Here is a 230,686-nt window from a genome sequence, read left to right as displayed (position 1 = left end):
AATAAGCTATTTAACGGAAATACTTCTTTCACTTACTAAGCTTTGCTAAGACTCTTTTAAAAATCACAACTTACAGCCACCTATCCCCTATCTACTAGGCTAATACTAGGGCTAGTGGTGAGTAAGGTTATTAGTAAAGTATCATTAAACAGATAATACTAAAGAGCAATGGCAGATGAGAAGTATTTGGAGCAAGTTATTTTAAGGATGAAAGTAAAGAATAAAAAGCTAGTATTAGCTACAAGCCTAGTAAATGTGATAGCTTTAATCTTTAACGGAAAGCAGGAGGTAAGGTGTTCTAGGTGTTACGACAAGTGAACCATGGACGGTGAACGCCTTTCATTTAATCAGGACGATTAAGAGAAAGGAAAAGTAACACCTAGAACATCTTACCAAAGCCACTACCCATAGAGAAAGATTAAAGCTATCACATTTACGGAAAAATGCCCTATGCACTCCTAATACCCTATGCCTCTAAAAACAAAGACGCCTAATTGCGTTATAGTAGATTTTCATGACGTACCCATCCATAGTTTTTAAAAAGTACTTGACAAAAGTCTAATAAACGCATAAACTGTAAGAAAACATTCTAGAAAAAAGATTAATGCGAAGAAGAGGAAAAGTACATGGTGACTACCTGATACAGAGAGAGAAATGTGGGTTACTTGATGAATCAAGTAACTGTTAGCTGGAAAGTTTCTCATTAGGACAGTATGGAAAGACACCTCTGAGTGGTTCGTTGAAAGGCACAACAAGTAAATGAATCCGGTTCATCACCGTTACATGATTAGAGCGGAAACTTATGTTTCTATTAGGGTGGTACCGCGGTATGTACGTCTATACATCTCGTCCCTGACTTATTAGTCAGGGACGAGATTTTTTGATTTCTGGATAAAAAATAAGGAGTGAATGCAATGTTAACGAAGGCGCCAAGAGGTACAAAAGATATCTATGGTAATTATCTAAGTACTTGGAAATATCTTGAACAAACCGTGAATGATATATGTAGAAATTTTGGATTTCATGAAATTAGGACACCTGTTTTTGAGCATACGGAGTTATTTCAACGAGGTGTAGGTGAAACAACGGATATTGTTCAAAAGGAAATGTACAGTTTTACAGATAAAGGTGATCGCAACATTACCCTCAAACCAGAAGGGACAGCAGGTGTTGTGCGGGCATATTTGGAAAACAAAATGTACGGTGATGCTCAACCTACTAAATTATTTTATATTACGCCAGCTTTTCGTTATGAAAGACCACAAGCAGGGCGTTATCGCCAGTTCCACCAATTTGGGGTAGAATTATTTGGGTCAGAGCATCCTTCGGCAGATGCAGAGGTTATTGCCTTAGGTGCTAATATGCTTAAGCGACTTGGCATCAATAATGTTCAACTTCATATCAATAGTCTAGGTGGGCCAGAGTGTAGAAAAAAATACAACGTTACATTAAAAACTTTTTTAGACAAGCACATGAACACACTATGTCCAACATGTCTTGAGCGTTATGAAAAAAATCCATTACGTATTCTAGATTGTAAGAATCCAGATTGTAAAAAAGTGTTACAAGATGCACCATTAGCAAAAGATCAATTAGATGATGCATGTAAAGAACACTTTGAAAGTTTATTACAGCTTCTGGATGCCATGGGTATTGACTATGTGGTAGACCCTTGGATTGTAAGAGGACTTGATTATTATACCCGGACCGTATTTGAGTTTATTTCTACGGATATTGGTGCTCAAGGTACGGTATGTGGTGGTGGAAGATATGATAAACTCATTGAAGAATGCGGTGGTAAGCCAACACCAGCCGTTGGATTTGGAGCAGGTATTGAACGGCTAATCATGACCATGGAAGCTGTTAATGGTCCTATGGCATTTGAACCTAGCCGGGATATTTACTTAGGTGCTATGGGTGATGATGCTATGAAAACAACCTTTGCACTTGTGAATGATTTAAGAGAGCATGGCATATCTGCTGAAACCGACTTGATGAGCCGAAGTGTAAAGGCACAAATGAAATATGCAAACAAAATAGGTTCCAAGTATTCTGTCATTATTGGTGATAATGAAATTGCTGAGAATAACGTGCGAGTGAAAAACATGGAAGATGGTGATGTGACAGAGGTACAGATTGATCAACTGGTTGTATTTATGAAAGAACAAGTTTGTGAGCAATAGAAGGTCTATACTGGCATGACTTATAGGAATGAAATGGTGTAACTAATCTATATCATAGATTAAATTAAAATAAAAATAGAAAAGACAAAAGGAGGTCATATCATGAGCGAATCAATGCAAGGTTTAATACGTTCTCATAAATGTACGGAGGTAAGCGCTAAGAATATCGGTGAAAAAGTAACGGTTATGGGATGGGTACAAAAAAGAAGAGATTTAGGAAAATTAATCTTTGTTGATCTAAGAGATATATCAGGCATTATGCAAATAGTATTTGATGCCAGCAATATTGGAGAAGAAGGTTTTAAGAAAGCGGAAACCATTCGTAATGAATATGTGATAGCTGTGGAAGGTACCGTTCAAAAACGTGAAGGTGCAGTTAATGAAAGCATAAAGTCTGGTGACATTGAAATCAGTGCAGTTTCATTAAGAATCTTATCCGAGGCTGAGACACCACCATTCCATATTGAGGAAGACAGTAATGTTAAAGAGGATCTAAGGCTTAAGTATCGTTACTTAGACCTTAGAAGACCAGATTTACAGCGTAAAATGGTCATGAGACACCACGTAGCAAAAGCAACAAGGGACTTCTTAAGTGACGAGGGATTTCTTGAGATTGAAACCCCTATGCTGACGAAGAGTACACCGGAAGGTGCAAGAGATTATCTCGTACCTAGTCGTATACATCAAGGTAACTTCTATGCATTACCTCAATCACCACAGATATTCAAGCAATTGTTAATGTTATCAGGCTACGATCGGTATTTCCAAATTGTAAAATGTTTCCGTGATGAAGATTTACGTGCCGACAGACAGCCAGAGTTTACTCAAATTGACTTGGAGTTATCCTTTGTGGATGAAGAGAAAGTAATCGATGTTAACGAGCGGTTGCTTCACAAGTTATTCAAGGATACGTTGGATGTGGACATTGAATTACCTATTCAACGCTTAACATACAAAGAAGCAATGAATCGGTTTGGTTCCGATAAACCTGATTTGCGTTTTGGTATTGAATTAGTGGATATTTCAGAGCTTGTAAAAGATTGTGGCTTTAAAGTATTCTCAGGAGCTATTGAAAGTGGTGGAAGTGTTCGAGGAATTAATGCTGAAGGTCTAGGTAACTTGCCTAGAAGACAGATTGATGCATTAACGGACTTATCCAAGACGTTTGGTGCTAAAGGATTGGCTTACATTGTGATTAATGAAGATGGTACCTACAAGTCATCTATAGCTAAATTCTTTACGGAAGAAGAGTTAGCAGGTATTGTGAAAGCGTTGAATGGAAAGCCAGGTGATTTATTATTATTCTGTGCGGATAAGAACAGTGTGGTTTATAGTACACTTGGTAACTTGAGACTTGAAATAGCTAATCGTCTTAATCTTTTAGATAATAAAGTATATAAGTTCGTATGGGTAACAGAGTTCCCCTTACTTGAGTGGAATGAAGATCAACACCGTTTTACAGCTATGCACCATCCCTTTACCATGCCTATGGAGGAAGATTTACAATATCTTGAGTCAGATCCAGGTCGTGTAAGAGCTATTGCTTATGATATCGTGCTTAATGGCTGTGAGCTTGGTGGAGGCAGTATTAGGATTCATCAACGGGATATTCAAGAAAAGATGTTTGCTGCTCTTGGGTTTAGTAAGGAAGATGCTTATGAGCGTTTTGGATTCATGTTAAATGCATTCAAGTATGGTGTACCGCCTCATGGTGGTTTGGCTTATGGTCTTGATCGGATTGTGATGTTGATGACAGGTTCAGAGAGCATTAGAGACGTGATTGCATTCCCTAAAGTGAAAGATGCGTCATGTCCGATGACAGATGCACCAGGTGAGGTTGAGGAGAAGCAGTTGGATGAATTAGGGCTTCGAATTGATAGGATAGAACTATAGGTTGTAGATGTAGAATACCCATATGCTAGGTTAGTGTATGGGTATTTTTTTTAGTAGTGTGGTTATAGTCCGTAGCTAACAATGTAGGATGCATTAATCCGTTCAAGCTAAATCGTTGAAGATGTTCTAAGTTCACGAAACACCCTATTTCTAAACCTTAAAACTCCTGTTAGTCACACACTTAAGGTTTTTAACGAAATAGGGTGTTTCGTTCACTAAGAACATCTAACAACCATTTAGAAATCACATGATTAATGCATCCTACATTGTTAGCTACTGGGCTAGAAAGTTGACGTTTAAAGATGTTTAATGTATAGCTAGTAAAAGAAAAAATATGTAAATGAACTGAAAAAATGGAGGGATATGATGTGTAAAGCAGAGACGTGTATTTTTTGTCAAGTGGTTCGAGGTGAGATTGATGTTGTTAAGGTGTATGAGGATGATTTATTAATCTGCTTTATGGATATTGAGCCTATTAATGAGGGGCATATATTAATTGTACCTAAGAGACATGTGTTAGATGGGGATGCGTTAACTGATGATGAGGCTTGGGGGATTATGGATATGTCGAGAAGACTAGTTAGGGTGTTGCGGGAGAGGTATAAACCACATGGTTATAGCATGATGCAAAATGGTGGTGTGTTTAATGATATAGGGCATTATCATATGCATGTATTTCCACGTTACAAAGGAGATGGATTTGGGTGGACTTATGGGGAGATAGAGAAGCCTAGGGCAGTAGAGGTTGTAGGGAAAGAGATAAGATTGTTATTGGGGTAAGTAAGTTTAGGTGAATGGTTTGAAGCTATTTAATGAGTTAGGGGATGGGTATATATATGATTCGTAGCAAAATAAAATGATGTGAAAAAAAGTTAGTCAACAAGAAAATAATTAAAAGGGTTAATTAAATATTGATTTTATGTTGTAAGTAGTGTATGATAAACATAGAATTGTTAATACGATAGAAAAAGGTGAATGAAATGAAAAGATCTTCTGGTGCTAATATGAGTGATGTCAAAATAAATAATCGGACTTTAATCCTGAATCAATTGAAAGAAGGTAAAAAGTCTAGAAAAGATATAGCTGAGAAAATCAAGTTGACACCTGCTTCAGTAACGATTTTAGTCAATGAAATGATACAAGATGGATGTATTAGGGAAACAGGTCAGATGGAAGAAACCCTGCGAGTGGGTAGAAAGAAAGTTTTTATAGAAATTAATAAGCATTATAAATATGCAATTGGTGTTAATATTGAGCCTGGGACTCTTAGTATTGGTATATCGAATTTAAAATTAGAATTGGTGGAGTATAAGGACATTGATATTAATGGTATGTCCGTTAATCAGGTGATGAAAACGATCATTGAAATAACCATGGAAATGCTATGGAACATGAATATCTCAAAAAATGATGTATTGGGTGTAGGTGTAGGAATCGTCGGTATTGTAGATAGTAAAAAAGGCATAAGTAAAAGGGCATATGGCTTATGGAAAACACCTGTGGATATTGAAGGTATCTTATCAGATGGATTGAAGCTACCTGTCGTTGTAGAGAATAATGTAAGAGCATTAGCACTGGCAGAAATGGAGTTAACAAAAAATAAAGACATTGAGAACATGGTTTTTATCAAATATGGGCCGGGGATTGGTTCCGCTACCATTACCAATAAAGAAATCTATAAAGGTACGTACAATAACGCTGGTGAGCTGGGTCATATGATTATGGATATCTCTGGTAAGGAATGTAAATGTGGACAAAGAGGGTGTCTGGAAACAGTGGCTTCTACGCGAGCCATCATACAAGATATGAAAAATGCATTTTCCAAAGAGGTATTGCCAATATTGTATAAGCTTGTAGAGGGTAATAAAGAAAACATTGATGAAGCAGCAATCATGGAAGCCTATAAATTAGGAGAGACAGAGATTGTAAAAGAAATCAATAAAGTATGGGAATACCTTGGAATTGGTATGGTCAATATGATAAAGTTGTTTGATCCTTATAAGATTGTGATCTATGGTGAGCTCTTTAAGGATGAAGAATTCCTCGATAAAATCGTTCATGAAATAGAAAAATACGGGAACTTTGATAATATTACCAATCGCATACAAGCCAGTATACTGGATAATAAAAGGTGTATTGGTGGTGTGGTTTTAGTGGTGACAGAACTTTTCTACAAGAAGGGTGGGGCATAACGTTTACATTGTAGACAATGAGACAGCAAATGTATGCTCTTAATATTATCTTATTGATTAAAAAGTTTAACTAATGTATACATATAATCAAAGTTCAAGCAGTAAAAATTTTTATCTAATTGATTAATAAAGTTAATTAATCAAATTTTTAGTAAGAAAGTTCTCTAATATAACATATGAAATAGAAGCGTTTTCATATGCATCAAGGATACTTTCTTAACGCAACTTGTTTAGCAAGACGCGACGTAGTCGCTTGTTTTTCATATAGGAAAGTACTCTGAATTTAGTATATGAAATAGAAGTGTTTTCATATGCGTCAAGGAAACTTTCTTTGTTCTGTATCAAAATAAATTTGGAGGTGCGATTTATGGATAGTAGTCAAGACGTTGTAAAGGTATTAATGAAAAAAGCAAGAGAAGCACAGAAGAGCATTGAAAGGTATACACAGGAAGAAATTGATGATGTTTGCCTTGCAGTTGGGTGGGAAGTTTACAAAGATGACAATATTAGGCTATTAGCAGAAGAGGCAGTAAGGGAAACAGGTATGGGCATGGTCAGTGACAAAATCAAAAAGCATAAAGTGAAAGTCATGGGTGTATTAAAGGATATCAAAGGTGCTCAATCTGTTGGGCTCATTGAAAAACAAGAAAAAAAAGGTATCTATAAGTATGCCAAACCAATGGGCGTTATAGGTGCATTAACACCTGTGACCAATCCCACAGCTACCCCTGCCAGTAATGTTTTATCTATTCTCAAAGGCAGAAATGCGGTGATATTTGCACCTCATCCAAAAGCTAAAAAATGTTCTAAGATGGCCATTGATTTTATGCGCCAAGGTTTAAAAAAAGTAGGTGCACCAGAAGACTTGATTCAAATCATTGAAGAACCAACCATTGCATTAACCACACAACTGATGCAAGACGTTGATTTGGTTGTAGCCACAGGTGGTGGTGCTATGGTTAAGGCAGCTTATTCAAGTGGTACACCTGCCTATGGTGTTGGACCAGGTAATTCGGTACAAATCATTGCTGAGGATGCTGATATAGAAGATGCGGTACATAAAATTACCATCAGTAAAATATTTGATCATGCCACATCCTGTTCCTCAGAGAATGCCATTATTGTTCATGAAAGTATTTATAATCAGGTCATGGACGCATTGAAGAAAAATAATGGTTATTTATGTGAAGAAGATGATAAAAAAAGGCTTCAAGACTGGATGTGGGTGCCTAATAAAAAAGGACATATATCCCTTAATGCTAAAATTGTTGCTCAATCAGCTAAGAAAATAGCGGGAGACGCAGGTATTTCTGTCCCTCAAACCACTAGAATGCTATTAGTTGAAGGAGAATTACCCATTGAAAAAGAACGTTTTTCTGAAGAAAAATTGTCTCCTGTTCTCACCATATGGAAATACACTGCCTTTGACGAGGGGTTAGATATGCTTATTAGACTGACCCATGTAGCAGGTATGGGACATTCTTGTGGGATTCATACCTTTAATGAAGACTACATTCAAAAGCTGGCCATTGAGATGAAATCAAGCCGTATTATGATTAGGCAACCCCAAGCACCAGCAAATGGAGGGAATTTCTTTAATGGAATGCCTTCTACCACGACTCTAGGCTGTGGCACATGGGGCGGCAATATTACAACAGAAAACATTAACTACAAACATTTTATTAATGTAACATGGGTTTCTTACCCTATTAAGCCAATGAAACCCACTGATGAGGAAATATGGGGAGAATTCTGGTTGAAGTACCAAAGTTAAGCGGAGTAGGATTCGTTTGGGAGGAAAATAAAATGAAATTATTTGAGTATCAGGCAAAAGCGTTATTTCAAGAAGTGGGTATTGGTATTCCTAAAAGTTATTTATTAGATGATGCTTCCCATATTGAGGCAGCCATTGAAAAAACAGGTACACCTTGTGTGCTCAAATCTCAAGTGTTAAAAGGTGGGAGAGGAAAAGCGGGGTTAATACAATTTGCAGATGGACTAGATGCCGCCAATGAAAAGGCTAACCTTCTATTTAAGTCACCTCATCATGTCAATCGTATTTTAGTAGAAGAAGCCATAGACATTCATAAGGAGTTATATGTATCCATTACAGTTGACCCAGTAGAGTCAAAAGTGTTAATCATGGCATGTCGTGAAGGTGGTGTTGATATAGAATCCATTGCCATCCATACACCGGATAAAATAATCATGGAAAAGGTAGATATCACATCAGGTATCCAGCCGTATCATTGCAGAAACATGGCCTATAGCCTAGGATTAGATGGCCAAACAGCTAAGCAAGTCATGGGTATGATAGAAAAACTGTACCATATTTTCAAAACGTATGATGCAGAATTAGTTGAGGTTAATCCTTTGTTTGTGACAAAGGATGGCCATTGTATAGCAGGTGATGGGAAAATAAGTCTCGATGATAACGCCATGTATCGTCAGAAAACATTTACGAAGACAAGAGATTATTTTGAGAGTGATATTGAATATGAAGCGGCACGGGAAGGTATACCCTATATTCAATTTGATGGCGATATAAGTCTTATGTGTGCAGGTGCAGGATTAACAACGACGGTATACGACTTGATTCATGACGAAGGTGGAACGGTTGCCAACTATTTAGAATTTGGTGGACCTAATTATAGAAAAGCAAAAGAAGCCATGGAACTGTGTTTAAGCAATCAGTCAAAAGTTATTTTGATAGTGACTTTTGGGACCATTGCACGAGCAGATGTTATGGCAAAAGGTGTGGTGGAAGCCATAAAAAAACTACAACCGGATAGACCTATCATAACCTGTATACGAGGTACCAATGAACAAGAGGCTGTCAAAATTTTATCCGACGCAGGGCTTGAATGTATATTTGATACAGAGGAAGCGGTTAGAAAGGCTGTTGCTATTGCAGAGGGGAGGGCATTATCATGAGTATTTTTATTGACAAAGGTACAAAAATATTGGTACAGGGTATTACGGGAAAAGAAGGCAGCTATTGGACGAAGCATATGAAGGCCATGGGTACATGTATTGTAGCAGGTGTTACCCCTTCCAAAGAGGGCCAGTTGGTGGAGGATATTCCTGTTTATCATACGGTTCGAAAAGCTGTCGCACGACATGATATTGAAGCTTCCATGTTATTTGTTCCTCCAAGATTTACAAAGGATGCGGTTCTAGAAGCCTTAGATGCAGGTATTAAAAAAATCGTCACTGTGGCTGATGGCATTCCATTGCATGATACCCTTGAAATAAGGCAAAGGGCCAAGGAAGCATCAGCTTATGTGATAGGAGGAAATACTTCAGGGGTCATATCACCTGGAAAAGCCATGATGGGATTCTTTCCATATTGGATTGAACGAGTATATAAACCTGGCCGTATAGGGATCATGACACGTAGTGGTTCACTAACCAATGAAGTCACATCCATGGTTGTATCAGCTGGGTTTGGCGTATCAACACTTATGGGAATAGGAGGTGACCCGGTACCAGGAACAAGGTTTGTTGAAATGCTCCCTTTCTATGAGGCAGACCACGAAACGGATGCTGTGGTGATCATTGGTGAACTAGGGGGAACCATGGAAGAAGAGGTTGCAACGGCAATTAAACTAGGGGTATTAACGAAGCCGCTAGTGGCTTTCCTTGGTGGTAGAACAGCTCCAAAAGGTAAAAAAATGGGTCATGCAGGTGCTATTATTACAGGAGGTAAGGGTTCTGTTGAAAGTAAAACCAAAGCCCTTGAAGATGCTGGTGCATTTGTTGCAAAAAGACCTCGACAAGTAGGAAGCATATTACAAAACATATTGATGCAGTAGTTTAGAAAGTGTCAATGAAGATAGATTCTAACAGGGGGATTGCAATAACATGAAAGAAAGTTTAGTTGTGAAAAAAAACATCTTGTACATAGTACTGGCACTTCTAATAGCATTGATTTTTATGAACATAACCATACCTGAATCCATGGCACATGTAGGTGATGCAACCTTAACTAAAGCTGGCCAAACGGCTATGGCTGTGCTGTTATTTGCTCTTGTTTTATGGATGACGGAAGCCCTTCCATTTCATATTACAGGACTGTTGGGTATAGCCATGATGGCGTTATTTAAGGTTGATACATTTAAGGTTATTGTAAAATCGGGATTTGGCAACGATATCATAATCTTTTTTATAGGGGTATTGATTCTATCAGCGTACATTACAAGGTCGGGATTAGGAAAAAGAATTTCAATGTTTATCCTATCTAAGACAGGTAATCATACATACTTTATTATCCTTGGTTTTCTGATGGTTGGTGTCATATTATCCATGTGGATTACGAACATGGCTGTTGCGGCCATGTTAATGCCACTTGGTAGAAGTATCTTAGAAGAAGAAAAAGTAACGCCCTTAAAAAGCAATTTTGGTAAGGCATTAATGATTGCTTGTGCTTGGGGCTCTATTGTAGGGGGTATTGGTACACCGGCAGGAGCTGGTCCTAATCCTCTTGCTGTAGGATTCTTAAGGGAGATGGCAGGTATTCATGTGAGTTTTATGGATTGGATGATTTTTGGAATACCTTCTGCATTTTTACTTTTATTACCCACTTGGGGTATAATACTACTTTTTTTTAAGCCGGAAATGAAAAGATTATCCAAGAGTAAAGAACAATTAAAAGATGAGTATCAGGCACTTCCCAAAATGGATAGGGAGGAAAAGATTACCGTTACTATTTTTGTATTAACGGCTGTGCTATGGGTTACCTCATCATTGTTTGAAAAATGGTTAGGTATGAGTATTCCTATCTCCATGCCTGTCTTGATAACGTCCGCTTTATTTTTCTTTCCTGGTGTATCAAAAATCAAGTGGAAAGATATTGAACCGGATATATCATGGAGTGGTATTATTCTTGTTGTGTCTGGCATATCCCTTGGCATGATGCTCTATAATTCTGGAGCTGCACAGTGGCTCTCTGTGGTACTTCTTGGAAATATAGGCAGTGTGCATCCTTTTATTCAGATTCTGGCAATTGTGTTTATCATTTCCATGCTGAAAATCGTTTTTTCAAGTAACACTGTTACAGCAACAATCATTATACCCATTATGATTGCCCTGGCAGAAAGCTTGGGTATAAACCCATTAGCCATGGCACTACCAGCAGCGTTAACATCGTCCTTGGCCTTTATTTTGGTGACATCCACACCAACCAATGTCATACCTTATTCAGCAGGCTATTTTTCCATCAAAGACATGGCAAAGGCAGGTGTTGTGTTAACCATTATTTCCACCATTATTATTGCAACATCAATTTATGTCATTGGTAGATTTGTTCAAATTTATTAAGAGCTTATGGAAATGAGGATAATTGTTTTTTAGTTATTATTTGATAGGAAGGTGATTTACATGAATCAAGAAAAAATTAAAGCACTCGAAGAACATGCAAAAACGTTAAGAAAATTAACCATTGAAATGATTGGTGAATTGGGAGTAGGCCATATTGGTGGATGTCTTTCCATATGCGACGTCCTTTCGGTACTATATTTTGATGTAATGGCCATTGATCCAAAGCATCCTAGGTGGCAAGAAAGAGATCGTTTTATACTATCTAAAGGTCATGGTGGACCAGCGCTATATGCTGCTTTAGCACATAAGGGATATTTCGACAAAGACTTGCTTCATACCCTTAATCGCTCCAATACCAACCTGCCAAGTCATTGTGATATGATTCGAACCACAGGTATCGATATGACGGCAGGCTCTCTAGGACAGGGGTTTTCTGCGGCTATTGGCATGGCACTAGGTGCTAGGATGGACCATCATTCATGCTATATCTATACGCTTATTGGCGATGGCGAAAGCCAAGAAGGTCAAATCTGGGAGGCAGCCATGCTTGCTGGTAGTAAAAAGTTAGATCATGTCATCGCTTTTACGGATTATAACCAAATGCAGATTGATGGCTATACCCATGATATTAATTCATTGGAACCCATGGATAAAAAATGGGAGGCTTTTGGATGGCATGTTCAGGTGATTGATGGTCACAACATTCCAGAAATAATAAACGCTATAGAAAAGGCAAAAGATCAACAAGAGAAGCCTTCCATGATTATACTAAAAACCATCAAAGGTAAAGGAGCTTATTTTGCAGAAGGCAAAGTGGGTTCTCATAATATGCCCGTATCTGAGGAAGAGTGGAAAAAAGCTATAGCGATGTTGGATGAAAAGGAGGTTGTTTAATATGTCTTTAGAATCAAGGGAAATGAGAGAAGTATATACAGAGCAGTTAATGGATTTGGCAGAAAAAGATGAACGCATTGTTTTGGTTGAAGCAGATTTGATGCGAGCTGCTAAGTCCTTGACTTTTCAAGAGAGGTTTCCTGAAAGAACCGTTGATGTAGGGGTGGCAGAAGCCAATATGGTTGGTGTTGCAGCTGGCTTGTCCGCTTTTGGTAAAATCCCATTTACCCATTCCTTTACATCTTTTGCTACAAGACGATGCTTTGACCAGATTACAATTTCTGTTGCTTATGCAGGGTTGAATGTGAAAATCATGGGTAGTGATCCTGGTGTTGCAGCAGAGCTTAATGGTGGCACACATATGAGTTTTGAAGATGTAGGTATTATGCGTAACATACCAGACATGGTTATATTTGAACCTGTGGATAATGAGCAACTAACACAGGCAATGCCTTATATAGTGAAACATATTGGTCCTGTATATATACGATTATTTAGGAAGAAAACAGAAAAAATATTTGATGAGGGTTATACATTTAATTGGTGTAAAGCAGATACCCTCCAAGAAGGAAGTGATGCAACCATCATTGCTACGGGGTTAATGGTTAAAAATGCCTTGTTAGCGGCTAAAAACCTTGAAGCAGAAGGAATAAGGGTCCGAGTTCTCAATATCCATACCGTTAAGCCTATTGATCAGCATGCAATCATAAAAGCTGCTGAAGAAACGGGTGCTATTGTAACGGCTGAAAATCATAATATCATTAATGGTCTAGGTAGTGCCGTAGCAGAAGTATTGATTGAAAACCATCCAGTACCCATGAAACGAATTGGTGTAAGGGATCACTTTGGAGAAGTGGGGAAAATGGATTTTCTCATGGAAAAATATCAGATGACGCCAGAAGCTATTGCAGAAGCAGTGAAAGACGTTTTACAAATGAAACATAAATATCAACAAACAAGGAGGCACATATCATGAAAAAAATTGTTATAGGGGCAGATAAGTCTGGATTTCCATTAAAAGAAGAAGTGAAAACCTATTTGGTGTCTTTAGGCTATGATGTGGAAGATGTGGGTATGCAAACCAGTGAAGATTTTCGAGCTTATTATGAAGTTGCTCCAGAAGTGGCAAAAAGAATACAATCGGGCTCTTATGAAAAAGGCATTCTTTTTTGCGGAACAGGTATGGGCATGAATATCATTGCCAATAAGTTTAAAGGGGTCTATGCAGCAGTTGTTGAAGGCAGTTATTCAGCAAAAATGTGTTCAGTGATTAATCAAGCCAATGTGCTTACCATGGGTGGATGGCTCATAGCACCTCAACAAGCAATGGATATGGTAGATAGGTGGTTACATACAGGTTTTACGGAAGGATTAGAACATAAACACGACTTTTTAAGTAACGCCTTCAAAACCGTTCAAAAAATAGAAGATGAAAATTTCAAGTCCCTATAATGGTGGTATTTCGACTAATTTATCAATAGGTTTAATTAATAAGAATGGGAGCCGTTATCTTATGTAAGGAAAATCGAATAAGTCAAAGAAAGCTGTATTAGTATCTTTACATGTTATCCTTTTTTTATAAATCATAAATGATAAAGAGCCACATCCGTTAGGAAGGGGAATGATATATTTAAGTGACATAGGTGAAGTTGTAAAATATGTCAAGAAAATGGCAAATAAAACAAGTTATCTGTGTAAATCCACCATGAAAACAAATAACTAAAAATAATTATTAGGTAAAATATAAAATATTGGTTGACATGAAAGGACATACATTATAGAATATAACTAGACAAATAATTAAAAGATTTAACTAATTGGTTATAAAATAGAATTTATGCCTGTACCGAGTAAAAATACAAGAGGTGATGACTTGAAACAATTCATTAAACTAGGTGTTCTTTGTTTGGCTCGTAAGACCTTTGATCATCGAGCAGCTTTGGACATTTATCAGAAACGAAAAGAAGAATTAAAAGCAATTGCGGATGTGGAATGGGTGATTTGTGAACCGTTGGTTATTGAGGTTGAAGATGCAGAGGTAGCTGCGAATCAACTGGATTCATCACAAGTGGATGGTGTTATCATCATTAGTGGCACGTTTCATTTAGGACATTTAGCTCTTACTATCGATAAGATCGTTGCAAAGCCCATACTCCTATGGGCGTTTAATGAACTGCCTTATGATGGTGGAAAGATTCGATTGAATGCAGTATGTGGTCTGAATCTGAATGCTTCTAACTTATACAAATCAGGAAACGATACCTATCATACCATCATTGGTGATTCTGTTGACCATGATTGGATTGATGCAATTCGAATAAAAGCGGCAGTAGAACATGCACGGTTAGGTTTGCTGGGACACCATGCCCATGGCTTTTTTAACTTAGGTATTGATGAGTTAAGGCTATTCAAGGATTTAGGTATTTTAATAGACCAATATCCCTTAGCCGCCATTTGGGATAGGAAGGTATCGGATACAACCATCAACCAATGTTTAGAGGATATAAAGGAACAATTTGATGTGTCAACCTTATCAAAAGATACATTAGAAAAAGTAGCTAGGTTAACTGGGTCGATGAAAGATTTTGTTGATGAACATAAACTAACAGGACTGGCGATACGATGTTGGCCAGAGTTTGCTGAAAGATATGGCATATCACCTTGTGCAGCCATGTCGGTTCTACAATCACAGGGATACATATTGGGGTGTGAAGGTGATGTAGAAGGGACTTTAACCATGATTGCAGCAAAAGCAATTGGTGCACAAACGCCTTTTTTAGCAGATTTATCACAAGTGAACGTTGAAGAAAACTATGCCCTTATGTGGCATTGCGGTGTAGCACCTTGTAACCTTTGGGATGGTTCATGCAACTGTAGTCTTGATACGTATTTTGCTGGTGGGAAAGGGGTTACAGCTGATTTTGTACTGAAAGCAGGTCCTATTAATTGTTTCCGTATGGATTCCGCAAGAGGTAAAACACGTGTTTATATGGCTGCTGGAGAAGCATTACATATGGAAAAATTATTAAGAGGTACTTATGCTAAAGTAAGATTTGAGAAGCACATTGAACAGGCATTGAATCAAGTCATTGATACGGGTGTTGCACACCATGTGGTCATGGTTTATGGTGAATTTCGCAAACCCTTTGACATTTATTCTAAGATCATGGGATTTGAAACAATAAAATAATGGGTGGTGTATCATGTACCAGACGATCAAGAATAAGAACCAGCATATCCGTATGATGCATGTTACCCAGTCAAGTGTAAGGCCGTATGGTCGGATGATAACAGGTTATGATTTTTCAGAACTCATTGATTACATGCATCTGAAAACGGCTATACCACAAGAAGGTAACAGGTATTTACCTGCCATACAAGAAATGGAACATACTGCTCTTTTTGAACATTTAATGCATGGATATTATGGGGGGATGCCTATTCAAATAGGGTATTGTAATGGCCAAAATACACAGCTTAATGGTTTAGAATACCATAAAGGACGAGAAATTGTTCTAGCCATTACGGATTTGGTGTTATTACTGGGCCATGTTCAAGACATAAAAGAGAAGCAATATCATTCTGAAAATGTCGTAGGCGTATTTGTGCCAAAAGAAACGGCTATAGAGCTCTACGCAACGACATTACATTTTGCACCTTGTAAAGTACATAAAAAAGGGTTCAAAAGCAGTATTATTTTACCAGAAGGAACCAACAGTCCAATCAATTATAATGGAGGTGTGCATACTTATGAAGAAGGGTTGCTTTTTAAAAAAAATAAGTGGCTGCTGGTTCATTCAGAGAACACGAAGTTGATGAGACAAGACGCATATGTAGGCATAATAGGTGAGAACACAAGAGTCAACTATGTCAGTTAAATAAATGACAGTATATAAATTTAAGGAGGAGATTTTTAAATGAAAAAGATTACGGGTTTATTACTTATTTGTTTGCTTGTTTTAACCATGCTGTCAGCATGTGGAACAAAAGAAAAGGACACATCAAAGACTGGGGCTGAAAGCTCAGAAAAACCAGTAACCATCAGTTTTGTCCATTGGCGTGGAGAAGATAAGGAAGCTTTTGATGACATCATTGCAAAGTTCAATGAAAAATACCCACATATCACCGTGGAACAAACCATATATCCTTCTGAGCAATATCAATCAACAGCCCATACAATTCTGCAAGATGGTGAAGCGGGGGACGTGTTTACATCCTTCCCTGGCGCTCAATTCAATACCATTAGAAAAGCAGACTTATTTGAAGATTTATCTTCGTATGGTTTTGTGAAAAAGTTTAATGAAGCTCTCATTACGTCAGGTATTGATAATGGTGTCCAATATGCTGTAGCCTTCCAATTGGTTTACAACCAACCTGTATACAATAAAAAAGCCTTTGAAAAAGCAGGGGTGGATTTTGAAGAAACCATGAAAGATTGGGACAGTTGGATAGGAGCTTGTGAGAAATTAAAGGCTGCAGGTTACGTTCCTATTGCATTTCCTGGAGGCGATATCGGTCCTGGACAATTCATGAACAGTTTGATGATGAATCTAGAACCTGATGAGGCAATATGGGGACGTGTATTAACTGGAGAAGCTAAGATAACCGATGATTGGTGGGTACAGACATTAGAACGGTTTAATGAATTAAATGAAAAAGGCTATTTTAATGCAAGTGCTAATTCATTAAAACACCAAGATGGTATTAACATGGTAGCAAGTGAAGAAGCAGCCATGCTGGCAACAGGTTCTTATGCTATATCGGGTATTCTATCCAAGAATCCAGATTTAGAATTAGGTATTATCTCACCAAATCCAGCTTCTGAAAGTGAAAAAGTCTGGGATGGTATACATAACGCAACATTCTTAATAGGTATTAATCAACGATCGTCCAAAAAGGATGCAGCAGAGAAGTTTATTGATTTCTTAACCGATAAAGAAAATGCAAGCGAATATGCTAAAGCGTCAGGTCAACAGTTAACACTAAAAGATGTGGATTATTCTTCAAAAGAGTTAAAAGAAATAGGTGAGGTGTGGGGGCCTCGAACAACACGTACACAACCTCGTTTCTTTATAACGGACCAAGACGTTCAAAATGCTGTCATTGCATCCATTCAAGATGTTATAGGGGGAACGGAACCTCAAAAAGCGGCTCAAAAGGCGCAAAAATTAATTGATGAAATTCTAAGCAGATAGTTTAAAAATTAAGGGCTGTCTTATGCAAATGTACAAACAGTCATTAGCGTGATATTGACGTGTATGAGACAGCCCCTTCTAAACAGAATCAGTTACGTTACAATTTCGTTCTATTGAGCTAGACATTAATGTGAATTTTGAGGAGGGATTTTTATGAGGGTAAACAGAAAAATATGGCTTTTCTTAATTCCTGCCTTAGCTATATATGGTTTCTTCTACTTATACCCTACGGTATTATCATTGTTTTACTCGCTGACAGATTGGGACGGTATTTCACCTACGTACGAATTTGTTGGTATAAAAAACTTTATTAATCTATGGACAAAAGATACTATTTTTGTTAAGTCACTCACGAATAATATTAAATTTAGTTTGTCAGCTACCATTCTACAATTCGTTGTGTCCTTGTTTTTAGCCATACTTTTAGTCAAAAATACGAAAACCAATGTTTTTTTAAGAGCACTTTACTTTTTTCCAGCCATATTAGCCTCTGTGTCTGTTGGTTTTATATGGAGTTTTCTATATGCGCCTCAAAGTGGACCCATTGACCAAGTGTTAAAAAGTGTCGGGTTAGGGTGGCTCATAAGAGATTGGCTGGGCGATCAAAGCTTCGCTATATATTCTATTGCTATTGTTAAAGCTTGGTTCCATGTCGGTCAAATGATTGTCATTTTTGTAGCAGGTTTACAAGCGATTCCTTCTCAGTTTTTTGAGGTTGCTAAAATAGAAGGAGCCTCACGTCTGCAAACATTTAAACAAGTCACTTGGCCTTTAATTGCACCGGCGTCAACCATTGTTGTTGCTTATACGACGATTCAGACGTTTAAAGCCTTTGACCTTATTTATACCATGACACGAGGGGGTCCAAATTATGCGACGGAGATTATAGCCACCAATATCTATAATGTGGCTTTTAGAAGTTATAAATTTGGTTATGCCGCTGCTCAATCCATCATGTTCTTGGTCATCATCGGCGCTATCACTTTTATGCAGTTTAGAATTGTGAATCGCTATGACGTACAATAGGGGGGAGAAGAAATGAAGCAAAAGATACTTAAAAATATGATATTAATCATGTATGGTTTAGGCATTATTTTACCGATCTCCATTGTTGTGCTAGCAACCTTTAAAGACGCAGCTGAATTGTATCAAAATATTGGAGGGTTACCTAAAAGTTTTAATTTGGATAATTATATCACCATCTTTATAGAAGATAATTTCTTAATCTATTTTCTTAATAGTATTCAGACAACACTTTCTTCTGTTTTTTTTACATTACTTTTTGGAAGTTTTGCTGCTTATTTTGTTATCAGGTCCAATAAAATTATAGGGGGAATTATTTTTGCATTATTTACTGCTGGTTTAATGATGCCTCCTCAAGTAAACATGATTCCTCTCTATAATCTGATCACGGACTTAGGCCTAAAAAATAAATTAACAGGCTTGGTCATAGTGAATATAGCAGCAACATTACCAGTGGTGGTGCTTATACTAACAGGATTTATGCGCTCTATCCATCGGGATTTATTTGCAGCTGCCAAAGTAGATGGTGCAAGTGAATGGAAAATCTATTCTAGGATTGTCATGCCGCTATCGCTACCATCTTTATCAGCAGCAGGTATATTTTTATTTGTAATTCACTGGAACGACTTATTATATCCACTATTATTTATCACGAAGAAAAGTAAAAAGACTATCACGTTGGCATTACTAGATTTCCAAGGACAATACATTATCGATTATCAAATGTTATTTACAGGGGTTGTGATAGCGTCTCTTCCAATGGTACTGATGTATGTGTTCTTCCAAAGGTACTTTGTTGCTGGTATGTCTGCTGGCGCTGTAAAGGGCTAGTCAATTGAAAAGTTTATGTGGGGGTGTCATATGAAAATTGTAGAAAAGAATAAAGGTTTTGAGCTATACTTACAAAAGAAATGTTTAATGAAACATACGATTGACAAGTGTGCCATCTATGTAGGTTATGGTGAAGAACGTATGGCCATGTATCGAGGTAACTTTAAGGTTGAGGATTATGTTATTGAGCGTACACCCTTAAAGTATTACCACATCCATAACAATCACATTACATTTAGGCGATATGAAGGTGATTCTTGTGGTGCTTTAACGTTATCGTTAATAGAGAAAGACAATCGTTTATCTATCTATTTTATTGAGTGTGAAGCACCGATTAATCGTATTTGGATTCGGTTACATGCTGACAAAGAGGAGAAAGTATATGGTTGTGGTGAACAGATGTCCTACTTTAATTTACGAGGCAGGCATTTTCCACTATGGACATCAGAACCAGGTGTGGGGCGTGATAAATCAACTTATGTGACCTGGTTGGCAGATACACGAGACAAGGCAGGTGGCGATTATTATACGACTAATTATCCAGAGCCCACTTTTATATCAACTAAGAAATATTGGTGTCATGTTGAGACAACAGCCTATGCAGATTTTAATTTTCAATATGATGATTTTCATGAATTACAGGTTTGGGATATACCCAAATCCATTATTTTTGAAACGGGAAAGACGTATTTAGAGCTTACGGAGAAGTTTACGGATTATGCAGGGCGGTTACCCAAGTTACCTAACTGGACAAGGGATGGCGTCATATTAGGTGTCCAAGGGGGAACGGATCAAGTTTCCACATATCTCGATCAAGCCTTAGAAAGCGGTATCAAGGTCAGCGGTTTATGGTGTCAAGATTGGGAAGGGATTAATATAACCTCTTTTGGAAAACGGTTGAGATGGAATTGGGAATGGGACCCAAAACGTTATCCTGGATTGGATAAATTCATTATTACATTAAAAGAAAAGGGTATTCGAGTGATGGGTTACATCAATCCATATGTGGTTAATGATGGTGGGTTGTATGCCTATGCTAAGGAAAAAGGCTATTTGGCTACCAGACCTAATGGGGATATATATGATGTGGACTTTGGCGAATTTTATTGTGGTATTGTTGATTTCACGTATCCAGATGCTTTTGAATGGTACAAAGATGTGATTAAGAAAAATTTGATTGACCTTGGTTTAGGCGGTTGGATGGCAGATTTTGGCGAATATCTGCCCATTGATTGCTGCTTAAAGAACGGTGTTCCCGCTATGCTTATGCATAACGCTTGGCCTGCGTTATGGGCAAAGTGTAATTATGAAGCCATTGAGGAATCGGGTAAAATAGGTGAAGTGTTCTACTTTATGCGTGCAGGAGGGCATGGTTTACAGAGGTATTGTACCGCATTGTGGGCAGGGGATCAGTCTGTTGATTGGTCGTTACATGATGGTTTAGCATCGGTTCTGCCAGCTGCTTTGTCCTCAGGTATTTTAGGGAACCCATATCATCATAGTGACATTGGAGGCTATACCAGTTTACATGGAAATATCAGAACGAAAGAGTTGTTTCAGCGCTGGACAGAGATGGCGGTGTTCACATCCTTGATGCGTACCCATGAAGGCAATCGGCCAGAACAAAACTTTCAATATTATGATGATGATGAAACCATCAAACATTTAGCTAAGATGACAGCTATCCATGTGGCATTAAAGCCCTATATTGACGATTTAATGGATGAAGCGGTGACGAAAGGGTTACCTCTCCAGAGACCACTTTTTATGCACTATGAAAGGGATAAGAAAGTGTATGATATCCAATATGCTTATTTATTTGGCAAGGATATACTGGTTGCTCCTGTCTATGAACCGAATATAACAGAGTGGTCTGTTTATCTGCCAGAGGATGATTGGATACATTTTTGGACGGGATCCGATTACAAAGGCGGTGACCATGTTATAGACGCCCCCATTGGTTTTCCTCCTGTTTTTTATCGAAAAAAATCCCAGTATGCTCAGTTGTTTAAGATGGTGGCTAATCATAATCGTTTTTAAGAGCACTTGGCCAAATAGGAAGCGGTCCATATGCTTTTGTACGGGTTAAAATTATACAGTTTGTACCAATTATGCTATTAGCTGAGTTGTAACTTACGATATAGAGATGGAGAATAGCTGGTATGGGTTTTAAATATCTCAGAAAAATAGTTTTGTGATGAAAAGCCAAGTTGTGTACTGACCTCTTTAATGGTTAAATCCGTACATGTTAATAAGGTTTTTGCCATGGACATCTTCTGGTTAATGATATATTGATGTGGCGTAATATGGAAGTACCGTTTAAATAATTCAATAAAATAGTTCGTACTAAAACCTGCAATATCAGCTAATTCCTTAATAGAAAGGGGATTGCTGATATTTTTTTCGATATAGGCGATGATATGATGCATATCATTGGTTAATTGGTTGTTTTTTAAACTGATTGTGTCCACATGATGATGGGTATAGCAGTGTATAAGTTCTAATAATTTACTTTGGTACAATAAACGGTTACCAATTGCCTTATCACGAAAAGCCGTTAACATGGTTTGAAAAAGATTAACCGATAGGTCCATATTGGAACAGGCTACATGGTTGGGCATATGAATAAAATCGTATAAACGGCTGCCACTTAAAAGGGCAGAAAAATGACACCAGTATTTCGTTGCAGTGGAACATTGGTGGGTATGGAAAGACTGTATGTGCCCACCTGGAATATAGTACAGTTCGCCAGCTTGTGCAACAAATTCTGTGGTGTCGTATTGAATCCAAATCTGACCATCCAATACAAGGCCGATACTGTCATATTCAAAATATGATTGATGACTGTACCAAGAATGGTCACATAATGTATGACCTACATTTTTTAATTCAATTTCCAAATGGTCAAATATTTGATTATAAATGCTGATTTGATTATCCATAAGCTAATCCCCAATTTCCGTTTACATATAGGTACAGTATAAGTCGTTTTCTATGCTTCGTCAATGTTTCGTTGGTATTACTGGATTTTGTTTAAGTATCCCATGATTTTTCCTATAGGATTAGAAGTCATTGGGTTGTATACTAAGTATAAACATACATTTATTGGAGGAGATACCATGACAGGTAAAGAGCGTATTAGGGCAACCTTTAATCGAGAAAAGGTCGATAGAAATCCTTTTTGGAAGGGCAACCCTACACATGAGGTTGAAGTGACGCTTTGTGAGCATTTTGGCATACCCACAGGGGATAGTGTGGCATTAAGTGAACAGTTAGGCGATGATTTTGTTTGGCTGCCAGCAGGGGGATTTTGGAAGCATCCAGAGGGGAAAGGCATGTTTAGTGATATCTTTGGTAAGCGGGAAACCTTGAGTGAAGGGGGAACCTATGCAGATATTACCTTAGAAAATGTGGATGCATTACCTTGGCCAGACCCAGCGTATATTGATGTAGACGGGTACATACGTTTTATACAGAAAGCCAATGATAAAGGTTTTGCTGTTTTTGGCGGTATGTGGTCACCTTTTTTTCATCTTGTAGCAGACTTTTTTGGTATGGAAGATTATTTCATTAAGATGTATACGGAACCTGAATTGGTTGAAGCAGTGACCCATAAGTTTGTTGATTTTTACTTAGAAACCAATAGGCGAATCTTTGAAGGATGTCAAGGTAAGGATGTTTTATATGGCTTCTTCTTTGGTAATGATTTTGGAAGTCAGTTAGATACCCTGATTAGTCCTCAGTTATTTAGAAAGTTTGTTCTACCTAGTTTTAAAAACCTGGTGCAGCTTGCAAAAAGTTATGATTTAAAAGTGATGCTTCATTCCTGTGGTGCTATTTCAAAGGTTATCCCTGATTTAATAGAAACAGGTATGGATGCCTTACATCCTCTTCAAGCTAAGGCACAAGGGATGTCTGCAGAAGAATTGGTACAGTATAAAGATGACATTATCTTTGTTGGAGGCGTAGATACGCAGGTGTTACTACCCAATGGTTCACCTGAGGACATTATAGAAGAAGTAGAACGTTTAAAAGGTATATTTGGTGATGGTTTTGTCATCTCACCCAGCCATGAGGCGTTGCAGAGTGATGTACCCCTTGAGAATATATTTGCTTTACAAAAAGCGGCAACAGAATAGAATAGGTTTCAAAAAAAATCCATGGACTTATAGTACACATTTTGATACTATAAAGAAGTGGATTTTATTTTGTTACAAAAAGTGACATAACAGATCTGCCACCATCATTTTGTGGCATGATACCATGATGAGAGAAGCTTATTATAGGAACGAAATATATAGATAAGAAGGTGAGCCATATGCCAGAGATAGGTATTGTAACCAAACAATCCGGTGAATATGTAACCGTGAAACTGGAGAGACAAGAAGCCTGTGCCAAATGTCGAGCTTGTACGGCAGGACTTACGTCGAAAGATATGATAGTGGAAGCAGAGAATCGGTGTCAAGCCAAAGTAGGGGATGCTGTTGCCATATCACTGGAACAGAGTAATTTTTTGCAAGCAGTATTTATCATGTATACCATTCCTCTTATTTTTTTATTTGTTGGGCTGGGAATAGGATATGGTATAGGACATGCGCTACAACTGGGTAATACCGAACTCCTTGCTATTGTCTGTGGCTTTGTTTTATTAACCGCAGCTTATTTTCTAATACGAGCAAATGAAGAAAAATGGAGAAGTAAGAAGTTTCGTCCTGTAGCGGAAACAGTTGTTCATGAGAAAGAGCTATAAGACCATAAAGGGGAGAGATCCATGGAAGTAGATCGAGGAAAAGCATCTCATAAATTATCCCAATTGGACCTAAAATTCAGTAGTGGCTCCTACGATATCGAAATGTACTGGTTTCGTGTCATGACTGTGGAACAAGATTGGTACATTGGACGTCATACCCATTCGGCATATGAATTTCACTTTGTTGCAGAAGGTATGTCAGCTGTTAAAACAGATATGGATACATTCATGGTAGAACAAGGTCAATTCTACGTGACGAAGCCAGGAGAATATCATGAACAGGTCAATATCCAAGGAAAGCAGTATGTGGAATACTGCATGCATTGTCAGATTACGCTGAATCAAACGGCAAGTACAGAGGATGCGTTACTCTTTAAGATTTTAAATGACAGCTTATGCAAAGCATACAATGATCGTAATGGCATTATAAAACTATTTGAAGAAGTCTTAGCAAGTGCTTATTATGAAAACATTGGTTATTATGGTCAGATTCAACGTTACATTTTATTAATCATTACAAAAGCAATCCAAGTTATGAGTGAAGGCAAACAATTTGATTATGCCGTGCCCCTAAAACATAAAAAAGGTGACTATCGTTTTGAACTCATGAGTCAATACATTAAGGATAATATTAGCAGCCCAATGATGATTAAGCACGTAGCTGACTACATGTATCTCAGTGAAAAACAGATAAGCCGTATTATTAAGAAGAAAACAGGTTTATCAGCTAAGCAATACATTAACCAGATTAAGCTGAAAAAAGCAAAGGAATTGTTAAAAGACACGGACATGCTAATGAAAGAAATAGCTGAACAATTAGGTTTTTCAAGTGAGTATTATTTTAACCAGTTCTTTAAAAGGGAAGAGGGGTTTCCTCCAGGTTTTTTTAGAATGAACACATCCTTTTAAGAATGTCCTAAAATCATAAAATTAAGTCTAGTAAACACATTTTAATAGCAGCATTTTGCTTCTATAATGAACGTATTCAAGCCATGATAATACGTCATCTAGTTGTCAAATGCTGTTTTTTGTTGGGTAATTATTAAGCAGGTTGTTAAGGGGAGTGTAAACATGAATGAAATAAGTAAGGAGCTTCTGGAGGAAGCTAAGTATTATTGTCATGAATTATCAAAACATGATGTTTTGAAAAGGTATTGGCATGCACTCAGTCTAATTTTAAAAGGCAGTACTGCTAGAGGTACAGCTGATGCCTATTCGGATATTGACCTTGTATTTTTCTGTTCCAAAGATGTAAAAGAGAAGATTATTAAAGCTTATTATGAAGCAGAGCTCATTGACCGGCAAGATGGTGTCTTCTTGCCATTGCCGGATTGGATCGGGCATTATCATATGGAGAGTTATGGGAAGCTTAGGTCTTATTTTGAAGAAAAAAACTATGAGGAAGTATGGGAGTATACCCATGTTAAGGTATTGCATGATGCACATGGTCAGTTTGCGTCCATTGTAAATGAGCATACACGTGAGCCAATAGTGACTCTTGAGGATATTAAAAGACAGTATATAAATCTACAGCTTGATCTGGATTGGATGCGGCATCCTCTAAAACGTGGTGATGAAATGAGTGTTTATGTTTTTGGTGGCAGACTTCTTAAAAAAATATGCCAAGCATACTATCTCTTGGATGAAGAAGCTTATCCTAATGATAAGTGGTTATTTTATCATTTGCAGGACACATCGTTAGGAAAAAAACAGAAGGATAGCGTATTATCTTTTAGTAAAACCATATTGGATAAAGATAAAACCATTCCATGTGGGCTGGAATTAACAGAATATCATCAGTACACCTCAGCAGAAGCCCTCATTCAAGATATAGCCCAGTGTATTAAGGAGAAGTACGGTAACCATCCTTGGTTGGACGAATGGTATCTCTACGTCTAGCGGGATAGGTGGATGTCTGAAAATCTTAAAAAAAGGTCTGTTCTAGCTATTTTAATGATGGACTTGACGTTCTATAATAGAAGTGATTTGGGAGTATGAATTAAAAGTATACAGGAAGCAAATAATTAAAAAGACGTATAACTAAAAATAGAGTTGCAGAGGGAGGTCAATTATGTTTTTTGAGATCGAAAGAATAACCAAATTAACATCCGAATTAAAGAAGTTAAAATATGTAAAGAAACACCCATTAGCGACCATTCAAATGAAAGAGGGTTTCTACACAGAGCCTACAGAAGCGGAACAAGGAGATGCGCCTTGGATGGCATATCATCAAGATGACCGCTGGGGTGGAACAGATAAGTATGCTTGGTTTAGAGGTGAATTCACCGTTACAGAAGAATTTGCTAATAAAAAACTAGTCTATCGGGTAACAACAGGTAAAGAAGGTGAATGGGATGCGAAAAACGTTCAGTTCCTTGCGTTTGTTAATGGAAAGATTAGACAAGGACTTGACGTCAATCACCTTGAGATTGAATTAACACGGGACGCTAAGCTAGGTGAGACATTCGTTGTGGATATACAGGGTTATAGTGGTACGGAAGGTGGCTTATCAGAATGTCGCAATACCGTATGTATTCTCGATGATGCCATAGAAAAGCTGTTTTATGATATCTATGTACCACTAGAAGTCATTAAAATGCTGCCTAAAGAAGATAAGAACCGTATTGATACGATTAAGTTTTTAACGCAAGCCATTAATCTGATTGACTTGAGACAGCCTTATAGTTCAGATTTTTATAAAAGCATCTTAGCGTCCATTCAATACTTAGAAGAAAAATTCTATGATGAATTCTGTGATAAAAATAGTGTGGTGACTAAGTGTGTGGGTCATACACATATTGATGTAGCTTGGTTATGGGACCTTGATCAAACGCGCTTGAAGGTTCAAAGAAGTTTTTCCACTGTTCTTGAATTGATGCATCAATATGATGATTACATCTTCATGTCAAGTCAGCCCCAATTGTATAAATTCTTAAAAGAAGACCGCCCAGAACTTTATGAACAAATTAAAGAGCGTATAAAAGAAGGCCGTTGGGAGCCTGAAGGTGCTATGTGGGTAGAAGCTGATTGTAATCTAAGTTCTGGTGAATCCCTTGTACGTCAAGTGCTCTATGGCAAACAGTTTTTTAGAAATGAATTCGGTGTGGAAAATAGAATTCTCTGGTTACCGGATGTATTTGGTTATAGTGCAGCATTACCTCAGATTCTGAAGAAGTCTTCCGTAGATTATTTTATGACGACGAAGATCAGTTGGAATGAGTATAATAAATTACCATATGATACCTTTGAATGGGAAGGTCTGGATGGTACCAAGATTTTAACACATTTTATTACAACAGCTAATTTTGATGATCTGCCAGAACGATTCTTTACAACATATAACGGTTACATCGATGCGAAGTCTGTAAAAGGTGCTTGGGAAAGATACCAACAAAAAGATTTGAGTGATGAAGTCTTGATCAGTTATGGTCATGGTGATGGCGGTGGTGGTCCTACTAAGGAAATGTTAGAGATTTCTAAGCGTCTAGAAAAAGGTATTAAAGGGTGTCCAGTTGTTAAATTAACGACAGCTACGGATTTCTTCGAAACATTGGATAAGAATGTGTCGGATAATCCGAAGTTACCTAGCTGGGTAGGGGAGCTTTATTTTGAATACCATCGTGGGACACTAACCAGTATGGCAAGAAATAAGCGATATAATAGAAAATCAGAGTTTTTATACGAAAATGTTGAATGGTTATCTTCCGTGGCTAAAGCCGTTGATGGATTAGACTATCCAAAAGAAGCCATTGACTATGGTTGGGAAATCATTTGTCTCAATCAATTCCATGATATTATTCCAGGGTCATCCATTAAGAAAGTATACGATGATTCCAAGGAGCAATATGAAGACATTATAGAAAAAGGAAACGCCATAAAAGACCAGGCCATTGAAGCCATTGTAAAACATATTCAAGTTGAGGAAGAATCCGTCATTATCTTCAATCCTCTTTCCTTTGAAAGACAAGATTATATAACATTTGCTTATGAGGAAGCTGTTACCGTTTATGATGGTAATATGCCACTACCTACGGTTTATGCAGATGGTCAGGTTACTTTCTATGGTACAGTCCCAGCAAAAGGCTATAAAACCTTTGCACTTAAGGCTGAGGAAAAAGCGATGGATAGCGATATAATTGCTACAGCCGATCATCTGGAGAACGCATTTTTTGATATCCGTTTGGATGAAAAAGGTCATATTGTATCCTTAATGGACAAACGCGTTAATCGTCAAGTGTTAAAAGAAGGTGAAAGAGCTAATGTGCTTCAGGCATTTGAAGATAAACCTCATAACTGGGACGCATGGGATATTAACATCTATTATCAAGAGAAAATGTGGGAAATAGATGATGTTCAAAAAATAGAAGTTGTGGCACATGATGCATTAAAAGCCACATTGGTTATGGAAAGAAAATTCTTAGAGTCAACCATAACACAATACATGACCATCTATAAGGACTCAGCACGTATTGATTTTGATACAACCATTGATTGGAAAGAAAAGCATATCCTTGTGAAAGCTGCTTTCCCAGTAGATATTCATACAAACAAAGCAACTTATGATATTCAATTTGGTAATGTGGAACGTCCAACCCATTGGAATACAAGCTGGGATACGGCTAAATTTGAGGTATGTGGACATAAGTGGGCAGACCTATCAGAAGATGGTTATGGTGTCAGCTTGATGAACGATTGTAAGTACGGTTATGATATCAAAGATTCTCAGATGCGTTTAACCTTATTAAAATCACCTACTGAGCCTAATGAAGATGCAGACCGTGAAGTACATCAGTTCACCTATGCATTATACCCACATCTTGGGGATTTCAAGGTTGGGCAAACCGTATCCGAGGCTTACAAGTTAAATGTACCTGTTTATCCTGTAATGGCTAAGAAAAATACTGGAAAACTTCCAAAAGACTTATCTTTTATACATGTTAATCAAGAAAATGTTATGGCAGAAGTGGTGAAGCAAAATGAAACATCAGAGGATATAATTATACGTGTACACGAGTGTTACAATCGCCGTTCAGATGTGACCATGTCTTTATTTGGTAAGATTGCTGAGGTTGTTGAATGTGACCTTGAAGAACGAAAAGTATTGGATGACCAAGTTGTCTTTAATGAAGGCAATATACAATTCCAAATCAAACCTTTTGAAATTAAGACATTTAAAATCAAATTAAAATCATAATAGCATCAATGACAAAACATATATCTTACTCTCTCTGAGGGTATAGATATATGTTTTTTTATGGGAATAATTAGAAGAGATACCGTACTTCATTCCTAGTTTGGGTATTAGAATAAAACAGATTATATCGCATAGCTCATCCTAATAAAAGAATATATATAATTTTCACATCATTTCTAAAGAAAATCAAGTAGATATTATAGATAAAATGTATTACCATTAATTTATAGATAAGGGTAAGTATAACAACAGAAGGAATCTATTTAACATTGTAATCTCGACCTAAACGATTGTAAGCTGTACCATTAACCCCTTCCCAACAATAACTCGCATGCATGTTATATGCTTAACCCTTATGCATCAATTAAGGGTTGTTATGCAAGAAGCTTCTACATAACAACCCCATCCGTTAAACTTTTATGGTTTTATAATCAGTTGGTGACATGCCTGCGTATTTTTTAAAGATTCTGTAGAAATAATTAGGATCCACATAGCCTACTTTCTTAGCTATTTGAGCAGTTTTTAAGTTTGTCTCCAATAAAAATTCTTTAGCCTTTTCAACACGGTAATTGTTGAGATAATTGGGGAAGGACACACCCGTTTCTTTTTTAAACAATTGTCCCAAGTAAGTGGTATTGATATTGAATTGATAGCTTAAGGTTTTTAAGGACAGTTCTTCATTATAATTGTTATGGGTATACTTCAGTATTTGATAGACAACAGGGCTCGTGTGTGTTTCTTTTTCATTTAATTTATCAATAATATACATAAATAGATCTTTTAAAGTTTCATTCAACGTGTTGAGATCATTAATCTTGTGTATTTCTGCTAGTGATTTTGAATGGCGATTAATGATATCGCTTTGAAAGAGTATGGATTGGCTGCTCATGGATTTATACAAGTTTAGCAGTATTTCTACCACAACCATTTTTAAGTGATCCGGCGTGATACCACTTATGGTAACTACTTCTTCAAAGAGTTCATCGATGTAGTTAAATAAGCGTTCTTTATTTCTAGATGCAAGAGAAGAAGCAATCAAATTATGGTCAATGGTAATCAAATTATCCACATTAAGGTTTTGTTCGTCAATCATGGCTGTATGCAAAACTTTTTCATTGGGGTAGATTAAAAAATACTCAAATAGTTTCTTTGCTTTTTGGTAACTCATGGATAATTCTTTATAAGATAATACATCAGGACCCAGAGTAATATGAGCTTTTACATTAAGGGATTGAATATTATTATAAATCTCTGTCAGTAAGTTCATAATATAGGGATTTCGTTCAGGGGATGCTTCTTGGGTAAAAATTAACACAAAATTTCCATCCATGTCTTCAAAGGACATGATGTCTGTATCTGATTTTATGTAATTATAACAGATATTGTAGATTTGAGAAACTTGCGTATGGATGGTATCATCCAACTTAATATTAATAATGGCAACACTATAACAAGAGCTGTCCGTGATAATATCCAGTAATTCAGAACGATTGAGTAGTTCTTCTGATGTGATGGCGTCATTGACCCATCTGGATAAAATATTACCTCTTAATATGTGCCATTCACTGTTATCCGGTGAAAAAATGACCTTAGATGTGGAAGAGTCAAGTTTGCTGACCGTGTCTTTTAATGTAGCTGTTAATTCTTCCGTGTTCACAGGTTTGGTTAAATAATTCTCGATACCAAGTTTAATGCCTTGCTTAACATATTCAAAATCATTATAGCCACTTAGTATCAAACATTTACATGTTGGATTAAGCTCTTTTGCTTGGGATATCAGCTCTAATCCTTGCATTTTTGGCATTTTAATATCACTGATAAGAATATCCACATGGGTATGCTTCATGAAAGCTAGTGCATCTTCACCATTATAAGCTTTACCGACAACGACTAGATTAAGTTTTGCCCAATCAATTAATATTTCAAGCCCATCAACAATAAAAGGTTCGTCATCAACTAATAACACATTATACATTTTATAAATCTCCTTTCTTTCGAGCAGGTATGCGGATGGTTACTTTTGTCCCAATATTTTCTTTGGATGTTATGTTGAGACCATAAGCATCACCGTATACAATGCGTAACCGTTCGTGAACATTAAAAATACCGATGCTATAGGGTTCAATCTTATTGTTAAGTGCAGAGTTAATATCCATCAGTCTATGAGCTTCAATCCCACAACCGTTATCTTCAATCTCTATAAAAATATCGTCATGATCAAAGCGACCACTTATAGTAATGGTGTTGTTCGTAGCATTTAAATCAATCCCATGTACAATATAATTTTCAATAATGGGTTGAAGGGATAGACTGACAATACTATAGGACAACATGGCTTCTTCAATATTAAAGGTAACAGAAAGTTTGTCGTTATACCTTATTTGAAACAGTTTTAAGTAAAGTTTACAATGGTCAATTTCTTTCTCAATGGTGGTGATGGTTTCTGTTTTAAGAGAATTTCTAAAAAAAGTTGCAAGAATATAGATCATTTCACTTACATCTAAGGCACCTCTTACAGCGGCTCTCATCCGAATAGACTCCAGTGTATTGTATAAAAAATGAGGATTTATTTGCGCTTGAAGTGATTTTAATTCAGCGCTTTTTTGCTTGACCTGATACACATATACTTTTTCAATGTAGTCATCTAGATCATCACACATACGGTTGAAGTTATTGGCTATTTCTGTTAATTCATCCTTTTTATTTTTGGTCTGGATTCTTACAGATAAATCGCCTTTTCTTACTTTTTTTATAGCTGAAGTGATGTTATGAAGTCGGCTGGAGTAAGATGCCGTAAATAAAATGGATAAACCAATGATAGCCAGTATGCAAATACACGTAACAAAGACGATTAATAAAATGGTTTGCCTCACATCATTGCCAATAATGGATTTAGGGATGAGTCCAAGAATAATCATATTGGACTCATTATGTTTAAGGGATTTAACATAAGTAGTTTTATCTAATTCTGTGTAATCATACGTGGTATTTGCTAAAGTAGGATCTATGTCATGTTGATAATGGGTGGTAGACTGGAAAACAACATGATTGTCAGTGGTCATGATCACAACATGACCTGGGTCTACAGTTGAAGACTTTTGCAAAAAAAAGTTGTAAGCATTACGTATACTACTGTTACTATAGTTAATGATGAGCTTTCCTATAGGTTTTAAAGAAATATCGTTTTTAATGGTGACAATAATACTAAATGAATTCGAAAGATCATCATCAAGAGCTAAATCTGTTGTAAAGATAGGTTTATTTGTCCCCGAGTAGTCATTGAGTTTTGATTCATAATTTTGGAAGGCAGATGTGTAGCTGCTATGATATTTCATTTTAGCATTTTTGTCGAAAGAATAAATAAAACCTTCAGTAGGGCTATAAAAGACGAGACTGTTTATATCTCGGTCTTGCAAAAAGGTTGTCGTCATATAATCTTTAAGCCTTGTGAAGAGAGATACGTTTCTATCAAGATAACTATCAAGAGAATAGGTATAGAAGTCTGGGAAACCCATGTTTAAAAAAGCAAAAATGGAATCTTTATATGATCGATTACCCAGTAAATTTGGTAAAATATTTTGTGCGTTACTGTACTTGGTATTTAATGTATAATTCATTTCGTCCATTAACCGTGTATTGGAATTAATCACTTGTTTTGTTCGGTTATCATGTATGATATAAGTAGCTAAACTGGATAAGGCAGTTAGAAAAATGATGGTTGTTAAAGAGTAAAAAATGATTATTTTTTTAAACAATTGATTTTTTATATTTTTAAACCAGGTTATCATCATAATCCTTCCCATCTTGGTAAACTCAAAACATAAAATGATAATTATATTATAGTCGTTAATGACATAGAAGTCTATATCTAATAGATAGGATAACCAATTCGTACAAAAAAATATAAAAATATTTTAGTAAATATAAATAATTTATAGTAGTTTTATTCAAAACGCTTAAGAAAAAAGAGTAAAAAATGTATATCGTTGTTAAATACCTACAAGTCTCTTAAAAGCTCATAGGGCAGGCATTTACTTGTAAAGGTTGAGTTTATAAGGATTAAGACACTATTTTTTTACTTAAAAAAGCAAAGAATATAAGGAAGACTTAACCAAAATATATAATAAAACCATAGAATATCATTTTTTTGTAGTAAAACTAAACAATTTAAACTAGTGATTATTGGATAAAGCTAATATAATATACACAAGACATAAAGAAAGACAGGTGGGTGATGATGGTAGTGAACGAGTTAAGTTACAAAAAGACTACCTTAAAAAAAAGAAGAAGTAATTTAAAGAAAAATTTAGCGCTTCTATTAATGATTCTTCCAGGAGCTGCATGGTTAATTATATTTAAGTATTTACCCATGTTTGGTATTGGTATTGCGTTTAAGGATTTTAGATTTTTCCCTGGTGGTTTTTTGAGTAGTTTTTTCAAAAGCGCTTGGGTTGGATTGGATAACTTCAAATTCCTTTTTGCATCAAGTGATGCCTATATTATTGTAAGAAATACAATTGGCTATAATACACTTTTTATTATTACTGGAACAGTACTTGCAGTGGCATTTGCTATTATGCTTAATGAAATGACATATAAAAAACTCAGTAAAATATACCAAACAAGTATGTTTTTCCCTTATTTCTTATCCTGGGTTATTGTGTCATACTTTGTTTTTACTTTTCTAAGTTTGGATAAAGGTATGATTAACAATTTATTAGTGTTTTTGGGCATGGATAAGGTATCGTGGTACTCAGAACCTGATAAATGGCCATTTTTCCTTGTGTTTATTAATAACTGGAAGAACTTAGGTTATAGCATTGTCTTTTACTTAGCTGCAATCTGCAGTATTGATAAAGCTTATTACGAATCAGCCATGTTAGATGGCGCCACCAAATGGCAGCGTATTAAACACATTACAATACCTCATTTAAAGCCACTCATTATCACATTGACGATTTTGTCTGTTGGTAGAATATTCAGTGCTGATTTTGGTTTATTCTATAATGTACCAAAAGAATCAGGTCCTTTATTTCCTGTAACCAACGTTATTGATACGTATGTCTATCGAAGCTTAATGAAATCAGGTGATATAGGTATGAGTACAGCAGCAGGGCTTTTCCAAGCTTCCGTTGGGTTTATTCTGATTCTATTAACCAATTACATCGTTAAAAAAGTCGATAAAGAGAATGGAATCTTTTAATGGAGGTGAAAAAAATGACAAAAAAGAGAAAAAGAAGTTTTCATGATATATCACGTAAATCCAACATAGCCATATCCATATTTTTTGGCATATTTTCACTGATGTGTGTTGTACCTTTTATCACCGTTATCATGTCTTCTATCACAGATGAAGCTGTACTACGCATTAATGGCTACTCATTATTTCCAGAGAAGTTTAATTTTGCAGCGTATAGATACATCATTGAAGCTGGTTCACAGATTATAAGATCCTTTGGTGTGTCGGTGTTTGTTACAATTGTTGGTACAATTTTTAGTGTAACCATTACAGCTTTTTATGCTTATGCTTTATCACGAAAGAGTTTTAGATATAAAAAGTTCTTCAATTACATGGCCGTTTTTACCATGTTATTTGGAGGAGGGCTTGTGCCAACTTATTTGATTGTGGCTCGAGTATTAGGTCTTAGTGATAGTATTTTAGCCCTTATTTTACCCATTGGGTTAAATGCATTTTATATTATTGTTATGCGTACTTTCTTTAAAACTGGTGTACCTGAATCCATAGTGGAAGCAGCGCAAATTGATGGTGCTGGCGAATTAAAAACTTTCTTTCGGATTGTATTGCCCATATCCCTACCATCCATTGCATCCATTGCTTTGTTTACTACATTAGGGTATTGGAATGATTGGTTTAGTGCGTTATTATATATTGATGCAGCAGATTTAACACCCATTCAGTATCTACTCATGAAAATTGAGCGACAAATGCAGTTCTTAATTCAGAATGCTCGCGATATGGGAATCAGTTCTGAAGAAGTGAGTAAATTACCTTCAGAAACATTACGGATGGCCATTGTTGTTATATCAACACTGCCTATCGCTTGTGCCTATCCATTTTTCCAAAAGTATTTTGTTACGGGACTTACAGTGGGTTCTGTGAAAGGTTAAATTCGGTATTAGTTGCTAATTAATAGCAATTTAATATAAATGTTAATTACAATCTAAGGGAGGAATTACAATGTTTAAAAAGAGATTAGCATTAATATTAGCATTAGTTTTTGTTGTGTCAACAATGTTAATGGGTTGTGGAGCAAAAAAAGACGATGATAAAGACCCATCAGACTCAACACCAAGTAGTAACACGGATCAGGATGATAAGAAAGAAAAGCCTGTTCAATTAACATGGTATACAATAGGAACCCCTCAAAACGATGCTGAGGTTGTTGAAGAAGAATTAAATAAATATTTACTTGAAAAAATCAATGCAACAATTGATATCAAAATGCTTGACTGGGGCGAGTATGACCCTAAAATGCAAGTAAAGATTGGTTCAGGAGAAAAATTTGATATTATGTTTAGTTCTTCTTGGGCAAATAACTTTGCAGCAAATGTATCAAAAGGTGCATTGCTTCCACTTGATGATTTACTAGATGAATACGGACAAGGTATTAAAGATAACCTACATCCTTTATTCTTAGAAGGTGCATCCATTGGTGGTGAAGTTTATGGATTGCCAACCAATAAAGAATTAGGATGGCAAGCAATGTGGATCATTAATAAAGATCTTGCAGATAAATACGATATGGATATTAGTAAAATTAATACGTTAGAGAGTCTAGAGCCTTATTTAGAAATCATTAAGGAAAATGAACCAGATGTTATTCCTTTAACATTAGATAAATTAGCAGCGCCATATATTCCTAACATTGATGATTTCTTAGGTGCATCACTACCATTTGGTATAAAATTTGATGATGCAGCTAAAATTGTTAATACTTATGAAACAGAAGAAGCAATGGGTATTTTTGAAACCATGCACAGATATTATGAAAAAGGTTATGTGCATCCAGACGCAGCTATCAACACAGTAGGTGACTATAATAAAGCTGGAAATTACTTTGTGACAAAAGCACATTATCAGCCATACGCTGAAATCATCTGGCATGATGGTGACTTTAGTAGTACAGAAATTGCAGTAATGCCTGTTCATGAGCCTTATGCAAACAATAGTTCTACACGTGGTGCAATGCAAGGGATATCCATAACATCTGAACATCCAGAAAAAGCGATGGAATTCTTAAACTTACTTTATACAGACGAATATGTGATTAACTTAATTATCTATGGAATTGAAGGCGTTCACTATAACAAAGTAAGTGAAACAAATCTTGCAAAAACAGAGCAAGCTAAAACAGCTTACCAATTCCCAGGTTTCTCAGTTGGTAACTCTTTCAACACTTATTCACTAGAAGGAACACCAGATGATAAGTGGGAGAAATTCGAAGAATTTAACAATTCATCCATTAATGCTCCATCCTTAGGCTTTACACCAGATTTATCATCAATCAAAACAACTATGTCAGCCATTACCAATGTGGCAGAAGAAGTTAACGCTTCTATCTACTTAGGAGCTGTTGATCCAGCAGAGTATGTACCAAAAGCGATTGAAAAATTTAAAGCAGCAGGTATTGATGATGCCATTGCAGAATTACAAAAGCAATATGACGAGTGGCTTAAATCTCAAGAATAGAGCTATTGTGATTAAAGAATAATAAGAGTAGAAAAAAACAACTTAAAGCTGCTATGATCATAGTAGCTTTAAGTTCATGTTTGATACTTTGAAAAAGAGGTGTGTAGGCTATGGGGAAATTGTTTTCAATCGATGGTTTATTATATCGAATAGGTACCATCATTATTGATTTGTTTTACATGAACTTATTATGGACCCTGTTTACCATAATGGGATTAGGCATAACAGGTGGGGCATCCACATCGGCACTGTTTCATGTGATGCTTAGACGAGCCGAGAATAAGGGCAATTGTAATTTTAGAGAATTCTGGTATGGATTCAAGAAAGATTTCAAAAGGGCAACCATTGTGTGGCTCATTCTTCTATCCGTTTTTGCTATTACCTATGTCAATATTAACTATATACCTTTTTTTCAAAGTATAATAGGGAATGCCTATATAACAATGCTTCTTTTTATTGTTCAACTCCTTATTATGGTTGAATTGCTGGTTCTGTTCATTTATATATTTGGTATAATTAATCGTCAGACTATACCAGTGGCTCAAGTATTCAAGAAAGCATTTATCATTAGCCATAAACATTTACTCACCACTTTAACATGTATTGCGCTTTTAATCGTTGTTATGATTGGCATATTTCACGTACCTATTTTATTAGCTGCGGGTATAAGCGGTTATGCCATGTTAACATCATTAATTATAAAAGATAAAATTAGATTAAGCTAAAGGAGAACAAGATGACATGGGAAAATACAAAATAATTGGCGAACCACTAAAAAATATACCATGGGAAGAGAAACCATCAGGGAATCATGACGTTATTTGGCGTTCAGATATGAATCCTATCATTAAAAGAGATTTATTACCCACATCCAATAGTATCTTTAACAGTGCCGTTGTGCCTTACAAAGATGGTTTTGCAGGCGTATTCCGATGTGATGATAAGAGAAGAGAAATGAGAATCCATGCCGGATTTAGTGATGATGGCGTTCATTGGAACATTAATCCAGAACCCATTTCATTTGACTGTGATATAGAGCAAGTGAAAACATTTGAATATGCCTATGACCCAAGAGTTGTATGGATTGAAGACCGTTATTACGTCACATGGTGTAATGGATTCCATGGACCAACCATCGGCATTGCATATACTTATGATTTCAAAACTTTTCATCAGTTAGAAAATGCTTTTTTACCCTTTAATCGAAACGGTGTCCTTTTTCCTAAGAAAATTGATGGTCATTTTGCCATGCTCAGTCGACCTAGTGATACAGGGCATACACCATTTGGAGATATTTTCTATAGCGAAAGTCCTGATTTAGAATTCTGGGGAAGACATCGTCATGTGATGGCACCAAGAGGCTGGTGGCAGAGTACAAAGATTGGTGCAGGGCCTGTACCTATTGAAACCTCCGAAGGATGGCTGTTAATTTATCATGGTGTACTCACTTCATGTAACGGTTATGTGTACCATTTTGGAGCTGCTTTACTCGATTTGGAGAAACCATGGAAGGTGATTGCAAGAACAGAGCCATACTTATTAGCACCAAGAGAACTGTATGAGTGTGTAGGTGATGTGCCTAATGTGGTGTTCCCATGTGCAGCCTTAACGGATAGTGAGACAGGAAGAATTGCTATTTATTATGGTGGGGCTGATACAGTAACATGTTTAGCGTACGCACAGGTTGATGAATTAATTGATTTTATAAAGAATAATTCAAAATTATAGGAAAAAATATATCAAGGATTTCGTTTAGCTAACATTAAACGAAATCCTTTTTTAATCGACTATATTTTTCTATACCATTATAGGCAAGAATATTTCTTTATAAAGTGAATTCTCTATTGTTCAAGTAAAAAGTTCTACCTATAAGTCAGTTTTATAACATTGAATGAGAAATGACATAACTGAGAGATGGAACCTTTTGAAAGATTTTTATACAGAATATAGATGGATTACAAAAGGGCGCAATAATCTTCCAAATTTAGCAAAATTGTGATAGATAAAGCGTTACAGATGTTCTATAATAATATAAATTAGTAATAGTGCATGGACAAGAATGATTTTTGGAGGAAAGTTCTATGGGTGTAATAGTAGGTATTGATACAGGTGGAACATTCACAGATGGTGTACTGTTTGATAACGCCGCCAACACAATTATAAAGGCAGCAAAGACCCCCACAACACATGAAAATCTGATGCAATGCATCATCAACATCATGAATAAGCTTGAATTAGGCAAGGAAGATGATATTGAAATCGTTTCACTGTCCACAACGCTAGTGACTAATGCGTGTGTTGAGGGGAAAGGTATACGCAGCAAACTGGTCTTGATAGGTGCCAATAGGGATACAGTGAAGAAATATGGCTGTGAATACGGTATGCCTAATGATGATGAGATTCTGTTCGTTGATGGCGAGATAGGTATGGGCGGGGAGTTGATCAAGGAACCAGATTGGAATCGTTTTAAAGAACAGCTTATGGAGGATCATGGTGATGTACAGGCATATGCTGTTGTTCAGATGTGGGGGATGGTGAACCCGTCACTGGAGTTAAAAGCTAAAGAGATTATTAGAACAGTGACAGCTAAGCCCGTCATATGTGGTCATGAGCTTTCGTCTAAGCTGAATTTCATGAGAAGGGCAGCCAGTTGTCTTATAAACAGCCAGATAACACCATTGTTTCAAGCTTTTCTTAATTCTGTTGAAGAAGCGCTTGCCACATTTGGAATTCATGCACCACTGGTCATCGTCCGTAGTGATGCAGGTGTTATGTCTTCGGATTATGCTAAACATAAACCGGTTGAAACAATGCTTTCAGGTCCTGCTGCAAGTATATGGGGTGCTCTGTCACTGACAGATGCAAATGAAGGCATTGTTGTTGATATTGGTGGAACAACCAGTGACATCGCAATCCTTCAGAACCGTTCTGTAAAGATTTCAGACCAAGGTGCCACAGTAGGCGATTATAAAACTGCTACACCATCTGTCAACCTAAAGGCTGTCGGTATCGGTGGTGATAGTGAAATTCAAGTGAACGCCCATGGTGAATTGGAAATTGGACCAAGGAGAGTCACACCCCTTTGTGCCCTTGCTGAAGCGTATCCATATGTAACAGAACGGTTGAAGGAAATTATGCAGTCCGAAGGGAAGGGAAGCCAATGCCTTGGTACCTTCTACCGTATTAAAAATCATGTAGATATTAAGGCATATACAGGTCAACTCAGCAACAATGATCGAAAGATTCTTGCTGTGCTGGATGAATCCCCAAAAGATTTGGGGATGATTTGTGAAGAAACGGGCTTGTCCAGATATGCGTTTACCATGTATGATTTAATGAGCAGTGGACTAGTGGAAAAAAGTGGTCTGACACCAACAGATATCATGCATATTAACGGTGATTTCACCAGGTGGAATCGTGAAGCATCAAGGTACGCAGTTGCTCAGTTTGCAGCACAATATAATTTTGATTCGGATACATTGGGAGAAAAGATATTGGATGAAACGGGTTATCAGATATATAAAAACATTATCTCTTTTCTTGTTGAGCATCAGAAGCTTCAGTTCGAGTTAAACGATACACTTTTGCGATATGCTTATCAGGAGCCAACTGGCATATTTTCCTTAAACATGGATTCACATTTGCCGGTCATTGGTATAGGAGCACCAGCCAGTGTACTGCTTCCAAGGGTGGCTAAAAGTCTGAACACCAGGTTCATTTGCCCTGAGTATGCACAGACAGCCAATGCAGTAGGTGCTGCCATGGGTGAGATTTCTGTACATGTACATGTCAAGATAGTCCCATACAAAGATATGCATGGCTCAAAGTGTTTCAAAGTAATAGGGATGAATGACAATAAGGATTTTGATGGCTTTGATGAAGCGGAAAGTTACGCCCTTTCACTTGCCATCCAATCAGCAGAAGAAGAGGCACGAAAAAGGGGGGCTCATAAGTTCGATATCACCTACAACAAGGATGATTTACTTATTGCTGGGTCAAAGGATAACAACGAAAAGGATGATGACATAGATGAATCGCCTGGGTTATTAGTAGAATCCGTCATCAATGTCTATGCCAAGTCAAGCCTTCATCACTATGGCATAGCGTAAAAGAAAGGACATCCAATTATGATAGAATATGTGAAAGGAAAAGAACAGAAAGAGAAGCATATGTTCATTAGAGAAATAGAGCAAGAAGCTATTGTAACCGAACCATCGTTGAGAAATCTGTGCAAAAGTAATCAATGTGGTAATTATAATACGAACTGGATGTGCCCGCCTGGTATAGGGACCTACGAGGAAGTGATTAACAGGTTACGCTCTTGTAAAGATGGTATCATATTGCTGATGGTCTACCAACTTGAAGATTCTTTTGATCTTGAGGGCATGAACAAAGCTTTTAGTCTGTTTAGAGGGAAGCTGGATGAATTGATTGAAGACATTACCCTCCATATACCAAGGGAGGAGCTTTTGTGTCTTGGGGGTGGCAGGTGTAAAATCTGTGATACCTGTACCTTTGCAAGTGGTGAACCTTGTAGATATCCCCATGAGGCAATTGCATCCGTTTCCGGGTATTGCATTGATGTCAATTCCACAGTGACGAATGCTGGGTTGAACTATAACAACGGACCTAATACGGTAACCAATATTGGGTTAATTCTTAAAAGGCCTGTGTGACAGTAATGTCATGAGGCCTGTTGTTTTTTAGTAGGAAAGATTTTATTATGTATGAAACATTCTTTTATTCTTTTCTCTAAACTCTTTTGGCGCACACGCATTTTTCTTTTTAAATAAAGCATAACAGTAGGAAACATTATGAAAACCCACTTCATAAATGATATCCAATATATCCATATTTGTGGAAAGTAATAAGGTTTCCATCCTTTCTAATTTTAGCTGATTAATCCATTGTACGGGTGTTAAACCATAGTGCTTTTTCATTTGTCTGGTTAGATGTTCTTGGGATTTTTTGGACAGTTCTATAAAACGAGGCAGTCCTTCTAAAAGATTTTCTTGCTTTTCCATCTCTTTTTTAGCACCATATAGCCACCTAGGGATAATCGTATGATGTTGACTGTTTACATAAGAGGTGGTGTATAAATAAATATAATCGTAAATAATGCTGTGAAAAGCGTAATGCTGCATAGCTTGAGGCAATTGTTTTATTTTAGATAATTTAGTGTACAGGCTTGTCCATTGGTAATCATATGACTGAAAATATGGCAGGGCTTTATGTTGATTGTCTATGCGTTTTTTTAAGAAGAATTGTTTGCAGGTATCATCAAGTCTTGAAAAATAGAAGGCAAGGTTGGTGATGATTGCATCTTTATTTTTTTTGGCCGAAAACCCATGAACATCCTCAGGATAGATAAATTGAATGGAACCACTTGGTATTTCATATTTTTCACCGTTTATTTCATGTACAAAAATGCCTTTTTCTACAAACACAATTTCAGCAAAATCGTGTGTATGGAGGGGGCTCATAATATCAGAATAAAATAAAGACCTAGCAATATAAAATACTTCATTTTGTTTTAGGAAATCTTTTAAATTCAATAAAGATGTCATAAATCACTCACCTCTTAAAATACTATGTGAAATCAATATAACATAATAATTATCAATATGCAATGAGAAAAATATCATGCAAACTGATATGATAGTCATAACACATTAAATATGTTTAGGAGGCTATTATGGCAGGAAGAATAACAGATCATAACAACAGAAATTTAGCTCAACTACATGAAGACGTTGTATTTGGCAGAGCTAACGGGCAAGTTATCTGGCAGCCACGTATTCAATGCTGGTTAACAGATAAACAATTTGCAGGTGAGAAATTACCAGAGCCATACGAAGGTAAAACAAAACCAGAAATATTTAAAGAATTAGGGTGTTCAGCAAGGATATATGAGTATAATGGATGTTTTTATCCCATTGATGGACCCAACATAAAACGCTATGTGAACCAATTAAGTGATTTATTAACAGAGCATGTGATTGAAACACCTGTAGGTAAAGTAACATGTGTGACAGAAAAAACAATATCCAGTCCTCATGAACTTAGAAAAAAGTGGTGGGCAGAGACAAAAGAAGATATAAAAGTTTTTACCTATATTGCGGAAAATAGCGAGTGGGGATGGAATGAGGAGCACTTTCAAAAGACAATGAAAGAGTGGGGAAACCTTGGCGCACCAACTGTCTTTATACCAAGGGTAAATGTTCAACACCTATACATCGATATAATGGGCGTTGAAAAAGCCGTATATGGTCTGATGGATTATCAAGAAGAGATTGAGACATATTTTAAAGCTTTAGGGGATAATCATAAGCGTATGATTGACGTGATTAATCAATCACCCATTAATATCATTAACTTTGGCGATAACTTACATTGTGGTACCTTGCCACCTTATTATTTTGAAAAATATGTACAACCAGCTTATATTGAACGATGTGAGCAGCTCCATGCAGGTGGAAACTTTGTATACGCTCATTGGGATGGAGATACGAAAGCCTTATTACCTTATGCAAAAACATGTGGCTTAGATGGTATTGAAGCCATAACCCCTAAACCACAAGGGGATGTGACAATAGAAGAGGTAAAAGAAGCCTTAGGTGATGATATCTACTTAGTTGATGGAATAGCAGCGGTTTTATTTGATGATATTTTTCCAGAGGAACAGTTGATTCAACAAACAGAAGAAATTATCAAATTGTTTAAGGATAAACTGGTTCTTGGTATTTCTGATGAAATTTCATCTACAGGTGATATTGAACGCATCAAAACAGTTGGTAAAATCGTTGATGATTACAATGCTTCTCTTGCTGTAAAATAGACACGCTATGCGTAAAAAAATATACTAACCAATTGACAAATACGTTTCTTTCTTCTATAATTAATACGTATTAATTATAGTAAAATGGATAAGAGTAGAGGTGGGTCTGTGAGAGGCAAAAAAGTCACTAGTCGAGATGTGGCACTTAAAGCAGGGGTGTCTCAAACGGCTGTTTCTATGATTTTGAATGAAAGAAAAGATGTATCCTTTAAGAAAGAAACGGTCGATTTGGTTTTGAAAACTGCACGAGAACTTAACTATCAGCCTAATTTGCAAGCTAGGAACATGAAACTCAATCGAGCGAATTCCATTGGCTTTCTATCTTCGTGGCGGCCAACAACATTTGTGTATGCGCCAGTTATGGAAAGTTTACAAGCTATTTGCTCCCATAAAAATTACAGTATCACCCTGTGTGCTGGTAAAAAGAATAATCAAGGGTTACCCGATTTCATTGAATATTATCTTCAAAATAGGATCGATGCTTTGGTTTATATAGCCTATATACACGAAGACATATCCGAGACTATTGATTTATTAAAAAAACATGGTGTACCTTTTGTGTGTATCATAGGTGGTATGGATATACAAGAAGTGGATGCTGTGACGGTTAACTTATTCCAAGGTGCCTATATCTCTACAGAGCATTTAATAAAAAAGGGTTACAAAAATATCTTGTACATTGAACCTTATGGGGAGCTAAATCGTGGCGAGAAGCAAAGAGTTGAAGGCTATAAACAGGCATTAAAGGATTACCATATGTCCAATCAAAAAATAATCAAAATAAGCCATCCAGATGATGCTTTGGAAGATATCATGCAGGCATTAAAAGGCAATACGTGTGATGGTATAGTCGCTAGCCACATATACTTTGGTTATTTAGCCATTAAAGGGGCAGGTATGTTGCATATGCATGTTCCCAAAGACCTAGGCATCATAAGTTGTGACCATGATACCTACGCGCCTTATATAGCAGTTCCTATAACCACAGCAGATGTGCCTTTATATGAAATGGGTGAGCAAGCAGGAAAAATTTTATTTGATAAGTTAGAAAATAAAGAGAAGCAATGTATAAAGATAGAAATACCATCCACATTATCCATTAGACAATCCACATCAAGGTAGTTATTTTTTACCCATTTATTAATACGTATTAATAGCTATATTGCATTGAATTAATAAAAAAAGAGAAGGAGAGCGTAAACATGCAAGGTCTAAATAAGAAGTGGGAAATATGTGTTGTTCAACATACACACACCGATATTGGTTATACGGAGAGGCAGGAAGTTATTGAAGCGTTTCAAGTTGATTTTATTAAGCAGGCCATTGAGATAAGCGAAGCGATACATGATGGCAGTAAAAAAGAATGGGAAGGTTTTAGATGGACATGCGAAACTTTCTGGGCAGTTGAAAAGTTTTTAGAAGAAGCTAGTGAATCCTTAAAAGAGCGATTTGTTCAAGCTGTAAAGCGAGGTCATATAGAAATTACTGGTAATTACTTGAACCTTAACGAAATCATTGATGGTGATGTGTTAAAAAATGTGTCAAAACGTGCAATAGACTATGCCAGGTCCATTGGTGTGCAAGTGGACTGTGCCATAACAGCTGATATTAATGGGTACAGCTGGGGTTACGGACAGTGTTTACATGATATAGGTGTCCACAACTTATTTTCATGTTTACATACCCATCATGGTTTATTTGTCGGTGGCTTAAAACAACGACCTTTTTACTGGGAAACACCAAACAAAGATAAAGTGCTTGTATGGATGGGTGACCATTATATGCTTGGCAATGAGTTAGGTATTGTGCCTGGTGCTCTAACAAAATACATGATACAAGACGAATTTGATTGTGCCAATCAAGAGGATAGATTTGATGTTGGAAAAGTAAGAGTCGAACGCTATCTGAAGAATTTAGAAAAAGAAAATTATCCTTATGATTTTGTGCCTGTTATGGTTTCTGGCTTGCCAACGGATAATGCACCACCCACACCACACATCATGGATCATATTTATAAGTGGAATGACATGTTTGGTGACAAAGTGACGATTACAATGGTGTCGTTGGATGAGTTTTTTAAGAAGTTAAGAAGTTGCAAGGAAGATATTCCTGTTTACAAAGGCGATTGGCCAGATTGGTGGGCGGATGGTATGGCTTCAACACCATTGCCTTTGAAAATGTTTAGAGAAGCTCAGCGGACACTAAAAGTGACCAAAATGATAGACAGTGATGGTACATTAGGGGATAAAGAGCTTGTGAAAAAAGCAGAAGATATGATGATGGTTTATGCAGAACATACTTGGGGATATTCCGCATCCCTTAGTGAACCATGGACAAAAATGGTCCATACAACAGACTATCGAAACATAGGGTATGCCAACAATGCCCATGAAGCTGCGTTTAGAAACTACGATAAAGTGTTAAGAAATAAAGGTGCAGCGTTACTCTATCAAGGAAGACCTCTAAAATATAAAGTCATTAATCCTTTTGAACACACGGTTAGTGAGTTTGTTAGGTTATATGTGGACTTTTGGGAAGTTGGACTTTTAGCCAATGGCTTAGAAGTCTTTGATGAAAATACAGGTGAGGTTTTTGCTCATCAGATGGACCACGTTGCTCGTGGGACAGAGATTGTGGTGGCTTTAACACTGGATAAAAAGGAAGAAAAGACAATACGTATAAGGCCATGTCAACAGAAGTCAGCCGTCACAGCCGAAAGCTTCCAAGATAAGGGTTCCGATTTGGTAAGTGATGTTTACTACAAAGATAGAAGCGATGATAAAATCATTGTTTCGGAACATGGTATTGAAACACCCTTGTACAACATTTCCTTAGAAGAAAAAGAAGGTATTGTATCTTGGTTCGATAAAAAGAATAATGTACAGTTATTAAGAAACGATAGAACGTACAATGCTTTTACACCTATTTATGAAATTACCGAAGCAGAGAATAATTCAGGAGCGCAATACGGTGTTAGAAGAAATATGGGAAGGAATCGAAAAGGCATCACAGTGGACCGCTATGTTGGACAGTTTGATGGTATTAAATCATCGGTTGTTGGGGAGCTGTTTGCAAAAGTAGAGTTAGGTTATACCATAAAAGGTACCAGCTACTTCTCCTTGTTTTTAATCCTTTATAAAAATCAAGCAAGGGTAGATGTTGCCGTTCGGTTTAATAAAGATAATGTTTGGTCTCCAGAAAATATGTATGTAGCCTTACCTTTTGGTATTAACAACAATGAAAACAGCACATTGTGGGTTGAGAAAACAAGCGCTATATTTAGACCGCGCATGGATCAATTACCAGGTACCAATACGGATTTCTATTGTATTCAAGAAGGTTTGGGACTAACCCACAACACGTTAGGTATAGCCATTGGTACACCGGATACACCGTTAATTCAATTAGGATCATTAAAACATAAACCTGTAAGACTTCATGATGAACATGATCCAATAGAGGATGGTCAACATATATACTCATGGATGATGAATAATTATTGGGAAACGAACTTTAAAGCTACATTAGGTGAATTCTATGAATTTGATTATAAAATCGCTTGGGGAGAAGAGTACAATACAAGTGATAAATTGATTGACAAATGCCATGCAATGAATGCAGGTTTTGTAACTTTTAGAGTGGACTGACAAATAGAGAAAGTTTTTGTTTTAATATACACTTTTATGGTATAATTGATAATTGAAACAGAAGAATTGTAATAGGAGGTGTTTCAATTTTGGTTAATGAAACAACGATAAAAGTAAGGTATGTTGAAACAGATCAGATGGGAATTGTTCATCATTCTAATTATTATACGTGGTTTGAGATTGGAAGATGCGATTTTTTGCGTGAATCTGGGATAACGTATCGTGCCATTGAACAAGAAGGTATTATGCTTCCTTTAGTGGACAGTTATTGCAAATACATAGAAGGTGCTAAATATGATGACCTCTTAACCGTAATAACGCGCATTGAAGAGATGAATGGTGCTAAAATAGTGTTTAACTATGAATTGGTACGGCATGAGGATAATAAGATCATTGCAAAAGGTAAAACCACTCATGCTTTTGTTAATGAGGATTTTAATATCATCAATGTAAAAAAGGCTAATCCTAAAGTATGGGAAACCTTGCAATCACACATATAATCATCTATAAGGGGGGACTGGCTCATGAAAGGAGTCAGTCCCTTTCTTTGCTATTCAAAAAGATCTTCAAATTCTACAATAGGCTTCTCAGATGATTTTGGGAGCTTGAATGATTTATGTATATCAGATGATTTACGTGGCTCTTTTGATGTTAATGGTTCTTGTGATGCTGAAGATGTTGGTAGGTGTGATTTTATTGATTCTTGTGATGCTAATGGTGCTGATAGTGATGATTTTAATGGTTGTTGAGGTGTTGATGATGTTGGTAGTGTAGCATTTAGTGAATCTTGAGATACGGATGATGTTGGTGACACGGTTGGTTTTAATTCTTGTGGTTCGGATAGCTTAGATGACACTGGTGATTTGAGAGATTCTTTCAATGATGTTCCTGGTAACTCAGGTGCAACGATGGCTACATCCTCTTGAGGAGAATGTATAAAATCTTGGGAAGCGGACAAGGGTTGGGATAGCGTTTTCTCTTTGACAACAGGTGTTTCATGTCGCGTTACTCTTGTGATACGTTCTTGGTGTTCGATACTTTTTCGACGTAATTTCTTCTTTAATTTTTTTATTTCTTTTTCTGATACAGCATACTTGTTTTTCCACATTTTAGCTTGTGTCTGCAATTCTTTTGCCATTTTTGCTAAATTATCATATTGATTGCTAATGTTCTGCTGAACTTCCTTATGGGTTTCAATTTCTTGTTCTAATATTTTTAACTTACCGTTATCTTTAGAAGAAAAATTATTTATGAGAGATTTCATCTCTAAATTATGATAATTGTTGAGTAGGATATTATCCGTATCCACTTGACTCAGTACAGCGAGGATAGGGTGACCGTTAATATAACCATAGAATTTATGGCCCATTAGGTTCTGATTGGTATAACCATAAAAGTAATAATAAGTAGCTTCTGGACTCTGAGCGGAACACGGACGGGATTGATTAAACGTTTCCCCATTATTGGATGAGAGTGAATGCATCAACTGGTTATTTTCTTTCCAGTTTACCCATATAATATGGTTATAGATAAAGATAATGGGTGATAAAATGCTATTACTATCCGTAATGGCAATGGGTTTTCTAACGTCACTGGACTTTTGTGTATAGTAAATGATATTCTTGCCTTTATCCCGTTCCACATACGTGATATGGACTATATGATCTTGGATGCACATGGCATAGTCCATAAAAGGATTGATGGATTTTGCGATGGTTTCATAATCATCCCAAGTGGATGTATTCACGTTATATGGATAAAGATTAATCTCATATTCTCCTTCTTGACTTAAGGTTTGGCATAGGAGATACAGGGTATTATCCACAATAAGGCATTCATAGTGGGTTGATAAACTTGGTATGGAAAAGAGGGATTGAGGTTCTGTTTGTTCATGATCTAAAAAGGTGTGCAAAATTAAGTCACTTGTTTTTTCAAAAGGATTATAGGCACAATAGAATAAATAATTTTTCTGATGATATAGATATTTTAAATTGGTTATTTGATAGGTATTATTGTGGTCTTCAAGTAAGGTCATGCTTTCAAACTTATTATTTTTTTCAAAGAGATGCACTAAGCTGTTGGTAGAACTTTTGTAGATTAAATGAAGATGACTTGTATCATCAAGAATGGCAGCGTAATCATGGTTAAGGCTTTTTGCAATAACCACAGCTCTTTGATTATATTTGACAGGGTACATACGATAGTAGATACTTTCGCCTGTCTTATCGATAAGTAAGTTTGTTGTACTGTTTTTCGATAGTAGATATGGCATACACATTTCCCCTTTACTGATAGTTTTATGTCTTATTTTAATAAATGGTATAGGATTAAAGTGGCATCCTTGTCAGAACTTGAACTTATTATAATATTATTCGCATCGGCTAGGATTCATGCTATAAAATACGGATTAAGCTGATACGGTAAGATTATTTAATGAATGATGGTTATAATACCTAGAAGGTAAGTCTATTTAGAGCTATAAATAGCTAACAAGTTAGTCAAATATGAAGAATAACCCTACTTCCTGTAACACTACATATACATGATACATAAAATATATTGAAATAAATTTTTAAGGAGGAAATGAAGTGTCTGATTGCAAAATATGTTTCCACAAAGGTGATGGCAAAATGATGCGTAGAGCAGGTACTTGTGCCGTGTGTGATCCATTAAAACATGTAGACCCTGCCGACGATGCGTGTGTATGCCCACCATTAGGCGATCCTAATGGATGAATGGACACAATTATCTGAACACTGAAATGGGTATTGAAAATACCTGCATTATCCTGTAAAATTGTCATGAGCGTTTCAATTTACATTGCTACCATGATAAAGGAGAATATGAAAGCCATACCGTTGCCATGATGCCGCCCTTAGAGGTAAGAAAATGGATTAAAAATGTTAAGTTATTTTTATTAATAATGGAGAAAATCTTATGAAATATATTATTTTCTTTATTATATGAATTATAACGGATAATTGGTTGTAGTCTGGTATAGATATGATATCCTTAAATTGAAGAAACCCTAAAAAAGTGTTTTTTCTTTTTTTCACTTGGTCCATAATGAATGACTTTGGACAAGTACTTGTATAATCCATGTTATTTCATGTTACATATGAAAGAATTAGACGACATTCTAAACATAAAGGATGCTCCTAGAAATAAATGGGTTATCATAGGATTATAAGGATGGATGATCATTAGTCAGACATGAAAAAACACTTACCAAAATGATATACTTTAGTTTTTAAGTAATTTTATGAATTAGGAGCCCACGTAAGTGTACATCCTAATAGCATGAAATTTCTTTATTAAATATATTTTATGGGAGGTCACATTATGGCAAAAATCTTAGTAGCTGATGGTATGGATAAGAAGGCAGCTGAAGCACTTCGAGACATGGGGCATGAACTGGTTGAAGAGCATCTCGACGTACCTGAATTAAAGGAAAAGCTTGGTACATTCGATGCGATCATTGTGCGTTCAGCAACCAAAATAAGAGAAGAAGTGATTGATGCAGTTGAAGGTAGTCAATTAAAACTTATGATTCGTGCAGGCGTAGGATTAGATAATATTGATGTAGCTTACGCCAGAGAAAGAGGTATCGCTGTTGAGAACACACCCAATGCCAGTAGTGCCTCTGTAGCAGAATTAGCTATTGGTCATATGTTTTCACTCGCTAGATTCCTTTATATATCCAATGTAACCATGCGAGAAGGTAAATGGAATAAAAAGGCCTATAAGGGCAGTGAACTAGCTGGAAAGACTTTGGGACTTATTGGTTTTGGCCGTATTGCTAAAGAGACAGCGAAGAGAGCCCATGCTCTAGGTATGAAAGTCATGTATACCAATCGATCAGGAGCAAAAGAAGGTTATGCAGACTATGCTTATGTGGATATGGATACGCTGTTAGCCCATTCGGACTTTATATCCTTGCACATACCTTTTGCAAAAGAAGTTGGTGCAGTTATTGATACAGAAGCATTTAAGAAGATGAAAGACGGTGTCTTTATTGTAAACTGTGCTCGTGGTGGGGTTGTTGATGAAGACGCATTGGTAGAGGCTCTTGATACTTCAAAAGTCGCTGGTGCTGCCATTGATGTATTTGCAGAAGAACCAACGAAAAATGAACGCTTATACACCCATGAAAAAGTATCTGTGACACCTCACATCGGCGGATCAACAAAAGAAGCTCAAGCAAGAATTGGATTAGAAATCATAGAAATTATTAAACGTTATTATTAAGAAGGAGGTTTATGCATGGCAGTTGTTAGACCTTTTAGGGGGATTAGGCCTCATACAGAGTTGGTTGATCGTGTAGCATCTCTTCCATATGATGTGATGAACCGTGAAGAAGCGAAAGATATGGCAAAAGGTAACCCATACTCCTTTCTTCATGTTGTTCGTTCTGAAATTGATATGGAGGATGAACAGAACCCTTATGACCAAGCTGTATATGAAATGGCAAGAAGAAATTTGGATAAGATGATTGAAGAAAATATTCTGGTGCAAGATGAACAACCAAAATATTATATTTATCGACAAATGATGTTTGGCCGTGTTCAAACAGGTATTGTAGGTTGTACATCCATTGATGATTATATCCATGATGTTATCAAAAAACATGAATTTACCCGACCAGCAAAAGAAGTGGACCGTATTCATAATTTTGATTATTGTGATGCCAATACAGCACCTATTTTTTTAACGTACCGACGTAATGAAACCTTGAACACCATTATACGTGATCATATTAAATTCAATAAGCCTCTATACCAGTTCACCAGTGAAGATGATATTATGCATGTTGTATGGGATATCTGTGATGAGGCTGTCATTAATAGGATTCACCAGATATTTGAAGGTATTGATTATCTTTATATTGCAGACGGACACCATCGCTCTGCATCAGCTGTTAAAGTTGGCTTAAAGCGCCGTGAAAACACTGATTATACAGGTGAAGAAGAATTTAATTATTTCTTATCGGTTATTTTCCCTGATGAAGATCTGTTTATTATGGACTACAACAGGGTTGTTAAAGACCTGAATGGCAACAGTACAGAAGAATTCTTAGATAAAATTAAAGAGAATTTTACCATTGAGCTCTATGAAGAAGGTTCTTACCGGCCAAGTAAAAAGCAAACCTATGGCATGTATTTAGAGGGACATTGGTATAAGTTAACAGCTAAAGAGCACATTACCCACAAAGACAATATAGTAGAGCGATTAGATGTTGCCTTACTGCAAGATAATCTATTAGGTCCCATTCTAGGGATAGAAGACCCAAGAACGGATAAACGTATTGATTTTGTCGGTGGTATTCGGGGCTTAGAAGAACTGGAAAGACGTGTGCAGCATGACATGAAGGTAGCTTTTGCCATGTACCCAACAACCATTGACGATTTAATGGACGTTGCTGATACAGGAGAAGTCATGCCCCCAAAATCAACATGGTTTGAACCCAAACTGCGAAGCGGGCTTTTTGTACATCGACTAAGTGATTAAAGGGTAAGGTAAGCTGTCTTATCAATAAATGGTTTCGATGATTTATTGGTAAGACAGCTGACACCCTATACATTCTAAACATATTTATTTCAACATCCTATCAGGATAGAACACCAAAAATGGATTAAGCATCACCATATATGTGGTGATTAAGAAGGTATACCACCTTGAGCAGAGCGTGATACCTTTTTTGTATTTAACAAACGTTGAGCCTTTTAAGCAGTTGATGTATCTTTTTTTCTATTTCTATTCCAAGGAATCAAAGGAAAACCCTTCAACCGTGCATCTTTAATAAAGATGTTACCGGAGATGGTTACCGGGGATAGATAGAAAATCATAATGATGTTACATGACAAAAATAATGAGAGAAAGAGGTATCATGATGAAGGTAGGATTAATTAGATGCATGCAAACAGAAGATATGTGTCCAGCAACAACGTGTTTCAAAGTTATGTTCGCGAAAAAGTTAGCATTTGAAGGTATTACGGAAGATATTGAAATCATTGGTGTGAATACCTGTGGTGGATGTCCTGGTAAAAAAGCTGTCACAAGAGCGGCTGAGATGGTAAAACGTGGTGCAGATACCATTGTTATGGCATCTTGTATCACAAAAGGCAACCCAATCGGTTTTCCATGTCCTCACGCAGAACAAATGAAGCATGCGATCAGGAAGAAAGTTGGAGAATCTGTTACAATAATCGATTATACGCACTAGCTATTTGATTAACTGAGTAACTTGTGTACCAGTTAAGTCAAATAAGCATCATAGGTATCATTCAGAATGACCCAAATGCCTCTCTAAGTATAAAATTAGTCCATGATATGTATGCAATTTAGACTGAATTATTTTAAGCCATGTGTGTTGACAGATATCATCCTATCATGTAAAATGATGTTGAATTATTATATATGTATGAAAAAACGAATATAATGCCTATTTTTTTATATATATTGAACAATACTCTTCATGATGACGGATAATCAATGATAGGAAAACATCAAACAGACACACAGAGGAGGTTGATTGTATGCACATGGGTTATGAACTACAGCAAAACCAGAAACTGACTCAGAAATTATCCCATAAAATGGTACAGGCAATTAACGTCCTTCAGATGACTACCGAGGCATTGGATCATTACATGATGGAAGCTTATGTAAATAATCCTGTATTAGACATACAGCATAAAGATCATTTACCGGATTGGGACAGATATAGTCTACATAATAAAACAAAAGCTTATATAAAAGATGACAACAACTGGGATGACAAAAAAGATGATAGAAAAATAGCCAGTGTAAAGGCTCATACAGCTGTTGAGGATTTATTGATTCAATGGCATGCTAAAGAGCTCCATAAAGATATGGAGTATATTGGTGAAAGGCTAATCGCTCATATTAACAACAAAGGCTATTTGGATATTGAGCCTGATGAATTCAGCGAGCAGTATCAGGTATCCGTGAATAAACTTAAGGAAACTATAGAAAAAGTTCAGGAATTAGAACCTGCTGGTATAGGAAGTTTCAATCTATCTCAACGTTTACTGATTCAATTGCGCCGTCATCATTGGAGTACGCCTATCCTTGAAAAGCTTGTTGTGGATTATCTGGATGAACTTGGTCATAAGAAATGGCACCTGGTATGTAAAAAACTTGGCATAACCATGGAACAACTAAAAGCATGTATGACCATCATTCAAAAGCTAAATCCAATCATCCATGTTGAAGATAACCCCGTAGAGACTTTATACATTAAACCCCAAGTAAAAATTGTTACAATCCATGGACAGCTAAAGGTAGAATATATTGAAGATCATACTTTAACGCTTTTTATACCCTCGTATTATCAAGGACTTTTAACAGATTCTCAGATTGATGATGCCACAAAAACTTACCTCAAACACCATATGGATAATGCAGCATGGTTGTTTCGAAATATTGAAGAACGCAAACAAAACATTATAAAAATTGCTTCATGTATTCTAGAGAAGCAAATGGATTTCATCAAATATGGTGAAGTGTATATGCGGCGTATGACTCAAAAAGAGGTGGCAGATGCTCTTGACTTATCCATATCCACAGTTAGCCGCATTGTCAATGGCAAGTATATGGAGACACCAAGAGGTATGTATGAAATGAAGTATTTTTTTTCCAGTGGTATTGAAGGCAACCAAGACGAGCTCTCTGCAATCGCTGTTAAGAGCAAAATAAGTGAACTGATTGAAGAAGAAGATAAAAGACGTCCTTTGAGTGATGAGAAGATAAAATCATGTTTAAAGAAATGGGATATTCATATCTCTAGACGTACAGTTGCCAAGTACCGTATGAGTCTTGGTTTATTAAATGCTTCAAATAGGAAAGAATTATAGAACGACCATGAGACATACGATAAAGTAAAACGTCCTATCATAAGCTAGTGTACAGAAAATGGACAGTGAAAATCAAGTGACTGAAATATGGACATCATTTTTGCTGTTTTTTAATGCAAAAAAATGGTCACATATCCCAGAACATAAGCATGACATCATGTTTTATATGAACATATACAGGTAAGTTAAGCATAATCCTATATATGGCACAGTAATTGCACTATAGTATGTATGAATAAAGAAGCCTTTTTTATGAGGTTATCATTTTTTATGATAAAGGAGGAAGATGTTGTGAGGTTGAAAGACAAAGTAGCTATTATTACAGGTGCAGGAAGAGGTATTGGAGCAGAGACAGCTAAGCGATTTTCAGAAGAAGGAGCTAAGGTGATTGTTGCGTCATTATTTGACCATGAAGTTGAAGAAACCGTTAATGCCATTAAAGCTATGGGCCATGATGCATTAGGTATTGCTGTTGATGTGACCAATGCTGATGATGTGGAAGGGATGATAGCCAAGACTATTGAGGCTTATGGTAAGGTGGATATCCTTGTTAATAATGCTGGTATTACTGCAGATAATACCCTTGTACGTATGACAGAAGATGAATTTGATCGGGTCATCAATGTGAATCTTAAAGGGGTTTATAACTGTGGGCAAGCAGCAGCTAAGGTCATGGTAGAACAAGGAAATGGTGTGATCCTGAATGCTACTTCTGTTGTTGGTCTCTATGGCAACTATGGACAGACCAATTATGCTGCAACCAAGTGGGGCGTTATTGGCATGACAAAAACATGGGCAAAAGAGTTAGGTAAAAAGGGTATTCGTGTCAACGCTGTTGCACCAGGGTTTATTTTAACGCCTATGACAGAGAAGATGCCTGAAAAGGTGTTGAATATGATGAAAGATAAAGCGCCAGTCAAACGTTTGGGATTACCTGAAGACATTGCTAATGCCTATTTATACTTAGCTTCTGATGAAGCCAGCTTTGTAACGGGTTCTGTGCTTGAAATTACTGGTGGGTTGGTCATGTAGATAGAATTTATACAATAAATGTGTAGGTTTTCTTTGGGATAATGAAGATTCTAAATAATAGATATAAGAAAAGAAAGGATGAGAGCGTATGCGTGACGTGGTCATTGTTGGTGCAGTACGAACACCAATCGGTAGTTTTAATGGCAGCTTGGCGAAGTTATCAGCTATTGATTTAGGTGTTGTAGCAGCCAAAGCAGCTATAGAAAGAGCAGGCATTAAGCCGGATGTGATTGATGAAGTACTTATCGGTAATATATTATCTGCTGGACTAGGACAAAATCCAGCAAGACAAGTTGCAATTGGAGCAGGGATACCAACAACAACGCCTGCTATCACCATTAATAAATTATGTGGCTCAGGTCTTCGTACAGTTAGTATGGCAGCTCAGTTTATCATGTTAGGGGATGCTGATGTGGTTTTAGCTGGTGGTGTAGAAAGTATGAGCAACGCACCCTACCTTCTGCCAAAAGCAAGATGGGGCTATCGCATGGGGAATGGTCAGTTAGTGGATTCTATGATATGCGATGGGTTAACGGATGTTTTCAATGATTACCATATGGGTATAACAGCGGAAAACATTGCAAAACAGTGGCACATCACAAGGGAAGAGCAGGATACTTTTGCTGTCAATAGTCAACAGAAAGCAGAAAATGCTCAGAATACAAAAAGATTTCAAGATGAAATCGTACCTGTAGCAGTACCCCAGCGAAAAGGCGATCCCATCATTGTCACCCAAGATGAGTACCCTAAACATGGTATGACTGTGGAAAAACTTCAAAAACTTCGACCAGCATTTAAAAAAGAGGGATCAGTCACTGCTGGTAATGCATCAGGTATTAATGATGGAGCGGCTATGCTCATTGTCATGGCCAAAGAGAAAGCAGAAGAGTTGGGACTTACACCCCTTGTAACCATTAAAGGCTATGCTTCAGCTGCCTTAGACCCAAGTATCATGGGATATGGCCCCGTACCTGCCACGAAGAAAGCCCTTGAAAAAGCAGGTATGACCGTTGAGGACTTAGATCTCATTGAAGCAAATGAAGCTTTTGCAGCCCAATCCATTGCCGTGGTAAGAGATCTCGCTTTAGATCCAGAAAAAGTAAATGTTAATGGTGGCGCTATTGCATTAGGGCATCCCATAGGTGCATCAGGAGCTAGAATTCTTGTGACACTAATATATGAGATGATAAAGAGGGAAAGTAAGACGGGTTTAGCAACCCTTTGTATTGGTGGTGGACAGGGTACTTCAATTATCGTACAACGCTAAGAATATCTATTTATAATCATAATACCCTTTTATGGAAGGGGCTGACTCATATAAGCTAGTAACGTTCATATTGTAGGAAAGATAGGCGTATTTTAGTGATAACCCATCTACCTGTAAAGTGACGAATATGCGTCAGCCCCTGTGCCATATGCACATGCATGTTAAAGGATATCCCATATTTTGAATCATAGAATGTAGGTGTTTTCTAAGTATTTTTATGACTTTTATAGTATAATAAACATAAGGTTAGCATGATGCTGTATGCAATAACTAACCGATGACTTCAAAATAGGGTGTAGAGGAGAAAGATATGAAAGCATCAGAGCATCATTTACATAAAACAGATTCTTTTATCACGGATTATTTAGTAGCCACATTGGAGAAGCTATTTGATCCAATCCCAGTACCTATTATATTGGTGGATGATCAAGCACGTATTAAAATGATTAATAGTGTGTTTGCTTCCTATCTTGGGTATGAAAAGGAACAACTCATTGGCAAACATGTAGCTGATGTGGACAAGAATACCAGGTTTCCCTATGTGCTTAAGTCCAAAAAGTCTGAAATTGCTTGGAAGCACCGTTTTGAAAATGGGCACACAGCCATTGTGCATCGTATACCTGTGGTTGAAGACGGTGACGTTAAATTTGGTTTTGGCATGGTGCTTTTTCAAGATTTAGAAGAATTTAAGGATATTATCAAAGAAAATAAATTGTTAGAAACAGAACTCATTCATATTAAGAAGCAATTGAAAAAGCTATATGGAGCAACTTATTCTTGGGAAACCATTATAGGGGACAGTGAAAAAATGATTCAAGTCAAATACATGGGTAGAAAAGTAGCCCAGACCCATTCCAACGTATTGCTTCTAGGAGAAAGCGGTACAGGAAAAGAATTATTTGCCCATGCTATTCACAATGATAGTCGAAGAACCCACCATCCTTTTGTTAAAGTTAACTGTGCGGCCATTCCATCCAATCTATTAGAATCGGAGCTATTTGGTTATGCTGAAGGGGCTTTTACAGGTGCTAGAAAAGGTGGGAAAATAGGTAAGTTTGAATTAGCCAATGGGGGCAGTATCTTCCTTGATGAAATTGGTGATATGCATATGGATATGCAGGTAAAGCTACTTCGTGTACTCCAAGAAAGGGAGTTTGAAAAAGTAGGCGATAACAAGCCTATTACGATTGATATTCGGGTGATTGCTGCAACCAACAAAAATCTAAGAGAACTGGTCAATGAAGGAACGTTCCGTGAAGATCTTTATTACCGTTTGAATGTAATGACCATTGAACTTCCACCCCTTCGTGAACGCCGTGGAGATATCAAAGACTTGGCAAGATTACTTGTCAATAAGCTATCCAATCAATTAGGTAAATATGTCACCACCATATCCCAAGAAACCATGCAATACCTAAAAAATTATGATTGGCCAGGTAATGTTCGAGAATTAGAAAACATCCTTGAACGGGCCATTAACTTGACAGAAGGCGATACCATATTACCCATGCATCTGCCTTCTTATATAACCAGTCAAAAAGTGAGACATGTAAGTGATGGGCCCATTCAAGCCCTTAATGAAATCATTGAAGAAGCTGAGCGGGTGGCTATATCCAGATGTCTAACATACACCAATGGCAACAAGCTAAAAACAGCTAAATTACTTCATATAAGCCGTTCAAGTCTCTATGATAAAATAGAAAAATATGATTTATAGGAATAGTTTTAGTTAGGTTGCTGTATTTTTTAGTGTAATGGCATGATTATTGTATGAAAATAAGACAGGTGTTCGAAAGCCATACATGTATCTGTCGGTATTGCATACAAAAATGGAATAGAGTTGATGTCTGAAGTGTGCATTGTGCATACTTCTTTTTTATTCTTAAAAACAATAGGATTGAGAGAATGACCATTAAAAGGACCCTTAAAATGTAAGGCTATCTTCACATGATGCGTTTCATTCAATGATTGCATTAACTGGCACGATAATTGCACATTTAATGAAGTGCATGATAAAAACAACATAAGATTACATAAAGGCGTTAGGGGGATTGCAGAGTTAAGAAGAAACATCAATAGAACGTACCAAGAAATTTAACAATAGAGAAGTTGAACCATAACAGCTCTAAGAAGGAGGATTAAACGATGCATGTGTTTTTTCAGAATGTCATTGCGGGTCTCGAAACCGGTAGTTTATATGCATTAGCTGCCTTAGGTCTTGTTCTTATTTTCCGCACGACTGATGTGATTAATTTCGCTCAAGGTGAGATGGCCATGTTTAGTAGTTTTATAGGGCTTAAGCTCTTTACTGCTCTTGGGATACCTTATCCATTAGCATTTATGGGGACGATTATATTTGCTATCTGTTTTGGCTATTTGGTGGAAAGGGTATTTATACGACCTGCCCATAAAGCTAATGTTGTCAGTAAAATGATTGTAACATTAGGTCTTGTTATGATTATAAGCGGTCTTGCTACAGCATTGTTCGGCATTGACTCTCACTACTTAAGAAAAGCCATTACCCTTGATAATTTTAATGTGGGTGGTGTAATTATTCAACCTAATGCGTTATTCATTATATTAATTACCATAGCTGTTATGTCATTCCTATTTTATCTCATTCGAAAAACGTTGTTTGGTATTGCTATACGTGCCACAGCACAGAATGAAACAACGGCTAAATTAATGGGCATACCTGTGGGTAAAATTACGGCATCTTCTTGGATCATTGCCACAGTATTAGGTGCCATAGCTGGACTATTAATTGCACCAACAACCAACGTATCCACTACCATGATGGGTGAAGTGCATCTTAAGTCATTTATTGCAGCTGTTATCGGTGGCTTTGGAACTTTTTATGGGCCTGTTATTGGTGGGGTTCTGATTGGCATTCTGGATAATCTTGTTGGGTTTTATATATCTTTAAAGTGGAAAACAGTGATTGTATATGCTTTGCTTATTATCGCATTAATCTTCAAACCAACAGGTCTATTTGGCAAGAATCATAGGAAGAAGGTGTAATGTCATGGGACTTCTAAAAAAGAAACAGGTTCAATACATACTTATTGGGTTAGTGTTAGCACTACTGCCCTTTATCTTCGGTTTTAAACGAGCTACGGTGACCATGTTGGATACAGTGGTTATCTACGCTATTGCGGCGTTAGGCTTTAATATATTGTTAGGTTACAGTGGACAGATTTCCTTAGGTCATGCTGCTTTCATGGGTATAGGCGCTTATTTATCGGCTTTCATTACCATGGAACTTCAGCTGCCATTTTTGCTTGCAATTCTCTTATCGGGCGTTGTACCCATGTTGATTGGCTTGCTTTTAGGTCTTGTAGCTTTACGACTAGAGGGGCATTACCTTGCCATTGCTACCTTGGGCTTAGGTGTTACCATCCAACATATTTTTAAGGAGTGGACGGGGTTTACAGGTGGTTTCTCAGGTGCAAAAGCACCATACGCCAGTATCTTTGGTTATGCATTCAAGAGTCGAGAGTCTTTCTTTGTGCTGGCTATTGCTGTTTTGGTGCTTCTGTCAATTTTTGCCTATCATTTCTTAACATCCAAAGCAGGTAGAGCCTTAGTTGCAATGCGTAACAGTGAACATGCTGCTAAAGCTATGGGGGTAAGCTTGTTCAAATACAAGCTCATTGCTTTCGCTGTGAGTGCTTTCTATGCAGGGGTTGCAGGCTCACTGTATATGCATCTGATTCGTTATTCAGACCCTAATACTTGGGGAATTGAATTATCCCTTAACTTATTAGGTATGGTGGTAATCGGTGGGTTAGCGACCATAGGAGGAAGCATTCTTGGAGCAGCCTTTATTGTGATTATTCCAGAATTATTAAAAGAAATACCTGTCTTAGGTGAGATTAGGAGTTTATCGACGATCTTAACGGGCGTTGCCCTTATTTTAGTGATTCGTTTTATGCCCTATGGCTTAGTTCGGGTAGGTAAACAAATCCAGTCAAAACGACAAGATAGAAAAAACAAATCATCCTTAAAACAGCAGATCAGTAAGCCATGAGGCAGACGCCTCGGTAATGGAGAAAGGAATCGATGGAAAGATGAAAAGTATTTTACAAGTTGATAATTTATCCATGAGTTTTGGTGGCTTAAAAGCTGTGGATCGTTTAAGTTTCTCTGTGGAAACAGGCAGTATCTATGGACTTATTGGACCTAATGGAGCTGGTAAAACAACAGTTTTTAACTGCATCAGCCGTTTTTATAAGCCAGATAATGGTGTCATGACGTTTTGCCCAGATCAGCAGACTTACAATCTTATGGACTATAAAGTCCATGAAGTTATTACCATTGGTCTAGCCAGAACATTTCAAAACGTTGAACTCATCAAAACCATGACGGTTCTTGAGAATTTAATGATGGGTATGCATAGTCAATTAAAATGTGGCATCCTGATGCAAGGTTTTCACTTACCCAGCGTATGGCGAGAAGAGAAGATGGCCAAGAAAAAAGCCATGGACATTCTCGATTTTCTAGGACTAAAAGGTATTGAACATCAATTGGCGGCTTCTCAGCCTTATGGCATACAGAAGCTTATTGAGTTAGGTAGAACCCTTATAGCCAATCCGAAGCTCATCATTTTGGATGAACCTGCTGCTGGCATGAATGGAGCAGAAACAGAAGCTTTAGCAAAACTTATTAAAAAAATAAGAGACCAATATGGTGTCACTATCTTGTTAGTTGAGCATGATATGGGGCTTGTCATGGAGGTCTGTGAAAAAATATGTGTCATCAGTTTTGGTAAGAAAATAGCTGAGGGAACCCCAGAAGCCATACAGGATGATCCTGCTGTACAAGAAGCGTATCTTGGAAAGGAGGATGAAGTCCATGCTTAAACTGACAGATGTAAATGCGTATTATGGTTATGTTCATGCACTAAAAGGTATCACACTATCCGTACCAAGAGGTAAAATTGTTACATTATTAGGAGCAAATGGAGCTGGTAAGACCTCCATATTAAAAGCCATTTCAGGTATCTTGGAAGTAAGGGATGGTCATATAACCTTTGAAGAAGCCCATTTAACAAGTGTTCGACCAGAGCATATCGTAGCAAGGGGTATTGTTCAATCCCCAGAGGGTAGACAGATTTTTCCTGAATTATCGGTGAATGAAAACCTGATGATAGGGGCTTATACACGAACAGATAAAAAAGACATTAAGACGACATTAGAAAAAGTATATGGTTATTTTCCCAGGTTGAAGGAAAGGGAGAAACAAACAGCAGGTACATTGTCTGGTGGTGAACAGCAAATGCTGGCTATTGGAAGAGCACTGATGGCGAAGCCTAAGTTGTTGTTATTGGATGAACCTTCCTTGGGCTTAGCCCCATTAATCGTGAAAGATATCTTTCATATTATACAAGAAATCAATAAATCAGGAACAACTATACTGCTTGTGGAGCAAAATGCTTATCAAGCACTAGCCATTGCTGATTATGGCTATATCTTAGAAACGGGTAAAATCGTACACAGAGGACCAGCCAATGAGCTTCGTAACGATGAAAAAGTGAAGCAAGCTTATCTAGGCAGTTTATAGTGCCATTGGTAACAATAGGCTTTACCAGGATGTTAAGTCTTGGTGTATCCATTATAAATATACATGATTAAAGGGAGGAAATTTTATGTTCAAGTTAAAGGGTAACACATTACTTATCTTAGTACTGAGTTTAGTACTGATACTATCCATAACGGGGTGTAAGAAAGAAGCGGATTCTACCAACGGTGATAAAGCAAAAGACAACCCAGCAACAGAAGATAGTCATAGTAATCAGGATGACAATAAAGACGAAGAAAAACCTGTTAAGGTTGAATACGCTAATGGAGCTTCCGATTCAGCTATTAAAATTGGAACGGTAGGTGTACAATCTGGTCCTCTTGCGTTCATTGGGACACCTTACTTTGCAGGTATGGAAGCATACTTCAATAAGGTAAACGAAGAAGGAGGGGTTAATGGGCGAAAAATCGAGCTAATTAAGAAAGATGATGAATTTAAACCGGATAAATCCGTGCAGGCTATTGAATCCTTAGTCTTTGATGAAGAAGTATTCGCTATAGTTGGGCACTTAGGCACACCAGGTGTTATGGCATCTGTGGATATCGTAAAAGAAGAGGGCATTCCATCGGTGTACTTTGGCTCAGGTGCAGCTACACTGACAGAGGCTGGAGAAAATTTTTTCCCTGTTCAGCCAAATTATGTTTATGAAGGTAAATTAATGGCAAAATATGCAATGGATGAATTTAACGCTTCAAAGATTGCAGTGATTTATCGAAATGATGATGTAGGTAAAGACGGGCTAGATGGCATCGTTGACGGCTTAAAAGCATTAGGAAAATCTGATGTATTAGCTGCAAGTGATCAATTAGCTTACAACGCTGGAGACACAGATTTTACAGTTCAGGTACAAAAAGCCAAGAGTGCTAATCCAGACTTATTGATTATTTATGGACTTGGTGGTGGCACAGCAGGTATCTTAAAAGAAATTGAAAAGGTTGGTTTTAATATACCCATGCTTACAACCTATTCCAATGCAGATGCTTCATTCTTAGCCATGGCATCACCAGGTGCTCCAAATGTGATCACAAACTTACATGTTATGGGCTGGTTGGATGTATCAGAAGCTAAATTAAAACCTTTGAATGATGCAATGGCTAAGTATTTTGCTGATGTACCTGTTAATGCGTACACCATGGCTGGTTGGGTTGCAGCTGAAACATTTGTAGCTGGTGTCAAACAAGCAGGGGATAACTTATCTTGGGCAGGATATATTGATGCTATGAATCACTTAAAATTCACTGAAGGTCTAGCACCTGAGATTTCGTATACAACAGGCGTTCGAGAAGGTGTTACCCAGATGGCTATTAGCCGAGTTGTTCAGCAGGATGATGCATTTATCTTTGAATTATTAACGGATTTTAATGCATTCTAAAAGGCTGTTGTCAAGAGATATAAAAGGATAATCAATGGATAAAAACAAAGATAGGTTGAAGGAGGACAATAGGATGTTTAAAAAAGTAAGTGCGTTATTACTAACAGTCGTTTTGACAGCAATGGTAATTGTGACTGAAACACCTATAAAGGCTAGCTCCAACATGACTATTGAAGCAACATTTACAGAGAGTGCTACAACGAAATATTGGGATAAAGTAGAACGTATTCGTTTACACAACAGCAGTATCCGTCAAGAGATTTTTATTGGGGATAATGAACACAAAGCCTCCAATATTGTCACCCAATTTGGTACAGCCCAACCCCATTCCCAATTATTTTTGCTGCATTATGCAGCTCATTGGGATACAGGCTCAAAACCATACCCCGTATTGCTTGTACATGGTGCAGGGTCCAATGGGGACTACTATGCAGACCCAAGATTAGACGGGTCAAGGGATGGGCTGATGCAATATCTAAGTCATGATGGTTACCAAGTGTTTTCTATTACATTTGCCCATCCTCACGGAGATAATTATGTTCAAAGAGAAATTCTTGATGCAGCTATAGACCGTATTAAGGAAGTAACAGGTGCTTCAAAAGTAGACCTGATTGCCCATAGCAAAGGCAATATGAGCGCACGTATGTATGTATCCAACGTTAAAAAGAGCTACGGTACAGCTTATGACCAAGATGTCCGTCGCTATATCCAACTAGCAGCACCTAATGGCGGTATTGATTATGCTTTTAGAAATACATGGGCAGCATGGGGGATTATGGCCAATGATGCTTTTGGTCCAGTACCTTTCACAAGTATGCTCATCTATGGTCTATGGCATAATACAGCCTATCATAGTATCTATGGTGAGGGTGATGGTGGGGGAGCTTATACAGGTCAAGCTCAGATGTTAGCGAGGTGGGACTCAGAGTATCCGTTGTCCGTTACAGAACAAGATTGGTACACGGCTTATCACGGTGGATGGGGGTTCTTTAGTTACTCAAAGGGTATTGATTATGCCATCAGCCAAGGTGATTATGTAATAAGTTTACTCAAGCAATCTCCAGTAGATGCAGGTGTTGAACTGGCTACCCTTAGTGGTAACAAAAATACCATTGAAGGTATTGTCCTTGAGAATGATGGACCAAGCGATGGTATCTTATTTGTGGATAGTGCTATGTTAACCCATGATATGACTGTTGGTGGTGCAACACTGTTAGATAAACAGACCATGGATTACAACCATATTGAATTAACCTATGAAATACCTGCTATGCATTGGGTAAGAACACAGCTTGAAAGATAGATAAAGTCACTAGTACGATTGGCACAGTATTTGCAATTTATATAAGTAAAAATAGCATATAATGAAACGTTGAGGTGTTAAGATGGGACGAATAAAAGCAAATGGCATTCATATGTATTATGAAATACATGGTTCAGGCGAACCGTTGGTGCTCATTGAAGGATTAGGCTATGCAACATGGATGTGGTATAAACAGATAGAAAGGTTATCTCAACATTATAAGGTCATTGTCTTTGATAACCGAGGTGTTGGTAAAACAGATATGCCCGATGAAGAATATACCATTGAGCTGTTTGCAGCGGATATGGCAGAGTTATTAGATGCTTTAGGTATTAAAAAAGCCCATATTTTAGGGGTATCTATGGGGGGCTATGTAGCTCAAGAATTTGCACTATCCTACCCTGAATATGTGGATAAACTTATATTATGTTCAACAACTTTTGGTGGACCTAATTGTATTCCAATACCAGAAGCAACCTTATCCATGATGTTTAAAGGTGGCGGTGACTATAAATCAGAAGATGATATCAAGAAGGTCATAAGTATCGCACTTGATGAAAAAAATCTTTCAAAGCATGAAGATGTACTGGTTAAAATTATGGAAGAAAAAATGGCACACCCCCAACCAAAATTTGCATATAATCGTCAATTAATGGCGTCAGCAGGTTTTAATACAGAAGAACGATTATGTAAAGTAAAAGCAGAAACATTGATTCTTGCTGGTAGAGGTGATCGTGTCGTACCATGGGAAAACAGCCAACTGATTCAAAATAAAATTCCTCACTCCAGATGTGAAGTTTTAGAAGGAGCAGGGCATGTATTTTTTATGGAGCAACCAGCATTAACCAACAAACTTATCGTGGATTTTTTATACCAATAGACAAGTCAGTGGGAAAGGAAATAATGGAATGGGTAGGTAATTTATTTACTTACTCATTCCATATGAAAGAGATTGCGTGATTAGAAAAAAACAGATGCCCATGTGAATAAATAGATAGTATGTTGTCCTACATGAAACATTAAAGGATTGTATAGCAAGATATATCTCCGATGGTCAAGCAGACAGGGTATCCATATTGGAAGATATGGAAGAATACATGAATAAATAAAATGATTAAGTAGTACTTGGGATGTGAAATAATTAAAGAAAAAAACATCGTTGTCATTTTGTTAAGGATATGAATAAGAAGCTTCGACATTGTAAAGTCAAGCTAATTTTTACATAGATCATGGATAAATAGAGTGAAGGAGGAGAATGTTTTGGAACACGATAACATAGGTATTGTTGGAACCGGAATTTATATACCAGATGGACGAATGACAGCAGCTGAAATAGCTGAAAAAACAGGTGGCATATGGGCTGAAGAAGCTATTATCAATAAGTTAGGCATTATCGAAAAAACAATACCAAATAAAGAGGATGGTCCACAGGACATGGGTATGAAAGCTGCACGACATGCACTTGAACGAACAGGTGTTAATCCTTTAGAGATAGATCTTATTCTATGTATGGGAGAAGAATGGAAAGAATACCCACTGACCACATCGGGTATCTACATACAAGAAAAAATAGGTGCAAAGAATGCATGGTCTATTGATGTGCAACAAAGATGTTGTACAACGGTAGCTGCCATGAAAATGGCTAAGGACATGATGATTGCTGATGATACGATCAACATGGTGTTGGTAGTTGGTGGTTATCGTAATAGCGATCTGGTGGATTATGGTGACCGGTCCATGTCCATGATGTATAACTTATCAGCTGGAGGTGGAGCCATCATCATGAAAAAAGGACACAACGCCAATGTCTTATTAGGAACACATATAATGACAGATGGTTCATTGGCCAGAGATGTAGGTGTTGAGATTGGTGGAACAACCCACCCCATTACCCTAGAGAATATTGATGATGCTTTTAAGCTGAGAATTTTCGATGAAAAGCATATGAAAAATCGTTTGAATGAAGTGTCTATGAAGAATTGGATTACCTGTATGGATAAAGCTTTTGAAAAATCAGGTATGGTAAAGGAAGAATTAGGCTATCTAGCAGTACTCCATTTTAAATATTCCATGCATAAGTATTTATTGGATTTATTAGGACTAACCGATGAACAATCCATTTATCTTAACCACTATGGGCATATGGGTCAGGTGGATCAGATTTTATCCTTACACCTGGCATTAGAAGAAGGCAAGGTAAAAGAAGGTACAGTTGTAGCCATGATTGCCGCAGGAATAGGCTATGCATGGGCCGCCAATGTGATTAGATGGGGAAAAGCTAAAAAACATTAATCATAGAAAGAATGGAGGACTAGGTCATGGATGTAAGAAAAATATATAGAAGTAAAAAAATAACAGTGGACCAAGCACTAGACAAAATTCAATCAGGTGATAATCTGGTATCCGCATTATCAGCAGCTGAACCAAAGGAGATATTATCCAAGTTACATACCATTAGCCAACGGGTTAAAGGTGTAAATATTGCCACCTGCCTGCCCCAGAATGATTATCCTTACTTTGTGAATCCTGACTATGAGGAAAGTTTTCGTATGGATGGCTGGTTCTATAGTCCGGCTATTCGAAAGGCTCATAGACAAGGAAATGTATCCTACATCCCCAATAACCTACACTTTTGTGCAACGAAACGTTTGGATCATCGTCCAACCAATGTATTCCTAGGAACAGCTTCACCTATGGATGAACATGGTTTTATATCCCTATCGTTAAGCGTCACCTATGAACGGGATATGGTTGAAAAAGCAGATATGGTTATACTGGAAGTTAATCCAAATATGCCACGAACCTTTGGGGATACCATTGTCCATATTAACGATATTGATTATGTGGTGGAAGTGGATTATCCAATACCTGAATTGCCAACATTAGAGCCTTCTGATAAGGATAAAGTCATTGGAAAATACATAGCGGACCTAGTAGAAGATGGTTCTACCATTCAATTAGGTATAGGGGGAATACCCAATGCTGTAGCGGCTGAGCTCATGCATAAAAAAGACCTTGGTATACACACAGAGATGTTTACAGATGGCATGGTTGATCTCTACGAAGCAGGGGTTATTACAGGTAAGCATAAGACGTTAATGCCTGGTAAAATGGTAGCAACCTTTGCTTTGGGTACGAAGAAGTTATATGATTTTATACATGACAATCCAGGTGTAAATATCATGCGTGGCAGTTGGGTCAATGATCCATATGTCATTGGACAAAATTACAAGATGGTTTCTATCAACACCACGTTGCAGATTGATTTAACAGGACAATGTTGTTCTGAGTCCATTGGGCATCGTCAGTTTAGTGGCACTGGGGGGCAATCGGATACAGCCATTGGTGCTCAGAATGCAGAAGGTGGAAAATCCATTATTGCTCTTTATGCTACAGCAAGAGTGAGAGTGCAAGGTCAGGATGAACGAAAAGAAATTTCTAAGATAGTGTCCAGACTTGATGTTGGAGCAGCAGTATCTCTATCACGCAATGATGTGGATTATGTTGTGACAGAGTATGGTGTCGCAGCATTACGTGGAACGTCTATCCGTGAACGCGTAGAGCGACTCATCAGCATCGCTTATCCAAAGTTTAGGGAACAATTAAGAGAAGAAGCCAAAGAACTGATGATTTGGTAGAATAGGGGTGTGTGACATGTTAAGAGCTAAAATCGTAGGTACTGGAAGATATGTACCCGACCAATTAATAACCAATGCAGACATGGAAAAAATGTTAGGGGAACCGTTAAAACCTAGCATTGAAGAAAAACTGGGCATAAAACAGCGTTACGTAACTGATGAGCATGAAAGTTCAGTTGATCTAGGCGAACATGCGGCCTTAAAGGCTATTGACGAAGCAGGCATCAAGCCAGAAGACATCGATTTAATCATTGTTGCAACGGATACACCTGAATACATCAGCCCAGCTACTTCATCGGTTTTACAAGGAAGAATTCATGCATACAATGCAGGTACTTTTGACTTGAATGCGTCTTGTTCAGGCTTTGTAGCAGGTATGGATGTGGCTTCGCGTATGATCATGACTGGTGGCTATACCTATATTCTTGTAGTTGGTGTTTACAACATGACCAAATTCGTTGACAAAAGTAACCCAAATGTATTTCCTATCTTTGCTGATGGAGGTGGAGCTATTGTTCTTCAGGCAGTTGAAGGTGAAAAAGAAGAGGGCTTCTTAGCTTCTAAGTTGATTGCCGATGGTACACAGTATGACCTATTAGGTATCTATGCTGGTGGAACGAAGAACCCTATAACCATAGAGCGTTTAGAAAATAAAGAACATCTCTTAACTTTTTTAAAGAAACTACCACCTGATCGTAACATTAAACTATGGCCACCCCTTATTAAAGATGTCCTTAATAAAGTTAAGATGGCGTATAAAGATATTGATCATATCTTCTTAACTCAGATTAATAAATGGGTCATTGAAGAAGTCATGAAAGCCATTAATTTACCCATGGAAAAAACCACATGCATTATGGATCGCTATGGCTATACAGGTTCGGCATGTATTCCTATGGCTCTTGATGTGGCTCTTGAAGAAGGCCGTGTAAAACAGGGTGATCTTGTGGTCTTTATCGCTTCTGGGGTTGGATTTAATGTTTCAGCTGCAGTATTTCGTCTGTGAATCAGTACGAATATTCAAGTAATGAACAATAAAATCTATCATAGACTATAATAAGACCCTTATATGCAGGTGATTGACTTGCGAGGTGCTGTATACATTCGTGTTAGCACATCCGATCAGTTGGAATTTAGCCCAGATGCACAAAAGAAAGCTATATTAAAGTATGCGAAAATGCATGATATATTGGTGGAGGAAAAATACATCTATATGGATGAAGGGATATCAGGTAGAAAAGCTGAAAAAAGACCAGCTTTTATGAAGATGATTAAAAAAGCTAAAGAAAAACCCAAGCCATTTGATGTGATATTAGTTCACAAGTTTGATCGCTTTGCAAGAAATAGAGAAGATAGTGTGGTGTATAAATCACTCCTTAAGAAAAAGTGCGGCATACGTGTAATCAGTGTATCCGAACAGTTGGAAGATGATAAATTCTCTATCATACTGGAGTCCATGTTAGAGGCTATGGCAGAGTATTATAGCCTTAATTTATCGGATGAAGTTAAAAAAGGTATGTCAGAAAAAGCAAGACGCGGCGGCATACAAACTAGACCTCCCATTGGCTATCATTTTGTTGACGGGCATATTACAGTCAATCATAAAGAGAAGGCTATTGTTCATTATATCTATAAAGCTTTTGTGGATCAAGAAACTTCCTATGTGGACATAGCCAAACACCTAAACGCCATGGGACATCGAACAAAGAATAATGGCATGTTTCAAAGTAAATCCATTAAATACATACTAGAAAATCCTTTTTACATCGGTATTGTTCGATGGAATCGTCATAATAGAAAAGGGGAGCTGCGTCAAGAAGAATATTGGATTATTGCTACTGGCGAACATGAGCACATCATTAGTGATGAGCTCTATTATCAAGCCATGGAACGTATCAAGACCTTAAAGCAGACTAAAAGATCCAATCGACATGGGCAGTTTCGCCACTATTTATCCGGTTTGATACGATGTGCTTATTGTCATGGAACCATGGTTTACAAGAGTAATGGAAAGAAACATATTTATTTTCGATGCAGAAAAAGTGCAAATGGAGCCTGTGAGCAACGAAAAATGATTCGATTAGACACCCTTGAATATCTAATGACTAAACGGTTAACGAAAGATTTTAAAGACAGGGTTTTAGGAATAAAACCTAGAGATTATTGTAATCGAGAGACAATGGAACAGCTCCATAAAAGTCTCAACCGCATTCCTTTAAAATTCAAAAATATCAAGCAAGCCTATATGGAAGGCATTGATAGCATTGAGGAATATAAAGAAAATAAGCAAACATTATTAGACGAGAAAGAAAAAATAAAAAAACAGATACGAGCATATCCTAAGGTACATGACAAGCAACAACATGTTACACTCCATCAACTATTAACTCAATCTGTTAAGAATAGCAGCAAACACAACCAATTATATTCTTCATTTATTAAGAAAATCCTTGTGGATGTACCTAAAAAATCCATTAAGGTTTATTATTATTACCATTAGAAAGGTAGATGAATCATATCAGGTGTCCTTGTTACCATTCGGTGAACCTAAGTTATTAACATGTGTTGCTCCTGTTGTGTTTGATGAATGTGGTATTAATCTTTGTAGAGAAATAAAAATACCTGAATATCTATTAGAGCAGCACCCTGATACTGCAGCTATTGATGTAAAAGTTATTAACATTGATTTTAGTATTGGCGAAATCGATGGATCACGTGTTGATACTTTACAAAAAAGGCCTAACTGTGTTAGGGTTAAATTATCAAGATTAAAAGTTCGTTTTGCAGCGAAATTATTAGATCGCCATTGTAAAGTTCTAGCTGAGGAATGCTTCCAAGCACTTTATCTTCCAGATAAAGACTCTCCATATTGTGACGATGATACGAATCCACCATCTGTTACAATTGATTTATATGCTCCTTATGGCGTATCCTACTATGGTGAGTGTAAAGAGTGTATACCAACGATCAACTACTTAGGATTTGTAGAGGGACCAGATAGAAATAATGAATTACGTCAAGGTATCGGTTGCCAAGGCTTAGCTAAAGTTATCGAATTAGATCTTGATGATGGATGTATGGCAGTTGGCTTAACATTATATCTCAAGACTATCTATTTCATTCAATATAGACTTAAGCATGCAGGACTCTGTGTACCACCTAAGTGTGTACCTATTAATCCTTGCGAAGACAATGCTTGCTTAGAGTTTGTTGAAGGTGACTTGTTAGAACAAAGTATTCAACCACTTGAATTATGTACAAAACCTAAGACAATTACTCCTTGCTACGAAGAAGTAGAAGATCCAACACCTGCAGATGATGCAGCAACAAAAGAAGAATGTGATGATGAAGAATGCATATAAAAATTACTTAGAGCCTAACGTGTGTTAGGCTTTTTTTTTGCGGTTGTTTTGGAGAAGTGATATGAGGTTAGAGTAAGTGATTTGTTTTATTTACTAAAGAAGTGTTTAATCGAGATACAAAGATTCAGGAACTTAATAACCGCATTGCCAAAATAATGGCTGGAATAAGAGAAATTGGAGAGATGTAAAAATGAAAGAAAAATTACATGCATTGCTAGAAGTTAGAAAGATTGGTGCTTTACTCGTTGTAATGTTATTCTTGGTACTAAGTGCATTAGGAAAGATTGATGCAGATAAGTCATATTCCATTATTATTATGGTTGTAACTTTTTATTTTGGCAAATCTACAGCATTAGATAGACCAGAATAACACATGTATTGGATTATTAAAGGAGTGTGAGCCTTTTAAACCTTTTCTCTATTTTGTCGGATAATTACGGACCATTAGACCATGGGTGTAGCTTTTAGCTATGCCCTTTTTAATATCAATTAATAAAAGTATAATTATGCAATAGTAATTTAAGTAGTATAAATATTATATAAATATATTAAAATAAAATTAAATAAATTAAATTCAAATTATAGTTATTGACATATGAATTACATTTCTATAAAATAATGGTACTAATTTATAGAACTTAATTTATAAACTTAACTAGCAAATATTATATGTTCTGAGGAGGTGAAAACGCGCATAAGCTATTACTCCTATAGTTGATAATAATAAAACTTACTCGTTGTTCTAATTATTATTTTAAATAAAAAGGAGAAATTACATTATGAAAATTAATTTTAAGAGAGTTATTTGCCTTATTCTTACTCTTACTATTGCATTATCCCTACCAATAAACGCATCAACCACACAAAAGGATATTGACGTTAATGCTCTCTGCCAAGAACTATTTAACAATTTAACGCCAGAGGCTAAAGAGGAATTTGTAATAATTATGCAAGATGAGTATAATAAAGGTAATTCTTCTTTGCTAGATTATCACATACAATACGTAGATCAGTCATATACCATTACAAGCAATAAAAGTCTAACTAGTCAATTGCATTATAGTCGTGGAGATAGCCTAGCATATGATCTTAAGCAATTAAACTTACCCCAAGCTGTTGAGTACGCTTTAGTTGCATTTGGAGCTGCGCTTAAAGTACCTGTGGGTAATATTGTTGATGTTGCAATAGGTTTAGGTTTAATTATGCCCATAACTTTCCTATGCGTAGAAGTGCTGATAAGCATATGGACAAAGCTACAATTAGAGATATCATGCGCAGAGGTAGGGGTAAATATAAAGCATATTATAGTAAAACAACACAAAGAGTTTTATTAGTCTATAAAATTGATAATGGGGTAAGAGGTAATGTATCTCGTCTATGGAGAGATGAATGGGACTATACCGCTGAAAATTATGATTTGACAGGTTTCTATTTGTTTGTTTTATACAATGCAGGTGGAAATGATATTTTCCATGCGGAACTGAGATATGGAAATTATGCTGGGATAAACCTAGAATACATGCGTTATAAAAACCATCTTGCACATCGACTGTTCCCTATTCCCATAATAGAGCAATACAAGTATTATGGACCTAATCCCATTAATAAAATTAATGATGGTGGAGTGCATTTATTTAAAGGTTAATAAAACTATTTTAGTGATTGCAAAAGAAATATTAGTTCTTCAGGCTTTAATGATGATAAATAGGAGGTTATTATGTTTGATATTGACTGGAATGTTTACACTCTTTTTGATAAAGTCGATTCTTATATCTTTAAAATTAAAAAGATGACAAGAGGTTCTATACATGGTTTTACGCAAGAGCAATTGTCTGATTTAGCCAGAGTATGCGAAGTAATCCCTTATATTGGAGCGATAACAACTTTTGATTATGAAAGCCTTTGTAAATTTAAAGGTGGCATAGGAGATTACTTAAAGATGCTATTTTCATATGGTATTGGTAGCTGTATCTTTTATACATTTGTTGAGGGAGTTCCCGATGAACAGATTCAACTAATGGCAAAAAACTATACCTATAAGCTATTGTCATATGAGGAGAAAGTATTGACCATTAAATTTATGTACGAAGAACTCAATAATCGGGAATTCGATATAGCCTCTTATTATGAATGTTTAGGAGATCTATGTATATTTCATGACCCTCATAAGGCTAATTATCACTACAATAAAGCACTGGATTATTATAATCGTGTAAGCCTTGATAGTAATGGCATGCTTGTTGCTGGAAATAAGCAGGATGACCACTATTCCTGTATACTTCAACATGCTTGGAGTCTCTACTACGATGAAGAAGTTCCATTTTATACAACGTACCATTTTGAAGGAGCTAATAGAATGAAGGATAAAATTTCACGTCTATCTACTCATCATTAAAGAACAGATTAATATATATAAGGAAGAGTCTATCAGTTGATTATCAATTAATAGACTCTTGTGATTGTTTGAAATAAGCATAAAAAGAAACTTTAGCATAGAGGACAGGTGTGATATAATGATTATTAAAAGCAGAATTGCAAATTAGAGACTAAATGTCATTTTAATAATCATAATTTTGGAGGTGATGATATAGATACTATAATCGGATTCTTTTCAATGGTCAACATAATCACATATCTATTACAATATACATACTGATGCTAGTCGTCAAACTTGCTACGAGAGGGATAAAGGCTTTAGATATATACATATCTAAAAATCAAAATAATAAATACTAAAGTACCAATTAGTGCATATTGGACATCAACATAATTTTTAGGGGGTACGTAATGAAATCTATAAAATATTGTATGATCATAATAATGATTATGACTATAATAACAAGTTGTTCAAAGAAAGAGGTTGTTAGCCATAAATATACATTTGAAGGGGAAAGTACAAATTGGATTGGAGAGTTGGAAGTAAAAATAATTGAAAATATTACAGAAAAAGATGAAATAGTAGAATATGACCCAGAGCAAAAAAAAGAATTTATTTTAACTTATAAAGGCGAAATTGATGATTTAAAACCCTTAAAGGAATTAAAATATAAATTTGAATATAGATGTGGCAGTGGCAGTGGAAAAATTGAAAAACATAATACAAAAGTAGTAAGTCATAATTCAAGTAGTAGAGGTGGTACGTTAATAAATCAAGAGGAGGTGATAACTGTAACAGTAGAACATGGTGAAGATATAGAAATTTTTGAGCTCAAAAGCACTGATTAATATATAATGGGTTAACGTCATATAGGGTGTTTTATATCCTTAATATATACTAAATGTAAACTTTCTTAATACGACATATATAAGTAAATATGTATAATTTTGTTAGTAGGCTACTTTCTTAATTGATGTAGATTCTTTTATATTGCTTATTTTTTAAGTATCTGTTAAGATAAACAAAATATATGTCGGGAATTTATTAGTCATATTGAAATTCGTACTAGTCAAGTATCATAATTACTAATTTATAATTTAAAGGAGAATACTTAATGATGAATCCACAAGAGATAGTTAACAAGCAGTTAGAATTTTATAATAACCATAATTTGGATGGGTTTATATCTACTTATCATGATGATGTTAAAATCTTTAATCTTGAAGATAATTCAGTCATACTTGAAGGTAAAAAAGCATTAAAAGAAAGGTATAGAGAAAGGTTTGATATTTTTAAAGTGCATTCAGATATTCAAAATCGCATTGTTGTTGGGAATAAAGTAATAGACCATGAGTATGTAACAGGATTAAAAAAAGATACAATTGTAAAAGCAGTTGCAATCTATGAGATAGAAGATAGTTTAATAAAAAGAGTTTGGTTTACTTTTGAATAATAAGGTAATATGTTTTTATATAGTGAATTGTTACTATAAGTAATTGCAAATTTCCGTACGCAACATCATATAACAAAATATTTCCATTCACTACGCATGTCCCTTCACCGGGTGCAAGCACCGCCTACGTAGGAAGGCTTTGAGGGGCCGGTTCAGAGACATTGGAAATTAGGAGCGTTAATCTATATTCTTATGTAATAATAGAAAACAGAATTAAAGCACTGTTTAGTACATAAATGATCTTCTTAATGGAAGGTCTTTTTATATGACCTAAATTAGGTTTTGTGTATTTTTGAGAAAAATTAGATTTCTAAGCTGGTAGAATAAGAACTTAGCAACGAATATTAAAATTCAACGACTATCACTGCTATATCTTAATACAACCATTAGACCGTTATCTTTTAGACATTGCACATCACCACAATCTACATTATATGGTTAAAGATAAGAATTAAGAATATAAAGAAATGATTATATTAGTTAGAACATAATAATATGTCGAAAAAACAATAACACTTAATTATACTATCTAAAAATAGGAATTATAAGGCTATATATTGATTATAATAAATGGTATAATTTGGTAAAATAAAGTAAAGGACGATGATCATGAAAAATATTAAAAAATTAATTCTATTGATTACAATTCTAGTTGTATTTAGTGTTATTAATGTAAACGCATCAACAGAAATTGTCACATGGGATACTAGTAAGAACGGAACTAACTATACACTATCAAATGATAATCTAACGTCAGAGATATTCGGTAATGGGTCACGAAATGTAATTGCAAATGTGGGAAAACAAACCGGGAAATGGTATTGGGAGATTAAAATTGATGACATTTCAAATACCAACGTCAGGTTAGGGATTGGAATAAATGACACTACTACATATGATGATAGTATCTTATATGCCCATAACGGATATATATTTATAAACAATAATGCTGAAGTATATGGTTCATCTTTTATAGATAATGTTATTGGAATTGCATTAGATTTAGATACAGGTAAAATTGAATTTTATAAAGATGGTATTTCCCAAGGGATTATTGAAACAGGGATTGACACATCAAATACCTATTATCCAAAAGTATATAATGGCGATACTACAAAGTCAGCAACTATCACAGCAAATTTTGGAGCAACAGCTTTTGTACATCAGATTCCAAGTGGATATCATCCTTATAATGCAACGGTTGTTCAACCAAATATACCTACTAACTTAATTGCTGCGCCCTCAAATAATAATATAACCCTCGATTGGGATGCCGTAACTGATGCAGACAACTATACTATACTAAGATCAACTGATTCTGGTACTATTGATACTGTTATAGCAAGTAACATGACAACTACAACATATACAGACATAAACGTAACCCCTGGCACAACATATTACTATGTTGTTCGAGCAGTAAAGAACAGTGTAGAAAGTGCTGATTCTAATGTTGCATCAGCGATGGTTGAAAACAATATAGCTACATTACAAATTAAACTTAGCACAACAGATATTTATGAATATACGGTGACAATGAGTGACGTTTCAAATTTTATTAAATGGTATACTGATAGAGCAAATAATATAGGGTTGCCATTTTATATATTCCCAGATAGTTCGAGCATTGAGCCTTATACTAAAATTAATGAGTACATAATCCATGATAAAATAGTATGGTTTAAGGTAAAAGAATATTTAAAGTAATACCATAAATAAAAATATACTGAGGAGGATTTTAAATGAGAAAAAGAAGATTATTTAGTTTGATAATGCTTGTAATGCTAATAATGATTAATTCATTTTCGGTATTAGGTGCTGAAGGTGAGGATTTAGGTAGTTGGGAAACAAAAGCTAGTATGCTGATTACAAGATATGGTGTAGGAGTTGCAGAAACTAATGGTAAAATATATGCTGTGGGCGGATATAGTGATACATATCTATCTACGGTCGAAGAGTATGATTCACTAACAGATACATGGACCGCAAAAAAAAGTATGCTAACACCAAGAAGAGATTTAAGAGTTGTAGAAGCCAATGGTAATATATATGCAATAGGTGGAAATGATGGTGGCGTTAATCATTTAAATACAGTGGAAGAATATGACCCAGCAACAGATACTTGGACAACAAAAGCTAGTATGCCAACTGCAAGAAAAGATTTAGGAGTTGCAGAAGCAAATGGCAAGATATATGTTATAGGTGGATATGGTGATGGTGGAAGTATTCTAAATACAGTAGAAGAATATGACCCATTAACTGATTTATGGACAACAAAAGCTACTATGCCAACAAGTAGAGCTGGACTGGCAGTTACAGAAGCTAATGGTAAGATATATGCTATAGGCGGCTATGGAGGTAGTAATTTAAATACAGTACAAGAATATGATCCATTAACAGATACTTGGACAACAAAAGCTAACATGCCAACAGCTAGAAAAGAGTTAGGTGTTGCAGAAGTCAATGGTAAGATATATGCTATAGGTGGAAATGGCGATAGTATTCATCCGCTAACTACTGTGGAAGAATATAATCCGACAACAGATACATGGAGAACATTAGTTAGTATGCCAACAGCAAGAAGAGGATTGGGAGTTGCAGAAGCTAATGGTAAGGTATATGCAATCGGTGGATTTGACGCGGGTTATTTAACTACAGTAGAAGCATTTACACCACCTAATGATGAAGTTACAGTGCCTTTAAACTTAACGGCAATTCCTAATAGTAAATCTATAGTTCTTAACTGGAATGCTGTAGCTGATGCAGATAGTTACACTATACTAAGGTCAACAACATCTGGTACTATTGAAACGATCATAGCAACTAATATCACAGGTACAACGTATACAGACACAAACGTAACTCCTGGTGTAACTTATTACTATGTAGTAAGAGCAGTAAAGAATGGTGTTGAAAGTGCTAACTCTAATGTTGCATCAACTATGATTGAAATAAGTAATAATAGAGCACTGTTATTAATCAAGCTATTAGATGAAAACGACAAAGAGTATGATCTAGCTATGAGTGAGGTAGACACATTTATGAGTTGGTATTTTGACAGAGGTGTAGGACAAGGACCAGCATATTATACCTTTACTAAAGATTATAATGCAGGACCTTACATAAACAGAAAAGGTTATATTTCATATGATAAAATAATTTGCATAGAAGTTAATGAGTACATAGAATAGTACTTACAAGAGGGGGATATCGCTAATGGTATCCTCTTTTTCTTTTTAAGTCATTTTCCATTGTTATTATGGTTGTGGCTTTTTATTTTGGTAAATCTCACTTGGTATGACTTATATTATGTTTACGTAATGGTGGAGTGATGACGTGAAGCTGGCAAAAGTTAAAAAAACCTATGGTTATAACTTTAAACTGTTCCAGGACAAGAAGATAGTATATGCAACGGCTTGGGGGGATTTTACACCAGAGGGAGCATGAAACAATGTTAACGAATTTATTGAAGTCGTGTAAGGTAATCTACTTGATACCATAGAACATAAAAGACTGTCATATAATTACAAAAAACACTGAAAGATTGTTTTCGTTCACTAAACCACCACCAAAAGAAAAACTTCTTAGATTGCGAATCTAGTGGTACTGATATTTCATTATTTTTTAAGAAAAAATTATGTCAAATACTAATAGACCATAATTATAATAAAAAAACATCATGTTAAAGTATGGGTTAAGGTTACAACATGGAGGACTCTGTGTACCACCTAAGTGTGTACCTATTAATCCTTGCGAAGACAATGCTTGCTTAGAGTTTGTTGAAGGTGACTTGTTAGAACAAAGTATTCAACTACTCGAATTATGTACCAAACCTAAGATAATATTATGTTTAATAACAATAAATTTTAATTATACCATATATAGTAGTGAATTATAAGACTATAAATATATATCGTAATAATGTTAAAATTAAAAATAATTAATACGAAAGGAGATTTAAAATGAAAAATATGAAAAAACTAATTTTATTTTTTGCAATTATTATTACTTTTAGTGGAATTAATGTTTTAGGGACAATAAGAAATTATGAGGTTTTTGCAGAAGAATTAACATCGGGCGTACAGTCTGTAGGTGCTGGCTCTTCTCATAGTATAGTCTTAAAAAACAATGGAACAGTATGGACTTGGGGTGGGAATGCTGATGGACAGTTAGGAGACGGAACAACCACTCAAAGTATTGAACCAGTCCAAGTGACAGATTTGGCAGATGTGAAAGCTGTAAGTGCAGGATATTCTTATAGTATGGCCTTAAAAAACGATGGAACAGTATGGACTTGGGGTGCGAATGATTATGGACAGTTAGGAGACGGAACAACTATTAATAGAAGTGAACCAGTCCAAGTGACAGGTTTGTCAAATGTAAAAGCTATAGGGCTACACATTTTTCATAGTATAGCTTTAAAAAACGATGGGACAGTATGGACTTGGGGTCGTAATCATTATGGACAGTTAGGAGATGGAACAAACACTCCAAGAAGAGAACCAGTCCAAGTGACAGGATTGGTAGATGTAAAAGCTGTAAGTGCAGGACATTATCATTGTATGGCCTTAAAAAACGATGGAACAGTATGGACTTGGGGTGCGAATGATTATGGACAGTTAGGAGACGGAACAAACACTCCAAGAAGTGAACCAGTCCAAGTGACAGGATTGGTAGATGTAAAAGCTGTAAGTGCAGGACAGTATCATTGTATGGTCTTAAAAAACGATGGAACGGTATGGACTTGGGGGGAAAATTATTATGGTCAGTTAGGAGACGGAACAAACATTTATAGAAGTAAACCAGTCCAAGTGACAGTGTTGACAGATGCAAAAGCTATAAGTGCAGGTTATTATCATAGTATGGTCTTAAAAAATGATGGAACAGTATGGAATTGGGGTTTAAATAATTGTGCGCAGTTAGGAGATGGAACATTCACTCATAGAAGAGAACCAGTCCAAGTGACAGGATTGGTAGATGTAAAAGCTATAAATGCAGGTGGGTATCATAGTATAGTCTTAAAAAACGATGGAACAGTATGGAATTGGGGAGATAATAAATATGGAGAGTTAGGAAATGGAACAATCAGATTTAGTTCTATACCCATTCAGGTTTTTTCCCACCATTGACAATACATACAACCACAAAATTTATCAGCTCAACGGGCCAGTAACCAAATAACTTCTATATTGGGATACTATTTCAGATCCAGACAATTGCATTGATGTATTTAAGAAAGAGTCTATCTTATGGTAGGCTCTTTAACTTACGCTAAATGTAGGCTTAGTAAATTTTTGAGACAATAATAACAAATCTACTAAACACTGATATACCAATTAATAGAATTATTAGACGGCTTCGAGATTTCACATCCTGACAATCTATATAGTAGGCTTAAGATAAGAATAAAGATTATTTTAGTTATGACATAATATTATGTCGAAAAAAACAATAACACTTAATTATACTATCTAAAAATAGGAATTATAAGGCTATAATTTAGTAATGTAAGATGGTATAATTTGGTAAAAATATAAAATTGAATTTTTTAACGATGGTATTTCGCAGGGAGTAATTGAAACAGGAATTAACACATCGTTAACTTATTATCCAAAAGTATATAATGGCGATACTACAAAATCAACAACTATCACAGCAAATTTTGGAGTAGCAGCTTTTACACATCAGATCTCAAATGGATATCTTCCATATAACAATGCAACGGTTGTTCAACCAAATATACCTACTAACTTAACCGCTACAAATCTTCTAACTCTATAGTTCTTAATTGGGATGCTGTAACTGATGCAGACAGCTATACTATATTAAGATCAACGGATTCTGGTACTATTAATGCGGTTATAGCAAGTAATATAACAACTACAACATACACAGACACAAATGTAATCCCAGGTGTGACGTACTATTACGCTGTAAGAGCCGTAAAGAACAGTGTAGAAAGCGCCGATTCTAATATAGCATCAGCTATGGTTGAAAACAATGTAGCTACATTACAGATTAAACTTTGTACAACAGACATTTACGAGTATAAGATGACAATGAATGAGGTTTCTAATTTTATTACATGGTATACGGATAGAGCAAATGGTACAGGATTACCGTTTTATATCTTCCCAGATAGTACAAACATTGAGCCATATACTAAAATCGATGAGTACATAATCCATGATAAAATAGTATGGTTTAAGGTGAATGAATATTTAAAGTAATACAGGTTACTGTAACTAGACGTTTAAAATGCCAAGGAGGAACTTAAATGAAGAAATACAGAAGAATATTAAGTTTAATATTACTTGTAGCCCTAATGATAGTTAATTCACTTACGGTATTAGGTACTGAAGGTGAGTTAGACAAATGGACAGTAAAAGCAAGCATGCCAACACCAAGAGATTCATTCGGGGTAGCAGAAGTTAATGGTAAAATATATGCTATTGGCGGATATTCAGGTACTGAATTTACAACTATAGTAGAAGAATATGACCCAGCAACAGATTTATGGACAACAAAAGCTAATATGCCAACACCAAGAATCGAATTAGGGGAAGTAGAAGTCAATGGTAAAATATATGCTATTGGTGGATATTCAGGTACTGAATTTATAGCTAAAGTAGAGGAATATGACCCAACAACAGATACATGGACAACAAAAGCAAATATGCCAACACCAAGAAACAGATTAGAGGTAGTAGGAGCTAATGGTAAAATATATGCTATTGGTGGACGTACTTTAACAAATGGTACTATGGCTACAGTAGAGGAATATGATCCAGCAACAGATACATGGACAACAAAAGCTAATATGCCAACAAAAAGAAGTGCATTTGGCATAGCAGAAGTTGGTGGGAAAATATATGCTATTGGTGGATATAATCCAACAAATGCTATTATAGCTACAGTAGAGGAATATGACTCAGTAACAGATAAATGGACAACAAAAGCTAGTATGCCAACAAAAAGACAAGATCTAGGGGTAGAAGAAGTCAACGGTAAGATATATGCATTTGGTGGATTTTCGGGTATTGATGGTATAACCACAGTAGAAGAATATGACCCAGTAACAGATACATGGACAGCAAAAGTAAATATGACGGCACCAAGATTTAAATTAAAGGCAGCAGAAGTTGGTGGGGGAATATATGTTATCGGTGGAGAAACTTTAGCAAATCGTATGCAAACTATAGTAGAGGTATTTATGTCATCTAGCACAGAGGTTGTTTCTCCCACTAATTTAACTGCAACATCTAATAGTAATTCTATTGTACTGAACTGGGATACTGTTACCGACGCATACAGCTATACTATATTAAGGTCAACAGATTCTGGTACTATTGATACAGTCATAGCAAGTGATATCACAGGTACAACGTATACAGACACAAACGTAACCCCTGGTGTGACTTGCTATTACGTCGTTAGAGCAGTAAAGAATGGTGTTGAAAGCGCTAACTCTAATGTTGCATCAACTATGATTGAAATAAGTAATAATAGAGCACTGTTATTAATCAAGCTATTAGGTGAAAACGACAAAGAGTATGATCTACCCATGAGTGATGTAGACACATTTATGAGTTGGTATTTTGACAGAGGTGTAGGACAAGGACCAGCATATTATACCTTTACTAAAGATTATAATGCAGGACCTTACATAAGTAGAGAAGATTATATTTCATATGATAAAATAATTTGTATTGAAGTTAATGAGTACATAAAATAGTACTTACAAGAGGAGGATATCGCTAATGGTATCCTCTTTTTCTTTTTAAGTTATTTTCCATTTTTATTATGGTTGTGGCTTTTTATATTGGTAAATCTACAGATTTAGAAAAGCCAGATATGAACCAGTAGTACATTAGACATAATAAAAGTAGGTATATACTGTATATTGACGTACCGAGCAAGTTTCTACATCAGATACATTATCTACACGATGTACATACTTGTCGTTAAGAGTTCTTTTAGTATAAACATGGGGATTTGCTACGTGACTATTGGAACAATCATTACTAGCATATGAAATATTGCCAATTAATAAGGAAACAATATTAGCAAATACTAAAACGGCACAAAAAAATAAAATGTTTAATTATATTTACACATTTTATTTTTTTACTATAGCGATCATTCCGCAGCATCGAGTTCTTCCCAAGGCCCATAACTATGTATTATATCATGGGCATTAAAAAAAGGATGTCAAAATTTAATATAAGAGTTCGATGCTATTCGACTGCATCAGTAGACTATATTAAAAGAAACTTTAGTCTAGTCATAAGAGAAGCCAACTTCCTGTTTATTGGGGGTAGTCTTTTTTATTGCTTATTATTAAATTATCTGCTAATATAAAATAATAATCATCGGGAATTTGTCTACTCAGATATGAATATATAAATAAAATGGTAATTTGTGATGATATTGTACTAAATAGGAGGAAGAAAGATAGGGAAAAAAATGAAGAAATAATTAAAGAATACTGTCACTTTATTTCTGTACCAACAAAATTATTTGTGGACCCTCGTTATAATGGAGCAGGAGGTAGAAATAGACTGAGACATAGTTCGGCATTATTATATGGATATTTATTACTTGCCTTAAAAAAACAAAATGAAGGTAATGATATACCTACAGATGTAATAACGCTTACAGGTCTTGAAATTTCTTCGATTATTGGTGTGTCAAGAACTGGAGGACCTAAATCACTTATTGATCAATTAGAAGAGTATGGTCTAGTAACTAGAGAGCCTCATGAGCCTGGTAGGGCATATACGCTACATATTAATACGCAAATATAATTAATCCTAAAAAATAGTAATTAAAGAGTAGACAAACTTCCTATGACGATCTAGTTTACCAAAAAAGTTTGTTCGTAGTAAATACTAAATGTCAATTTAATTTTTATAAAGGGGGAATTTTAATGCCGAAAATTTTTAATGAAAATAATTTATGTTTTGAACCCAAACAATCACCTATACCTGAATTTTCATGGCATACAAGTCAAAGATTATCGGAGGTAGTTCAATCAGATAATTTATATTTTGATGTAAGGTCACTTGATCCTGACAAATACTCTTATCCATATCATTTTCACAGAAATGCAGAAGAACTTTTTGTTATCATATCAGGAAAGGCGATGTTAAGAACGCCAAATGGTTTTGACGAACTAAAAAAAGGAGACATTGTTTTTTTTGAAAAAGGACCTCAAGGTGCTCATCAACTTTATAACCATACGGAAGAACCATGTAAATTTCTTGATATACGTACTAATAATGGAATGGATATATGTGAATATCCTGATTCAAACAAAATAAATATTTTGCCAGATGTAGAAGTATATCCAAATAGTCAAAGAGTGGATTATTATAAAGGTGAAGAAAATGTTAAAGACAAATGGAATATTGATTAAAGTATTATTTAGAACATAATCACATGGCAAATAGAAGAAGGTGAAAAGACTGAAATTTAATAGAAAAATATTAAATTATGCTACTTGGATAACTTTAGTAATAATGTATGTACTCCCCTATCGATCTACAGATGGATTTGCTACTAATTTTGGTTATCCGATAGCATTTTTAACTGTGTATGATGCACCAATAAGTACCTCATTGTTGAAATCACTATATGTGGATGCAGGAGCTTTTCTTATAGATACATTGATAATCTATATAGTAATTTATATTGCTTATAAAGTGTGCACTAAAATAAAATCTAATAAAGATACGAGTTAACCTATGGATTGCAAAATTAAAATTCCAGACTAAAGCACTGTTTAGTACATAAAAGATCTTCTTAATGGAAGATCTTTTTATATGACCTAAATGTAGGTTTTGAGCAACAATACAGCATAATATTATGTCGAAAACAATAACACTTAATTATACTATCTAAAAATAGTAATTATAAGTCTATATATTATTACCATATAATGGTAACATTTTAGTTAATTCACATACTAAGGAGGAACATAAATGAAACATAAAAGGAATAAGATCATTATAATGATAGCTTTATCTATACTAACAATTAGCACTATTAACATAAGTGCATCAACAGACATTGTCACATTTGATACTATTAATAATGGAACAAACTATACACTATCAAATGGTGATCTAACTGCAGACATATTCGGTAATGGGTCACGAAATGTAATTGCAAATGTGGGAAAGCAGACTGGTAAATGGTATTGGGAGATAAAGGCTGATAGTGGGTCTCCTTTTATTGGAATTGGAACAGGGGACAACGATATATATACAAATAGTTTTTTGTATGGACATTATGCATATTTTCATGCAAAGAATAATATGGGAGAACGTTATGGTTCGACATTTGGTGACGGTAACGTCATAGGGGTAGCTTTAGATTTAGACTTAGGAAAAATAGAGTTTTTTATTGATGGAGTATCACAGGGAGTGCTTGAACCGGAAATTGACACATCATTAACTTATTATCCAAAAGTATATAATGGCAGTACTACAAGCTCAACAATAATTACAGCAAATTTTGGGGCAACTGCTTTTGAACATCAGATCCCAAATGGATATATTCCATATAACAATGCAACGGTTGTTCAACCAAATATACCTACTAACTTAACCGCTACACAGTCTTCTAACTCTATAGTTCTTAATTGGGATACTATAACCGACGCAGATAGCTATACTATATTAAGATCAACAACATCAGGTGTAATAGATACAGTAATTGCAAGTAGTATTACTGGTACAACTTATACAGACACAAATGTCACTCCTGGCGTAACTTATTATTATGTAGTACGAGCAGTAAAGAGCGGAGTAGAAAGTGCAGACTCTAATATCGCATCAGCAATGGTTGAAGAAAATACTAATTTTGCGAATCTACAAATTAAACTGTCTACAACAGATATTTATGAATATCGAATGACTATGACTGATGTTGATGCTTTTAAAAATTGGTATGTTGATAGGTCAAATGGTACTGGACTACCATTCTATAGTTTTCCAGATGACGCTAACATTGAGCCCTATACAGATGTTAATGAGTACTTAATTTTTGATAAAATAGTTTGGTTTAAAGTAAAAGAATACTAAAAATAATTAAAGAGGGTACGATTAGTAGTTTGAAATACTAAGGAGGAACACTAATGAAAAAATATGGAAGAATATTAGGTTTGATAATGCTTGTACCTTTAATGATGATTAACTCACTTTCGGTGTTAGGTGCTGAAGGTGAACCTTTAGGAACTTGGGAAACAAAAGTAAGTATGCCAACTTCAAGAAGAAGGTTAGGGGTAATAAAATCTAATAATAAGGTATATGCTATAGGTGGATCTAATGGGACTTTTTTAGACCTAGTGGAGGAGTATGACCCGGTAACAGGTTTATGGACAACAAAAGCAAGTATGCCAACAGCAAGGGAGGATTTTGGTGTTGGAGAAGTTAATGGCAAGATATATGCTATAGGTGGATATGTTGGTCCATCTAGTTATCTAGCTACAGTGGAAGAATATGATCCAGAAACAGATACGTGGACGTCAAAGACTAGCATGCCAACAGCAAGACAAAGTGTAAGAGTAGCAGTAGTTAATAATAGAATATATACAATAGGAGGAACTAATGGTAGCTATCTAGCCACAGTAGAAGAATATGACCCAGAAACAGATACGTGGACATCAAAGACTAGTATGCCATTAGCAAGTGTAGGTTTAGGAGTAGCAGTAGTCAATAATAAAATATACGCAATAGGTGGAGGAGCTACAGGAGGTGCTTATCTAGCTACAGTAGAAGAGTATAATCCCATAACAGATACATGGACGTCAAAGTCAAGTATGTCCAAAAAAAGAAGTTACTTTGGAGTTACAGAAATGAACGGTAAAGTATTTGCAATGGGTGGATTTGATGGTAGTAGTAACCTAGATTTAGTAGAGGAATATGACCCAGTAACAGACATATGGACAACAAAAGCTAATATACCGACGGCTAGACGTTTCTTTGATGCAGTGACATTAAACGATAAGATATATGCTATAGGTGGATATGATACGGGTTATTTAGCTACAGTAGAAGTTTTTACACCACCTAATGATGGAGTTACCGTACCTTTAAATTTAACAGCAACAGCTTCATCTAACTCCATAACTCTTAATTGGGATGCTGTTACAGATGCAGATAGTTACACTATATTAAGATCAACAACTTCCGGTTCTATCGATACAGTCATAGCAACGGATGTAACAGATACAACATACACTGACACAAATGTAGCTACTGGTGTGACGTATTATTATGTTGTACGAGCAGTAAAAAACGGAGCAGAAAGTGCTGACTCCAATATTGCATCAGCCATGATTGAAGTAAGTAATAATAGAGCACTATTATTAATAAAGCTATTAGATGAAAACGACAAAGAGTATGATCTAGCTATGAGTGACGTAGATACTTTCATGAATTGGTATTTTAATAGAGGTATAGGACAAGGACCAGTTTATTATGCTTTTACAAAAGATTATAATACAGGACCTTATATAAGTAGAAAAGAATATATTTTATATGATAAAATAATATGTATAGAAGTTAATGAGTACACAAAATAAGACGTATAAAAGGGGATATCGCTAATGATATCCTCTTTTATACCAAAAAACTGGTTTTTGATCGTCCATATTTTATAATATCTTAGGTAGATTCTCTCATTAATATCCTGTAATCAGAGTACATTTTTTTGTTTATTGGATAATTATCATCTAAAATATCAATAAATATTTTGGCGGCTTTTTCTCCTAATACGTGCATTTTTTGGTCTACTGTAGATAAAGATGGCGTTGTCAAGGACGAATTCTCAGTATTACTATAACCCATAATTGCCACTTCCTCAGGGATTTTTATTCCATGAGATAATAATTCCTTCATAGCGCCAATGGCAATCATATCAGAGGAACAAAAAATGGTATAAGGAAAAGGGATATTCCTGCTTAATAATTCTTTCACTCCTGCCATACCGCTAGAATAGCTGTACTTGCAGTTGATAATTTGCTCTTTATCAAAGCTTAACCCATTGTCCTTTAAAACGTCTTTGAGGGCATTAATTTTTGCAACAGTGGTTTTCCATTGAGTATCTCCCAATAAGAAGATTTTTTTATGACCCTTTGAGATGATTAATGAGAGGGCATCATAGGTTGATTTTTTTTCATCGACCATGACAGAATACATTTTATGTCCACCTCTTATAAAACTATTTATAAGAACAATAGGATATTTTTTACTTACTTCTGTTAGGAAACTAGCATTTTCATCTTTTACAGGTCTACTTCCTGCTATAATAAATCCTTCTACTTGTTTTTGCATCAACATTTCAATTTCTCGTCTTTCAGTTTTGCTATTATTCTCAGTAGAACATAGAATAATACTATATTGATTTTTTTGGCAAATAGAATCAATGCTTTTAACGATTTGAGCAAAAAAAGGATTTCCTATATCAGATATAATGATACCGATTGTTTTCATACTTATATTATTTAAACCTCTAGCGAAGGCGTTAGGTGAGTAATTTTTTTCTTTAATGAGTTTTAATATTTTTTGTCTTGTTTTTTCCTTTACAGGACCGCTATTGTTAATAACTCTAGAGACTGTAGCCACAGAGACTTGGCATTCTTTAGCTAAGTCGTATATTGTATAGCACATAATTCCATTCCTTTCTTAATATGTAATAGGTTACATAAAAGTGTAATCATTTATTCTATTAAAATATACGTATATATCTAATATATTCAGATTAAGAACAATCATTATTATACATCATTTATACTTTGATTTCTAGAGGATTATAAGAAAAAATGTATAATCATGTATATAAATCATTATTTATTCTTTACATTGCATAATTCTAAAATATTTTTCATGTTTAAACATAGTAATCCAGCACAAAGAAGCGAAGAAAAAAGTAACTGGTTACATAAATATGTAGTAAACACTTTACATGTTAAAATAAATAGTGTATAATGTGCAACATAAACGCTATATCTAAAGACAGTGTTTATAAGTTTTTTTGATTAAAAGTGTAACCAGTTACACTTTTGAAAGAAATTAAAAATAACATCTTAATAATCAAGTTAATATATGGGAACAATGAACGACAGTGATTTTCATATGTTAATCAATAAAATTGGGAGGTAACAAAATGAAAAAAGTATTAGCATTATTAGTAATCGTATCAGTATTGTTTACGGGGTTGGTTGCATGTAGTAACGAAGGGACAAAAGAGAAGACAGTAACACTGAAGTTGGCCCATAATTTAAATGAGCAACACTCTGTTCATCTTGCTCTTAGTGAATTTGCAAAATCAGTTGAAGACAAGACAAATGGTGAAGTTAAAGTTCAAATATTCCCAAATGGTCAACTAGGGGGAGAATCAGAAGTATTAGAACAATTAAAAGTTGGGGCTGTTGCGATGACAAAAGTATCGGCGGCTGCATTAACGACCTATGATGAAGGTTATAACGCATTCACACTTCCGTATGTATTCGTTGATGAAGATCATTATTTCAAGTCTATGGATTCAGATGCTGTTAAAACACTTTATAATGACACGAAAGAAAAAGGGTTTATAGGATTAACTTTTTATAACTCTGGCGCACGTTCTTTCTATACAGTGGATAAACCGATTTTAAAGCCAGAAGATTTAAAAGGCGTTAAGATAAGAGTGATGGGATTCCAATCTCAAACAGATATGGTTAAAGCGTTAGGTGGAACGCCTGTTGGATTGCCATACGGAGAGGTTTATACATCTCTACAATCGGGTGTTATAAATGGAGCAGAAAGTAATGAAACCGCTTTAACAAATGGTAAGCATGGAGAAGTAGCAAAACACTTTAGTTATGATGAGCATACAAGAATACCAGATATTTTAGTGCTTAGTACAAAAGTTTGGGATGATTTAACTAAGGAGCAACAAACTGCTGTTAAAGAAGCTGCTAGTGAATCAACAACCTCTCATAGAACGTTATGGAGCGAAGCTATAGAGGAAGCAAAAAAAGATGCAGAAGAGAATTTAGGTGTTACATTCCACGAAGTTGATAAGGCACCATTTAGAGAAGCTGTAGCACCGATGTTAGAAAAATATAGTAATGACATGCCAAAAGTGAAAAATTTATTAGATGCTTTTAAAGGTTTAGAATAATCATTATAATTATAGGAGGATATCATGGCAGCTATAAAATCGGGTTTGAATAAGATATTGTCTTATGTTATATCATTGCTTTTAATCGTGATGACATCTTTGGTATTAGTGCAAGTTTTCACGAGATATATATTAAATAACCCTAGCGATTTTACAGAAGAATTAGTGATAATTATTTTAGTTTGGACGTCTTTTTTGGGAGCAGCTTATGCTTTTGGTTCAAGAGAGCATATGTCCTTGATCTTTCTGAGACAAAAATTAACAGGTACAAAAAAAGTCGTTTTATCTGTATTCATTGATGGGTTAGTTTTATTATTTGCGTTATATATTCTCATATTGGGAGGAAAAGATATTACTCAAGAAGTCATTGACACAAGGACTCCCTTATTACAGATATCAAAGTCATATATATATGTATGTACCTTGGTATCAGGGATCATCATTTCATTTTTTCAGGTTATCAATATAATAGAAGATCTTAAAATGACTTCAGAGAAAGGAGAGAAGTAAAATGGCGTTGCAAGCTGCAATATTATTATTTAGTATATTTTTGATTTTATTAGTCATAGGCGTACCTATTTCAATTAGTATCGGAATTTCAGCAATCGTTACATCTTTTTTGGTAGTTCCGCCAGAAGTAGCTCTCTTCACAATAACTCAAAAAATGGTCAATGGTATAAGTAGTTTTTCATTGTTAGCAGTCCCTTTGTTCGTACTGTCAGGTAACATTATGAATAATGGTGGTATTGCGAAGAAGTTGGTTAATTTTGCCCAAGTAATAGGGGGAAGAATCCCAGGTTCTTTAGCCCATACCAATGTTCTTGGAAATATGTTATTTGGGTCTTTGTCAGGCTCGGCAGTTGCTGCATGTGCTGCCATTGGAGGAACTATGGCTCCCCTTGAAAAAGAAGAAGGGTATGACCCATCATTTTCAGCAGCCGTAAATATTGCATCTTCCGCAACAGGTATGCTTATTCCACCAAGTGGTGTTTTAATTCTTTACTCATTAGTAGCTGGCGGTGTTTCCATATCAGCTCTATTTATTGCAGGATATATTCCAGGTATATTAATGGGACTTGCAGTCATGATTGTGGCATATGTGAAAGCTAAGAAAAATAAATACCCCGTTTTACCAAAGGTATCTTTTAAAGAAGCAATGAAAGTATTTTTAGATGCCATACCTAGTTTGTTATTAATTGTTATTGTTATAGGTGGTATTGTTTTTGGTGCATTTACAGCCACAGAAGGGGCAGCAGTTGCTGTTGCATATACGTTTATTCTATCTTTAATATATAGAAATCTAACTCTTGCAAGTATGAAGCAGATCGTTTTAAAAACGGCTGTAACCACTGGCGTCATTATGTTTTTAGTAGCGTCTTCGTCTGCTATGTCTTGGGTTATGGCATACACAGGTATACCTCAAGCTATAAGTGAACTAATATTGTCAGTATCATCAAATAAGGTCGTTATTTTGTTGATTATGAACATGACTTTATTAGTCGTTGGAACATTTATGGATTTAACACCAGCGGTATTAATTTTTACACCTATTTTTCTACCAATAGCCACACAATTAGGTTTACATCCTGTTCATTTTGGAATAGTTTTAGTGTTTAATTTGTGTATAGGCATCATGACGCCTCCTGTTGGAAGCGTACTATTTGTGGGTTGTAGTGTAGCAGGTGTACCAATAGAAAAAGTAATAAAACCCCTATTAGCGTTCTTTGCAGCTCTAATATTGGTATTAATGTTACTGACTTATATACCTGAGATAAGTTTAGTATTACCACGATTATTTGATTTGATTTAGGGATTGTTTAAATATAACCTCACATACTCTGTGTAAATTAAGCGGATCCTTAGTATAGAGGAGAAATTGTAATGATTAAAAAGAATTATAATTTTATTTTTGAAAAATATGAAGATAATGTTTTAGAGTTTAGGTTAAAGGAAGGGCTAGCAGTAGCTAAAGTATTTGTATTAGAAGAGGATATGATAAGAGTTTTATTATATGAACAAAAGCTAAAGCTAGACAAAACTTGGCTTGTTGCTCCAGGAATGGAAGACATAGAAAAAGAAGGACGAGACAGACTAGATATTTCGCCTTTTACTTTGCCTAAATTTAACTATGAAGTAGACGACAATTCATGTACCATAGAAACCACGAAGATGAAAGTCCTTTTTAATCTAGACGGTATGAAAGCGACTTGGTATTATAAAGATGGTGAAGATGAAATCAAGTTTGCTAATGACAGAAAAACGCAAGCTTATAATTTAGAAAACTCATTAGGTGAAGGTGTATACCATTATTTGGAACGAAACCTAAATGAGCAGTATTATGGGCTAGGTGAAAAATCAGGAAATTCTGATAGGCATGGAAAAAGATATAGAATGATGAGTGTTGATCCGATGGGTTATGATGCTGAAACCACAGACCCATTATACAAACATATTCCATTCTACATAACAAGAAATAAAGACACAGGAATATCCTTTGGTATTTTTTATGACAACTTATCCACATCAATATTTGATATGGGTAATGAAATGGATAACTATCATGGAAAATACAGAATGTATAATGCTGAGGATGGAGACTTAGACTACTACATTATTTTAGGACCTAAGATGAAGCATATAACACAAAGATTTTCTTGGTTGACAGGGAAAACAATACTTACACCAAAGTGGAGTATTGGTTATTCAGGATCAACGATGAGCTATACAGATGCCCCAAATGCTCAAGAACAACTGCAGAATTTTGTTAAAGATTGTAAAGAAAATGATATGCCTTGCGATTCATTCCAACTATCTTCAGGGTATACTTCTATAGGCAATAAGCGATATGTATTCAATTGGAATAGAGATAAGGTACCCACACCAAAAGAAATGGCAAAAGATTTCCATGATAATGGCATAAGACTATGTGCCAATATTAAGCCAGCATTATTAATCGACCACCCCATGTATGGCGAACTTGAACAAAAGAAAATGTTTGTACAAGATAGATCAGGAGAAAATACAGAAGTGGCTCAATTTTGGGATGAACTTGGTGCTTACATAGACTTCACTAATCCAATGGCATTTAATTGGTGGAAGCAGCAAGTCACCGAAAAACTACTAGAGTATGGTATTGATAGTACTTGGAATGATAATAACGAATATGAGATTTGGGATGCAGAGGCTAAGGCAAATGGATTCGGTAAAGAAATAAATATAGGTCAAATTAGGCCTCTTCAATCATTGTTAATGATGAAAGCTTCATATGAAGCACAAAAAGAATTCGCCCCTGATTTAAGACCTTATCTCATATCTAGGTCTGGATGCCCCGGTATGCACAGGTATGTGCAAACATGGTCAGGTGATAATAGAACGGGTTACAATAATTTGAAGTTCAATATTAAAATGGGAATTGGCTTGAGCTTGAGCGGTGTTTATAATATTGGACACGATGTAGGTGGATTCTCAGGAATGGCACCAGAACCGGAATTGTTTGTTAGATGGGTACAAAACGGCATATTCCATCCTAGATTTACGATTCATTCTTGGAATGATGACGCAACTGTAAATGAGCCTTGGATGTATCCAGAAATGACTCAATTTATTAGAAGTGCCATCAAATTTAGAACGAAAATCACACCATATCTTTATAACTTAGTTTATAGAGCCCATAGTTACTATGAACCTATGATTCGACCTACATTCTACGATTTTGAAAGTGACAAAAAGACCTTTGAAGAATGTGATGATTTTATGTTAGGTGAAGATATGCTTGTTGCTTCAGTTGTTGAAAAAGGACAATTTGAAAGAAATGTATATTTACCAGCCTATGATGATGGATGGTACGATTTTAATACAGGTATATGGTATGAGGGTGGTCAGGAAGTGACAATACCTGCACCGCTACACTATACACCATTATTAATAAAAGCTGGCGGTATTATACCTATTAATGATGCAGAAGTAACTTTTGAAACCAAAGGGAATGATGAAAGAGGATTTATGTTATTCCCATCTAGAGGTTGTGATGAAAGTGAATATAGTTTGTATGAAGATGATGGATTAACCAATGATTATAGAAAAGGCATCTATTCATTTGTCAATGTTAAGATGACCACAGATAAGAATAAAGTTGAAATCAATATTGAAACCCATGGCAAATATGAGCTACCCTATAAGACGGTAAAAATCTATCTTCCTATGTTAGAAACAAGAGAAGTCATCATAAATGGCGTGAAAAAGAAACGTGAAAATATTTATAAAGTACAACTGTAAATAAAACAAAAATAATTTTTTTCCAGCATAATAAGGCTAAACGTGGAGATATGTATATTACATCCGTAGGGTGGAAAAAAGTAGATTTTGGAAACTTCATCATCAACCACCCAATATCATTATAACTCGAAGGATTGAAAAGGGCTGTTAATGTCAATTTCACAAGTGTAAAATCCTTATAAGTAAAGGTGCTGTTGAAAAATAAAAGCCCCACTAACGAAAAAAGAGCAGATATAATTAAATTTTGCTCTTTTTTCGTATATATTTTTGTAGAAAGGAGGCAAACGAATTGTTGATTGGGTTCATTAAAGAGGGGTTTTATGAATTTGTAGAGAGTAGGAGAATAAATACTAAAACTAATTAGTAAATAAGAAAGAGTCTATATATATTTTTTAGATAGGCTCTTTTTATTTGAACAAAAAAATTACTTAGTAAATAAAAGCATAGTAATACGACTAAAAAAGAGATGAACAATTAATTATATTATTACAATTATTAAAATATTATTAGAATTAATAAATAAAACAAAATATGACAATAAATTAACTGGAAATATTGTATAATATAAGTATAAGGAGGTGATAAATATGAAAAAAATACTAACTTTATCAATTTGCTTAATACTGTTAGTTTCAGCAACTTCTATACCAGTATCAGCAGCTCAGTTTGCTACTGTAACTGCTGATGTGTTAAATGTAAGAAGTGGTCCTGGGCTAAGCCACAGTGTTATAGGCAAACTTTATGAAGGAGATAGAGTTCAAGTGCTCTCTGGTTCAACTCCATCTGACGGTTATAATTGGGTTGAAATCTGGGATGATAACCTTCATGGTTGGGTAGCTGTGGAATATTTAGGACCCATAGGATAATGTAATACAATAGCGTTTTTAAATACTAAAAAAATGATAGTACATAAAAAGGGTCTACCTATGGGTAGGCTCTTTAAATTATGTAGGGTTTGTGTATATTAATATGCACACTATTTAGAGCATGCTTGAATAGTTTTCGTTAACCATTACCCATTTGTTCAATAACGAATTATCTGTTATTATTAAAATATAATTATGTATTGTAGTGGTTCAATCCATATAATTATTATTCATAATGGAGGCGTATTATGACAGATGTAGCGATTAATGTAAGTGTACATAATGATGGTAAATCATACTTTGATGGTGGATTATTACAGCTAATTGGTTGGAGAATATTAGGGGCATTAGTAACAACATTTACTCTTGGTATTTGTTACCCGTGGGCGTTATGCATGGTCTATGGGTGGAGAATAAACCATACAGTCATTGAAGGGAGAAGGCTTAAATTTACAGGTTCAGCAGTAGGGCTTTTTGGAAATTGGATAAAGTGGTTATTATTAAGCATTATCACACTTGGGATATATGGTTTATGGGTAGGTATTTCGTTAGAAAAATGGAAAGTTAAGCATACAATATTTGCAAATTAACTGATACATTGTATATGGATTGAGCGACTATTTATATAATAAAGGAATAAGCTTATGGATGATAAAATGAAATTATTTCATGTTTATAGATATGGCAAGTAACATTGGATTTATCCTAATGGCATTAAAGTATTTATTATTAACACTGTGTATATTTCTAATAATTTTCATTGAGCGTTAACGATTCAACTAATTAGAAAGGGGTATAGCTTTGAAAAGAATTATAGCAATTGGCGGAGGAGAAATAAGATATGATGAAACACTTGCTATTGATAAGGAAATTGTATTGGCAGCTAACAAGGAAGTACCTGAAATACTTTTTATACCAACTGCAAGTGGTGAACCACAGGGATATGTTGAAAGTATTCAAAAGTTATACGGTCAAAAACTCGGTTGCAAAGTAAAGACGTTATATCTTTTAAACAATCAAACATCTAGTGATGAAGCAAGGGAAATGATATTAAATACAGATATAATTTATGTAGGTGGTGGTAACACGAAACGTATGCTACAAGTATGGAAACAATATTCAGTAGATAAATCTTTAAAAGAAGCATATGAGAAAGGCGTAGTATTAAGCGGATTAAGCGCAGGTTCAATTTGTTGGTTTGAGAGTGGTCAAAGTGATTCAAATACATATGAGCAAGGTGTGAAATCACCTTATATTAGACTAAAAGCCTTAGGTTTAATACCAGGATTACATTGTCCACATTATAATGAGGATAATCGTTTAGAAGAATTTGATAAGATGGTTCAAGAGTCATCTGAAGTTGGTATAGCTATAGAAAATAATTGTGCAATTGATTTTAAGAGTGATGAATTTAGGATTATTAAGTCAGATAAATCATCAAAGGCTTATAGGATATATAAAGTTGAAGATAACCTTATACATGATGAACTAACTAATATTAATGAATATAAAAGTATTGATAGACTTTTCAATATAAATTAATCAACATCTATGATAAGCAGTACTCTAAAATATTTCTCATATGTTCAAAATTTGAAAGTAATATCATTATTTTTTGTATGTGACCTATTTGATTAATCTCTATATGCATATAACTATTATTTGGAATTGATAATTTCTACAAACATATCCAATACTAAATAACATAGAAAAAGTTTAAGAGGTGAGAAATATGAGAATAGGATTAGTCTTATCAGGTGGTGGTGGAAAGGGAGCTTATCAAATAGGTGCGTGGAAAGCTTTTGAGGAGTTTAATCTAAAATTTGATGTTGTAGCAGGAACATCCATTGGTGCTATAAATACATTACTAATGGCATCCGTTGACGTTAACAAAGCAGCAGATATTTGGCTCAACATGGAACAAAAGATAGGCATTCAATCCTCAGAACTTATGTCAAAATTAACGTTACAGGATTATAATTCTGTATATACTGCCTTTATGGATCCAAGCTATTGTGAGCAGCTTGTTAGTAGTGCCAGTAAATTTGACGAAACATGCATACAGGATGGGATTTATAAGCTTTTAAATACAGCTAATAAATATGAAAACTTTTATGTTTGTTCCACACAAGTATCCAAAACGCCAACTGCAGAATTCTTTAATATCATGAAAATGGATAAGGAAAAAGCTAAAAATGCTATACTGTCCTCAACGTCCATACCTGGAATATTTAGTGCTGTATACATTGGTAATCATTATTATGTTGATGGTGGGGTTACGAATAATGTACCTCTAGAACCAGTTATACAAAGTGATTGTGACCTGATAATTGCCATTGTATTGGATTTGAAGGATATGAATTTATTAAAAATTAATTCAGCAGTACCAATCGTTCCAATTATACCATCCCAGTCTTTAGGTGATTTTAAAACAGGTGTTTTAAACCTTAAAAAAGCAGATGTTGAAATGAAAATGTCATTAGGGTATACAGACACAACGAAGCTTTTGAGTAGCTTAAAAACTTTTATCTAGTGAGTTGAGTTAATGCGTAAAGTAGGATCAGCTATTTATTGTAATAGAGGGGAAAGACCAGTTAGTGTAAATACAATGCCACTACTTGGTCTTTTTTTGGAACAAGTTATTGGAATGCAATCATTTTTCACTAGTCCCAGTTATATACATTATTATTATGACGAAAATAGGTGAAAAAGAATAGACGATTGCATTGAAAAATAGGGTTGTTTTTCTGGAAACGTATAGCATTAACTTTAACCTAACGTATGACTTTGATGATGATGGATGATTCTGAAAAAATTTAACATAATAGGGTAAACAAGAGACTTAATGACAACTAACAGTTTTGAACTTTGGCTACAAGTTGTCCCATGGAAACAGTTGCACTTGCATTATTAGTTAACGTACTGTCTTGGCTTACTGTTACAGCAGTGACTCTTACGGAATAATCTGTACATCCTGTACAAGGTGATGCACACATACATGTATTAAAGCTAAAGGTGTCCGTAGTTTCTAATGCTTGTGGCACTTCACCAGTTGTACTAATTAAAGCTGCGGAAAAAAATCTTCTAAAAGTCCAACTACCGATTGTTATTTCACTTCCTCCATTACGTTTACATACCAATTCATATAGCAAAACAACTTCTGCATCAACAATTTGATTGACATCAGCAATAGGGGTTAATACTGCACTAACCTGACTGGTAAACATAAGGTCTATATGAGGTTTGCAAAAACATGATGTATCGACAGCAACATGAGCCGCTGTAAATGTTTGACCAGTAGCTGTAAACATCATTGTACTACCTGTTGTACCGCATTCTAATAATATTTTCTTAGGACATGGACTTAATGGTTTGCATACAGCACAATCTTTTTCTTTACTGCAACAACAATCATTTTTATAGTCCTTATTACACTTTATATACCCTGACACGACATATTTCACCTCCTTATAAAAAATAATTTTCACTCTAACAAGAATATAACCTTTTACAAGAAATTAGCTGACACAATGAATGTTATACAGCTTCTTGCTTATAGTACATGTTATGTTATTCATAAAACTATGTGCCAAGCATTTTATAGAATACATGACGACTTCATGAAAATTTAGTACAAGTTAGTCACTTGTTATCTGAAGATGTATATTATGTATTATAGGTATAAGAGCAAGCTTTGTAATAAAAAGTTAGATGGATGGAGGGATATACATGATAAATGATTACTGTAGTAAAAATGGACATAAAAAAGTGTGTCTAACATGTGGTCAAGGAACTGGAAGCAGAACCTTTACATCTGTTGATGATATGCCACATCAATTAGCTTATGTAACAATTGATAAAGCTTTTTTACATAAATCAGAGATTTTAATAAAATTTTCTAGTCTTGTAAAAATGGAGGCATTAGCGAGCGGGGCTACAATTCGCTTACGCTATGAATTATTTAGAGTAGGTTGTAACAAACAACCACAAGCCTTGGGTACTTGGATGTATGAAGAGGTTGGAAGCGCTCCTGTGGTTTTTGAGGAACAAGAAGAATCCTTTAGTTTTATCTATTGTGAAGATATAGACCTTGCTGCATGTTGTGACTATTTTGTACAAGTTACACTTGTTGAAGTCAATGAAGCATTGGTAACAGTAAGCAATGGAAGAATCGCTGCATTTATACAAACTGACGTTTCCTATAGTTGTTGTGATATGGATTTAATATGCGGTCAAGGAAATGGCAGTGTGGTTTTTAGACAGGCAACCATAGCACAAGCACCTGTGACAATAGCCCACGTTGCAACAGATACATCCTGTTTATTTAAACCAGATGTGTTCATTGAGTTTTCTAGTGTTATTAGTAGTGCGTTTAGGGTACAAAATGTTCTTTTAGAATTTGAATTGTTCCGAGTATGTGATGATGGTATTCCCTTAAGTCTCGGTGTTTGGAGATTTGAGAGAACCAACACAAATGTACCATCCGCTATTGATAATGCGTTTAGTTTTATCTTTTGCGATAAAATGGTCTCTTCAGGATGTTATGAATATTTTGTGACTGTTAGAGGCATTCAGTTAGATGTGGGAGCCCCAGGCATTTATTTAGGTGTAACCGTTGATAATGCCAGAATAACAGCAATCACTCAGTTATCAACATCAGATTTACATGAGAATAATCATATGAAAGATACGTTTAACAAGAATAAGCCAAATATTGATAAGGCTAAAAATTTAGCACTAGAATGTGGTAGGGGTGTAGGAAGTACAACATTTACTTCATCGAGTGATCCAGCTTTTCAGTTAGCCCATATAGCAATCGATACAAGCTGTTTGTGCAAGCCCACTGTCAATATTGAGTTTTCAAGTATTGTAAGTTTTGAAAATCTTGTGGATGAAGGAAATGCCCAATTGCGATATGAATTATTTAGAGTATGCAATAATAGTGAACCTATATCATTAGGTATCTGGTTTATATCTCGAATAGACTTTAGAATTATTGATCAATCAACTAATTCGTTTGATTTCATTTATTGCGATCGTATAAATTGTCCTTCTTGCTGTGATTACTTCGTGACTGTTAAGCCTGTAGACATAACAGAAGGCGATATTTCTGTAAGCGTTAGCAATGGAAGAATGGCTGCCTTGCTTCAAGAAGGATAGTGGCTGTTTTAGTTTAGCCTTCTTCTTAGCTCTAAAGGATTTATTAAGATGAACCACATGATGCCGTGTTCCTGGCATTAATAGAATGCCGGCTACATTTTTCCTGCCCCAAAAGTCAATAAGCCAACGGGCTCCCTCTACATTTAAGACAGCACCTTCGTTTTGACTATACGTTGTATGCTGTCTTTATCAAACCTTCTTTTCATATCATCAGATGTAAAACCTCTTAGGGTTTCTCTCGTTTTTCTACCTACAACTATGCGATCGTTTATTAATGCCTGCATATCCAATATTGACTAAACGCACATTCATGGTCTATAGAGTCGTATTTGTGTTACAATATATCCATACGGACTTGACACATATATAACAATAAGGATTAATAGTATGACATGAGCATTTCATCCGAATCATCCGACTCTTATAACCTCATGATTATAAGAAATAGTCACAATAAGGAGTAGAAAAATGTATAAATTATACCATATGAGCGGCTTCACCATTAATCAAACAGGAGGAAATCCAGCAGGTGTAGTGATAGACGGTGAGCAACTGAGTGAAATAGACATGCAAAAGATAGCAAAGGAAGTGGGTTATTCAGAAACGGCATTTGTGTTGCCATCGGATGTAGCGGATTATAAATGCAGATTTTTTACACCCACTGAAGAAGTGGATTTGTGTGGACACGCTACCATTGCAACTTACAATTTGCTTCGAGACCTTAAGCGTGTGGGTGAGGGAGAATTTACCCAAGAAACGAAAGCAGGGGTATTGAAAGTAATCATCCTACAAAACCAAGTCTATATGGAACAAAATAAGCCTCAATTTTGTGAAAGGGTAATGGTCCAAGAAATAGAAAAATGCTTTCAAGGTACATACCACGATTATATAAATACGAAGCTGCCTATTCAGGTTGTCACAACAGGAATGAGAGATATCATGTTGCCTATTAAAAGCTTACAGCATTTGAAACAGTTACAACCTAAATATGAAGCCATCGTACAGCTTAGTAAGAAGTATCAAGTAACAGGAATCCATAGCTTTACAACGGAAACAAGCCATCAGGCATCAGCTCAATGTAGAAATTTTGCTCCTGTTTGTGGTATTGAAGAAGAGTCGGCTACAGGTACATCTAATGGAGCATTGGCTTGCTACCTTAGTAAGTATCAAGATATAGCTACTAAGCATAACTATGTGTTTGAGCAGGGTTATTGCATGGATATGCCTTCTGAAATAAAAGTAATGTTACAATTTCAATATAATAGGGTTTCAGAAGTATGGGTTGGTGGCTGTGCTGAGCGATTAAAGAAAGATGAATAATAATCATGAGTTAAGGTTCTTTGACGGATATGTAAATAGTATTAACTTTTAATAGTGCACTTTGAATAAAAAATAACCCATATACCATTATTGTAAGATCATAAGGTATACGGGTTATGACTATAAGTATTAGTACTGTTTAATAATCGTTCATATAATAGCCATATAGATTTTGGTAATAAGACTTAGGGTGAAACACGCAATTTTTTTGCCTTTATCCAATAACTCACAAACTGCTCCAAGAAACTGTATAACCCAGATATAATCCAATAGATGCCAATGATAACAGGTGCTTGGGATATGAAGATAACATTCATTAGCAATGTGATGATAATCATGGTTTTATTAGGCTTCTGAATATCCAGTTCTTTAAATATACTTAAGTAATGCAGCATGTTTGGCATGAGATGGATAACGAGTGAAATGATGGGTATCAAAAAATAACCATCAGGCGCTTTAATATTTGAAATCCAAGGTAAAAGGACAGTCGTTGGTATTTCAATAGGTATATGACTAATGGCACGATAAAGTGAAATCATAATCGGGAGTTGGACAAAGGTTAATAAACAACCCATCATATTGCCAGAAAATTGACTTGAAAGTTTAGCCATTTCTTGGTCTAATCTCTTTTTGTCATGCTTATATTTCTTCTTAAGGGCATCCACTTGCTTTGTAAATTTCTGTTGAAGCTCCATACTTCGTCTTTGTTTGATGGTCATGGGAATTAACAAGACTTTTATGAGTAGGGTAACAACAATAATGGTAATCCCCCAGTCGTTAACGAATAAGTTGATATGGTTCAATATATTTGATAAAAAATCAATAATCATTTGCATGATATGCCTCCTTTGTGTACAAGGTTACAAAGGATTATGCCTGTAACCTTTAATGGGTGAATAAGTTACCTCGCATATGATATTTGATTTTCTCAAAGAACCGCCATATTTCATACCGGTGATAGGATTCTATATCTTTTTGAGAAAGGATAATTTTGTAGTCTAGAAATAGTGAAAGCTGATTGAGCTTGTACATGAGTGACGTCTGTAAAAAACGCATACAAAAATGTAACTGAAGATGACCGTATGTAAAATACAAGATAAAAGCTACTAAAATAATTTGGAGTATAAGTGTCACATCAATATGCATCATTCATCACTTCAACTTTCTTCAAGATAGTAACAGAATACATGATTATCATGAGAATATCAAGCAAAAAGTAAACCAAAAAAAATGATGCGATAATTTAACCATTTATATAGCAGCGTTAATGAAATTGTAATAAACAAGTAACATGAATGTAGGTCTATTCGTTACAATATGTCACATTTTTATAACAGAAAATCAACAGTATATCAATAAATTAATGCTATAATAGGCAAAAATTGACAAACTTACGAAGGCTTGAAAAAATGAGGAAAGAGGTATTTAATTAATGAATGTTAAGGGTATTAAGGCTATTCTATTTGATTCAGGGAGAGTATTGAATAGGCCTAAGACAGGGAATTGGTTTATTTCCCCAAATTTTTATCAGTATGTAAGTGAAGACACCTTAAAAAAACTAAATCAAGAAAACGTAAACCGAGCATTTAGAAAGGCATATGATTATATTTGTTCACAACATAAGATAACGACCCGAGAAGAAGAATATAAACATTTTTATCAATTTTACAGTATCATTAGAAAAGAATTGCCAGATTTATCGTTAGATAGAAAAAAAGTAGCTGAGATTACCAAGGATATCGTATATAATGATGATAAGTATGTTTTTTATGATGATGTCTATGAAATAATTCCAAAACTAGAAAAGACATATGATTTAGGAATTATCTCGGATGCTTGGCCATCTTTGATAAACGTCTATGAAAAGGCTAATCTGCATGGGTATTTTAAAGTTTTTGTCATATCCACCTTAATCGGTGTGGAAAAACCTAATCCTAAAATGTATACAATAGCTTTGGATGCGCTCAAGATTAAACCCCATGAAGCACTATTTATAGATGATCGTCCCAGCAATTGTCAAGGAGCACAAGCTTTAGGGATACCTGCTATGGTTTTAAGCCGAGATGAAGAAAATATGTTACATCATGATTTTCCTGTTATATCAGGGTTACAGGCGTTAGCTTCAATATTAGAGCTAGATAGGCATAAGTAAGACATGGTTGTATGTACATAAAATAGATGAAGAAAGAGGTTAGATGATGGTTGAAGCAATTATATTTGATATGGATGGGTTAATGTTAGATACAGAAAATGTTGCTATTGTATGTTGGCAAAAGGCTGGCGAACAGTTTGGGTACACCATAACAAGGGAGCTCATGCTACAAGCCATTGGTAGAACCGTTACAGATACAAAAAAGTTATTACTTAATCATTTTGGTGAAGACTTTCCCTATGAAGAGGCTAGAAAAGTAAGGGCTGGCCATACAAAAGACTATATTGAAACGAAGGGTATTGATACAAAAGAAGGATTAATGGACTTATTAATCTATTGCCAGAATGAAGGCATACCTATAGCAGTAGCTACGTCAACCCATCGCCATCATGCTGAATCTTTATTAGAAAAAGCGGGTATTAAGTCGTATTTTAATCACATTATATGTGGTGATGATGTGAGCAATGGAAAACCTGCACCTGATATATTTTTACTTGCCAGCAAAACATTAGGTATTAACATCGATCAATGCATCATACTCGAAGACTCTGAAAATGGTATCTTAGCAGCTTCAAGAGCTGGTGCAATACCTATCTGGGTGCCAGACCTTATTATAGAATCTAACATTGCCAAACAACATGCACAATACATTTGTGATTCACTGGTGGATGCAAAACACTTGATTGAACACTTAAGAGAATAAGTGATAAAAAGGAGGCATATATATGCAAAGGATAAGCATAACCATTATGTTACTACTAACATGTTTACTGATAGCAGGGTGCGGTAAATCCAATAAACAAGAAGTCAATCAGGATAAGGTTATATCCGATGCAGACCCAGTGACTGATAAACCCATTCATGTCCCTATAAAAGAACGGGATTTTATTACCATAAAAGCAGCAGTGCTTAACATAAGGAAAGAACCCTCAAAAGATTCAGACATATTAGGAAAGACTGTTCAAGGTCAAGACTTTACAGTTCAGGAAGTTGTGGAGGATGAAGAAGGACAGGAATGGTATGCTATTACCTATAAAAATGGTACAGGTTATGTTGCAGGTTGGTATTGTAGTCGGAACAAAAGCCAAAGTATAGACTTATTGGGTTATGCTGATTACACCATTATCGATGCCAAATGGTTAGAAAAAGACATCATTGTATTGCTGCGTCATAAAGATAAAGATCACTATCAATACCTTAAATACCATGTGGAAACGAAGCAGCATAAGGCATTTTATTCAGATGATAAAAAAGTATGGAATTTTTGGGATGCCAAAAACCTTGAAAACAATCAATTTGCAGTCTGTTTGTCTGACCGTGTACTGGTATTTGATTCAGATGATCTAACTTTAACAAAAGAAGTTATTATCCAAGGTACAGATAATAACGAAGGTCTTTATACAGAGTACAATATCTTATACGATGGAACGATTATCTACATTACAGATCATGAAATTAGAAAAAAAGCTATTCACAATGAGGAAGATGTAAGTATTTATAAAGTAGAAACAAGTGATGCCACAGAAAATATTCTAATGGCTCCCAGATGGTCAGCCTATGGTACGAAAATAAGCAGCTACTTAATGAAAAGTCAAACAGAACAAGTGCTTCTCATTATGGACAAACAGGGGCAAAATGTGAAAGAAATTCCTATAGAAAATACCATGACAGATTGGCTAGATGATAAATATCTTTTTGGTTATAACACTAGTAATGAAGAGCATAAGGGATATGTTATTAATAGTGCTACGGGAAAAGTCAGAAAACTTAACCTAACCAAGTACATAGAGGATATAAAAGGGTCTGCCCATGTTCAGAACAGTTCCTTAATGGCCCTTTATAATACAGATGATATTTATATCATGAAAGATATGGTTCAACAGGACCTACTAAAATACACGTTGCCTGGTAGACCAGGTAACGATCATCTATACTTTAATCAAATGGGGCACAAAGTCATTTGCATGCAAGTGAAAAACCATACCTTAATCTTATATCATCTCGAGTTATATGAATAAATAATGCATGCATGTTTCAAATATAGTATAATAAAGGCGGTTGATTTAATCACTCATAAAGGGAGAGGTTAAGTCAACCCATTTTATAGGTGAGGGAGAGATTGAGGTTATGTCAAAAAAAGTTGATGCATTAATAAAAGCATACTTGATAGAGAAGGATTATTGCGAAAGACAATATTTATCAGAAGAAGAGTCAGAAGCTGTTAACAAGATTAAGAAGTATGTTGAGCGAGAAAGATACCGTAAAGCACATGGTATCTATGTGGATGAACGTGGTGCATATTTTCAGTTTAAAGGATGGGACATGAGTTATGAAGACATGCAATTACTATTAAAAATAGATCAGAACATCACATTGAATAAGATCAAAAGGTTATTATCTGGTAGTTTGTCATTTATCATTTTTCTATTAGTAATTATTGGGTTAAGGGCATGTAGTGGGTATTAAAATAAAGCCATACATTTTCGAGAACAGACAATAGGAGGACAATATGATTAGAGATGTAAGACACCAAGACGTAGAATACATATGCCGTATCTATAATGAGTATGTGAAACATACGGTAATCACATTCGAAGAAGAGGTTGTAAGTGAGGAGGCTATGTATGCACGCATTGAAAAAATAAAAAAAGATTACTGTTACATTGTTTATGAAATGGATGGGGAAGTAGTCGGTTATGCTTATGCTTCAGCATGGCGTACGCGCAGTGCTTATCGTTTTTGTGTGGAATCCACTGTCTATGTGGAGAAGAACGCTAAAGGTAAAGGTATTGGAACTGCCCTTTATCAAGAACTTATAAATCGTTTAAAGCTACTAAATTTCCGTGTGATTATGGGTGTCATTGCTCTTCCTAATGAGCCCAGTGTTAGGCTTCACGAAAAATTAGGTTTTTATGAGGCAGGGTATTTTAAAAAAGTCGGGTTAAAATTTAATCAATGGATAGATGTGGGCTATTGGCAATATGATATTGTCTAAGTAAGCCATGAATCAATAGGCGTAATAATAGGGTTAAAATGAGAATATTTTGCTATATGAGTACAATAAAATGTATGACGCTTTTAGCCCTTTTATTTAAAGGTGTTATACAATATTTAGAAATATACGTAATGAATTACCATAAAATATAAAAAATTTAGTTGATTTACCGTTTCAATGATGATACAATAATATTCCGAGATGTAAATAAGGTAATAGGGTTTATATATAGAGATTTAACGTTTAGTCTTCATGTTAAAGGGACAAAATATGACTAGAAGGTTTGTCAGAAAGAGAGTGAAAAGATGAAAAGTACTTTTTATACTAGAAAATTAAAAGAATCTCGTAAAGAGCAAGGGCTCTGTATTGATTGTAGTAAACCCCATACTACAGGTTACATCAGATGCCAAGAATGCTTGGATAAACAAGCCGAATATGCAAGGAAGAAAAGACGAAACAAAACGGAATAAATGAAAGAGGTTAGTAAACTTTGTCCACAAACAATAGCGTGCAGAAGCACGCTTCTTTTTTTGGTTATTTTGATAGCATGTACAATACAAATCAGACGTGCATATAATAAAGTATAACATGGTATTAAGCTGACATGAAAAAGTAGGTGAACATCATATCCCAATATCAGATAGAATGGAAAGGCAATCAATATACCAACAAGTCTTCAAGAAGAGGACATGCCCCCAGCATTATTGTTAACCATATTACAGAAGGGTCGTCAGATTCTACCATAAGTTGGTTTACAAGCAGTACCAATAAAGTATCTTCAGCACATTTCTTGGTATCAAAAGTTGGGCGTATCTATCAATTTGTAAAAATAGAAGATTCCGCATGGGCTAACGGTATACGCTCCAGTGAATATCATCGAGCAACGGCACCCATTGTACAAGAAAAAGGTGTTAATCCTAACTGGTACTCTGTATCTATTGAACATGAAGGTATTTATAGGGATACCCGAGGTGAATTAACCAAGGAACAATTGGCGGCAACCATTTGGCTCCATGGATATATTATAGACTATGTCAAAAAAAACTGGAACGTGGATATGCCAGCAGATCGCAAACATATAATAGGGCATTACGAAATAGATCCTGTAAGGAAACCCTTTTGCCCAGGTGAGAAATATCCTTTTGAAAGAATTATCTCTGCACTTAAGGATGTATCGGAAATAGAATTAACGGATATCAAAGGACACTGGGCAGAACCTTATATCAAAAGAGGTGTAGAGGCAGGTCTTTTGAATGGGTATCCAGACGGTTCGTTTCGGCCGAATCAATATGTAACAAGAGCAGAATTAGCTGCTGTTATGGTGAAATTGCTTGATCTAGAAAAATAGGCATGGTGTTATTTGTTTTTAGAACACAATCCATTATTTTCTCGTTTTATACGTCGAGGACGATAAGTGGACGATACAAGAACCATGGCTACAGCGATAGCACCAGCCAGCTTTAAGGATTGAAGACCATATAGGGTCACATTATCATACTCCCCTTGAGCGATATAGTAGATTGCTTGATAGAGGACAGCCCCTGGCACTAAAGGTATAATACCAGCAATTAAAAAAACGGTAACAGGGGTTTTTCTAATAACCGCAAATATCTGGGCTAGAATTCTAACGGCCAAAGCACCCAAAAAAGTTGACAAAACAACTGAATTCAATGGAAGAGAAATTAAATAGATGCACCAACCCACAGCACCACAAATGCCACAGAATAATAATTGCCTTTTTGATATATTAAAAATAATAGAAAACAAATAGGTTGCAAAAAAGGCTGATACAACTTGAATAATCATAAGCCCACGCCTCCTTGTAGCATGTAATAGATTTTAAGCATGACACCAACACCTGTTGCAATAGAAGCGGCAACAATTAAGGCTTCAACAGCCCGACTAACACCAGACACCAGATTACCTTCAATGGTATCACGAATAGCATTGGTAAAGGCTACACCAGGTACCAGGGGCATAATGGAACCAATGATAATCACGTTCATATCCATACCAAAAGGTATGACCTTGGTCAGCAAAATGGCCATCAGTGCAATTACGCTTCCACCGACAATATCATAAAAAAATTTATTCAATTCATACCGTCTAAATAAAAAATGGATAAGGGCCAAGGAACACCCTATAACTGTAGCCACAATAGCGTCAAGATAGTGTCCCTCAAACACAAGGGTAAAAAAGCCTGCAACAAGACCATAAGCTATAAAAAGTGTGATTTTTGAATACGTAGGTTTTTTATTGACGGTTAATAGTTCTTCATAAGCTTCTTCTATGGTTAGATTTCCCTGGCAGTACTGTCTTGAGATATCATTTGTCAGCTCAACTTTGGATAGATTGATGGTGCGTTTATCAATACGTCTCACATAGGTTATCATGTCAATAGATGGGTCATCTAATGTTGCCATAATGCCTGTAGGTGTAACAAATGACTCAATGACACGAAAATGTGATGTACGAAGTATACGGTTAATGGTATCTTCTACACGATAGGTTTCTGCGCCATTTTTTAACATGATGTCTCCTGCTAGGAGAGCGAACTTAAAAAGTAATTTGTAATTCATAAATTTCACCTATTCATTGTGCTTTTTTGCTCCGTCTATTGTACACCATATATTTCCGCCTATCAACAATTATCTTGCATAATGTGTATAAATATTAAAGGATAAAACATGTACCGGTAGAAAATGATTCCGGTAAAATAAGGACGTTTTACCATGGCTTGCATATGCTTATTATGAACACTTTTAAAGTATTAGTGTATGCTTTATGAAATCATATTATTTTAGGGTATAGAAATAGAGTAAGGAGACCTTATATGAAGGGATTTGAAGTATATGAAAATGAAGTGATACGTCTTAGAGAAATTAGAAAATCAGATTTAGAACGTGTTAGAATATGGCGTAATCTACCTATAATAAGACAATGGTTCTTTCATGATCAAGTGATTAGCAAGGAAGAACAAGAGAAATGGTATAAACAGTACCTTAATAAAATTAACGATTACTATTACATAATTGAAGATAAAATACAAGGTTATGGACCCATTGGTACATTAGGCATTTACTTTCTAGACGATGGTGGTGTTGAGTTTGGCCGTTTCATGATTGGTCATGGGGATGCAGCGGGGAAAGGGTACGGACACAAAATCATGACTATTTTTCATGAACTGGTTTTTGATGAACTAGGTGTCGATTATGTTTACTTGGAAGTTTACTGTCATAATAAAGCTGCCATTAGAGTATATCAGAAAGCAGGTTACGAGATAGTGGGTAAGATGAATAAAAATAAGTTAGACGTGTATATTATGAAAAAGTATAAAACGTAATACCTATTAAGTGATAAGAAACTTTAGGTAATAAATTAAATGTCAGTAGAAATTAGTTTAATGAAGAAAAGAGATATGGGATGTTCCCTTATTAAAAAACTTGTGCTATAATAATTGCAGTGATTTACAAAGTAAAAATGGAGGTAAGTGTATGTACACATTTGATGAAGTTAAGAAAGTCGATCCAGAAATAGCTGAGGCTATGGATAAAGAAATTAATCGCCAGCGAAATAATATAGAGCTTATCGCATCTGAGAATTTCGTATCTAAGGCAGTACTTGCAGCAATGGGCAGTCCGTTAACGAATAAATATGCAGAAGGATATCCTGGCAAACGTTATTATGGCGGCTGTGAGTGTGTGGATATTGCAGAAGACTTAGCAAGAGACCGTGCGAAAGCATTATTTGGTGCAGAACATGCCAATGTTCAACCGCATTCTGGAGCTAATGCAAACCTTGCTGTATTCTTTGCAGTTCTTGAGCCAGGTGATACAGTGATGGGTATGAATCTATCTCATGGTGGGCATCTTACCCATGGTAGTCCTGTGAATATTTCTGGTAAGCAGTATAACATTGTACCTTATGGTGTGAATAATGAAGGCTTTATCGATTATGATGAAGTGATGAAGATAGCAAAAGAACATAAACCTAAGTTAATCATTGCTGGAGCAAGTGCTTATGCACGTACAATAGATTTTAAAAAGTTTAGAGAAGTAGCTGATGAAGTGGGAGCATATCTCATGGTGGATATGGCTCATATTGCTGGACTTGTGGCAACTGGTCATCATCCAAATCCTGTACCTTATGCCGATTTTGTTACATCAACGACCCACAAAACACTTAGAGGACCAAGAGGCGGTTTAATTCTATGTCCTGAAAAATATGCTAAAATCGTAGATAAGGCTATGTTCCCAGGTATTCAAGGCGGGCCATTAATGCACGTGATCGCATCAAAAGCAGTTAGTTTTAAAGAAGCATTATCTGAAGAGTTCAAGGCTTATCAAGAGCAAACCGTTAAGAATGCCAAAGCATTAGCTGATGGTTTATTAAAAAGAGGGTTTGAACTTGTATCTGGTGGTACGGATAATCATTTATTATTAGTGGATTTACAGAACATGGCATTAACAGGTAAAAAAGCAGAGAAATTACTTGATGAAGTATCCGTTACATGCAATAAAAACACAGTACCTTTTGATCCTAAGAGCCCATTTGTAACAAGCGGTATACGTCTTGGCACACCTGCTGTCACATCAAGAGGTATGATAGAAGAAGATATGGATGTTATAGCTGAAATCATTCATTTGACGCTTACCGATTTCGAAGCAAATCAAGAAAAGGCAAAAGCTCTTGTTGATGAACTTGTAGGTAAGTATCCTTTATATGAATAAATACGTAAGTTACTAAGTAAAATGATAAAATGGGGCTGTCCCATCAAAGCAAATTTGTCGGCTAGAAGTTTCTGGCAACTATAAGAGGTTAAGCTTTTCAGACCCCTAAACGTCCATGTTTAGTAGTGCAACATGTCAATGTTGCTTGAACAGGGGTCTCGCCGTCCATGGCTGCGCTTTTCGCTTAACCTCTTATAATTGCCTACGATATTGACGTTATTTTGCTTTAATGAGACAGCCCCATTTTTTATAGTCTATTATTTAATTTGATCTACTGTATAACCTTTATCTTGTAATAACTTAACAATACCTTTATCGGAGATCATATGTCCTGCGCCAACCACAACAAAATAGGTTTGCTTGGTATCATCTTCTAGATACTCTAATACTGTTTGGTACATATGCTCATTACGCTCAAAGAAGAATTTGGTATTAAATTCATCTGTTGCATCCACATCTAATGCAATTAACGCATCTAATGCTTCAATATCACCTGTAATCCAAGTGGCTAAAATTTGATCAAGCGTCGTGACAATCGTTGGCTTAGCTTCATCTTCATCTGTATTTGTCTCGGAATCTTCTGGTGTTTCTTCAGATGGTGGCGCTAAAACACTGACTAAAAACCCTTCTTGTAATTCTGCTGAGAAACCATCAAGTAAATCTGTTTGGAACTTAAGGCCTTCTATTTCTATGATAGGCTTTATTTGGTTTGCTTTTGTCATGAAATACGCATCAACACCTAAACCACCTGAATAATCACTGTTGGCTTGTGCATCAAGATTTTGAATGGTAAAGGCAGCACTCCAAGGTTTTAATGTATCATACATTTGTTTGGGTATACTAAAACTTTCCATTTTTTTAGCATATTGTGTATATAATTCTTCGGAAATGACTTGATCAATGGTGGTACCATCTTGATAGAACATTTTTTCCTGCATATAATTTTGACCTTCTGCTATATCAAGTAGATTAACTTCTACAGCTAGAACATCCGAACCATCAAATGCTTCAAGCATATCATCATTCATAGGATAGATGCGTGAGTCTGCAAGATGCACAGAACCAAGTAAGTATACGGTATTTTTACCACCGGATACTTTCCAAAAAGCACCTTTTGCAGCCGTTTCTGATTCTTGCTTCGTAAAGTAATACACACGACTTAATAAGACTAACAATTGCTCTCTTGTACAAGCCTTATTTAAGTTAAGGTTATTATTACTGCCTTTTAATAAACCTTTTGAAACGAGATATTGTACACTTGGTTTAAGTTGGGATAGATCAGAAGCATCATCAAATGATGGATTTTCAGCCGTCACATCATTTAATTCGGGTTCTACAGCTTTCATGAGACGGTACATCATATCCACAACATCTTGTCTTGTTGCTGTTTTCACAAAATCGGAGTCTAAGAAAAAGATGTTAAATATTTTATATACGGCGTTTTGTAAGGCCACAGGGTCAGATGTAACATCGTTGGTGGCCACATGTTCACCTGTATATTTTTCATAAAATTTAACACCTGCTATGTACATATCTTTTTGGGTAGCATCACGCTTAAAACCACTAAACATGGAAGGATTTACAATGTCATATATACCTAACATCTGCAAATCATCAACAGACCATAAACTTGGTTGGTCCACTTGTTGCTGCTCTGGTTCTGGCGTTGTAGCATAACTCAAATGAAAGTTATACGTAAAGGATAAAATAGTAAGCATCATTGCCATACTAAGCATCATGAACTTTTTACTTATACGCTTCATAATAATAACCACCTTTCTTGGGAGAAACTCAATTTGGCATCTTGTCCCTCATGAAGTTCTCTTTAAATAAATAACCTATGTTCATTATGTATTGAACTCTGGATAATACTAACATCATTGAAAAACATTGTCAATATCCCAGTGATTCACCAACGAGAATGACTTTTATGCGACCTGGCACTCTGGATTTACGGGTAATCACAGTTTGGCAACAGATACAGTCATCACTTAAGCAATCAGCACAAGTTCCAGTGTGGGCACAAGGTGTATTCTTGTTCAAGCGAACGGTATTGATAGGGGAAGCTTCGTTTCGTACACGTTTAAGGGCAGCTTCTTCATCAAGTACAACCTTATTCATACCAGCTACAACAATAACATGTGTTGGGCCATAGATGAGAGCAGCCAAGCGGTTGCCATTACCATCAATGTTGACCAATTTTCCATCTAATGTAATGGCATTTGAACTCATCACATAATAATCAGCACTTAGAGCCTGATGATAGATCATGTCAGCTTCTCCAGGGTCTTTAGCCTTGCTTCTGTCAAGAAGTTTATAATCACCTTTTTCTAAGGCTTCAAATAAATTCATATCGTGTAGTGTCATAGAGCCGCCCCATGACACAGTTGAACCCTCCTTCATCAACGATAAAACCATCTCTTTTGCCCCAGCACTTGTAGAACAATAATGGGCCTCAATACTTCTTTTTTCAAAAGCTTTGATGAGGGTCTTACTGGTATTCTCATAATATTTTTGTCTTGGTGTCATCTTTTCAACTCCTTATTAACTTCTTATTACAATCACACAAACGGTATGTTCATCTCATTGTTTTAAATAATTGGAACAACATCTATAGTATAGCACTAGAATGACAAGTCGTCATCCACTATTTGGTATTCAATTTGGTGAAAAATGTTAGGCTGCCTTATGCATGCATGAATATTTCTAGCCAGAACATAGGGGAGAAGATAAAGTGTTACCAATAACTTCTAAGGATGGCTATTTTTTCAAAGACAGCCTATGAATCTTACATATCCAAGATTTCTTTCATTTTATCATAATCTGGAAGTTTCTTGGCTTGATCTTCTGTTATTCGTTTAAAACCAATTTTTAGGTAATAATCCAGTTGCTTAGAATTGGTTAACATGAGTATTTTATCCCTTTCATCGTACACATAAATCTCGTTATAGATCATAACATCTTCCTTTCTCAATCATTAACATGGACATGTATGTATCATTTATCTATTACTAAATCATATGATGAGTCATATGGTCTTTATTCCCTTAATTATAATCCGTTTATTGATGAATGAATCGTTTCCTTTTACAAATAATAATCATATGAAGATTTAGAAGGGAATGATATGCATGCATACCATGTGGAAAGGATCCATAAGCTTTGGATTAGTGAACATACCCATCAAAATGTTTGCGGCAACGGAAAGCAAGGATGTACGTTTTCGTTATATTCATAAAACATGTAATACACCTGTCAAATACAAAAAGGTTTGCCCAACATGTAATGAAGAAGTGAAGGAAGAGGACATCGTCAAAGGATTTGAATATGAGCCAGGTCGCTTTGTGATTATAACCAATGAAGATCTGGAATCTGTAAAAAGCGAAGTGAATGGAAAGACCATAGAAATCGTTGATTTTGTAAAATTATCGGAAATAGACCCTATTTACTTTAATAAAACCTATTATTTGGCGCCTCAGGATACGGTGGGAAAGGCGTATAAACTTCTTAGAAAAGCAATGGATGATACAGAGAAAATAGCAATTGCTCGTATCACCATTCGAAATAAGCAATCACTTGCAGCACTTCGTGTCTTAAAAAATGTATTGGTGATGGAAACCATTTTTTACCCGGATGAAGTGCGCCCCATTAGTCAAGTGCCTGGTCTACCAGAAGATGAGAATGTGAATGAAGGTGAGCTAACCATTGCCAATCAATTAATCGATCAATTAACGGCAGCCTTTGACCCCAGTAAATACAAAGATGATTACCGTGAAGCCATGCTTGATCTGATTAATAAGAAAATAGCAGGCCAAGATGTCCAAGTGACCAAAGAAGCTCCTGAACGTAATGTCATTGATCTTATGGAAGCGTTACAAGCAAGCCTCCAACAAGCAAAACCTCAAAAAGGCAAGCCAGAAAAGAGTACTGCAAAAGAGAAGAAGAAAAAGACAACAGGAAAGCAAACAGGATAAGAACAGGAAGGATAACGTCATATGGCGCTCATTAAACCAATGGAACCCCTATTATCTAAAACCATAAAAGAGAATCCAGCCTTCTTACATCAAATTAAGTGGGATGGCGTTCGTGGTATCACGTATATTGATCATGGTACGTATAAGGTATTTACGAAAAAAGGTCATGAAAGAACAGGTTTTTATCCTGAATTGGATGCCATTACCACATTGTTTAATGGTAAAAGTGGCGTTATTGATGGTGAATTGATTGTTTTGGATGAAGGTTCAAAACCCTCTTTTAATCGAATCCTTAATAGAGAAAGAGTAAGGACTACCCATAAAATAGCTTATTATTCTCAGAAATATCCAGTAAAGTATATTGTATTTGACATAATGTTTCTGGATGGTCAAGATTTAAGACCATACCCTACGGAAAAACGAATGGATCTATTGCATCAAACACTCAGTAAGAGCAGTTCCATTACATTAACCGATTCTTTTGATGATGGTCATCAATTATACGCCCTTATGAAGGATAAAAACTATGAAGGCATTGTTTCCAAAAAACGCAATAGTCCCTATATTGGTGGGAAAAAACATAATGATTGGTTCAAAACAAAAATCTTTAAGAAGATGCTGACAGTCATAGGTGGTATCAAGTATGATGGAGACCGGATTAAATCCTTATTGTTGGGTATATATGATGAAGATGCCCTTATCTATATTGGTAATGCAAGTATTGGACTAACGGAAGCGGATATGCAGCTTATAAAAGAGTATACCCATGCTCTAAAAGCTGAAAAATGCCCCTTTTATCCTATCATGAAGGATAAAGATACCCTATGGGTTCAGCCTTTGTTAACATGTTGGGTCAGTTTTCTTGAATGGACAGATGGAGCGTCCCTACGTCACCCAAAAATTATTGGTTTTAGTTCCGAGAAATCAATGACAGCTACTGGAAAGGAGTATACGTATAATGGATAATTTTTTAATCATCGATGACCATCGTGTTAAAATCTCCAATGCGGATAAGTTATTATGGCCAGACTTAGGTATTACAAAAGTCGATTATATAAAATACTTGATTTATCTATCACCTTACTTATTAAGTCATGCAAAAGACAGGTTTTTGACAACCATTCGTTATCCAGACGGTTATGATAAAAAGTTCTTCTATCAAAAGAAAGTACCCCAATATGCACCAGATTTTGTGGAAACCTGTGAATGGAAAGATGGCAGTATGTACATTAACCTGAATAATCAGGCTACATTAGTATGGTTAGGTAATCTAGCTGCCTTAGAATTCCATACAACGTTTAATCGGGTTCAAAAGCCAAATGCCCCCATTAACTTGGTTTTTGACTTGGACCCATCAAGAGGACAAGTTTTTGAACAAGTCATTGATGTGGCTTTGAAAGTGCATGAAACCTTGAAAAAATTAAAAGTAACCAGCTATATTAAAACATCTGGGGCTACTGGTTTACAGATCTATATTCCTATAGGGGAAAAATACGATTATGATACAGCTAGGTCCATCAGTAAATTTTTTGCCGAATATTTTGCAGGAAAGTATCCCGATATGATTACCATAGAACGCTTAAAAGAGAAAAGAGGTCAAAAGCTTTATTTCGATTACTTACAGATGTGGGAAGGAAAAAGTATCATAACACCTTATTCCCCAAGAGCCACAAAACATGCTACCATTGCCATGCCTGTTACATGGGACGAGGTAGAAAAGGGCATTCGACCTGAAGATTTTACGATAATTAATGCCCTTAAACGTATAGATGAAAAAGGAGATTTATTTGCTAATCTTTTATCCCAAAACAATGTACAGAATATGGATTTTGTACTAGAAGAAATAAAATAAAAGCATTGATACGTATGACCAATTATTGAATGGACGTAATGTGATGGAAGATGGTTTTAGGATGTTCTTTTTGCCAAGGAATATTGGTAGCGCTATACGTATGTTGGGAAATAAGAGGTACTTTACCACGGGTAAAAGCCGTAATAATAGCAGTATGTTGAATACGGCCATGTTTATTACGGTATTGAACAATATCGCCTATCTCTAACAGCTCAAAAAGTGATGGGTCATAATCAAAGGTATTAATAGTAAATGTATCAGCTATAATGCCTTTTTTTCGTGTTTTTGTACTGGTTTTAATGTACCAATATAAAGACGCTGCAACAGACCAACAGATGGATGCCTGATTATTTTTATACCACCAAGGATGGGTGGGATTATCATCATTTTTAGCCCCTCCAGCACGTAGGCATTGGGAGACAAAATTTGTACAATCATTCCCTTTAAAATAGACATAATTTGGGTTGGGCTTATAAGCGTAGGTCAAGGCATATGTCTTTGCTTTCATTCGTTCATAATAAGTTGTTGTTTGAGGCATAATGAGTCCTTCTCATATAGGATTGCTTGTTAATAGCATATGATAGGGGACATGGATTGTTGAACCATTAAAGGTAGATGGTCATTCGTTCGATAAATTTTATATAAACGAACCTCATTTACAAGTCTTGAATAAGTTGATATAATAAATCAAAACAATATAGATATAAAAAGAGTGACATGTAGGCTTTTTTATGTACTAAACGACATAATCATGTGTATCTCTTCAAAATGCAGTAAAAAAAATTTAAATTTGGGTGAAGTGAAATGAAAAATGAAGTCAGTATTTTGGAAATTATTAAGAATGAAAGTGTTGAAACATTAATGCAGATTGTCCTGTCGCCCCATGAGGATTTTGCCGTTGGATTTGAAGCGCTAACACGAGGTATTGATCCAGATACGGGTGAAAGCATTAAACCAAGTATCTTATTTGAGCAAGCAAAAAAATATGGACTGTGTGTAGAATTAGACAAGTTATGTATCAAGAAGGCATTTATTGAGTTTGCGCATATTTATAAGCATAACGCAAGTGCCCTATTATTTATTAACATGGAATGTTGTTTTATGGAGTACCTGAACACATCCAATTATCTGGTTGAAACAGCGGACCAATTCGCTATTCCTTATGAGAACATTGTTATTGATTTAAGCAGTTTTAATCTTCAATCCATGCGCATCGTGGATGTTTTTATTGCGAAATATCGAAAAATAGGTTTTTATATGAGTATTGATGATATCGGTCAAGATTATTTTAATTTAGATAAATTAATACTCATCAATCCAGATATTATCAAAATTAATTATCTTCTGCTCAACCAATTAGAAAGTCTGCAATACCGTAAATATTTGCCAAGATTTTTATCAAGTATTGCTCATGAAATGGGTATGGTTGTGGTGGCAAAAGGTATCGAAACCGCTGAAGATTTTAGAGAAGCCATGAAAACAGGTGCTCAATTTGTTCAGGGATATTATCTATCAAAACCCAGTAAGCTATCAGCTGATGAGATAGATGCTATTATTAAAGGGTTTAAAGAACGTGAACAGATGGATGAATATTTCGATGAAAAACAAGAAGATAGTAAACGCAATACATTGGCAAAGCTCATACGATTCATGGATAAAATCAAAGAAGAAATCGATGGTTTTTATATTGGCTATGAAGGTGAGAATTTTCATCAGATATTCAAGGAGTACCGATTTGTAGAGAATTGTTGGATCTTAGATAAAAATGGTATTCAAGTCAGTGACGCTTATATTAATAAAGAAAACTTTGCAGCGAGAAACTTATCTATTTTCAATATTTCAAAGAAGAACATGGATTTTTCCACAAAAGAATTGTATGTCCGTTTAGTTGATAACATATTAGACATATGGATAACAAAACCTTTCCACTCCCTTCTTACCAATAACATATGTATAGGCGTTTCTAAGTATATTGAGGATTCAGAAGGGGAACCGTACATATTGTGTTTGAATATTAACCGCAGTCGGTTTAGAAAAGAAGAAGAATAGTGTACTCTTCTTGGTTTAGGTTGACTTACAGCATGACTTCATATACTATTAGATAGAAAGATGAATAAGGAAATTAATGGAGGCATTTAACATGAGTAACGTAAAGATTAGAACCAGATATGCACCAAGTCCAACAGGACGTATGCATGTTGGAAACTTAAGAACGGCTTTATATGCTTTTTTAATTGCAAAGCATGAGGATGGTGATTTTTTACTTCGTATAGAAGATACCGATAGAGAGCGTTATGTTGAAGGAGCTAATGAAATTATCTATAAGACTTTAGAAAAGACGGGTCTAATACATGATGAAGGACCTGATAAAGACGGTGGTGTAGGCCCTTATGTGCAGAGTGAGCGGCAAGCAACAGGTATCTACTTAGACCATGCCAAGATGCTTGTTGAAAAAGGGGAAGCCTATTACTGTTTCTGTGAAAAAGACCGATTGGAAGGTTTGCGGGAAAAAGCAGAAGAAAAAAAGGAAACCTTTCGATACGATAAACACTGTATGGATTTATCTAAAGAAGAAGTAGCTGAGAAATTAGCGGCAGGTATTCCCTATGTTATTCGTCAAAACAATCCGATAGAGGGCTCCACTTCTTTTGAAGATGTTATTTTTGGAACCATTACCGTAGATAATCGTGAATTAGATGATATGATTTTAATCAAGTCAGATGGGTACCCAACCTATAATTTTGCGAATGTGGTGGATGACCATCTCATGAAAATAACCCATGTTGTACGAGGGAATGAGTACTTATCATCATCACCAAAGTATAACCGTCTGTATGAGGCTTTTGGATGGGATGTACCTGTATATGTTCACTGTCCATTAATTACAGATGAACATCATAAAAAATTATCAAAAAGGTGTGGACATGCTTCTTATGAAGATCTTGTGGAACAAGGATTTATAGCTGAAGCAATTGTCAACTTTGTGGCATTGCTTGGATGGAGCCCAGGATCCAATGAAGAAATATTCTCTTTAGATGAACTGATTAAGGCATTTGACTATACCAACATAAATAAATCTCCAGCTGTTTTTGATATGTCTAAGTTTAGATGGATGAATGGTGAGTACATTAAGGGTATGTCAGACGAAGATTTTCATGCCATTGCGCTACCATATATGAAAGAAGTCATTACAAACGAAGCCCTTGATCTTAAGAAGATTAGTCCAATGATTAAATCCAGAGTAGAAGTATTGACAGACATTCCAGTACACCTAGATTTCTTTATGGCGTTACCGGATTATAGCATTGATTTATATAATCATAAGAAAATGAAAACCAATCCAGAGGTGGCTCTTGAGAGTTTAGAGAAATTATTGCCTATGTTAACAGAGCAAGATAATTTTGATAAAGATAGTTTGCATACGTCCATTATGGCTTTTGTTAAAGAATTAGGTATTAAGAATGGGCAGATGCTATGGCCCATGCGTACAGCTTTATCAGGTAAAGCCATGACGCCAGGTGGTGCATTTGACCTTGCTGATATTCTTGGCAAAGAAGAATGTATAAAACGTATTGAATATGGGATTGATAAGCTAAGAAATGAATTAGCCCAGTAATGGTTAAGGGGGCTCTCTCTAGACATGTCGTGAATGGCTAAGGGATGGCCTCTTTTTAGTAGGTAAAATAAGAGGAGATATAACATGAGTGGAAAGAATCGTATATTAGTTGTGGAGGATGATAATGCTATCAACCAAATGATAACAGCTCTTATGATGAAGAATGGTTATCAGGTCATACGTGCATATTCTGGGACAGAAGCTGTTATGCATCTGGAACAAGGAAAGTTCGACCTGGTTTTACTGGACTTGATGTTACCAGGTTTAACAGGGGAAGATGTTCTTAAGCAAATAAGGAAAAAATATCATATGCCAGTTATCATTATTTCAGCTAAGATAGATAAGTCAAGTAAGATTGCTTTATTAAAGCTTGGGGCTGATGATTATATCACGAAACCCTTTGACATGGATGAACTAGAAGCCCGTATTCATGCCAACTTAAGACGTTATCATCACCGAGGATTCCAGGAATCATTAGGTAAACTCAGTTATAAAGACATTGTTTTAGATCAAGATACGAAAGAAGTATTTGTACAGGGAAAACAACTGACCCTAACAGCTCGAGAATATCGTATACTTGCCTTGTTAATGCACCATCCTCATAAAGTTTTTTCCAGAGGCAACCTCTTTGAAAGTGTTTGGGAAGAACCGTACATGAGGGATGATAACACCATCAATGTGCATATGAGTAAATTACGCTGTAAGTTACAAGAAGTAAACCCCCACGAAAACTATATTGAAACCATATGGGGGATGGGTTACAAATTAATTTAAGGTTTTTTTAATATTTTGTTTAAGGTTCTCTTATGGATTACAGATTAAAATGGTGAATGAAGTATGAAGGAGGGAACAAGTATGGACACATGTGTTATTCGAACAAAGGGATTAACAAAAATATATGGTCAAACCAAAGCGCTAGATGATGTTTCTATGACAATCAAACCAGGTCAAATATATGGATTAATTGGTCAAAACGGTGCAGGCAAAACCACCCTTATGCGCATAATCTCTGGTCTGGCTTATAGTCAGGACGGTGAGTTACAGGTTTTTGAAGGTATGCGTCCCAAAGCCAATGAAGAAGCTAGAAAACGTATAGGAACACTGATTGAAGGACCTGCATTGTATCCACACATGCATGCCTATGGTAATTTAAATGCTGATCGTATTCAGAAGGGAATACCAGGAACAGCGTGTATTGATAGAGTATTGAGACTTGTAGACCTAACAGAAACAAAAAGAAAGAAGGTTAAACATTTTTCCTTAGGTATGAAACAGCGGCTAGGTATAGCCATGGCATTACTTAGTGAGCCAGAATTTCTTATTCTGGATGAACCTGTTAATGGGCTTGACCCTATGGGTATTATTGAAATAAGAAAATTGCTGACTAAGCTGAATGAGCAAGAAGGCGTCACCATCTTAATATCCAGCCATATTTTAAGTGAGTTGGACCAACTGGCCAATTACTATGGTATTTTACATGAAGGCCGACTTGTACAAGAGATTAGTGGAGCCATGTTACAAGAAAAATGTAAAAAGTACCTATATGTTCATGTCAATGATGTAACAAGGGCAACGGTCATACTGGAAAATCATTTAAAAACAACGAATTATGAGGTGCGCCCAGAAGGCGTTATTCATCTCTATGATTACCTTAATGATTCAGCCAAAGTAGCTACAGAGCTATCCTTAGGTGGTATTGCAGTGAAGGAAATTGTACCAAAAGGTGACAGCCTAGAAACTTACTTTGCTAAAACAATAGGAGGTACATCTTATGTATAATCTATTGAAAAGTGATTTTTATAAATTAAAATCCATGAAAGCTTTTTATATCCTTTTACTTTTTCCAGTGATACAAGCTGTTGGATTCAGTTATTTTGTACCTCATGCAACAGGTAATCAGACGTTGAACAATAGTTTATCAAGTCAAGAATTTATGGTGTTGTTTTTGCTGATGGGGGTATTTGCATCCATTATCATTACCAATGATTTTCATACCGGTGGCATACGCTCGTTGATTAGCTTTGGACATAATAGAATGAAGATTATCTATTCCAAGAGTGTTGTTTATTACTTTAGCATTATATTACTAAGTCTCTTGTTTCCCATTATAAGCACAATCATAAATACCAGTAAAAATGGTTTTGGTTTAATCGTTGAAGGTGATCTAATAACGGCGTTTTTTGTACGTTTATTGCTACTGATGCTTATCTATATAGCAGAAAGCAGTATATTCTTAGTTATAGCGTTTATCACCAGAAACAGCAATATGGTCATAACAACCGCAGGGGTTATTGTGGTTATGAATTTGATTCTAAACATGTATGTAAGAAAGAAACAAAGTCTTATAGGCGATATCTACAAAACCACTCCCTATTATCAAACGACCCATTTACTTAATGACCCTATGACACTAGAGGTAATAGGGAGTATTCTACTGATATGTGTGTTGACAATTATGCTATGTATAATTGTAACTGGGTTTGCATTTAATCGTATGGATGTGAAATAGTTGATTATATCTTTCCATTTATCTATAAGCGTCATTGGGGTGTTGGTTATTGTATTGTTATTGGTAATGCGTAAGGCGCTTTCATAAGTCTAAAAGGGTACCAGACTTATTTTTTCAATAATTAACATAAGGATTTTAGTGATTTGTAATGAGGGGGATAAAAAATGGCTGGCACACAATATAATTTACAATTTGAGAGACTATGTCAAGCATTACAGCTTGGTAGGATAAATGGTACACCAGAAGCAATATCGGGCGGACTTTTACATAGAATGTATGGTGTTGAAACAACACAAGGTAAATATGCCATCAAAGCACTTAATCCACAAGTGATGCTAAGACCTACTGCAAGGAGGCATATGATTGATTCAGAAAGAGTAGCTACTATTGCGTCACGTCGTATACCTGTTTCTCAAGCTAGAATGTTTAATGGTAGAGTTATACAAGAGATAGACAATCAATTCTACCTTGTTTTTGATTGGGTAAATGGAAGAAGTCTAAATGTTAATGAAATAAATAGTGTTCATAGTGAAAAAATGGGTGTAATTCTTGCGGATTTACATCAAATGGATTTTTCTAACTTGGGCATAAAAAAAGATTCCTCAGATTATGGATTATCTATTAATTGGAATTGGTATTTGCAAAAAGGACGAGAAAATAATTTACCGTGGGTAAACATGTTGAATGAATCCATGAATAAGCTTGATCAATGGACTAATCAAGGAAATGTATCGGCAAAGTTGCTTTCATCAAACCTGGTTATTAGCCACAGAGATTTAGATGCTAAAAATGTGATGTGGAACGCAGATAACCCTATCATTATTGATTGGGAATCAGCTGGTTATGTAAATCCCATGTTGGAATTAACAGAAACAGCTGTTTACTGGTCTGAAACGGAAAACGGAGATATTGATAAAAAAAGATATTTAGCTTTTATTCGCAGTTATAAAAAGCGATATGGCACCTTAAAAGCTAATTGGAATGGAGTCTTATGTAATGGATTTTTGAGTAAATTAGCTTGGTTAGAATATAATTTAAAAAGGTCTTTATGGATTGAATGTTCTGATACAGAGGAGCAATACATGGGGACGATTCAAGTAACGGATACGATAGATGCATTAAGGCGTTACGCAAATAATATCATTCATTTAGAAAATTACTTAAATTATGAAATAGATTAGTTATTAAGCACATGTTGGTTTAGTTAAAAAATACATTGAATATAATATTTTACTACCTGAATAAATTGTTATTTGTTCAGGTTTTATTTTGCATATAAAAGGTTTATTATCACCGATTTTTATACAAGATGAAATATAATAGGTAGACGAATTAAAAGATGTATAAAAAAATAAAATTATGAGATAGTAGTATAATGATGGATGTTTGAATTTACCATAATATAATTAATAGGTATATACATAATATGGCGTTGCATAAGATGTATAACATATTTTATTGTTGAATAAGGTTGGTAAAAAAGCATAAAATGGCATTTAGAGCCAATGAACAGCAATTAAGTATATACATATGCAACTATTTAAGCTGGAAATCATGAAAAATGTTGCATATTTTCTCAAATTAGTATATACTTTTAAGTGTAACCAATATAAATAATGAGGAGGTAACTAAAATGAAAAAAGTGTTAGCCCTTGTGTTAGCAGGTGTTCTTATGGTAGGTATCGTAGGTTGTACAACTAAAAAAGAAACAAAGGAGCAAGAAGACAATGGCGATAAGGTGACTGCTGAAGAAGGAACGGTGGTTATCTGGGCTTGGGATCAAAACCTGCCGCCAATTGATTTAGCGGTAAAGAAATATGAAGAAGCGAATCCAGATTCAAATGTAACATTTGATGTACAAAGTGTACCTGATACAGTAGACAAGCTATCTGTATTTTTTTCATCAGGTGTAAAAACAGATTTACCTGATTTAGTGTTGGTGGATAATCTTCAGATTCAGTCGTTCTTACAGCAATATCCAGGTAAAATTACCAACATATCAGCCATGGGTTATGATAAGCACAAACAAAACTTTTCAGCAGCTCATTGGGACATATTAAGTACAGATGGCAGCTTATATGCTTTCCCATTTGATATTGCACCTGTTATGATGCAAGTTAATTTAGATGTTGTGGAAGCAGCTGGCGTTGACCCTGATTCACTGAATACATGGAACGATGTCATTGCAGCCGCACCAGCTATAAAAAATGCTGGTTATCATGTTACATCCGCCTTTGCAGAGGGCAGCCTAATTGGTATGATGCAGTCAGCAGGTATAGGTATATATGATAAAGAAGGTCACATCGATTTATTAAATCCAATCGCTGTTGAAGTCATAGAAAAGTTTATGGAGATGACACAAGCAGGTGTTCAAGATCCATTAGTATCGGGGGATGCTTATAATACGGGGGAACTTGCTATCTCACTTGACCCAGCATGGTTAATTGGAGAAAAGATGCCTATTGTTCCTGAATTATCTGGAAAAATCAAACTTTATCCCATTCCAGCTGTTGCTGATAATTATGGACAAAGCTATAACGACGGCGGCAGTTCATTCATATTATTAGAAACATCTAAGTTAAAAGAAGCTGCATATGCTATGGCTGAAATTTTAACCACTGATCTGGAAGTACAAGATGTAGCATTAGCTCAAGGATTAATGCCAGGCTACATACCAGCAGCAGAACTGGAATCATTTCAGACAGGCTTAGATTATTACAACGGTCAACCTGTTTGGCAAATGTTAGCCGAATCTGCAAGCGATACATTACCTATTTATGTGAATAAAGATTATCAAGTGGGTAAAGATGCTCTAAAGAACATGGTCATAGACGTTATTAATTCTGGTACCAATAAGTCTGCCATAGATATCCTAAAAGAAGCAGCGACTCAAATTGAAATGCAAACAGGGCGTAAAGTAAACCAATACTAATGACACACAGAAAGGGTTGGGATTATATGACGATAAGTAAATAATCACAGCCCTTATTGAAAGGTAGAGGAAAGGTTATGGGCAAAAAACAATTGAGAATTACACCTAAAAATGCGCCTTATTTCTTTTTAGCGCCTGCTGTTATACTTTTTCTTGTTTTTGGCGTTTACCCTATTATACAAACATTTATCTATAGTTTTATGGAAAAACAAGGAACAATAACCTCAGGATTTGTAGGGCTTGATAATTATGTTAGAGCATTTAATGATAAACTTTTTCGTAAGACATTGGTGAATATCACCATCATATTTTTCTTGCATGCGCCACTTATGATTTTCTTTTCATTGACATTAGCTCATATACTGAATATGGCTACCACAAAATTTAAAGAAGGTTTTCGTACATTATTCTTCTTACCGAATGTGACAAATGCAGTGGCTTATACATTTGTATTTGCAATTATTATGGCTAACGATGGTATTTTAAATGAAATATTAGGGGTTGTGGGTATTGATCCTATACCTTGGTTAGCTGATCCTTTACTGGCAAAAGGAGCTATCTCTGTGATGATTATCTGGAGATGGACCGGTTATAACATGGTTATCTTTTTGGCTGCCATGCAGAATGTAGATGGGGCGTTATACGAGGCAGCGGATATAGCAGGAGCAAGCAAGTTGAAGCAATTTATGTATATCACAATTCCCCTTATGAAGAATCCCATTATTTTTACAACGATTATGACCGTAAGTGGCACCCTTAACCTATTTGCAGAGGCTCAATTATTAGCAAATGGTGGTCCGATGTTTGGTACATATACACCGGCCTTATTAATCTATAACACAGCTTGGAAGCAATTTGATTTTGGTTATGCATCGGCATTGAGTTATTTAATATCCGTGATTACCATCATCATTGCAGCCATTCAATTAAGGATTGGAAGGGAGAAAGATTAATATGGTCAAAACATCAATAGGACATAAGATAACGGTTTATGGTATTTTAATTGTTTTTTTATTGGCTACCATATACCCTTTATATTGGTTATTTTACGCAGGTACTTATGCGCCATCTGAATTGCCAAGTATGATTTTTAGGCTATTGCCAGGGGATCAATTGATAGAAAATTTTAAAGAGCTTAATGTATCTTTAGATGTGGGCATTGTCTTATATAATACATTTTTTGTTGCAATAATTGGGACGTTTATATCCATCGTTGTTAATTTTATGGCTGGTTACGCTTTGGCAAAATATGATTTTTACGGGAAGAAAGTGGCATTTTCTATATTAATTGTCTCCATGTTTATTGGTGGTGCAGCAATTATGATACCACAGTTTGAAATTATTAATAAACTCAATCTGTATAACTCCCTATGGGCTATCATTATGCCTACGATTTATTCAACATATAATACTTTTCTGGTACGCCAGACCTTAATAACGTTTCCAGATGAAATGTTAGAGGCAGGACGCATTGACGGCGCAGGTGAAATGAGCATGTTCTTTCGGCTTGTTTTGCCTAATGTTAAATCCATTGTTGCAACAGTAGGGATTATTACTTTTATGAATTACTGGAACAGTTATATGTGGAACTTAGTTGTTACCAGCTCAAGAGATAAATACACGCTGCAAGTTGCTTTAGCAGGATTATATCCAAAATCAGGTGTATGGGGTTATGCACATATCAAATTATTAGGGGCGGCTTTATCCATTATTCCAATACTGATTATTTTTATCAGCATGCAAAAGTTTTTTATTAACTCGCTTGCAGGTTCAGTAAAAGGGTAATGAAAATAGATGATATTGATAGTAAAGGATGTGTAAGTTATGAAGTTATGTGTAATCGGTGGGGGCGGTGTTAGAGCCGTATTTTTAGCCAAATCATTGCTTAAAAATGCTAAGAACATTCATGTTCACGACATTGTATTTATGGATATAGATGAAGAAAAATTGAATATATTTGGTACCTTGTGTAAGGTTGTTGCCAATAAATTAGCGCCAGATGTAAAATTTAGAACCACTACCGATGTGATTGATGCTGTTAAAGATGCAGATTATGTCATTACCACCATTCGTAGTGGTGGTGATGAAAGCCGTGTTATTGACGAGCGAGTAGCGCTAGATGCCGGTGTATTAGGTCAGGAAACCACAGGAGCTGGGGGATTTGCCATGGCCCTTAGATCCATACCGGTTTTAATTGATCTATGTGACAAGGTAAAACGATACAGTAACAAGGAAGTGCTTGTCTTTAATTTTACCAACCCATCAGGCTTAGTGACACAAGCCATGCGAAATGCAGGCTATGATTTTGTCTATGGCATATGTGATGCACCAAGCGGTTTTCAGAAACAATTGGTACGCTTACTTGATACCGACGAAGAACGATTTGAAATGACTTGTTTTGGACTGAATCATTTGTCATGGTTTAAAGATTTTAAGGTTGATGGTATCGATGTTTATCATAAATTAAGGCATCATAAAAAAGTATTCAAAGATAGTGAACTCCGTTATTTTGACCAAGAAACCATTGATATTTTAGGGCATGAAATGTTCCCTAATGAGTACTTATACTTTTATTACTATCGACATCGTGCTGTTTCATCTATTTTAGATAGCAGTAAAACCCGAGGAGAAACCATTCTAGGCATTAATGAACGCATGATCCATGAACTCAAGCAAATAGATATTGAAACGAATCCAGAAAAAGCATTTGACATATACATGAAGTATTACTTTGAGCGGGAGCAATCTTATTTTGCTATAGAATCTGGCACCATTAGGGAAATGAATTCAGAAGTGCCAACACTGGACGCATTCATTGCAGAAGAAGATGAAGGTGGGTATGCAGCTGTAGCCCTTAATTTTATCACCTCATTCATGACCCCTGAACCTGTAAAAATGGTTTTATCCGTACCCAACCAAGGAGCCATGGATTTCTTAGAAGATGATGATGTTGTTGAAATATCTTGTTTTATTTCTAAGGGTGTTGTAACACCTGTGAAAGTAGAAGTGACAGATGAAGCACAAAAAAACCTGATTCGTACAGTTAAATATTTTGAACGACATGTTGCGCAAGCAATTGTAACAAAAGATAAAGGTCTAGCCATCAAAGCATTATTAAGCCACCCACAAATCAATTCCTATGAGCTGGCTAAAAATTTGGTAGAGACTTATTTAGATAAATATAGGGCATATGTAGGAGAGTGGCATTAGTGTTAAAATTCGTTGCACAGTTAAGTTTGGATTTTTTATTTGGTGGCGTTAAAGCGATACCTAATGAAGGGGAAGAAGTATTATCAAAAATATTCGATATTCAATTAGGTGGGGGAACACTTGTTTATCCACTGGTATTGTCTAGGCTGGGTGTTCCTTGCGCACTGTTAGCAAAATGGCAACCTAGTATGCATGGTGAGCTGGCACGGGGTCTTTTGAAGTCTTATGCTATTCATGAGGTGGAGATGATGGAGGTAGATTATGACCCGATTATGACAACAGCTATTATTTCTATGGAAAAAGATCGTAGTTTTGTTAGCCATAATGATGAGCGAGCATTCCAATTTTCAGATGAAAAACTCTTGTCATTTTATCAAGACAGTGATGTTGTATTTGCACCAGAGACAAACCAAGACATTATTCATCCATTAAAACGCATGGGAAAAACCATTGTATTTGATATTGGGTGGCAAGATGACTTGGACATAAACCATTATAAGTTGCTATTAAAAGATGTAGATTATTTTACACCTAATGACAAAGAAGCCATGGCCATGACCCATACTGCATCTGTTGAGGACAGTGTGAAGGTGCTATCCAAATATGTGAAGTACCCCATTGTAAGCTGTGGAGAACATGGTTGTTTAACATGGATGGATGATACATTTGTACGTGTACCCGTTCCAAAAGGAATTCAACCCGTTGATACAACAGGTGCTGGTGATAATTTTATGGCAGGACTTATCTATGGCATTTATAAAAGAATGGGGATTATAGAAAGTATAAAGTTTGCAACCTGTACGGGATCACTATCCACTCAAGGCATAGGTTGTTATGGCTATCCATACACGTTGAAAGAAATTCTTAACATGAAGAAGGAAATAACGATTAAGACATATAAAGAAAGAAAATACCACTAACCTTTGGTAGAATAAAGTTTCTATCTTTCTAAGATTCTCCATTATCCTATGGTAATACCAGCACCCAATAAAAAAATCTGTTGAAATGTATATACAATTCATGCCATTAGTGGTATGATTAAAAGCAGAAAATAAAGATGAGTCAATTATCGTAGAAATAGATAAGGGACTATCAACATAGAGGTTTGACAAACTAAGAAGTTATGTTTAGGATGGGAGTTATTATGAGTAAAATAGAAAAGATAGAACGCTTTATTATTGGAGAAATAGAAGCCAAAAGATATCATATAGGTGACCAGATTCCTACAGAAGCTTCCCTTATGGAACAATTTGACGTGAGCCGAATGACCGTTAATAAAGCATTGAGTAATCTTAGAGCTAAGAATTATTTATATTCGGTAAGAGGAAAAGGAACATTTGTTAAAGATAAAGAAGAGCATAAACAACTGAATGAACTCATTAGTTTTGCCGAAGAAATGCGTAGGAGGGGTATTAAACCTATTACGCAAACACTAGAATTTTCATACTCTACCATTGGGTATGAAGAAGAAAAGAAACTTCTTCAGTTAGATAAGAACGATGGTGTTTATCGGCTTGTTCGTGTACGACATGATGATAAGCGACCTATTGCCATGGACATTGCCATTTTATCTCAAAAAGTAACGGGAATCATTGAATATCACCTTATTGGAGAGTCTCTATATCGGTTTTTAGAAGAAGATATTGGCATTGAGATCGATTATTCCATACAAAAATTAAGAGCTACAAAAGCAGATGCTTTTTTTGCGGAACATCTGCAAATAGAATGTGGGGACCCTTTGTTGAAGATATCGAACGTGACGTATACGAAACAAGGTATACCCTTTGAAGTTGTTGATACCTATTATGTACATGATGCCTATACATTTGAACAAATATGTAGAAAAAATGTATAGCTTACGGGATATAAATTAATTTGAGAGCAGGTACAAGAGCATGATAGCAATTATTAGTGGCTTATTAATCCTTATCATTCTATTTATTATGCATGGTGTCTATACGAAAAGTCAGATTAGAAGTTTAGCAGAGCAGCTTAAGGAATTAAGGACAAAAGGTATAGATAAAAAGGTTAATGTCCAGCTGCTCAACAAAGATATTGAACATTTAACCTATGAGATTAATGAAGCTCTTTGTGCCAGTAAGCAAAGCAGAGTCAAAAGCATGCAAAAAGAAAATGAACTCAAACAAATGATTGCCAATATGTCCCATGATTTACGAACACCCCTTACGTCAATCATGGGTTATATTCAGTTACTTAATGACCCTTCATTAACACATAAGGAAAGAGAAGCATATGTTACTATTATAGAAAAAAGAGCATTTATGTTAAGAGGGTTACTCAATGACTTCTACGAATTGTCATTAATTGATTCCATGGATTATAAAATGACATTTGAAAAAGTGAATATGAGTAGGGTGTTGGAAGAAATCATTCTTGGTAAATATAAGGCCTTTAGGGACAAAGGATTAAAACCTGTGATGAATATTACAGAAAATGCTACCATTACTTGTGATTATCAAGCTTTAGAGCGTATTATTGAAAACTTATTAAGCAACATGATACGCTATGCATATACACAAGCGGAGATATCATTAAAAACATTCGAACATCACGTTGTTTTAACAGTAAAAAACAACTGTGCTTCTCAAATGGATACAGATATCAATAAACTCTTTGATCGTTTTTATAAAGGAGATAAATCCAGAAGCAGTCTGGGTACAGGTTTAGGGTTGTCCATTGTAAAAGAGCTCATGGAAAAAATGAATGGTCAGGTTAAAGCTCAGGTGAATAAGAATGTTTTGAGTATTACTTGTATATTTAATAGTTGACCCATAACAATTGCAAAAAATTAAAATTTTCCTTGACAAATACAATGCAGAGTGATACGATATTAAAAAGTTGATATGATAAAGACTGTGAAGAGGAATAGTAAGTATTTGGATAATACCAGAGAGCTGCTGGTTGGTGGGAAGTAGCATTAGAAAAATACTGAACTCGCCTTGGAGTTGCTCACTGAAATGAAGTAGGAGGAGACGGAGTCCAACCGTTAGATTGGCAGGATATCGGTGAATAACCCGTATCTATGTAGTGTAAAGAGTGGTTTTACGAGATTATATGACCTTTCGTCTCTTTTGGCGAAGGTTTTTTTATGCTCAAAAAAGATGATCCAAGAGGATATGACGTAAAACAATGATTTACAGTATAATTTTATGTGTTATGATACCTAATCCAGTAAGTGTATTTCTAGATAGAAATAAATAAGAGTGGTACCGCGGACCTTCGTCTCTTCGTTTTAAGAGATGAGGTCTTTTTTATGTTATTAGGATCGTTCTAACGATATAGCCATACTTCAACAAGTTAACCAGATGACACTTCAATGAAATAATTGTATAAAATATAGGAGGTATAGTAATGATGCATGTAAACAAGTATAAGCGATTTGAACCAGTAAAATTAGACGATAGGCAATGGCCATCCAAAACATTGGATAAAGCACCTATATGGTGTAGTGTTGACCTGCGAGATGGTAATCAATCCTTACCTGTACCCATGAGTGTAGAAAAGAAGACAAAGATGTTTAATTTATTAAAAGATATGGGCTTCAAAGAGATTGAAGTTGGTTTCCCATCTGCATCACAAGCAGAATTTGATTTTACACGAAAATTGATTGATGAAAAGATGTTAGATGAGGATATGACCATTCAAGTGCTTACCCAAGCTAGAGATGAGCTTATTGAAAAAACATTTGAAGCCATAGAGGGGTGTAAACGTGCTATTGTCCATGTTTATAATTCCACATCCACCTTACAGCGTAAAGTGGTGTTTCAGAAAGATAAGCAAGCCATTATTGATATTGCTGTACAAGGTGTAAAAAAGGTAAAAGCATTAGCTGAAACAAGTAATGTAGAAGATATTATGTTGGAATATTCACCAGAGAGTTTTACAGGAACGGAGCTTGATTTTGCTCTTGAAATCTGTGAAGCAGTCATTAAGGAATGGGAACCAACAGAAGATAATAAAATTATTCTTAACTTGCCTGCAACGGTAGAGATGTCGATGCCAAATATCTATGCGGATCAAATTGAATGGTTCTGTCGCAACATCAGTTGTCGTGAACATGTGATTATTAGCTTGCATACGCATAATGATCGTGGTACAGGGGTAGCTGCTACAGAACTAGGTATACTTGCAGGGGCTGACCGAGTAGAAGGTACCTTGTTTGGTAATGGTGAGCGAACAGGAAATTTAGATATATTAACTGTAGCCATGAACATGTATTCCCAAGGGATTGATCCTGAACTTCATATGGATGATATGAATAACATCATTAATATCTATGAAGCATGTACATTATTAAAAGTTCATGAACGTCACCCCTATGCAGGAGAACTTGTCTATACGGCATTCTCAGGCTCCCATCAAGATGCTATTAAAAAGGGATTTGACGCGTATAATCATGAACAAAACAAGACATGGGAAGTACCTTACTTACCTATTGACCCAGCAGATATTGGTAGAGAATATGAAGCCATTATACGTATTAACAGCCAATCGGGTAAAGGTGGCGTAGCGTATATTTTGCAGGCGGATTATGGCTATCGCTTACCTAAAAAGATGCATCCTGAGATAGGTAAACTGGTTCAAAATGTCACCGATCAAACAGGGAAAGAATTGAGCAGTCAGGATATTTATGATATTTTCTTTAATGCCTATTTTGAACAAGAAAAAATCTTAGCTCTAAAGAGTTTTGAAAGCACTTTGGAAGATCATGATACAACCCACAAGGGTATAAAAGTAACCGTGTCAGCAGAAGTTGTTTTCAGAGGTAAGTCTAGAAAGATTCAAGGTACAGGTAATGGGCCTATTGCGGCATTTGTTAATGGTATCCGTGAATTAGATATTGAACCATTTAAGTTGGCGGAATATGAAGAGCATAGTTTGAATGGCGGTGCCGATGCAGAAGCGGTAGCCTATATTGGTTTAACCAATGAAGATGGGGTTACTAAATATGGTGTTGGGAAGGATTGTAATATTAACTTGGCATCCATCAGAGCACTTATTAGTGCAATTAATCGCCACATGATACGCTAACGGAACTTTCTTATAAGCCAAGAAGAGGTCTATTGCATGATGATGATACATGCAATGGACCCCTTTCATCATTATTTAATGAATAACTGTTATGATGTGAAGTTGCTAGTTAATGATATGACCATCCTTATCGTAATAGATTGTATAGAGGACTGGTATAGGCCGCTTTACAAGTCCAGTTGTCGTAAAGGTTTTCCATTCTTTTACGGGACGCTTCCATGTTGAATTATCTGAACTGATAATACCTTGATTCTTAAGTTCCATTTCTTTATCCCAATCAATAATAAATGACTCGCCATTTTCTAAGTACCATTTGTATTCCACAATAAGCTTGTGGAGGTGTTGATTGCTTGTACAATTATAGCTGTTGGTTATAGGACAATATACTCTCTCACGATAGAATTCTTTTTTTGTCACGTTTACAGGTTTAATAACATCTACTTGTTTGCGAATGTCCACAACAGATTCATAGGTATTGTATTGGAAACCTACACCCATCTCTGCTTTGGTACAATGAGCTGGTGCACTAGCAATAGGAAAACTGTATTGATAGCCTTTGCTATGGGTACTTGTAATCGTACGACCTGTTTGGTGAGTTGATGCTACAGAATGGCTAAGGGTTACATTATGACTTACTTTTACGAGAGCGCCACTAGATATGCCCATACTGACAGCCATTGAATTTGTGACGGTTACAGAATCAACAACAGAATCCGCTATGGATATAGACTCATTTAGTGTTCCAGTGAAGTTGGAATTACGGTACACAATACCAAAAGCTCTTGCGTTACGTATTGGGTCTGAGTCGGAAGGTCCATGCACATGTTTAATATGTCGAGTACGTATGTAATAGGGTCCTATTTCAGCATCGTAATAAGATTGGTAAGGTGCATCAGGTCCCCATATGTAAGTTGTAGTAGATTTGTTTAATGCTACTAAGGGTTCAATTTTTGAGTAAGCAGTTTGCGTATCGGATGCAAAAATAGGTGAATACGTTGTCATTATAAGTGTTAAAGCAAGTAAAGGTGATAATAATCTTTTCATATTCGACCTCCTTGATTATAATGGATGTCCATTTCAAATAAATTATCTGAATAGAATCATCAAAAATAGTATATCATATAAAAAAAGAAAAGTAATCAGAAATATAAAAAAATAACATAAAACACAAGATGACATAGACATATAAGATTTTGCAACATGTGTCATGGGTAGGGTCAACATGTAGTTTTAAAAAACACATATGGTCTTGACAAGATGATGAAAATCCTATATACTTTGACTATCAAACTATTTGCAAACCAAATAAACGCTATATAGGAGGAATCAATTTGAATATACCACGACTTAAAATTGGCGATTTAGACATAAAAGTGCCTATCATACAAGGTGGAATGGGTATAGGGGTTTCAAAATCAAGATTAGCATCAGCTGTAGCAAATGAAGGTGGCGTAGGAGTTATATCAGGTGTTCAAATTGGTTATATGGAGCCAGATTTCTCAACCAATACTTTAGAAGCGAATATGCGTGCTCTTAGTAAGGAAATTAGAAAGGCTCGAGAAAAAAGCCCAAAGGGTATCTTAGGTGTTAACTTGATGGTTGCCATGAGAAATTATAAAGCATTTGTTAAGACAGCCATTAAAGAAAAAATAGATATCATTATATCAGGAGCAGGGTTACCATTAGAGTTGCCTAAACTTGTCAAAAACAGCAAGACAAAAATTGTGCCTATTGTATCTTCAAAAAAAGCCGCAAGAATTATCCTTAAACAATGGGAAAAAGTCAATCGTCTACCGGATGCAATCATTGTTGAAGGAGCTAAAGCAGGGGGTCATCTTGGATTCAAGGCTAAAGAGTTAATGGGTAATACGTATCAAGATCTACAGGATATTGTAAAAGAAGTCATTGAAACGGTTGCGCCATATGAAGAGAAATACCATAAGGTAATACCTGTTATTGCTGCCGGCGGTATATTAGAAGGGGTAGATATAGGTAAAATGCTTGATATAGGTGCAGGTGGTGTCCAAATGGGTTCTAGGTTTGTGGCAACCAATGAATGCGATGCAAACGATGCTTTTAAAAAGGCTTATATCGAAGCAACAAAAGACGATATTTGTTTATTAAATAGTCCAGTTGGTCTTCCAGGACGCGCTATACACACACCTTTTATTGATAAGACGAACCTTGGAAGAATTCCTGCTAAAAAATGTACCAATTGCTTGATTCACTGTAATCCAGCAAATACACCCTACTGTATATCGGATGCACTCATTCATTCTGTAAATGGTGAAGATGGTTTAGTCTTCTCAGGTGAGCGGGCTGGAGAAATAAAAGAAATTGTTACGGTTAAGAAACTATTTGATGAATTGATAAAGGATTTAAAAAGCTATATCTTATAAGCTATGAAATAAGGGACTGTTACATCTGATCATTTGCTAACAAATTGGTCAGATAGAACAGTCCCTTTTTTATAGTGATAAGAACCATTGACAGTTATAACTTAAAATGATTCACAATACCGGATAACTCTTGTACCAGGTTATGTACCGTTTGAATTTCATTACTAATTTGTTCTGTTTGACTAGCCTGATTCTCGGAACCGGCAGCGACTTCTTCCGTTGAAGCAGCATTCGATTGTGCTAACGAAAGAATGGCAGCAATTTGCTTAAATACTTCGTCTTTGTATTGCATTAATTGATTGCTGTTTAATTTGATACCATCTACATATGCTTGAGACATGGTTATGGAAGAATTAATGTCATCAAATTTCTTCTTTGTATCGGTTAAGAGCTCCATTTGAGCTTTTACGGCTTCACGAACCATTTTTGTTTCGTTATAAGCTGTATTTGATTTGTCTTGTAAACTTTTAACAATGTTGTCAATCTGTGCAGTTGATTCAGCGGATTGCTCGGCAAGATTTCTAATTTCTTCAGAAACAACGGCGAATCCTTTACCGTGTTCACCAGCGCGAGCTGCTTCAATAGCTGCATTAAGAGCCAGAAGATTGGTTTGTTCCGCGATAGAGGTAATAAGCGTGGTTACTTGGCTGATTTGCTCAGCTTTTTCATTGGTTTCACGTACAATTTCATAAACACTCTTGGTGGATTGTGCACTTTCTGTACTCTTTTGTAACAAGGCATCTAGGGATTGGTCACCATGCTGTACAGAACTGTTGATTTCTTGGAAAGAACTTAGAAGAGCTGTAATAATGTCTAGGTCTTCATCAATAATCTTTCCTAGTACATCAATTGAATTCTGACCATTTTCAACATTTTCAACTTGTGATGTTGAACTTTCTGCAATATGTTCAATAGCAAGTGACATTTGTTCCATACCATGTTGAATGGACTTGGAGGATTCACTAATGACATCTGATGATGAAGATAGTCGGTCCGTGTTCTGTTTAATCTGAGAAACAGTATCTACTAAGTTGTTTCTCAAATTGGCAAATGACCTTAATAAGCTACCGCTTTCATCTTGACGTTTAAGGACTTTTTCATCCATTGGAAAACGTAAATCGCCATCAGAAACAGCATCTGCATGGTTGCTAATTTTGCTTAGTGAAGGTGCTAATTTAAATGTTAGTCGATAAAGTACAAAGATGGTTAATAATAAATTAATGGATGCTGCAACTAGAAATAGATAGCCTATCATCGTCAAATTGTCAAAGAGATTTGTGGACTCTGTATTGGTATTGAGTTGGAGTATGAAGACTGCAAATACGATACCAACAATTGATAATAGGCCACTGAGTGTTAACGAAATTGTTAGAAGCTTCCCCTTCAGTTTTTTCAAAATTTTCACCTCGGTTTACTTTCTTTTTTATTATCATTTATAACACTTTTATTATAACATAACTTTTAACCAAATCCTATCATTAATGCCAAATTATGACAATATACCTAGATACAAAGAATTAAAAATTGCCTATAAAACGCATAAATTTATAACGCCATATGTGCTTACTTTCGCTCTTAATACGTATATTTTTATATACCTTGCCTATAAATATAATGATATTATGGTATTATTTTAATATCTATTACATAAAAATAGTATTAATCCTTGTAAAATAAAATGAAATATGTTAAACTGCTAAAAAATATAGAATAAGGCGATGATTTGGATAAGTAGCGAACATCTCTTGTACCAGCGAGTTAGGAAATGGTGGAAGCCTAATGATCATGTGTTTGTGAAACGCACCAAGGAGCATTCTTTTGAACATTCCAGTAGAAAGAACGTATACCTGCGATAAAGGTCTTTGAGAGGATATGATAACATCTATTCGATGTTGATATCAATGAGAGTGGTACCGCGGTAATCCCGTCTCTATTAAGAGATGGGGTTTTTTGTTGTCTTATAAGGAAAATCTGTGAATTTCGTATATGAAATAGAAGCATGTTCATATGCGTTTAAAGATATAAGAAAAGTAAAAGGAGGTAGTATGTATGATGCGAACATATACACAATTAATTGATGCATGTTTACAAGAACCATTTGATAAGATGGTATGTCACTTTACTAGACCGCCTTCCCTTGCATTAGGTGATTTATCATTACCTTGTTTCCCTTTAGCAAAAAAGCTGAAAAAAAGCCCTATGGACATAGCCCATGAACTAAAAGATGCTTTTCATTCACTTTCTTTTATAGAGCAAGTGGTTGCGAAAGATGGGTATTTAAATTTTTACTTTAAGCGTCGTCAAGTGATTCAAGATACTTTATTAGAAATTAAACATAAGAAACACCAATATGGTTCAAATGAATCGGGGATAGGTAAAACAGCCCTTATTGAGCACACCAGTATTAACCCTAATGCGTCACCCCATGTTGGTCGTGCTAGAAATGCGCTTATTGGTGATGTACTTAAACGATTAATGACTTTTGAAGGCTATAAAGTGAATACACATTATTTTGTAAACGATGTTGGTAAGCAGATTGCCATGTTAGTGTATGCAACGCAACATGAAGAGAAGGTCACATTTAAAGAGTTGTTGCAACACTATGTGCGTATGCATGAAGCCATGAAAGATAATCCACAGATAGAAGAAGAAATATTTAAATTATTATATGCATTTGAAAATGGCGATGTTTCTGTTAGAAAATCATTTCAAAACATTGTAGACATATGCATCAAAGGACAAGTAGGTCTTTTCAAGGACTTAAGCATTAACTACGACACCTTTCAATATGAATCAGCGTATATTTTTAATGGTGCATTACAGGAAGTTTTGAAACAATTAAAGACCACAGGAAATCTGGAAGAAGATGAAGAAGGCCGCTTGGTTCTTAATCTAGAAGCATACAACATACCGACGAAAGCACCTTATCTGGTTTTATCCAGAAAAGATAAGACCTCCCTGTATCCACTTCGAGATATTGCTTATTCCATGCACAAGGCAAAGACTAATACCCATGTGAATATGATTGTTCTAGGGGAAGATCAAAAGTCCTATCACCAACAAGTGAGTGCTGCATTAGATCTATTAGGGTACACAGCACCCACACCTGTACATTATTCATTTGTATTGCTAAAAGACGGTAAAATGGCTACTCGTGAGGGAAAGGTCGTTTTATTAGAAGATTTTATGTCCCTTGCCATTGAAAAATCCATGGCATACATGAAAGAAAATAATAGGGAAGTGGATGTGACTACAGCAAAGACAATTGCCTATGGTGCAGTAAAATATGCCATACTAAAGACAGCCAATCATAAGAATGTTACCTTTGATTTGGAGAAGGCTTTAAGTTTTGAGGGAAATACAGGACCTTATTTACAATATAGTATAGCAAGAATACATTCCATCTTAGACAAATGCCAATTTCAAGAAGATGAACAGATTGACTATGGTCTTCTAGAAGAAGATTTGGTTTATGATTTGATATTGGATTTGCTATTTTTTAATGACGTAGTAGCAAAGGCCCTTAAGGATGCAAGTCCCCACATTATTGCTAATTATGTTTATGGTCTAACCAAGAAGTTCTCAACGTTCTATCATCAGTGCTCCATTATACATGCCAAAAGCAAAGCACTACAGTCTGCACGTTTAGCCTTGATTAAAGGTGTCATACAAGTGAGTATAAATGCATTACATTTGCTAGGTATTAACGTCGTAAAGTCTATGTAAAAATACAGAATGGTATCTTTAGAAAAGTGGATAGCCAATACAATAACAAAATCATCATAAGTTATATAAAGTGTTATATTAGAGAATTATTTAGCACACTCACACCTATTATCATATAGTAGTATTAGAACAAATAAAAGGAGCAATTCTGATGGAGAGCTATCAATATAACGCTAAGAAAAAAGATGATAAAAAGATGCATAACATGATGCCTATGAAAGATTATGATATGTACATGAAGAAGAATAGGGATATGGATCGTATGGATGAGATGAATGAGATGAACGAGATGGACGAAATGGGTGAAATGGCTGAAATGGAGGATATGGAAGCTGCCATGATGAGCATGAACCCAATGGTTAATATGAATGCTGCCATGAGTATGAACGCTATGATGAGCATGAATGCTATGGCAAATATGAATGCTATGATGAGCATGAACCCTATGATGATGAATGCTATGGCAAATATGAGCGCTATGATGAGTATGAATGCTATGATGAACATGAATGCCATGATGATGAACCCCATGATGAATATGAATCCTAACATGAATCCCATGATGCGTATGTATATGGGTGAAATGGATGATATGGATATGGAAGATGATATGTAAGACATTAACAGTTCATTTCAGTTTGTAATACAACCTCTAAATAGACCATGAGTTTTTGCCTATAGGCTTATAAAACCATATACCGGTCATGGGATGACTTCTTGTTGCTAGGTTATAAGATAAATGAGAAGCAACAATATGCCATGATGATATATGGTTTTTTATTTATTTTACTTGTTGGTCAGCATCATGTGTTTGATATAAGGACATGAGCTTTAATAGGAGATCTCGATTACCTGAATACATACAAACAGTTCTAAGATAACACTCATGGCAGTTAAAACATTGAAGACCATTTAAATCATGAAATATATCCTCTGTATTTTCAAATGTCTTGATAACATTTTGAACTATTTTAATGGGATAGAAGGTAGTAAGCAGCATAAATATAGCCATTTTATCCATTGTCTTAGCCCGTAATTCAAGGTAGCTGCTTACACATTTATAGTAGGTAAGCATTTGCTTTGAACCATGAGATTTTTTGGTGTACTCAAGGAATTCATTAAAGATCTTGTGAGCATGATCATAATCATTTATTTTGAGATAAAGTGCCACAAGTAACAAGGCCATGTTGTTAAAGTACCAAGGTGTAGGTTGCTTAAGCTTTAGACCTAGTAGTGTTACTACCTGAGCCATTGGGTGATAGGTGCTGTTGGTAATAAGATAAATTAAATCCCTAATTTCTTCAGAGGTAAGAGATTTTAGTCGTCTTATTTGTTTTTTAATGGTGTTATAGGTAGCATAATCCTGTATGGAGCTTTCATGATAGAATGATTCAACTTCACTTAAGCCAGGTATAATCATATGATAAGCTGGAAAGTCAAGAAAGCTTACATCTCTAATCAATAGGCTATAACCTAAATCTTCAATAAATGACACCAATTGCTCAAGTATTTCTTCATTTGATTCACCAGAAAAACCATGAAAGCCATCCCAAGTATAAGATGGTGTATGCATAAATATTTCTCTTGGATAATAGCCAGAACCGTTCACTAAAATGTTCATGATATTATCATCTTCACTTTTAACAGGCAGGGTAACTTGGAAATCTTTTAATCCTTTCATCTTATTAATATGTTGCCCTTGTAAGAGTTCTGTTAAGGTTCGTTCTAAGGATATTTCAAAAATGGGGGATGAACCAAACTTAATAAAGTATTCGGCGGTCCGCAGGTCGATAAAAATCACGCATGTGACAGGATAACCTTTTCCAAGAGAGCAGTCTTTTACAATGACTCTGTGGTGCCCTTCAACCTCTATGGACTTAATCATTTTCATAATGGCAGGATATTGGTTTAGAAAATCATCAGGAATAGTAGGTGGTGTTATGCGTTCACGTATTATTTTTTGATTGACGTATCGCTCCATAATTTCGCAAATACCTTGAATACATGCTTCTGCACGGGTGTTACCTGCACACATGCCATTAGACATATACATTTTATTGGCCATTTTTATGGGAATGTAAGATTGGGTGTGATGACTTATGTTCTTATAAGGTACAGCTATAAAATCTGTTGGGATATCTTCGTATGATATTTGTCTCCAAGCATGCAGTATAGTAGTTATTTCTTGTGTATGGGTTGGTGTATGGCTTAATTGCCAAGCTAACCATTCATTGTCGAACTGTAGCAGTTCATCCATAGAAAAGGATTTTTCATCCGGTGCATAATAAAAGTTACCAGAAAAAACACCTTCATCAAAGTCCATGGAAAGTCGAAAAGGTGCAAGATTTTGAAGGCGTTCCATTAATTCACCATAAGCACTAGCTAGGGCATAAGCTTTTGTTGTACCTTTACCATTGGTACGTACAGTCGTGCCATCAACAGATAGTGTGACGCTATAGAATCCGTCCAGTGTATGCAGCCAATTGGATTCTGTTGTTAATATACCGACTTCTACTAATTTACTACGTATATTATGTATGGTCGTATAAGGCGCTCGATCCTTATATTTCTGTTCTTTGATAGAAGTCATGTTAACCATTCCTTTCTGATTCTAGGAAATGTCGTTATATACTAAGGTCTTTGTCAATGCTTTCTAAGATACTCATATTGATTTGATACACTTTTTCTTGAACTTTTTGCATGGCAGAAGCATAATTACCAATAATTGTATTACTGGAGTTGCGTTCAAAATTATCTACAAGTTTTTTCATTTCAGCATCTAATTGTTGTGGTGGAAGATTACGATTATAAAGTTTGCTCTGTTCATCTTGAAACGTTTTTACCATTCGCGTTAAACGAGGGTCTCTTAGAATCTGAGCTTTTAGAGACTTGGCTTTAGCATAATCGGGTGTTGCTTGCACTAATTGTACAATTTCTCTTGTTTTTTGTTGAATATTCATTGCTTATCACCTCAATAATATTTGTGATTACAATATATTCAATAACACCAACACATATGAATATTTCTTGTTATATTGAAAAAGCATTTGGCCCGTTTACAGATAATTATGAAGTATGTCTTCATATGCGTATCACAGGAGTCAGTTTCTACATATAATATAGAGATACATGTTTTATGATATATATGGGTGGTATGCTTACAATAAACTTGTACAATACGGTAAAGATAGTGGGTGGCATTTTTATGAGAGATGATTGCATTAATAATGTTCTATCATTATTATCATCGCATTTATGGAAAAGCAATAATCTTGGTATTATTAGTTTAAAACAAATTCAAAACTTAATTACTATTTTAATTGAAGCCAATATACCGTTTCAATTAACAACAAAAGAAGAAACACGGCAATTTGCCCAGTCAGCGACACTAACCATATATGTTACACCTACACTTTCAATCACCAAAACATTCCAATTTGATGAAGGTAATATTAATACGTGTTAGTTAGTCCTATACAAGATGATACCGTTATGAAGTGCTGTAATGCCATTAACAACCCTAATAATTGAAACATTGTCAAAGTTATGCTATAATAGGCGACGATTATACATGTCACATGTGCAATATTGAACGGAAGATAAGAAAGGGGTAATAAAGATGAATACAATTTTGTTTGACTTAGACGGAACATTACTGCCACTTGACGAAAAAATATTTGTTGATACTTATTTTGATGCATTGCATAGAACCTTTGAAGATAAAATGGATAAGAAGACTTTTGTTAACTATATATGGGGTGCCACAGCACATATGCGTGATGAAAATGATGAGGAACGTACAAATCAAGAACTATTCATGGACAAGTTTGCGACTTTTGTTGGAGATGAGATGGACGAGTATAAAGAACGATTCGATCGGTTCTATGAAACAGGATTCTTAGAAGTAGAAAAAGCAGTATCTAAAAGTCAGTATGTCATTGATGCTATCAAGCTGTTAAAAGAAAAGGGCTATACCATTGTTCTTGCTACAAATCCGTTATTTCCTTTAACTGCAGTTCACCATCGTATTCATTGGGCTGGGCTTCAACCAGAAGATTTTGAACATATTACTGCTTATGAAAACAGTCATTATTGTAAGCCATATACAGCTTATTATGAAGAAATCTTAACCCATATTGACAAACAACCTGATGAATGTATGATGATTGGAAATGATGTACAAGAAGACCTTGTAGCAGGCAAACTAGGCCTAAAAACATTTCTTGTAGAAAACCATCTTATCAATCGAAATAATGATACTGTTGATTGTACGTTAAGAGGTAATTATGAGGATTTATTTGAATATGTAGCTTCATTACCCCATGTGAATGGGTAATTATAGGATAAAAAATAGAGGTGATACCACACCTCTGTTTTTATTTTGCTTTATCAAGAGCTCTTTTTGTAGCTAATTTCCAGTTATCACAAGATACTGTTGCTCCAGCGATGGAATCAACTTCTGTTGATTGTGCTTCAATCATTTTGTTTGCCATATCTTCTCTGTATTGCTTTAAGTCAGGATATGTCTTGCCATCTATTTCTTGACCGGTCCATAATTCATAATCTACTTCAGCACCTTCATTATCATAGCGGCGTAATGTAATTTCTGTCATCCGACCATCTTTCACAACCACAGTGGAATCTTCAGAGCCATACTCCCATGGATCACCTTCACCTGTGTATGAACCATCTTTCCACTTGGACATATCGTCTGTTGTCATATCACCTGTATCTGTACCTTCCGTATCATTACCTGTATCATCCATATCCTTATCGTCATTAGTTGTGGCACAACCCATAAGCGTCATGGAGATGACAAGCAGCAATAATAAACATAATTTTTTCATGTGTTTTCCTCCGTATTTGTAATGAGCTCTTCATACATTATAAAGTATGACTTTTTTGACATCCTTTTATGCATGATCTTGACGTTTACTTGTAATATCTTACAATTTATGTCTGTTTCATTGCTTTTCTTTAAATAAGGAATACGGTTTTAATGGTTGTGCCAACGTTTATTTTGCTATAAGTAGGGAAGGTAACATGATGATCATATTGACATTTTAATGGCGTTAGCTGAGTGACAAGAGCTGTGTTTCATGAAAAGGGACTGCACTTGCTCACTCAGCTATATGCTTATCGTATTGGGCAAACGCCTCCTTCACAGTCAGCTGCACCAATATCAAATTCAACCTCATTTTTCTCATATTTACTAATAAGATTTGGTAAGAAAGGTCGCATATTGGCTAAACGTTTCTCATATTCTTCTTGCTCAATCGCTTCATAAGGTAATAAGTTGTAGAAATTGTCATCGAGAGAGAGGAAGGAAAGAGCAACCGTATCATCCCAATGTTTCCATACCCATTCTTCTACATCAGCCCATTCATGTTCACGTACATGAACCGTAATGGAGCAGTTGTGATCCACATAATTTTCCATAAAAAGCTTATAATTTTCTAATTGCTCAATAGCCGATACATCATATTTTGTAATGCCTTCTGGTGCTTTAACTGGGAATTCAATGACTTTCGTTGTACAAGTCTCCATATCTTGACCCACTTCTGGGAAGATAGGGTAATCCAGTTCCTCGCACACTTTAACAAGAGGGTCGTCACTGTTAATACGTACGCGACGAATGTAGTAAGGTGAGTGGGAATAATGAACACCGCTTGATACAGTAGGTAATTGACTTAATGTACCTTCCGGTTTCACCGTTGTTACCAGTAAAGGTATATTTTCTCCAATTTCATTAGCATAATCCTTAGCAGCCATTTTAGCAATGGTACGTAATTCACGTAGCAGCTTTCCTTGCTCTTTTTTGGATAGGGCTGTAGCGTTCACCAGGTCCTGCCATCCTGTAAGGGAACAGCCTAGAAGCTTGTCACGTTTTTGAATATAATTCCAACGGGGAATTTCAAGGTCTGTGCAAGTCATACGGTAACCGGCTCGAGCAGATAGCTTTTGAGCTTCAAATAAGCCATCAAAATCAAGGGTATTATCGTCTTTCACAAAGGCAAAGACATTGATGGTTGTCAGGTTGCATAGGCCTTTTGAATCAAGAAGGATTTCACCACAAGGATTGACACCATTCATATTTGGTCGACGCTTGAGTCCGGCAGATTCATTAACCCAGCCCGGTTCACCAGAATAGCGCATTTGCTCTATTTGCCAATGAAGCTGTTCTCTTGATGGTTTTTCTCGATAGTAAATGGAATTATTACTCATTTGACGGTGAATAATGTCTTCATCCACAATCCATTGACCGTCAATCTGTTTATAGAGATGACTTTTAGCTTCAATAGCTTCCTTGTCATCTGGGTCAACAAGTACGATTTCAGCGGTCCTACGAACACCACCAACAACCACATTTTCACCAACGATGTTAGCGATATCCAAACAATCAATGGGTAAGAGTTTCACATAATCTTCGTTGTTTAAAACACCCCGTTTTTTAATGATGCTGGTTATTTTAATAAACATGTTTTTAAGACTCTGATGTCCACTTGCTGTTCCTCCGAATGTCTTAAGCTTTTCACCTTTTGGTCTTACGTGATTATAATTAATGATCACGGTATTGATTTTGCGGTATTCATTGCTATATAATACTTTCAGGTAGAAGTCAAGTGCTTGAACCCATCCTTCCTTGCTATCCCCAATAATAATTTTAACCGTGTTATTATGACTGAATTCCAAGCTTGTACTATCTTCTCTAAGGTGCATAGGTGTTGGTGTATAGTCTTCATGAATAATATCAAAACTTGTGCGTATCTTAGGCAAGCGGTTAACATCATCTTTTAAAATACGGATACCCACACCGGAACCAATCATGAGCATATAAAACAAGTCTTTAAAGCTGTCAAAATCATCAATAACGGTAAAGGAGCAGTTATAATTGGACATGGGATAATTTTTTGCTACATCTGTGTTACCCACCCAGAAAGTTCTACCAGATAAAAACTGTCTTAAGTGAAAGATGTTATCGTATAGTTTTTCTGCTTCTGCTTTCGTAGTAGGGACAAGACTACAGTTATATTCAACAGCCCGTCGAACAGTTTCCCACCAATATTCACGACGTTTTTCATCGGATAACCATCTTGAATACGTACGATAATAAACGAAATTTCCTAATTGTTTCATAGGGTTGGGACGATGTTTATAGCGGCTGATAAATTCATGGGATAACAAACGGCCATCTGTGCGTTTTTTACGACGGTCTCTATTTTTATCACGCTCATAACGATAAAGGATATACCGTTTTGCAGCATCTTTTCTTGGGGATTCCATGAGCATTTCTTCAACAAGGTCTTGAATATCTTCAACAGATATCTGGTGCTCATAAGTGCGTAATGTAGCTTCCACACGTTCGCCAATGGTTTTCGCCAGGTCTGAGTCAACATCTGCTTTTGTTTCTGCCATGGATAAGCTAATGGCCGTTATAATCTTATTCACATCAAAATTGACAATTGACCCGTTTCTTTTAAGTACTTTTAACATAGTTCCATTCCTTTCACTTGAGGCACGAAAAGTGTTGTCATAAGTTCTCGTGTCTTATAGATTTTGTTTAATCCTATGTATGAGATAAATCTATGCATAAATATACGCTGATAGATTACATGGAGTACATAATCACTACTTTATAAAAAACATCTTGTGTTTAGAAATCACTATATTTGACACACTTAGTAGGTAAATTGTCCTGATGTGTGATGCATATAGTGAGTATGAACATACATGATGTAGTAGTTTGGTTCTTGAGATAACACAATATATTGTATCAGCAATTGTAATAGGTGTCAATAAAACAAGACTATAGTACCAGTTTTATTATTGGATGCTTATTTGCTATTAATAAGTATTATCCTTCAGGCATTTTTGTAGACATGTGTTTTCCAATCTGATAAACTAAATAGAAGAATCCTCTAACTAAAGGGGTGCTATCCGCGCATGTAAGACAAAGGGGGAAAAGGATATGATCTATTATACGAATGATGATATACAAATTAGAGATATCAAAGATGAGGATGTTGTTACATTATTTGCATGGTGGATTGATCAGGAAATCAATCGGTTTGATCCTCGTCCCATACCTCATAATAGCCCATCGCTTTTAAAGGAGTGTAAGACTTACTGCCGTATGTTTTCTCATGAAGTGATGAATAAGAATAAACGGTTGAACCGGTATCGGTATTTTATAATAACGAACACAGAAGATCGCCCCATTGGTTTTATTAACCTCTTTGGGTTTGATAAAGAAAAGAATCAAGCAGAAATGGGGATAGTCATAGGGGATAGAACCTATTGGCGAAAGGGCATCGCTTATAAAAGTTGTCAAATTGTTTTGGAATACTTATTCACAGAAGGCGGATTTCAGCGCATTCATATTGAAACCAGTGAAAAAAATAAGCCTGCAAGACAGTTATTTCATAAGTTGGGGTTCAAATTCTGTGAAGATTACGTAGACCATGGTTATACATGGACTGTTATGGATAAAAAGAAAGAACCTTCATCCTAACTGTACTGTAGTAAGATAATAGGAAAGAAGCTATCTGCTGAGATAGCTTCTTTTTATGACTGCATTTTATGGTTAGCGATACCTCATGTAACACATATATCAAGATATTTTTGAAAATAAATAACATAATTTCCCATAATCAACCCATAATTCCAACTAGAATTATTTGGTAAGATGAAGCTATTCTTGAAAGGGAGGTTTATCACGCATGTATTTTATTAAAAGAGCATTAAAATACATAAAAAACAAAAAAGGCAAGACGTTTTTGCTAGGAATTATCTTTTTAATCATTGCTAATTTTGTTCTAGCGGGTTTATTGGTATATGATGCTACTGTAAAAGCCCAAGAGCAAACACGTATCAGCATAGGCGCTAATGTGAGCTATCAGTTAGCCATTGAAGGCATTCTGGAGGATAACCAAAAAGGTGCTCTGAACAAAGAGGAGTTTAACAGTTTAAGAGCCGCTTTTACAGGTGAGATTACTACATCAGAGAAGCTAACTGAAAAAGGTGCTCCCACTTACAGTAATATGATGAAGGCGATCAATTCGGAGTATGTTGCAAGCTATGATATGACCGTATCCATGGATGTGACAGCTAACGACTTAGCTCAATATTCTCAAACCAGTAACAGTAATGACAGTCATGCATTTGATATGAAGCTATTTGCTGATGTGAATCCCATGGATTTTGCAGATGAAAATGTGATGTTAATGGATGGACGTCTAGCAACAAGTGAAGAAATTATGAATGGAGATCCTGTCGTACTCATAGAAGAACAGGTTGCTTCCATTAATGATTTAAAAATAGGCGACATGATAGCAGTAGAAGCGTCAACATTAGATGATGAAGTTGTATCGCTGGAACTTCAGGTTATTGGTATCTATACGTCAGAAGAAGAAGTGGATCAAAAAATGGTTAGCCGAGGTGGCAACACCACCTTACCACAGAATCGCTTCTACGTACCTTTTAATATACTTAAAACCATTGGATTTACCCAAAATGAAATGGACCATATCTTGATACCGAATAACGTGATACGTTTAAAAGACCCCTTATTTATGGATGTTTATAAAGAAAAAATAGAAGAACAGTTACCCTTAAAATACGGAAATCTGGATGCCAATGATGCGTTATACAATAGTATTATGGGGCCCATTGAAAAATTAGGAAGCATTGCCCAAATCATGGTCATCATTATTGCAGTTGCTGGTGCTTCAATTATCGGTCTGATTACAGCCCTCACCGTTAATGAACGAAAAGAAGAAATCGGGATTATGTTAGCAGTTGGGGAGAGTAAAGTTAAGATTGTAACACAATTTGTATTAGAAGTAACCATCATTGCGCTTATGGCATTTATGTTGTCCTCTTTTACAGGTTCCATTATAGGGGATAAAGTAAGTGAAACCGTACTGGACAGTGATATGCTCAGTCCAACTCAGGAGAATGCAATGTCCATGAGGATGTTTACACCTGGTAGGAATATGGGAAAAGCCGTCATGCCTGGAAATGTAAAAAATGATGCCGTAATAGAAAAACAGGATATTCATACACAGTTAAATATAATGGTGCTGCTACAGCTTTTCGGGTTAGGCTTGCTACTATCCATCATCAGTACCATATTGCCATCACTCTATGTGATGCGGTTTAACCCTAAACAGATTTTAATCAATAGAAATTCATAGAGGAGGAGATTTAGGTGTCGATTTTAAGTTTAGAGAATATAACCTATGGATACATTGATGGTAATAGTAAACGAACCATATTAAATGAACTTAGCTATACATTTGAAAAAGGGAAATTCTATACCATTCTCGGTCCATCAGGCAGTGGTAAAACCACCCTACTAGCCATAGCAGGAGGTCTTGAAAAAACGCAACAGGGAAAAGTATGCTATGAAAACAAAGATATTAACGAAATTGGTCTAGGCAAGTATAGAAGAAATTACCTATCGTTTGTGTTTCAACAATTTAACCTTATACCATATTTAACAGCCGTTGAGAACGTAGTCAACGTCATGGAAATAACAGATAATGATGTACCAAAGCCTTATTACAAAACAGCCCTTAATTTGCTTCATCAATTTGGCATTGTTCAGACAAAAGCTGAGAGAAGCATCTTCAAGCTGTCCGGTGGAGAACAACAACGTGTAGCCATTGCAAGGGGATTGGCTACCAATGTGGCTGTCATTTTAGCAGATGAGCCAACAGGTAATCTGGATACGGGTACTGAAAGGGAGATTATTAAGATCTTTCGGTTATTGGCCACACAATACAATAAGTGTGTGATTGTTGTTACCCATTCAGACGATATAGCAAGTCTTAGTGATGTACAACTCAAGCTAGAAGGCGGCAGATTGGTTGAAAGGATGTAGCATATGGATAACAAACAAGGAAAAGATATATTCAGAGATGGATTTTCATTTGATGTAGAAGAGAATGCTAAAGACCCAAATGATGGTGATACAACACCTCAAGACGAAAATGTGAGTCCTCCTTCTATTGATGATACTCATCATCCTTCAGGTGAAAGTATGATAGATGATGTGACAGTTTCCAAAGATGATACAAAAGATGATACAAATGAAGGTATAGACTATCATACACAGGAAAATAACCTACAGTCTTTTATAGATGAAAATGAAAATGATACGTCAGGAAATAATTTCTTATCAAGTGTGAATCAACAGGCTAAAGCAAGCTTTGAAGAAGAAAAATTTTCATACCAAAAAGTGAATCCCTATAAAAAGTGGCTCATACAATGTTTAATATTAGGTAGTGCTGTCATTGCCATTTATTTTATTGTCAATCAAAAAACGGAGCTTATTGATTTTACAAACATGGCATACGATGATGTGGTTGCCTGGAGTAATGGTCAAGGTATTACGTTGGTTACAGAAGAGCAATACAGCAATACCGTTACCGAGGATCGTATCATTTCTCAAAATCGTGGGATAGGAGAAAAAATTAAGAAGGACACAACCGTTAAGGTAGTTGTATCAAAAGGATTTGACCCTTATGAAAGTCTTGAAGTGCCAGGGTTTGATTCCTCATGGACCAAGACAAGTATTGAAAAATGGATTGAACAAAACGGAATTATTAACTATACCTTTACATACGTGGAAGATGACATAGTGCCCCCTAATTATTTAATCGACTATGTATTAATTGGTGCTACAAAAGAGAGCTTTGTAAGAATTTCAGAGATAGCATTTACCATGAGCTATACGGAAACCGTAGAAAGTGTTGTGGTACCAGATTTTATGAAAGGTCAAATAACAGATGTAGATGTCTGGGCTAAAAATAACCAAGTAACCTATACCTATACATATGAAAACAGCGAAATCTATCATGATGGAGAAGTCATGAACCAAAGTGTGAAACCTGGAGAAGAGATGTCCATAGATGAAACCTTCACTTGTGTCCTATCCAGTGGTATTGAAAATGAGATGATTACCATGGAGAACTTTCTTAATCAAACGATCATGGATGTGGATATATGGGCAAAAAATAATAATATTAAATACAGCTATACCTATAAAATTCACCCGCTGTATCCAAAAGATGCCGTTTTTTATCAAAGTGTTGATGCAGGAGAAGATGTAATGGAAGGATCAAGTGTCAGCTTTATCCTTTCTAATGGCGATAATGATACCATTATCATGGAAGACTTCCACAATAAGTCCATTATCGACGTGGATATCTGGACAAAAACCAATCATATGACTTATACTACGGCTTATGCACCTAGCGACATTTATCCAAAGGATGTGGTTATGTCACAGAATGTGCAATCAGAGCAAGAAGTTTACGTAAGTGAAAGTTTGCATTTTACCCTATCAAGTGGACCAAAAGAGCCGGAAGTAGCCATGGAAAGCTTTCTAAACAAGACACTTTTAGAAGCAGATATCTGGGCAAAAAACAAGGGTATCGCCTATGAGCATACGTATGCGTATAGTACAATCTATGAAAAGGATAGGATTATCAGTCAAAGTGTTGTGCCAGAGGAATGGATGACATCCAATGACACATTGTCATTTGTGGTCTCTAAGGGGAAGGCTATTACCGTACCTGATTTTGCACATATGCGTTTAGCCGATGCCAATGACTATGAGCAGGAATCCCTTTCAATTTCCATAACTGAAGCCTATAATGAGCAGATAAAAACGGGAAAACTCATAAGCCAATCCATTACAGCTCATGAGAAAGTGGAAGAAGATACTGAAATCAATCTAATCTATTCGCTAGGGTCACGTGTTCAAGTCCCAAGTTTTGTTCATGGGACATGGGATGAGATAGAGACTTGGGTTGATGATGAAAATGAAAAAGGTGCGTCTGTTCAATTAGCCATGACGAAGCAAGCAAATACAAGCTATGAGTATGGTAAAATTATGTCCCAGAGCGTTGTCAATGACACCGTTGACTTATCTTCAGAAATCCATGTAACCATTTCTTCAGGATTAACGGTACCATCCTTTGGCGATATGACAAAGACAGCCGCTAAGAATTACTCGGAAATGAGTGACCTGAATGTAGAAGTAAGAGAAGTCTATGCACCCAATACGGATGCTGGTGATTTCTTAACCCAATCCATTGAAGTGGGAACAGCAGTTGGGAAAGGGACCAATGTTGTTGTGACCTATTCTTTAGGTGATACAATCAACATCCCCAGATTTATTGATAAGTCCATTGTGGCAATGGAAGAATGGGTGAAATCTGAAAATACAAAAGGGGCAGCTATTACCCTGAATATAACAGAAGTACACCATCCAACGTTGGATTATGGTATCATCATGGCACAGGATATCTACAACCAACCCAATGCGCCCATGGAAACTACCATTGACGTGTATGTGTCCCTGGGGTTACTCTATACGATACCTGATTTTTCAGGATATTCTCTAAGTGAAATAGAAGCCATGGCAGAAGAACAGCAGCTAAACATCGTTTTTGAAATGGTAAACGATCCATCTTATAACAGTGGTGAAGTGATTAGTCAAGAACCCATAGGTGGACAGACCGCAAGCAGTAAAGATATTGTTAAGATAAAAATAGCTAAGTAGCTTAGGACAAAAGATAGTAGCTGTATCCATCACATACAGCTTACTATCTTCTTTCATATCATGGTATATAAAATAATTTAAAATTAAGATGATAAATTATTGAACATACTGTATAATGAGGGTGTAAAATTAAACGTAACTGTTCAAGATATAACGTCAGTAGGAGGGTCTATATGAGTAATCAAAATGGCATCAAAGTATTCGCTGGAAGTTCTGGAAGAGATTTTGCTATTAGGATTTGTGACTATCTAGGATCAGAATTAGGTCAGTCTAAGGTCATTACATTTAGTGAGGGGAATACCTATGTAAAAGTGGAAGAAACCGTTCGTGATAAAGATGTTTATCTTGTACAATCCATTGGCCTTAAGCCAAATGATGAGTTTGCAGAGATTCTTTTCTGGATTGATGCTTTTAAGCGGGCTAGTGCTAATTCTGTAACCGTCATTATGCCCTATTACTCTTATGCAAAAGGGGATAAAAAAGATGAACCAAGAGTTTCCATACGTGGGAGGGTTTGCGCAGATTGTATTGAAGTAGCAGGAGCTGATCGAGTGGTTACCATGGACTTACATAGCCCCCAAATTCAGGGTTTTTTCAAGAAACCAGTAGATCACTTGTTTGCTCTACCTATATTATGTGAATACATCAAGTCTTTACAGATGGATGACTTAGTTGTTGTTGCTCCCGACTCAGGCTTCGCAAAAGAAGCTCGTAAATTTGCAAGGTACCTTAAGTTACCTGTAGCCATTGGGGACAAAGAGAGAGAAGACCATTCTGAAAATGCGAAGATCATTGAGATTGTGGGTGAAGTAAAAGGAAAAAATGCACTCATTGTAGATGATTTTAGTATATCGGGTGGGACATTAGTAGACCTTGCCATTGAACTTAAAAACAGAGGGGCCAAGAAAATAATTGCATGCTTATCCCATATCTTATTAAATGAAAAAGGTGTAGAAAAATTAGAGAACAGTCCCATTGAAATGCTTATTTCAACGGATTCAGTGAACAATCCTTATGTTGAATCTTGTGATAAAGTAAAACTTGTTTCTGTTGCACCTTTATTCGCAGAGACAATAAGGAGAATTCACAATCGGCAATCTGTCAGCCCACTTTTTAAAGAAGTGCCTATAGAAGTATTGGATAGTGGTAGTAAATATTAAGGGATGACCTATAAATTTGGTCATATTGATAAAAAAATCTAGTGTTTATAGCAAATATTTGTTAATATAGATGAAGAGTCTATATTTTAGTGCCTTGTGTTATGTTTATATAGAAATGGAGGTCCCTATGAAAACAATTAAAACCATTAATGCCGTGGGACATGTGTTATGTCATGATATAACGAAGATTGTTCGAGGAGAAGTAAAAGGAGTGGCTTTTAAAAAAGGACATGTTGTCACCAAAGAAGACATCCCTGAATTGTTAGCCATAGGAAAAGACCATCTGTTTGTATGGGAGAAAAAGGAAGGCTATCTTCATGAAAATGAAGCGGCTGAGATTTTATATAAGATATGTGCCAATGAGTATCTGACTCCCTCGGAAGTTAAAGAAGGAAAAATAACAATAATAGCTGAATGCGATGGTTTATTCAAAGTCGACGTGGAACGTTTAAATAAAATTAACGAGCTGGGTAACATCATTATTGCTTCCAGGCATACTTATTTTCCAGTGAAAAAAGGGGATAAAGTTGCAGCCACAAGGGTTATTCCTCTTGTCATAAAAGAAGATCAATTAAACGAAGCTGTGGCCATAGCCAATGGTACGCCTCTTATGGCATTAAACCCTTATAAGAAAATGAAAGTAGGCATTGTGACCACTGGTAATGAAGTCTACTATAAACGCATAAAAGATGCATTCGGTCCAGTGCTTAAGGAAAAACTAAGTCAATATGGTATAACGGATGTTGAACAAGTTATTGTGGATGATGATAAAAAAAACATCACAGACGCCATTATGTCGTTTATTGAGCAAGGTGTAGATATGGTCTTAACCACTGGTGGCATGAGTGTGGACCCTGATGATCGGACACCAGCAGCCATTAAACAGACAGGTGCAGATATCATCAGTTATGGTGCGCCTGTGTTACCAGGAGCCATGTTTTTAATGAGTTATTATAACCAGATACCGATTATTGGATTGCCAGGTTGCGTCATGTATGCAAAAACAACCATCTTTGATCTTGTCCTTCCAAGAGTACTAGCAGGTGATATGATTACGAAGCAATATCTAGTAGGATTAGGGCACGGAGGCTTATGTCTAACATGTGACACCTGTGTCTATCCTAACTGTAGTTTTGGGAAGGGCAGTATATAAGCCAGCCATGTTCTTAATGGAAGGAGAATAGCCATGACAAAAGGATTAACGCATTTTGATAATAATGGTAATGCTGTGATGGTGAATGTAAGTGATAAAGCCATTTCTCATCGAATAGCGATTGCAAGAGGGGATATTTATGTGAATGCTCAGGTCATTCATGCCATACAGAAAAAAACCGCCAAAAAAGGTGATGTGCTGACCGTAGCAAGGGTTGCAGGTATCATGGCAACGAAAAAGACCAGCAGCCTAATTCCCATGTGTCATCCTTTACTCATTACAAAATCAAGAATAGATTTCGTTGTTCACGAACAAGACGGTAAGGTGACAGCAGAGTGTGAAGTGAGGGTTGATGGTAAGACAGGGGTTGAGATGGAAGCATTAACAGGTGTTAATGTGGCTCTTCTCACGATTTATGATATGTGTAAGAGTATGGATAAAAAGATGACCATTAATCATGTTCGTCTCATAAAAAAAAGTGGTGGGAAAAGTGGCGATTTGATACATGAATAGACGAAAAGGATTACTGATTATATCCTATTTAGTAGCTGTGTGCTTGATTTTTATACCCATGTTAGCATTTGTGAAGCTTGATTTTATACGTCTTTTTAGAAACATGGAATGGGATTTTATACTATCTGCTATTGGTGTAAGTGCATGGTGCAGTTTTATAGCTCTCATTATCATTTTTATACTAGGCTTACCAACAGCTTATGTGATGGCAAGATATACGTTTCCATTTAAACGCTATATGGATATGCTCATCAGTATTCCCCTTGTTTTGCCGCCTGCTGTAACGGGTCTTATGCTATTGATGACTTTTGGTAGAAATGGTGTTATAGGCCGTTTGCTTGCATCAATAGGGATTAATATGACTTTCTCAAAAACAGCTGTTATCATGATCTACATCTTTGTAGGCTTACCCATATTTATTAATACGGTTTCAGAAGGGTTTTTGAAGGTGGATAAAGGGCTTGAAGTAACAGCCTTAACCTTAGGGGATTCACCTTTGAAAGTTTTTTATAAAATTACCTATCCTTTAGCAAAGGGGAGCATAGGTACAGGACTTATCATGGCATGGGCTCGTGGTATTGGTGAATTTGGAGCCACTATTATGTTTGCTGGTAATATAAAAGGTGTCACCCAAACATTACCTCTAGCCATTTACACGGCTATGGAATCCGATATTCAAGTAGCCTTATTTTTATCCCTTATGATGATTCTTCTATCATTGTTCATTATTATAATAACCCGAAAAAGGCGATAAACATGTATACATTTCAGTTAAAAAAAACTTATCAAGCATTTGCACTCCATGTATCTTTTTCTGTTGCAGATGATGAAACACTGGTCATTCTAGGTCCGTCAGGCTGTGGAAAGTCTACCTTATTGAATGTAATTACCGGTGTTGTTCATCTGGACGAAGGGTCTGTAAAACAAGATAATACCTTACTTGTGGATACCAAAACCAATACCCATGTACCTATACATCAGAGAAACATTGGCTATATCCAGCAAAAAAGTAATCTATTTCCTCATTTAACCATTTTTGAGAATCTTATTTACGGTGTAAAAAATAGAAAAAGCAGGGCTTATAGGGATGAATTAGAAAGACTTTTAACCATATTCCAATTAAATGAGGATGTAGATAAAAGACCCGGAGAACTTTCAGGAGGGCAGCAACAAAGGGTTTCAATTATTCGAGCGCTTATGTCCAGACCAAGTTTATTGCTATTTGACGAACCTTTTAGCGCCCTTGATAATCCGCTTCGGATAGCCTTAAGAGAACAACTCATAAAAATAAAACAAGACCTAAAGGTACCCATTATTTTTGTTACCCATGACTTAGAAGAAGGATATGATATAGGTGATCGGGTTATCATTATGAATGAGGGACATATTGTGGAAGAAGGAACCACAAGCCAGATATTTAACACCCCAAAGCAAATAAAGACAGCTCAATTCTTAGGTATGAAAAATATATGGGATGGTCGTGTCATAGACTATATAGATGGTGTATCCTGTGTGGATATCCATGGTATACAATTGCATGTTAATCAAGAAATTGACGTGGGTAAAGAAATAAAGCTAGGCATTAAGTCAATGGATGTGTTGTATGTTAAAAAACATCGAATCGAATCCGATCAACGGCTGAACCTTTTTCATGGTAAAATAATGGACATAAAAAGAACCTATAATGGGTTTCTTCTAGCTATCAAAGTAAATGATTTATCCGACCATGTTTTTATGAATTTACCGGATTACGTGGTGCGTACCCATGGGATTTATTTACACGATAGGATTACTGTCTGCATTAACCAGGAGAAAATAATTGTCTTTGAAGATAGAAATGAGACCTTATAATGCATACAATGGCTCTTAATTAAAGCATTCATGCTAATGTATCTTAGTATGCAGTAAGTTTACGATAGAAAGTACAGGTGACTAATCATGTTAGATGCATACAATCGCCATATCGATTATATAAGAATCTCCGTCACAGACCGTTGCAATTTCAAATGTGTCTATTGTATGCCTCCTGGTGGCGCTAAGTATGTCCAACAGGAAGATTTATTAAGCTTTGACGATATCATCAAGATATGCAGGGCTCTTGTTAAAGTAGGCATAACGAAAGTTAAAATAACAGGGGGAGAGCCTTTTGCCAGAAAAGGTGTGATACCACTCATTAAAGCAATTAAGGAAATGGATGGTATACAAAGTGTTACAGCCACAACCAATGGTTATTACTTAGAACAAATAGTAGATGATTTAGTAGAGGCTAAAATTGATGGTTTAAATATTAGTTTAGATACGTGTAATGCTCAACACTTTAATCAAATAACAACGGTAGATGCTTATGACAGAGTAATGAGAGGTATAAACAAAGCTATAGAAGCCTCAATACCTATAAAGCTTAATGTTGTTCCCATTAGGGAGTTAAACATGAATCAAATTATACCGATTGTAGCATTTGCTATAAAGAAGTCTATCATTCTACGCTTTATAGAGCTGATGCCAATCGGACATGGAACAATGTTTACACCTGTGACCAGTGGTGAAATTCAAGCAATGATACAAGAAAATTTTGGCACGTTGCAACCCATTGATAAAAAGTTAGGCAATGGACCAGCCAAATATTATGCATTGGAAGGTTTTTCGGGAGCCATCGGTTTCATTAGTGCTATAAGCAATAAGTTCTGTTTTTCATGTAATCGTATACGGTTAACTTCCAGCGGTTTTTTAAAAACATGTTTGCACTATAATCAAGGCATCCATTTAAAGCCATATTTAGATAAGGGAATAAGTGAAGATGAACTTATGACCATGATAGCCCATGAAATTGATCAAAAACCTAAGGATCATGGTTTTCATGATAAGCTGACGAGCAATGTAGAGAAAAAAAGTATGTTTCAAATAGGAGGGTAAGGGTGAAGGGTAAAATAATGGCTGTATGCATAAGTGAGAAAAAAGGTACCCAAAAATATAATGTGAATACCATTCACTTAATCAAGGATTTTGGTATTAAGGGTGATGCTCACGCAGGAAAGTGGCATCGTCAAGTAAGTCTATTGTCTTATGAAGAGATCCAGCAATTTAAAGAAAGAGGAGCCGAGATTGATCATGGTGCGTTTGGAGAGAACTTAGTGGTACAAGGGATTATTCTTAATGAACTGCCCATTGGAACACAATTAAAATGCAATGAGGTTATCCTGGAAGTAACACAAATCGGAAAAGAGTGCCATCATCACTGCCAGATATATCAAAAGATGGGTGAATGCATCATGCCAAAATTAGGTATATTTGCTCGTGTTCTGCAAGGAGGTATAATCCATAATGGTGATACCATGGAAGTATGTTAAGGGGTTTATTCTAGGCAGCATCATCCTAATGATAACAGCTGCTGGTTGTACCCATAACAAAACAACGGACATTCATGTATCCGCAGCAGCCTCCCTTACGCAAGTGATAGATGAGATGGTAAAGCATTATACTAAAAGTCATACAGATGTTAAGATTAACTTGAATTATGCTGGTACCAATACCTTAAAAATGCAGGTAGAAGAGGGTGCAGATGTGGACTTATTCTTATCCGCTAATTTTAAGTATTATGATGAACTTAATCAGAAGGGTTTTATTCAGGAAGGTGAAGCATTTGCCAAGAACAAGCTGTGTGTGATAAAACATAAAGATAATCAAACCATTCACACCATAGAGGATTTAACCCAACCCGATTTGAAAATTATCATTGGCAATAAAGATGTTCCCATCGGTAAGTATACTCTGGAAGTCCTGAATAAATTAGACGAAAAATATGGGCCTGACTTCTCTGAGAAAGTTCTAGAAAATGTCGTCTCCCAAGAAACCAATGTCAAAAGAATCGTAACTAAAATCAACCTTAATGAAGGAGATGCAGGGTTTGTTTATATGACAGATATGACGGATGCTGTGCGCGCTAATGTTGAGCATTTTGAAATTGAAGATCAGTACAATGTATTAAGTCATTATTATGCAGGTATAATAAAAAAAGACACCATAAAAGATGAAACAGAACGGTTCTATCAGTTTATACTCTCTAAAGAAGGTCAAGATATACTAAAGCAGTATGGATTCATCATGGATGAAAAGGAATAGTCAGCCACTATTTTGGTTCGACAGCACATTCAGACGCTGTACCTTTTAAAATGTCAATACCATGTTCTAAAGCAGGGATAACAAATGCCAAATTCTCTACTGCTGCTTTTGGACTACCTGGAAGGTTGATAATCAGCGTATTTTTTCTTATGCCAGAAATGCCTCGAGATAGCATGGCCTTAGGTGTAATAGCTAGTGATTTCATACGCATGGTCTCGGATATGCCAGGCACATGTTTTTCAATAATGTTACGTGTAGCTTCTGGTGTTACATCCCGTTTGGAAAAACCTGTACCGCCATTGGTTATAATCAGGTCTAATGTAAACATATCACATAAATGAATTAATTCTTTCTCAATCAAATCTTGTTCATCTGGAATCATCTTATAATAGTCAATCTGATAGCCATGCTTTTCTAATAAGTGCCTAAGCGCAGGACCTGTACCATCTTCTCGTTCACCGCGAGAGCCTTTGTCACTGATGGTTATAACTGCTGTTTTAATCATGATAATATCTCCTTTAACTCGGTATTATTGGATGAATTCAACTTTTTTTAGATAAATATGGGCATCAACTCGTTATACATCCTATTTCTTATAGTATACCATATTATGTAAGAAAAATAATGATGAGTTAATATAATGATCATTGAAAGATAGCTCATTCTTGTCCATTGAATAAGTTGTTGAAAGTAATAGCAAGATTAACTATAATAAAGAAGATATGATGACGCGGGGAGGATATATGCATGAATGATAAACAGGCCATAAAATATATAAAGGACTTAGGGCAGTATGGCTCTAGTCTTGGTTTAGATAGAATGAAAGCACTACTGGAATACCTAGGAAACCCTCAAGACAATATACATGTAATTCATATAGCTGGTACCAATGGAAAAGGTTCTGTAACCTCTTATATTACATCTATCTTGATACAATCAGGTTATAAAACAGGTACATATACGTCACCGGCAATATCGGATTTTCAAGAAATGATTCAGGTGAACGGGTATGAAATAGACAAAAAAGAACTTGTAGCGTGCATTAACCTTATAAAATCAGCGATAGAAGATATGTTAGCTGATGGCTTACAACACCCTACAGAATTTGAAGTAATAACAGCATTAGCTTTTTTATGCTTTAAAGAGAGTCAATGCGATTTTATTGTATTGGAAACGGGATTAGGTGGCAGGTATGATGCCACAAATGTTATGGAAGCAACAACCTGTTGCGTCATAACGGCTATAGGCATGGATCATACCAATTTTCTTGGAGATAGCATTGAGAAGATTGCTTATCAAAAAGCAGGTATCATCAAACCAAATAGTGAGGTGGTTCTTTATCAACAAAATGATACCATTATGGAAGTAATTAGAACTGAGTGCCAAGAAAACAAGGCCAAGCTTCACATAGCAGAGGTTAACGATTATTCTTTGCTAGAGACGTCTTATAAAGGACAAGTTTTTTCGTATAAAGCCTTTAAAGAAATGCGTATTCATTTATTAGGCAAACATCAGATTAAGAATGCTATTACAGCTATTGAGGTGGCTAATGTTTTAATAAACAAAGGCTTTCATATGGATGAAGAGAGTATAAAAGAGGGCTTAGCCAAAGCAAGATGGCCTTATCGATTTGAAATTGTATCTGAAAACCCATTTATTGTATTGGATGGTGCCCATAATGTCCAAGCAGCACAAGCTTTAAGACAGTCAATTGAAGCGTATTTTCCAGAAAAAAATATCCTATTTATTTTTGGAGTATTTAAAGATAAAGATTACAAAAGAATATTGGAAATAACAGCACCACTAGCTGATACCATCATAACGGTTACCCCCAATCATCAAAGAGCCCTTTCGAGTAAAGAAGGAGCCATTATAGCTAAACAGTTTTGTAGCCATGTAATCAATGGTGATACCATTGAGAATGCCGTAAAAATAAGCTTAGAGTTGGCTAAACCTGACGATGTGATTATCGGTTTCGGTTCACTATCTTATTTAAGTGCGTTAAAGAACACATGGCATAAAACAATCAAGTAGTAGTTTACAATGAAAATCTGGCAGTACACGAGAAAGTCCTATAGTTATTAATCTAAATGAAGGGAGTCATACACATGAGGAAGACAGACAAGAACGAGAATCAATTTAACATTATCAGTTATCTAGAAGACCATGAGCAATTGAATATGGAGGCTGTTGATGCCACTAAGCTGACACACATTAACTATGCCTTTGCATCAATTGACCAACATAAGGTTCATGGCAATCATTTAAAAAAGATTGGGGAGCTAAAAAAACTGAGACATGTAAACCCTCAGCTAAACATACTAATTTCTATTGGCGGATTAGGTGCAGAAGGTTTTTCAGATGCGGCATTGACGGAGGCGTCAAGAAAGTGTTTTGTGGATAGTGCCGTAACGTTTATGCGTACACATAATTTTGATGGTATTGATATTGACTGGGAGTATCCTGGTTCATCCTACGCTGGTATAGTATCCCGTCCAGAAGATAGAGAAAATTTTACACTTATGTTGAAGCTATTAAGAGATAAGCTGGATGAAGAAGGGGAGAAAGATGACAAGTATTATATGTTGACCATTGCTGTTGTTGCAGGAAAAAATTATTGGGAAAATACAGAGTTAGAAAAAATCGTTCAGTATTTAGATTATATCAACATCATGACTTATGACTTAGTAAATGAGAAAGATACAAGAACAGGTCATCACACCAACTTATATGTATCAAAAAAAGATCCTGATAGACCCAGTGCACATGATGAAATTGAATATCTAGTAAAAAAAGGAATACCGACTAAAAAACTGGTATTAGGTGCAGCTTTCTATGGCCGTGGATGGTCTAATGTTGATGTAGTTAACCATGGGCTAAATCAGGAAAGTCATTCACCAGACTCAGATATATTTACTTTTTCTACACTGACGGATAACTATATTGATAAAAATGGGTATGTCCGTTACTGGGATGAAGATGCCAAAGCACCATACCTTTTTGATGGTAATCGTTTTATAACGTATGAAGATGCAGAGTCAATTAAAGAAAAAACAACGTATGTTAAATCGAGAGATCTAGGTGGTATTGTTTTTTGGGAATATACATATGATAATAAAGGTGTACTGCAACATGCTTTATTTAATGGCTTATTAAAAAATTAACCCTTTTAATCCTATAACATTGGATATATGATATAGGAAAAGATTAATAGTATCTATCTATGTATGATGATGGAATTAACAAGTACGAATACTTGAGATACTCACCATACAAGTTGACGGGTAATAGGAAATATGATAAAATGTTAAGCGAATAGTTTACTTGCAGTATATATTATGAAGCAAGATATTATAAGAAAAGGAAAGAAAAACAATGACGAATTCAATTGATTTATGGATGATGTTTAAGAAAAGCATAACAGCAATTTTTAATGGTCCTACTACAAGTGCGTCCATTTTTAGCTGTGCATCAGATAATAAATTAGTTGAAGGATATCGATATAGGTTTGTGAACACCTAGTTTGCTCACGGATGTATACGTATAGTATTTTGATAGTTAATCCTAGACTAATGTCTAGGATTTTTTTGTGCCAATTATTATGAGGAAGGTATGTGAGTAAATATGTAGTCAGCTATGATTGATATAAGGACAACATATAAATCGATCAATAGATATAGGAAAGGTAAGTGATGAACATGATTGAATGTGGTATTAGCAATTTATCAAAAAGCTATGGAGCAACGAAAATATTTGAAAATGTAACATTTGATATAAAAACTGGTGAGCGACTAGGGCTTATAGGTGGTAATGGAACGGGTAAAACCACCATTATGAAAATACTCATGGGTAAGGAAGACTATGAAGGCAATGTTTTTTTTAGAAAAGGTGCAAAACTTGGTTACTTGGATCAGATTCCAGTTTTTGAAGAAGATTATACGGTGAAGGAAGTACTCTACCTTGCATTTGAAGCAGTCTTTAACATAAAGAAGCAATTAACAGCTTTGGAAGAACGGCTAAGTGATCCTGCTGAAAATATGGAGCAACTAATGAAAGAATATGGTATACTTCAAGAACGATTTGAACTCCTTGGTGGTTATGAAACGGAAGAGAAATTTAGTAAAGTGGTTATAGGTCTGAACATAACAGAAGCCATGCTTGCTATGAAGTTTGATAAACTAAGTGGTGGCGAAAAATCTAAGATTATGTTAGGCAAAATATTATTAGAAAAACCGGATATATTATTACTGGATGAACCGTCTAACCACTTGGACTTAAAAGCAATAGAGTGGTTAGAAAGTTACTTGAAAGACTATAAAGGCGCTGTGCTTATTATTTCCCATGATCGTTATTTCTTAGACCGTGTGGTTGATAGAATTGTTGAATTAGATTACTATGGCGTTATAACGTATCATGGTAATTATTCATACTACCTTGTAGAAAAAGAAAGACGTTTCATGGAAGCCATGCAGCATTATAAGGAAAATCAAAAGAAGATTAAACGCATGGAGGAACAGATTAAACGGTTTCGTATCTGGGGCCAGATGCGTGATAGTGATAAAATGTATAAAAGAGCAAAAGAGTTAGAAAAACGTCTTGAAAAGATGGAGAAATTGGATAAACCTGTTCTGGAGAAAACGAAAATTAAACTCAGCCAGAAAGCCATTAATCGTACAGGTAAAGAAGTATTAACTCTTAGAGATGTTAAAAAGGGATTTGATACAAAATTATTGTTTAATGAACTGAATCTGACACTTTTTTATCAAGATAGCCTAGCCATTCTAGGTGATAACGGCACAGGTAAATCCACCTTATTGAAGATTATAATGGAGGAGTTAGAACCTGATGCAGGTAAGGTGAAGTATGGTGCAAAACTAAATATTGGTTATCTGCCTCAGGAAATTCAGTTCGAAGATGAAAGCCTCTCCATACTGGAGGCGTTTCAATACCAGTATAACTTAACTATTGGTGATGCAAGAAAAGAGCTGGCTAAGGTTATGTTCATAAAAGATGATGTGTTTAAAAAGATAAACATGTTGTCAGGAGGAGAGAAGAGTCGTCTAAAATTATGTATGCTCATGTTTGAAAAGACCAACTTCATGATTCTAGATGAACCAACGAATCATCTGGATATTGATTCTCGAGAAGTACTTGAAGAAACCTTATTAAATTTTCAAGGTACGATTTTATTTGTATCCCATGACCGTTATTTCATCAATAAGATTGCCACAAAAATAGGTGAAATAGATAGTCATCACTTAACACTCTATCAAGGAGATTATGAATACTATAAACAAGAGCTAGAAAAGAAGGCACTAGAAGATAACAATGCAAAGCCTAAGGTCGCGACTGTAAAGCGTAACCATCATGAGAAGGATGATAAGAAAAGACGGATACAAAGCAATGAAAAAAAATTATTGTCCATCGAGACATCTATCGAAAGTGTAGAAGCTTCTATTGCTTCCATAACGGATAAGATGGTGAGTAATAGCTCTAATGCAGATGAACTGCTTACCTTAGAAAAAGAGAAAAAGGGATATCTTAAGATGCTTGATGCACACATGCAGGAATGGGAGCAAATCTCTGAAATACTTGAAAAGTTAGAAAGCAGACATATAAAATAAACCATGGTTTATCCATGTATTGTCAAATCCTCATATTCATGTATGGATATGGAAAAAAGAAGGAGCCTGTAACAAAGCCAAGTGCTTTGTTTATAGCTCCTTTTAATATATTGAAAAGAGGGAGAAACTAGTACCTTGCTGAACTTGATAGTTCGAAATAATGACAAGGATATTTCTTCTGATAATAAGCTTTATTATCTGCTAATTTGGCAATAAAGTCAATGCATCTATCGACTTCATCCATTGTATTGTACAGACCAAAACTGATCCGGACCATACCTGGGTGAGGTAAATTTGGATTACGACGATGGGCATCCATTTCTTTATGGGATATTCGGAGTAATTTTTGCACATAAGGTTGTGCACAAAAACAACCACTTCTTACGCTAACACCTGCTTCTTTTGAAAGTGCGTTAGCCACAATGGAATGATGTAAACCTTTTATATTAAAAGTGACGATACCTATGCGGTCAATGCAGTTCTTTGAATTACCATAGATAATCACATCTTTTATTTTATTAAGTTTGTTAAGCGCATGCTGGGTAAGACTCAGTTCCATTTCTTCAAGATGGTGCATATCTAATCGGTTCAACGTTTTTAGGGCAGCATCCAACGCAACCACACCCATGATGTTAGGGGTTCCTGCTTCTTCCTTATAGGGCACATCATCCCACATGACATACTGAGGTGTTACAATTTTAACAGTACCACCACCTACATAAGTTGGTGGGCCATGTTTAAAGGTTTTCTTCGGAGCAATGAGAACGCCTGTTCCAAATGGAGCGTATATTTTATGACCTGAAAATACAAGATAATCAATGTGTTCATTATCGTAAGCAGGTTGCATGTTGATGGGTGAATGGGGAATTAATTGTGCACCATCGATTAGAATTTTGGTACCGTATTTATGGGCTAATCGTGCTAGGTAATGAATGTCATTTTTATAGCCTGTCACATTTGAAGCCCCTGATACAGCTACTAATCTTATTTGACCGCTGTACAGTCTTAACTTTTGTTCATAATCTTGTATATCCAGTTTCCCATTGGTATCCAAATCAATATATTTAACACGAAAGTATTTACGCCAAGGTAAATCATTGGAATGGTGTTCCATATAGGATGATAGAACAATGCCACCTTTATTTTCATGTCCAAGTTTATGTGCAATCTTGTTAAGAGCTTCTGTAGAATTTTTAACAAAGATAACGGTGGAATAGTCCATATCCATCATGATGAACTTAGCTATGGTTTTTCTGGCATTTTCATAGAATTCCGATGATAGCTTGGATTTGTAACCTGTACCACGATGTATCGATGCATACCAAGGAGCAAAGTTGTTAATCGCCTCCATAACAGATTTTAGTGGAGGTGTTGTAGCTGCATTATCGAAATTAATTTCGTTTGTATAACGACCATTGGATAGAGGGATACGTATATCTGTACCTTCTACAAGGTGTTTATAGTTGTTTTGATTAGGGTAATTGTCCATGAAAGCCCCCCTCATGATACGGATATTATTTCAATTACGATTTATAGGTTATTAAAAAGAGCCATCAACACAAGGATGAGATAGCTGGTTAATTTTTGTCAATACAGTGTTCTTGTGAACCTTACTCTATATCATATGCTTTCTCATATAATACGTGAGCCTATGATTCTTTTTTGGTTTGATTATCATAATATTATTATTTTAGCAAATACTATTTTTGAGGTGATGAATATGAATGAAGGTTTAGTGGTTGTTGTTCGAGGGATTATAGGTTTTATTTCACTCCTTATTTTCACGAGATTTTTAGGTAAACAACAAATCAGTCAGCTATCGCTATTTGAGTATGTTCTTGGCATAACAATTGGTTCAATGGCATCAACACTTACAACGGATCTAAGTTCAGCAGCATGGCCTCATTGGGTAGGGCTTGTTGTATGGGCTTTTATGGTTTATCTATTCCAAGTCATAACGAACCGATTTCCAAGAGCCAGCACGTATATTAATGGAAGACCTCAAGTGCTAATTGCTAATGGAAAAATCATGGAAGAAACCCTTAAGAAAATTCGATACAGTCTCTACGATTTATTGGAGCAATTACGCGGTAACAACGTGTTTGATATTGGTAAAGTGGAGTTTGCTGTTCTTGAGACCAATGGCAAGCTCACCGTATTATTAAAATCACAAGAGCAGCCGTTGACACCTAAGGTCATGAAGATACAAACAGAATATGAAGGGCTTAGTACCCAGCTTATCTACAATGGTATTATCCTTAATCATAATCTGGTGAAAGTAAATCTAGATCACCGATGGTTAGAACAACAGCTTCTGAATAAAGGCATTAGAAGTATCACAGAAGTCTATACAGCCATGTTAAACAGTGCTGGTGATTTGTATATTGACTTGTATGCGGATCATGCCTATGATAAGTAACAGAATTGAAATAAACAATAGGATGGAAGTGGTTAGATGAACCAAATGGCTGTAAGAAAAGGTTTAATGATTACAATTGTTTGCATCATTCTAGGTATCTTTGTTTTTATTATGAATTCAGGGAATTTGCTCAAACAATCCTTTTCTGATAGGGATGATTTTGAGAAGTATCTTAACGCGTTAGATACCGCTGTTGAAAATGAACAATGGAATAGAACCATGGATATTTATGATGATTTATATGATGCTTGGTATCAAGTGGAAGAGAGGATTCAATTTAGTATAGAAAGAGATGACATCGTGAGTATCCGACATAGTATGGATCGATTAAAAGGCTGTATACGGGTAAAAAGCTTGGATGATGCGATTATTAACATTGAAGAAATCAAAAGTTTCTGGAAACACTTAGAGAAATAGTGTTATACTACAGTTACTGGAGGTGAAACAATGGCATTTTATAAAAGTATTTCGCCATGGTACAATCATATTTTTCCTTTAAAAAAACCCATGGTAGATTTTGTGTTACAGGCAATTCCAGAAGAGTCAGGTGAAAATGTCCTTGATATAGGGTGTGCTACCGGATTATTATCCCAGGCTATTGCAGACCGATGCAGTCAGGTCTTAGGCATTGACCTTGATACGGATATGATACGACGTGCTAATGAGGACAATGCTTATGAGCATGTCACCTATCTTGAGATGAACATGTTAAATATGGATCATATATTAAAAAAAGAGACAATGGATAAGGTGATATGTTTTGGCAATACACTTGTCCATTTAACGGACCAAGAAGAAATATTTTCTGCTTTAAAAAATATCACCTATGTGCTAAAAAAAGGTGGTAAACTGATGATTCAGATTCTTAATTATCACTATATACTGGACACAAACATGAAAGCATTACCGTTAATTGATAATGAACATATCAAATTTGAACGCTTTTATTCAGAACAAGTACGTGATGAACGCCTCATATTTGAAACAAGGCTAACGGTGAAGGACACAGGCAATGTAATCTCCAATGAAATATATCTTTATCCTTTATTAAAAGATCAGCTGGAAAAGATGTTGTTGGAACTGGGTTATACGTCTATTCATTTTTATGGTAATTTTAAACGAAAACCTTATCATTATGAACACCTGCCATTGATTGTTGAAGCAATTCGTCACTAGTTCTGATATGGGGCTGTCTCATAAAAGCAAATCTGACTTGCCAGACTTTAACGTCCTCTAATACATTGACGTTATGTTACTTTATTGAGACAGCCCCTTAATTGCATGCACATTACTGTATGGTTATTTTTTTGTTAGCTTATCCACATCATGGAATTTCTTACTATTACGTTTGATTTCAATGATAGGCTTTCGAAGCATTACATGACTTAATGCTTTTGCGTTTAGTGGAAACAGAGGCCAAGTATAATGAATGCCGCTAAAGGTTTTGGTAGTGACAATGATTAAAAGAATAATAATTAAACCAGCCAAAAAACCATATAAACCAAAGATACCCGTTAAAAGAAGTAAAAATAATCGGAATAAGCGTATGGCCATAGCAAATTCAATACTTGGTGTGGCAAATGTGCAGATACCAGTAATAGCCATGTATAAAATAGTTTCAGGAATGAACCAGCCTACGTCTACAGCAAATTGACTAAGGATTAACCCCCCAATAATACCCAGTGAAGTGGATAGGGTATTGGGCGTGTGAATAGACGCCATCCGTAACATATCCAGCCCCAATTCTAAAATGATAAATTGAATAAAGATAGGTATATTGCCTACTTCTTTTGGACCGATAAATGCTAAACTGTCAGGTAGATACGAAGGGTTTTCAGCAAACATTAACCACAATGGTGATAGGACCGTTGCTATGATAATTGAAAGAAAACGAATCCATCGGGTATAAGTGCCCACAAGGGGGTTTTGGTAGTAGTCCTCTGAATGCTGGGTGAAGTGAAAAAAGGTTGTAGGCAGCAACATAACACTTGGAGAAGTATCGACAATAATGGCAATATGCCCCTCTAATAGGTGAGCAGCTACCACGTCAGGTCGCTCTGTAAAACGCACCTGTGGCATTGGATTGAACCACTTTTTCTTAATGATTAATTCTTCAAGGGATTTCTCAGCCATGAGTAAGGCATCTACCTGAATACGATCAATTTTTTCATGAAGTGTTGTCAGTAAGTCGTCGTCTACCATGTCAGCAATATAGCCAATGGAGACATCTGTTTTGGAACGTTTGCCAACAGTTTTCATTTCAAAAATTAAACGGGCATCACGAACCCGCCGACGTATAAGAGCAGTATTAAAAACGACAGTTTCCACTAAGCCATCCCTAGAACCTCGGGTTACTTTTTCTAAATCAGGTTCTTCAGGCCCTCTTGCAGGGTAGGTTCTTGCATCAATGATGATACCATCCTTTTGACCATCCAACACTAAGGCAACAGCCCCTGATAAAACAGATAGTTGGAGTGTATCAAAATCTTGAAAGGTTTCCACTTCAATATAGCCAATATGTTTGTCAATGAAGCGCTGCAAACCATCTATTGATGCTTCAGCATCCGTTAAATCTTGTAATTGATCTAATAGCCATAACATAATATCGTCTTTTGCAAATCCATCCACAAAGGTGATATAGCCCTTTGTTTCTCCAAAGGTAACACCTCTGCCAATGATATCAAAACTTTTCTTAATGGGTAGTATCTTATTGATTTCTTTTATGTTCTCATCTAGGTTTCTTGATAATTGCATAATAATCTCCTTATCCTAAGAACTCAGGCTTCGAGGTATGGTCAGAACGTATGGCTTTTTGCATGATAGTAAAATCAAAGTCATCCGGGTCAAGATGAAATTCACAGGGAATAGTAGCGCCACACCTTTCACATTCAAGATATTGACTGGATTCACCCCGTTCACGATTATCAAATTCAAAGGAGAGGTGATCCAGATGGTTCATTTCTTGAACATTTAGGCGGTAGGAATAAACAAACGATGTTTTGTGTTTGGCTAGTAACTTGCATGAGCCACAATTAGGACAACTCAACAATTGATTGTGTTTCATATCTTTCACTTCCTCATGTATTTTTTCCAATAGACTTACTATCAGTATTACCAAAATTCCTACTTATATCGCTTGAACTTTATTTAAGTTTTAACTTATTGACACGATCCGGTAGAACACTTTTTTTTCTGAGTTTGTTATCAGGCCTAGGATGGTTAAAAAATTAAGTCGTTGCAACACAAAATAATGCAATAATTTGAGTCCATAATGTAAAACCTAAGATGGAATACTGATACAACCTATTGGCGTAAGCATCATCAAAAGGAGGAACTTATGGACTTTATTAATCATTACCATCTGGTTGAAGAGAAGAATGGCGAATACACCCTTGTTATTTATTTAAATGCATATGAAGCTGAATTTGCCAAAGAGCTAAGTCAAGCGGACGATGAAACGAAAAAAAATCTGTACCATACCATTAAAGATGCAATTGATCAACGCTTTCCAAAGCTGAGAGTAACCCTGTGTAAAATTATGTTGGGTTCCATGCTGGTGACAGCCATTCCACTGGTTAACACGGTCAATGTACGTGCAGCCAGCACTAGCATTACACATAAAGTCATGAGCGGTGACAGTTTATACAAAATTGCCAAAAGATATGGCACCACGGTCAATCAGCTAAAAAAACTGAATAACCTAAGTAGCAACTTAATCTACGTGGGTCAAAATATAAAAGTCAGTGGTACATCATCCACTTACGTACCAAATAAATACAAAGTATCTAAGGGAGACACTTTATGGGGTATTTCAAGCCGCTATAAAGTACCTATCGATACCATTAAGCGGTTGAGTGGTTTAACCAGTAATACAGTCTATCCAGGTCAAATACTTGTATTAAAAGGTACGGCAACAGCAGCAAAAGCATCTGTGCATTATGTGAGTCACAAAGTTGTAGCTGGCGAAAATCTTTGGTCCATATCCGTCGATTATGGGATTCCTCAGTCAGAACTGATTCGGACAAATGGATTTAACCAAAATACACAGTTGCGTATTGGCCAGATTATTAAAGTGCCTGTTCACCATGTACCTGTAAAGCAAGTATCATCCTATAAGTATGGTGAGTATTTAGATTGGTGGAGTGAGGCTCAATACGTTTTTACCATCAATAAAATAGCTAAAGTTAGAGATTACCATACGGGTAAGACATTTAATGTTAAAAGGACCATAGGTGCTAATCACGCCGATTGTGAGCCACTAACTGCTAGTGATACAGCAATTGCAAAAAGCATATGGGGAGGCTATTCTTGGAAAACACGACCTGTCATCATTGAAGTAAGTGGTAGGCGTTTGGCTGCATCCATGTCATTCATGCCTCATAGCATCCAAAAAATAACCAATAACAATTTTAATGGTCACTTTGATATTCACTTTGCAAACAGTACGCGACATAAAGACGGAGCCGTTGATTATACCCACCAAGCAAGTGTAAAGGTTGCTGCGGGTTTAGCCTAAAGCAAATAATATCACTTACTCAACCTTTCTATATTTTAACTAGAAGAAAAAATTCTTTTATGATAGAATTTAAGAAATAAAATAAAGAAGTTGGAGTGATAGAATTGGCAACCATTAAAGACATTGCAAAAAAAGCAGGTGTTTCCATTACAACGGTATCCAGAGCATTAAATGATTATGATGATGTAAACGCTGTTACAAAAAAGAAAATACTTGATATTGCAAATGAAATAGGATATGTACCTAATCGCTCAGCACAAAATCTTGTGAAGAAGAAGAACAATACGCTGGCTATTATTCTTTCTGGACTGGAGCCAGATGGGGGAAAAGATAATATTATTTATCGTTTATTAAGTGGTATGTATCGTTATGCGGAGTCCGTGAATTATGAGGTTGTTTTGTACACCACCAGTTCAGCTCATCAAAGAGAAAAGACCTATGTCCAATTTTGCAAAGAGCATAATATAGGTGGTGCGGTGTTAAATGGCATTAAAATGGATGACCCCTATTTTTATGAGTTAATGGAAAGTAACCTGCCATGTGTACTCATTGATATACTTGCCCAAGGGGAGAACACCAGTAGTATATCCATCAATAATTTAGAAGCATCAAGAGAAGCCACAGAGCTTTTAATTCAGCATCAGCATACACATATTGGGATGATTAATGGACGAAGAGAGGCAGCTGTATCACTTGAAAGGTACAGAGGCTATACGAAAGCCCTAGAAAACAATAAAATCGCTGTAAATCATGACTATATTGTGTACGCCGATTATCTTGAAGATAAAGCCTATTCAAAAACAATGGATTTATTAAAAAAATATCCAAAAATGACAGCATTGTTTTGTGCCAGCGATATGATGGCATTGGGAGCTATGAAAGCAGTTAGACAATTAAACCTCAGGGTACCAGAAGATATATCCATCATCGGATTTGATAACATTCCTTTATCCGAACATATGACACCTCCTCTTACAACCGTGGATCAGGATTTTTATATCATGGGGGAAAAAGCTGCCGAACAGCTGTTAAAGATGATAAAAAAAGAAGCATATAAAAAAAATATAATATTACAACATAAAATACTTGAAAGAAAGAGCGTAAGCATGTTATAATATACCTGCCGAAACGTTTCGGATGTTTTATTATTTATATATTATGCACAAAAGTATTTTTTTTATCTTTTTACCGAAACGTTTCGGATTGTGATTTGATAACTTTCCATGATGGATGAAAAGGCAACGTATCACTTTTATATTTCCCAATAAATTTAAGGAGGATTTACAATGAGAAGATTTTTATCAATGGCACTATTGGGTATTTTAGTAATGGGTTTATTAGGAGGATGTACGGGGAAAAAACAAGAAAGTCAAAGCAATAACTCAAACAATGCTTCAACAAATGAATCGTCGGATAGTCATGAAGAACAAAGCTTAGAAGGAAAGCAAATTGTGGTAGGACGTTGGGGTGGCAATGATGCAGAAACAGCAGCGTTTAACCAAATGATAACAGATTTCACAGTGAAAACAGGTATTAAGGTAGAGGAGAGGATATACTCCGATTATAATACGGAGCTTCAAGCTGAACTTATTGGAAAGACAGCTCCTGATGTTGTTTATGTTGATGCTTATATGGCACCTTTTTATATTGGGCAAGGTATTTTGATGCCATTGGACAGTGAAGAATTTCAACTGGACCAATTTTATGATTCTTTGAAAAATGCATTTCTAAAAGGTAATCAATATTTTGCCATCAGCAAAGATTATTCAACACTGGCTCTCTATTATAATAAGAAATGGGTCAATGAAGACGACATTCCAACATCATTAGAAGAATTATGGCAGGGGGACTTTCTTGCAACGTTAAAAGATACATTGCCACAAGATGTTGTATCCATGACCTATAATCAAGACCTTGCAAGAAATTTATTTTACGCTGAGGCTGATGGTGCATCGGTTATAAAAGATGAATTTTATTCCAACTTAGGTGATCGTCAAGTGGTAGACAATCTAAAACCTCTCATGGATGCAGCCATTGAAGGTAAAATTAAAACACCTGCTGATTTGGGAGTAGGCTGGAATGGTGATGCCTTTGGAAATGAAAAAACTGCCATTATGATTGAAGGAAATTGGGTATTAGGTTTCTTGCAACAGAATTTCCCTGATATGGATTATGGTGTAATAGAAATACCAACATTTAAGGAGAAACAAGGAACCATGGTATTTACAGTAGGTTATGGTATTAATAGTGCTTCTAAGGAAGTTGATGCAGCAAAAGCATTCATTAAATATGCAACAGGTATAGAAGGTATGTCTACTTGGACCACTGGAGCTGGTGTATTACCATCCCGTATGGATGTAACTGAGGCTACAAAAGTGACAGATGATATCTATAAAGTACCTCATATAAAAGGTGCAGAATACGCTACACCCTGGCAAAAGGGTACAACCATGGATACCATCAATAATGAATATAAAAACTATATTCCTTCTGTTATAAGTGGTGAACGTACATTAGAAGATGCACTTAAACATGCAGAAGATGAAGCAAATAAAACAATAGAAGCGAACTAATGTACATAAGTAGGAACTGTTCCATCATACATTTGCGTCATGATGCATCAAATAAGCAACCATGAATAAAATGCATGATGGACAGCTCCTAGCTTGACGTCTAAAGGATTGGTGATTTATGGCAAGTAAAAGAAAAAAATATGAGGCAGCACAAGGCATAGGATTTTTGTCACCAGCAATGATCGTTATCGGTATCTTTGTTATGTCCTCTATCGTATTTGCACTGTATATTTCTTTTCATAAAGTAAATCTATTTACAGGTTATTATGAATTTATTGGTTTAGATAATTATAAACGTATTTTCACGGATACCAAAACGCGCATTGCTTTTATTAATATTCTCTCTTTTGTAGCGGTGGTGGTTCCCGTTCAAACGATACTTGCCCTTGTAATGGCAGCGGTCCTTAATGCTAATATCAAAGGTAAGGTTGGTTTTAGAACCATTTATTTTCTACCAACACTCACATCCAGTGCAGCACTTACAATGATTTTTATGTTTTTATTTAGTTTAAATGGGCCAGTGAATCAAATAGCCCTTGACATGAATATACTTAGGGAATCCATTAATTTTCTAAATAATCCTAGATTTGCACTAAAGGTCATCATGTCCATGAACATATGGTCAACTGTACCTTTTTTTATGACTGTTTATTTGGCTGGATTACAGGAAGTACCTAAAAGTATCTATGAAGCGTCTGATGTGGATGGCGCTAATAGTTTTCAGAAGTTCATGCATATTACCATACCCCAATTAAAGCCTATTACAACATTTGTGTTGCTTATGGGTATTATTGGTACATTTCAAATGTTTGATCAGGCGTATATCTTTTCAAATGGATCAGGGGGACCAGAAAATTCAACATTAACCGTTGCACTACTTATTTATCGGAATGCTTTTGGTCAAAACAATACCATGGGCTTTGCCACAGCCATGTCCATTGTGTTATCTATCGTGGTGTTTGTGGTTTCATTTATAGCGCAAAAATTAAACAAGTCAGAAAGCTTATATTAGGAGCTGAGTGAACATGAATAAAAAAAGAAAATACATAAAATGGATACTTTACGGTATGCTTATCATCTATGGGTTATTCACCTTATTTCCTTTTTTGTGGGCTGTCTCGGCATCCTTTAAAACATATAAAGAAATAACAGGTGGTGGGCTTAATCTTATTCCTAAACAACCTACAATACAAGCTTTTAACAAGCTTTTTATGATTGACCCTAATTTCCTTCGCTGGGTGATTAATTCATTTTTTATCTGTACCATTGGAACCTTTATTAATGTGTTTTTTAATTCCATGGCAGGTTATGCATTGGCAAGATTAAACTTTAAGGGAAAACACTTCGTCTATTATGGGGTGCTTATCTCCATAATGGTTCCAGGACAAGTACTTCTTATACCCAACTATCTTATTGTTAAATCTTTAGGATTATTAAACTCATACAATGCGATTATCATTCCTGCTGCGGTGAATGCCACCTATATTGTTATGATGCGTCAATTTTATATTAATTTTCCAAAAGATATTGAAGAAGCAGCAGCTATTGACGGCTTAGGACGGTTAGGTACTTTTTTAAGAATTTCCATGCCTCTTGCAAGACCTGCTATTGCGACCCAAGCAGTTTTTATTTTCTTAGGGTTCTGGAATGAATTTTTAAAGCCAAAACTGTATTTATCCGATCCATCAAAATACACACTAACAGTGGGTATTCAATCCATGATGAGTCGGTATTCGGGTATCACACAATGGGATGAAGTAATGGCAGCAAGCCTTATATCCCTTTTACCTATTCTCGTTATATACACCGTGTTGAATAAATATTTTATGCAGGGTATTCGCATGGATGGTGAAAAGTAAAGGGACTACAGGTAGAAGTTATCTTAGGTGGTTGGTTGATTTTAATGCATCCAACCGCCTTTGTTTACGTGCAAGATAGATGAATGATAATTGAATATAGAATACGCTAGATGTTATGCGTAATTTATGTTATGATAAGAGAGTTATTTATGTGGAATAACAAGGTGAAAAATAGGTATATTTATGAACAGTAATAAAGATGTAGAGGTGAGGCATATAAAATATCGAACATTTTATTTATGGATAGGTTTATGGGTTGTTGTTGACCAGTTAATTAAAATTTTTATTTATCAGTATTATTTCAATGCCAACATCCGTATCATTAGCGATTTGGTATGGTTTAGACCAATGCAAAATACAGCTTATTCTTATTTTAATGCACTTTTTGACTTTGGAATTGGACGGTTAACACATATTGTACTGGTTGTTATGGCTTTGCTCTTGACACTCTTAGCTTATGATTATATCCATTATAACCGATATGGAAATACTTTGATTGGTGTGGTTTTTATTGCACTAATCAGCGGAACAGTGTGTTCACTGATTGATAAAGTTTTTTGGAATGGGAGCTTGGATTATATTTATCTCAAAAACTTGTTTACATTTGATCTTAAAGATTGTTATATAACCGTATGTTTTGGAATACTGGGTATTATTTCAGCTATTAAGTATCGAAAAGCGTTAAATACATTTAAGTTTCAACATCTAATAAGGCATGCGGTAAAACGTCTTAAGGCATATCGTAAGCCCGCATAAACATTTACAAAAAATACATTCTGGAGGTAATACCATGAAAAGTCTAATACTTGTTTTTGGCGTAGCACTGGTTGTTAACGCACTTTTATCGTTTTATATATATCGGAACAAACGAAATGTGGAAGTTTTTGATTTTTCCCTTTATATCTTGATAACAGCTATTATTGTTCGGCCATTAGTTGAAGGTGGATTAGAGCAATGGCCTGTTATACTTATGAGCACCATTATTGTTGTACCGCTTTTTACAGTTCTTCCTTTAGCTGTTATTGGTATTACATCGTATGTATGGAAGGATTTTGAAAGTGTTTGTAAAAAGATACATAGCTTCTCTGAACTAAAAGTCATTAATCCTATAAAAAATGTTAATTACTGCATGTATAGGTTGGAGGATGGTACGAAAGTTAAGCTAACAAAAACGGTTGGTGATAACCGTACTAAGATTACCATTTCAGGTGGACTCAACTTCAAAAAAGCCTTTGGCTTCAGAAAGAGATTAATGCCTACTTTAAAGCGAATAGATGATTCAAAATACAATGCTGTTCAATCCATCATATATGGCGTAATGGGCGTTGTTGCTGTTGTTGTCTCTTTTATTTTGTAAGCTGCAAAATTATCGTCTGTATATATTGACAAACCATGTGCATAACATTATAATTTTAAAAGAGCATGATATACCTCGCTATGACGAGGATTTTTTTTTAATCTTATAAGAAAGTTCTCTGACTTTAGCCGATGAAATAGATTCCTATTATCTCTATTAATCAAAGGAGATAAAAAAGTTAAAACTTAAATATGTATTAATTAAATGGAGGAAAATAGATATGAAGAATTACGGATTAAACGAGTTAAGAAAAATGTATCTTGAATTCTTTGAGAGTAAAGCACATTTGAAAATGAACAGTTTCCCATTAGTACCTAAAAATGATAAGAGCTTGTTGTTGATCAATGCAGGTATGACACCACTTAAGCCTTATTTTACAGGACAAGAAGTGCCACCTAGCAAAAGAGTTACAACATGTCAAAAATGTATTCGTACAGGGGATATTGACAATGTAGGTAAAACCCAAAGACATGGTACATTCTTTGAAATGCTTGGGAACTTTTCTTTTGGTGATTATTTTAAAAAAGAAGCCATTGCTTGGGGATGGGAATTTGTAACGAAAGTGCTGCAAATTCCAGAAGAACGTCTCTATGTATCCGTTTATCTTGATGACGACGAAGCAGAGAGAATCTGGCATGAAGATATCGGGCTTCCAAAAGAAAAGATTGTTCGATTAGGTAAAGAAGATAATTTCTGGGAGCATGGCACTGGTCCATGTGGTCCATGTTCAGAGATTCATTATGATAGAGGAGAAGCTTATGGTTGTGATTCGCCAGATTGTCAGGTGGGTTGTGATTGTGACCGCTACATGGAGTTTTGGAATCTTGTGTTTACACAATTTGAAAAAACAGAAGATGGGGAATATCTTCCACTAGATTTCCCTAATATTGATACAGGCATGGGTCTTGAAAGACTTGCCTTAATGATGCAAGAAGTGGATTCTATCTTTGATGTGGATACCATCCAAGCCTTGTTGCAAAAAGTATGTGCCTTGGCAGGAGTGACTTATAATGACGATTCAGTAAAGGATATTTCTATACGGGTTATCACAGACCATATGCGTTCTGTTACATTCATGATATCCGATGGGATATTGCCATCTAATGAAGGTCGAGGTTATGTCCTTAGAAGACTTCTTAGAAGAGCTGCTAGACATGGAAAATTACTGGGCATAGAAGATAAATTCTTAGCAAAATTATGTGAGACAGTTATTGAAGTATCCAAAGACGCTTACCCTGAACTCGTGGAAAAGAAAGACTATATTACAAAGATAATAACGTTGGAAGAAGATCGGTTTAATGAGACCATTGATCAAGGTTTGGGTATTCTCAAATCTTATATGGAAGAAATGGATAAAGAGGGTAAGAGGGAACTAACAGGTGATCGAGCATTTAAACTCTATGATACCTATGGATTTCCTATTGACCTTACAAAAGAAATTCTTGAAGAGAAAAATCTGACTGTGGATGAATCAGGCTTTAATCATGAAATGGAAAAGCAGAGAACCCGTGCCAGAGAAGCACGAGCAGAAAGTAATTACATGGGATCAGCAGAAACCATCTATCATAAAATAGATCCAAGTATCACGTCTGCCTTTGTTGGTTATGATCACTTAACCTATACATCGCCTATACGTGTTTTAACCACAGAAGATGCCATTGTGAACACATTAGAAAAAGGAAGCAAAGGTACAATTTTTGTTGCAGAAACACCTTTCTATGGGACAAGTGGTGGTCAAGCTGCTGATACTGGCTATATCGTTACAGAAACAGGTAAGTTCAAGGTAGAAGATGTGGTACATGTAATCGGTAACAAAATTGGTCATATGGGTCATGTTGTTGAAGGTAAGATTGATGTCACACAAGAAGCTTCATTAGAGGTAGATAGTAAACAGCGTCAATCAACGGTTAAGAACCATAGTGCAACACATTTATTACAAAAGGCACTTAGAAATGTTCTTGGTAATCATGTGGAACAGGCAGGTTCTCAAGTTACAGATGAAAAATTACGCTTTGACTTTACCCATTTTCAAGGCATGACAGAAGAAGAGTTAAAACAAGTAGAAGATGAAGTGAATGCTAAGATTATGGAAGGTATTGCCATTAAAACCCAAGAAATGACCATTGATGAAGCTAAGAAAATGGGTGCTATGGCGTTATTTGGTGAGAAATACGGTTCAAAAGTTAGAGTAGTTAATATGGGTGATTACAGTGTTGAATTATGTGGAGGAACACATTTGTCCAATACGTCAGAAGCGGGTACTTTCAAGATTCTATCAGAAACAGGCGTAGCAGCAGGTGTTAGAAGGATTGAAGCATTAACATCCAATCATGCTATTGCTTACTATAAAGAACTAGAATGCCTCATAAAAGAGCTTGCGAAAGTCTTAAAAGCTGAACCAGCCATGCTCGTTAAACGGGCAGAGCAATTATTGGCAGATAACAAGCACGCAAAACAAGAAAACGATCAATTAAAAGCTAAGTTGTCTAAAGGAGCAGCTGATGACTTATTCGATCAGGTATCAGATATTGCAGGCATCAAGTTTTTAGGGGCTAAAATTAACGATGTGGATATGAATGGTCTTAGAAATCTAGGAGATAGTTTGAAGCAAAAGTTAGGTGAGGGTGTTATCTTACTCATCACAGCCAATGGTGGCAAAGTCAATCTCATGACGATGGCTACAGATGCAGCCATTAAAGCAGGGGCTCATGCTGGTAACCTTATTCGTGAAGTTGCTGCTGTGGTAGGCGGCGGTGGTGGTGGTCGTCCGAATATGGCTCAGGCTGGTGGTAAAAACCCAGACAAAATTAATGATGCTTTAGAAAAGGCGAAAGAAGTATTAATGGCTCAACTTAGCAAATAGATAGTGATATTATCCATTGCAGACATTTTGTATTGCTATAATGATAGTTATCTCATATAATAAGATTAAAGATAGCCTAGTAGAACATATGATGTATACTAGGCTATTTATATAAAAACATATATATGAAATGAAGGGATAAACATGTTAAAAAAACGATGGCTAATGATGTTGGTGTTGATTATCAGTTTGTCCACAGGATGTGATAAACAGTTTTATACCATACATCAAGACCATAGCAAGGTAGAGACGTTTAGCCAACAACCTAAAAAGGAAGTCATAAATAAAGAGAACAGTAAGAAGGATACAACTATACGTGAGAAGTCAGTCAAGAAAGAGATAAAAGAAGTTACCATTGCTGCAGTAGGTGATATTATATTCCATAAATGGCAATTGTGGCGGGGGTACGATGCAGCTACAGACAGCTTTGACTTTACAGATACCTTTCAATATATTCAAAAGTATTTACATGAAGCGGATTATGTCATAGGCAATCTTGAAACAACTTTAGCTGGAAAAGATAATGGGCGTATCTTAAGACCAGAAAATGCTTATAAAGGTTATGTAGGCTTCCCCTGTTTTAATACACCAGAAATATTAGCAAAAAATATGAAAGATGCAGGATTTGACATGGTTTCAACAGCCAATAACCATGCCTTAGACAGTCATCCAGAAGGTGCTATTCAAACATTGGATTATTTGGATGAACAAGGTATTGACCATGTAGGTACGTATCGTAGCCAAGAAGAAGCAGATACGTTGTTTAGGAAGACAATCAATGGTATTGATTTTGCTTTTTTATCTTACACTTATGGTACCAATGGCTTTGAAGTACCTGCTGATCAACCATACTTGATTAATACCTTAGATATGTATAATGAAGTGAAGATACAAGCTATGTTGGATAAAGTAAGGGAAGCCAGAGAGTCTGGTACGGATTTTGTCATCGTTTCCATTCACTTTGGCAATGAATATTTCAACTATCCTAATGTGCATCAAAAGAATTTGGCTGACAGGCTGTTTGAAGCAGGGGCAGATGTTATATTGGGCAGTCATCCCCATGTGCTGCAACCTTTTGAAATACGTGATATTGTTAATGATGATGGTGATACCCGCAAAGGATTGGTGATCTATTCTCTAGGTAATTTTATATCGTCCCAACGCTATACCAAACCCTATCCATCTCAAACAGATATAGGGGTTATATTTGAGATGACATTCAAAAAAATAGAGCATCATAAACCCCAGTTTACAGGTATTTCATTTATGCCTACATGCACTTTTAGAGATCCGGAAAAACTGACTATATTGCCTGTAGATGAAGTCCTTAATCATGTATCTGATTTTGATATTGAGTTAGGTGATTATAGCCGTGGACGATTGACCTTTACACAAGATTATGCCTATCAACATTTATTAAGTTATACAACAGCCAGTTATAACTATAAAGATTATCGATACAGTATCGCGTTCCATTAGTTTTGCCACATAGGAAAAAAAACCATCTCTTAAGTAAAAATATATTGACGTATCGCTAGAATATGTTATAATCTAATATAGTGCTAGATAATTAATACCCCAAGAGTTGTGGTAGGCACAAATTGCAACTGGAGGGAGGTAGGAGTTGGCTATGTCAAATATTGTTATTAAAGATAATGAAACCCTAGATAGCGCGCTCAGAAGATTTAAGAGAAGCTGTGCAAAGGCGGGGATTATGCAAGAGATTCGTAAAAGAGAGCATTACGAAAAACCAAGCGTAAAGCGTAAGAAGAAATCCGAAGCTGCAAGAAAACGCAAATTTTAATTGAGGATGATATTTATGTCATTAAAGGTCCAATTGTTGCAGGATATGAAAGCTGCAATGAAAGAAAAGGATACTTTACGTAAAAATACCATTCAATTAGTTCGTTCAGCTATTCTTCAAGAAGAAAAGGACAAGCAGATTGAATTAACAGAAGAAGATGTTGTTCAGATCATTGTTAGTCAGGTCAAGAAGAGAAAATCTAGTCTTCCTGAGTTTGAAAAAAGTGGACGAATGGATATGGTAGAGGACTTAAAAAAAGAAATTGAAGTTCTAATGACTTATTTGCCGGAGCAATTATCAGATGAAGCATTGGCTGGCATTGTTCAAGAAACCATTGAGCATGTTGGTGCTGAGTCCATGAAAGAAATGGGGAAAGTCATGTCAGCAATTATTCCGAAGATCCAAGGACGAGCTGATAATAAAAAGGTAAGTGAATTAATTAGGAATATCTTAAAATAAAGCTGTTGATTATATCAACAGCTTTTTCTAACCTCAAAAGGCTTATATAGGTTTTAGAAAACATAGAACAGATGCATCAAAACATGTCTTTAGATAATGTATTGGTGCATCTTTTTTTGTATCCAAAACCCTTTTTTTATACCAACAACATATCGGAAGAATAATAGATATCCATATGTCATATTTATGTATAAAGGAGGAGAATAAGGTTTTCATGAGCTTAGGATCTGGCGAGAGGAATGATTAACCATTAAAAGAAAGAAAAAACAACAACTCAAAAAAGAGAAAATAAACGATAAAAAATTTCATCTTGCAGAAATATTAGAAGTGCCAAGAGATGTAGCTCTTGGTGAATCCATTATCACCCTTACAGGAAAAAGAGAAATGATGGTTGAAAATTATAAGGGTATAGTAGAGTACGACGAAAACAAACTTAAGATAAAAACCAAACATGGTTTTGTGGAGTTAGAGGGTAATAAGTTTTTGATTACATATCTAACGGATGATGAGATTAAGGTAACAGGGCACATTCAACATATTAAATTAGAGAATCTAATATAAATGAAATATTTACGACTATAATATAATGGAAGAAGGGTGACATTTGCTTCTTGAATTATGGAAATATATGAGGGGCTATGTTATTATAAATGTAAGTGGCTTTTCACCTGAACGATTCATTAACCTATGTGCCAATAAGGGCATATACGTATGGCATGTAACCCATACAAATAATGGATTCAATCTCTGTATGAGTGCTAAAGGATTTATGACCATCCGACCGCTGGTTAAGAAAACAGGGTGTAAGGTGAGAATAACCAAGAAAATAGGTTTACCCTTTCGCTTCTTTATCTTTAGAAAAAGAAGGATATTTCTATTTGGCATTATCATTTGTATGGCAATAGTCTTTTTCTTATCACTTTTTATTTGGAAAGTTGATTTTGAAGGTAATACCATGTATACAGACAGTCAGTTAACGCGTTTTCTTAAGGAACAATCCCATTATGTTGGGATGTGGAAAAAAGATGTGCGTTGTAGTGAACTTGAAAAAATATTATTAAAAGAATACGGCTATATGAATTGGGTAACTTGTGAAATGAAAGGGACAAGGTTAGTGGTGCGAATAGAAGAGGGGCGTTTCAATACGCCTATCGAAGATTTAAGTAAACCTTGTGATATTGTAGCCGATAAAAAGGGTATTGTCATGTCCATTGTTACGCGAACCGGTACACCCCATGTGGTTAAAGGGGATGTGGTAGAAAAAGGGGATGTACTTGTCTCAGGAACATTAGAAATTAAAGAGCTTGAAGAGATTAAAGCCATTGAATTTGCTCATGCTGATGCGGATATTTTCATAAAGACTGTTTATGAGTATCATGACGAATTGGATTATAAGTATTTTGAGAAAGTATATACAGATAGAGAAAAACAAGACCTAACCATCCATCTGTTAAATTATAAAATAAATCTATTTAAGCCTAGAATTAAATATAGAGATTATGATAAAATATATACGAGCAAAGAAGTTTGTTTGTTTGATAACTTTTATTTGCCTGTTCGTTTTGACACAGCATCCTATAAGGAATACAATGTTATTGAGAAAACATACACACAAGATGAAGCACAGAGCATAATCCAGGGTAACATCGACCGCTATATGAAAGAGTTAACGGAATCGGATAAACAAATCACAAGTCACGATATTACGTTCGATACATTAACCCATAAAGTCGTAGCAGATGGTATCATAGTACTTATTGAAAAAATTGGCGAAAAAAAATACTTTGAAGAAAATGAACGGAGGCAACACTATGAAGAATACTTTAGAGAAGATGATCCAGATTCCACATGATATCATTGTTAGTGTATTTGGACAATATGATCAGAATGTGAAAATCATTGAAGATAAATTAGACGTACAGATTGTTAATCGAGACAATGAAGTGAAGGTTGTTGGGGAAACCCATAATGTCGATGCGGCAAACCGTGTACTTAAGCAGCTCATTGATACGGCTAATAAGGGGATTGAGGTTACGGAGCAAAATGTAAATTATACCTTATCCTTGATTAAGACAAAAAAAGAAGAAAAAATCAGTCAATTAAACAACGATTTAGTTTGCGTTACGCCAAACGGAAAACAAATTAGACCTAAAACATTAGGTCAGAAAAAGTACATTGATCTTATTCGAGATAAAATGATTGTATTTGGTATAGGTCCAGCTGGAACAGGTAAGACCTATCTGGCTATGGCCAAAGCAATCACGGCTTTTAAAAACAATGAAGTTAATCGTATTATTCTGACACGACCTGCTATAGAGGCTGGAGAAAAATTAGGGTTCTTACCTGGTGATTTGCAAAGTAAAATTGACCCCTATCTCAGACCATTATATGATGCACTTTATGAGATTATGGGAGCAGAATCTTTTCTCAAGAACATGGAGAAAGGTCTGATTGAAGTAGCACCTTTAGCTTATATGAGGGGGCGAACTTTAGATAATTGCTTTATTGTGCTTGATGAAGCCCAAAATACCACACCAGCCCAGATGAAAATGTTTTTAACAAGAATTGGCTTTAACTCCAAAGCAGTCATCACAGGTGATATAACTCAGAAAGATTTACCTTCTGGACATAAGTCCGGTTTAGAAGTGGCTTCTAAAGTATTGAAAAATATTAAAGAAATTGGAATTGCTAATTTAACCAGCCATGACGTTGTAAGACATCCATTGGTTATGAAGATTATTAATGCCTATGAACACCATGAAAATAAAAAAAGCAAAAGATAAATAGGAGGGGACTTAGGTGTCGACAAAAGAAAACAGTAGAATTCAAGTAAATTTTTTAACATGGGTATTAGCGATACTTGCAATATTGGTAACCATTGGAACGCTTGTCATAGCTCTACGAGATGAATCCATTGGCTATCAAATACCAGTGGTTTGTTTCGGTGTGTTGCTTTTAGGATTATTGTATTTGTATATCTATTTGTTTCATAAACAACTCTTAGCTCAAAGAAATAAATTAGTACTTTTTGTATCCATTTATATATTGCTTATGATTACCACTGTAGTTATGAGTAGTTTACCGTATCTGTTAATTCCAATACCTATTGCAGGTATGCTCATAGCGATTATGATTGATAACCGACTAGGTATTATGACGCACTTAGTCTTGACGTTACTTGCTCAATTGGTTAGTGGAAGTGACTTGTTATTTTTAATGTTCTTTATTGTGTCTGGAACGTTAGCCTGTATGATTATTACCCAAGCTAAGAAAAGACACATGCTTGTGTTTGTATCCGGTTATCTTGTTGGAATCAATATTGTCTTAATACTACTGATTCACTTATACCAGTATGGCAATTTGTCACAATTGGAAGTAACGGATGTCTTATACAGCGTTTTAAATTCCGTGTTTTCGGTTATTATTACAATAGGTAGTTTACCCTTATTTGAAACGGTATTTGATGTGGCGACACCCCTTAAGCTATTAGAGCTTACCAATTCGGACCAAAAGCTTATTCAACGCTTATTATTAGAGGCACCAGGTACATATCATCACAGTCAAATGGTATCCAACTTGGCACAAACAGCTGCCAATGATATTGGTGCAAATGCTTTACTTGCTAGAACTGGTGCAATCTACCATGATGTGGGTAAGCTAAAAGACCCTATGTATTTTGGAGAGAATCAAGACGGTTATAACCCCCATGATGAACTTGACCCAGAAAACAGCGCTAAGATTATTATTAGTCATGTAAACTATGGCGTGAAATTAGCTACAGACCATCATCTTCCAAAAGCAGTTCGTCATATTATTAAGCAACATCAAGGGGATACTGTTGTCAAGTACTTTTATCACAAAGCAATACAAAACAATGATGGTGCTGTGGACGAGGAAGCTTTCAAATATGATGGACCAAAGCCTCAAACCAATGAAGCAGCCATTATTATGCTTGCTGACTGTGTAGAGGCATATGTAAGGGCTCTTCCAGAAGCAGACCGTCATCTAACCAACATCGAGAAATGTATTGATGAGATTATCAATAGTAAATTTCAAGAAGGCCAATTAAGTGAATGTCATTTAAAAATTAAGGAACTGCCGATCATTGGCAATTCATTCATGAAGGTGTATAATGGACTGTATCATGAACGGGTTAAATATCCAGACAACACAGTAGGAGGCGACAACATTGTCGATAATCATCAACAATGAGATTGGACAAACATTTAATGAAGCATATGACATGTTGATAAGGGAAGTGATTGAAGCATCACTTCATCAAGAAAACTGTCCCTATGAAACTGAGGTTAGTATGACCATAACAAATAATAAAGGTATACGAGAGGTTAATCAGACGTTTCGAAACCAAGATAAACCTACCGATGTACTATCTTTTCCGTTGGTTGAATTTGAAGAACCTGGTAATTTTGACCAGATTGATCAGGAATCCGATGAATATTTTGATCTTGATACGGGTGAACTTATGTTGGGTGATATTATGATATCCATGGATAAGGTTATGGAACAGGCATTGCGTTTTGGGCACTCTCTAGATAGAGAAATGGGCTTCTTAACAGCCCATAGCATGTTACATCTTATGGGATATGACCATATGACCAAAGAAGAAGAGACCATTATGAGAAACAAACAAGAGCAAATACTAAGCAAAGTAGGTCTTGAGCGATGAAGAACAGACACTTAACGGATAGCTTTCGGTGTGCTTTTAGAGGAATTTTTCAAGCGCTGAAAACAGAAAAAAATTTCAAACTACACCTGCTCGCCATGATTATTGTGATGTTAATGGCTTGGTACTTTCACCTAAGTACAGGAGAATATCTGGTATTAATCATAACTGTTTTGCTCGTTATCATTACAGAACTCCTCAATACAGCCATTGAATACACCGTTGATTTAGTGTGTGGTAATCGGTACAGTGAACTGGCTAAATATGCAAAAGATATTGCTGCAGGAGCTACTTTATTAGCAGCTTTAGGATCAGTTATTATAGGATGTATTATTTTCTTACCTAAAATAATTGAACGCTACATGGGATAATCATATGTAAGTTATGCTATGTTGTAAAAATATGAACACATGAACAAGTAGACGGTAAACTAACAATGAAGGGATAGATTAGCAAATGAATAAACCAAGACATCTAGTAATGCTAAAAGCACTAATGGTGGTAATCCTACTAACGATGGTTGTGGTGACAGGATGCAAAAAAGATAAGGCTCAAACCAATACAGAAAACCTAAGTCCTGAAACCAATGAATCCAATGAAAGTGAAGAGCATGAAAAGGATAATGAAACAGATATTGATGATACCATTGTTGTTGATGAGCCAACCCAAGAAGAGCTAGAAGCAGAAGCCCTCATTGATACACATGAAGGTGAGGCCATTAACACGTTAACGGGATTGTGGATTAGCGAAGAAGCGGCCAATCGACGTCCCACAGGTATTATGATTAACAATCATAGTTTGGCCATGCCTCAGAGTGGTATTGCTCAAGCGGATATTATATATGAGACTGTAGTGGAAGGTGGTATTACCCGTCTATTTGCTCTATTTAGAGATTTTGATTCAGAGAAGATTGGACCCGTTAGAAGTGCACGTCATTATTACTTGGATTTTTCTTTTGACCACGATGCCATCTATAATCACTATGGAAAAAGTACATATGCAAAAAAGAAGTTTAGTGAATGGAACGCACCTAATATTGATGGTTTATCTGGTTTGGATGCAATGATGACATTTCAAGACAAGTCAAGAAAACGACCTCATAGTACTTATACAAGTTTTGAACGTCTTATGAAAACATGGGACGCTGTAGGGTATCGAAAGGAAAACAAAGAAGGTTTTGAAGCCAAGTTTAAGTTTGCTGATGAAGAAATTGATTTAGTCTCTGGTGAAGAAGCAACCTATCTCAACTTAGATTACTCCCAATATAAAGTGAAACCTTGGTTTGAATATAATGCTGATGATAAGCTTTATTACCGATTCCAGTTTGGAAAAGAACATATTGACCGTGAAACAGAGGAGCAATTGGCATTCAAAAATATCGTCATACAACTGACAAATATGTGGGTTATCAAAGGTGACCCTTACGGTTGTATGGATATGAAGTTAGTGGCTTCTGGTGACGGCTATTATATCACCAATGGAAAAGTAGAAAAAATGACTTGGGAAAAAAAATCACACTATGATCCTACCTTATATTATGACGAAAAAGGCGAAGAAATAAAATTAAATAAAGGAAAAACGTGGGTTTCTGTATTTCCATCCAATAGAAAGGGTAAACTGTCCTTTACAAAAGAGTAAAAAAGGAGTACAGTAAGTTTCTAAGATATTTTGAAAGAAGCATATCGCAAGATATGATGAAAGGATTTGATAGGCATGAAAAATAGTGACCTTGTGAAAGAGGCTATGAAAGCTAAAGCATTTGCTTATGTACCTTACTCAAACTTTCAAGTGGGAGCTGCTGTTGTAACAAAGAATGGCAAGGTATATACAGGATGTAATGTTGAAAATGCTTCTTACGGTGCAACAAACTGTGCAGAAAGAACAGCTCTTTTTAAAGGCATATCAGAAGGTGACAGGGATTTCGAAGCCATAGCTGTTGTGAGTTCATCTGATGAGTTTACACCGCCTTGCGGTATTTGTCGACAAGTGCTGGCGGAGCTCATGCCAGAAGGAACAATTATTTTAGCTAACCATTCAGGAGAGATAAGAGAATATTCTATAGAAGATTTATTGCCTTTGAGTTTTACGAAAAAAGATTTATTGGATCACTAAAACAATAGGCACAGCTTAAAAGCTACTAAATGAGTCAAGAATATATAGATAATCTTGATGAAAATGTTTAGTAGCTTTTGTTATGGATTTTTATGTAAAGTTAATTTGAAAAATGTTAAAATTTAGTATAAAATAGAATAGACTTTTAAGCTGTAAAAATAGAAAATTGTATGAGCAATCATAATATCATGAGGGATGGTTGCTATGTGCAATAATAAAAATAAGGGATTATGTATTGAAAGCATGTACATAACGCATTTTGAGGTGTAAAGATGGATAAAGTGAAGCAGAGTCATAAAAGAAGGGGTAGTAGCTTAGCCGTTCAAGGGGCTATATTAGCCCTTGCAGGTATTATTGTTCGATTAATAGGGTTTGCATATCGCGTACCTTTACTAAATATATTAGGGGATGAAGCACAGGGCTATTATGGTAAAGCCTTTGAAATCTATTCCTTTGCTTTGATTATTTCATCTTATGGGTTACCATCAGCTGTTGCCAAAATTATTTCGGCTAGAATGGCTGTAAAAAAATATAAAGAAGCCCATAAAGTTTTTATATCAGCTATGGGCATTGCAAGTATCATTGGTGTTCTTGCATTTGCCATCATGTATTTTGGTGCAGAGTTTTTAGCTCGTTTAGTATACAGCGAAAATTCCGTACCTGCCATACGAGCCTTATCACCAACATTACTTATATTTTCATTAATGGCAGTTTTAAGAGGATACTTCCAAGGTATGAATACCATGATACCCACAGCTGTATCCCAGATCATTGAACAATTGTTCAATGCTATTTTCAGCCTTGTGATGGCAAGCATTCTTATTAAACAAGGACTTGCATTAGGAGCGGCAGGTGGTACATTAGGTACAGGTATTGGAGCACTAGCAGGTCTTATAACACTGATCTGTATTTATCTCTTATCTCGTCAAGTATTTTTGAAACGCATGAACAGAGATAAACACATGACACTGGACGTTTCCTATGGTCATATAAGCAAACTTGTTATCATGACAGCCGTTCCAATTGTTATTGGATCAGCTGCGTTTCATTTAACGAATTTTTTAGATATGATTATGATTAATGATGCTTTCAGGTTTCATGGCTATACCGAAAAAGCAGCGGACACCTTGTATGGTGTGTTAACGGGTAAATATAAGATTATTATTACTTTACCTATATCCATAGCGTCTGCACTAGCAGCGGCAACGATTCCAAGTATAACCACGTCATTAGTGTTAAAGGACCGTCAGCAGCTTGTTAAGAAGATTAACTTAGCTATTCGTTTTACCATGTTTGTAGCTATACCTGCTTGTGTAGGGATATTTGTTTTAGCTGAACCTATTCTTAGCATGCTCTTCAATGATGATCACCTTGAGTTAAGCACCCAATTATTACAAATAGGGTCTATCTCAGTGGTATTTTTTGCCTTATCTACCATATCCATTGGTGTTTTGCAAGGCATTGACCGCTTAAGAGTTCCTGTAATTAGCTCTTTAAAGTCCCTAGTGATTAAGATGATCTTTAATGGTATATTGTTATATGCTTTGAAAACGAACTTGTATGGGGCTGTTGTCACCAACATTATATTTGCTTTTTTCTCTGCATATTTTAATATGTCAGCCATTAAGCGATATACCCATATACAATTTGATATTAAGAAAACCTATGTGATTCCAGCAGCAGCAGCGCTTATCATGGGAGGAATATGTCACATAACTTATATTGCAATCGAATTTGTTGCAGGTAGTAACACAATGGCTACATTATTGGCTATACTTGTGAGTGCATTAACCTATGTTGTTGCATTAATTAAATTAAAAGGTGTTAATAAAACAGAGTTACGAGCCATGCCAAAAGGTGATAAGATGGTAGCACTTTTAACAAAAGTAAGGTTATTACATTAGGATATTAATAAAAAAACAAGAAAAATGCTTAAGTATGTATAAAAATGAATGGGTTGGTAAATACTTATACCAAAAATACTCGTAAGGAGTGATTTTGGTGAGAAGAAGATATCAAGCTAGAAATAGGAATAAATTAGCCATCTTAAGTATCTGTATTTTACTTGTAACAGGTATTGTAGTATCCCAATTGCTTATTCAAAACATGAAAGTCGATAAAGTTGAAGATAAGCAAGATGGTAATCAAATAGAGCATACGACCCAAGACGATGTTGTCCCTGAAGACCCTGTTGTTGCAGACAATTTAGTCAATAAAGTCAATAATCAAGGTGAAAAAGAGAACACAACACAAGAAAAAGAGCAACACATAGATGATTCTAAAGAAACGAATCAGCCTGAGATTACGGATATTGAACCTATTGCTAGTAGTAAGAATAATGAAGACGTGGTTTCAGCAGATACCATGGATGAGCCTAAAATAATGTCATCTACTCGGGTAGAATATCAAAACTATTATATGGAAGATGATAAATTAGAAATCGAAAAAGACACAGAACCACCTTATTATATGTTAAATCTAACAAGGGAACAAGTGGAAGAGTTCTATCCAGAGTTTCAGTTAATGGCTTTTTCACCTGAGAAAGTTGTTTTAAGAAGAGTGATTGATGGTCATTCTAGTAAATACTATATTATTCAAACCCATAATAAACGTGTAGGTGTCTTTCATGATTATCGAGATGATGGCGCTGACATTGAACTTGAAGATTACCTAAAAGATACTGTGGATATACCCATTAGTGGCTTGGTCTGGGAAGAACAGGACAAACTAAAAGAAGGTATTGTTGTTTATGGTGAAGAAGAACTTACAGATATGTTGAAGAAGTTACACAACCTCTATGAATTAAATGAGAGTGGGGAGTATATACTCCGAGAATATAAAGGTATGATGGGCATTTTCTATGATTTTAAGAAAGACCAAGCTTATCGTGAAGATCTCAAACAAGAACAGTTAAATGATTTATTAGAACGCTATTTAAGAAAAGTGATTGATGCGCCCATGACAGGTTTAGACGAAGCAGTCATGCAAAAACTTCAAGACGGCATTAAAGTAAACGGAGAATTGGAGCTTATTCAATTATTAGAAAACTATACGAGCTAAAAAAGAAGGGACTTTATGACCTAAGCATGGTAGTGGCTAGGGTATTTAGTCCCTTTTGTAGGCCAATTACACTATCTTTACATGAATTATTAAATATGATAAACTTAATAAACAGAATAGGAAATATGGACAGAAGCTTATCAATATTTGACTGCACTTAAACCTGCAAACGGAGGGATTAGGATGGAAAAAGGCAGTGTAAGTAGCAATATTGAAAAGCTGATACAAGCTATGACACTTGAAGAAAAGGCTAGCTTATGTTCAGGAAAGAATTATTGGGAGACACAAAATATTGATCGGTTAGGGATACCATCAATTATGATGAGTGACGGTTCACATGGTTTAAGAAAACAAAAAAATTTGCTTGATCCCCTTGGTTTTACAGAATCAGTCAAATCCACGTGTTACCCAACTGCAAGTACAGTTGCATGTAGCTTTGATAAAGAGCTGCTCTATCTTATGGGGGATTATATAGGTAGAGAGTGCCAAACTGAACATGTATCAGTTTTGTTAGGTCCAGGTGTAAATATAAAAAGATCACCTTTATGCGGCCGTAATTATGAATACTATTCAGAAGACCCATATCTTACAGGAGAGTTAGCATCTGCATTTGTACAAGGCTTACAGAGTCACCATGTTGGTGCATGTCTCAATCACTTCGTAGCAAACAATCAAGAGAAAAACAGAATGACATTAGATACAATCCTTGATGAACGTACACTTCGAGAAATATACCTATCAGCTTTTGAACATATCGTCAAAACAGCGAAGCCTTGGTCCATATTAGGGGCTTTTAATAGGGTTAATGGCGAATTCATGTGTGAAAATCAATACCTGCTTAAAGACATTCTAAGAAATGAATGGGGTTTTGAAGGTATTGTTATAAGCGATTGGGGAGCCATTAACGACCGCGTTAAAGGTCTTATGGCGGGTGCCGATATTGAGATGCCCTCAAGCTGTGGAAAAAATAATAAAAAAATTGTCATGGCAGTGAAGAAAAAAAACTTAAAAGAGGACGTTCTCGATAAAACGGTTAAACGCATACTGAAGGGGTATGATGCATTATCTATTCATCAAGAAACGGCCTATGATCGACAAGAACATCATCACATAGCTAGACATATTGCTTGTGAGTCCTTGGTCTTACTAAAAAACAAAGACCACATATTGCCTTTATCCAAAACATGTCAAGTAGCTATTATTGGTGAGTATGCCTTAAAGCCTATGTATCAAGGATTAGGGAGTTCACGTATTAATCCAACAAGGATTGATAATGCTTATGAACAAATTGTTAAAATAACAGGAACAACAACTGTTACCTATGCTAAAGGCTATCATACCCATGATCATTTACTTGATCCTCAATTAATTCATGAAGCCACGGATTTAGCAAGGAAATCAGATATAGCTTTATTATTTATTGGTACCCCTGAAAGTTGTCAATCAGAAGGTATTGACCGTAAAGATATGGCACTACCTGAGCCCCACCGTCAATTAATACTTGAAATCAGTCAAGTTAATACAAACATTGTCGTGATATTAATGAATGGCGGTCCAGTTGAAATGCCCTGGGTAGATAGGGTAAAAGCTATTTTAGCATGTTATCTGCCTGGTCAAGGGGGTGGATACGCTATTGCTAACATTTTATATGGAGATATTAATCCTTCTGGCAAACTGACGGAAACTTTTCCACTAAGATTAAAGGATAATCCTACCTACCGTAACTTTCCAAAATATAAACAACAGGTGCAGTATCGAGAAGGTATCTATGTGGGCTATCGTTATTACGATACGGCATCTATCGATGTGTTATACCCCTTTGGACATGGATTAAGTTACACGACATTTGTATACACTGATTTAAGGTTAAGTCAGCAGAAAATAAAAGATACAGAAGGTTTAACAGTAACATTTAAAGTGACAAACACAGGTTTGGTGGAGGGAAAAGAAGTTGTTCAGCTGTACATAAAAGATAGAGTATCTAGTATTTTTAGACCCGAAAAAGAATTAAAAGGATTTCATAAAATGAGTTTATTACCTAACCAAACAAAAGAAGTGGTCATGACTTTACATAAGCGTGATTTTGCATACTATAATGTAGAAATGAAAGATTGGTGTGTGGAATCTGGAATTTTTGACATATTAGTAGGTGCATCATCACGTGATCTTCGCCTACAGGCTTCATTAGAAATACAATCAACTTCTCAATATAATGAAGAGAAAAATCAAATAAAAGAATTGCTACCCAGTTATTATGCTCAGGATGACAGTATGAATAGAGTGAGTGCGGCAGAGTTTAAATTGTTATATGGACATCCTATCAAAGACACCATTGAAACCCCATTTACCATGAATTCAAGACTCATTGATATTAAGAATAATCTTGGTAAATACATGGTTTCTTTTATTGTAAAGATGTATGAAAATCATATTGAGCACACCATTAAAGATGAAATGACCAGTGAAATGATGCAGAACATGTTATGGGAGACGCCCATTCGATGTTTAGTAAATCTAAGTCAAGGGCTGTTTACCGATGAAATAGGAGAGTTCATTGTTGCCATTGCCAACAAGAAAAAGCGCCTGATAAAAGGTATTAAATTTTTTAGAAGCTTGCTAATGATTAAAAAAATCCATGGAAGGTCCTAACACTGGAAGAAAGCCTTGCATTCATATCATAAATCCTATAAAATGGGTTTATTATATAATGTGAGGTTTTTTGATGGCTAAAAATAAAATAATAATTATAGGTGGTGGGGCTTCTGGGTTGATGGCAGCTATTGTGGCTGCACGACGTGGTGCTAAGGTTACCTTATTGGAAAGAAAAGATAGAGTAGGCAAAAAAATATTAGCAACAGGTAATGGACGTTGCAACATGACCAATGTTCACTGTACGTATAAGTGTTTTCATGGAGGTCATCATACATTCATAGAAGGGATATTAAAGGCATTTAATGTAACAGACACCATGTCTTTTTTTCAAGAGCTTGGCATCCATCCGACCATTACAGCATCTGGAAAAGTATACCCCAGATCATTACAAGCCGGATCCGTATTGGATGTTCTGCGTCATGAAGTAGAAAGGTTAAAGGTGACAGTCCTATGTGACGAAGAAGTGATTAAAATTGAACAAAATAAGCAGTTTGTCGTGTATACTAAGCAAAATAATAAGTATTACGGTCATAAGATTATTCTAGCAACAGGAGGTAAATCCACCCCTGATTTGGGTTCTAATGGCACAGGATATGAATTGGCAAAAGCTATGGGACATACAGTGATTAGACCAATACCTTCTTTGGTTCAATTAAAATCAGATGCACCTTTTTTGAAACAATTAAAAGGTGTCAAGATTACAGGAAAAGCTAGTATTTTAGATGAGAGAGATCATATATTACGAGAGGAATATGGCGAGATACTTTTTACGGACTATGGTGTATCCGGTCCTCCTATTTTACAAGTAAGCCGTATTGCATCGGATAGGATAAACAATAATAAAAACGTCTATTTATCCCTTGATTTGATGAGTGACTTATCAAAAAAAGAGTTGGATAAAGCCCTAATCGAGCGTTTGACGGGTATGCCGTACAAAACTATACAAGATAACTTCATTGGTTTCATCAATAAACGGATGATACCTGTCCTATTAAAAGAAACAGGTATAGCGCCTAATAAAAAAGCAGCAGATATAAGTAAGCAAGAACGACAGAATCTGGTTATATGGTTGAAAGGGCTAAAACTGCATATTCATGGCACCCATCAATGGAATCAATCTCAAGTTACGGCTGGCGGTGTTAAGACCACCGAGATCGATCATCAAACACTAGAATCCAATAAAATGCCAGGTATCTATTATTGTGGTGAACTATTAGATGTGGATGGGGACTGTGGAGGCTATAATCTGCAATGGGCATGGAGTTCAGGTTATGTTGCGGCAGTTGGAGCTAGTCAGTCATAAATGGATAAGGTAGAGAAATAGTATTAAGATTGTGTTTTAGAAAGGACATATCATGATTAGATTACAACAGTTAAAGTTTAGACTTGATCATAAAAAAGGGGACATTAAGAGAAAAATTCTTAAGGTGCTCCATGTAAAAGACAATCAGTTATTGGATTATAGCGTTGTTAAGAAATCTATCGATGCAAGGAAGAAGAACGATATTAGAATCGTCTATACCGTAGATGTAAAGGTGAAAGAGGAAGAAGCTCTTTTGGCACGTAGCAAAAAAACGTTAATGACAACAAAACCAACAAGCTATCAATTTCCACATGCATTATGTCAATTAGATGACCGTCCAGTAGTTATCGGAACAGGACCGGCAGGACTTTTTTGTGGACTTATTCTGGCAGAGCAAGGTTTACGACCAATTCTATTAGAGCGAGGAGAAGAAGTTAATCAACGGGTAAAAGATGTACAAACCTATTTTAACACAGGTGAACTATCCATCTCATCCAATGTACAGTTCGGGGAAGGTGGTGCAGGTACTTTTTCAGATGGTAAACTGAATACCATGGTTAAAGACAAATACAAGCGTAATCAGAAAGTACTCGAAGAATTTGTAGCCGCTGGTGCACCAAAAGAGATTCTATTTGATAGTAAACCTCACATTGGAACAGACTATCTACGTGAAGTTGTTCAGAACATGCGTGAAAAAATTATCGGATTGGGTGGGGAAGTACGTTTTCATAGTCTTGTAACCTCACTTGTGATTGAAAATGAAGCCATAACAGGTGTTCAAGTTAATGACTCAGAAGTGATTAGCACCCAACATGTGGTCCTGGCTATCGGGCATAGTGCTAGAGATACATTTCGTATGCTAAAAGACATGAAAGTTGCCATGGAAAAAAAGCCATTTGCTATAGGTCTTCGCATTGAACATCCTCAAATCATGATTAATAAACAACAGTATGGTGACTATTACCAGCATAAAGCTTTACCTGTTGCAGACTATAAGTTATCCCATCATTGTCTAAATGGACGAGGGGTATACTCCTTCTGTATGTGTCCAGGAGGGTACGTGGTGAATGCAAGTTCAGAGCTTGGTCACGTTGTAACCAATGGTATGAGTAATTATTTAAGAGATGAAGCCAATGCCAACAGTGCATTATTAGTGAATGTAACACCTGATGATTTTCCAGAAGATGATGTATTAGCTGGTGTAACGTTTCAAAGAAAATGGGAGTCCTTGGCATTTGATGCAGGTGGAAGAAATTATCATATACCTGTCCAATTAGCAGGTGATTTTATGGTGAATCGACCATCCACCGAGCTAGGGGAGATACAACCTAGCGTAGGACGATATAAGCTAGCTAATTTACGGGAATGTTTACCACCCTATGTTTGTGATGCTATTCAAGAAGGCATACAGGCTTTTGATAAAAAAATTCCAGGCTTTGGCAGAGGGGATGCTATCTTATCAGGAGTAGAAACCAGATCATCATCACCTATCCGTATCCTCAGAGATGACATCTACATGAGCAATATTCGAGGCTTATATCCCTGTGGAGAAGGTGCTGGTTATGCTGGTGGTATTATGTCAGCTGCTATGGATGGTATAAAAGTTGCGGAAGCTATTGTTCATAATAAATAACCCATCATATAAGTAAGGGTCCAGTGTATACGATAACTTGTATAACTGGACCCTCATCATGTTAATCTTTTAATTTATAGATTTCACTGTATTTTTCTTTAAGATATTCGGTATAATATTTGGGGTTAAAAGGTTCACCTGTTGTTTTTTCTATGATCTCTGATGGATTGAGCAGACGACCATGTTGATGAATATGGGTTCTTAACCAATCTTTGATCCTAGAAAAATCACCTTTTTTAAGGTCTTCCGATAAATCAAACTCTTTACGCATAGCATGAGCAAATTGGGAAGCATAAGCACTACCTAAAGCATAAGATGGGAAATAACCAAATAAACCTTCTGACCAATGGACATCTTGTAACACACCTTCAGCATCATTTTCAGGTATAAGCCCCATATATTCCTCATATTTTTTATTCCATAAAGCGGGCAAATCCTTAACAAGTACCTTGTTTTCGATGAGCAGTTTTTCAATTTCATAACGAATCATAATGTGCAATGAATATGTTAATTCATCTGCTTCAATACGTATAAGTGATTGTTCCGATTTATTCACAGCAAGGTAGAAATCATATAAAGATAGGTCTTTTAAGTTTTCTGGAAATGCTTCTTTAAAAATAGGGAAGAAATAAGCCATAAAAGGATAGGAGCGTCCTATAATATTTTCAAAAAAGCGAGATTGAGATTCATGAATACCCATGGATGTTCCTGTTCCAAGTGTTGAAAAATCCAATGCTTCACCAATATTTTGCTCGTAGATACCATGTCCACCTTCATGAATGGTACTATAAATAGCAGAAAAAGGATTATGTTCAAAATAGCGTGTCGTAACACGTACATCATGACGATTAAAATTTGTTGTGAACGGGTGAACACTCTTAGCCATGATGCCGGAATCCATGTCAAAGCCAATAGCTTTTAATAAATCTTTATTAAGTGCTTCTTGTTTATCAATAGGATAGCTAAGTTTTGTAAAGTCATTATTGACCTTTACATGGGATGCATTGATTTTAGTCACCAAAGGAACGATGGTATGTTTTAATTCACTAAAGAACTCGTCCAATTCATCTGTCGTTAGATTCTTTTCATAATCACCTAACAAAGTATTATAGGGGTGTTTTTGAAATCCTCGATATTCAATGAATTTTTTATTATAGTCAACGAGTTTCTCCAGATGGGGTGCAAAGATGGAGAAATCACTTTTTTCTTTAGCTTCTTCCCATGCCACACTAGCTTTTGCTTGATCTGCCGTATAAGCTTTATACATATCAACAGGAATTTTAGCTATTTTGTCGTATTCATTGCGAAATTCTTCTACCTTTCGTAATGTAACGAAATCTAGTGCATCTTTCTGCTCTGCCAATTCCTTTAATAGATTATCAAATGTTTCGTTTACAAGGGTTTGATAATATTCCCCAGTTAAAATAGAGAGTGTATTGGCTCTTCCTTCAACACTGTTTTTAGGAGCACCAGTAGCGGCATCCCAATAAATAATAGCCTGTGCATGATTAATGGCATGTAGCTTGTTATCAATGTCGTTCAGTTGTTTAATGGCATCCTTCATATCCATTGTCATCACCTCAATTATATTCTTATTCTTTTGTGACATGTGTGGTCATATACCACTTTCTCTATTATAACAATAAAAGGATAGATATGGAACCCTCTATATTTAATCTAAAAACCTGATTTTAGTTTATTTAAAAAATTATATTTCCAATAATGCCTGAAGGGCATAAGAAATCTAGAAGCATAAAATTGTTCTTGATAAATCCTTAGAGGTCATGTACAATATAAGAAGTTTAACGTGACTTTAACATGTTAATTTAATGAATCATGAGTAGGTGGAATAGACATGACAATTCGAGAAAATCTAATAAACAAGAAAAAAATAGTAATTAAAATAGGTTCCTCATCCATCACCCATTGTGAGACAGGTGAAATAGACTATGGACGTTTAGAAAAATTCATTCGAGAACTTATCAACTTAAAAAATATGGGGAAAGAAGTTGTTCTTGTCAGTTCTGGTGCTATTGCTGTTGGAACAAAAGTTATGAATTTAACGAAACGACCTTCTCTTATAGAAGAAAAACAGGCAGTTGCAGCTATTGGGCAAGCTAATCTTATGATGTGCTATCAGAAAATATTTGGTGAATACAATCAAAAAGTAGCTCAGATTCTCATCACAAAAGATTTAATGGATCACCCTGTACGCCGTCAGAATGCTCAAAACACTATCAATGCATTATTAAAGATGGGCGTTATTCCCATTGTTAATGAGAACGATACGGTCGCTACAGAAGAAATCGTATACGGGGATAACGATACTTTATCCGCTATTGTTGGATCGTTAATTACCGCCGACTTGCTGATACTACTATCTGATATTGATGGTTTATATAGTGAAGACCCTCGCAAGAATAATAAAGCCATGCATATACCAGAAGTAGAAGAAATAACAGAAGAAATTGAAAAAATGGCTGGTGGGGTTGGTTCCTGCGTGGGTACAGGTGGTATGGCTACCAAAATATGCGCGGCTCAAATTGCAACGGACCATGGGGTAGACATGATCATAGCCAATGCTGGTATGCATCATGTCATTGGTAAGATATTTGAAGGTAAGCCCATAGGAACGCTATTTATTGCCCATTAATAGCCATAAATGGGGGCTGTCTTAAAAAGCAAATAACGTCAATATCGTAGGCAACTATAAGAGGTTAAGCGTAAAGCGCAGCCATGGACGGCGGAGCGCAAGCCCTCTAAACACGGACGTTTAAGGGCCTGAGAAGCTTAACCTCTTATAGTTACCAAAAACTTCTAGCCAACAATTGCTTTTAATGAAACAGCCCCTTAGCGTTAACTGGTTTTATCAATAATGTTATTAATAGCTTTAACGGCCAATTCATTGGTTATCTCAATAACGGGAACATTTTTTTCTCTAATTTGATTATCTAAGTTATCAATGATGGAATTCAGTATCTTAGCGTCTTTTTCACTGGTTTTTTGTGCTTTTGAAAATTCCATATTCCATTCACTTTTAAGACTATCATGATATTTGCCTATATCTGGGTATTTATCTAGTTTAGCAAGGTATTTAATTTTATAGAGATAATATTTCAGCTTAATTAAACCTGATTTTTTATCATTTTCTTCTTTGGTTAGAATGTAACTGCAATACTTATACAAATCAGATGCTCGATTCTGTATAGCTAAATCATTATCTGTTAGCAGTAGTTCAGGATACTTTTTTAACAATTCTTCTTGTGGTAAAATAATTTCTGCGTCTTTTTCTTGTTGTTGAGCGTCACCACCGCCAGAACTCATATCGTCCCCGTTTTCAGAGGATTCTTTATCACCGGAACTGCCACCACTAGATTTACTTGAATCTTGTTCTCCACCAGATTGTTTTTGCTCCCCATCTTCTTTCCCACCACCAGCCATTTCTGTCAAAATTTTAATTTGACTCTTTTCTACATCAATGGCAACTTGTTGTATCTTCTGTTTATCTGCTTCATTACTAATGTTTTTACTTAATTCATTAATTAATGATTTGAAATCAACAGCATCAGGGTCATTATCGGCAACATAATAGACACCAACTTCATTGGCTTTTTCATGAAAATTTGTCAACTCATCATAGCATTTTATATAATCTTTATCTTCTAATAGTTTAATGATCTCATCGGTGATGTTGACAAGTTGATATTTTAGCGATTTACTGACTAATGATGTGTTTTTCTTGTCATCCTGTTTCGTCCCACATCCACTTGCAATGAGACATGTGATGATAAACAATACAAATAGTTTTTTTATCATATTTTTCACTCCAAAATGGTAAAATCTACGTCAATTAAAAGATTGTCATTATATTTACCAGGTTTATAAGTTGAATAGTGTCTAATCATAAAAGTATCTCATAGGATTATTTTTTACACAATCAACATTAATATATATTATTATTTGATATTCTTAAGAAAAAAATACAATTATATGTTGAAAAAAATTTTTATTGACTTATAATTAGTATTATCTTTATAAGCTTGGTAAAACTGGTAACAAAGACAAATTTAAAAAAATGTATGAAGATAGATGTGGAGGCAATTTATGGAACAGAAAAAATTAGATCGTATTAATGCTTTAGCTAAAAAAGCTAAAATAGAAGGGTTAACGGATGAAGAGAAAATAGAACAATCACTATTAAGAGATGAATACTTGTCCTTAGTACGTAAGAATTTTAAACATACCATGAAAACCATCAAGATCAAAGATCAAGATGGGAACATTCGACCTGTCGTACCTAAGAAAAAAAAATGAAGCAGATCATGAGACAAACCTATTTAGTACGTCGAAAAGCCATGTTGCCTAATGAGGTAAAAAACAAAGGGCACATCATAGGTCATAAGCTTGTTCATAGCAGTTATTACCAACAATGCACGAAGCTGTTTTGCTATGTTAGTCATGACCACGAAGTGGATACACGAGGTATTATACACCAAGCTTGGCAAGATAATAAAGAAGTGTATGTGCCAAAAGTTATGGGTAAAGGCCAGATGCTTTTTTATCCCATTACGTCAATGGAGGATTTAACAACAGGTAGATATGGTATATTAGAGCCCCAACCAACCATTGATCATATACCAACAAGAGACTCTTTGCTTATTATGCCAGGTGTTGTGTTTGATAAAAACAGGAATCGTATAGGGTACGGAGGCGGTTTTTATGATCGCTATTTAGCTAAATTACAAGAAAAACCTATGTTAATTGCCCTATGCTATAATAACCAACTTGTAGACGCATTGAAGCCCGACCCTTATGATATCAAACCAGACTACATACTCACAGAAGTAGGCTGGATAAAGTGAAAAGATAATCAATCCACATTAACCCTTTACTCTTGTAAAGGGTTAAAAAACGTGGTAAAATCGTTAATAAGTATGATGATGAAAAAGAGGTGAATCCAATGAATGAATTAATAAAAAAGGGTCAATTAGCCAATGAAGCAAAAATTGCTTTGGCTAACCTATCCTCAGTTGATAAAAATAAAGCCCTTGATAGGGTGGCTCATGCATTAATAGAGCATCAAGATGTACTGTTAGAAGCTAATCAACTAGATATAATGCATGCAGAAGAAAACGGTGTGAAGGGTACATTAATTGATCGCTTAACATTAACTGAAAGCCGTATTCATGCCATGGCTGAAGGCATAGCTAAAATTATCAAACTGGATGATCCCATAGGTGAAGTGCTAGGGATGAAAAAGCAGCCAAATGGCCTTGAAATAGGGCAAAGAGTTGTACCATTAGGCGTAATCGGTATTATTTACGAAGCAAGACCTAATGTAACGGTGGATGCCTTTGCACTATGTTTTAAGACAGGTAATGCTGTCATACTACGAGGTGGAAAAGAAGCCATTCATTCCAATATGAAAATTGTGGAAGTGATTCGTGAAGCTTTACGTCAAGTGGATATGCCAGTCGACGCAGTATCACTTATTGAAGATACCAGTCGAGAAACGGCAACTGACATGATGAAGCTAAATGACTATCTAGACGTATTAATTCCAAGAGGTGGTGCTGGACTTATCCAAGCAGTTGTTCATAACAGTACAGTTCCTGTTATAGAAACAGGGGTGGGAAATTGCCATATCTATGTGGATCAAGAGGCAGATCTTACCATGGCCACAGATATCCTTGTCAATGCAAAAACACAACGTCCAGGTGTATGTAATGCTTGTGAAAGCCTTGTGGTTCATGAAGCTGTTGCAGATGCATTTTTACCAGAGGCATGTACACAATTGAAAGCTTTTCAGGTAGATATTGTAGGTGATGCTTCCTCTCAACGTATTGTACCTACCATTGGGGCTGCAGAAGAAGCAGATTATGGTACGGAATATTTAGATTATAAATTATCCGTTAAGATTGTTAAGGACTTAGATGAAGCCATCAAACATATTAATCGTTACAACACCAAGCATTCAGAAGCCATTATAACAGAAAATTATACCCATGCAAGGCGGTTTCTTGATGAAGTTGATGCGGCAGCAGTCTATGTCAATGCATCCACACGCTTTACAGATGGTTTTGAGTTTGGTTTTGGTGCAGAAATTGGTATAAGTACTCAGAAGTTACATGCCAGAGGTCCAATGGGATTAAAAGAATTGACCACTACCAAGTACATTATCTACGGAAATGGTCAAATTAGAGTTTAAGTAGACATAATATAAGGCTTTTCACCCGTGGTTACTGAGTGAAAAGCCTTCTTGTTACATGTCTATTCTTCGCTCTCTTCTTGTTCAATTAATGTCAAGAATGTTTGGTAAACAAGTTCTAGCTCATCATCGTCATCAATATCTGTTAAGTCTACTTCTTCTTCATTAATGGCTGCATATCTGTAGAAAACGACTTCGTCTTCATCTTCAGGTAATAAAGCAATATATTCTTTATCTTCCACATCAAAAATACCAATCACTAAGCATTCTAGTGTTTCATCGTCATCAAAAGTTAACTTAATTTTGTCATGCTGGTGGTTGCAGCAGTCACCTTCATGATCATGGTTACATTCACATTCATGTTCATGTTGTTGGTCGTGGTCATGATTGCAGTTACATTCGTGTTTTTTGTCTTTACTCATATTATTCTCCTGTCTAAATAATGGAACCTTATGGTTCATTATATTCTTCAATTCAATAAATGGGTTTAGTACCTCTTTCATATTATATGATAAAATGTATTAGAATGAAAGTAAAATATAGGCAGTTTAGTAAAATATTTATAGATATTAATAGATTTCCCATTACAACAGAAAATATGCCGTTTTAGATAGACTCAATATGAATTGTGGGTACATTTAAGTTATTGTCATATACATACCCTACATAAAAAGGTATAATAAAAGAACAAAAAATATAGTCGTGAATTAGGAGACGTGAAGATACTCAAAATCTATCAATAGACAAGAAAAAACTTAAAATAAAGGAGACGAAGATATGGACATAAGAGAGATCATAGCTCATGAAATGGAAGAAAGATGCAAAAGTAGTGATAATATATTTGGTTACGGTATTTGGTCTCATCATATTGTGAGTGTAGTAAAATATGCTAAGATGTTAGCAGAAAAAATTGGAGCAGACATAGAGATTGTTGAAATAGCTGCTTTGCTCCATGATTATGCCAGTATCATTGATGAGCAATACATAAAGGACCATCATTTACATGGCGCTCGTGAGGCAGAACGTATTCTACGACATCTGAATTACCCTGAAGAGAAGATTGAGAAAGTGAAAGCATGTATCATTGCTCACCGTGGAAGTGTGCGAATCATGACAGATTTAAAAGAAGCCAGATGCTTAGCAGATGCAGATGCCATGGCCCATATTGTTCATGTACCATCTTTGCTGTATATGGTATATGTAAAGAAGCAACTGAGCATTGATGAGGGAGCTGCATGGGTTAGGGGAAAAATAGAAAGAAGCTGGAATAAATTAACGGATGAAGCTAAAGAAATGATAAGTGATCAGTATCAAAGTGCTATGCAAGTATTAGGTAAGTGTAAAGTAGATGAAGTTAATAATTAGAGCAATCGTTGTTAAATGCTACCAAAAATATAAAGGTCTCGTACTAAAATCCGACAAAAACAACAAAAAATATTTGACATCAACATGGAATTATGCTATTATTACTTCACAATAAAAATATGAACAAACACATACAGTTTATGGATTGTGACTGATTATGCAGGCAAGACCAAGATTGTTAATGTATAGCTCATGCTATAGATTAATGATATTGGTCTTTTTTATTGTCTTTATTAGGTGTGCAATAATAAGAGACAAAGATGAAAAAGGAGGAATATCATGAACAATGGATTTAAAACGGGCTTTCTATGGGGAGGAGCAACAGCTGCAAACCAGTGTGAAGGTGCTTACAATGAAGATGGCAAAGGATTGAGTACACAAGACGTCATGCCTCAAGGTATTATGGGTCCTATTACCGAAGTACCCACAGAAGATAATATGAAGCTTGTTGGTATTGATTTTTATCACCGTTATCAAGAAGATATTAAGCTTTTTGCTGAAATGGGATTTAAAGTATTTCGACTATCCATTGCATGGAGCAGAATTTTTCCAAAAGGTGATGAAATGGAGCCTAATGAATTAGGTCTTGAATTTTATGATAAAGTGTTTGATGAGTGTCTAAAACATGGTATAGAACCATTGGTTACCATTTCTCATTATGAAACACCATTGCATTTAGCTAAGGCGTACGACGGTTGGAGAAACCGGAAAATGATTGGCTTTTTTGAAAATTATGTACGTACTATATTTACACGTTATAAAGATAAGGTCAAATATTGGCTAACATTTAACGAAATTAATACCCTTCTACATGCTCCTTTTATGAGTGGTGGCATTATGACACCTAAGGAAGAATTATCCAAACAAGACTTATATCAAGCCATTCATCATGAGTTAGTGGCTAGCGCATTAGCAACGAAAATTGGTCATGAAATTATGCCAGATGCAAAGATTGGATGTATGGTAATTGCTTTACCTATTTATCCATTAACGCCCCATCCTGACGATATCATCAAAATGATGGCAACAGATAGAAGTAATTTGCTGTTTAGCGATATCCACGTTCGAGGTCAGTATCCATCCTATGCCAAGAGACTATTTGAAGAAAACAATGTGCATATCCACATGGAACCAGGGGATGAAGAAATACTTAAGCATACAGTTGATTTTATTTCATTTAGCTATTATTCAAGTGCTTGTGAAACAGCAGACCAAGATAAAAAAGCAAGTCAAGGAAATATCTTGTTGGGTACAAAGAATCCATATCTTAAAGCCAGTGAATGGGGATGGCAAATTGACCCACAAGGTTTACGCTATGTGCTGAATACATTATATGATCGCTATCAAAAACCTTTATTTATTGTTGAAAACGGTTTAGGTGCTGTTGATGAACTGGTGGAAGGCCCAGATGGTAGAAAGACGGTTATGGATGATTATCGTATTCAGTATCTCAACGATCATCTGGTTCAAATAAGAGAAGCTATTCACGATGGTGTGGACGTCATGGGCTATACAACTTGGGGGTGTATTGACCTTGTGAGTGCATCCACTGCTGAACTAAAAAAACGATATGGTTTTATTTATGTGGATAGGCATGATGATGGGAGTGGTACGTTGAAGCGATACAAGAAAAAATCATTTGAATGGTACAAAGAAGTTATCGCTACGAATGGGGAGTCTTTACAAAACTAGGAGGAATAACGAATGGATAGCAAATATGAAGGCTTAGCAAGAACAATCATCAAACATGTAGGTGGAAAATCAAATGTAATAAGTGTAACCCACTGTGCTACACGACTGCGGTTCAAATTAAAAGATGAAAGTAAAGCCAATAGTGATGTCTTAAAAAATACAGAAGGTATTATCACAGTGATGCAGAGTGGTGGACAATATCAAGTGGTTATTGGCAAAACGGTATCCCATGTTTATGAAGTAGTCAACAAGATATGTGGTTTGGGAGATGGCTCCTCATCTGGACAAGATGTTAACGGGAAAAAGCTGAGTCCTGGAGCTGCATTTATTGATATCATTACCGGCGTCTTTTTACCAGCCTTAGGGGTATTGGCTGCAACAGGTATGATTAAAGGCTTATTAGCTCTTTTTACATACTTTGGTGCATTAACAACAGAAAGCGGCACTTATCAACTGCTTTATGCGGTTGCAGATGGGTTCTTCCATTATCTACCCATTATTTTAGGATATACAGCAGCTAAAAAATTCAATGTGAATGTGTTTGTTGGGATGGCTCTTGGTGGTTCATTATTGTATGTTGATGACGTTCTCGTCATGGCTGGTAAGGAAGCTATATCAACCCTGTTTTCATCAACACCTTTTGCAATGAATGTATACGGTGAGTTTCTTGGGTTACCCATCACGCTTCCAGCAAGCGGCTATGCTACATCAATTGTTCCCATTATTATGGCAGTTTTTATAGCGAGTAAAGTTGAAAAATTCATGAAAAAAGTCATGCCGGATTCCGTAAAAACATTTTTAGTTCCCTTGTTTACATTAGCCATATGTACACCATTTACATTTATCGTTGTAGGACCCATTTCATCTGTCTTAACATCACTAGTAGGTATCATAACATCTTCAGCATTTAGCTTGAGTCCTGTCTTCGCAGGTATATTAGTTGGTGGTTTATGGCAAGTATTGGTTATTTTTGGTTTACACTTGGGTATGGTACCAATTGTAATGATGAATTTTGCTACCCTTGGTTATGACTTTATATTGTCACCATTCTTTGCTGCAACATTTGCACAGACTGCAGTTGTATTAGCGATCATGCTAAAAACGAAAGATCAAAAGTTACGTTCATTATGTATTCCTTCCTTTATTTCTGGTATTTTTGGTGTAACAGAGCCAGCTATATACGGGATTACCTTGCCACGTAAGAAACCGTTTATCATTTCTTGTATCGGTGCTGCCATTGGCGGCGCTATCATTGGGGCTGCAGGCGTTAAAAGTTATATGGTTGCTGGGATGGGTATCTTTGGATTTACAGCTTATATTAATGGTGCAACCAATGATATCTCGGGTATGATATGGGCAATTATTGCTTGTGGTGTGGCAATTGTATTTTCTTTTGTCGTTACTTATGTCCTATACAAAGATAAAAAGAAAAATGACTTACCAGAAAAGCAAACGCCTACAGGCGAAACCATTCATTTGAATAGTCCTATAAATGGAGAAGTGATTCCACTGACAGATGTTGATGATGCTGCTTTTTCTAGTGGTGCATTAGGTAGTGGCGTAGCTATTCTCCCTCAAAATGGGCAACTCATAGCACCGGAGGATGGTGTTATTGTATCACTATTTAATACCAATCATGCTATAGGTATACATACGGATAGTGGTGCTGAGATGTTGATCCATATTGGTGTGGATACAGTTCAATTAGAAGGAAAATACTTTAACGCTCAAGTGAAACAAGGAGACCGTGTTAAAAAAGGACAAGTTCTTTTAACATTTGATATAGAAGCCATTAAAAAAGAAGGTTATTCTGTAACAACACCTGTTCTCATCACGAATGCTGACCAATATGCAGATGTGGTATTTGATATTGGTCAACAAGTGACGATACACGATGAATTAATAACGCTTATAGTATAAAAAAACCTATTTAGCTATTGCTTATTGACAGTTCTGGCAATAAGTGATAGCTTTGAATAGAAGGCAAGCACATCAATAATAAAACCTAGGTGATTATATGAAGATCAAGAAGGTATTAAATAATAATGCTGTAATTGCTATAAATGATAAACGTGAAGAGGTTGTTATTACAGGACTTGGGCTGGCTTTTCAGAAAAAGTCTGGCGATAACCTTGATCAAAATAAAATTGAACGTATTTTTAGAATGGAAAGCAAAGAAATTTCTAGAAAGTTTCGTGATTTAATACACGAAATACCCATTGAATATGTTGAGGCAACAGATGAAATTATTACATGTGCCAAAGATAACTTAAACGTAAGCTTAAATGAAAATATTCATATTACCCTAACAGATCATATTAGTTTTGCCATCGAACGTATACGTAATCATATTAACATCACCAATCCAATGGTTTGGGAGATTAAACGTTTCTATATGGATGAGTATACAGTTGGAATGAAGGCAATAGATATTATTGAAGAACGGCTTGGTGTTCGCTTACCTCAAGATGAAGCTGCATCCATTGCCATGCACATTGTGAATGCAGAATTGAACGAAGAAATGCCCCGAGTCATGAACATGATAAAAATCATACAAGATTCACTAAACATCATAAAATATCATTTTGGGATTGAATTAGAAGAGGATTCATTACATTACCAACGCTTAGTCACCCATTTGAAATTTTTTGCACAACGTATTATAACATATCATGATAAACATGCTGTACAAGCAAAAGATCACTTATTTGATATTATTCATAAGCAGTACCCTGAGGCATACAAATGTGCCGCAAAGATAGAAAAGTATGCAAGGGAAAAATATAATTTTGTTTTATCCCAGTCAGAAATGACTTATTTGATTGTGCATATTGAACGGGTCGTTCAAGCTTAGAATAACTTGTTGGATGATAACAAGGAGATTAGGAATGAAGAAAACAAAACACACTAAGTATGAATTAATATGTCTTGATTTAGATGGTACACTATTAGCTTCAAATCATCGCATGAGTGAACGAACCATAAAAACATTGCGTCAAGTTGAAAAGCTAGGCGTCAAGATTGCCATTGTGACAGGGCGTCCAGGATATGACGCCCAGTATCATGCAAAGCTCATTGGCAACCAAACCTATTATGTAGGTTCCAATGGAACGGTTGCAGGCTGTGTTGGGAAGGATGACATTATTTTTGAAGAATCCATATCAAAAGAACGCCTAGAGCTATTGAGGCTCATTTCAAAGCAAATTGGTGTAAAACCAGTACTTTTGACCAAAGATCAAACCATTATTCATGGTTTTAAAGATTTTATTATGCACAAATTAATGAGTAAAATATTTCCTCATGATCGAGGGAAACACATGAAATATATACCAAATGCTCATCGTTTTTACACATGGATGAGAGAAGAAAAAACATCTATTCAAAAAGCTATGTTTTTTATTTCGGATAGAAAAAAGGCTGCTAATGCCAAAAAAGTCTTAGCAGCATATCCAGATTTTGAAGTAGCCGTTACGTCAGACATTTGTTTTGAAATGACTGAGAAAGGCATGCATAAAGGTCATGGTGTTAAGAAACTCATAGAACATATACATATACCAGTAGAAAAAGTAATCGCTTTTGGTGATAGTGAAAATGATCGTGCCATGTTAAAGTATGTGGGTCATGGTGTTGCTATGGGAAATGCACCAGACAATATTAAAGCCATTGCTAAGACAATAGCAGATACTAATGATGAAGATGGTGTGGCTAAGGTGCTACAGGAAATATATGCATTGGATTAAGAAATAATGAATTAAAGGAGAGACATATTCTATGTATACAGCAAATGTTACGATTATAAACAAATCAGGATTACATGCAAGGCCAGCAGGAAACTTCGCTAAACTTGCCAAAACCTTTGAATCAGATATAAAGCTGACTTTCAACAATAAAGAAAGTGTAGCAAAATCCATACTGGGTGTGATGGGTCTCAATATAAACAAAGGGGATATGGTAGAACTATCAGCCCAAGGAATAGATGAAAAAGAAGCTGTGGAAACCCTTGTAGAATTTATCAAAGACGGATGTGGTGAATAGCATGTTAAAAGGCATTGCAGCATCAAATGGTTTTGCCATCGGCAAAGCTTTTTTGATGACGAAAAAGGGGATACACATTGATGAGGAAAAAGCAGAATCAATGGATGATGAGTTAAATCGATTAAGAGATACCGTGTCTAAAACTTTGGTTGAGCTGGATAATATTTATAACAAAACAAAGATAGACATTGGGGATAAAGAAGCAATGATTTTTGAAAGTCATAAGATGATGCTGGAAGACCCAGAATACATTGCTCATATTAAGAAAAATATTCAAGAAAAACAGCATCAAGTTCCATATGCCATTCAAAAAGCAACCGATTTTTATGTGGATATTTTTGAAAAGATGGATAACCCATATATGCGTGAACGTGCAGTGGATATTAAAGATGTGGCTGACCGTATGATACGAATTAGCCTTGGGGAATCTACAGAAATATGTCATCTGACGGATCAGGTTATTCTGATAGCAAGAGATTTGACACCTTCTGATACAGCTGAACTGGATAAGTCAAAAGTGAAAGCATTTGTAACACAAGTTGGTTCAACAACATCCCATAGTGCTATCATGGCACATAGTATGGGTATACCTGCAGTTGTGGGCTGCCAGCTTGTTGATAAGATTAGTGATGGCGATTTATTGATTGTGGATGGCTTTACGGGTAATATTATCATAAATCCAGAAAAAAAGGTCATACAAGCATATGAACGTCAATTAGAAACATATCAAGAGGAAGTAAAAGCCCTAAAAAAATATAAACCTCTTAGGTTTAACTATACATCAGGACGTCATGTTTCTGTAGCTGGAAACATAGGCTCTATTGATGACTTAGAATTGCTTCTTGAACAAGGGACCGAGGGTATTGGCTTGTTTCGAACAGAATTCTTATTCATGGGTCGAACTGAAATGCCAAGTGAAGAGGAGCAATTTGAAATCTATAAACATGTGGCTGAAACCATGAAAGATAAACCTGTTATTATTCGTACTTTGGATATAGGGGGTGATAAAATAATACCCTATATGAACATGCCAGATGAAGAAAATCCATTTATGGGGTTAAGGGCACTGCGATTATGTTTTAAAGAGATTGAAGTATTCAAAACCCAGTTAAGAGCCATTTTACGAGCTGGATATTATGGGAATATTCACATTATGTTTCCTATGATTGGTGCTATGGATGAGCTTTTAAAAGCAAAAACTATTTTGGAAACGTGTAAACATACGTTACTGGAACAAGGTATTCCACTTAGTAACCATTTGCCAGTGGGTATGATGATTGAGATACCAGCTGCAGCAATATGTGCCAGAGATTTTGCAAAAGAGGTTGATTTTTTTAGTATTGGTACCAATGATCTTATTCAATACACATTAGCAGTGGATCGTATGAATGTTGATGTTTCAGGACTATACAACCCATATCACCCTGGGGTATTGCATCTGATTCAATCCACCATCCAAGCAGCACATGAAGCTGGTATTTGGTGTGGGATGTGTGGTGAGATGGCTTCTGACATAGAAGCTACCAGTCTTTTAGCTAAGATGGAACTGGATGAGTTTTCCGTAACAGGTAACGCCATCTTGAAAATAAAAGAGCAACTAAGTTACCAAACAAATATAACTGTGGAATGATAATATGTATATGCTTGATGGTACTTAAAAATATAGGTAACAAGTGTTTTTAACAGAAGTAGTATTAAGCTAATTAAGGTATAGCGATAACTTCCATATAATATACTTGAAGGGGTGATTTATAGTGAATCACCCCTTTGATATATTTCTCATTTTCTTTAGGTATTGAATTCCATACACCCGTTATAGGATATAGCTTCATAAAGGATTTTACCTCCTTTTATAAGAGTAACTTTTATTTTAGAAGACATGCTTTCTACTATTTTACGATTCATATCCCCATTTTTGGGAGCGATTAACACATTTCCATCATCACACATGGACCTAATCTGTAAAATAAGATGATCTTGATGAATTTCTACGAATACTTTATTTTTTGAACAGGATAACTTTGCAATTTTACCTTTCAAGTAAGTTGTAAATCGGTATTCTTTATTATCGATATACAATACACAGAGAAAGCCCAAAAAAGTTTTTTTCAAAAAGGGTATGGAGGCTATGGAGCACATAAGAGAAGCTTGTTGGTTATGATAGGTATTGGCATGAATCCATACCCACTGATTTGGAAATGAGGTACCAAAATCTTTCTCTAAATAACCGGTACCTCCAGTAAAATCAATGTAACGGTTATTTACTTTTAAGTATCCCTTTAATGTATGATGAAGACTAATAATACTGTGAAAGCATTCCATAAATGGAATGTAACGATAATAGCCCATAATGGTTGGCATCTTTGATGTTCTAACAATATCAGTAAAAAAGCCAAAGGTTAACGCCCCTGTAATGGTATCTTTCTTATGATGCATGTTAATGGACATACCACGGTCGGAGAACTGACACCCACCAATACGTATAGAAAAGGGTTTATCCGAATATGAAAATGAACGAATAGCATAGGGTTTATATAGAGGCAGCTGACCGCTATTATCGACAAATTGAATAAAGGCATGGCGTTTATACCTAGAACCACCTGTTGAAATACCAGGTATAAAAGCACAAGTATAATCATTATCTGAATTAACTAATTTATAGTACCAGCCCTCAAAATAATTTTTTTTGGAAATATCTCCTTGAAGGCATATGGGATTTTTAAATGTATAATATCTATTCTTCTTCATCATCTACTCCTCATCATCTGATGGGTGACGAACGACAACATGGAGAGGTTTTAGTTCCTTATTTGCAGGACCATCAATAAATGAACCGTCATAATTGAACCTTGAGCCATGGCAAGGGCAATCCCAAGTCTTTTCTGCTTCATTAAATGTAACGTTACACTTCATATGGGGACAAGTTGGATCAAGAAAATAGTATTGATTATCATGATCTCTATATACAGCTACTTTCATATGGTCCAATTTAATAATGGCTCCTTGACCTTGCTCGATATGTGCAATATCTTGATGACTTACTTTAAAATGACTGGATATAAAATTTCCTGCATTCCTAATGGAATCAGCTACTAAATTCTTAAAACCAGATACAGTCATGTGCCGTGATGGACTAAATACCTCTTGCCAAGGGTTACTTCCATGTTTAATAAGGTCAAAAATAATGAGTCCAGCTACCGTACCGTTACTCATTCCCCATTTACCATAGCCTGTTCCAACATAAATATCTTTATAATCTTCGGACAATAAGCCAATATAGGGCACATAATCGATGGTTATATAGTCTTGGGCTGACCAATTATAGGCAACGGACATATCTGGATAGAGTTCATCTGCATAATCATGAAGGGTCTTGTAACGTAATGTTTCATCTTGTCCATGACCTGTTTTATGAGATTCTCCACCTAGCAATAAGAGTTGATGATCTTCTGTATTTGCATAACGAAAAGAGCGGACATGACGGTCACAATTGATATACATACCACTATTTAGTATAGAGTTTCTGCGGATACCTGTAACGTAAGATGTATAGGGTGACATACGTGCAAAGAACATATGCCCTTCTGTAAAACAAGGATAGTGAGTAGCTACTACAATATGTTTTGCAGTAATGGTATGCTTGTCCGTTTTTACAATTTTATGTTTTGGATCAAGTTCTACAGCTGGTGTCTTCTCATAGATAGCACCACCATGGTCAATGAATAGCTTCGCTAAACCTAAGATATATTTTCTAGGGTGAAACTGAGCTTGATCTGAAAAACGAATGCCTGTTATGATATTTATGGGTAGTTCAAGGGATTGGACAGCCTCAGCTGGCAAACCAAGACTTAATGCGGCTAGAAGTTCTTTGTTAACAGATGCTACATTATCATCATCTTGGGTATACACATAAGCAGGCTCCGTTGTGAAGTCACAATCAAGATGGTATTCATCAATTAGGTCAGCGATAAATCGTATGGCTTGTTGGTTAGCATTAGCATATTGTTTTGCAAGTTTTGGACCGTACAAATCCATAATATGGCCATAAATCAACCCATGTTCTGATGTTATTTTTCCTGTTGTATGTCCAGTAGTACCTAGGCATATTCTATTTTTTTCTATAAGAGCAGTTTGATAGCCCTCTTTTTGTAGCAAAAAAGCTGCTGTCATACCTGTTATACCTCCACCAATTACAAGGCAATCCACTTGAATGTCTTTATCAAGTGATTGATAATTTGTAGCAGGTGTGGATTTGATCCAATAAGATTCGTATTCATACATATATTTTTTCCCTCCTTGATACCTTTCATTATTACCAACTAACCCCTTAATTAGTCAATCAAACATACTTTGTGGAGGTTTCTATAAGTAAGAAATAATGAACAGAGTAGAATGATTGCCACATAGGCATGTAAGGGCCATCTAATGGCACTTATGATATGACACTTGTTTCATTTTATCATACTAAAAATCCGCTTGTATTAATTCGTAATCGTGGATACGAGTTCGCATTATTTTGAATATACTGTAGTAAATGTGTTCTTTGAAGCGTAATACGGACTCAAAGGAATATCTGTAAGTTAGATAAAGTATCATCAGATGAGGAGATGAGGATTAATTGCATGATGAAAGCAAGTGGATATCAATTGGTTGTTGTTGTGAACCATATCACAGAAGAAAAGATTACCTAAAGAAAATATATAAAAAAATAACCAATCCATGTTATGGGTTAAAAGAAATTAAGCGTGAAGTAGCAATTATAGAAAATTTAGTCACGAACCCAACCCACGGCTTAGTGGAAATTAAGTCGGAGTTAGAAGTGGTGGAAGAGTTAGTAACTAACCCTACCCACGGTTTAATTGAAATTAAGTCGGAAGTAGCAGTAATTGAAGAGCATGTTACCAACCCAACCCATGGTTTGATTGAAATTAAATCGGAAGTAGTGGTAATTGAAGAACATGTTACCAACCCAACCCATGGTTTGATTGAAATCAAATCCGAAATAGCTGTAATTGAAGAATTAGTAACGAATCCAACTCATGGCTTAGTAGAAATTAAGTCAGAGGTAAGCGTGATAGAAGAATTAGTGACGAATCCAACTCATGGCTTAGTGGAAATTAAGTCAGAGGTAAGCGTGATAGAAGAATTAGTGACGAATCCAACTCATGGCTTAGTGGAAATTAAGTCAGAGATAGCTGTGATAGAAGAGTTAGTAACCAATCCAACCCATGGTTTAGTAGAAATAAAATCAGAAGTAAGTGTGATAGAAGAGTTAGTAACGAATCCAACTCATGGTTTAATAGAAATAAAATCAGAAGTAAGTGTGATAGAAGAGTTAGTGACAAATCCAACTCATGGTTTAGTAGAAATAAAATCAGAAGTAAGTGTGATAGAAGAGTTAGTAACCAATCCAACTCATGGTTTAGTAGAGATTAAATCAGAAATAGTAGATATAGAACGTGTAATAAATAGTCCAACATATGGCTTGGTAGAAATTAAAAGTGAAGTTAGTAATATAGAATCTTTGCTAGAAAACCCAAGTTATGGATTGGAAGAGATTAAAAGTGAAGTTAGCAACATTGAGTCTATGCTAGAAAACACAAGTGTAGGGGCAGTTATATCTATACTAGAAAATCCAAGTTATGGTTTAGAAGAAATTAAGAGTGAAGTAAGTAATATCGAATCCTTACTAGAGAACCCAAGTTATGGTTTAGAGGAAATCAAAAGAGAAGTAAGTAATATTGAATCCTTGTTAGAAAATGCAAGCTTTGGTGTAGAAGAGATTAAGAGTGAAGTCATCAATATTGAATCTTTACTTGAAAATCCTAGTTATGGTCTGGAAGAAATCAAGAGCGAAGTCATTAATATAGAATCTTTGCTAGAAAACCCAAGTTATGGGTTAGAGGAAATTAAGAGCGAAGTAAGTAATATAGAGTCACTACTAGAAAATGCAAGTTTTGGTGTAGAAGAGATTAAGAGTGAAGTCATCAATATTGAATCACTGCTCGAAAATCCAAGTTATGGGTTAGAAGAAATTAAAAGTGAAGTAAGTAACATTGAATCTTTACTTGAGAATCCAAGCTATGGCTTAGAAGAGATTAAGAGTGAAGTAAGTAACATTGAATCTTTACTTGAAAATCCTAGTTATGGTTTAGAAGAAATCAAAAGAGAAGTAAGTAATATTGAATCTTTACTAGAAAATGCAAGTTTTGGTGTAGAAGAGATTAAGAGTGAAGTCATCAATATAGAATCTTTACTTGAAAATCCTAGTTATGGGTTAGAGGAAATTAAGAGTGAAGTTATTAACATTGAATCCTTGCTTGAGAATCCAAGCTATGGCTTAGAGGAAATCAAACGAGAAGTAAGCAACATTGAATCCTTGTTAGAAAATGCAAGCTTTGGTGTAGAAGAGATCAAGAGCGAAGTCATCAATATAGAATCTTTGCTAGAAAACCCAAGTTATGGGTTAGAGGAAATTAAGAGTGAAGTAAGTAACATAGAATCACTGCTAGAAAATCCAAGCTATGGTCTTGAGGAAATCAAAAGTGAAGTAAGTAACATAGAATCGTTACTGGAAAATCCAAGCTATGGATTAGAGGAAATTAAGAGCGAAGTAAGTAATATAGAGTCACTACTAGAAAATGCAAGCTTTGGTGTAGAAGAGATCAAGAGTGAAGTCATCAATATAGAATCTTTACTTGAAAATCCAAGTTATGGTCTTGAAGAAATCAAGAGTGAAGTAAGTAACATCGAATCCTTGCTAGAGAACCCAAGTTATGGCTTGGAAGAAATCAAAAGAGAAGTAAGCAATATTGAATCGTTACTAGAAAATGCAAGTTTTGGCGTAGAAGAGATTAAGAGCGAAGTTATCAATATAGAATCTTTACTTGAAAATCCAAGTTATGGTCTTGAAGAAATCAAGAGTGAAGTAAGTAACATCGAATCCTTACTCGAAAATCCAAGCTATGGTCTTGAGGAAATCAAAAGAGAAGTAAGTAATATTGAGTCATTACTGGAAAATGCAAGTTTTGGTGTAGAAGAGATTAAGAGTGAAGTCATCAATATAGAATCCTTACTAGAAAACCCAAGTTATGGGTTAGAGGAAATCAAGAGTGAAGTTATCAATATAGAGTCCTTACTCGAAAACCCAAGTTATGGCTTAGAAGAAATTAAAAGTGAAGTAAGTAATATTGAATCACTGCTCGAAAATCCTAGTTATGGCTTAGAAGAAATTAAGAGTGAAGTCATCAATATAGAATCCTTACTAGAGAACCCGAGCTATGGTTTGGAAGAAATTAAGAGTGAAGTAAGTAACATTGAATCATTATTAGAAAACCCAAGTTATGGTCTAGAGGAAATCAAACGAGAAGTTAGCAATATTGAATCATTGTTAGAGAATCCTAGTTATGGTCTAGAAGAAATTAAAAGTGAAGTCATCAATATAGAATCCTTACTAGAAAACCCAAGTTATGGGTTAGAAGAAATTAAAAGTGAAGTAAGTAATATTGAATCCTTACTAGAGAATCCAAGTTATGGCTTGGAAGAGATTAAAAGTGAAATAAGCAATATTGAGTCATTACTGGAAAATCCAAGTTATGGTCTTGAAGAGATTAAAAGCGAAGTAAGTAACATTGAATCTTTGCTCCAAAACCCAAGTTATGGTTTAGAGGAAATTAAGAGTGAAGTTATTAACATTGAATCCTTGCTTGAGAATCCAAGCTATGGCCTAGAGGAAATCAAACGAGAAGTAAGCAATATTGAATCATTGTTAGAGAATCCTAGTTATGGTCTGGAAGAAATTAAGAGTGAAGTAATCAATATAGAATCCTTACTAGAAAACCCAAGTTATGGCTTAGAAGAAATTAAAAGTGAAGTAAGCAATATTGAATCCTTGCTAGAGAATCCGAGCTATGGACTAGAAGAGATTAAGAGTGAAGTCATCAATATAGAGTCCTTGCTAGAGAATCCTAGTTATGGTCTGGAAGAAATCAAGAGTGAAGTCATTAACATCGAATCACTATTACAGAATCCAAGCTATGGCCTAGAGGAAATCAAGAGTGAAGTTTTAGCTATAGAAAGTTCAGTTAATAGTCCATCCTTTGGTTTATTTGAAATCAAAGCAGAAATAATTGAAATTATTGATGATATTCAAAACCCATCTTATGGGTTAGTAGAGATAAAAACGGAGATATTTACCATAGAAGAACTGGTAACGAATCCAACGCATGGATTAATAGAAATTAAATCAGAAGTGGCAGCTATTCTTGCTACGGTAGATGGAGATAGCAGAGATTTGACCACTGGACCAGTTGTTATGAGTGAAGAAACTCAAAGTTTAGTTGTGAAATTTATTAATAATACCACTATTGACCAACAGGTTACTGTGATTGTAATGAACTGGGGAGTATCGCCAAGAGTGCCACTTGTTGCCGCAGAAGTTATACCACTTTCAGCTCTATCATCTGATCATAGAATGTTTGATATATCAGCAGTTCCTGATGGACAATATGAAGTTAGGGTTTTAGGGGTTGCCGCTGGCGTTTATGTATGGACAGCAGGACGTGAAAATAATATCGCAGATCCGCTAAGTATTAGTTCATTCGTTGCTTCAAATACATTTAGGCATTCAGAATTTATTGCACTAAATGGACAGTTTACGTAAAAGTTAAATGCAATTAATGAAGTGGTTATAGAGCTTATATAACAATAAGCTCTATAACTCTAATAAAAAATAAGATGATTAAGGGAGGGATTTTATAAATGGCTTTTGATCCAAATCTATTTACGGTAGATGTTAGTCCTGATCCAACGAATATTGTGCTTGGCAATACGGGAGAAGTTACAATCACAGCTTCCAACAGTAATCCTGGCGATTGGGGGTATAACTTAACCTATGTCATGACCATTCCAGATGGTGTATCTTTTGTCAGCGCAGATGTTCCACCAACGTCACAAACACTAAATGTCGATGACACCATTACGTTAACATGGTTAGATATAAAAGATCTTGCACCTAATGAAATAGGATATACATTTAATGTTACATTAATGGCCGATGAGGATTTTCGAAGTACCGGAACAGAAGTACCTTTTAATATACCATTAACCCCAGTATCCGTTAGTGGAACTGTAGACACTTTGCCAAGAGGTAATAGTGAACCTGGCAATATTAAATACACTAAAAGTGATTCAACCAGTGTGATACCACTACAATATGCTGTACGTAAATCAGTTCCTGGTAAAATGCCTAAAGGTGCAAGTACACCTCCACCAGCTGATTGGCCCTATACACATGAAATTACCATAGAAAATAATACAAGGCAGACATCGGATGTGAATATTAGTGATGTCATGGATAATGGATTACGATATATAGGACCGATAGGTGCAGTTGGTCCAGATTCTGCACAATTGCTAGCTCCAACGATTGTTGTACCGACTGCTGGTGGTCAAGATTTTGTTTCCATTACATGGAATGCTATTGCCTTGAGTATGGGTTCAACCAATACAATAACATATGATGTGGCTATATGGGATAACTTTACAGTTGGTGGGATAGAGAATAGCGGAAGTAGGATACCACATTTAACACCTTTAGACAATGATGTTACCATGACGGGTTTGCCAGGACCTGTTGTAATGACAACAGGCACGACTTTAGCAATGGATCTTACAATAGATAAAAGTCAAGCACCTACAACATTAGATGTTGGTACTGTTATTACGTATACTTTAACTTATCGTGTTAATCAATATGATGACGTGAACAGCGTTGTTATAACAGATGTTATTGGTGATGGTCAAACTTATCAGAGTGCAAGTGTGCCACCTGATGCCCCACCAGTTAAAAACCCTGTAACAGGACTAACAACGGTGACATGGAGTTTGGGTACATTGATTACATCAACAACTGGTGTTATTACATTTACAACAGTTGTAGATAATAATTATACCGCTCCACCTGGTGGGCCTGTTTTAGCAGGTGATACATTAAGTAATACGGTTGATATCAATGGTTTTAATGCTAATTCTTTTACCCCAACACCTGATAGCTCAGGTAGTTCAGGGATGATATTGTTACCATCTATTATGAAACAGCTGGTGCAAGTATATTATAGAGATGGTACACCAAAACCTGCAGGCATAACAGCAGTTGCCCCTGGGGATCTAGTTGAGTTTCAAGTTAATTATCTCTATTTTGATGATGCAACACAAAAAGAGATCTTGGTGAGTGACTTTTTACCATTAACATTAGATGCAGCTAGTATTTCAAATCTTGTCTATAACCCTTTTTTGCCCATTTTAGGACCAACGCCAACTGGTAATAATGGGGTTGAGTGGTTGCTTGATAATTTTATCATAGGTACAGCCAATTGGACGGTTAACTTTCAAGTATCCATGTTTGATGTGGATTTTGAGGGTACAGATGTTAATCTAGTGAAACTAAGTGGATTAGATACAGAAGGAATAGCATATAGTGATAGAGATCAAATAGATGTTAATTTTGGTCAACCTGACATGGTATTAACGAAAAATGTGGCTGGTCCAACACCCAATGCCGTCGTACCAGGACAGGTGTATACGTATACCATTGTTATCAGTAACCCACAGAATATGGATGGAACAGTTGTGGATGCATTTGATGTGGATTTTTCAGATGTCATACCAAATTTATTAACGTATGTAGGGGGAAGTTTAACAGCAGTAGCCTCTTCAGGGACACCTGTTTTTAATGCACCTGTTTTTACAAGCCCAGATCAAATAGATATGATGATTTTACGATTAAAGCCTGATGACGCTATAGAACTCACATACCAAGTAATTGTAGATGCAGGCATAGGGCCTGGTATTTCCTTAACAAATGACGCCAATACCACGTCACCTTATTCTCAACAATTTGACCCTAATCTTAGTAATTATCAATACCCTGGGTTAGAGCGTTCTGCTAGTCAAACATTAACAACTGCCAGTGCGCCAATCACTAAAACAGTAGATATAAATGATAGAGTTGTTGGTGACCCAGTACGGTATACCCTTACTTGGACTGTTCCTCAAGGTTTAACAGCATATAATGTTGTCATCAGTGATGTACTGCCAATTGGTCAAACATACGATAATGACGCCATGCCAGTAGACCCGTCTTCAGTGGTTGGGCAAATCATTACATGGCCTACTATCCCAATAGTTGATGCAACATTGGCACCTGTGACTTTGGTATATTCATTCAGAGCACTCATTGATAGTTCTGCACCTACACCTCCTACCTATACGGAAACACAAACCAATACAGGTAGGGTTAATTGGGATTCTGAACCCAGCGGGCTACCAATGGAAGAGACGGGAACAGTTGATGTATTTGTAAGAAATCCTAACATAGCACCTGTAAAAGGAGAAAGAAATGTATCCCGGGGTCAAGCAGATTATGTTGTATCCACAGAAGCCATTGCAGGCGAAATTATTGAATACAGGATCACCATTACAAATGATGGTTCAGCTGATGCCTATAACATCATTGTTATTGACCAACCCGGTGGTATCACTGCAGGATTAAGTTATGTGCCATTAAGTATCATTGCTCCGGCGGGTACGGTTGCAAGTTATGTGGTATCTGAAAACTATATTTTTTGGAATGTGCCTTTTCTTGGTATTGGTGATAGTTTAGAGCTTATATTTAGAGTCAGGGTTACCAATAATGTTATACCCGGTGAAACATTAACCAATGAAGCTCAAGTGGAATCCTTTACAAATATTAACATGGTATTCATATACCCTTCTGTGGATTCAAATAGTGTTAGCGTATTTATAGAACCTGGCGTAAGAGGAATTAGACTTGAAAATTTAAATGATTTTATCATATATTAAACGTTGAATTAAGCTTCCACATTAATAGAGATTTATTCATTTCACATCATAACAGAGTTGTCTCAAGCATGTTATAGGTAATAATATTTTTCCTATTTGGCTTAACATATGATTATTTTTTACATCATCATTAGTGGTTTGAATTCATGAGACAGCTCTACTTTTTTAAATTGTACTATTTTTATTGCATTTAATAGTTGGGAGGAAGTAAATGCAGGATACATATAACAATAGTGAATATAAGAAGTGGACGATATTTATATACATAGCAGGTAACAACGACCTAGAGCCCTATGTTTATCATCAATTTTCATTATTGAACGAAATCGTTACAAATAATCAAGTCCATATCTTAATACAAATATCGAGAGCTCCGAGAGAAGCAAAAGAGCTAGATGGGACACAGTCATGGTGTGGAACACGTAGATATGTGTTACATAATGATGGTGTTATTATGGTTGAAAACTTAGGACAGGTCAGCATGGCGAAACCATCAACCCTAGTGGATTTCTTAATATGGGGAAGTCAACATGCACCTTCTAAAAAAAAGATGTTAATCATGTCAGGTCATAGCGCTGGATTTGTAGGACTTATGAAGGAATCTACAAGAAAAGGAAATGTACTTATGGGTATCCACGGATTTGCTAAAGCTTTACATCTGTTTAGACAAAGTAGTAATAGCAGTATAGACCTTTTAGTTATGGATACATGTTTTATGGATGCTGTAGAAATATGGTATGGGATATGCATGGATGCCTTAGGAACGGTTAAATATGCATTAATTTCACATGACAACACCCCTCTAGGCGGTATAGCATATCCTTCTATTATTAATCAACTGTTCCTTAGTAGTACCTTCGATTGTTCTTCAAGTGATACCTATAATGGGATAATTGAAGCGTTACATAAATCTCACCAAGAAAGGTCTTTATTTTGTATTCAGCTTCACCAAGAAAGTTTCGTAAAACTAAAACATCTGATTCATCTTTTTTCTTGCGTTATTTTACAACATGGTCAAGACAATATAGATAAGATTTTCTATAATAGTCATTACAAACAAAAGATTGATTTTATCAGCTTAAGCTACTTAATTAATAGCATTGAAGACCTTGATTTACCAATCAAGGATATATGCGTGGATATTATAGAGACTTTAAATAGAATAGTTGTGTATACCTCACACGAAGCAAACAATAGGCCGTATCGAGGATTAAAAATATATCTACCCCATAACTTGAATGTTTATTTAAAGTATAAAAATATCTATGATAAGCTATCTTTTAATGAACACAATGACTGGAAAAATGTATTGCATAGAATACATGTAAAGTGATGTTTAGTTAATTTAGAAAAATAACCTTTAAGACAATTGAAAAGTTTATTGGCATAAGCCAATAATATCGTTTAAAAATTCATAATATGTTCATACTAATGATAGAATATATTATAAGAAGAATTAGGCGGTGTAAGCATGAACAGTAATAAAAAGGTTATTATAACTGAAGTTATTGCTATTGTGGCAGTTTTACTGTTGGGGACGTTATTTCATAATCTTTATGAATGGACTGAGAATGATTTTTTAGCAATCATTAGTCCAGTTAATGAAAGCAAATGGGAGCATATCAAGATTATGTTTTACCCCTATTTACTTATTGGTGCTATTGAGTATTTGATTATTGGAAAAGATACCCGTAATTTTGTATTTGGTAAGACATTAGGGGTTATAACACTCATTATCGCTACATTTGGAATAATCCAGCTAGCAGAATTATTTACAGACGAACCTTCAACCCTCTTTCACATCATTGCATATGCAATTGGTATTATCATAGCACAATATGTCAGTTATAAGGTTATTACAGATAAAGAATATAATGGTTGTACCAGGTGGATTAGTTACGTCATCATTATTATCATGATCGGTATAATTACTTATTTCACCTATCGACCATTAAAAATTGATTTTTTTATGGATCAGGAAACAATGACTTATGGCATACCAGAGAAGGAATAGATGGGCTATCGTATGATAGCTCTTTTTTATGTATAGGTCTAAAAGTTCCAGATATGGTATTGTAAACCATAAAGTTTTCAAGTATACTTAGAACAAACGTTCCTAATGTTTAATAGAATAACGTTTAACAGAATTATTATAATGGTGGATTAGAAAGTAGGTGTTTTATTGATAGCATATATAAAAGGCACTTTGGCTTATGTGAGTGATGACCTTGTCATTGTTGATGTGGGAGGTATTGGATATGAGATTCGGACACCTCTTACAGTGATGGCACAGTTGCCGCAAGTAGGGGTTGAGGTTGTTTTACATACATATTATTACGTCCGTGAAGATGCCATATTACTTTATGGTTTCATAGCGAAAGATGATTTAGAAGTGTTCAAAAAATTAATTAAAGTCAGCGGTATTGGTCCAAAAGGTGCGCTGGGCATATTATCAACCATTACACCTGATGAACTGCGTTTTGCTATTATTGCAGACGATGTAAAAACCATATCAAAAGCTCCTGGCATTGGTAAGAAGACGGCACAAAAGCTCATATTGGAATTGAAAGATAAATTGAAATTGAAGGATTTTGAAGATTTGGTTCAAACAGAAGTTGATGAGCATGATATGGCCTTATTACCTGTTGATCAGAAGGGTGACGCCATAGCGGCTTTGGTAGCTCTTGGTTATTCAAGTTCGGAAGCTATTAAAGCAATACGAGGCATGAAAATTACAGAAACAACTTCTGTGGAGGATATTATAAAGAGCGCATTAAAACGATTAGTAAGATTCTAACATCTGGACAGTTGGAGAATCGTTGATGAAGGAGTTATACCATGGATAAAAGAATGATTACGACGGATATAATGGATGAGGATCTAAAAATAGAACAGAACCTGCGCCCTAAAATGCTGACCGATTACATTGGGCAATCTAAGGCTAAGGAAAACATGAAAGTTTTCATTGAAGCGGCTAAGATAAGAAAAGAACCTCTTGATCACGTCTTATTATATGGTCCACCAGGTCTTGGGAAGACCACACTTTCGAATATCATAGCCCATGAGATGGGTGTTAACATGAAGATCACGTCAGGTCCTGCTATTGAGAGGCCTGGGGATATGGCAGCTATTTTAAATAATCTGCAAGAAGGTGATATTCTATTTATTGATGAGATTCATCGTCTTAATCGACAAGTAGAAGAAGTCATGTATCCTGC

General features: G+C 35.7%; 197 protein-coding genes and 3 other annotated features (1 of these 200 only partly in view). Of the genes, 168 read left to right on the top strand and 29 right to left on the bottom strand.

Going from position 1 to position 230,686, the window contains the following annotated elements; all coding sequences use genetic code 11:
* Positions 1-600 precede the first annotated feature (600 nt).
* Positions 601-857, top strand: a binding site (T-box leader).
* A 57-nt stretch (positions 858-914) separates the two neighbouring features.
* The 17 genes from hisS (at position 915) to HZI73_RS15875 (ending at position 21,570) form a co-directional block, all read left to right on the top strand.
* Positions 915-2,183 (top strand): histidine--tRNA ligase, encoded by a 1,269-nt coding sequence (gene hisS / locus HZI73_RS15955; protein WP_212694375.1) that lies wholly within the window; start codon positions 915-917, stop codon positions 2,181-2,183.
* 102 nt (positions 2,184-2,285) lie between these two features.
* Complete coding sequence (gene aspS / locus HZI73_RS15950; RefSeq protein ID WP_212694374.1) at positions 2,286-4,076, top strand: aspartate--tRNA ligase; 1,791 nt, start codon at positions 2,286-2,288, stop codon at positions 4,074-4,076.
* A 363-nt stretch (positions 4,077-4,439) separates the two neighbouring features.
* Positions 4,440-4,856 carry an HIT family protein gene (locus HZI73_RS15945; RefSeq protein ID WP_212694373.1) on the top strand — a complete coding sequence of 139 codons (417 nt, stop codon included), beginning with the start codon at positions 4,440-4,442 and terminating at the stop codon, positions 4,854-4,856.
* 200 nt (positions 4,857-5,056) lie between these two features.
* Positions 5,057-6,268 carry an ROK family protein gene (locus HZI73_RS15940; RefSeq protein WP_246552546.1) on the top strand — a complete coding sequence of 404 codons (1,212 nt, stop codon included), beginning with the start codon at positions 5,057-5,059 and terminating at the stop codon, positions 6,266-6,268.
* A 367-nt stretch (positions 6,269-6,635) separates the two neighbouring features.
* Entirely contained in the window at positions 6,636-8,042 is a 1,407-nt protein-coding gene (locus tag HZI73_RS15935) for an aldehyde dehydrogenase family protein (protein WP_212694371.1), read from the top strand.
* A gap of 32 nt (positions 8,043-8,074) precedes the next feature.
* Positions 8,075-9,202, top strand: a complete 1,128-nt coding sequence (locus HZI73_RS15930; RefSeq protein ID WP_212694370.1) for a succinate--CoA ligase subunit beta — start codon at positions 8,075-8,077, stop codon at positions 9,200-9,202.
* Positions 9,199-10,083, top strand: coding sequence for a succinate--CoA ligase subunit alpha (gene sucD, locus HZI73_RS15925; protein ID WP_212694369.1), 885 nt, complete (start codon positions 9,199-9,201; stop codon positions 10,081-10,083). Before HZI73_RS15930 ends, sucD begins: the two co-directional genes overlap by 4 nt.
* A 49-nt stretch (positions 10,084-10,132) precedes the next feature.
* Positions 10,133-11,587 (top strand): SLC13 family permease, encoded by a 1,455-nt coding sequence (locus tag HZI73_RS15920; protein ID WP_212694368.1) that lies wholly within the window; start codon positions 10,133-10,135, stop codon positions 11,585-11,587.
* Positions 11,588-11,647: 60 nt separating this feature from the next.
* Positions 11,648-12,481 (top strand): transketolase, encoded by an 834-nt coding sequence (locus HZI73_RS15915; RefSeq protein WP_212694367.1) that lies wholly within the window; start codon positions 11,648-11,650, stop codon positions 12,479-12,481.
* Between the two features lies 1 nt (position 12,482).
* Positions 12,483-13,457 carry a transketolase family protein gene (locus HZI73_RS15910; protein ID WP_212694366.1) on the top strand — a complete coding sequence of 325 codons (975 nt, stop codon included), beginning with the start codon at positions 12,483-12,485 and terminating at the stop codon, positions 13,455-13,457.
* Entirely contained in the window at positions 13,454-13,933 is a 480-nt protein-coding gene (locus HZI73_RS15905) for an RpiB/LacA/LacB family sugar-phosphate isomerase (RefSeq protein ID WP_212694365.1), read from the top strand. Before HZI73_RS15910 ends, HZI73_RS15905 begins: the two co-directional genes overlap by 4 nt.
* A gap of 421 nt (positions 13,934-14,354) precedes the next feature.
* A complete protein-coding gene (locus tag HZI73_RS15900) occupies positions 14,355-15,671 on the top strand; it encodes an L-fucose/L-arabinose isomerase family protein (protein WP_212694364.1) in 1,317 nt (438 codons plus the stop codon).
* 13 nt (positions 15,672-15,684) lie between these two features.
* A complete protein-coding gene (locus HZI73_RS15895; protein WP_246552184.1) occupies positions 15,685-16,359 on the top strand; it encodes a DUF4867 family protein in 675 nt (224 codons plus the stop codon).
* A 39-nt stretch (positions 16,360-16,398) separates the two neighbouring features.
* Entirely contained in the window at positions 16,399-17,676 is a 1,278-nt protein-coding gene (locus HZI73_RS15890; RefSeq protein ID WP_212694363.1) for an ABC transporter substrate-binding protein, read from the top strand.
* A 153-nt stretch (positions 17,677-17,829) separates the two neighbouring features.
* The gene (locus tag HZI73_RS15885; RefSeq protein WP_212694362.1) at positions 17,830-18,702 is read left to right on the top strand and encodes a carbohydrate ABC transporter permease; all 873 of its coding nucleotides are present in this window, start codon (positions 17,830-17,832) and stop codon (positions 18,700-18,702) included.
* Positions 18,703-18,714: 12 nt separating this feature from the next.
* On the top strand, positions 18,715-19,530 hold the full coding sequence (locus HZI73_RS15880; RefSeq protein ID WP_212694361.1) for a carbohydrate ABC transporter permease: 816 nt from the start codon (positions 18,715-18,717) through the stop codon (positions 19,528-19,530).
* Between the two features lie 30 nt (positions 19,531-19,560).
* Entirely contained in the window at positions 19,561-21,570 is a 2,010-nt protein-coding gene (locus tag HZI73_RS15875) for an alpha-glucosidase (RefSeq protein ID WP_212694360.1), read from the top strand.
* Between the two features lie 77 nt (positions 21,571-21,647).
* On the opposite strand, the gene HZI73_RS15870 is transcribed toward HZI73_RS15875, so the two are convergent.
* On the bottom strand, positions 21,648-22,472 hold the full coding sequence (locus HZI73_RS15870) for an AraC family transcriptional regulator (protein ID WP_212694359.1): 825 nt from the start codon (positions 22,470-22,472) through the stop codon (positions 21,648-21,650).
* A 177-nt stretch (positions 22,473-22,649) separates the two neighbouring features.
* Here HZI73_RS15870 and HZI73_RS15865 point away from each other — a divergent pair, with 177 nt between their 5' ends.
* The 5 genes from HZI73_RS15865 to HZI73_RS15845 all read left to right on the top strand — a co-directional run bounded on the left by HZI73_RS15865 (position 22,650) and on the right by HZI73_RS15845 (position 29,474).
* Positions 22,650-23,669, top strand: coding sequence for a uroporphyrinogen decarboxylase family protein (locus HZI73_RS15865; protein ID WP_212694358.1), 1,020 nt, complete (start codon positions 22,650-22,652; stop codon positions 23,667-23,669).
* A gap of 179 nt (positions 23,670-23,848) precedes the next feature.
* Positions 23,849-24,280 (top strand): SoxR reducing system RseC family protein, encoded by a 432-nt coding sequence (locus tag HZI73_RS15860; protein ID WP_212694357.1) that lies wholly within the window; start codon positions 23,849-23,851, stop codon positions 24,278-24,280.
* 21 nt (positions 24,281-24,301) lie between these two features.
* A complete protein-coding gene (locus HZI73_RS15855; RefSeq protein ID WP_212694356.1) occupies positions 24,302-25,189 on the top strand; it encodes a helix-turn-helix domain-containing protein in 888 nt (295 codons plus the stop codon).
* Positions 25,190-25,351: 162 nt separating this feature from the next.
* A complete protein-coding gene (locus HZI73_RS15850; protein WP_212694355.1) occupies positions 25,352-26,179 on the top strand; it encodes a nucleotidyltransferase domain-containing protein in 828 nt (275 codons plus the stop codon).
* Positions 26,180-26,351: 172 nt separating this feature from the next.
* A complete protein-coding gene (locus HZI73_RS15845) occupies positions 26,352-29,474 on the top strand; it encodes an alpha-mannosidase (RefSeq protein WP_212694354.1) in 3,123 nt (1,040 codons plus the stop codon).
* A 409-nt stretch (positions 29,475-29,883) separates the two neighbouring features.
* On the opposite strand, the gene HZI73_RS15840 is transcribed toward HZI73_RS15845, so the two are convergent.
* Complete coding sequence (locus tag HZI73_RS15840) at positions 29,884-31,449, bottom strand: response regulator transcription factor (RefSeq protein ID WP_212694353.1); 1,566 nt, start codon at positions 31,447-31,449, stop codon at positions 29,884-29,886.
* Between the two features lies 1 nt (position 31,450).
* On the bottom strand, positions 31,451-33,265 hold the full coding sequence (locus HZI73_RS15835; protein WP_212694352.1) for a sensor histidine kinase: 1,815 nt from the start codon (positions 33,263-33,265) through the stop codon (positions 31,451-31,453).
* A gap of 443 nt (positions 33,266-33,708) precedes the next feature.
* Here HZI73_RS15835 and HZI73_RS15830 point away from each other — a divergent pair, with 443 nt between their 5' ends.
* The 7 genes from HZI73_RS15830 to HZI73_RS15800 all read left to right on the top strand — a co-directional run bounded on the left by HZI73_RS15830 (position 33,709) and on the right by HZI73_RS15800 (position 41,861).
* Positions 33,709-34,677, top strand: a complete 969-nt coding sequence (locus HZI73_RS15830; protein ID WP_330619542.1) for an ABC transporter permease — start codon at positions 33,709-33,711, stop codon at positions 34,675-34,677.
* A 14-nt stretch (positions 34,678-34,691) separates the two neighbouring features.
* A complete protein-coding gene (locus HZI73_RS15825) occupies positions 34,692-35,603 on the top strand; it encodes a carbohydrate ABC transporter permease (RefSeq protein WP_246552183.1) in 912 nt (303 codons plus the stop codon).
* Positions 35,604-35,673: 70 nt separating this feature from the next.
* Positions 35,674-37,185, top strand: coding sequence for an ABC transporter substrate-binding protein (locus HZI73_RS15820; protein WP_212694350.1), 1,512 nt, complete (start codon positions 35,674-35,676; stop codon positions 37,183-37,185).
* 110 nt (positions 37,186-37,295) lie between these two features.
* The gene (locus tag HZI73_RS15815; RefSeq protein WP_212694349.1) at positions 37,296-37,910 is read left to right on the top strand and encodes a YesL family protein; all 615 of its coding nucleotides are present in this window, start codon (positions 37,296-37,298) and stop codon (positions 37,908-37,910) included.
* Positions 37,911-37,926: 16 nt separating this feature from the next.
* Entirely contained in the window at positions 37,927-38,913 is a 987-nt protein-coding gene (locus HZI73_RS15810; RefSeq protein ID WP_212694348.1) for a glycoside hydrolase family 130 protein, read from the top strand.
* Between the two features lie 353 nt (positions 38,914-39,266).
* Positions 39,267-41,294: a hydantoinase/oxoprolinase family protein gene (locus HZI73_RS15805; protein ID WP_212694347.1), complete on the top strand. Its 2,028-nt coding sequence runs from the start codon at positions 39,267-39,269 to the stop codon at positions 41,292-41,294.
* Positions 41,295-41,324: 30 nt separating this feature from the next.
* On the top strand, positions 41,325-41,861 hold the full coding sequence (locus HZI73_RS15800; RefSeq protein ID WP_212694346.1) for a DUF2284 domain-containing protein: 537 nt from the start codon (positions 41,325-41,327) through the stop codon (positions 41,859-41,861).
* Between the two features lie 45 nt (positions 41,862-41,906).
* On the opposite strand, the gene HZI73_RS15795 is transcribed toward HZI73_RS15800, so the two are convergent.
* Positions 41,907-42,752, bottom strand: coding sequence for a helix-turn-helix domain-containing protein (locus HZI73_RS15795; protein ID WP_212694345.1), 846 nt, complete (start codon positions 42,750-42,752; stop codon positions 41,907-41,909).
* 128 nt (positions 42,753-42,880) lie between these two features.
* On the opposite strand from HZI73_RS15795, the gene HZI73_RS15790 reads away from it, so the two are divergent.
* The 4 genes from HZI73_RS15790 (at position 42,881) to HZI73_RS15775 (ending at position 48,170) form a co-directional block, all read left to right on the top strand.
* Positions 42,881-44,023, top strand: a complete 1,143-nt coding sequence (locus HZI73_RS15790; protein ID WP_212694344.1) for a uroporphyrinogen decarboxylase family protein — start codon at positions 42,881-42,883, stop codon at positions 44,021-44,023.
* 108 nt (positions 44,024-44,131) lie between these two features.
* Complete coding sequence (locus HZI73_RS15785; protein ID WP_212694343.1) at positions 44,132-45,145, top strand: LacI family DNA-binding transcriptional regulator; 1,014 nt, start codon at positions 44,132-44,134, stop codon at positions 45,143-45,145.
* 80 nt (positions 45,146-45,225) lie between these two features.
* Positions 45,226-47,670: a glycoside hydrolase family 38 N-terminal domain-containing protein gene (locus HZI73_RS15780; RefSeq protein ID WP_212694342.1), complete on the top strand. Its 2,445-nt coding sequence runs from the start codon at positions 45,226-45,228 to the stop codon at positions 47,668-47,670.
* Between the two features lie 89 nt (positions 47,671-47,759).
* The gene (locus HZI73_RS15775; RefSeq protein ID WP_330619541.1) at positions 47,760-48,170 is read left to right on the top strand and encodes an acyl-CoA thioesterase; all 411 of its coding nucleotides are present in this window, start codon (positions 47,760-47,762) and stop codon (positions 48,168-48,170) included.
* A gap of 50 nt (positions 48,171-48,220) precedes the next feature.
* Here the strand turns inward: HZI73_RS15775 and HZI73_RS15770 are convergent, their stop codons facing one another.
* A complete protein-coding gene (locus HZI73_RS15770; protein WP_212694341.1) occupies positions 48,221-49,942 on the bottom strand; it encodes a hypothetical protein in 1,722 nt (573 codons plus the stop codon).
* A 316-nt stretch (positions 49,943-50,258) separates the two neighbouring features.
* Here HZI73_RS15770 and HZI73_RS15765 point away from each other — a divergent pair, with 316 nt between their 5' ends.
* From HZI73_RS15765 to HZI73_RS15595, 35 genes are all read left to right on the top strand, one after another.
* Positions 50,259-50,405, top strand: coding sequence for a hypothetical protein (locus tag HZI73_RS15765; RefSeq protein WP_212694340.1), 147 nt, complete (start codon positions 50,259-50,261; stop codon positions 50,403-50,405).
* A gap of 607 nt (positions 50,406-51,012) precedes the next feature.
* Entirely contained in the window at positions 51,013-51,918 is a 906-nt protein-coding gene (locus tag HZI73_RS15760; RefSeq protein WP_212694339.1) for a D-2-hydroxyacid dehydrogenase, read from the top strand.
* Positions 51,919-51,933: 15 nt separating this feature from the next.
* Positions 51,934-53,178, top strand: coding sequence for a DUF1015 domain-containing protein (locus tag HZI73_RS15755; protein WP_212694338.1), 1,245 nt, complete (start codon positions 51,934-51,936; stop codon positions 53,176-53,178).
* Between the two features lie 349 nt (positions 53,179-53,527).
* Positions 53,528-53,893, top strand: coding sequence for a CGGC domain-containing protein (locus tag HZI73_RS15750; RefSeq protein ID WP_330619540.1), 366 nt, complete (start codon positions 53,528-53,530; stop codon positions 53,891-53,893).
* A 313-nt stretch (positions 53,894-54,206) separates the two neighbouring features.
* Positions 54,207-55,547 carry an RNA polymerase factor sigma-54 gene (gene rpoN, locus HZI73_RS15745; RefSeq protein WP_212694337.1) on the top strand — a complete coding sequence of 447 codons (1,341 nt, stop codon included), beginning with the start codon at positions 54,207-54,209 and terminating at the stop codon, positions 55,545-55,547.
* 291 nt (positions 55,548-55,838) lie between these two features.
* Positions 55,839-56,579 carry a 3-oxoacyl-ACP reductase FabG gene (fabG, locus tag HZI73_RS15740; protein WP_212694336.1) on the top strand — a complete coding sequence of 247 codons (741 nt, stop codon included), beginning with the start codon at positions 55,839-55,841 and terminating at the stop codon, positions 56,577-56,579.
* An 88-nt stretch (positions 56,580-56,667) separates the two neighbouring features.
* On the top strand, positions 56,668-57,846 hold the full coding sequence (locus HZI73_RS15735; RefSeq protein WP_212694335.1) for an acetyl-CoA C-acetyltransferase: 1,179 nt from the start codon (positions 56,668-56,670) through the stop codon (positions 57,844-57,846).
* Between the two features lie 310 nt (positions 57,847-58,156).
* Positions 58,157-59,563, top strand: a complete 1,407-nt coding sequence (locus HZI73_RS15730) for a sigma-54 interaction domain-containing protein (protein WP_212694334.1) — start codon at positions 58,157-58,159, stop codon at positions 59,561-59,563.
* Positions 59,564-59,991: 428 nt separating this feature from the next.
* Positions 59,992-60,867, top strand: a complete 876-nt coding sequence (locus HZI73_RS15725) for a branched-chain amino acid ABC transporter permease (RefSeq protein WP_212694333.1) — start codon at positions 59,992-59,994, stop codon at positions 60,865-60,867.
* Positions 60,868-60,871: 4 nt separating this feature from the next.
* Positions 60,872-61,876: a branched-chain amino acid ABC transporter permease gene (locus HZI73_RS15720; protein ID WP_212694332.1), complete on the top strand. Its 1,005-nt coding sequence runs from the start codon at positions 60,872-60,874 to the stop codon at positions 61,874-61,876.
* A gap of 40 nt (positions 61,877-61,916) precedes the next feature.
* Entirely contained in the window at positions 61,917-62,708 is a 792-nt protein-coding gene (locus HZI73_RS15715) for an ABC transporter ATP-binding protein (protein ID WP_212694331.1), read from the top strand.
* Entirely contained in the window at positions 62,692-63,408 is a 717-nt protein-coding gene (locus HZI73_RS15710) for an ABC transporter ATP-binding protein (RefSeq protein ID WP_334300206.1), read from the top strand. The genes HZI73_RS15715 and HZI73_RS15710 overlap by 17 nt, the downstream gene beginning before the upstream one ends.
* A gap of 85 nt (positions 63,409-63,493) precedes the next feature.
* On the top strand, positions 63,494-64,798 hold the full coding sequence (locus HZI73_RS15705; protein WP_212694329.1) for an ABC transporter substrate-binding protein: 1,305 nt from the start codon (positions 63,494-63,496) through the stop codon (positions 64,796-64,798).
* Between the two features lie 73 nt (positions 64,799-64,871).
* The gene (locus tag HZI73_RS15700; protein WP_212694328.1) at positions 64,872-66,101 is read left to right on the top strand and encodes an esterase/lipase family protein; all 1,230 of its coding nucleotides are present in this window, start codon (positions 64,872-64,874) and stop codon (positions 66,099-66,101) included.
* A gap of 82 nt (positions 66,102-66,183) precedes the next feature.
* Positions 66,184-66,981: an alpha/beta fold hydrolase gene (locus HZI73_RS15695; protein ID WP_212694327.1), complete on the top strand. Its 798-nt coding sequence runs from the start codon at positions 66,184-66,186 to the stop codon at positions 66,979-66,981.
* 380 nt (positions 66,982-67,361) lie between these two features.
* Positions 67,362-68,393: a 3-oxoacyl-ACP synthase gene (locus HZI73_RS15690; protein ID WP_246552182.1), complete on the top strand. Its 1,032-nt coding sequence runs from the start codon at positions 67,362-67,364 to the stop codon at positions 68,391-68,393.
* 26 nt (positions 68,394-68,419) lie between these two features.
* Positions 68,420-69,739 carry an acetyl-CoA hydrolase/transferase family protein gene (locus tag HZI73_RS15685; RefSeq protein WP_212694325.1) on the top strand — a complete coding sequence of 440 codons (1,320 nt, stop codon included), beginning with the start codon at positions 68,420-68,422 and terminating at the stop codon, positions 69,737-69,739.
* A 16-nt stretch (positions 69,740-69,755) separates the two neighbouring features.
* A complete protein-coding gene (locus tag HZI73_RS15680) occupies positions 69,756-70,745 on the top strand; it encodes a 3-oxoacyl-ACP synthase III family protein (RefSeq protein WP_212694324.1) in 990 nt (329 codons plus the stop codon).
* A 63-nt stretch (positions 70,746-70,808) separates the two neighbouring features.
* Positions 70,809-72,239 carry a recombinase family protein gene (locus HZI73_RS15675; protein ID WP_212694323.1) on the top strand — a complete coding sequence of 477 codons (1,431 nt, stop codon included), beginning with the start codon at positions 70,809-70,811 and terminating at the stop codon, positions 72,237-72,239.
* A 28-nt stretch (positions 72,240-72,267) separates the two neighbouring features.
* Entirely contained in the window at positions 72,268-73,101 is an 834-nt protein-coding gene (locus HZI73_RS15670; protein ID WP_212694322.1) for a hypothetical protein, read from the top strand.
* A gap of 190 nt (positions 73,102-73,291) precedes the next feature.
* Positions 73,292-73,471 carry a hypothetical protein gene (locus HZI73_RS15665; protein WP_212694321.1) on the top strand — a complete coding sequence of 60 codons (180 nt, stop codon included), beginning with the start codon at positions 73,292-73,294 and terminating at the stop codon, positions 73,469-73,471.
* Between the two features lie 409 nt (positions 73,472-73,880).
* Entirely contained in the window at positions 73,881-74,435 is a 555-nt protein-coding gene (locus HZI73_RS15660) for a hypothetical protein (protein ID WP_212694320.1), read from the top strand.
* A complete protein-coding gene (locus tag HZI73_RS15655) occupies positions 74,372-74,746 on the top strand; it encodes a hypothetical protein (protein ID WP_212694319.1) in 375 nt (124 codons plus the stop codon). Before HZI73_RS15660 ends, HZI73_RS15655 begins: the two co-directional genes overlap by 64 nt.
* A gap of 72 nt (positions 74,747-74,818) precedes the next feature.
* Positions 74,819-75,496 carry a hypothetical protein gene (locus HZI73_RS15650; RefSeq protein WP_212694318.1) on the top strand — a complete coding sequence of 226 codons (678 nt, stop codon included), beginning with the start codon at positions 74,819-74,821 and terminating at the stop codon, positions 75,494-75,496.
* Between the two features lie 392 nt (positions 75,497-75,888).
* Positions 75,889-76,326 carry a hypothetical protein gene (locus tag HZI73_RS15645; protein ID WP_212694317.1) on the top strand — a complete coding sequence of 146 codons (438 nt, stop codon included), beginning with the start codon at positions 75,889-75,891 and terminating at the stop codon, positions 76,324-76,326.
* A 266-nt stretch (positions 76,327-76,592) separates the two neighbouring features.
* Complete coding sequence (locus HZI73_RS15640) at positions 76,593-76,931, top strand: nuclear transport factor 2 family protein (RefSeq protein WP_246552181.1); 339 nt, start codon at positions 76,593-76,595, stop codon at positions 76,929-76,931.
* 609 nt (positions 76,932-77,540) lie between these two features.
* Positions 77,541-78,638 carry an SPRY domain-containing protein gene (locus tag HZI73_RS15635; protein ID WP_212694316.1) on the top strand — a complete coding sequence of 366 codons (1,098 nt, stop codon included), beginning with the start codon at positions 77,541-77,543 and terminating at the stop codon, positions 78,636-78,638.
* 35 nt (positions 78,639-78,673) lie between these two features.
* On the top strand, positions 78,674-80,122 hold the full coding sequence (locus tag HZI73_RS15630; RefSeq protein WP_212694315.1) for a Kelch repeat-containing protein: 1,449 nt from the start codon (positions 78,674-78,676) through the stop codon (positions 80,120-80,122).
* 771 nt (positions 80,123-80,893) lie between these two features.
* Positions 80,894-82,060 carry an RCC1 domain-containing protein gene (locus HZI73_RS15625; protein ID WP_212694314.1) on the top strand — a complete coding sequence of 389 codons (1,167 nt, stop codon included), beginning with the start codon at positions 80,894-80,896 and terminating at the stop codon, positions 82,058-82,060.
* A 786-nt stretch (positions 82,061-82,846) separates the two neighbouring features.
* Complete coding sequence (locus tag HZI73_RS15620; RefSeq protein ID WP_212694313.1) at positions 82,847-83,161, top strand: hypothetical protein; 315 nt, start codon at positions 82,847-82,849, stop codon at positions 83,159-83,161.
* Positions 83,162-83,208: 47 nt separating this feature from the next.
* A complete protein-coding gene (locus HZI73_RS15615) occupies positions 83,209-84,666 on the top strand; it encodes a Kelch repeat-containing protein (RefSeq protein ID WP_212694312.1) in 1,458 nt (485 codons plus the stop codon).
* Between the two features lie 676 nt (positions 84,667-85,342).
* On the top strand, positions 85,343-85,738 hold the full coding sequence (locus HZI73_RS15610) for a hypothetical protein (protein WP_212694311.1): 396 nt from the start codon (positions 85,343-85,345) through the stop codon (positions 85,736-85,738).
* Positions 85,739-85,860: 122 nt separating this feature from the next.
* A complete protein-coding gene (locus HZI73_RS15605) occupies positions 85,861-86,349 on the top strand; it encodes a cupin domain-containing protein (protein ID WP_212694310.1) in 489 nt (162 codons plus the stop codon).
* 565 nt (positions 86,350-86,914) lie between these two features.
* Positions 86,915-88,018: an SPRY domain-containing protein gene (locus HZI73_RS15600; RefSeq protein ID WP_212694309.1), complete on the top strand. Its 1,104-nt coding sequence runs from the start codon at positions 86,915-86,917 to the stop codon at positions 88,016-88,018.
* Between the two features lie 53 nt (positions 88,019-88,071).
* Positions 88,072-89,520 (top strand): Kelch repeat-containing protein, encoded by a 1,449-nt coding sequence (locus HZI73_RS15595; protein WP_212694308.1) that lies wholly within the window; start codon positions 88,072-88,074, stop codon positions 89,518-89,520.
* Between the two features lie 82 nt (positions 89,521-89,602).
* Here the strand turns inward: HZI73_RS15595 and HZI73_RS15590 are convergent, their stop codons facing one another.
* Entirely contained in the window at positions 89,603-90,607 is a 1,005-nt protein-coding gene (locus tag HZI73_RS15590) for a LacI family DNA-binding transcriptional regulator (protein WP_212694307.1), read from the bottom strand.
* A gap of 496 nt (positions 90,608-91,103) precedes the next feature.
* Between HZI73_RS15590 and HZI73_RS15585 the strand changes: the two genes are divergently transcribed.
* The 8 genes from HZI73_RS15585 (at position 91,104) to HZI73_RS15550 (ending at position 99,776) form a co-directional block, all read left to right on the top strand.
* Entirely contained in the window at positions 91,104-92,102 is a 999-nt protein-coding gene (locus HZI73_RS15585) for a TRAP transporter substrate-binding protein (protein ID WP_212694306.1), read from the top strand.
* A 24-nt stretch (positions 92,103-92,126) separates the two neighbouring features.
* Positions 92,127-92,612 (top strand): TRAP transporter small permease, encoded by a 486-nt coding sequence (locus HZI73_RS15580; RefSeq protein WP_212694305.1) that lies wholly within the window; start codon positions 92,127-92,129, stop codon positions 92,610-92,612.
* Position 92,613: 1 nt separating this feature from the next.
* Complete coding sequence (locus HZI73_RS15575) at positions 92,614-93,912, top strand: TRAP transporter large permease (RefSeq protein ID WP_212694304.1); 1,299 nt, start codon at positions 92,614-92,616, stop codon at positions 93,910-93,912.
* A gap of 71 nt (positions 93,913-93,983) precedes the next feature.
* Positions 93,984-96,377, top strand: coding sequence for a glycoside hydrolase family 31 protein (locus tag HZI73_RS15570; protein ID WP_212694303.1), 2,394 nt, complete (start codon positions 93,984-93,986; stop codon positions 96,375-96,377).
* 587 nt (positions 96,378-96,964) lie between these two features.
* Positions 96,965-97,243, top strand: coding sequence for an SH3 domain-containing protein (locus HZI73_RS15565; protein ID WP_212694302.1), 279 nt, complete (start codon positions 96,965-96,967; stop codon positions 97,241-97,243).
* Positions 97,244-97,491: 248 nt separating this feature from the next.
* Positions 97,492-97,833: a DUF898 family protein gene (locus tag HZI73_RS15560; protein WP_212694301.1), complete on the top strand. Its 342-nt coding sequence runs from the start codon at positions 97,492-97,494 to the stop codon at positions 97,831-97,833.
* Positions 97,834-98,044: 211 nt separating this feature from the next.
* Positions 98,045-98,785 carry a Type 1 glutamine amidotransferase-like domain-containing protein gene (locus tag HZI73_RS15555; RefSeq protein ID WP_212694300.1) on the top strand — a complete coding sequence of 247 codons (741 nt, stop codon included), beginning with the start codon at positions 98,045-98,047 and terminating at the stop codon, positions 98,783-98,785.
* Positions 98,786-98,975: 190 nt separating this feature from the next.
* Positions 98,976-99,776 carry a patatin-like phospholipase family protein gene (locus tag HZI73_RS15550; protein WP_212694299.1) on the top strand — a complete coding sequence of 267 codons (801 nt, stop codon included), beginning with the start codon at positions 98,976-98,978 and terminating at the stop codon, positions 99,774-99,776.
* Between the two features lie 319 nt (positions 99,777-100,095).
* On the opposite strand, the gene HZI73_RS15545 is transcribed toward HZI73_RS15550, so the two are convergent.
* Entirely contained in the window at positions 100,096-100,695 is a 600-nt protein-coding gene (locus HZI73_RS15545) for a DUF4489 domain-containing protein (RefSeq protein WP_212694298.1), read from the bottom strand.
* Positions 100,696-100,972: 277 nt separating this feature from the next.
* Between HZI73_RS15545 and HZI73_RS15540 the strand changes: the two genes are divergently transcribed.
* Together HZI73_RS15540 and HZI73_RS15535 are read left to right on the top strand one after the other, a co-directional pair.
* Positions 100,973-102,403 (top strand): DUF4489 domain-containing protein, encoded by a 1,431-nt coding sequence (locus HZI73_RS15540; RefSeq protein ID WP_212694297.1) that lies wholly within the window; start codon positions 100,973-100,975, stop codon positions 102,401-102,403.
* A gap of 468 nt (positions 102,404-102,871) precedes the next feature.
* Positions 102,872-103,723 carry a PhzF family phenazine biosynthesis protein gene (locus HZI73_RS15535; RefSeq protein ID WP_212694296.1) on the top strand — a complete coding sequence of 284 codons (852 nt, stop codon included), beginning with the start codon at positions 102,872-102,874 and terminating at the stop codon, positions 103,721-103,723.
* Between the two features lie 185 nt (positions 103,724-103,908).
* On the opposite strand, the gene HZI73_RS15530 is transcribed toward HZI73_RS15535, so the two are convergent.
* Entirely contained in the window at positions 103,909-104,559 is a 651-nt protein-coding gene (locus HZI73_RS15530; protein WP_212694295.1) for a YidC/Oxa1 family membrane protein insertase, read from the bottom strand.
* Positions 104,560-105,155: 596 nt separating this feature from the next.
* Between HZI73_RS15530 and HZI73_RS15525 the strand changes: the two genes are divergently transcribed.
* The 6 genes from HZI73_RS15525 to HZI73_RS15500 all read left to right on the top strand — a co-directional run bounded on the left by HZI73_RS15525 (position 105,156) and on the right by HZI73_RS15500 (position 110,218).
* A complete protein-coding gene (locus HZI73_RS15525; RefSeq protein ID WP_212694294.1) occupies positions 105,156-105,875 on the top strand; it encodes an HAD-IA family hydrolase in 720 nt (239 codons plus the stop codon).
* A gap of 43 nt (positions 105,876-105,918) precedes the next feature.
* Positions 105,919-106,578, top strand: coding sequence for an HAD family hydrolase (locus tag HZI73_RS15520; RefSeq protein WP_212694293.1), 660 nt, complete (start codon positions 105,919-105,921; stop codon positions 106,576-106,578).
* Between the two features lie 22 nt (positions 106,579-106,600).
* A complete protein-coding gene (locus HZI73_RS15515) occupies positions 106,601-107,893 on the top strand; it encodes an SH3 domain-containing protein (RefSeq protein WP_212694292.1) in 1,293 nt (430 codons plus the stop codon).
* A gap of 109 nt (positions 107,894-108,002) precedes the next feature.
* Positions 108,003-108,341 (top strand): hypothetical protein, encoded by a 339-nt coding sequence (locus tag HZI73_RS15510; protein WP_212694291.1) that lies wholly within the window; start codon positions 108,003-108,005, stop codon positions 108,339-108,341.
* 43 nt (positions 108,342-108,384) lie between these two features.
* Positions 108,385-108,870 (top strand): GNAT family N-acetyltransferase, encoded by a 486-nt coding sequence (locus HZI73_RS15505; protein ID WP_212694290.1) that lies wholly within the window; start codon positions 108,385-108,387, stop codon positions 108,868-108,870.
* Between the two features lie 616 nt (positions 108,871-109,486).
* On the top strand, positions 109,487-110,218 hold the full coding sequence (locus HZI73_RS15500; RefSeq protein ID WP_212694289.1) for an N-acetylmuramoyl-L-alanine amidase: 732 nt from the start codon (positions 109,487-109,489) through the stop codon (positions 110,216-110,218).
* An 8-nt stretch (positions 110,219-110,226) separates the two neighbouring features.
* Here the strand turns inward: HZI73_RS15500 and HZI73_RS15495 are convergent, their stop codons facing one another.
* Together HZI73_RS15495 and HZI73_RS15490 are read right to left on the bottom strand one after the other, a co-directional pair.
* Positions 110,227-110,676, bottom strand: coding sequence for a threonine/serine exporter family protein (locus HZI73_RS15495; protein WP_212694288.1), 450 nt, complete (start codon positions 110,674-110,676; stop codon positions 110,227-110,229).
* On the bottom strand, positions 110,673-111,449 hold the full coding sequence (locus HZI73_RS15490) for a threonine/serine exporter family protein (protein WP_212694287.1): 777 nt from the start codon (positions 111,447-111,449) through the stop codon (positions 110,673-110,675). Before HZI73_RS15490 ends, HZI73_RS15495 begins: the two co-directional genes overlap by 4 nt.
* A 254-nt stretch (positions 111,450-111,703) precedes the next feature.
* Between HZI73_RS15490 and HZI73_RS15485 the strand changes: the two genes are divergently transcribed.
* Positions 111,704-112,213 (top strand): GNAT family N-acetyltransferase, encoded by a 510-nt coding sequence (locus HZI73_RS15485; protein ID WP_212694286.1) that lies wholly within the window; start codon positions 111,704-111,706, stop codon positions 112,211-112,213.
* A 151-nt stretch (positions 112,214-112,364) separates the two neighbouring features.
* Positions 112,365-113,600: a serine hydroxymethyltransferase gene (locus tag HZI73_RS15480; RefSeq protein ID WP_212694285.1), complete on the top strand. Its 1,236-nt coding sequence runs from the start codon at positions 112,365-112,367 to the stop codon at positions 113,598-113,600.
* A 257-nt stretch (positions 113,601-113,857) separates the two neighbouring features.
* Here the strand turns inward: HZI73_RS15480 and HZI73_RS15475 are convergent, their stop codons facing one another.
* The 3 genes from HZI73_RS15475 to HZI73_RS15465 form a co-directional block, all read right to left on the bottom strand.
* Entirely contained in the window at positions 113,858-115,363 is a 1,506-nt protein-coding gene (locus HZI73_RS15475) for a TraB/GumN family protein (protein WP_212694284.1), read from the bottom strand.
* A gap of 130 nt (positions 115,364-115,493) precedes the next feature.
* Positions 115,494-116,129 carry a lactate utilization protein gene (locus HZI73_RS15470; protein WP_212694283.1) on the bottom strand — a complete coding sequence of 212 codons (636 nt, stop codon included), beginning with the start codon at positions 116,127-116,129 and terminating at the stop codon, positions 115,494-115,496.
* A gap of 259 nt (positions 116,130-116,388) precedes the next feature.
* Positions 116,389-116,556, bottom strand: coding sequence for a hypothetical protein (locus HZI73_RS15465; protein ID WP_212694282.1), 168 nt, complete (start codon positions 116,554-116,556; stop codon positions 116,389-116,391).
* A 184-nt stretch (positions 116,557-116,740) separates the two neighbouring features.
* Between HZI73_RS15465 and ku the strand changes: the two genes are divergently transcribed.
* Genes ku through ligD form a run of 3 tightly spaced genes read left to right on the top strand, consistent with a single transcriptional unit; the run spans position 116,741 to position 119,426 of the window.
* Positions 116,741-117,574, top strand: coding sequence for a non-homologous end joining protein Ku (gene ku / locus HZI73_RS15460; RefSeq protein ID WP_330619535.1), 834 nt, complete (start codon positions 116,741-116,743; stop codon positions 117,572-117,574).
* A gap of 21 nt (positions 117,575-117,595) precedes the next feature.
* Positions 117,596-118,540 carry an ATP-dependent DNA ligase gene (locus HZI73_RS15455; RefSeq protein WP_212694280.1) on the top strand — a complete coding sequence of 315 codons (945 nt, stop codon included), beginning with the start codon at positions 117,596-117,598 and terminating at the stop codon, positions 118,538-118,540.
* Positions 118,533-119,426: a non-homologous end-joining DNA ligase gene (ligD, locus tag HZI73_RS15450; RefSeq protein ID WP_212694279.1), complete on the top strand. Its 894-nt coding sequence runs from the start codon at positions 118,533-118,535 to the stop codon at positions 119,424-119,426. The genes HZI73_RS15455 and ligD overlap by 8 nt, the downstream gene beginning before the upstream one ends.
* 22 nt (positions 119,427-119,448) lie before the next feature.
* Here the strand turns inward: ligD and HZI73_RS15445 are convergent, their stop codons facing one another.
* Complete coding sequence (locus HZI73_RS15445; RefSeq protein WP_212694278.1) at positions 119,449-119,964, bottom strand: amidase domain-containing protein; 516 nt, start codon at positions 119,962-119,964, stop codon at positions 119,449-119,451.
* Between the two features lie 266 nt (positions 119,965-120,230).
* Between HZI73_RS15445 and HZI73_RS15440 the strand changes: the two genes are divergently transcribed.
* From HZI73_RS15440 to leuA, 14 genes are all read left to right on the top strand, one after another.
* The gene (locus tag HZI73_RS15440) at positions 120,231-121,475 is read left to right on the top strand and encodes an EAL domain-containing protein (protein WP_212694277.1); all 1,245 of its coding nucleotides are present in this window, start codon (positions 120,231-120,233) and stop codon (positions 121,473-121,475) included.
* Positions 121,476-121,566: 91 nt separating this feature from the next.
* Positions 121,567-123,042: a glutamate--tRNA ligase gene (gltX, locus tag HZI73_RS15435; protein ID WP_212694276.1), complete on the top strand. Its 1,476-nt coding sequence runs from the start codon at positions 121,567-121,569 to the stop codon at positions 123,040-123,042.
* A gap of 84 nt (positions 123,043-123,126) precedes the next feature.
* Positions 123,127-123,816: a response regulator transcription factor gene (locus tag HZI73_RS15430; RefSeq protein ID WP_212694275.1), complete on the top strand. Its 690-nt coding sequence runs from the start codon at positions 123,127-123,129 to the stop codon at positions 123,814-123,816.
* 81 nt (positions 123,817-123,897) lie between these two features.
* Positions 123,898-124,821, top strand: coding sequence for an ATP-binding cassette domain-containing protein (locus HZI73_RS15425; protein WP_212694274.1), 924 nt, complete (start codon positions 123,898-123,900; stop codon positions 124,819-124,821).
* Entirely contained in the window at positions 124,814-125,551 is a 738-nt protein-coding gene (locus HZI73_RS15420) for an ABC transporter permease (protein ID WP_212694273.1), read from the top strand. The genes HZI73_RS15425 and HZI73_RS15420 overlap by 8 nt, the downstream gene beginning before the upstream one ends.
* 164 nt (positions 125,552-125,715) lie before the next feature.
* The gene (locus HZI73_RS15415; protein WP_212694272.1) at positions 125,716-126,732 is read left to right on the top strand and encodes a phosphotransferase; all 1,017 of its coding nucleotides are present in this window, start codon (positions 125,716-125,718) and stop codon (positions 126,730-126,732) included.
* Between the two features lie 452 nt (positions 126,733-127,184).
* Positions 127,185-128,483: an ABC transporter substrate-binding protein gene (locus HZI73_RS15410; protein WP_212694271.1), complete on the top strand. Its 1,299-nt coding sequence runs from the start codon at positions 127,185-127,187 to the stop codon at positions 128,481-128,483.
* 77 nt (positions 128,484-128,560) lie between these two features.
* On the top strand, positions 128,561-129,436 hold the full coding sequence (locus tag HZI73_RS15405) for a carbohydrate ABC transporter permease (RefSeq protein ID WP_212694270.1): 876 nt from the start codon (positions 128,561-128,563) through the stop codon (positions 129,434-129,436).
* A gap of 1 nt (position 129,437) precedes the next feature.
* Positions 129,438-130,268, top strand: a complete 831-nt coding sequence (locus tag HZI73_RS15400; protein ID WP_212694269.1) for a carbohydrate ABC transporter permease — start codon at positions 129,438-129,440, stop codon at positions 130,266-130,268.
* Between the two features lie 39 nt (positions 130,269-130,307).
* The gene (locus HZI73_RS15395; protein ID WP_212694268.1) at positions 130,308-131,693 is read left to right on the top strand and encodes a family 4 glycosyl hydrolase; all 1,386 of its coding nucleotides are present in this window, start codon (positions 130,308-130,310) and stop codon (positions 131,691-131,693) included.
* Positions 131,693-132,613 carry a carbohydrate kinase family protein gene (locus tag HZI73_RS15390; protein WP_212694267.1) on the top strand — a complete coding sequence of 307 codons (921 nt, stop codon included), beginning with the start codon at positions 131,693-131,695 and terminating at the stop codon, positions 132,611-132,613. Before HZI73_RS15395 ends, HZI73_RS15390 begins: the two co-directional genes overlap by 1 nt.
* A 224-nt stretch (positions 132,614-132,837) precedes the next feature.
* Positions 132,838-133,548, top strand: a complete 711-nt coding sequence (locus HZI73_RS15385) for a GntR family transcriptional regulator (protein WP_212694266.1) — start codon at positions 132,838-132,840, stop codon at positions 133,546-133,548.
* A gap of 40 nt (positions 133,549-133,588) precedes the next feature.
* A complete protein-coding gene (locus HZI73_RS15380; RefSeq protein WP_212694265.1) occupies positions 133,589-134,482 on the top strand; it encodes a sensor histidine kinase in 894 nt (297 codons plus the stop codon).
* A 78-nt stretch (positions 134,483-134,560) separates the two neighbouring features.
* Positions 134,561-134,944, top strand: a binding site (T-box leader).
* A 121-nt stretch (positions 134,945-135,065) separates the two neighbouring features.
* Positions 135,066-136,745 carry a 2-isopropylmalate synthase gene (gene leuA, locus HZI73_RS15375; protein ID WP_330619534.1) on the top strand — a complete coding sequence of 560 codons (1,680 nt, stop codon included), beginning with the start codon at positions 135,066-135,068 and terminating at the stop codon, positions 136,743-136,745.
* A gap of 105 nt (positions 136,746-136,850) precedes the next feature.
* On the opposite strand, the gene HZI73_RS15370 is transcribed toward leuA, so the two are convergent.
* Positions 136,851-137,789: a hypothetical protein gene (locus HZI73_RS15370; RefSeq protein ID WP_212694264.1), complete on the bottom strand. Its 939-nt coding sequence runs from the start codon at positions 137,787-137,789 to the stop codon at positions 136,851-136,853.
* A 287-nt stretch (positions 137,790-138,076) separates the two neighbouring features.
* Between HZI73_RS15370 and HZI73_RS15365 the strand changes: the two genes are divergently transcribed.
* Positions 138,077-139,144 carry an NAD(P)H-dependent flavin oxidoreductase gene (locus HZI73_RS15365; protein WP_212694263.1) on the top strand — a complete coding sequence of 356 codons (1,068 nt, stop codon included), beginning with the start codon at positions 138,077-138,079 and terminating at the stop codon, positions 139,142-139,144.
* 94 nt (positions 139,145-139,238) lie between these two features.
* Here HZI73_RS15365 and HZI73_RS15360 read toward each other — a convergent pair whose 3' ends face one another.
* A complete protein-coding gene (locus HZI73_RS15360; protein WP_212694262.1) occupies positions 139,239-140,540 on the bottom strand; it encodes a methyl-accepting chemotaxis protein in 1,302 nt (433 codons plus the stop codon).
* A 313-nt stretch (positions 140,541-140,853) separates the two neighbouring features.
* Positions 140,854-141,079 (top strand) — a binding site (T-box leader).
* Between the two features lie 114 nt (positions 141,080-141,193).
* On the opposite strand from HZI73_RS15360, the gene argS reads away from it, so the two are divergent.
* Positions 141,194-142,870 carry an arginine--tRNA ligase gene (argS, locus tag HZI73_RS15355; protein WP_212694261.1) on the top strand — a complete coding sequence of 559 codons (1,677 nt, stop codon included), beginning with the start codon at positions 141,194-141,196 and terminating at the stop codon, positions 142,868-142,870.
* A gap of 151 nt (positions 142,871-143,021) precedes the next feature.
* On the top strand, positions 143,022-143,486 hold the full coding sequence (locus tag HZI73_RS15350) for a hypothetical protein (RefSeq protein WP_212694260.1): 465 nt from the start codon (positions 143,022-143,024) through the stop codon (positions 143,484-143,486).
* A gap of 165 nt (positions 143,487-143,651) precedes the next feature.
* Here HZI73_RS15350 and HZI73_RS15345 read toward each other — a convergent pair whose 3' ends face one another.
* A complete protein-coding gene (locus HZI73_RS15345) occupies positions 143,652-145,460 on the bottom strand; it encodes a YcaO-like family protein (RefSeq protein WP_212694259.1) in 1,809 nt (602 codons plus the stop codon).
* A 34-nt stretch (positions 145,461-145,494) separates the two neighbouring features.
* The gene (locus tag HZI73_RS15340; protein WP_212694258.1) at positions 145,495-145,830 is read right to left on the bottom strand and encodes a YlbF family regulator; all 336 of its coding nucleotides are present in this window, start codon (positions 145,828-145,830) and stop codon (positions 145,495-145,497) included.
* Between the two features lie 245 nt (positions 145,831-146,075).
* Between HZI73_RS15340 and HZI73_RS15335 the strand changes: the two genes are divergently transcribed.
* Entirely contained in the window at positions 146,076-146,336 is a 261-nt protein-coding gene (locus HZI73_RS15335; RefSeq protein WP_212694257.1) for a hypothetical protein, read from the top strand.
* 153 nt (positions 146,337-146,489) lie between these two features.
* Positions 146,490-147,206, top strand: coding sequence for an HAD family hydrolase (locus HZI73_RS15330; protein WP_212694256.1), 717 nt, complete (start codon positions 146,490-146,492; stop codon positions 147,204-147,206).
* A gap of 40 nt (positions 147,207-147,246) precedes the next feature.
* On the opposite strand, the gene HZI73_RS15325 is transcribed toward HZI73_RS15330, so the two are convergent.
* Together HZI73_RS15325 and nrdJ are read right to left on the bottom strand one after the other, a co-directional pair.
* Entirely contained in the window at positions 147,247-147,717 is a 471-nt protein-coding gene (locus HZI73_RS15325; RefSeq protein ID WP_212694255.1) for an FMN-binding protein, read from the bottom strand.
* Positions 147,718-148,006: 289 nt separating this feature from the next.
* Entirely contained in the window at positions 148,007-150,364 is a 2,358-nt protein-coding gene (gene nrdJ, locus HZI73_RS15320) for a ribonucleoside-triphosphate reductase, adenosylcobalamin-dependent (protein ID WP_212694254.1), read from the bottom strand.
* 475 nt (positions 150,365-150,839) lie between these two features.
* Between nrdJ and HZI73_RS15315 the strand changes: the two genes are divergently transcribed.
* The 12 genes from HZI73_RS15315 (at position 150,840) to modA (ending at position 163,388) form a co-directional block, all read left to right on the top strand.
* A complete protein-coding gene (locus HZI73_RS15315; protein WP_212694253.1) occupies positions 150,840-151,382 on the top strand; it encodes a GNAT family N-acetyltransferase in 543 nt (180 codons plus the stop codon).
* Positions 151,383-151,590: 208 nt separating this feature from the next.
* A complete protein-coding gene (locus HZI73_RS15310) occupies positions 151,591-153,066 on the top strand; it encodes an ABC transporter permease (RefSeq protein ID WP_212694252.1) in 1,476 nt (491 codons plus the stop codon).
* 14 nt (positions 153,067-153,080) lie between these two features.
* On the top strand, positions 153,081-153,755 hold the full coding sequence (locus HZI73_RS15305) for an ABC transporter ATP-binding protein (protein ID WP_212694251.1): 675 nt from the start codon (positions 153,081-153,083) through the stop codon (positions 153,753-153,755).
* A 3-nt stretch (positions 153,756-153,758) separates the two neighbouring features.
* Complete coding sequence (locus HZI73_RS15300) at positions 153,759-156,443, top strand: PASTA domain-containing protein (RefSeq protein ID WP_212694250.1); 2,685 nt, start codon at positions 153,759-153,761, stop codon at positions 156,441-156,443.
* Positions 156,444-156,616: 173 nt separating this feature from the next.
* Complete coding sequence (locus HZI73_RS15295; RefSeq protein WP_212694249.1) at positions 156,617-157,603, top strand: ribose-phosphate diphosphokinase; 987 nt, start codon at positions 156,617-156,619, stop codon at positions 157,601-157,603.
* Positions 157,604-157,730: 127 nt separating this feature from the next.
* A complete protein-coding gene (locus HZI73_RS15290) occupies positions 157,731-158,756 on the top strand; it encodes a molybdopterin-binding protein (protein ID WP_212694248.1) in 1,026 nt (341 codons plus the stop codon).
* Positions 158,757-158,789: 33 nt separating this feature from the next.
* Complete coding sequence (gene moaC, locus HZI73_RS15285) at positions 158,790-159,269, top strand: cyclic pyranopterin monophosphate synthase MoaC (RefSeq protein WP_212694247.1); 480 nt, start codon at positions 158,790-158,792, stop codon at positions 159,267-159,269.
* Complete coding sequence (locus tag HZI73_RS15280) at positions 159,262-160,023, top strand: ABC transporter permease (protein ID WP_212694246.1); 762 nt, start codon at positions 159,262-159,264, stop codon at positions 160,021-160,023. Before moaC ends, HZI73_RS15280 begins: the two co-directional genes overlap by 8 nt.
* Positions 160,024-160,025: 2 nt before the next feature.
* On the top strand, positions 160,026-161,120 hold the full coding sequence (locus tag HZI73_RS15275; protein ID WP_212694245.1) for an ABC transporter ATP-binding protein: 1,095 nt from the start codon (positions 160,026-160,028) through the stop codon (positions 161,118-161,120).
* Positions 161,121-161,207: 87 nt separating this feature from the next.
* Positions 161,208-162,182: a GTP 3',8-cyclase MoaA gene (gene moaA, locus HZI73_RS15270; RefSeq protein WP_212694244.1), complete on the top strand. Its 975-nt coding sequence runs from the start codon at positions 161,208-161,210 to the stop codon at positions 162,180-162,182.
* Positions 162,183-162,199: 17 nt separating this feature from the next.
* On the top strand, positions 162,200-162,616 hold the full coding sequence (locus tag HZI73_RS15265; RefSeq protein WP_212698826.1) for an MOSC domain-containing protein: 417 nt from the start codon (positions 162,200-162,202) through the stop codon (positions 162,614-162,616).
* Complete coding sequence (gene modA, locus HZI73_RS15260; RefSeq protein WP_212694243.1) at positions 162,591-163,388, top strand: molybdate ABC transporter substrate-binding protein; 798 nt, start codon at positions 162,591-162,593, stop codon at positions 163,386-163,388. Before HZI73_RS15265 ends, modA begins: the two co-directional genes overlap by 26 nt.
* A 7-nt stretch (positions 163,389-163,395) precedes the next feature.
* Here modA and HZI73_RS15255 read toward each other — a convergent pair whose 3' ends face one another.
* Positions 163,396-163,893 carry a MogA/MoaB family molybdenum cofactor biosynthesis protein gene (locus HZI73_RS15255; protein WP_212694242.1) on the bottom strand — a complete coding sequence of 166 codons (498 nt, stop codon included), beginning with the start codon at positions 163,891-163,893 and terminating at the stop codon, positions 163,396-163,398.
* 242 nt (positions 163,894-164,135) lie between these two features.
* On the opposite strand from HZI73_RS15255, the gene HZI73_RS15250 reads away from it, so the two are divergent.
* The 4 genes from HZI73_RS15250 (at position 164,136) to abc-f (ending at position 169,012) form a co-directional block, all read left to right on the top strand.
* A complete protein-coding gene (locus HZI73_RS15250) occupies positions 164,136-165,422 on the top strand; it encodes a bifunctional folylpolyglutamate synthase/dihydrofolate synthase (protein WP_212694241.1) in 1,287 nt (428 codons plus the stop codon).
* Between the two features lie 74 nt (positions 165,423-165,496).
* Complete coding sequence (locus tag HZI73_RS15245; RefSeq protein WP_212694240.1) at positions 165,497-166,552, top strand: glycoside hydrolase family 18 protein; 1,056 nt, start codon at positions 165,497-165,499, stop codon at positions 166,550-166,552.
* Positions 166,553-166,763: 211 nt separating this feature from the next.
* Complete coding sequence (locus tag HZI73_RS15240; protein WP_212694239.1) at positions 166,764-166,910, top strand: hypothetical protein; 147 nt, start codon at positions 166,764-166,766, stop codon at positions 166,908-166,910.
* Positions 166,911-167,080: 170 nt separating this feature from the next.
* The gene (abc-f, locus tag HZI73_RS15235) at positions 167,081-169,012 is read left to right on the top strand and encodes a ribosomal protection-like ABC-F family protein (protein ID WP_212694238.1); all 1,932 of its coding nucleotides are present in this window, start codon (positions 167,081-167,083) and stop codon (positions 169,010-169,012) included.
* A gap of 127 nt (positions 169,013-169,139) precedes the next feature.
* Here abc-f and HZI73_RS15230 read toward each other — a convergent pair whose 3' ends face one another.
* Entirely contained in the window at positions 169,140-170,501 is a 1,362-nt protein-coding gene (locus HZI73_RS15230) for an aminotransferase class V-fold PLP-dependent enzyme (RefSeq protein ID WP_212694237.1), read from the bottom strand.
* 231 nt (positions 170,502-170,732) lie between these two features.
* On the opposite strand from HZI73_RS15230, the gene HZI73_RS15225 reads away from it, so the two are divergent.
* Genes HZI73_RS15225 through HZI73_RS15215 form a run of 3 tightly spaced genes read left to right on the top strand, consistent with a single transcriptional unit; the run spans position 170,733 to position 172,607 of the window.
* Positions 170,733-171,431 (top strand): DUF421 domain-containing protein, encoded by a 699-nt coding sequence (locus HZI73_RS15225; protein WP_212694236.1) that lies wholly within the window; start codon positions 170,733-170,735, stop codon positions 171,429-171,431.
* A gap of 36 nt (positions 171,432-171,467) precedes the next feature.
* The gene (locus HZI73_RS15220) at positions 171,468-171,848 is read left to right on the top strand and encodes a DUF4363 family protein (RefSeq protein WP_212694235.1); all 381 of its coding nucleotides are present in this window, start codon (positions 171,468-171,470) and stop codon (positions 171,846-171,848) included.
* Positions 171,849-171,878: 30 nt separating this feature from the next.
* Entirely contained in the window at positions 171,879-172,607 is a 729-nt protein-coding gene (locus HZI73_RS15215; protein ID WP_212694234.1) for a class I SAM-dependent methyltransferase, read from the top strand.
* A gap of 123 nt (positions 172,608-172,730) precedes the next feature.
* Here HZI73_RS15215 and HZI73_RS15210 read toward each other — a convergent pair whose 3' ends face one another.
* Entirely contained in the window at positions 172,731-174,185 is a 1,455-nt protein-coding gene (locus HZI73_RS15210) for a spore germination protein (protein WP_212694233.1), read from the bottom strand.
* A gap of 10 nt (positions 174,186-174,195) precedes the next feature.
* Positions 174,196-174,495 carry a hypothetical protein gene (locus HZI73_RS15205; RefSeq protein WP_212694232.1) on the bottom strand — a complete coding sequence of 100 codons (300 nt, stop codon included), beginning with the start codon at positions 174,493-174,495 and terminating at the stop codon, positions 174,196-174,198.
* Between the two features lie 273 nt (positions 174,496-174,768).
* Here HZI73_RS15205 and HZI73_RS15200 point away from each other — a divergent pair, with 273 nt between their 5' ends.
* From HZI73_RS15200 to HZI73_RS15085, 24 genes are all read left to right on the top strand, one after another.
* Positions 174,769-175,947: a LysM peptidoglycan-binding domain-containing protein gene (locus tag HZI73_RS15200; RefSeq protein ID WP_212694231.1), complete on the top strand. Its 1,179-nt coding sequence runs from the start codon at positions 174,769-174,771 to the stop codon at positions 175,945-175,947.
* Between the two features lie 104 nt (positions 175,948-176,051).
* Positions 176,052-177,062: a LacI family DNA-binding transcriptional regulator gene (locus tag HZI73_RS15195; protein WP_212694230.1), complete on the top strand. Its 1,011-nt coding sequence runs from the start codon at positions 176,052-176,054 to the stop codon at positions 177,060-177,062.
* A gap of 171 nt (positions 177,063-177,233) precedes the next feature.
* A complete protein-coding gene (locus tag HZI73_RS15190) occupies positions 177,234-178,520 on the top strand; it encodes an extracellular solute-binding protein (protein ID WP_212694229.1) in 1,287 nt (428 codons plus the stop codon).
* A gap of 118 nt (positions 178,521-178,638) precedes the next feature.
* Complete coding sequence (locus HZI73_RS15185) at positions 178,639-179,532, top strand: carbohydrate ABC transporter permease (RefSeq protein ID WP_212694228.1); 894 nt, start codon at positions 178,639-178,641, stop codon at positions 179,530-179,532.
* A 13-nt stretch (positions 179,533-179,545) separates the two neighbouring features.
* A complete protein-coding gene (locus HZI73_RS15180; protein ID WP_212694227.1) occupies positions 179,546-180,379 on the top strand; it encodes a carbohydrate ABC transporter permease in 834 nt (277 codons plus the stop codon).
* 183 nt (positions 180,380-180,562) lie between these two features.
* Positions 180,563-181,135, top strand: a complete 573-nt coding sequence (locus tag HZI73_RS15175) for a signal peptidase II (RefSeq protein ID WP_212694226.1) — start codon at positions 180,563-180,565, stop codon at positions 181,133-181,135.
* A 34-nt stretch (positions 181,136-181,169) separates the two neighbouring features.
* Positions 181,170-181,736, top strand: a complete 567-nt coding sequence (locus HZI73_RS15170; protein ID WP_212694225.1) for a hypothetical protein — start codon at positions 181,170-181,172, stop codon at positions 181,734-181,736.
* 220 nt (positions 181,737-181,956) lie between these two features.
* A complete protein-coding gene (alaS, locus tag HZI73_RS15165; protein ID WP_212694224.1) occupies positions 181,957-184,599 on the top strand; it encodes an alanine--tRNA ligase in 2,643 nt (880 codons plus the stop codon).
* Between the two features lie 144 nt (positions 184,600-184,743).
* Complete coding sequence (locus HZI73_RS15160; RefSeq protein WP_212694223.1) at positions 184,744-186,078, top strand: CapA family protein; 1,335 nt, start codon at positions 184,744-184,746, stop codon at positions 186,076-186,078.
* Positions 186,079-186,229: 151 nt separating this feature from the next.
* Positions 186,230-186,403: a 30S ribosomal protein S21 gene (gene rpsU / locus HZI73_RS15155; protein ID WP_212694222.1), complete on the top strand. Its 174-nt coding sequence runs from the start codon at positions 186,230-186,232 to the stop codon at positions 186,401-186,403.
* 15 nt (positions 186,404-186,418) lie between these two features.
* Complete coding sequence (locus HZI73_RS15150; RefSeq protein WP_212694221.1) at positions 186,419-186,862, top strand: GatB/YqeY domain-containing protein; 444 nt, start codon at positions 186,419-186,421, stop codon at positions 186,860-186,862.
* Between the two features lie 327 nt (positions 186,863-187,189).
* Positions 187,190-187,423 carry a YabP/YqfC family sporulation protein gene (locus HZI73_RS15145; RefSeq protein ID WP_212694220.1) on the top strand — a complete coding sequence of 78 codons (234 nt, stop codon included), beginning with the start codon at positions 187,190-187,192 and terminating at the stop codon, positions 187,421-187,423.
* A gap of 67 nt (positions 187,424-187,490) precedes the next feature.
* A complete protein-coding gene (gene yqfD / locus HZI73_RS15140; RefSeq protein ID WP_212694219.1) occupies positions 187,491-188,714 on the top strand; it encodes a sporulation protein YqfD in 1,224 nt (407 codons plus the stop codon).
* Positions 188,674-189,645, top strand: a complete 972-nt coding sequence (locus HZI73_RS15135) for a PhoH family protein (protein ID WP_212694218.1) — start codon at positions 188,674-188,676, stop codon at positions 189,643-189,645. Before yqfD ends, HZI73_RS15135 begins: the two co-directional genes overlap by 41 nt.
* A 16-nt stretch (positions 189,646-189,661) precedes the next feature.
* Positions 189,662-191,074, top strand: a complete 1,413-nt coding sequence (locus HZI73_RS15130) for an HD family phosphohydrolase (protein WP_212694217.1) — start codon at positions 189,662-189,664, stop codon at positions 191,072-191,074.
* On the top strand, positions 191,052-191,549 hold the full coding sequence (ybeY, locus tag HZI73_RS15125) for an rRNA maturation RNase YbeY (protein ID WP_212694216.1): 498 nt from the start codon (positions 191,052-191,054) through the stop codon (positions 191,547-191,549). Before HZI73_RS15130 ends, ybeY begins: the two co-directional genes overlap by 23 nt.
* Positions 191,546-191,917 carry a diacylglycerol kinase gene (locus tag HZI73_RS15120; RefSeq protein ID WP_212694215.1) on the top strand — a complete coding sequence of 124 codons (372 nt, stop codon included), beginning with the start codon at positions 191,546-191,548 and terminating at the stop codon, positions 191,915-191,917. Before ybeY ends, HZI73_RS15120 begins: the two co-directional genes overlap by 4 nt.
* A gap of 85 nt (positions 191,918-192,002) precedes the next feature.
* Positions 192,003-193,184 (top strand): DUF3048 domain-containing protein, encoded by a 1,182-nt coding sequence (locus tag HZI73_RS15115; RefSeq protein ID WP_212694214.1) that lies wholly within the window; start codon positions 192,003-192,005, stop codon positions 193,182-193,184.
* Between the two features lie 75 nt (positions 193,185-193,259).
* Positions 193,260-193,658 carry a cytidine deaminase gene (locus tag HZI73_RS15110; RefSeq protein WP_212694213.1) on the top strand — a complete coding sequence of 133 codons (399 nt, stop codon included), beginning with the start codon at positions 193,260-193,262 and terminating at the stop codon, positions 193,656-193,658.
* A 272-nt stretch (positions 193,659-193,930) separates the two neighbouring features.
* A complete protein-coding gene (locus HZI73_RS15105) occupies positions 193,931-195,562 on the top strand; it encodes a putative polysaccharide biosynthesis protein (RefSeq protein ID WP_212694212.1) in 1,632 nt (543 codons plus the stop codon).
* Between the two features lie 97 nt (positions 195,563-195,659).
* Positions 195,660-196,718 (top strand): hypothetical protein, encoded by a 1,059-nt coding sequence (locus HZI73_RS15100; RefSeq protein ID WP_212694211.1) that lies wholly within the window; start codon positions 195,660-195,662, stop codon positions 196,716-196,718.
* Positions 196,719-196,901: 183 nt separating this feature from the next.
* Entirely contained in the window at positions 196,902-199,367 is a 2,466-nt protein-coding gene (locus HZI73_RS15095) for a glycoside hydrolase family 3 C-terminal domain-containing protein (RefSeq protein ID WP_212694210.1), read from the top strand.
* A 73-nt stretch (positions 199,368-199,440) separates the two neighbouring features.
* Entirely contained in the window at positions 199,441-200,673 is a 1,233-nt protein-coding gene (locus HZI73_RS15090) for a BaiN/RdsA family NAD(P)/FAD-dependent oxidoreductase (RefSeq protein WP_212694209.1), read from the top strand.
* Between the two features lie 52 nt (positions 200,674-200,725).
* Positions 200,726-202,306: an NAD(P)/FAD-dependent oxidoreductase gene (locus tag HZI73_RS15085; protein ID WP_212694208.1), complete on the top strand. Its 1,581-nt coding sequence runs from the start codon at positions 200,726-200,728 to the stop codon at positions 202,304-202,306.
* Positions 202,307-202,367: 61 nt separating this feature from the next.
* On the opposite strand, the gene HZI73_RS15080 is transcribed toward HZI73_RS15085, so the two are convergent.
* Positions 202,368-203,915 carry a carboxypeptidase M32 gene (locus HZI73_RS15080; protein WP_212694207.1) on the bottom strand — a complete coding sequence of 516 codons (1,548 nt, stop codon included), beginning with the start codon at positions 203,913-203,915 and terminating at the stop codon, positions 202,368-202,370.
* A 246-nt stretch (positions 203,916-204,161) separates the two neighbouring features.
* Between HZI73_RS15080 and proB the strand changes: the two genes are divergently transcribed.
* Entirely contained in the window at positions 204,162-204,959 is a 798-nt protein-coding gene (proB, locus tag HZI73_RS15075) for a glutamate 5-kinase (RefSeq protein WP_212694206.1), read from the top strand.
* 203 nt (positions 204,960-205,162) lie between these two features.
* Here proB and HZI73_RS15070 read toward each other — a convergent pair whose 3' ends face one another.
* Complete coding sequence (locus HZI73_RS15070; protein ID WP_212694205.1) at positions 205,163-206,122, bottom strand: hypothetical protein; 960 nt, start codon at positions 206,120-206,122, stop codon at positions 205,163-205,165.
* A gap of 288 nt (positions 206,123-206,410) precedes the next feature.
* On the opposite strand from HZI73_RS15070, the gene HZI73_RS15065 reads away from it, so the two are divergent.
* From HZI73_RS15065 to HZI73_RS15055, 3 genes are all read left to right on the top strand, one after another.
* Complete coding sequence (locus HZI73_RS15065) at positions 206,411-206,620, top strand: DUF896 domain-containing protein (RefSeq protein ID WP_212694204.1); 210 nt, start codon at positions 206,411-206,413, stop codon at positions 206,618-206,620.
* Positions 206,617-207,168: a 5-formyltetrahydrofolate cyclo-ligase gene (locus HZI73_RS15060; protein ID WP_212694203.1), complete on the top strand. Its 552-nt coding sequence runs from the start codon at positions 206,617-206,619 to the stop codon at positions 207,166-207,168. Before HZI73_RS15065 ends, HZI73_RS15060 begins: the two co-directional genes overlap by 4 nt.
* A gap of 98 nt (positions 207,169-207,266) precedes the next feature.
* Positions 207,267-208,514, top strand: a complete 1,248-nt coding sequence (locus HZI73_RS15055) for a glutamate-5-semialdehyde dehydrogenase (RefSeq protein ID WP_212694202.1) — start codon at positions 207,267-207,269, stop codon at positions 208,512-208,514.
* 62 nt (positions 208,515-208,576) lie between these two features.
* Here HZI73_RS15055 and HZI73_RS15050 read toward each other — a convergent pair whose 3' ends face one another.
* Complete coding sequence (locus HZI73_RS15050) at positions 208,577-208,936, bottom strand: DUF1292 domain-containing protein (RefSeq protein WP_212694201.1); 360 nt, start codon at positions 208,934-208,936, stop codon at positions 208,577-208,579.
* A gap of 355 nt (positions 208,937-209,291) precedes the next feature.
* On the opposite strand from HZI73_RS15050, the gene HZI73_RS15045 reads away from it, so the two are divergent.
* From HZI73_RS15045 to ptsP, 7 genes are all read left to right on the top strand, one after another.
* Positions 209,292-209,879, top strand: coding sequence for an HD domain-containing protein (locus tag HZI73_RS15045; RefSeq protein WP_212694200.1), 588 nt, complete (start codon positions 209,292-209,294; stop codon positions 209,877-209,879).
* Positions 209,880-210,158: 279 nt separating this feature from the next.
* On the top strand, positions 210,159-211,571 hold the full coding sequence (locus tag HZI73_RS15040; RefSeq protein ID WP_212694199.1) for a glycoside hydrolase family 1 protein: 1,413 nt from the start codon (positions 210,159-210,161) through the stop codon (positions 211,569-211,571).
* A 12-nt stretch (positions 211,572-211,583) separates the two neighbouring features.
* Complete coding sequence (locus HZI73_RS15035) at positions 211,584-213,491, top strand: beta-glucoside-specific PTS transporter subunit IIABC (RefSeq protein ID WP_212694198.1); 1,908 nt, start codon at positions 211,584-211,586, stop codon at positions 213,489-213,491.
* A 97-nt stretch (positions 213,492-213,588) separates the two neighbouring features.
* Complete coding sequence (gene licT / locus HZI73_RS15030; RefSeq protein ID WP_212694197.1) at positions 213,589-214,425, top strand: BglG family transcription antiterminator LicT; 837 nt, start codon at positions 213,589-213,591, stop codon at positions 214,423-214,425.
* A gap of 34 nt (positions 214,426-214,459) precedes the next feature.
* Positions 214,460-215,311, top strand: a complete 852-nt coding sequence (locus HZI73_RS15025) for a Cof-type HAD-IIB family hydrolase (RefSeq protein WP_212694196.1) — start codon at positions 214,460-214,462, stop codon at positions 215,309-215,311.
* Between the two features lie 31 nt (positions 215,312-215,342).
* The gene (locus HZI73_RS15020) at positions 215,343-215,606 is read left to right on the top strand and encodes an HPr family phosphocarrier protein (RefSeq protein WP_212694195.1); all 264 of its coding nucleotides are present in this window, start codon (positions 215,343-215,345) and stop codon (positions 215,604-215,606) included.
* Position 215,607: 1 nt separating this feature from the next.
* The gene (ptsP, locus tag HZI73_RS15015; protein WP_212698825.1) at positions 215,608-217,236 is read left to right on the top strand and encodes a phosphoenolpyruvate--protein phosphotransferase; all 1,629 of its coding nucleotides are present in this window, start codon (positions 215,608-215,610) and stop codon (positions 217,234-217,236) included.
* Between the two features lie 158 nt (positions 217,237-217,394).
* Here the strand turns inward: ptsP and HZI73_RS15010 are convergent, their stop codons facing one another.
* Both HZI73_RS15010 and HZI73_RS15005 read right to left on the bottom strand, forming a co-directional pair.
* A complete protein-coding gene (locus tag HZI73_RS15010; protein WP_212694194.1) occupies positions 217,395-218,357 on the bottom strand; it encodes a tocopherol cyclase family protein in 963 nt (320 codons plus the stop codon).
* Positions 218,358-219,887 carry an FAD-dependent oxidoreductase gene (locus HZI73_RS15005; RefSeq protein WP_212694193.1) on the bottom strand — a complete coding sequence of 510 codons (1,530 nt, stop codon included), beginning with the start codon at positions 219,885-219,887 and terminating at the stop codon, positions 218,358-218,360.
* A 337-nt stretch (positions 219,888-220,224) separates the two neighbouring features.
* Here HZI73_RS15005 and HZI73_RS15000 point away from each other — a divergent pair, with 337 nt between their 5' ends.
* The 6 genes from HZI73_RS15000 to ruvB form a co-directional block, all read left to right on the top strand.
* Positions 220,225-224,268 (top strand): hypothetical protein, encoded by a 4,044-nt coding sequence (locus HZI73_RS15000; protein WP_212694192.1) that lies wholly within the window; start codon positions 220,225-220,227, stop codon positions 224,266-224,268.
* A 98-nt stretch (positions 224,269-224,366) separates the two neighbouring features.
* Positions 224,367-227,468, top strand: coding sequence for a DUF11 domain-containing protein (locus HZI73_RS14995; RefSeq protein ID WP_212694191.1), 3,102 nt, complete (start codon positions 224,367-224,369; stop codon positions 227,466-227,468).
* Positions 227,469-227,679: 211 nt separating this feature from the next.
* A complete protein-coding gene (locus HZI73_RS14990) occupies positions 227,680-228,801 on the top strand; it encodes a clostripain-related cysteine peptidase (protein WP_212694190.1) in 1,122 nt (373 codons plus the stop codon).
* A gap of 138 nt (positions 228,802-228,939) precedes the next feature.
* Positions 228,940-229,482 (top strand): DUF6512 family protein, encoded by a 543-nt coding sequence (locus tag HZI73_RS14985; RefSeq protein ID WP_212694189.1) that lies wholly within the window; start codon positions 228,940-228,942, stop codon positions 229,480-229,482.
* A gap of 168 nt (positions 229,483-229,650) precedes the next feature.
* Positions 229,651-230,265 carry a Holliday junction branch migration protein RuvA gene (gene ruvA, locus HZI73_RS14980; RefSeq protein ID WP_212694188.1) on the top strand — a complete coding sequence of 205 codons (615 nt, stop codon included), beginning with the start codon at positions 229,651-229,653 and terminating at the stop codon, positions 230,263-230,265.
* A gap of 41 nt (positions 230,266-230,306) precedes the next feature.
* Positions 230,307-230,686, top strand: the beginning of a protein-coding gene (ruvB, locus tag HZI73_RS14975; RefSeq protein ID WP_212694187.1) for a Holliday junction branch migration DNA helicase RuvB. It continues 619 nt past the right edge of the window; 380 of the gene's 999 nt are visible here — the first part of the coding sequence; it begins with the start codon at positions 230,307-230,309; its stop codon lies off the right edge, out of view.

Origin of the sequence: Vallitalea pronyensis, from assembly GCF_018141445.1 — a bacterium.
GTDB lineage: Bacteria > Bacillota > Clostridia > Lachnospirales > Vallitaleaceae > Vallitalea > Vallitalea pronyensis.
Note: the sequence above shows the minus strand (reverse complement) of the source record. Positions and strands in the feature narration are given on the sequence as shown.

Coding starts and splice junctions, on each gene's coding strand:
- HZI73_RS15115 (WP_212694214.1), top strand. CDS start 192,003: ATGAATAAACCAAGACATCTAGTAATGCTAAAAGCACTAATGGTGGTA.
- HZI73_RS15615 (WP_212694312.1), top strand. CDS start 83,209: ATGAAGAAATACAGAAGAATATTAAGTTTAATATTACTTGTAGCCCTA.
- HZI73_RS15850 (WP_212694355.1), top strand. CDS start 25,352: ATGAATGAAATAAGTAAGGAGCTTCTGGAGGAAGCTAAGTATTATTGT.
- HZI73_RS15810 (WP_212694348.1), top strand. CDS start 37,927: ATGGGAAAATACAAAATAATTGGCGAACCACTAAAAAATATACCATGG.
- moaA (WP_212694244.1), top strand. CDS start 161,208: ATGTTAGATGCATACAATCGCCATATCGATTATATAAGAATCTCCGTC.
- HZI73_RS15655 (WP_212694319.1), top strand. CDS start 74,372: ATGCGCAGAGGTAGGGGTAAATATAAAGCATATTATAGTAAAACAACA.
- HZI73_RS15805 (WP_212694347.1), top strand. CDS start 39,267: ATGGGTGTAATAGTAGGTATTGATACAGGTGGAACATTCACAGATGGT.
- HZI73_RS15275 (WP_212694245.1), top strand. CDS start 160,026: ATGTATACATTTCAGTTAAAAAAAACTTATCAAGCATTTGCACTCCAT.
- HZI73_RS15150 (WP_212694221.1), top strand. CDS start 186,419: ATGTCATTAAAGGTCCAATTGTTGCAGGATATGAAAGCTGCAATGAAA.
- HZI73_RS15445 (WP_212694278.1), bottom strand. CDS start 119,964: ATGCCTCAAACAACAACTTATTATGAACGAATGAAAGCAAAGACATAT.
- HZI73_RS15370 (WP_212694264.1), bottom strand. CDS start 137,789: ATGAAAAGATTATTATCACCTTTACTTGCTTTAACACTTATAATGACA.
- HZI73_RS15035 (WP_212694198.1), top strand. CDS start 211,584: ATGGATAGCAAATATGAAGGCTTAGCAAGAACAATCATCAAACATGTA.
- HZI73_RS15295 (WP_212694249.1), top strand. CDS start 156,617: ATGAGTAATCAAAATGGCATCAAAGTATTCGCTGGAAGTTCTGGAAGA.
- hisS (WP_212694375.1), top strand. CDS start 915: ATGTTAACGAAGGCGCCAAGAGGTACAAAAGATATCTATGGTAATTAT.
- HZI73_RS15200 (WP_212694231.1), top strand. CDS start 174,769: ATGGACTTTATTAATCATTACCATCTGGTTGAAGAGAAGAATGGCGAA.
- ligD (WP_212694279.1), top strand. CDS start 118,533: ATGGATAATTTTTTAATCATCGATGACCATCGTGTTAAAATCTCCAAT.
- HZI73_RS15930 (WP_212694370.1), top strand. CDS start 8,075: ATGAAATTATTTGAGTATCAGGCAAAAGCGTTATTTCAAGAAGTGGGT.
- HZI73_RS15310 (WP_212694252.1), top strand. CDS start 151,591: ATGTATTTTATTAAAAGAGCATTAAAATACATAAAAAACAAAAAAGGC.
- HZI73_RS15820 (WP_212694350.1), top strand. CDS start 35,674: ATGTTTAAAAAGAGATTAGCATTAATATTAGCATTAGTTTTTGTTGTG.
- HZI73_RS15415 (WP_212694272.1), top strand. CDS start 125,716: ATGGCTGGCACACAATATAATTTACAATTTGAGAGACTATGTCAAGCA.
- HZI73_RS15400 (WP_212694269.1), top strand. CDS start 129,438: ATGGTCAAAACATCAATAGGACATAAGATAACGGTTTATGGTATTTTA.
- HZI73_RS15700 (WP_212694328.1), top strand. CDS start 64,872: ATGTTTAAAAAAGTAAGTGCGTTATTACTAACAGTCGTTTTGACAGCA.
- HZI73_RS15430 (WP_212694275.1), top strand. CDS start 123,127: ATGAGTGGAAAGAATCGTATATTAGTTGTGGAGGATGATAATGCTATC.
- HZI73_RS15175 (WP_212694226.1), top strand. CDS start 180,563: ATGAACAGTAATAAAGATGTAGAGGTGAGGCATATAAAATATCGAACA.
- HZI73_RS15325 (WP_212694255.1), bottom strand. CDS start 147,717: ATGAAAAAATTATGTTTATTATTGCTGCTTGTCATCTCCATGACGCTT.
- HZI73_RS15110 (WP_212694213.1), top strand. CDS start 193,260: ATGAAAAATAGTGACCTTGTGAAAGAGGCTATGAAAGCTAAAGCATTT.
- HZI73_RS15595 (WP_212694308.1), top strand. CDS start 88,072: ATGAAAAAATATGGAAGAATATTAGGTTTGATAATGCTTGTACCTTTA.
- HZI73_RS15135 (WP_212694218.1), top strand. CDS start 188,674: ATGAAGAATACTTTAGAGAAGATGATCCAGATTCCACATGATATCATT.
- HZI73_RS15080 (WP_212694207.1), bottom strand. CDS start 203,915: ATGTCACAAAAGAATAAGAATATAATTGAGGTGATGACAATGGATATG.
- HZI73_RS15795 (WP_212694345.1), bottom strand. CDS start 42,752: ATGACATCTTTATTGAATTTAAAAGATTTCCTAAAACAAAATGAAGTA.
- HZI73_RS15920 (WP_212694368.1), top strand. CDS start 10,133: ATGAAAGAAAGTTTAGTTGTGAAAAAAAACATCTTGTACATAGTACTG.
- HZI73_RS15230 (WP_212694237.1), bottom strand. CDS start 170,501: ATGGACAATTACCCTAATCAAAACAACTATAAACACCTTGTAGAAGGT.
- moaC (WP_212694247.1), top strand. CDS start 158,790: ATGACAAAAGGATTAACGCATTTTGATAATAATGGTAATGCTGTGATG.
- HZI73_RS15240 (WP_212694239.1), top strand. CDS start 166,764: ATGACGAATTCAATTGATTTATGGATGATGTTTAAGAAAAGCATAACA.
- HZI73_RS15055 (WP_212694202.1), top strand. CDS start 207,267: ATGAATGAATTAATAAAAAAGGGTCAATTAGCCAATGAAGCAAAAATT.
- proB (WP_212694206.1), top strand. CDS start 204,162: ATGACAATTCGAGAAAATCTAATAAACAAGAAAAAAATAGTAATTAAA.
- HZI73_RS15725 (WP_212694333.1), top strand. CDS start 59,992: ATGCATGTGTTTTTTCAGAATGTCATTGCGGGTCTCGAAACCGGTAGT.
- HZI73_RS15040 (WP_212694199.1), top strand. CDS start 210,159: ATGAACAATGGATTTAAAACGGGCTTTCTATGGGGAGGAGCAACAGCT.
- HZI73_RS15405 (WP_212694270.1), top strand. CDS start 128,561: ATGGGCAAAAAACAATTGAGAATTACACCTAAAAATGCGCCTTATTTC.
- HZI73_RS15710 (WP_334300206.1), top strand. CDS start 62,692: ATGAAGTCCATGCTTAAACTGACAGATGTAAATGCGTATTATGGTTAT.
- HZI73_RS15585 (WP_212694306.1), top strand. CDS start 91,104: ATGAAAAAAGTATTAGCATTATTAGTAATCGTATCAGTATTGTTTACG.
- HZI73_RS15575 (WP_212694304.1), top strand. CDS start 92,614: ATGGCGTTGCAAGCTGCAATATTATTATTTAGTATATTTTTGATTTTA.
- HZI73_RS15540 (WP_212694297.1), top strand. CDS start 100,973: ATGATAAATGATTACTGTAGTAAAAATGGACATAAAAAAGTGTGTCTA.
- alaS (WP_212694224.1), top strand. CDS start 181,957: ATGAAGAATTACGGATTAAACGAGTTAAGAAAAATGTATCTTGAATTC.
- HZI73_RS15255 (WP_212694242.1), bottom strand. CDS start 163,893: ATGATTAAAACAGCAGTTATAACCATCAGTGACAAAGGCTCTCGCGGT.
- HZI73_RS15880 (WP_212694361.1), top strand. CDS start 18,715: ATGAAGCAAAAGATACTTAAAAATATGATATTAATCATGTATGGTTTA.
- HZI73_RS15870 (WP_212694359.1), bottom strand. CDS start 22,472: ATGGATAATCAAATCAGCATTTATAATCAAATATTTGACCATTTGGAA.
- HZI73_RS15210 (WP_212694233.1), bottom strand. CDS start 174,185: ATGCAATTATCAAGAAACCTAGATGAGAACATAAAAGAAATCAATAAG.
- HZI73_RS15485 (WP_212694286.1), top strand. CDS start 111,704: ATGAAGGGATTTGAAGTATATGAAAATGAAGTGATACGTCTTAGAGAA.
- HZI73_RS15465 (WP_212694282.1), bottom strand. CDS start 116,556: ATGATCTATAACGAGATTTATGTGTACGATGAAAGGGATAAAATACTC.
- HZI73_RS15695 (WP_212694327.1), top strand. CDS start 66,184: ATGGGACGAATAAAAGCAAATGGCATTCATATGTATTATGAAATACAT.
- HZI73_RS15455 (WP_212694280.1), top strand. CDS start 117,596: ATGGCGCTCATTAAACCAATGGAACCCCTATTATCTAAAACCATAAAA.
- ptsP (WP_212698825.1), top strand. CDS start 215,608: ATGTTAAAAGGCATTGCAGCATCAAATGGTTTTGCCATCGGCAAAGCT.
- HZI73_RS15650 (WP_212694318.1), top strand. CDS start 74,819: ATGTTTGATATTGACTGGAATGTTTACACTCTTTTTGATAAAGTCGAT.
- HZI73_RS15940 (WP_246552546.1), top strand. CDS start 5,057: ATGAAAAGATCTTCTGGTGCTAATATGAGTGATGTCAAAATAAATAAT.
- HZI73_RS15625 (WP_212694314.1), top strand. CDS start 80,894: ATGAAAAATATGAAAAAACTAATTTTATTTTTTGCAATTATTATTACT.
- HZI73_RS15520 (WP_212694293.1), top strand. CDS start 105,919: ATGATGGTTGAAGCAATTATATTTGATATGGATGGGTTAATGTTAGAT.
- HZI73_RS15915 (WP_212694367.1), top strand. CDS start 11,648: ATGAATCAAGAAAAAATTAAAGCACTCGAAGAACATGCAAAAACGTTA.
- HZI73_RS15885 (WP_212694362.1), top strand. CDS start 17,830: ATGAGGGTAAACAGAAAAATATGGCTTTTCTTAATTCCTGCCTTAGCT.
- HZI73_RS15085 (WP_212694208.1), top strand. CDS start 200,726: ATGATTAGATTACAACAGTTAAAGTTTAGACTTGATCATAAAAAAGGG.
- HZI73_RS15630 (WP_212694315.1), top strand. CDS start 78,674: ATGAGAAAAAGAAGATTATTTAGTTTGATAATGCTTGTAATGCTAATA.
- HZI73_RS14985 (WP_212694189.1), top strand. CDS start 228,940: ATGAACAGTAATAAAAAGGTTATTATAACTGAAGTTATTGCTATTGTG.
- HZI73_RS15570 (WP_212694303.1), top strand. CDS start 93,984: ATGATTAAAAAGAATTATAATTTTATTTTTGAAAAATATGAAGATAAT.
- abc-f (WP_212694238.1), top strand. CDS start 167,081: ATGAACATGATTGAATGTGGTATTAGCAATTTATCAAAAAGCTATGGA.
- HZI73_RS15640 (WP_246552181.1), top strand. CDS start 76,593: ATGATGAATCCACAAGAGATAGTTAACAAGCAGTTAGAATTTTATAAT.
- HZI73_RS15560 (WP_212694301.1), top strand. CDS start 97,492: ATGACAGATGTAGCGATTAATGTAAGTGTACATAATGATGGTAAATCA.
- HZI73_RS15385 (WP_212694266.1), top strand. CDS start 132,838: ATGAGTAAAATAGAAAAGATAGAACGCTTTATTATTGGAGAAATAGAA.
- HZI73_RS15715 (WP_212694331.1), top strand. CDS start 61,917: ATGAAAAGTATTTTACAAGTTGATAATTTATCCATGAGTTTTGGTGGC.
- sucD (WP_212694369.1), top strand. CDS start 9,199: ATGAGTATTTTTATTGACAAAGGTACAAAAATATTGGTACAGGGTATT.
- HZI73_RS15490 (WP_212694287.1), bottom strand. CDS start 111,449: ATGAATTACAAATTACTTTTTAAGTTCGCTCTCCTAGCAGGAGACATC.
- HZI73_RS15495 (WP_212694288.1), bottom strand. CDS start 110,676: ATGATTATTCAAGTTGTATCAGCCTTTTTTGCAACCTATTTGTTTTCT.
- HZI73_RS15730 (WP_212694334.1), top strand. CDS start 58,157: ATGAAAGCATCAGAGCATCATTTACATAAAACAGATTCTTTTATCACG.
- HZI73_RS15755 (WP_212694338.1), top strand. CDS start 51,934: ATGGCAGTTGTTAGACCTTTTAGGGGGATTAGGCCTCATACAGAGTTG.
- HZI73_RS15610 (WP_212694311.1), top strand. CDS start 85,343: ATGGTAATTTGTGATGATATTGTACTAAATAGGAGGAAGAAAGATAGG.
- HZI73_RS15345 (WP_212694259.1), bottom strand. CDS start 145,460: ATGACTTCTATCAAAGAACAGAAATATAAGGATCGAGCGCCTTATACG.
- HZI73_RS15045 (WP_212694200.1), top strand. CDS start 209,292: ATGGACATAAGAGAGATCATAGCTCATGAAATGGAAGAAAGATGCAAA.
- HZI73_RS15605 (WP_212694310.1), top strand. CDS start 85,861: ATGCCGAAAATTTTTAATGAAAATAATTTATGTTTTGAACCCAAACAA.
- HZI73_RS15170 (WP_212694225.1), top strand. CDS start 181,170: ATGAAAAGTCTAATACTTGTTTTTGGCGTAGCACTGGTTGTTAACGCA.
- HZI73_RS15735 (WP_212694335.1), top strand. CDS start 56,668: ATGCGTGACGTGGTCATTGTTGGTGCAGTACGAACACCAATCGGTAGT.
- HZI73_RS15860 (WP_212694357.1), top strand. CDS start 23,849: ATGCCAGAGATAGGTATTGTAACCAAACAATCCGGTGAATATGTAACC.
- HZI73_RS15060 (WP_212694203.1), top strand. CDS start 206,617: ATGAAGCAGATCATGAGACAAACCTATTTAGTACGTCGAAAAGCCATG.
- yqfD (WP_212694219.1), top strand. CDS start 187,491: ATGAGGGGCTATGTTATTATAAATGTAAGTGGCTTTTCACCTGAACGA.
- argS (WP_212694261.1), top strand. CDS start 141,194: ATGATGCGAACATATACACAATTAATTGATGCATGTTTACAAGAACCA.
- HZI73_RS15865 (WP_212694358.1), top strand. CDS start 22,650: ATGACAGGTAAAGAGCGTATTAGGGCAACCTTTAATCGAGAAAAGGTC.
- HZI73_RS15535 (WP_212694296.1), top strand. CDS start 102,872: ATGTATAAATTATACCATATGAGCGGCTTCACCATTAATCAAACAGGA.
- HZI73_RS15440 (WP_212694277.1), top strand. CDS start 120,231: ATGAAAAATGAAGTCAGTATTTTGGAAATTATTAAGAATGAAAGTGTT.
- HZI73_RS15220 (WP_212694235.1), top strand. CDS start 171,468: ATGAACCAAATGGCTGTAAGAAAAGGTTTAATGATTACAATTGTTTGC.
- HZI73_RS15290 (WP_212694248.1), top strand. CDS start 157,731: ATGAAAACAATTAAAACCATTAATGCCGTGGGACATGTGTTATGTCAT.
- HZI73_RS15600 (WP_212694309.1), top strand. CDS start 86,915: ATGAAACATAAAAGGAATAAGATCATTATAATGATAGCTTTATCTATA.
- HZI73_RS15720 (WP_212694332.1), top strand. CDS start 60,872: ATGGGACTTCTAAAAAAGAAACAGGTTCAATACATACTTATTGGGTTA.
- HZI73_RS15890 (WP_212694363.1), top strand. CDS start 16,399: ATGAAAAAGATTACGGGTTTATTACTTATTTGTTTGCTTGTTTTAACC.
- HZI73_RS15190 (WP_212694229.1), top strand. CDS start 177,234: ATGAGAAGATTTTTATCAATGGCACTATTGGGTATTTTAGTAATGGGT.
- HZI73_RS15815 (WP_212694349.1), top strand. CDS start 37,296: ATGGGGAAATTGTTTTCAATCGATGGTTTATTATATCGAATAGGTACC.
- HZI73_RS15225 (WP_212694236.1), top strand. CDS start 170,733: ATGAATGAAGGTTTAGTGGTTGTTGTTCGAGGGATTATAGGTTTTATT.
- HZI73_RS15095 (WP_212694210.1), top strand. CDS start 196,902: ATGGAAAAAGGCAGTGTAAGTAGCAATATTGAAAAGCTGATACAAGCT.
- HZI73_RS15945 (WP_212694373.1), top strand. CDS start 4,440: ATGATGTGTAAAGCAGAGACGTGTATTTTTTGTCAAGTGGTTCGAGGT.
- HZI73_RS15840 (WP_212694353.1), bottom strand. CDS start 31,449: ATGTATAATGTGTTATTAGTTGATGACGAACCTTTTATTGTTGATGGG.
- HZI73_RS14990 (WP_212694190.1), top strand. CDS start 227,680: ATGCAGGATACATATAACAATAGTGAATATAAGAAGTGGACGATATTT.
- HZI73_RS15660 (WP_212694320.1), top strand. CDS start 73,881: ATGAAAATTAATTTTAAGAGAGTTATTTGCCTTATTCTTACTCTTACT.
- HZI73_RS15790 (WP_212694344.1), top strand. CDS start 42,881: ATGGCAGGAAGAATAACAGATCATAACAACAGAAATTTAGCTCAACTA.
- HZI73_RS15510 (WP_212694291.1), top strand. CDS start 108,003: ATGTCAAAAAAAGTTGATGCATTAATAAAAGCATACTTGATAGAGAAG.
- HZI73_RS15420 (WP_212694273.1), top strand. CDS start 124,814: ATGTATAATCTATTGAAAAGTGATTTTTATAAATTAAAATCCATGAAA.
- HZI73_RS15645 (WP_212694317.1), top strand. CDS start 75,889: ATGAAATCTATAAAATATTGTATGATCATAATAATGATTATGACTATA.
- HZI73_RS14995 (WP_212694191.1), top strand. CDS start 224,367: ATGGCTTTTGATCCAAATCTATTTACGGTAGATGTTAGTCCTGATCCA.
- HZI73_RS15205 (WP_212694232.1), bottom strand. CDS start 174,495: ATGAAACACAATCAATTGTTGAGTTGTCCTAATTGTGGCTCATGCAAG.
- rpsU (WP_212694222.1), top strand. CDS start 186,230: ATGTCAAATATTGTTATTAAAGATAATGAAACCCTAGATAGCGCGCTC.
- HZI73_RS15675 (WP_212694323.1), top strand. CDS start 70,809: ATGCAGGTGATTGACTTGCGAGGTGCTGTATACATTCGTGTTAGCACA.
- HZI73_RS15665 (WP_212694321.1), top strand. CDS start 73,292: ATGAAAGAAAAATTACATGCATTGCTAGAAGTTAGAAAGATTGGTGCT.
- HZI73_RS15105 (WP_212694212.1), top strand. CDS start 193,931: ATGGATAAAGTGAAGCAGAGTCATAAAAGAAGGGGTAGTAGCTTAGCC.
- nrdJ (WP_212694254.1), bottom strand. CDS start 150,364: ATGTTAAAAGTACTTAAAAGAAACGGGTCAATTGTCAATTTTGATGTG.
- ku (WP_330619535.1), top strand. CDS start 116,741: ATGTGGAAAGGATCCATAAGCTTTGGATTAGTGAACATACCCATCAAA.
- HZI73_RS15020 (WP_212694195.1), top strand. CDS start 215,343: ATGTATACAGCAAATGTTACGATTATAAACAAATCAGGATTACATGCA.
- HZI73_RS15910 (WP_212694366.1), top strand. CDS start 12,483: ATGTCTTTAGAATCAAGGGAAATGAGAGAAGTATATACAGAGCAGTTA.
- HZI73_RS15160 (WP_212694223.1), top strand. CDS start 184,744: ATGTTAAAAAAACGATGGCTAATGATGTTGGTGTTGATTATCAGTTTG.
- HZI73_RS15425 (WP_212694274.1), top strand. CDS start 123,898: ATGGACACATGTGTTATTCGAACAAAGGGATTAACAAAAATATATGGT.
- HZI73_RS15300 (WP_212694250.1), top strand. CDS start 153,759: ATGGATAACAAACAAGGAAAAGATATATTCAGAGATGGATTTTCATTT.
- HZI73_RS15750 (WP_330619540.1), top strand. CDS start 53,528: ATGACAAAAATAATGAGAGAAAGAGGTATCATGATGAAGGTAGGATTA.
- HZI73_RS15635 (WP_212694316.1), top strand. CDS start 77,541: ATGAAAAATATTAAAAAATTAATTCTATTGATTACAATTCTAGTTGTA.
- HZI73_RS15685 (WP_212694325.1), top strand. CDS start 68,420: ATGGATGTAAGAAAAATATATAGAAGTAAAAAAATAACAGTGGACCAA.
- HZI73_RS15250 (WP_212694241.1), top strand. CDS start 164,136: ATGAATGATAAACAGGCCATAAAATATATAAAGGACTTAGGGCAGTAT.
- HZI73_RS15180 (WP_212694227.1), top strand. CDS start 179,546: ATGAATAAAAAAAGAAAATACATAAAATGGATACTTTACGGTATGCTT.
- HZI73_RS15315 (WP_212694253.1), top strand. CDS start 150,840: ATGATCTATTATACGAATGATGATATACAAATTAGAGATATCAAAGAT.
- HZI73_RS15705 (WP_212694329.1), top strand. CDS start 63,494: ATGTTCAAGTTAAAGGGTAACACATTACTTATCTTAGTACTGAGTTTA.
- HZI73_RS15525 (WP_212694294.1), top strand. CDS start 105,156: ATGAATGTTAAGGGTATTAAGGCTATTCTATTTGATTCAGGGAGAGTA.
- HZI73_RS15065 (WP_212694204.1), top strand. CDS start 206,411: ATGGAACAGAAAAAATTAGATCGTATTAATGCTTTAGCTAAAAAAGCT.
- HZI73_RS15825 (WP_246552183.1), top strand. CDS start 34,692: ATGACAAAAAAGAGAAAAAGAAGTTTTCATGATATATCACGTAAATCC.
- HZI73_RS15330 (WP_212694256.1), top strand. CDS start 146,490: ATGAATACAATTTTGTTTGACTTAGACGGAACATTACTGCCACTTGAC.
- HZI73_RS15515 (WP_212694292.1), top strand. CDS start 106,601: ATGCAAAGGATAAGCATAACCATTATGTTACTACTAACATGTTTACTG.
- HZI73_RS15855 (WP_212694356.1), top strand. CDS start 24,302: ATGGAAGTAGATCGAGGAAAAGCATCTCATAAATTATCCCAATTGGAC.
- HZI73_RS15050 (WP_212694201.1), bottom strand. CDS start 208,936: ATGAGTAAAGACAAAAAACACGAATGTAACTGCAATCATGACCACGAC.
- HZI73_RS15935 (WP_212694371.1), top strand. CDS start 6,636: ATGGATAGTAGTCAAGACGTTGTAAAGGTATTAATGAAAAAAGCAAGA.
- HZI73_RS15780 (WP_212694342.1), top strand. CDS start 45,226: ATGCAAGGTCTAAATAAGAAGTGGGAAATATGTGTTGTTCAACATACA.
- HZI73_RS15245 (WP_212694240.1), top strand. CDS start 165,497: ATGAGGAAGACAGACAAGAACGAGAATCAATTTAACATTATCAGTTAT.
- HZI73_RS15265 (WP_212698826.1), top strand. CDS start 162,200: ATGGCTGTATGCATAAGTGAGAAAAAAGGTACCCAAAAATATAATGTG.
- HZI73_RS15070 (WP_212694205.1), bottom strand. CDS start 206,122: ATGATAAAAAAACTATTTGTATTGTTTATCATCACATGTCTCATTGCA.
- HZI73_RS15580 (WP_212694305.1), top strand. CDS start 92,127: ATGGCAGCTATAAAATCGGGTTTGAATAAGATATTGTCTTATGTTATA.
- HZI73_RS15835 (WP_212694352.1), bottom strand. CDS start 33,265: ATGATGATAACCTGGTTTAAAAATATAAAAAATCAATTGTTTAAAAAA.
- HZI73_RS15410 (WP_212694271.1), top strand. CDS start 127,185: ATGAAAAAAGTGTTAGCCCTTGTGTTAGCAGGTGTTCTTATGGTAGGT.
- HZI73_RS15380 (WP_212694265.1), top strand. CDS start 133,589: ATGATAGCAATTATTAGTGGCTTATTAATCCTTATCATTCTATTTATT.
- HZI73_RS15280 (WP_212694246.1), top strand. CDS start 159,262: ATGAATAGACGAAAAGGATTACTGATTATATCCTATTTAGTAGCTGTG.
- HZI73_RS15475 (WP_212694284.1), bottom strand. CDS start 115,363: ATGAAGCGTATAAGTAAAAAGTTCATGATGCTTAGTATGGCAATGATG.
- HZI73_RS15340 (WP_212694258.1), bottom strand. CDS start 145,830: ATGAATATTCAACAAAAAACAAGAGAAATTGTACAATTAGTGCAAGCA.
- HZI73_RS15530 (WP_212694295.1), bottom strand. CDS start 104,559: ATGCAAATGATTATTGATTTTTTATCAAATATATTGAACCATATCAAC.
- HZI73_RS15845 (WP_212694354.1), top strand. CDS start 26,352: ATGTTTTTTGAGATCGAAAGAATAACCAAATTAACATCCGAATTAAAG.
- HZI73_RS15505 (WP_212694290.1), top strand. CDS start 108,385: ATGATTAGAGATGTAAGACACCAAGACGTAGAATACATATGCCGTATC.
- licT (WP_212694197.1), top strand. CDS start 213,589: ATGAAGATCAAGAAGGTATTAAATAATAATGCTGTAATTGCTATAAAT.
- HZI73_RS15770 (WP_212694341.1), bottom strand. CDS start 49,942: ATGCCATATCTACTATCGAAAAACAGTACAACAAACTTACTTATCGAT.
- HZI73_RS15335 (WP_212694257.1), top strand. CDS start 146,076: ATGAGAGATGATTGCATTAATAATGTTCTATCATTATTATCATCGCAT.
- HZI73_RS15550 (WP_212694299.1), top strand. CDS start 98,976: ATGAGAATAGGATTAGTCTTATCAGGTGGTGGTGGAAAGGGAGCTTAT.
- leuA (WP_330619534.1), top strand. CDS start 135,066: ATGATGCATGTAAACAAGTATAAGCGATTTGAACCAGTAAAATTAGAC.
- HZI73_RS15395 (WP_212694268.1), top strand. CDS start 130,308: ATGAAGTTATGTGTAATCGGTGGGGGCGGTGTTAGAGCCGTATTTTTA.
- HZI73_RS15760 (WP_212694339.1), top strand. CDS start 51,013: ATGGCAAAAATCTTAGTAGCTGATGGTATGGATAAGAAGGCAGCTGAA.
- HZI73_RS15010 (WP_212694194.1), bottom strand. CDS start 218,357: ATGATGAAGAAGAATAGATATTATACATTTAAAAATCCCATATGCCTT.
- HZI73_RS15680 (WP_212694324.1), top strand. CDS start 69,756: ATGTTAAGAGCTAAAATCGTAGGTACTGGAAGATATGTACCCGACCAA.
- aspS (WP_212694374.1), top strand. CDS start 2,286: ATGAGCGAATCAATGCAAGGTTTAATACGTTCTCATAAATGTACGGAG.
- HZI73_RS15350 (WP_212694260.1), top strand. CDS start 143,022: ATGGAGAGCTATCAATATAACGCTAAGAAAAAAGATGATAAAAAGATG.
- HZI73_RS15480 (WP_212694285.1), top strand. CDS start 112,365: ATGTACACATTTGATGAAGTTAAGAAAGTCGATCCAGAAATAGCTGAG.
- modA (WP_212694243.1), top strand. CDS start 162,591: ATGGTGATACCATGGAAGTATGTTAAGGGGTTTATTCTAGGCAGCATC.
- HZI73_RS15895 (WP_246552184.1), top strand. CDS start 15,685: ATGTACCAGACGATCAAGAATAAGAACCAGCATATCCGTATGATGCAT.
- HZI73_RS15830 (WP_330619542.1), top strand. CDS start 33,709: ATGATGGTAGTGAACGAGTTAAGTTACAAAAAGACTACCTTAAAAAAA.
- gltX (WP_212694276.1), top strand. CDS start 121,567: ATGAGTAACGTAAAGATTAGAACCAGATATGCACCAAGTCCAACAGGA.
- HZI73_RS15875 (WP_212694360.1), top strand. CDS start 19,561: ATGAAAATTGTAGAAAAGAATAAAGGTTTTGAGCTATACTTACAAAAG.
- rpoN (WP_212694337.1), top strand. CDS start 54,207: ATGCACATGGGTTATGAACTACAGCAAAACCAGAAACTGACTCAGAAA.
- HZI73_RS15565 (WP_212694302.1), top strand. CDS start 96,965: ATGAAAAAAATACTAACTTTATCAATTTGCTTAATACTGTTAGTTTCA.
- HZI73_RS15090 (WP_212694209.1), top strand. CDS start 199,441: ATGGCTAAAAATAAAATAATAATTATAGGTGGTGGGGCTTCTGGGTTG.
- HZI73_RS15470 (WP_212694283.1), bottom strand. CDS start 116,129: ATGACACCAAGACAAAAATATTATGAGAATACCAGTAAGACCCTCATC.
- HZI73_RS15215 (WP_212694234.1), top strand. CDS start 171,879: ATGGCATTTTATAAAAGTATTTCGCCATGGTACAATCATATTTTTCCT.
- HZI73_RS15590 (WP_212694307.1), bottom strand. CDS start 90,607: ATGTGCTATACAATATACGACTTAGCTAAAGAATGCCAAGTCTCTGTG.
- HZI73_RS15120 (WP_212694215.1), top strand. CDS start 191,546: ATGAAGAACAGACACTTAACGGATAGCTTTCGGTGTGCTTTTAGAGGA.
- HZI73_RS15185 (WP_212694228.1), top strand. CDS start 178,639: ATGGCAAGTAAAAGAAAAAAATATGAGGCAGCACAAGGCATAGGATTT.
- HZI73_RS15005 (WP_212694193.1), bottom strand. CDS start 219,887: ATGTATGAATACGAATCTTATTGGATCAAATCCACACCTGCTACAAAT.
- HZI73_RS15025 (WP_212694196.1), top strand. CDS start 214,460: ATGAAGAAAACAAAACACACTAAGTATGAATTAATATGTCTTGATTTA.
- HZI73_RS15905 (WP_212694365.1), top strand. CDS start 13,454: ATGAAAAAAATTGTTATAGGGGCAGATAAGTCTGGATTTCCATTAAAA.